The sequence below is a fragment of the Novibacillus thermophilus genome, assembly GCF_002005165.1.
Taxonomy (GTDB): domain Bacteria; phylum Bacillota; class Bacilli; order Thermoactinomycetales; family Novibacillaceae; genus Novibacillus; species Novibacillus thermophilus.
On record NZ_CP019699.1, the window covers coordinates 2016400 to 2247085 of the forward strand.

Sequence of the window (230686 nt, forward strand, 5' to 3'; positions counted from 1 at the left end):
GCACCTTGGGGCGTTACGGAGTGACTGGATTTTTGGCCACGACGGTAACAGGTGAGAAGCGACAGTTGGAGCGGGCGATGGAGAATGTGGTCCAGCAGGCCCCGTATGTGCAAAACGGGGCAGAAGTGCTGGGCATTCACTTGGAAGGACCGTGGATTTGCCCGGAGCGGTGCGGCGCGCAAAACCCGGAGTTCATCGTCGATCCGGAGCCGGAAGATGCTGAATGGGCCATGCAGCACTCTGAAGGGACGTTGCGCATCGTGACCATTGCCCCTGAGCGGCCGGGAGCGATGGAGACGATACGGGCGCTGGTAGATAAAGGTGTTATCGTCTCCGTCGGTCATTCGGACGCCACATACGAAGAAACCGTCGCGGCTGCGGAGGCAGGGGCGACCCATTTGACTCACTGTTTCAACGGAATGCGCGGCCTGCACCACCGTGAACCAGGTGTCGTCGGCGCCGGGCTGGAGGACGACAGATTCTGCCTCGAACTGATTGCCGACGGCTACCACGTACATCCTGGCGCCATCCGATTGTTGCTGAAGGCGAAGGGGCCGGACGGCGTGATGCTCATCTCTGACGGCATGCGGGCCGTCGGCATGCCGGAAGGAGAGTACGAACTAGGTGGCCTGCCGGTCATCAGTGACGGTGAAACGGTTCGGCTGGAAAACGGGGCCCTCGCCGGCAGCTTGCTGACGTTAGACGCGGCAGTGCGGAACGTCGTGGAGTACGGCAAGGCGCCGTTGTACCAAGCGGTCAAAATGGCGTCGTTGACGCCGGCGAAACGCATCGGTGTCGACGGGGAGATGGGGAGCATCCGCGAAGGGAAGCTGGCCGACCTCGTCGTCGTCGACGAGCAGTGCCGCGTCCAGCGCGTCTGGAGCAAAGGAAAGGAAATTTATACAGGAAACGATCAGACAAAATAAGACCGGAGGAACTCCTGCCTCCTCCGGTCAAAAAGACGATACTGTATGTCAAGTTCGTCGTCCGCTACTCGTCTTAAAACCCTTCAATCGTACTCCAAACGTCCAGTTTCGTCTGCACTTTGGAAATGATCTCGTCGGTGAACTCGGTCGTCGTCGCACTGCCGCCCAAGTCTGCCGTGCGCGTCCCTTCCTTGACGGATTCAATCGTCGCTTCGTAAATGGCGCGGGATGCAGTAATAGCCTTTTTGTCGTTAAAGTAGGTCAACAGAGAAGCGGCGGCTAAAATCATCGCCATCGGGTTGGCGATGTTTTTGCCGAAGAGACTCGGGGCCGTCCCGTGGGGGCTTCAGCCATGACGACGTGGGGGTTCAGTTCGTCGTCGAAACTGATGAGCATCGATTCCGCTCCGGCTATGGAACCGAACAACTGCAGCACCATGTCACTGAGGCAGTCTCCGTCGCGGTTTAACGCCGGGATGACCAGCGGATCGCCGTGGTTGTTGAGGAGCAGGGCGTACGTGGCGTCGATGAGCTGGGGATCGTAAGGAACATCAGGGTAACGCTCGCTCGCCCGGTCCATCTCCTCTTTTAACATCCCCTCGTAAACGGGACTGACCGTGTACTTGGGACCGCCGAACACTTTGGCATTCATTTTTTTCGCGTGGCGAAACGCGTACTCCGCCACAGCGCGACACGTTTTGCGGTCGATCACTTCTGTTCGGCAGGCGATTTCGTCATCCCCTTCCCCGTCGCGCCACTCTTTTGCGCCGTAGGCATCGCCGACCGCCATGCGGATGACGGAGATGGGGGCGTACGTCCCGCCGACAGGGCGAATACCCGGAATGCGCCGTCCGGTGCGGACGATTACTTTTCCGTCGATTTCCCGGCGCAGTATGGCGTTGGGGCTGCCCACGTCATCGCCTGCTTCCGGTGTAATCGTCGCCGCCTTAATGCCGAAACCGTACGTTTTCATCGCCTGGGCTGCTTCGTGTACGACCTCGTTGTCAGTGCGCCGCCTGTTCTCGAGACTGAGGTCGTACTCTTCAAACGTTATGTCGAACCCGATCACGTCAGGCTGCAAGATGCGCATCGCTTCTTCCAAAAGTTCTTGTCCCGTTTGGTCACCCTTCATCACGACCACGGTTTTCGTATCTCTCATCTGATTCATCTCCTCGGGAAGTTCGTTCCGCCCCTTATTATAACGGGAAATGTTGGGTTTGAGTACAGTTTACCACGTTTCGTCCCCTTTCAGTTGTGTGAGGCGAAATTTCTGCCCGAAGCGCTCCTCATGACGATGATCAATTCCATCACGAACGCACATCGAATCGACACCCCCGTTCAGTCCCACCCTATGGGAGCAGCAGCTCGTAAATCACGCGGTCGTCAGCATCTTTTGCATAAATTTTACGGTTCATTTGCTGGTGGTCGATGCACCAGCCGTAGATGCGCAAAGCGGTACGGAGCACCTGAGCGTAAGACGTGGCGTCTGTCTGTTCCTTTAACCGCTCGAGCTCTTTCATCGCATTTGGCGAAAATTCGATTTGTATCTTTTTTCCCACGGGAAATCCTCCTTTACCAACTCAGTTTTGATATCATATTATGGAGGATAGGTGAAAGTGTGTGTCACTTGCGGAAGTGGATCGTAAGGCGAAGGAGGTGCTTGATTGGTCGTAGAGATCAGCGTGGCGGTGATCGCGGTCGCCTTTGTCGTACTCGTCGCATACATCGTAAGAGTCCTTAAAACATTCCAGGAAACACTGCAATCCGTCAACAAAACAGTAGAGCGCATCGACGGAGACTGGGAGATGATTCGCGAGCAGTCTGTCGATTTGCTGCAGGAGACGAAGGCGCTCGCAGCAGACTTGAATCAGAAGAGCCGACAGCTGGACAGTTTGTTCGTGTCCGTGAAAGATGTGGGGAACAGTGTCAACCAAGTGTCGTCGGCTGTGGCGAGACAGGCGGAACGCCATCGGGAACAGTTGGGAAATTTGTTGGCGATTACCAGTTTCGGGCTGGAGACGTGGCAGAAGTGGAAAGAAATGAAAAGACGCGAACCATCACCTCAAAAGGAGGATGCGTAATGGCGAACAACGGAAAAGATTTTTGGTGTGGGACGATCGTCGGCGGCCTGATTGGGGCGGCTGCCGCCTTGCTGCTGGCACCGAAGGCAGGGCGCGACGCCCGTTCCGACCTCAACCGCCAGTGGGTGACCGTGAAAGACAAGACCCAGGAAGTCGGACGCACTGTGAAGCACAAGGCAAAAGAAGTCGGGCAAACCGTGAGAGAACAGTCTGGTGACATCGTGGAAAAAATAGTGTACCCGAAGGGCGATTCTGGAGAAGAGATGCAAGAGGCCGTGTCCGACATGGCGGAAGTGGTGGAAGGGGCGGTCAAGGACACTGTGGCCCAAATCGAAAAAGAGAGCGAAGAAGAACGCGAACGCAAGTAGACGCTTCTTCAATCCCATGGAACGCCACGCTTTCGTCCATGGGACCTTTTATTCTCACACCATACGAAAGAGGAGGATCCTTTGTTGAGCAAAAGACAAGATACGATCAACGGGTTTCAGGCCCTTTTGGAAAAAATGTCGCACTACCAGGAGGCGCTGGCACTCATCGCCTGGGATCTGCGCACGGGCGCCCCGAAGAAAGGGGTAGAACGGCGGGCTAAAGTCATCGGGACGCTGTCTGGAGAGCTGTTTTCCATGCAGACGTCTGACGAGATGGCGGGGTATTTAGATGCCCTGCAAGAGGCTGACAGCCAAACGCCTTTGGATAAAGTGTTAAGGCGTTCCGTGGAAAAGGCGCGAAAAGAATTCGACAAATACCGCAAAATTCCGAAAGATATGTACCGGGAATACGTAGAGCTCCAATCCATCGCGGAGTCGGTGTGGGAAGAAGCGAAGCCGGCCGCCGACTTCAAAAAGTTCGAACCGTATTTGGAAAAAATCGTCCGCTTCAACATCGAATTCGCCGAGTTGTGGGGTTACGAGGAAAACCGTTACGACGCTTTGCTCGATCAGTACGAGCCTGGTGTTCCCGTTTCTAAGATCGACGGCGTCTTTGCCCAGTTGAGGGAAAACATCGTCCGTCTGTTAGAAGCCGTTCAAGCTTCTCCCCACCAACCGGACACCTCGTTTATTGGACAGACGTTTCCGGTCGAAGGGCAGCGCGCCATCGGCCGCTACATACTGGAAGAGATGGGGTACGACTTTGACGCCGGGCGCCTGGACGTGACGGTACACCCGTTTGCCATTTCTTTGAACCCGGGAGACGTGCGGGTGACGACGAAATACGACACCCGCGACTTCCGCACGGCGCTGTTCGGCACGATCCACGAAGGAGGGCACGCCCTGTACGAGCAAAACATTTCCAAAGACCTCCTCGGCACGCCACTGTGTACTGGGACATCCATGGGCATTCACGAATCCCAGTCCCTATTCTGGGAGAACTTCATCGGCAGGAGTTACGCCTTTTGGTCCCACTATTACGACAAATTGGTGGAACAGTTTCCCGAGCAGCTGAAGTCGGTGGACTTGGACGCGTTTTACAGGGGGATCAACGTGGTGAAGCCGTCCCTCATCCGCATTGAGGCCGATGAACTGACGTATGCTCTGCACATCATGGTCCGCTACGAAATTGAGAAGGGCCTGATAAACGAGGAGATTCGCGTATCCGACTTGCCTGAGATATGGAACGACAAGATGCAGGAGTACTTAGGCGTCGTGCCGTCCCACGACGGGGAAGGGGTTTTACAGGACGTGCACTGGTCTGGCGGTTCGTTCGGCTATTTCCCGTCGTACGCCCTCGGCTACATTTACGCCGCCCAGTTTCTGCACAAACTGGGGAAGGACCTCCCCGATTACGAACGATCGGTGGCAGAAGGGGACTTGTCCCCCGTGAAGGCGTGGCTTGCAGAGCATATTCACCGTCACGGTGCGATGTACGACCCGCGGGACCTGCTGCGGCGTGTAACAGGAGAAGATCTGGACGCACGCCACCTGGTCGCTTATTTGGAACAGAAGTACCGGGACGTGTACCGCATTCCAAATGAAGATAGCGAAGGTTAAGGAATTGTCCCAATAGCCTCACGCCCCCACCCGGCCGGGTGGGGGTTTTAACATGTCGAAAAACGTCACTTGTCAAAGGAATGACAGTCTGTTAATAATGGAACTGAAACAACACGTCAATATTCAGCGTTAAGTAGGACGAGTGGGATTGATCATTCCGCAAGTTCATACATAATAGATTGTTTAGTTGATGGAATACGTTGGGTCATCATCTTTTTTCATTCATTTAGGAGGTTCTTATGAAATCCGAAAAGTCGGCACTTTTATATCCGAAAGCTGTGACGGATGAATTTATGGAGCGGATACAACAACACAGTCGCTATCTGTACAATATCGCTTACCGCTTGACAGGAAATACAGAGGACGCGAAAGATTTAACCCAGGAAACGATGTGGCAGGCACACTGCAAATCACACAAGTACGTGTATGAAAAGTCCTTGAAAGCCTGGTTGAGAACGATGATGACGAACCGCTTCCGCGATCAGAAGCGGAAGAAAAGTTTAAAACTGGTGGCACTGGAAGACGCGTTCATCGTCTCCAACCCGACGTCTTCTCACATGCAATCAGTGGAAGAACAAGTGGAACAACGCATCATGTTGGACAAAGTGAAGGAAGAGATCGCGAAACTCCCGGACATATACAAACGGGTCATCGTGCTGCGCCATTTTGAAGGATTGACGTACGCCGAAATTAGCGAGCAATTGGACATTCCCGAAGGGACGGTGAAAACACAGCTATTCCGCGCCCGCCGGATGTTGAGAGACCGTATGGCTGAATAACGTCGTGCTCCAGTAGAAAAGGATGAACCGCATGTCTTGCCGAGAATACGACCATTACATACAACTGTACGTCGATCAGGAAATTAGCGAAGCAGATCGGCGTAAGCTGTTGGAACACACAAGGACTTGCCCTGCGTGTCGACGTGAATTGAAAGAGATGGTCGCCCTCGTCTCGTCTATGGAAGACGTTCAGCAGGAAATTCGAAAAGAAGCGCCCTTCCAGTTTAACGGGCTATTTAAATGGGTGGCGGTCTGCACCGTGGCGGTCTCGTTCGCTTACCTGGTCATCCCCTTTACAAAGCAGTCCCTTTTTGTAAAGGACGATCCCATTCCAGTTCAGCCGATGCAACATTCTGTTTTAGTGCTGGCTGGTCAGGAAGAGACGCTGCACATTCCACAGGACGACTCTATCCGCATTGTGCACCCTGAACAGTGGAGTGAAGAACTGTACAAGTCCGAGGCGGCTCTCGTCTATCCCAGTGCGTACTCGTTCCTTTTGGAAAAGAGCCGGCCGTGGAGCGACTACACGAAGCGTTTCGTATTCGTTCGCGTCCCCGACGAACAAACGTTGGCATCACTGCTCACTTACATCGGGACGAAGGTGGAAAGTTTGAAAGGGTTAAGCGATATCCAGTACCCCACCTCGATCATGATTAACCTTGACGAAACAATCGAGTACGAGACATTCGCCTTTCCAGAGAAAGAACGGGACATCTCCAACCTGTTTGAGCGCATATCCAGCGAACCGTCTGTTTCCGAGCCGCGGTTGCACTAATTTTGTCTCATTTTGGGGTAGCCAACCAGGGGAAACGTAAGCTATAATGACAGAAAGCTTACGGGAGGGTTTGCACCATATGGCGCACGACAGGTTGGAAGAACTGAGGAAAGAATTAGATAAGCTCAACTTGGACATATTGGACGCGATCACGAAACGCGCCACCATCGTACAGGAAATCGGGAAGGTTAAGGCGAAGCAGGGGATAGACAAGTTCGACCCCATCCGCGAGAAAAAAATGCTGGACGAATTAGTGGCCAAAAACAACGGACCGTTTGACGACAACACGGTACGTTATTTATTTAAACAGATTTTTAAAGCGTCACTGGAGTTGCAGCAAAACGATCAGAAAAAAGTGTTGCTAGTGAGCCGCAAAGAGCATACTGAGGACACCGTGGTCAAGGTCGGAGGCGAAGAAGTCGGAAATGGCCACAACATGATGATTGCCGGTCCCTGTTCCGTCGAAAGTGAGGAGCAAGTGCGCGAAGTGGCGAAGTCGCTCAAGCGCATGGGGGTCCCGTTTTTGCGGGGCGGAGCATTTAAACCGCGTACGTCCCCGTACGATTTCCAGGGTCTCGGTGAGAAAGGCTTAAAGATATTGCGCAAAGTGGCGGACGAATTCGGATTGAAGATCGTCAGCGAGATCGTCTCCCCGGAACACGTCTCGTTTGCGACGGACTACGTGGACGTCATCCAGATCGGCGCCCGCAACATGCAAAACTTCGAACTGTTGAAACGGGTCGGAACAGTGTCGACACCCGTGCTGTTGAAGCGGGGGATGTCGGCGACGATTGAAGAGTTCATGTTCGCTGCCGAGTACATCGTGTCACAAGGCAACAGGCAAGTGATGCTGTGTGAGCGGGGCATTCGCACTTACGAAAAAGCGACGCGCAATACGCTGGACATCTCGGCCGTGCCAATCTTAAAACAGGAAACACACTTGCCGGTCATCGTGGACATCACCCACTCCACAGGGCGGCGGGACATCTTGCTCCCTATCGCCAAGTCAGCCCTCGCAGCAGGGGCGGACGGCATCATGGTGGAAGTGCACCCCGAGCCGGCTGTCGCCCTTTCCGATGCGAAGCAGCAAATCAACATTCCCCAGTTCGAACAGTTGACGCAGGCACTGTACGACTCCGGTCTCTTGCACATGCCGACGAAAGTGTCTTAAAATGGGAAAACTCCCCATGTCCTTTCAATGTTGCAGCAGAGAGGCGCGAAAGGGGATTGAATCGAACAGTCCCCTTTTCGCCGCCAGTAGATTTTCATATTTTTTTCACAAAGTATTGAAAGGAAATGAATAGGAAATGATAGAATTAAGTCAGTGTAACTGAAATAGCTTACAAACAACATGTGTTGTGTTGTATATGAATGAAAACGAATGAAAATGGAGAGAGCGCATTATGCCAGTCACCATTTACGATGTGGCCCGTGAAGCCGGCGTCTCCATGGCCACCGTCTCACGGGTTGTCAACCAAAATCCAAACGTCAAACCGACAACGCGAAAAAAAGTGCTGGACGCCATCGAACGGTTAGGGTACCGGCCGAACGCCGTGGCCCGCGGATTGGCCAGCAAAAAGACGACGACCGTCGGAGTCGTCATTCCCGACATATCCGGTTCGTTCTTTGCCGAAGTCGCTCGGGGGATTGAAGACATTGCCAACATGTACAATTACAACATCATCCTGTGCAATTCCGACGAACAAAAAGAGAAAGAGCTGCGCCTTATCAATACATTGCTCGAAAAGCAAGTGGACGGGCTGTTATTTATGGGAAACGAGGTGACCGAAGACCATAAAGAAGCGTTCGGTACCGCTTCGGTTCCAATCGTCCTGACGGCGACGTACGACGACGAGAACCGCTGGCCCTCCGTCAACATCGACAACAAACAGGCCGCAGTGGATGCGACGACATTGCTCCTCGACGAAGGACACCGACACGTCGCCCTCATTACCGGCCCGCTCACCCACCCGGTCAACGGCTTTCCCCGTTACCAAGGTTACCGGGAGGCCTTGGAAGCAAAAGGAGTACCTTTTGACGAGAAATACGTTCGTGTTGGGGATTACCGCTATCAGTCAGGGATGGAGGCGATGCGGGAGCTGTTGGCACTGGACGAGCCGCCCACTGCCGTATTTGCCGCCAGTGACGAGATGGCCGTCGGCGTCATCCACGCCGTACAAGATGCGGGAAAACGTGTACCTGAAGACATATCTGTCATCGGCTTCGACAACATTAACATTTCGTCGATGGTGCGTCCGCTGCTGAGCACGATTGCCCAACCGATGTACGACATTGGCGCCGTCTCGATGCGGTTGCTCACCAAACTGATGAATAAAGAAGAAGTGGAAGACCCCCACGTCATTTTGCAACACGAGCTCGTCTTGCGTCAGTCGACCAAAACCCAAGCGGGCGAGTAAACCGTTACGGGTGAAGGTGAGACGAGACGGAGTTTGGTGCGGGACTGATCGGAAGATCAAGGGGAAGAGTGGAGAGAGTGAAGAGGCAAAGGAGCCCCTGCTTAAGAGGAGGCTCCTTTTTGCGTGAGTTCCCGCTTAACCACCGGTGCCACTTCAGTACCTAACAGTTCGATGGCCCGCAACACCTTTTTGTGCGGCAGCGTCCCGACGGTCAGCTGTAAAAGAAAACGGTCGTGACCGAAAATCTCATGTTGGAAAAGGATTTTTTCAATCACGTCCTGGGGACTGCCGACGAAGTCAGCCCCCCGCAGCGAGCGGGAAAACTCGAACTGTTCACGCGTCATGGGGGCCCAGCCCCGCTCTCGCCCGATGCGGTCCATCATCATTTTAAACGCGGGAAACGCGGTGTCCGCTGCCTTTTGCGACGTCTCGGCAATAAAGCCGTGGGAGTTGATGCTGAGACGCGGCGTTTTATGTCCTGCTTCCCGGGCGGCCTCCCGATGAAACTGGACGAACGGGGCGAACCGTTCCGGCATCCCGCCGATAATCCCCAACGCCATCGGTAGGCCGAACTTGCCGGCGCGTATGGCGGACTCGGGTGTGCCGCCGACAGCGACCCAGACAGGCAGCGGGCGTTCAGGCCGGGGGTAAACGCCGCGGTCGTCCAGCGGCGGACGGTGTTTTCCTTTCCACGTGATACGCTCAGATTCGCGCAACTTTAGGAGCAGCTGAAGTTTCTCCTCGAACAGGTCGTTGTAGTCGTTCAGATCGTAGCCAAACAGGGGAAAAGACTCGATGAACGAGCCGCGCCCGACCATAATCTCGGCCCGCCCCTGGGAGATAAGGTCCAAAGTGGCAAACTGCTGAAAGACTCGGACCGGATCGTCAGAGCTGAGGACCGTCACCGCACTCGTCAACCGGATCTGCTTCGTCCGTTCGGCTGCAGCGGCCAACACAATGGCCGGAGCAGAAACGGTATAATCGGGCCGGTGATGCTCCCCGACGCCGAACACGTCCAGACCGACTTGGTCGGCGAGTTCGATTTCTTCCAGCAAGCGCCGCAGCCGCTCGCCTGGACTGATGAGTTGCCCCGTTTCCGGATCAGTGGTGCGCTCTCCAAAAGTGTAAATACCGATTTCCAACGGGTGATGCCTCCTTGTCTATCGCAACCGCTATACCTCGATAATGCGCGGATACCGCGAGTTACGCGTTGGCACTAAATGTATCCGTCTTGTCGCGGTTTGTCAAGGGCGGGGTGTGGGACAAATATGTCGTCGATCAGGAGTCGCGCCAAAACCCTGGGGGATCGACGACATCGTTTTCGGCATCAACAACCCGTACGATTACGCTTTGTACCAAGGCTTTACTAGTATTAAGTACAGAAAATACTTCCAATGATGCTTTAAAACCGCTACAATGAATATAGGGAATTAATGTTTTTTAAAGGGAAAAAATGGGTTTGTAGCTTACCTATAAGGAATGGAAACCTTTCCCAAGTCAATAGACGCCGGGTGGTTAGACGGCAGTTTGTAGCTTACCTATAAGGAATGGAAACATTCAATTCTGGAATGATACCCAAGTAAGTATTATACCAGTTTGTAGCTTACCTATAAGGAATGGAAACAGGCCACGGTTTTTTTTCCTTATGTGCTTTCCTTGCGTTTGTAGCTTACCTATAAGGAATGGAAACACGTGTAATTACATGTAATGTATAATAAAGATAACGTTTGTAGCTTACCTATAAGGAATGGAAACAAAACTGCGTCAAATTTCCTTGCGAATCAAAATCAACAGTTTGTAGCTTACCTATAAGGAATGGAAACAAATAAAATTCAAGTTTAAACATCTTCATCATCCTTTCGTTTGTAGCTTACCTATAAGGAATGGAAACACACAAAAAAAGGGAGGGGCGAACCCTCCCTACCTTTGTTTGTAGCTTACCTATAAGGAATGGAAACAGTTCTCCCGCATGATGTTTGAACGGCTCAAACATAGTTTGTAGCTTACCTATAAGGAATGGAAACTGGTATAGTCGAAATATGGATGGCCGGGGAACAATCGTTTGTAGCTTACCTATAAGGAATGGAAACTGCGAAAGTTGATGAGCGAACACAACATCCCGATCAGGTTTGTAGCTTACCTATAAGGAATGGAAACGGAACACCTGTAGATGGCGTGATCAGCCGTCCGTCGTTTGTAGCTTACCTATAAGGAATGGAAACCACCAAAAGCGCAAGAAGCATAATCGTTTCGGCCATGTTTGTAGCTTACCTATAAGGAATGGAAACTCCGTGGCCGGAAGCCGCAAGCCTTGCAGCCCCAGCGTTTGTAGCTTACCTATAAGGAATGGAAACAAGAAGTGGAGCGGGAAGCGACCCCGACGCTGACGGGAGGTTTGTAGCTTACCTATAAGGAATGGAAACATGATTGGCATAAAGCACAAAAAGATAAAGGCGTAACGTTTGTAGCTTACCTATAAGGAATGGAAACTGGTTTCTCCCCATATCCGCTTACGTTCGGCGTATGCTCGTTTGTAGCTTACCTATAAGGAATGGAAACCACAAAAAGAAAAAGAAGTCAGTTAGGAGGGGAGGACAGTTTGTAGCTTACCTATAAGGAATGGAAACACCCGTAAATCCCGTCATGAAAACATCCAACACAATGTGTTTGTAGCTTACCTATAAGGAATGGAAACGGCGTATATGGATAAAAATAAAGTGAATCACGAACGTTTGTAGCTTACCTATAAGGAATGGAAACCCTCATCGCGGCAACAGCGGTCATGGTTCCGATTGTCGTGTTTGTAGCTTACCTATAAGGAATGGAAACTCCGTCCCGTCCCGCTTGGATATGCAGGACAGCGGACGTTTGTAGCTTGCCTATAAGGAATGGAAACGGAACACCTGTAGATGGCGTGATCAGCCGTCCGTCGTTTGTAGCTTACCTATAAGGAATGGAAACACTCATTTGCTGGGTGATGGCCAACCGGGTAGGGCATGAGTTTGTAGCTTACCTATAAGGAATGGAAACCCGCCCCCGCCTCGACTACACGGTCGAAGCGGTTGCGGAGTTTGTAGCTTACCTATAAGGAATGGAAACTAACGGTATTCCCCTCGCATCACTGCGATAAAGGATGGTTTGTAGCTTACCTATAAGGAATGGAAACACTTCCAAAAACCCTACCCACGCTATTTCCTCGCGCGGGTTTGTAGCTTACCTATAAGGAATGGAAACTTTGGTCTCGCCATTTCCTCTCACCCCTCGTATTCGTTTGTAGCTTACCTATAAGGAATGGAAACCTAAATACCGAGAAAACACGTTATACGGAAGCTTGGGTTTGTAGCTTACCTATAAGGAATGGAAACCACCCTGCTTGACTTCAAATACCGTTGCGACAAACGTTTGTAGCTTACCTATAAGGAATGGAAACGTAACGTTTCTTCGCCGATAACGATAAGGTCGTCGAGTTTGTAGTTTACCTATAAGGAATGGAAACCGTGACGAGGACAATGTCCGTCTGCAAGGAACGTCCGTTTGTAGAATACCTATAAGGAATGGAAACGTCATAAAAGACATCTTTATATCCCATGCCGTTCAGATAGTTTGTAGCTTACCTATAAGGATTAAGCGCCCTCTTGACGCACTCGCGGCGTGAGGGTGTATTTTTTACAGAGCGGGTGCGTTCAATGTATTTCAAAAAATGCTCGCCGAACTGATGTTTGATGACCGAATTTGACAGGTTGTATCTAGTAAAATGAAAAAAGTATAAAAAAGGACTTTGGACCTAAGTGGCGAATAATAAATATATCTTCTAAGTTATTCCAATTGATAAAAGGAGTAGATTGTGTGCTTCTTAAAATGACGCTCCAATCTGAGAAACCTTCCTTCCGACTGCCGATTCATTACAATTATTTAATTCAGGCGGCACTGTATGATTTATTAGATCCGGATTTCGCCCAATTTTTGCATGACCGTGGATATAGACACGGCAAGCGCAGCTTTCGACTGTTTACGTTTTCCCAGTTACAGGGCAAGTACCGAATCCTGAAGGATACGAAACAGATCCGTTTTTTCGGACAGGTCTCGCTTTCCGTTCATTCCCCCCTTGCCCCGTTTTGTCAGTCGGTCATGAATGCCATTGTGCGAGAAGATGGTATCCGCATTGGACAAGCCCATTTGAACGTCGTTCACATCGAATGCGAAGAACCGCAGGTTACGGATAAGACCATTTATGTCAAAACCCTTTCACCTGTTACTGTTTACAGTACGATGTACCGTCCGGACGGGCGAAAGTTTACCCATTACTTTCAGCCGCGTGACCCGGATTTTGCCGAGCTGATCCAGAAAAATCTGCTGAAAAAGTTCGACCTGGTCTATCAAACGGTCCCGACATCGGTCCGTTTCGACATAGAACCTATCGGCAAAAGCAGGGAACGGGTGATGATGTATAAAGGCATTGTCATCAAGGGACATACCGGCACGTTCAAACTGTCGGCCGATGACAAAAGGCTTTTGTCCCTCGCCTTGGATGCGGGAATTGGGATTAAGGGAAGTCAAGGGTTTGGGTGTATAGAGTGCCTTCGACCTTTGAAAGGAGGTGAGATGAGTCATGCTCGTTGAAAGTTTGGTCCGCTTGGGAAAACCGTTTATAACAGGTGGTTTGGCGCCTGCCAAAATTCTCGAACTCGTATCGGATATTCGCGATCCGGCGGCCCGTAACTTTTTGTCAAAGGTCATTATGGTGGAGATCGACGGTGACACTGGGGAGATGGCTGTGAACTGGAGACGGTGCGGCATTTTCGTCCCCGACAGTAAAGGGAAAAACGACATCTTTCAGCCTGACGTACAACAAGCTGCCGCGACCCCGTTTGTTTTACCCAGTGGAGGAAACCCGCTGAAGCCGCAAGGAAAGTACGGGGTTCCGGTTTATCCCGTTTACGAAAAGCACGTCCTCCATTTTCAGGAAGACGCTGCCCACGTGTTTACCTTTTTGACGGCGAGAATGGAACGCACATTTTCCTTTGAGATGGAGGCAGAAGACGTAGAACGGATCGTGCCGAAGCTGCAGTCAGTCATCGGTACAATCGAAGTGGCACCTCGTGAGAAGTGGTACGGTCTTCTTGTCTTTCTGCCGGTGACGGAAGCGGGCATTTTCCGCTATGAACCGGAAACATACCGTCCAAAAGAAGGTTACGAAGTGGACGTAGGCGGAAGTCAACTGCGTCCGTCTCGGAAAATCGTTGCCGACTTGAGCCAGATTGTGGAGCGCTTCTGGGAGTCGAAAATCGCAGAGGGAGAGGAAAAGGGGCGTCTCCAGGGAGATGGAGCGGTGTGCTCCTGCTGTAGCGCCACGGGTGACGTACTGTCCGTCTATTCTAAAGCGTGGAGTTGGTATACGACGACGTGGCCGGGGCCTCTCTCCATTTTCCTGAAAGAGAATGAACTGGTCAACGGGGTCGCCCTCTGTCCCGACTGTTATAAGGCGCTCACGTTCGGCAGCAATTTATTCAACCGTTTGACGACGACGTTGCCGATGTGGCTGACGAAAGAAATGTTCGCACCCGTAGATAATGCCAGTTCACGGGAGCACCGCAGCGAAGCCGAAGACATTTTCGGCGGCGTTATGGCTCTACCTGTACTGGACCCGTCAGAACAGAGGGAGGAGGACCGGGCCGAGTATGTTGAGAGCCTCATGCACATGGCCGAAGGTGTTACGGAGAAAAAAGGGGCCGGGGCGTTGCATCTGGACACGATTACGGGGATTGAGCAGGAACTCCCGATGCACATTGCCGGAGAAGACATGTACCGATTGACGATGCTTTACTTTTCGGGTGATCCGAGCCGGGGAGATATCCACTTAAGGGCGTCCATCGAGGATGTTTTGCCGTCGGCGGCCCAGGAGCTGACCGACATGATTCACGATCTGTTCGACGATTCGTACGCTTTGCAAGGACAGTTATTCAAAGAGCCGTTACACGAGCGGGCGTCGCGCCCTTACCGTTCCCTGCCGGCGATGCTGTCAAAGGCGTACGGCATGACGCGGATGTGGAGCTCTCTCGCTCAAACGCTGCACCGGAAATCCCTTCCCCGTGACTTGTTCGTCAGACATGCCGCCCTTAGGATGCAAGATTTGTCACGGAAAGTGGAAGACAAGTATTATTTGTTACAACACGAAGTGTTCTTCTACCTGTACTATGACCAATTTTTACATCACTACCGCCAGTGGATTGGCGAGGAAGGAGGAGATTGCGTGACACCTTGGCAAGATCTGTTGCGTTTGCTCGATGCGCGAGCGTACCGGGATATTGACATCGACGGTGTAGCGGACCTCGGATTTGCTGCCGGGTATTTGGTGCGCCGATTTTCCCGCTTGTACTACCACCATACAGATCAGAAACAGTTCTTACGGGACCGCGTCATTACGTTCGGCAGCAAGCTCGGGCCTGACACCATCGTCGAATACGCATTAAAGCGGATGATTGAATACGCGTTCAAGCTGAAGTTTGACGGGGCTTTCGCGAAAGATGAAGAACTGCTGGGCTTGATCCTGGCCGAATACCAGAGGCAAACAGACGATGTCCGCCGGCAGAAGGACGAGTTTATGACGAGTTTTTGGGCTGGATACTGTTTAAACCGAGGAAAAGGAAAGTCAGAAGAAGACGACTCGTCAACTCGCGAAAATGAAGAAGCGCAACTGATGAGCGAATAGATAAGGAGGAGTCCGTATCATGTCGAACGGGGTGTACAGTGGCGAAATTTTGTTCGTGAAAAGTGTCAAAGACGGCATTCCGAACCGCGATCCTTTAAATGAAAGTGACGCACGACGCATCTTTGGTGAAGAGGACGGGAGAATTTCACTGTCCGATGTGAGTGTCAAACGGGATGTGCGGGACTACGTCCTCGCCCGTTACCCAGACGGTGGGGAGAACCGCGACCGGTTCATTTTCGTGCGGGAAGAAAAAAACGAAAAGGGCAAGTTACTGGGCCGGGGCAGTCTGGCGAAACAGATCGCTGAACAAGTGGGATACAAAGAGAAAAACATGGAGGCCCTTTTGAAACAGGCTGCCTTCGATGTCAGGGCGTTCGGAGCTGTGTACAGTGTCTCAAAGGAATCCTTCAAATTGACCGGTCCCGTCCAATTCGGCTGGGCCCATTCTCTCCATCCAGTTGAAACGAAGTACGTGCAGGGCACGGTTGTCATGCCGAGCAAAGATATTAAAGTAGAGGATGGGGTGGAGCAGGGGAAAGGGCAGGGGACGATTTGGACGACGTACACACTGCCCTTTGCGGTGTTCGCCATGCCAGGGGTCATCAATGCGTCCATTGCCGAAGAGAGCGGGATGACCGCAGAAGATGTCGACTTGCTGTTGGAGAGTTTGTGGCGGGGCACTCAGCACCGGCAGGCCCGAGGGCGGGGAACGCAACAACCGCTGTTCCTGTTGCACGTAGAGTATCGCGATCCGTTTTTCCGCATCGGGTATTTGGAAGACCGCATCACGCTTTATCCGGAACGCGAAGCATGGATCACCGGCGAGAAGCCGACTTCCCTCTCGGACGTCACGCTGGATGTGGCGGCCCTCGGAGAACTGATAGCAGAGTACAGCGACCGCATTCACCGGGCCCGGCTGTGGGTTCATCATTCGTTGAACGTGCAAGGTGACGTGAAGGCAGAGGTTCAACCGCTGTGGTAAACAGGACAAGCGGGGGTGATCGACGTGCAGGTACTCGTGTTTGACCTGAAGGCGCCTCTCGCCCATTTCCGCCGTCCCGACACGACGGCGACCCATGTGACGTACCCGTTCATTACAAGGACCGCGCTGCGTGGATTGATCGGCTCCATCCTCGGCATGGACGAATTCCACGGTGAGGCATGGACAGGGGTGCAGCTCTGTTCGCCGGTGAGGACTGTTTCACAGGAGCTGTCTCTGTTAGGAAAAAAGTTTCTCGGCGGGAGCGGAGATACATTCAACCGCCCGACTGCCATCGAGCTTGTCGTGAAACCGCATTATCGCATTTACTATGCGGGCGAACATATGAGTGCATTGTCGGAGCGGATCAAAAACAGGAGAAGCCACTACCACACGTACTTGGGCAGTGCGTTTGCGTTGACGGTTCCCGAATACGTCGGGTTGAAGAATGTGGAGCCGCTCCCACTCTCCGATGAGCTGGGGGAACTGCGTGCGATCACGGTTGTTCCGGCGCATATCATTGAACAGCTGGGAGTGGTAGCTGGTGTCCAATACGGCCGGGCCGGAGGGATTCATTACGAACATCTCGGAAACAGGCGTTTTCGCGGCGGAATGCACTTCATATACGAAGTGAGCGGTCAAGCCATTCATTTCACACCTAAGGCGTCCCCTGTTCAACCTCCTGTGCAATTGGCGCGTTTGGACAATGACGAGGTGGTCTGTTTATGGTAATAAGACTTGAGGATTGTATCGCCCGCCCCCCGGAAGGCGGCAGAACCTTCCCCCTGTCCGACCATTTGTTCACGGTCGGGCAGAGGATAGGGGCTCCAGAAGGCGAATGGGCGGAGCGCCTCGCTTTTCTCGCCGGATTGTTGCACGATGCTGGGAAAGCGCGTCTCTCATGGCAGCAGTACATTCGTTCCCGCGACCCTGACAAAGGGAGCGTTCCGCACGCAGTGTACGGCGCGGTGTTGTTCGCCTACTGTGCCGACTATCTGTCTCGTCGCCTGCCGTTATCGGCTGATGCCGCATCTCATTATCAGTGGAGTGTTATGCGATGGGTGCGGGACATTATGGACCATCACGGGCCGTTGAAAGATATCGACGAGACGTCCCTGCCGTGGGAAGGGCACTTTTTTGCAGAAGACTTGGGCGAGATGGATTTGGCCGGATTACAACGTTTTCTCCAAACACATTTTACAGAGTTGGACGATCTCGAATTTTCCGTTCAACACGTTAAAACGTGGCAAAAAGGGTTTAGACGCACGTGGCGGACGTGGTACCGGACCCACGTGCGCCGACATGCCAAAAGGGAGACAGCAGCCGATCGGTGCGTTCGCACATCCACTGCCCGACTGATTGAAGCCGACCGTTTTGATGCGGCACTGCTGGAAAAACGGGAAATGTCCCGGTCTGAAGCGCTCAAAGCCCTCGACCAATTGAACGAGTACGTCACACACAGGGCGGTCTCGGCATCTCCTGCGCAAACAGACGTGTCGACATTGCGGCAAACGTATCAAGATGTAGCTGTCAACCAGTTCAAAAAACACGCAAGCGAACGGTTTTTCACGCTGAGTCTCCCAACGGGCATGGGAAAAACGATGACCGCGTTAAAAGTGGCGCTGACCGCTTGTGTGGAGTTGGACAAACAGAGAATCGTGTACGTAGCGCCGTACCTTTCCATCTTGTCCCAAGCCACTGCAGAACTGCGCCGTGCGACAGGATTGGAAGTCCATCAACACCACTCGCTGACGTGGTCCGAACACCGCGAGTGGGATGAAAAGGACATTCTCCTGCTCGAATCGTGGCAAGCGCCCATCGTCACGACGACGTTCAATCAACTTTTTCGCGGCTTATTTCCCTCGCGCGCTCAGGAGACATTGCGTTTGGCAGGGTTGCGGCGGGCTGTTCTGCTATTGGACGAGCCGCAGATCATAAGGGAGGCGGCGTGGTTTCCCTTTCTCAAAATGCTGGAAGCCGCGGCTTGCCAACTTGACATGCAGGTCCTGTTTATATCTGCGACGATGCCGCCCCTCAACGCCATCTCTTGCCGACCGACACCGCTCGTGGAGGAACATGTGGTGTACGCGCCGCGTTACGACGTGCTCCATCACGGGACACCGTGTGCCGAGGCTGACGTGGCCGATAGGGTGGTCAACCGTGTAACGAAAGACCGACAAGTGGCGGTGGTCCTGAACACGGTAGAAGATTCCTCCCGCGTCTATCGTGAAGTGAAAAATCGGTTGGCACTAGATGAATGTGAGGCTGAAGTCATCCATCTCAATGGGGCGATGACCCCTTTGCACAAACACGTACAGATTCAAAGGGTGAAAAAACGTTTGGCAGATGACAGTGACAATCGTTTGTTGGTCGTATCTACACAAATGATAGAGGCCGGTGTCGACATCAGTTTTCGCGCCGTTTACCGCGCCCTTTCCATCTTTCCTTCCCTCGTTCAGGCCGCCGGGCGCATTAACCGGCACGGGCAAGGGGACAGAGGGGAACTCATCGTGTTTCCCTTTTTGCGAAACGGCGAGAAAGACACGCGAAGATCGGTTTACAGGGAACGGCTTTTTCGTGAAGAAACGGATAAGTCGCTGGACCTTCAAAAACGTTGGGCAGAGCACGAATTCATTCGGGAAGTGGACCGCTATTACGCGCGAGTTTTTCAACGTATGCAAGCAGAAGCCAGTCTCAAGAGAGTGTCGGACGCAGCGAGGGGAAACTGGACAGAATTGGCGCAGCTCACCCCGTTTGAAGAGGACGGGCAGCGCGTGTCTGTCTTTGTGCCGTGGGGCGAGTCGTTTCTGCACACAGATGAAGCCTTGCTATCTGAGGAAGAAAAGGCTGTTCAAAAAGGAATACAGCGTTTAATGGAGCAGTTTGCGATTCAATCAGTCGAGGCCATTTATGAGCGGTACCTCGACAGCGCGTGGATGACCCAACTGACATTTGTCGAGCGCAAACAGTTTATGGGTCTGATGCAACAGTTTATCGTGCCGATCCACTATAAGACGGCCGCGGGAGTCGTGGCCAACCTGCGGGACGATCCGACCATTAAGCGGATCACGTCGCTTGAGGAGTATTCCGATGAGAGTGGATTGGCTCACCATATTGGGAACGAGGAGGACGGTATCCTTTGGTGACAGGATGCCAAGCGACTGACGCGACGGGAGGCTGGGGAAATTGGAGCAACTCGAATCTGTCAGCGGAACGCTTATCTGGTACTACTACATTTGCCCACGAGAAGTGTGGCTGATGGCCCGCCAGGTGACACCGGATGAAGATGATCCGAATATCGAGATTGGACGTTTTATTCAAGAGCAGCGTTACCCTAGGGAGAAAAAGGAGATGGCCGTCGGCAACAGTAAAATAGACGTGGTCAAACGGAAAAACGGCACGGTGATCGTCAGCGAAGTGAAAAAAAGTTCACGTTATATGGAAAGCTCCCGGATGCAGCTGTTATTATACTTGAAACAGCTGCGCGAACACGGTATTGACGCCCGTGGCGAGCTTTTGTTTCCAGAAGAGCGGAAGAAGGTCGAGGTCAACTTAACAGATGATGCCTTGCAAGAAGTGCAGGAAGTCGAAACAACGATCCTCGCCTTGGCGAATGCCGCGACGCCTCCACCGCCGAAGAAAATTCCTTTTTGTCGTCAGTGTGGATACCGTGAATACTGCTGGTCGTGATGCGGGAACAGTCTGCTGGGAGGAAAACAGAGTGAAAAAGAGCCTATACGTTTTCAACAACGGCGAGTTCAGAAGAAAAGACAACACCCTTTACTTTGAAAGTGAAAAGGGGCGAAAGTACGTACCGGTCGAAGATACGAAGGAAATTTACATTTTCGGTGAAGTGGAGCTAAACAAAAAGTTTTTGGATTTCTGTTCCCAGAAGGAAATTTTGTTGCATTTTTTTAATTACCACGGTTACTACACCGGCTCGTTTTATCCGAGAGAGCATCTCAATGCGGGCTTTGTCACCGTGCAGCAGGTCAAATATTATATTGATGAACGAAAAAGACTGTCATTGGCAGGGCACTTCGTCACAGGAGCGGCGAAAAACATGCTGCAAGTCCTCCGCTATTACCTTAACCGGGGGAAAGATGTGGCGGCTATCAAAGAACGGGTGGCATCATTGTTAAACAAAGTCGGTTCTTTAGGCGACATCACCCAATTGATGGCGTTGGAAGGAAATATGCGGGAACAGTACTATCAAGCGTTCGATTCCATCCTGCAAAATGAGCAGTTCCGGTTTGAGTCCAGGACGAAGCGGCCGCCGAAAAATCACCTCAACACCCTCATCAGTTTCGGGAATTCAGTCTTGTATACGATGATATTAAGTGAGATTTATAAAACACACCTCGACCCCCGCATCGGGTACTTACATACGACGAACTTTCGCCGTTTTACGTTAAATCTCGATGTGGCCGAAATATTTAAACCGATCATCATGGACCGTCTCATTTTTACTCTCATCGGCAAAAAAATGATCACCCCCAAACACTTTGAGCGCGGTTTAAACGGCGTCATGTTAAAGGAGAACGGGAAGAAAGTATTTATCGCAGAACTGGACAAGCGCCTGCAAAACACGATCAAACACCGCAGCATCGGCCGCAGCGTGTCGTATCGGAGATTAATGCGCCTCGAACTGTACAAGCTGGAAAAGTTGTTCGTTGAAGGGATAGCCTATCAGCCGTTTGTCGCGCAATGGTAATAGCTACACCAGGTAGAATAGGATTCATGAACAGTGATGGAAGGTTTGGAGCGACATGTTTGTAATACTCGTATACGATGTCAATCAAAAGCGAGTTGCCAAAGTGTTGAAAAAGTGCCGCGCATATTTAACGTGGGTTCAAAATTCAGTTTTTGAAGGCGAAATTTCCAAAGCGAACTTTCATAAACTGAAGACGGAATTAAGTCGCTTGATCGACCCTGACGAAGATTCGGTCATTATTTATATTTTGAGGACGACCCGCTACTCCGAGCGCCAGATCATCGGTGTGGAAAAAGGCGGATTTGACAATTTTTTATAAAACAAAGCGCGAATGAGTGTCGTCGATCGGGAGTCGCGTCAAAAACCCCGGCGATCGACGACATACTTTTTGGAAATCAATCGCAATGCGATCATGCGTCATATCAAGGATCGAATTAATTTCTTTAAGGTCAGCACTTCCAATTACTATGCAGAAACGCTACAATAATAGCAAGGACAAAATGCTGATATTATCAGCGTTCAATGGGGTTTGTAGCTTACCTATGAGGAATGGAAACTGCCGAATAAAGGCGTAAGAAACGCGACGTTCATAGTTTGTAGCTTACCTATGAGGAATGGAAACGGGTTCTCAACTTCGCTCTGAAATTTTGACAAAGCTAAGGGTTTGTAGCTTACCTATGAGGAATGGAAACTGGACAGCACGGAAGTTTACAGCGGATGCTACGGAGTTTGTAGCTTACCTATGAGGAATGGAAACAGCTATGACAAGCTTGCGAGCGCTATGGGACTTGTCGTTTGTAGCTTACCTATGAGGAATGGAAACACGGCCGCTATAAAGCTGTCCCATCGATCAAGTAATTTCGTTTGTAGCTTACCTATGAGGAATGGAAACCTATATCTTCCCCGTCGGGACCCTCCCCGACTTTCGTTTGTAGCTTACCTATGAGGAATGGAAACTCGGCGGAATATGATATCGTGTTCCCGGTAACTGCCGGTTTGTAGCTTACCTATGAGGAATGGAAACGAGCTGTTATGTCAGACGTGTCACAATCAAGAACACGTTTGTAGCTTACCTATGAGGAATGGAAACGCCTACACTGGTATGCGAAAAGGCGAACTGTTGGCTCTGGTTTGTAGCTTACCTATGAGGAATGGAAACAACGAAAAGTGGTGATGCGAAATGACTAAACGCAAAGTTTGTAGCTTACCTATGAGGAATGGAAACATTCACCGCCTGCAGGTGCTTTTCTTACGGTTTCAGTTTGTAGCTTACCTATGAGGAATGGAAACTCATAAGCCGGGGTATCCACCCCGGAGACATCCCAGAGTTTGTAGCTTACCTATGAGGAATGGAAACATTCCGTTTCGGTGGTGAACATGCTCGCCTTTTTTAAGTTTGTAGCTTACCTATGAGGAATGGAAACTGATTTCAAGGGTGGCACATGCGATAGAGAATTGCCGGTTTGTAGCTTACCTATGAGGAATGGAAACATTGGTCAGCAACCATCGGATAAGGTGCGATTCACTTGTTTGTAGCTTACCTATGAGGAATGGAAACTCGCTATCCTCGACCCTGTTCAGTTTATCAGGGTCGGTTTGTAGCTTACCTATGAGGAATGGAAACACACCTTCCGCTGCGTGAATAGCGGAAGGCGGTAAGTTTGTAGTTTACCTATGAGGAATGGAAACACACCTTCCGCTGCGTGAATAGCGGAAGGCGGTAAGTTTGTAGCTTACCTATGAGGAATGGAAACTGAAGGATGACGACGTCGTCGTCTAGGACGACATGCGGGTTTGTAGCTTACCTATGAGGAATGGAAACCATCTTCTACTGAAACCCCGGCACTGTTCGCTATTGCGTTTGTAGCTTACCTATGAGGAATGGAAACGAAGTCATATAAGATTGATTTTTTCAAGATGTTGCTTGTTTGTAGCTTACCTATGAGGAATGGAAACCTCGATATGCGGCAGCCCTGAGTTCTAAAGAATCAGTTTGTAGCTTACCTATGAGGAATGGAAACTACGGTAAGACTCCGCTATAAAAAAGAAACCCCTCTGTTTGTAGCTTACCTATGAGGAATGGAAACCAGTTATCGCGGCGTTGTGGGCGTGGTGGAAAAACAAGTTTGTAGCTTACCTATGAGGAATGGAAACCGGATGTGACGGTTCGGCCTGCTTGACATCAGATTTGTTTGTAGCTTACCTATGAGGAATGGAAACCATTGTGACCTCGTTCCATCTTCGTTCCCCTCTTAAGTTTGTAGCTTACCTATGAGGAATGGAAACCAGCAATTCCTCACTAAACTACGGGTTAATTGCGACACGTTTGTAGCTTACCTATGAGGAATGGAAACGCGAATTTCATTTCAATTCCTCCTCCCTAGGTCTCCGTTTGTAGCTTACCTATGAGGAATGGAAACCTCGGGACAAAAGAATATTTGCTGCAGTGCAATACAGGAGTTTGTAGCTTACCTATGAGGAATGGAAACAGACGACGGGGGCCTTTCCAAAGCCAATACAAAGGTTTGTAGCTTACCTATGAGGAATGGAAACTAATGCCCATCTGTCATGTGCAGGTTCTGCAATTGCAGGTTTGTAGCTTACCTATGAGGAATGGAAACGGAGAAACAAAAGTTCAATCGTTAAATTATGTGTTGACGTTTGTAGCTTACCTATAAGGAATGGAAACTTCGGGACAAAAGAATATTTGCTGCAGTGCAATACAGGAGTTTGTAGCTTACCTATGAGGAATGGAAACCCTGCATACTTCTTTTGTAACTCTTTGCGATACTTAGTTTGTAGCTTACCTATGAGGAATGGAAACAAAGAAAAGAACACTAGAGATCATGAAACAAGCTGGAGTTTGTAGCTTACCTATGAGGAATGGAAACGGGCAACATCTAGGCATAGATTGGACTGTTTTTTTTAACGTTTGTAGCTTACCTATGAGGAATGGAAACGACGGCACAAGGCCTGTTTGCGTCGCCCAAGCCGGGTATAGTTTGTAGCTTACCTATGAGGAATGGAAACTCTGTGCCAGGCAGACGCAAGTCTTGTAGCCTTAACGCTTGTAGCCTACCAAGTGAAGGATGGAAAGTTCCTTGTGACGGAAAATACAAATAATTAACAAATTGTAGTTTTGGAAGGAAAATCATTCCTTTTTGGAGAACTTTCTTTATAAGTCTAATACCCTATAAAGGGACCTATTACCCATATTCAAAAACAATTTACACATGCTAGTTGTGAAAGGCGTGAATAAGAATGAGCGGAAATCTTTTGCTGCGGTTGTTGTAACAAAGACTATGTTTAGACAAATTAATTTGTCTACTACATGAACTTCAGGAATTAAAAATGTGCTTGAGACAAAACTGCCGCTTAATCGTAATGTAGGTTATTTGATTTGTGCCAGTAGTTAAATAGTAGATGATTTGCGGCGTCAATAAAGGATGGAGGTGTTGAGATGTATTCCCACATTGTCATGACGACTGGAGTGTCGTTGTTCGCATTTCAAAATGTGTTTGGAAAATGGACGCGGGAAAAGAATTATTTTCTGTTTAACAATGGACGCCCCAATCCACATCTGCACGAAGGGGAAACGGAAGAACAAGCAACGAGACGTTGGCTACATGACGCTCAGCTCTTACTTGCTGAAACGAGTTTAGATCCACAACGGGTAAGTGCAGAATATACGATGCTTCATGCTTTGCGTAGGCAAAATAAACTCGATAAGCAGCCGAGTGTCGACTTATTTCACAGTGCGACACTTGGGGGGAAGTTAGCAGCACAATTGCTTGCAAAGGTGTTAGAATACGAATTTCAAGCGAATGTTAAATTACACGAAATTGTGATCGATATCAATGTAGATCGCGTACAACTCAACCGACAGATTGGCGACTATATGAAGAAGCTTGGGGATGCGCTAATGTATGGCTATCCTCTCTCAACGTGTTTTGCACCAATTGGCGGGTACAAAGTGATGACCTCATTTGGATATATTGTCGGAGCATTCCACGGTTATCCGACGGCGTATGTGCATGAGGAATCTCAACAGCGGCTGCACATTATTCCTCCGATACCACTGGATATCCCCACTGCTTTTTTTGAGAAATATGCTGATTTTATCCGTCGTTTGCGTCAAGAAGACCTGATAGACTACGAAAGTTTAAACTATCATGAACGGGAAGTTGTCGATTCGTACCCTGCTTTATTCGATGTAGATGAAGGGTGTGTCTGTTTTAATCCGTTTGGAGAATTTCTGTTTAAGCGGGAGCAATACCGTGCGTCTTTAGAGACGAAGGTAATGGTATCGGACAGTGTACTCCGCTTCATGAAATCCCAACAAGCGAATAAAAAATTTATTCCCAAACAAATTGCTCTCCTAATGGAAAAGGCAAAAAAAGATTGCGACAGTGACCGGGGCGAGTTATACCACGAACGGTCTGTCGATAGTTTAAAAGGGAAAAAACTTCAGTACCATTTGTACAAAGGTGCAAGCAATGGACGTCATGGTGATGTGTTTCGAGCGGCGTGGGACTATGATAAATCCAAAGATGTATTACGTGTGAACTACGTTTGGACAGATCATGAACTTTACGAATATGAAGCATTTTCAAAAGGACGTGGTTTAATAAAGGATGAAGGGGAATTTACAGACATAACAAGTGACGTTTACAGAGAAATTTAGCTGGTCCATGTATGGAGGAGGTAAAATGGACATAAGTCAGTTAAAAAGTGCCTCAGCAGTTAAAATGGATGTGTTTTCCCTTTCCTTACTCACCCCACTCATGATGCACGGCTGGCAGAAAAAGGTTCAAGTACCCGGTAAAAGAGACCGCAGTGAAGCATTAGAAGCTGAAGTGCGCACAATGTCGGTTAAAGGGATTTTGCGTTATTGGTGGCGCACGTTGCAGAATGAAGCAGATCCTGAGCGGTTATTGTCTGACGAGATGAGGCTTTTTGGAGGCACGAGAGGAGAAGAGGCAAAACGATCTCCGCTGACGCTGCGACTGGAAAAGATGTTGACCAGTCAACATTGTGCGAGAGTACTACCGCATTCTTCGGGAAAGAAGTTCCGTTCTTTCTCGGTAAAAGAGGGGGAAACATTTAACTTAATCGTCTCAAATCTGAAAAAAGATGAAGCATATGAACAAAAACACCGTGGATATCTCACCTATATGCTCCATTTGGCCGGGTTCGGCCAACGTGCCCGACGTGGAGCGGGGGCCGTGCAATACGACGGATTTCGCTGGCAGTCCCCCGAAGATGTTCAGCAAAGTTTACGCAATGTGTTAACAGACTTAAACCATCAAGACGACTTTTCATTTCCCGACTTATCGTCTAACTGTTTGCTAAAACGGAACGGTCCGGTAAAGGCGAGACATCCCGTGCTCGTTACCGTATGGATTGGTCGGGCCCAATCGAATGCGAATGACGTGAGGACGAAAATTAGTGAAGCCGGACACAGGGCAAATGGCCAACGTGACGGCAGACAGTGGCTGGGATCGGCAAAAGCCGGACGTATGGCCTCGCCGCTGCATGCAACCGTGCGCAAAATTGGCCATCATTATGTTCCGATGATAAGCGAAGTGTCCTCTAGTCATATGGAAAAGCGCGGTTATCAAGAGGCACGGGATGCATTTTTGCGGCATTTGGGGGTGAACGTATGACGAAGAAGCAAAGTTTACTTGTCTTTAGTATCGGTCCGGTGCAGTCGTTCATTGCAGCCGCACGGAAACTGGAAGACTTGTGGAGTGGAAGTTATGTTTTGTCTTATTTGGCTGAATCAGGGATAAAACGGCTGTTTCATTTGGGGGACGAACAAGGTCTCAGTGTGGAAATGGTGTACCCGGCAGAAACGAGGGAAACGTTACAGGACAAGTGGCATGAGGATCATGTCGACATCGCCTCTATTCCGAACCGTTTTGTTGCCATTGTCGGAGGAAATCAGATAAAGACTGCGGAAATGGCACGAAACATCGCTGAAACAGTAAAGGGTGAAATGAAGAGGCTGTGTGTTGAAGCGATTGCACTCGTCTTTCCAGAGGGTGTAAACCGTGAACGAATGAATCAGGTGGCGGACGAGCAAGTAGAAAAGGCACTGGAACTGTTTTGGGCGACCGAAGAGCTTTCAGATTTGCAACAGTTTGAGAGCGCTAGAGCACAATTGGAGAAGCGACTGGCGGCCGCAAAAAATAATCGGCAGTATTCAGCCTTTTGCCAGACGGGTCTGATCTGTACGGTTTGCAGTCAGAGGGACGCACTTTGCGATGAGGAGTTTGCTGAAAATGAAACAATTGGACAAATGACGGCCAAATTGCGAACGACCTGGGAGAAACGAAATAAATCATTAAAGCAGTATACACGGGGAGAACCGGGAGAAGGACGGATTAAGGCTGGAGAATATTTATGTGCAATATGTTTAGGAAAAAGAGTTTCCCGCGAGTTTTTCCGAAAAGAAAAGAACGTGGATGGTAACACTTTCAATCGTTTTGAGTCGACGATAGACCTTGCCGGCAAGAAGTCCTATTATGCCGTGATGGCTATGGACGGAGATAACATGGGCGCTTGGTTCTCAGGAGAAAAGAAATTTCCAGGGGTGGAACAAAGCGACAGTCAGCTGGATAGCTATCGGGAAGTGAGTCGGCGGCTGGGCTTTTTCGCCAAGCGAGTTGTCCCGTCTGCAGTAAAAAAATACGACGGCCAACTTATTTATGCGGGTGGTGACGACATTCTCGCGATGGTGCCTTTATCGGGTGTGTTTGCACTCGCTCAAGAATTGCGACAGGCGTTTAGTGATCCAGAAAAGGGGCTTGGGGAGCAGGCGACGGCTTCTATGGGGATCGTCATAGCCCATCAAAAATCCCCTTTGTATAACACTTTGGACTGGGCACGGGCGATGGAAGGTGTCGCGAAACAGTACGTCCATACAGAAAGCAAAAAAGAGAAAGATGCCTTCTCCCTGGCGTACCTGGCACGCAGTGGGGAAATACGATACGTTACCCTACCATGGGTATTTGTAACCGAAGGTGGGAAGCGTTCAATGGTGTCATGCGTCCAAGAACTGGTGCAAGAGTTGGGTAGAAACATGTCGTCAACTTTTATATACAGTTTTGGACGAGCCTTTATGCCTTTGCTGGGAACAAATGATTACAGTCGAAAATTAAATATTTTTGAAAAGGACCAGGAGAAAAATGAAGGCCTCCTTCGTATGGAGTTAGAACGTCTTCTCGCCCGTGCCGAAAAGCAATCGGATCAAAAAATTGACGTTTCAAGGATGGCGGATTGTCTTACGAGTATTCATCGGGCTGTTGCGTCGACGTTACAGTTCATCCATTTTATGGAAATTACGCGCAATGTGGGAGGGATTCTGTATGGCAGCCGTGTTAATGCGGCCGGTTGACACATTTTTCTTTCGTGATAATCGTCCGTTCTCTATAGGTGAAGACAATGTCACGACAGGTCTCTTCCCACCTCGTCCGGGGACTGTCTACGGTGCATTGCGCAGTGCTTACATACACCGCTATAGTGACTTTGACACGTTTAAATCCGGTACGAATGAGATGATAAAACGTTGGATGGGGACTCCGTCCGAATACGGAGATTTTGCTTTGCGCGGTATTTTTCTGCATGATGAGGACGGAGCGGTTTTTCCCCTTCCCCTCGATTATCAGGTCGTCAAAGAAGGGGGGAGGGAAGTTGCTGTCCCCCTCGTATTAGAAAGGGAGGATGATCACTTTGCCTCAGATGCTTCTGCGTATCGCTTGTACGGCCCGAGAGACGGAAAATCAGCTTCCAGTGAAGGTGCATACGTTGATGAGCATACTTGGAAAGAAGAGTTATTCCACCGAAGTGGCATGGTAGTTCGACGAAAAGATTATTGGGTGACGGAAGAAACAAAAGTTGGTCTTGCACGCAGTGAAAGAACAAAGCAAGCGATAAACGGGATGTTCTACCAAATGTCAATGTTACGATTTAAACGTGAGAATCTGAAAAACCAAGGCCCCGGATTTCTCGTCGTATGCGAACGAGCGCCGGACTTTTCTGGTGTACCGTATGCCCTGCTAGGTGGAGAAGGACGACCTTGGGTCATTTCGAGCATCGATCGCGCTCCTTTGTTCACGGCTGAAGAAGAACGCCAGATCGCTGAACAAATTCGCGAAACGAAGGTTGCCCGTATTATTTTATTGACACCGGCATTTTGGCAATACGGTATGCGCCCAAGTGGATTTGATCCGTCATCAGGACATTTGTACATAGGGGAAGGAATTCGGGTCAGGTTGTTAACGGCAGCGATCGGCAGACCGTTGCTTGTCGGCGGGTGGGATATCGTGGCGAACCGTCCGAAACCGCGGCGTCCCGCCGTACCAGCAGGGTCAGTGCTGTATGTAGAGGTAAAACCGGAAGAGGCCCACGCATTCGTCAAGGCCGTGCATGGACGGAAGTGGAGTGACGAATCGGCACATGAAGGATACGGTTACGCTGTTTGCGGTGCATACCACCATTCCGCATCGTGAAATTGTTAACGAAGAAAGGAGCTACTCGGATGATAAATCAAGCGAAACCATTTTTCTTACATGCTATTTCTTCTATTCACCCCGGAAGTGGGAGTGAGGTCGGTGTTGTCGATTTACCTGTTCAGAGGGAACAACATACGAATTATCCTAAAATTGAGAGTTCGTCGTTGAAAGGAGCTATCCGTGCGACAGTGTCGAATGTGACCGGGGCTCTAAATGGTGACAACGAGATGAAGCGGCGAATATCTTATATATTTGGCATTGACCCCGAGGAGGTCCATCAAGAAAAAGGAAAAACGCAAGCGGGAGCTATTACGTTTGCAGATGCACGAATATTGCTCTTCCCGGTCAAGTCTTTGCGCGGTGTATTTGCATGGGTGACGTGTCCGTTCGTGTTGCAGCGTCTGAACCGTGAGATGGGCCTCTACAGTGAAAAAGATTTCCAGCTTCCAGTTCCGGAGACACCGTCAGCGGCGTCGCGTGAATTGTTCGTGATGGAAAATCGCGTGGTCCTGGAAGAATATACATTTGATGTAACGCAAAGTGAAGAAACTGCCGAAATTGCTGAAAAGTTACAAGAGATCTTGTTCCCGGGTGAAGAGTTTAAGTTAAGTGAACACCTCCTCGTACTGGATGATGATGCGTTTCGGGATTTCGTAACGTTGTCTACTGAAGTGAACGCCCGCGTCAGAATTGATAGTAAGACGGGGACCGTTTCTGGGAACGCCTTGTGGTACGAAGAAAACATCCCTCCGGAGACCGTTTTTTACAGCTTTATGTTTGCTGGCAATGTACGCGGCGAAGGGATGGATGGATTAAAGACACATGAAGATGTCATGTCCTTTATGTCGAAAGAACAAAACTTTCCGGCGGTATTTCAGCTTGGAGGGAATGCGACAATCGGCCGTGGTATGTTGCAAAGAATATGGTTATAAGGAGGGGAATAAAAGTTGACGGCTAAAGTGAATGAAAAAGGACGAATGACACGCATAGAAAATGGACGTGCAGCTTTCGCATTTGAGAAGGTCGCCCGTTTCGTAAAACATAACAGGGAAAAAAGTAAAGAATACAAGGCCTACGTGAAAAGACTCCCGTCAATCATTCAAGTAAACGGATTAGGACAAGCGTTAGCGTTTTACTATTCCAAAGATTCAACACATAGACAAATTTATCAAGATATAGCTGAGTGGATAGAGGAAGATATGAGCACACTCCTTCAGAAGTACAAAAAAGATAACGAGACAGACGAATTTATTGAAGTTCTAGTGAAAATGTCGAGTGCAGAATATCGTTTCGTGACGATGGAAGTTCTGGCGCTGCTCAACTGGATGCGCCGATTTGTAGATGGCATGGTAAAAGAAGAACTAAGGGAGGTGTAAATAGCAGATGGAATTTCATCCACGGGACACTGTGGACATCTATGAGCGCGCCAAAAATCAACCTTTTGACCACTTGTGGTATAAAGTACACTACTTCCAACAGAAAAGTTATCGTGAAAGTGAAGCTAATAAACGGTTAAAAGACTTACAAGAATCCATAACTCCGTCCAAGCGGCAAGGGGATGTTTTCGACAAAATACGGCGTCGACGTTACGAAGCACTTGCGCTCATGGGAGACACCTCTCGCGTTATGATTTTACACGGGACACCGTCCGGGAGGATGGTACACGGTCTTGGAGCGGGTCACGTCCGGGAAACGTCGATCACGCTACATGCTGTTTACGGTGTACCGTACATCCCCGGGTCCAGCATTAAAGGCATTGTGCAGCATTGGGCACTGCAAGCTTTTTTTAACGGAAAAGAGGACCGATTTAAGAAAGCTTTGGACGAGAGACAACAGGCGGCACTCGTCATGAACGACTTGTTCGGAACACAAACATCGCAAGGTATTATACAGTTCCACGATGCGTTTGTAAGAGGGAATTTTTTTCTTAAACCAGACGTTATCACCGTCCATTACGGAGATTACTATCAAGGCAATAAACCGGCGACAGACAATATGCACACTGTTCCGAATGGTTTTTATACCGTGACCGATGGTATTTTCGAGTTTATACTGACCCAATTGTATGACATTAGGGGATGCGCCTCCGGACTTGCGGCAGAGCAGTTACTGGATATCGCGGCAACGTGGCTCAGGCTGGCGTTGACTGAATTTGGAATTGGGGCAAAGACATCGTCAGGATACGGCTTTTTCCGCGAGTTGACAGACGTTACCAATGCTGTACTTAATCCTGTAAAGGAAAATTTAAAGCGGAAGGAGGCAAAAAAACAAGAAGCTTTAGCAAAAAAAAGGGAAGAAGAGGAAGAAAAACGCCGTCAGGCTTTGCTCGAGGAACGATTGAACAACATGTCAGAAGCCGAGCGTCTCGCTTATGAAATTGAACAGCTATCCGACAGTCAAGAAGATCAAGACAAAAGTAAATCGGTTCTCTATGAACAAGTGATCGCTCATGCGGAACAAGGCGAATTGACGCCTGCAAAGGCATTAAAAACATATTGGGAGCGCATCGGCTCCTGGAAAGTCAAAAAGAAGGCGCGGAGACAGTACGGCAAAGTCCAAACGATTAAAACCTATTTAGATGATGAGTCATAGACGTTATTGCTCATCGTCACTAAGGGCGTCTCATTTTAACCTGTCCTTCTATGGAATTTAGATCTACGCTTTGTAATTAGCGATAATTCCCGACACGATGGATGTCGTGGGAGACGAATCTAGATCCACACGAACTAGCGACTACCTTCATGAGAGAGAATGTGAAACTTCCTCGATTTCCCCCAAACATATATTTGCTGACCGATTCTGACAGGTTGTGTCGTGTATCATCCAGTCAGAATCTATTTTAAGGGGAGTTCATCTTGACGAAACGTATGATGATATGGTTGCAGGTGGTCGTGTTAGGCGTGTGGCTTTCGGCGTGTGGGGAATCGAGTATCGAGAAAGTGGAAGGGGACGACGCGTCATCTGGTGACACGCAGGCTGAAGCCGAGGAGACGGAAAACAGTGCCGGCGAGGAAGGGGCAGAAGACGCTGAGACGGAAGAACCGAAGACAGAAGAATACAAAGTCGGGGACACAGTCAACTTTGACGGTTTGCACATTACGCTGACGAATGTCCGCGTGTCGGAAGGCGGGGAGTTTGACGAACCCCAGAATGACAAGTTTCTGTTGGTGGAACTCGATATTGAAAACACGACGGATGAATCGGCTGCGATCTCGACGATCATGAATATGAAGTTAATGGATGCCGACAGTTATGAACAAGATCAAACGATTTTGATCGACGATGTGAAAGGCAACCTGGATGCCGAGATCAGTCCGGGGAAAAAGTTGAAAGGCGAGATTCCGTTTGACGTCGTCGATTCCGACTACTATGAGTTCATTTTTGAAGACCCGTTTGCTTCGGGACAGGCCATCTGGAAGATTGAACAAAGTGATATTCAGCAATAAACAGCATGAAGCTGATTTGCCGTTGGGCACACACCACCGCACCGCCGGGCTGTCGCTGACAGTTGGCGGTATTCATTTGTCGTCGGGTTTAGTCAAAATGAGGTGTTCGGGTTGCCATGTTTGAATTTAACGATTAAACTATTACTTATATTAATTGAAGAGTTTTGATTTTTTAGGGAGAGATCCGATGACAGAAAGAAAGTTTCACAAAGTGATGGTCGCGAATCGCGGCGAGATCGCGATCCGGGTGTTTCGCGCGTGTACGGAATTAGGCATCCGCACGATAGCCATTTATTCGGAACAGGACAATACCGCTCTACACCGCTTTAAAGCCGATGAGGCCTACTTAATTGGGAAAGGGAAGGGTCCCATTGAGGCGTACCTCGACATCGAGGGGATTATTGAGCTCGCTAAGCGGCACGACGTAGATGCGATCCATCCCGGCTACGGGTTTTTGGCCGAAAACGCGGAGTTCGCCAAACGCTGTGCCGACGAAGGGATCGTGTTTATCGGTCCGTCGGCCGAACACATTCAAATGTTCGGAGACAAAGTGGATGCCCGGGCGATGGCGATCAAGGCGGGGATTCCGGTCATTCCCGGAACGGAAGACCCGGTTGCCAGTCTGGAAGAAGCGGTTCAATTTGGCCAAGAACACGGCTATCCGATTATCATTAAAGCAGCGGCCGGAGGCGGCGGACGGGGGATGCGCATCGTCCACAGTGAATCCGAGCTTCCGGAGGCGTTGGAGCGGGCGCGGTCTGAAGCGAAGTCGGCCTTCGGTGACGACACGGTATACCTGGAAAAGTTCCTGGACCGCCCGAAACATATCGAAGTACAGATTTTGGCCGATCGACAAGGAAATATCGTGCACTTGTTTGAGCGGGATTGTTCTATCCAGCGGCGTCACCAAAAGGTCGTGGAAGTGGCGCCGAGTGTCTCCCTCCCAGACGCAGTGCGGGAGAAAATTAACGAGGCAGCATTGCAGCTGATGCGGACTGCCGGCTATACGAATGCCGGGACGGTGGAATTTTTGGTCACGTCCGATCATCAGTTCTACTTCATAGAAGTCAACCCGCGCATTCAAGTGGAGCACACGATTACAGAGATGATTACGGGCATTGACATCGTGCAATCCCAGATCCGCATAGCGGAGGGATATGCACTCACGGACCCGGAAATCGGCATTCCGCCGCAGGAGGAGTTGTCGACCAACGGGTACGCCATCCAGTGCCGGGTGACGTCGGAGGACCCGTCCCAGGACTTTATGCCGGATACGGGCAGATTGTTGCATTACCGTTCCGGCGGGGGATTCGGCATTCGCCTCGACGTGGGGAATGCTTTCACTGGAGCGAACATTACGACGCACTACGACTCACTGCTCGTAAAGGTGTCTGCGTCGGCACTCACGTATGAGCAGGCAGCGCGGAAGATGCTCAGGACGCTGCGGGAATTCCGCATCCGCGGGGTCAAGACGAACATCCCGTTTTTGGAAAACGTCGTGCAACATCCAGAGTTCTTATCCGGCGAGTACGATACGTCCTTTATCGACAGCCGTCCGGAACTGTTCGAGTTTCCGGAGCGCAAAGACCGGGGCACGAAGTTGCTCAAGTACATCGCCCAGACAGTGGTGAACGGACACCCCGGTTTGCCCAAGGGGAAAAAACCGGACTTTCCTATGCCAACTGTTCCGGCCACGTCGGTAAAGCAGCCCTATCCCGACGGGACGAAGCAAATATTGGACCGGGAAGGACCGGAAGGGCTCGTGTCTTGGATCAAGTCGCAACAGAAGCTGTTGCTGACGGATACGACGTTCCGCGACGCCCACCAGTCGCTGTTTGCCACCCGAGTGCGGACGTACGACATGTTGCGCATATCGGAAGCGACAGGGAAACTGGCCCCCCAGTTGTTTTCGCTGGAAATGTGGGGGGGTGCCACCTTTGACACGAGTATGCGTTTCTTGAACGAAGATCCTTGGGAGAGGTTGCGCCTGCTCCGCGAGCGCATTCCCAACGTGCTGTTCCAGATGTTGCTGCGGGGGGCGAACGCCGTCGGTTACACGAATTATCCGGACAACGTGATCCGCCGCTTTGTTCGCCTCGCGGCCGAGCAAGGAATAGACGTGTTCCGCATTTTCGACAGTTTAAACTGGACGGAAGGCATGCACGTCGCCATCGACGCCGTCCGGGAGAGTGGCAAAGTGGCGGAGGCGGCCATCTGTTACACCGGGGACATCCTAGACCCGGAGAGAGACAAGTACTCCCTCCAGTATTACGTCGACATGGCGAAACAGCTGGAACGCATGGGAGCCCACATTTTGGCCATTAAGGACATGGCCGGGCTGTTGAAGCCGTACGCGGCGTACACGCTAATCAAAGCGTTGAAAGAAGAAGTCGGTCTCCCAATTCACCTTCATACCCACGACACGAGCGGCAACCAGCTGGCGACGCTGCTAAAAGCGAGTGAGGCGGGAGCGGATATTGTCGACGGTGCTTTGAGTGCCATGTCCGGTCTGACGTCGCAGCCGAGCCTGGACGGGTTGGTCGCCACATTGCAGCGAACGGAACGGGATACGGGGCTCAATTTGCGCAACTTGCAACAGCTTTCCAATTACTGGGAGGGTGTGCGCACGTTTTATGCCGGCTTCGAAAGCGGGATGAAGGCGCCGACGTCGGAGATTTACATTCACGAGATGCCGGGAGGACAGTACACGAACTTGCACCAGCAGGCGAAAGCGGTCGGCCTGGGCCACAGATGGGATGAGGTCAAACACGCGTACCATGTGGTGAACCGCTTGTTCGGCGATATTGTGAAAGTGACCCCGTCGTCGAAAGTAGTCGGCGACATGGCCCTGTTTATGGTGCAAAACGATTTGAGCGAAGACGACGTGTATGAAAAAGGAGAGCGGCTCGACTTCCCCGAGTCTGTCGTTCAATTTTTCCAGGGGTACATCGGTCAGCCGCCGGGTGGCTTTCCGGAGCGGTTGCAACAGATCGTGTTGAAGGGGCGGAAGCCGCTCGAGGACCGTCCCGGGAAGCTGCTGCCTGAAGTGGATTTTGCGGAGACGGCGCGGGAATTGGAAGAAAAGGTCGGCCGCCCGGTAGACGACTGCGACGTCATGTCTTACATTATGTATCCGAAGGTGTTCCTCGATAAGGAGAAGATGAGGCGTGAATACGGTGACCTCGGGGTATTGGATACACCGACCTTTTTCTACGGCCTGAAGGTCGGGGAAGAAGTGGCCGTCGACATCGAACAGGGGAAAACGTTAATCGTCAAACTGATGTCCGTCGGCCCGATCAGTCCAGACGGGAAGCGGACGGTCTACTTCGAGTTGAACGGACAGCCGCGCGAAGTGGCCGTGCCCGACTTGTCAGCAGATGTGTCCGTCGAGTCGCGACCGAAGGCGGACCCGGACGATGCGGGCCAAATCGGGGCCTCCATGCCGGGGAAAGTGCTGAATGTGATGGTGAAAGCGGGCGATGAGGTGCCAAAAGGCGAACACCTCCTCGTCACGGAAGCAATGAAGATGGAAACGACGATCCAGGCGCCGTTCGCGGCCAGGGTGAAAGCCGTGCACGTCTCCATCGGCGATGCCATTGAGACAGGAGACTTGCTCCTCGAACTGGAGAAACTGAAGTAGCCGAGGAGATGGTCGAAAAGGCCATCTCCTTTTTTCATGGCCCTCGATCCACCTACATCCGGCTGGTTTTAGGAAAAAATTTCACCTATTCCAAACCTCAGACTACGTTTCCAACACCCCCAACTGGCACGGGAGATGAGTTCACCACTTGAAAATCCCCCAGTCTGCCAGCCAATCCTCGTGTTTTATCTTTAGGAGCTCTTTGTTTGCTTGCCCGCTGACTACATCCGGTTTTGGTTCCCTTATTTTTTACTTCACATTACTAAATACTTCTAAATATCAACACATTAAAAGCGTTGACTATGTACTACTAAACGTCTATATTTATATATATACGTATATATACGTTTACAAAAGTTGAAACGGAGGAAATAATGATGGCCGAATTTACCGTTGAGGAAGTAGCAGCTAAAATTCAACACACGAATGTAAACCCCGATGTGACGCGTGACGAGATAAAAAAGTTATGTGAAGACTGCATGGAGTATGGCTTTGACGGCGTTATGCTTCAACCGTGCTGGATAAAAGACGCAAAGAAGTACTTAGCAGGATCTAAGGTTAAAGTTTGCACAGCTCTCGGCTACCCGATGGGTGGTTCTACGGCTAGGAGCAAAGCAAGCGAAATGGCGGAAGTCATTGAATTAGGGGCAGACGAAGTGGATTTTATGCCAAATATCGGATTCCTAAAGAGCGGTATGTACGACGAATTTGAAAAAGAAGTAGCACAGATTGTCAAAGCTGCTAAAGGGAAGATCACCAAAGTGATGCTCGAATTCGGCATGTTGACTCAAGAAGAAAAAGTAAAAGCGGCTGAGTTGTCCATTCGCGCAGGTGTAACGTATCTCAAAAATTCAAGTGGATGGGGCAAAGGAGGTAAAGCGACAGTCGAAGATGTCCAACTCCTTAAAGAGGTGGCAAACAATGAAGCCTTAGTGAAAGCCTCAGGTGGAATTCGCGATTTTGATAGTGCAGTGGCGATTTTAAATGCTGGTGCAAGTTTATTGGGGACAAGTGCGGGAGTAAAAATTGTAAGCGGATCTGGAGAGGTGTTAAGTGACTATTAAATCAAATCGATCGTTCCATTCCCCGCCATTCACTAGCTCCTTTAACCGTGAGGAACGGTTATAATGGGAAAAGTGAATAATTAGAAAGGGGATACACAATGGAACATAAAGTTGTTGATGTGAACAGTCCTTACCCTCTATACAGACAGGTAGCCGATTGGATGCGGGAAAATATCAACGCCCAACAGTGGAAGAAAAATCAGCAGCTGCCTGCGGAAGAAGATCTGGCAAAACAATTAGAAGTTAGTCGCGGCACTGTGCGGAAAGCGATTTCGCTGTTGATAAAAGAAGGTCTTCTGATCCAAATTCAGGGGAAGGGGACGTTTGTTGCCGCACCGAAAGTAGCACACCCCTTTGGACAGGAACTCATTTCATTTGCTGAGTCGATGGAAAGAGAGGGGATAGATTATGAAACAAAGGTCATCAAACAGGAGGTGACAGTCCCCCTTTTGTCGATTAGGCAAAAGCTCGAAATTGCACCCAACGAGAATGTCCTCTATTTAAAAAGAATCCGTTACATCAAGGATGAACCAGTCATTTTACTCGAAAATTTCATTAACTTAACGCTGTGTAAAGGGATTGAACATTCGGACTTTGAGAAAAACACTCTATTTAGCCAGATAGAAAAATTTAGCAACTCTAAAATAAGGCACGGCATCCGGCGCTTTGAGGCCAGGGCGCTTACGGAAGAGCAGGCCAATTTATTAAATCTCGATGTAGACATGCCAGTTCTGTATTTGGAACAAATTACATTTGACCAAGAAAAACGTCCGCTTGAAACGTCGCGGGTCTGGCTGCGGTCAGATAAATATGTGATTACATCCGTTTTAACGAGATGATGATGCAGAGGAGGGCGAGAAATGACAGCAACGGCGAAACAAATACTTGTCGTCGGCAGTTACAATGTAGGTCTCACCTGTCAGACGGATCGTGTCCCGGTGTGGGGAGAAACTTTGATCGGGAGCGGTTTCTCGGAAAGCAACGGTGGAAAAGGTGCTAATCAGGCAGTGGCAGCGGCTAGATTAGGCGCCAGTGTTTCCTTTGTAGGTTGTCTAGGGGAAGATCGTTACGGTGATGACGGACTAGAAATGCTGAATCGGGAAGGTATTGATACGTCGGATGTGAGGAGAACGAACCAGAAAAATACGGGTGTCGGCATCATTTTGCTCAACAGTAAAGGGGACAACTGTATTGTTGTGGATCCTGGAGCTAACAGCGAGTTAGACGCGAAAGACATGGAGAGCTTAACATCCGTGAATTCAGCCGATGTGGTAGTGTTTCAACTGGAGACACCTTTAGAGACGGTAAAACGCGGGATGGAAATCGCCAAAAGTCTAGGTAAACAGGTGATTCTCAATCCAGCTCCGGCAAATAAAAAAGCAGTGGATCTGTTGCCTCTGGCGACCGTCGTAAACCCAAATGAATCGGAACTTTTAATTCTAAACGGTAAAGATCCGGATACGGAGTTGACGGACGATAGGTGTGAACAATTGGCACAAGCTCTGTTGCAACGAGGTCCGACTGCCATCGTTGTTACAAGGGGAGAAAATGGAGCCATGATCGTGACACAGGACGGAACGGAAGTGATCCCGGCTGTATCCGTGGACGCCGTTGACACTACTGGCGCTGGCGACGCCTTCACAGGAGCCTTGGCAGTCGCATTGGCTGAACAAAAAGGGTTAAAAAAAGCTGTTCAATTTGCCGCTATCGCCGGTTCGTATAGCGTGACTAAACGGGATGTTATTCCCGGTCTTGCGACAAGGAAAGAATTAAAGCGTTTTGCTATTGAAAACGGAATCAACGGTATTGATTGATATTGGAAGGGAGGGGATGACATATGGGGAAGAAAGTTTATTTAAATCATGATGGTGGTGTTGATGATCTCGTATCGTTATTTTTACTGCTTCAAATGGACGAAGTGGAATTAACGGGGGTAGGGGTTATTCCAGCAGATTGTTATTTGGAGCCTGCTGTTCACGCCAGCCAAAAAATCGTGGATCGATTCGGACATGGACAAGACCTTGATGTAGCCACTTCCAATTCTCGTGGGAAAAATCCATTTCCAAAGGAGTGGCGTTTGCATGCATTCTTTGTGGATGCATTGCCCATTTTGAATGAATACCGACCGATTAAGACGGTTGTCTCCAAACTTCCGGCACATCGACATCTCATTCAAAAAATTAGGGAATCAAAGGAACAGATGACACTGTTATTTACTGGTCCGCTGACAGACTTGGCAAGGGCACTGGATGAAGCTCCTGACATAGAGGACAAGATTGAACAATTAGTTTGGATGGGCGGTACCTTTCTCGAACAAGGGAACGTGCAGGAACCGGAACACGATGGCACTGCGGAATGGAATGCGTTTTGGGATCCAGAGGCCGTTGCATGTGTGTGGCGAAGTAAGATTGCGATCAACCTTGTCGCACTGGAAAGTACGAATAAAGTGCCCTTGACTCACGAGGTGAGGGATCGTTGGGCTTCTCTCAGGACGCACACAGGAGTTGATTTTATAGGACAATGTTATGCTATATGTCCACCGCTCGTCCATTTTCAAACCAATTCCACTTATTTTCTGTGGGATGTGTTAGCAACCGCGACCATTGGAAACAGCAAGCTTGTGAAAAAACGGACTGTCTACAGTGTAGTCCATACTTCTGGACCGAGCCAAGGAAGGATAGAAGCTGCAAAAGAAGGTAGACCCATTCAGCTCGTGTACGATGTAGACCGCGAGGCGTTTTTCGACTACATTACAGGCTTAGCGCAAAAAGCAGAACATTAACTGAGATTGGATGGAGGGTGACAATATGACGAAACGCATTATTATTGATACGGACACAGCGGGTGACGACACGATCGCTCTATTGACAGCCCTACACAACTTTAAAGTGGAAGGGGTTACGATCACCGGCGGGAACGTACAATTTGATCAACAAGTTGAGAATGCACTTTACACTATTCAAGTAGCTGGAAAAGGTGGACAAGTTCCTGTTTACAAAGGGTATGAACGACCCATTTTCGCCATTGGAGAAGAACAACACGTGACGGTCGAAGATGTTCACGGAAAAGACGGAATGGGCGATTCTTTCTTTGAGAAAGCTATACAACGCCCGGAATCTGGACATGCCGTCGATTTTATCATTGAGAAAGTAAAAGAATTTCCCGGTGAAATATCGTTGTGTGCGATTGCTCCCTTGACCAATATCGCCATGGCGATTAAAAAAGAGCCGTTTATCGTACAGGACATTGCCCACCTATACATTATGGGCGGCACGAACAATGCGTTGGGCAATATTACACCTGCGGCGGAATACAACTTTTGGGTTGACCCAGAGGCAGCTAAAATTGTGCTTCATTCTGGAATTCCGATTACTATGGTCGGTTGGGAAATGTGCACTCGATATTCTGTTATGGATGACGACGATCACGAAGAGATTGCAGCATTAGGTACAAAAGGAAGCGAGTTTTTTATCAATGTAAACCGAGTGGTCAAAAAGTTTAATAAAGAAGTGCACCGTCTCAACGGGACAACACATCCCGATACACTACTTGTTGCCATTGCAGCGGATCCAAGCATCATGACTCAGTCTTCCCATTATTACGTTGACGTTGAGACCGTGGGTAACCTGACACGGGGATACAGTCTCGTGGATATCAACCATCGCCTGGGAAAGAAACCGAATGTCCGCGTTTGTGAGGCAGTTGACCGAACGGCTTTTAAAGACATGTTGCTTACCGTTTTGCGTGAGATTGATTAATACCAATTAACTTACTGGAGGATTGCTATGCAAATTTTATGGGGTCTTTTTGGCATATTTGTCATATTGGGAATCGCTGTTCTTGCGTCGCGCAACCGAAAAGCGATCAATATCCGTACTGTACTGGGTGCTTTAATTATTCAGATTGGATTCGCCTTTGCTGTTTTAAAATGGGAAACTGGACGACTTGTCTTTCAAAAAATTACCGCCTTTGTCCAGACGATCATTGATTCATCAAATGAGGGAATTCAGTTTCTTTTCGGTGGTGTTTTAAGTGAAGATGCCGTTATCTTTGCTTTTCAGGTACTGACAGTTGTTATATTCTTTTCCTCTCTGATTTCGGTTTTGTATTACCTTGGAGTGATGCAATTTTTAATCAAGATCATAGGAGGTTTTCTGTCCAGGATTTTAAAAACGACTCGCCCGGAGTCGATGTCAGCGGCCGCTAACATTTTTGTCGGTTTGACAGAAGCGCCCCTTGTCATCAAACCTTATTTAGAAAAATTGTCAAAGTCTGAACTTTTTGCAGTCATGACAGGTGGTACAGCCTCCGTGTCCGGGTCCGTACTGGTTGGTTACTCCCTAATGGGTATTCCTTTAGAATATCTCTTGGCTGCGTGTTTTATGGCCGCACCAGCGGGTCTGTTAATTGCTAAAATTTTGGTGCCCGAAACAGAAGTCAAGAGGGTAGAACAAGACATTCAAATTGAAAAGGACACCGATACGATTAACGTGATTGACGCCGCTGCGAAAGGGGCCTCGGTTGGATTGAACATAGCGCTCCAAATCGGGGCCATGTTGTTGGCTTTTATCTCCCTCATTGCTCTTATTAATTTAGGATTAAGTTGGATCGGTGGGTGGTTCGGGGTCGAATCCCTAACATTGGAAACCATTCTCGGTTATCTTTTTGCTCCGTTAGCTTTTGTTATCGGTGTACCGTGGGAGGAAGCCGTTCTTGCTGGATCATTTATCGGGCAGAAATTTGTCATTAACGAATTTGTCGCTTATAGTTCATTTGCACCGGAAATAAGTTCTCTTTCTGACAAAACGGTCGCTGTTGTCAGCTTTGCTTTATGTGGTTTTGCCAATCTGGCGGCTGTAGCTATCCTCCTTGGAGGTTTGGGCGGGTTGGCTCCTAAACGCCGTCCAGATATTGCGCAATTCGGACTGTTGGCCGTTATAGGCGGAACGCTCGCGAACTTGTTGAGTGCTGCCATTGCAGGCATGCTTTTATAAGCATAATTAAAACCGGGGCATGTGTTTTAACCTTTGCCCCGGTTTTTTTGTGCTACTTTCGGTACGCCGATGAGCGCCCGTTCCACCGTTCGCCGGTTCTTCTCTGTGATCTCGGCCCGCCTTGGAATCGGTTTCCACTGGTCAACTGGATCGTACAGGGTGGGCGGTAACGGGACGGGACTTTCTTTTTGCCACTTTTCCCGCCACGCCGCGGGGACAGGCGAGCAGCTCAAGTCGTGATCGTTCATTTCTGCCCAGAGGAGTGTCCACGCTCGGGGGACGACGCGCCAAATGTCGTAGCCTCCGCCGCCCAGGGCGACCCACCGTCCGTCGCAGTACGTGTGGGCAAGGCGATGGATCAGCCGAGGGATGTGGCGGTAGATGCGCATGCTGGTTGCGAGGTGGGTGAGGGGGTCGAAGCGGTGGGCGTCGCAGCCGTGCTGGGAGATGACGAAGTCCGGCTGAACTTTGTCGACGACCTCGGGCAGGACCGCCTCCAGCGTTTCGATGTACGAATCGTCTTCCGTGAAGGCGTCCAGGGGGACGTTGATGGTGAAACCGTACCCCTGGCCGTCGCCCCGCTCACTGTAGTCCCCCGTCCCCGGGAACAAATAGCGACCAGTTTCGTGGATGGACACAGTGCACACGGCGGGATCGTCGTAAAAGGCCCACTGTACCCCGTCCCCGTGGTGGGCGTCAGTGTCGATGTACAAGATGCGCATGTCGGGGAAATGTTTTCTTAGCCAAGCAATTCCGACGGATGCGTCGTTGTACACGCAAAATCCGGAAGCCTTCCCGGTTAAGGCGTGGTGCAACCCGCCTGCCAAATTAGCGGCATGCTCGCAGTCCCTGTTTGCGACGTGTTGGACAGCCTGAACGGTTCCTCCTGCGATAAGGGCGGCGGCGTCGTGCATATGGGGAAAGGGGGGAGTATCTTCGGTGTCCAAGCCGCACGCTGCCAGATCGTCGGGGGTGTAGTCGTTTCCCGAGCACTTTTTGATCAAGTCGATGTAGGAACGGTTGTGTACAAGGGCCAACTCGTCGTCAGACGCCGGTTGCGGCGGAAGCAGCTGTTCTTCTGTCAACAGGTGGAAGGCCTGCATGAGATCGACAGTTAGCAGTAAGCGTTTTGGGTTAAAAGGGTGCTGTTCGTGGAAGAAGTAGCGGGTCACGTGTTCACTGAATACGAAGCGTACGGACATGATGATCAATCCCAGTCTTTCGGGTCTTTCGTCGGCCACACGACACGGAATCCTTTGGCGTCCAGTTCGTTGACGACGTCCCGCGCGTCCATCGTCTCCAAGCGGAAGACGAGGTGCAGCGAATCCGGTTCCTCTCCAGTGTAGGTGAACACACTGGCGACGTTCATGTTGTGGGAGCGGAAAACTTCCGTCACTTCTGCGAGGACGCCGGCTTGGTCGGGAACGGTCATCTCCACCCGTTGACTGGGTTTGGTTACGCCCATCAGTTCCACTAACGTGTGCAATATGTCTTTCCGGGTTAAGATGCCGACGATCCTGTTTTGCCTCACGACTGGTAGACAGCCGACGTTGTACTCATAAAGGGTCAAAGCGGCTTCCTCCACGAAGTCGCGGGGGTGGGCGGTCAGGACTTCCTTGGTCATGATGGAAGAGACCGGTTGTGCCATGATGCGTTCATCCCGCACCCGCTCCAGCGTTGACGGAGACGCGTCGCGCAAATCGCGATCGGTTACAATTCCGACGAGCCCGCCTTGGTCGACGACGGGCAAGTGTCGAATGCGGTGTTCCTGGACTGTCAAGAGCGCCAAGCGGATCGTTTCCGACGGGTGGATCGTGATGACATCGGTTTTCATGATATCCTGTACCAACATGGTCATCCCCTCTTCATCAAGCTCCTTTGCACAGGCTCTGCAACGGGCTGCCCCTTTTGTCAGCACACTGCCCCGTTAGTACATGTCGCGATGTTGGAAGCGCAGGCGGTTAAACTGTTCCACCGACTCCGGCGGGACACGGCTGCCGATGCGCGCCATCAGGCAGTTGGCGGGGTGCGCGGTGATTTCGGAATCGTCGGTGGCAAATACGGTCATGCCGACACAGCCCATCACTTTTTCCATCACTTTGCGGTATTCCCACACGGAAAGGCCTGTCCCTTTTAAATCCCAGTGCCAGTAGTACTCAGTGGAGATCACAATGTAGTGTTCCATGTATTCGTCGGCAAAGGCAGTTTTCAACAGCGCTTTGCTGACACCGTGGGAGCGGTAAGGCGGGGCCACTTCGATGGCCCCTAATTCCAGTAAGTCCTCCATGTTTCCTTCCGACCAACGCTCCAGCGGATCGGGGTACAGGAAGGTCACGTAAGCAACAACCTGTTTTTCGTTCGTCGCCTGGATGATACGTCCTTCGGGCAAATCGGCAATCTCGGCAATCGCTCGCTGCTGCTCCTCAGGTGGACGGAACGCGTGAAGACCGTCGTGAAAGGAGTACTTCCGTACTTCTTCACTTGTTACCGGACCTTTGACGCATAAGGACACTGTGGGAGAAATGTTCACAGTTTGTTGGTGAACCGTTTTCAAGTGCTCCATGATACGACTCCAAATGTCAAAACGTTACCATTATTATACACAACTCCGTCTGCATATTGTGGAAAATGTTATGAATTGAATGATTTAAATTTCGGTTAGATTTTAAAGAAAAATAGGACATTTTTGCATTCAATAATGGGAAATAAAATTAAAAGTTTAGATTTCTTACCCAAAAAGACGATGATAAGTGGCACAAAAAATGCTAGACTAGTTTTACAAAAATAAATTTTCGGAAGGATGGGCATAATGATCAACGTGATTTGGTTTTTGTTACTCGCCATTGGAATTGTTGTCGGGGTTGCCAACGGACGGACACAAGAAGTGACAGAAGCAGCCATCGATTCAGCAGAGACGGCCGTTGAATTGGCTATCGGGTTAATCGGTATCATGGCGCTGTGGTTAGGAATCATGAAAATCGCGGAAGAAGGTGGGCTGGTCCGTTTACTTGCCAAAGCGGTCAAGCCCGTCATGGTGCGCCTGTTTCCTGACGTGCCAGCGGAACATCCGGCTATGGGGAGCATGCTCATGAATATCGCGGCGAATATTCTCGGGCTGGGGAATGCCGCAACACCGTTAGGCCTCAAGGCGATGATTGAACTGCAAAAGATTAATCCCCATAAAGAGACGGCTTCTAATGCCATGTGCACCTTTTTAGCTTTGAATACGTCTTCTTTGACTTTAATTCCAGCGACGATTATCGGTCTCAGAGCTGCTGCAGACTCCCAAAATCCGACAGAAGTCATAGGCCCGATCATTGTCGCCACCACGGTATCCACGATCGCCGCGATCATTGCCGTTAAGTTGTTGGAAAAACTGCCAGTGTTCTCGTATACAAAAGCGATGCGTCAACCGAAGCAGGACGACGCGGACCAATCTTTATAGCTGTTTCCTGAAACTATGTAAAAGTAAGGGGTGTATAAAATGTTTGTCAAATTTATGGAAGCTCTCTCGTTGTATGCGATTCCTTTTGTGTTACTCGCCATACCGTTATACGGATACATCAAGAAAGTGAAAGTGTACGAAGCTTTTACCGACGGGGCGAAGGAAGGCTTTACGACAGCTGTTCGCATCATTCCCTTTCTGGTTGCGATGCTGGTTGCCATCGGGGTCTTCCGGGAGTCTGGCGCCATGGAGTTGCTGACAAATGTTTTAGCGCCTGTCACCCAACTCATCGGAATGCCAGCGGATGTATTCCCGATGGCCATTATGAGGCCCTTGTCCGGAGGCGGTGCACAAGGGGTAATGACAGAACTGTTCAACAGTTTTGGTCCCGATTCATTGGTTGGGCGAATGGCCTCTGTCATGATGGGGTCAACGGAAACGACATTTTACGTACTCGCCGTGTACTTTGGGGCTGTATCTGTGAAAAAGACGCGCCACGCCTTGCCAGCCGGACTCATTGCCGATGTCGTCGGATTGCTGACAGCCGTTTTTGTGGTTAATTTAATGTTCGGGTAATTATATGAAGGAGTGTGCTCGCGAATGGTCAAAGGGAAGGCCTTAACGTTCGGGGATACGATCGGCATCATTGCGCCGGCTAGCCCGCTGGCAGAGCCCGAAATGGTCTCGAAAGCGAAAGCCGCTCTCGAAATGCTCGGATTTCGTGTCAAATTGGGGCAAACGTGCTTCGAGCGTTGTGGTGGTTACCTAGCAGGCACGGCAAAGAGACGAGCAGAAGACGTTCATCACATGTTTAAAGACCCCGAGGTCGACGCGGTTATGTGTTTACGGGGCGGGTACGGGTCGATGCACGTGCTTCCGCTTTTGGACTACGAGTTAATTGCCGAACATCCTAAGTTGTTTATCGGTTATAGCGATATTACGGCCTTGCATACGGCATTCTGGCAAAAAGCGGGTCTGGTGACACTGCACGGCCCGATGGCCAGCCCTGAAATCGTCGGGGATTTGGATGATTATTCTAAAGAGAGTTTGTTACGGGCGTTGACACAAAACGGCCGTCTCGGCAAAGTGGCAAATCCACCAGGCACCCGTATCGAATGCTTGGTTCCAGGACGGACAACTGGCAGGCTCGTCGGCGGAAATTTGTCTTTGCTCGCAGCGACGATTGGAACGCCTTTTGAGATTGAAACGAAGGATCGCATTCTCTTTTTGGAGGATGTTGGCGAGGAACCTTACAAAATCGACCGCATGTTGACACAACTGGATATGGCGAACAAGTTAGCTGAGGCGGCAGGCTTTGTGATCGGGGACTGGACTGGCTGCGAAGCCAAAAGTCTTCCCGACAGCTTCACTGTCAAGGACCTTCTGGAGCAAATCGTGGCTCCATACGGTAAACCGACGATATACAACGTCATGGCAGGTCATACTAAACCGTTAATGACCTTACCCCTCGGGGTAACGGTCAGTCTTCATGCTACAGAAAGAGCGTTGATCATTGAGGAGAGTGTCACGAGATAAAGGTGGACATAAAGTGGGTAGATGGTTGCAGTCGAGTTTGAACCAGTGAGGAGATGAAGGGGAATGAAGCGCGCAACATTGATCGGTACAAAGGTGGCGTCGTGTTTCATCGTACTGCTGCTCTTTATCAGTTGGACTTTGCCCGTGGTGGCCCAGGAGCAGGCTCCTGCGGATAAACGGTTAGCCGACACATTGCGCCAATATGTGGAAGAACTGAAGGACGAGCCAGATGCGGCCGGGATGGTGGTCGGGTACGAAGTGTACTCGCTGGACCGCCAGCAGACACTGGCGGCGATGTATGAGAAAAAAACATTCGTTCCCGCTTCGACAATGAAAACACTCGTCACGGCCACAGCGCTGGACCGTTGGCCTTCCGATCAGCGATTTCCAACGAAACTGTACATAGACGGTCAGGTGACGAAAGGTGGAGTGTTACGAGGGGACATTGTGCTTAAAGGTTACGGAGATCCCGTCTTGACACCGGAACAGCTGCGCAAGCTGGCACGGTCCTTGGCAGAGAGAGGGGTACGCCGGATCAACGGCAATATCGTCGTCGACGACAGTTATTTTGACGCACAGCGTTTGGGGCCGCACTGGATGTGGGACGACGAACCGTATGCGTATAGTGCCCAGATTAGCGCTTTAACTGTGAACAAAAACACGGTAGATGTGTTAGTAGAGCCGACGAAACCGGGGAAGAAACCGAAGGTCTCCATTACCCCAGCTCCCGATTACGTGAAGGTGATTAACCGCGCTACAACGGTCGAAGGGAGCGAAGACGACCTGACGGTCGAGCGGCCGCGGTTAAAAAACGAGATCGTCGTGTCCGGAACGATCGGCGTTCAATACGATGGCAGGCTGACAAAGGCGCACGGTAGCGGCATGGAGAATACAGACCAGATCACAGAGTATCGTAGTTCCCGTAAGGCCCATCAAGGTGTCCAAGTAACGCGTACGGTTGAAAACCCTGCCCTGTTTGCCGGTCACGTGTTGCGAGAGAACCTGAAGGAGGTGGGCATCGCCCTTCATCCCCGTTCAAAAGTGGCGGTCGGGAAGGTGAATGGTTCTCAAAAACTCGTGGCAGAGACGGCGTCTCCGACGTTGGACGCGATTTTGCGGGAGCTGATGAAAGACAGCGATAACCTCATTGCGGAGACGCTCGTCAAACAATTGGGCGCCCGTGAACAGGAAGAGGGGAGTACAGAGGCTGGACTTACTGAGATCGCCGCATTTGCCAAGGACGTCGCTGGGTTGGACTCAGGATATGTGCAAAAGGATGGATCCGGTCTGTCGCGGCTGAATGTCATTTCTCCCCATCATTTGGTCCAGCTGTTGGTGGCGATGGACGCGCATCCGGCAGGAGAACGATTCCGTTCGTTTTTACCTGTGGCGGGCGTGGACGGCACGTTACAATACCGCATGGTCGGTACAGCGGCGGAAGGAAACGTTCAGGCGAAGACAGGAAGCATGAGCGGTGTCAATGCGTTGGCCGGTTACGTGAAAACGGGTGATGGGGAACGGCTGGCTTTTTCCATCATGTTGAATGGGGTGTACAAGAGTGAGCATGCACTGGACATGCAGGATCGGATTGCGGTCGCCTTGGCTTCGTATCCCGATTTGCCAGACCCCGATCTCCCCTCGGAAGAGCCGACGACGTACCCGTTATCTGCTGTGTTCGATCCCATCCTGGACGATGAACGGTATGCAGGGGTGATCCAGGGGGTGGCCGTGCGGTCCCTGGAGAGTGGAAAGACGCTGTATGAGCGCAATGCCCACACCTTGATGACACCCGCTTCCAATACGCAGTTGTTCACCTCTGCGACCGCCTTGGCCCAACTCGGCCCCGATTATCGATTTCGGACGGAAGTGTATCGGACGGGACGCATGCGCGGTCACGTGTTGCACGGGGACCTCATAATAAAGGGGTACGGCGATCCGACGCTGACTACAGAAGGGATGTCACGCGGGCTAGACGGACCGACGGTGGAGGAGATGGTCGAAGAAATACGGGATTTGGGCATTCGGCAAATCAAAGGCGACATCGTTGTCGACGAATCGGCATTCGCGGATCACGTGTACGGACCGGGCTGGGTCTGGGATAAAGAAAGTGACGACGATCAACCGCAAATAACCGCTCTGTCCGCGAATCAGGGAACTGTTCGCCTCGAGTATGAACCGGGCGACAAGCCGGGTGACGGTATCGACTTGAAGTTAACGCCAGACACCACTTATGTGCAGGTCATCGATGAGGCGGTGACCGGGGTGGCGAGTTCGAAACCGACGTTGCAAGTAAAACGAGAGCGCGGGTTCAATGTCATCCGTCTCACCGGCAGCTTGCCGTGCGACTTTGACGGAGCCAGTCTTCAGATTCCAGTGGAAAATCCAGCGCTGTATACTGGACAAATCTTACGGGAACGGCTGCAGGACAGGGGCGTTCGCTTCCACCCGAATAGCGAAGTGCGGGCAGGGGAGCTGCCGGACGGAGCGGAGCTCGTACAGACATACTGGTCGCCCCCGCTGTCAGAAATCGTCCGCTTTCTCAACCACTACAACGACAATTACGTTGCGGAAATGATTTTGAAGACGATCGGGTTCGAGACGGGTGGAGAAGGAACGTTTGCTGGAGGAGTTAAGGCTGTGGACGTATACAGGGAAACCCTCGGAATCGCTTCCAGATGGGACATGTTGGATGGCTCTGGCCTGACGCGGTACAATTTGTTTTCAGCGGACCAGATCGTATCCTTGTTGCAGGCTGTACGCGAGGAGCCGTCATTCAGGCACTTTTTCGATTCGCTCCCGGTGGCTGGGGAAGAAGGAGCACTCCGCCGTCGGATGCAGGGACGGAGGCAGAGCACAACGTGAAAGGCAAGGTCGGTGCCTTCACCCATGTCCGCGCCTTGTCGGGTTACGTAAAGACTCGAGACGGGGAATGGCTCGCTTATGCGATACTGACCAACGGGTTTACGGAGGCGTCCCTGATCGAGATGGAAGATCGCCTCGCCGTCGCGATGGCTGAATTTACGACAAACAAGCTTCGTTAGTGATGGCTTCAGACTTAATAATTGCAACTGATGGCTGTCATCAATGCAGCAGGTATGATAATCTTTTGACAGAACCTTAAGCACACAACGAGGGAGAGAGGCGCGTGCGGATTCCGTTTCGACTCGTGAAAAATGCTGACCGCGTCATTCGAGGAGACGTGTTTCCTGCGCGATCAGCATCACAGGGAACGTTAATCATTTGCCATGGGTTCAAAGGATTTAAAGACTGGGGCATGTTTCCGTATGTCGGGGAAGCGCTGTCTGAATGGTTAGATGTGATCACATTTAACTTTTCGCACAACGGAGTAGGAGATCGTTTGACGTCGTATGATGAACTGGAGAAATTTGCTAAAAATACGTACTCCCGGGAGCTGGAAGATTTGCATGCCGTTGTTGACCACGTCCGAAAGGGGGAGTTACCCGTCGAACGCCGTATTCCGGCAGCTCCCCTTTTTTTACTCGGACATAGTCGGGGAGGTGCCATTTGTCAAATTTACGCCATGGATTACCCCGAGCACGTGTCGGCGGTCCTGACGTGGAACGGGTTGGTGGAGGTTGACGGGATTTTGTCAGAAGAGATGAAGCGAGAGATGCGGGAAAAAGGGAGGACGTTTGTGCAAAATGCCCGTACCAAGCAAAATATGCCGTTAGACTTGGAAATCTTAGAAGATATTGAGCAAAACAGAGAGCGGTTTAATATTTTAGAACGAGTTAAAACGTCGCGCATGCCGATGGCATTGATTCAAGGGACCGAAGATTCCGAACGACTCGTTGAGGGATCGGCGAAGTTGACTGAGAACAATAAACGGATCAAGTGGATTCGCATTGAGGGCGGCAATCACACGTTTGGGACAGTTCATCCTTTTCAAGGAGAAACTGAGCCACTAAAGGCAGCGATCCGGGAAACACTGTCCTTTATTTCGGAACAACTAAAGGAGTAGGTTTCATTCTACCTGTTTTTGTCGAACGCCCCTCATTTGGCGGCCATTGGCTTCGCCGCCGACTGCCGTTCGGGCTTGGTCCGATCAACCAAGTCCTATACGCCTTCCTATCTGGCACATCAGCGCTTTTGTAAGTTCAAACAAAGCCTTTGTCGCTCAGGCAAACTTCTCGCCGTTAGGTCTCCGGAGCTACTTGTCATCAAAAAACGGCATTTTGGGCCCGTGTGCGATTTTGGGTATCGTTTTCGGCAAATAAGACATTTTCACTGGCGAACAACATGGAATATGCTAAACTTTGCCAATCTTGCTTACTATGTTATAATAAAAAAAGCTTGATTACGCTTTCACTAATTTTTCCCAGAGGAGGTCGTTTGATGAGTGCAGAAGTTCTCGCGCCTGATACGACGAGAAAACATCACTTACAAAATTACGAAGAAACCTACCGACATTTTGATTGGAAAGAAGTTGAGAAAAATTTCTCCTGGTACGAAACGGGAAAAGTGAATGCGGCGTACGAAGCGATTGACCGGCATGCCGAGGGGAATCGTCGTGATAAGGTGGCGCTTTTCTACAGTGACGCCAACCGCGAAGAACAACTGACATTTGGAGAGTTGAAAGACCTCTCGAACCAATTCGGCAACGTGTTGCGCAAAATCGGCGTTGAAAAAGGAGACCGCGTCTTTATTTTCATGCCCCGCTCACCTGAGTTGTACGTCAGTTTGCTTGGCACGGTCAAGATCGGCGCCATCGTCGGACCGTTGTTTGAAGCGTTCATGGAAGGGGCGGTGCGCGACCGTCTGGAAGACAGCGGTGCTTCTACCATCGTGACCACACCCGAGCTGCTGGATCGGGTTCCGGTGGACGATTTGCCTTTGCTGGAGCACGTCATTCTCGTTGGCGGCGAAGGGGAGCTGCCGGACGGCTATTACCGCTATGAAGACGAAATGAAAAGGGCCTCAACAGAGTTGGAGATCGAATGGGTCGACCGGGAAGACGGGTTGATCCTCCACTACACGTCTGGATCGACCGGTAAGCCGAAAGGGGTTCTGCACGTCCACAATGCCATGATACAGCATTTACAGACGGGGAAATGGGTGCTGGATCTGCAGGAGGACGACATATACTGGTGCACGGCAGATCCTGGCTGGGTCACGGGAACGTCTTACGGTGTATGGGCACCGTGGTTGAACGGGGTGACGAATGTCATCCGCGGCGGCCGGTTCGATCCGGACGACTGGTATGCGACACTTGAGAAATACAAGGTGACGGTCTGGTACAGTGCTCCGACGGCGTTCCGAATGCTGATGGGAGCCGGTGAAGCTGTCGCGAAGAAGTACGACCTGTCTTCCGTCCGTCACATTCTCAGTGTGGGGGAACCGCTCAACCCCGAAGTGGTACGCTGGGGAATGAAGGCGTACAACCGGCGTATTCACGACAACTGGTGGATGACGGAAACAGGAGGAATTCTCATCTCAAACTATCCAAGCATGCCGTTAAAGCCGGGTTCGATGGGGCGTCCGATTCCAGGTGTTGTCGCGTCGATCGTGGACGACGAGGGGAACGAACTGCCCCCTAACGAAATGGGCAACCTGGCGATCAGGAAAGGCTGGCCGTCCATGATGCGGGCGATATGGAATCGCGAGGAGAAGTACAAATCTTATTTCACGGATAACGGGTGGTACATTTCCGGTGATTCTGCTTACCGAGACGAAGAAGGTTACTTCTGGTTCCAAGGGCGAGTGGACGACGTGATCATGACGTCGGGCGAACGGGTCGGGCCGTTTGAAGTAGAGAGCAAGCTGGTGGAACACCCGGCAGTGGCTGAAGCGGGTGTCATCGGAAAGCCAGACCCCGTGCGCGGTGAGATCATCAAGGCGTTCGTCTCCTTGAGAGAGGGATATGAGCCGAGCGATGAATTGAAAGGAGAGATTCGCCAATTCGTTAAAACCAAGCTCGCCGCCCACGCTGCACCGCGTGAAATTGAATTTAAAGACAAGCTACCGAAAACCCGAAGCGGCAAAATCATGCGCCGGGTACTGAAAGCGTGGGAGCTGGACCTCCCGACCGGTGACCTGTCGACGATGGAAGACTGATAGATCGACCTTTTAAAAATACAGGCTGTCCATTAGACGCCTTTCGTCATGGACAGCCTTTGTTTAATTAGCTTTGAACCTTTCAATATGAGTCATTTAACTAAACTCTCATTTCTATGATTGCAAAACTCTATCTGTCAAGCGTCAGTGAAAATGTCCTATTAACTCGTCAGTGATTCTGTCCTATTTTAGTTATTCCCCCATCCCGTTCAGGAGCGTAGCTTGTAGTGGGCATTTTATCAAGGGTAAAGGCGTATGCCCGAGTTTCACTCGCCCTTGATAAAATGCCCACTACAAGCTCCCTGGCTAAAAGGGATGAAGGGATCATTGTCCGTATTCTAACGGCACAGTCTAGATTTTTTAAGCCCGTTGTCGTATCCTAGATTTAGATTGGGTGCGCCCATATTGGCGCCAAGGATGATTGAGTGCGGGCTTGTGAGGTTGTTTCTCCGAGCTCGCCTTTTGTTTTTGCAGCGACTGGCGTTTTGGTTTTACTGTTTCCTTTAGGGGGTAATCCACCCCTTTGTGCCGGACAAATAGTCTTCCGTCTAATGTTTCTCGCACTTCGACACGGGTTTTGCGCGGGATGGTTTGTTGGTGATCCGAGCGATCTATTGTGTAGGTTTTTCCTTTGTAAGCAATTGTTTCTCCGGTTCCCAGAGTACGCTTTTCACGGTAGCAAAGAATTAGATCCAACGCTTGTCCTTGTTCCAAAGGGACAAACGCACTTTCTGGGTCACGCGGTTCAACCGCAAACTGTTCGTTATGCGCTTTGATCAACTCCGGCAGCACCGTGTTGGCCTCCTCAATGGTGTCGATGCCCCGGAGGCGCAACTCGACAATCCAACGGTCTTGTAGCGTTTGGAACAGCCGTTCAATCCGTCCCTTGGCTTGTGGTGTTAAGGCTTTGATATGAGTCACACCTAACTCTTCAAGGGCTTGTCCGAATTGCGACAAAGGAACGGGTTCTCCCGCCAATTCCTGCTCGATCGTTTGCTTCTCGTTAGGGGAACGGAAAATCATATGGCGATCCGAATACACACTCATCGGAATGCCAGTTTGCTCAATCATCTGTCGTGTCAGCCTAAAATAGCCCTCGGTGTCCTCCTGTGGCCGGAAAAGAGCAGCCACGACTTTTCCAGTGGCATCATCAATGGCGGCAAGAAGGGACATCGGTTCCGCTCGATCTTCCAACCAAGGGTGAGGGCTCCCGTCCATTTGGACTAACATGCCGGCTTGTGGCTTTCGCTCACGTGGCCGGTGCACGTTAGCCGGACGCCGTTTGCGTTTCGGTTTGATGCCGGCCTCAGAGCGAATGCGACGCACGGTTGACGGACTGACGTGAATTCCTTCGTACTTGGCCAACAATTCGGCAAAATGCACATCATTACACCCTTGATACGCATCGCTTTGGTGGAGCTCCAGAATTCTTTGACGTGTATTGTCAGACAGTGCGTGTGCCGGTTTGCGTCCTTTGTTTTTGTGGATAATCCCCGTTTCCCCCTCCTCAAGCACCCGTTTTTTGAGACGACAAACCTGGCGGTAACTTAACCCAAGGAGTTCAGCGGCTTCACCTCCTGTGATCAAACCTTGAATCCAGCGATCAATGACGGTGTAACGCTTCAGCTCTTGTCTGCTCATGAATATGTTCTCTCCCATATGTGACATTTTCACTGACGCGTTACAATATGACAATATCACTGACGAACAACATTGCAAAACTCTATCTTGTGGAAGGCGTCGAACTCGTTTATGATCAGTAGAATCACAAACCTACAAGTTGCAATCCTTTTACTTGTTCAAAGTATGGTAAAGGTAGCGATTTACGTCCCTTCTGAACACATTCCCTGTGAAAGTCATGTTGTGAAAAGAAGTATGCCTAGTCGGCGAAACCAAACGTTCGTTCCGACGTTTTCACCATGACTGCTTTTATCGCCTTCATTTCCGTTCGTGGGAGAATCGGCAGGTTCCGGCTGATGGCCTTGTACGTTCACAGTGTCGGAAGCTTCGGATGGTCCACTGGCGTTGACAGCCGTCACGTGGTAGGTGCGCGTCCCTTCAAAGCGGCCGTCGTGAGTGTAATGCGTTCCCTTGACTTCGGCAATTTGTCTCCCGTCTTGATATACCCGGTAATGTGTGACGTGTTCGTCTGCCGGATTGGCTTGCCAGGCGAGGTTGACGCCGTTACCGCTGTAGGAAGCTTCTAGCCCTTGTGGCGGTGATGGGACACCAAGGGGATCGGCTGCCTCCGCTTCACCTGCTGTCTGTTCCTTGGACAAGTTGGCCACGTTGGATTTCCCGGACTCTAATCCGACGACGTCGACGGCTTTCACGATGTACTGGGCGCCAGCTTCTCCCGTGTAGCGGTACGGTTCGCCCAGGCGGATGCTGGCGACTCGGGAGAAGGTGTTGCCGTCAGTGGAACGGTACACCCGGTAACCGACGACACTCTTTTGCCCCGTGTGCTGCCATGTGACATTTTTGCCGTTGACTGTCACCTCGGGTGCCCGGGGCGTTCCCTCGCTTTGGCGCGGGTCTTTTTCCCAGGGGATGTTGTGATCGCCCGACGTGTAGTCCAAATTCAGGCCTTTGTGGTGGTCGGGAATGCGGATGCCGACCCCTTGGTTGATGACCATGTCGTCAGGCGTTTTGTCGTTGGCAATGTAACGTACCCCGTCGTAATCGACGACGCGGGCTTCGATGTGCACGTCACAGGCCTCTTTTGGCGCGTGACCCGACTGGAACAACTCCGTGTATACAGAGCCTGCGTGCTGGCAATGTTCTGTCGCCCGTTTGCCGGAGATGGAGCAGATTTCAGCGCTGACGATTCCACCAGGACGTTTGAACTGTGTGCCGGCCGGGGAGAGCTTTGGCTTCGTCTGCTGAATCGTGTTGAAAAAGTTTGCCCACATGATGCGTGCCAGCCGATCGTTCGGCCTGACCGTCGGCGTCGATTTTTCGTAGTCGTACCCGACCCAGACGCTCAGCGATATTTTCGGCGTGTAGCCGACAAACCAGACGTCTTTGCTCTCTTGGGCGGTCCCCGTTTTGCCGGCCACGTCGTAGTTGCCGATCCTCGCACCGACGAGAGTGCCGGTTCCGTACCGCAGCACATCGCGCAGGACGTCGGTTAACAAGTAAGCCGACTGCGGCGACATGACGGCCTTTGGTTTGTGTTCATGTTCGTATACGACGTTCCCGTCCGCATCTTCAATGCGGGATATCAGGTACGATTCGTTAAATTTTCCTTCGTTGCCGAAGGTGGCGTACGCCGCTGCGATCTGTTCCGGCGTGAATTCAATGGCGCCGAGCACCCCTGCTTCCACATGGCGGTCCTCAGGGACGGACATGTTCAGCTGTTCAATGAACTGGTACCCGTTTTTCACCCCCACTTTGCGGAAGGCGTCAATGGTGGCCACGTTGTGCGACTTGGCCAAAGCCTCGCGGGCGGTGACGTATCCGTAAAACCGCCTCGAGTAGTTGTTGTACGTGTGGCCACCTGGGCCTTTGGCCGTCTTCGGAGAATCGTCCAGTACCGTGCCCGGCTGCAAGACGCCGTTTGCCATCCCGGGACCGTAGGCAAGAAGCGGCTTGGCGGAAGATCCGGGTTGTTTGATGGCGTCGAGGGCCCGGTTTTTGATGCTCTCTTTGTCGCGCCCCCGACGAAGGCGAGGAGTTCACCCGTTTCAGTGTGGACGAGGGCAGCACCGATCTGTTCTTTTGCCGTGATCTCACCGTCGATGCCTTCCACTTTCACTTTGACGTCGGGCTTGTACCCTTTGTAATCCCGGACGACTTTGTTTAGCGCCTCGTACAACTCCATGTCGATGGTGGTGTAGATGCGGTAGCCGCCTTCTGCCGCTTTTTGTTTGTACTCGGTCAACATGTCGTCGTACTGGGCGACGTCTAACGCGTCGGCGTCGACACCGTCGGCTTTCATCAGGGCGATGGCCGTCCGCTCCTGGATGGCCTCAAACAGGTACGGGTACTCTTCGTACACGTGTTTTTTCCCTTTGGCGAGTGAGTTGGCAATGTCGAACTGCTTTGCTTCTTCGTATTCTGTTTCACTGATCTTGCCGTTGTCCAACATCCGCTTTAACACGGTATGCTGGCGCTCGATTCCCGCCCGTAACGTGTCTTCGTCAAACGGGGAGTAAGCGTTCGGACGCTGGGGGATCCCGGCTAAATAAGCGGCCTGTGCAATGTTGACATCTTTCGCGCTGACGCCGAATATGCCTTCGGCCGCTGCTTCAATCCCGTACAGATGTTCGTGGCTCGCTCCCTGCCCGAAGTAAATGCGGTTCAAATACGAGGTCAAGATCTCGTCTTTGTCAAACAGGCGTTCCAATCGAAGGGCGAGGAAAATTTCTTTCGCCTTGCGGGAGTAAGTCTGTTCCGGGTTTTGCAGGACGGACAGTTTAACGAGCTGCTGGGTGATCGTGCTGCCGCCGGTCGTCGTCGGACTGCCGGTCAGGTCCTGGATCGCCGCCCGCAGGAGTGAGCGCGGCACGATGCCTTTGTGATCGTAAAATTCCCTGTCTTCAGTGGAGATGAAGGCGTCGATAATGTGAGGGGACACTTCATCCAGGGTGACGAGTTCGCGGTCATCAGCGGTGCGCAGTTCCCCGGTCCCGATCCGTTTTTCATGGCGGTCAAATATGTAGCTTGTTTGTGAGAATTGCTGTATGTCTTCGGTCAGTTCTTCTTTGCTCGGCACGTCTTGTTCTTTGACTAGAGATGCAACGAAACCGGCCACTGCTCCGGCGCCGACAAAACTGAGGCACAACGCGGTAATGACGACGGTAAGGATAAAGACCATACTGTAACGGGCTGCGCGGAACCACTGCGGTTTCTGTTTTCTCACATGCAACCCTCCTTCTGGGGTGGCGTATCCTGTCGGGACATGTCGGACAAGTTTGTTCGGGTTCCATTATACCATAGCCTGCGTCATCATTTGACACGCTGCAGTCGGTGTGGTAAACATATGGAGAACGTATACGATAGGAAAGGCGATGAGCGAGTTCCAGTAGTCTGCACATCCCTTCACCTATGACGATGTCACGAAAGGGCAGCTTGTCGCGTTCAGAGAGTCGGTGGACGGTGCGAACCGATGAAGGCGTGCAGGTGAATTACAGCTCGTGAGCCGTGTCTGGCACCGGGTGGCGTCGTTATCCGCAGTCGAGCGAAGAAACAGCCGTTCTTCACAAGGGTGGTACCGTGGGATGGTCAATCTTGCCCCTTGAGTTGAACGGCTTTTTGCGTCAACTGCAGGGTCGCAGCACGACTTTTTCCAGTCGAGATAACTCGGCGCACCGACTGGAGGATGTGTGCGCCATCTTTTCTAGGGACTGATCAACTTAAAATCGTGAAAGGGGACGGATCATGTCTGATCGACAGATTGCGCAAGAAGTGGAACGCCAGTGGAATATTTTGCGCCGCGGGGTGGTGGAGATTATTCCCGAGGCGGAGCTGAAGGAGCGGCTTACCCGCTCTTTGAGAGAAGATCGACCGTTGAAAGTGAAGCTGGGTCTCGACCCGTCAGCGCCGGACATCCACATCGGTCACACGGTCGTCCTGCACAAGCTGCGCCAGTTCCAGGAGCTGGGGCACGTCGTGCAGCTCATCATCGGAGATTTTACGGGGAGGATCGGGGACCCGACCGGAAAATCGGAAACGCGGAAGCAGTTGACAGAAGCGGAGATCGAGGAGAATGCTCGAACGTATAAGGAACAGTTGTTTAAAATTTTAGATCCTGAACAGACGGAAGTGCACTTTAACAGCAAATGGCTCGCACCCCTCACGTTTTCCGATGTGTTGGAGCTGGCGGCCAAAACGACCGTGGCAAGGATGCTGGAGCGGGACGATTTTGAGAGGCGCTACCGCGCCAATCAGGCGATCAGCGTACACGAATTTTTCTACCCCCTCATGCAAGGGTATGACTCGGTCGCACTCGGGTGCGACGTGGAACTGGGGGGGACGGACCAAAAGTTCAACCTGCTCATGGGACGCCAGTTGCAGCAGGAATACGGCCAAGAGCCGCAAATTGTGATGATGTTGCCGCTCCTAGAAGGGTTGGACGGCGAAAAGAAGATGAGTAAAAGTCTCGGCAATTACATCGGTATTGACGATGAACCGAACGACATGTACGGAAAGGCCATGTCTGTGCCAGACGAGTTGATGTTGAAGTACTTCGAGCTGGCCACCGACCTCCCCATGGAAGAGTTGGAATTGCTGGAGCAACAGTTGACGACGGGGACCTTGCATCCTCGTGATGCCAAAATGCAACTGGCGAAGACGTTCGTCCGCATGTACCACGGAGAAGAAGCAGCGGAAGGAGCAGAGCAGCATTTTAAAACGGTGTTCCAGCAGAACGCCTTGCCGGAGGACATACCGGAAGTGGTCCTGGGCAAAGGAGAACTGGAAAACGGCAAGCTGTGGATCGTGAAATTGCTCACCCGACTGGATCTCGTGCCGTCCAACGGCGAGGCGCGGCGCATGGTCGGGCAAGGTGCCGTCAAAATCGACGGGCAAAAAGTCGAGGGAGCGGGTGTGGACGTCGATGTCACAGACGGCATGATCGTACAAGTGGGAAAACGCAAATTTGCCCGGGTGAGAGTGGAGGCATAAATTTGACGGAGTGTTGTCCACTGTCCGTCGGACTGTCCTCGCCCGGACGATTCCCCCCGGAGCTCCCTTCATCACCTTCTCCGTCGCTGTCGTCTCCGTTTCCGTCGCCGGGAGGTTCGTCAGGATCGTTTCCGGTTTCTCCGCCGTCAGACGGTTCGCCACCGTCTTTTCCGTCTTCTGGCGGCGGTTCGTCGCCGTTTGGGTCGTCGTCGTTCCCTGGAACCTCATCACCTTCTTGCCCTTTTACGGGATGGCGACCGTCGTTCGGCTTTCTAGTGTCTGTGGCCTCCTCGTCGGACGTGGTGTTCTGATCGGCCGGTTTTTCCCTTTTAGGGGTGGGCTCGTCTCTGTCGCCCGCTTGGTGTTTCTGTTTCTCTTCTTTCGGTTCGCAGAGCTCGTCCGGCACCTGATCTGCCGAAAACAGTTCGGAATAGACCGTGCCGGGAGCGTGCTTGCCATTGGCAGCACGCTTTCCGGAGTCTTTACATATAGACACGCTGACGAGGCCGTCGGGCCGTTCGAATTGACTTCCCGCTGGGGACAGGTCCGGGACCGTCTCCTGTATGGTGTGAAACAGCTTTGTCCACATGATTTTAGCCAAGTTTTCATTGGGACGGACGACAGGAGACGTTTGTTCATAGTCGTATCCGACCCAAACGCTCATGGCGATCTCGGGGGTGTAGCCGACGAACCACACGTCCTTCGCGTGTTGTGTCGTTCCCGTTTTGCCGGCGACGTCGTAAGCGCCGCTAATCCGACTCCCGATCCATGTGCCCGTGCCACTCTTCAACACATCGCGCAACACGTCGGTCAACAGATAGGCGGATTTTTCCGACATCATGCGTTTCGGTTTTACTTTGTGTTCGTAAACGGTGCTTCCTTCAGCGTCCTCAATGCGTTGGATGAGATACGGCTCGTTGAACGCTCCCTTGTTGGCAAACATGGCGTACGCGCTGGCCATCTGCTCCGGGGAGAAGCCGTTCACTCCCAAGACGCCCACAGGGACGCGCTGCTCGGGAGGGACGTCCATGCCCATGTCGGCGATGAATTCGTAGCCTTTTTCAATCCCGACTTTGCGAAAAGCGTCGATGGCTGCGACGTTGTATGAGTGTTTCAGCGCTTCGCGCACAGTGACGTTGCCGTGGAAGTTGTGGGCGTAGTTGCTGACGGTGTGTCCGCCGACTTTAGCCACTTCAGGGGTATCTTTCAAAACCGTTCCCGGCTGAAGGACGCCGCTCGCCATTCCCGGGCCGTAAGCTAAAAGGGGTTTGGCCGAGGAGCCGGGCTGTTTATACGCGTCGAGGGCGCGGTTCTTAATGTGTTCCTTGTCTCTGCCGCCGACGAACGCCAGCAGAGCCCCGGTTTTTACGTCGATGACGACCGATCCGACTTGCTCTTTGGCGATGATCTCGCCGTTGATTCCTTCAACTTTTACTTCGACATCCGGCTTGTAGCCGTCGTATTCCCGAACGGCTTCGTTTAAAGCGTCGTACAGTTTCAGGTCTATCGTCGTGTGTATGCGGTAACCGCCTTCTGCAAGGCGTGATTTGTATTCGGCGAGCAGGCGGTCGTACTGCTTCGGCTGTAGTTTCTCCAGTTGGATGTCGTCCAGCTCCATCAGTTTTTCTGCCGCCCGCTTGTGAACTGCTTCGAACAAGTAAGGGTACTGTTCATACGTGTAAGGCGCCGGTTCGGCGAGGGACGCTTTCAAGTCAAACGATGTTGCCTTTTGGAATTGGGCATCGGTGATTTTACCGTTTTCCAGCATGCGGCTCAATACCGTATGCTGGCGCTGAAGCCCGGCTTTCAGCGTGTCCTCTTCCAGTGGAGAGTAAGCGTTCGGTCGCTGCGGCATGCCCGCTAAGTACGCGGCCTGGGCAAGGTTTAAGTCCTTGGCGCTGACGCCAAAGAGGCTTTCCGCTGCGGCTTCAATGCCGTATAAATGTTCACCGCCCGGTCCTCGCCCAAAGTAAATGCGGTTGATGTACGAGGTCAAAATATCTTCTTTGTCAAATAGGCGTTCAAGGCGCAGGGCGAGGAATATTTCCCGCGCTTTGCGGCTGTACGTCTTTTCCGGGTCTTTGAGCACAGACAGTTTGACGAGTTGTTGGGTAATGGTGCTGCCGCCGGTCGTGGTAGAACTGCCGATGAGGTCTTGGACTGCCGCCCGCAGGAGCGAACGGGGAACGATGCCGGCGTGTTCGAAAAATTCTTTGTCCTCTGTCGCGACGATGGCGTCGACAAAGTAAGGGGAGACGTCTTTCAGTTTCACGAGCACGCGATCGTTCGCTGTGCGCAGTTCACCGCTGCCGATCGGTTTGCCGTTCTTGTCGAACAGGAAACTCGTCAGTGTGAACTGTTCGATGTCTTGTTTTAGCTCTTCTTTGCTCGGTATCGGTTGTTCTTTGACATGGGAAGCGACAAATCCCGCTGCAGTTCCCACCGCGATGAAGCCGGCTGCGAGTCCGAGGACGATCACTGCGAGGATAGACGTGATGATGTATTGACAAACACGGAACCAGCGCGGCTTTTTTCTCTCCGGCAAATTGGCCATGGAACCCACCCCGTAGGCGACGAACTGAACATCTAACTACAAGATATGGGGAAGGCATGGCCGACATGCCACAATAAAAAACACCCCGCTCGGGGTGTTTGGGTGTCTTAACGGGAATAGAATTCGACGATGAGTGTTTCGTTGATCTCAGAAGGAAGTTCTGCGCGTTCCGGCAAACGTGTCAACGTGCCTTCTTTTTTCTCTTCGTCAAACGACAAGTAGTCCGGCAAGAAGTTCCGATTTTCCAACGCCTCTTTCACGATGTCGAGGTTGCGGCTCTTCTCCCGAAGCCCGATGACGTCGTTCGGCTTGACCTGGTAGGACGGGCGGTCCACTTTTTTGCCGTTGACGGTGACGTGGCCGTGAACGACCAGTTGGCGTGCCTGTGCACGAGTGCGGGCCAGACCTAAACGGTAGACGAGGTTGTCCAGACGGCACTCGAGCAAGATCATGAAGTTCTCGCCGTGAACTCCTGTCATTTTTCCGGCCTTCTCGAACGTACGACGGAATTGTTTTTCCGACAAACCGTACATGTGACGCAGTTTTTGCTTTTCTTGAAGCTGCAGCCCGTACTCACTCAACTTACGCCGCTGCGTAGCGCCGTGCTCGCCCGGCGGGTACGGACGTTTTAGTTCTTTACCGGTTCCGCTCAAAGAAATGCCCAAGCGGCGGCTTAATTTCCAGCGAGGTCCTGTGTAACGTGCCATAATCTTTCAATCTCCTTTGCATCATTTGTGTGAGGAACAAATGATGGGATGTGCCTGATTTTTCCACGCAGCCCGGATAGCACGGAGACTGCGTGCGGCTGGCCTGTTGCCGCGGTAGGCAGCCGAATCAGGGAGGGTGATCACATCACCATGCGTTTGCTATCCTCCATCCAAATACACAAGTCGCATTATAGCGAAACAGGCAAATGAAGTCAATGGACTGAAGCGATTTTGTTAAACGTCCGTGATATTGTCATATTGTAACGCGTCAGTGAAAATGTCACATATGGGAGAGAACATATTCATGAGCAGACAAGAGCTGAAGCGTTACACCGTCATTGATCGCTGGATTCAAGGTTTGATCACAGGAGGTGAAGCCGCTGAACTCCTTGGGTTAAGTTACCGCCAGGTTTGTCGTCTCAAAAAACGGGTGCTTGAGGAGGGGGAAACGGGGATTATCCACAAAAACAAAGGACGCAAACCGGCACACGCACTGTCTGACAATACACGTCAAAGAATTCTGGAGCTCCACCAAAGCGATGCGTATCAAGGGTGTAATGATGTGCATTTTGCCGAATTGTTGGCCAAGTACGAAGGAATTCACGTCAGTCCGTCAACCGTGCGTCGCATTCGCTCTGAGGCCGGCATCAAACCGAAACGCAAACGGCGCCCGCCGAAAGTGCATCGCCCGCGACAGCGCAAACCGCAGCCAGGCATGTTGGTCCAAATGGACGGCAGTCCTCACCCTTGGCTGGAAGATCGGGCAGAACCGATGTCCCTTCTTGCCGCCATTGATGATGCCACCGGTCACATTGTGGCTGCGCTTTTCCGGCCACAAGAAGACACGGAAGGTTATTTCAGGCTCACACAACAGATGATCGAGCAGAAAGGTATTCCGATGAGTGTGTATTCGGATCAACACATGATTTTCCGTTCCCCTAACGAGAAGCAAACGATCGAGCAGGAATTGGCGGGAGAACCCGTTCCGTTGTCGCAATTCGGACAAGCCCTGGAGGAGTTAGGCATAACTCACATCAAGGCCTTAACCCCCCAAGCCAAGGGACGGATTGAACGGCTGTTCCAAACACTACAAGACCGTTGGATTGTCGAGTTGCGCCTCCGGGGCATCGACACCATTGAGGAGGCCAACACGGTGCTGCCGGAGTTGATCAAAGCGCATAACGAACAGTTTGCGGTTGAACCGCGTGACCCAGAAAGTGCGTTTGTCCCTTTGGAACAAGGACAAGCGTTGGATCTAATTCTTTGCTACCGTGAAAAGCGTACTCTGGGAACCGGAGAAACAATTGCTTACAAAGGAAAAACCTACACAATAGATCGCTCGGATCACCAACAAACCATCCCGCGCAAAACCCGTGTCGAAGTGCGAGAAACATTAGACGGAAGACTATTTGTCCGGCACAAAGGGGTGGATTACCCCCTAAAGGAAACCGTACCACCAAAACGCCAGTCGCTGCCAAAACAAAAGGCGAGCTCGGAGAAACAACCTCACAAGCCCGCACCCCATCATCCTTGGCGCCAATATCGGCGCACCCAATCTAAATCCAGGATACGACAACGGGCTTAAAAAATCTAGTCTGTGCCGTTAGAAGACGGACCGTGATCCCTTCATCCCTTTTAGCCAGGGAGCTTGTAGTGGGCATTTTTATCAAGGGCGAGTGAAACTCGGGTATAAGCCTTTACCCTTGATGAAAGGGCCACTACAAGCTACGCTCCTGAACGGATGGAGGGAACAACTAAAATAGGACAGAATCACTGACGAGTTAATAGGACATTTTCACTGACGCTTGACAGAGGCTGTTATACCCACTGTCATGGTGTTGTCATATTCACCCCGGTAACAGTACTGTGAACATGCCAACATGGGCCGGGAGGCTATTGCATTGACCGGGCTGAAACGAAGCAAATAGTTGTACCGCCAACTTGCTGCTGTTCGGAAAGGGGTGGCTAACCGTACGGATTTGTATTAAAATGATGGAAGTTGGACGAAACACTATGCTGAGAGGAGAACAGGTGAGATGAGTTTAGCGCAAGTCGACACTGGTTTTTTTGGAGAATTCGGAGGAAGTTACGTTCCAGAACCGTTGCAGCCCGTTCTGAAACGGTTGGACGAGGCATTTCAAGCGTACAAGGACGATCCGGAGTTCAAACGAGAGCTAGAGGCGTATGTGAAGGATTTCGTCGGCCGGCCGAGTCCCCTCTACTTTGCGGAACGCTTGACACAAAAGCTCGGCGGGGCGAAGATCTACTTGAAACGGGAAGAGTTGAACCATACCGGTTCACATAAAATCAACAATGTGCTGGGCCAGATCTTATTGGCGAAGCGCATGGGGGCGAAACGCATCATCGCCGAGACGGGTGCCGGTCAGCACGGTGTGGCCACGGCGACCGGATGTGCCATGTTCGGGATGGAGTGCGTCATCTACATGGGTGAAGAAGACACGAAGCGCCAGGCGCTGAACGTGTTTCGGATGGAGTTGCTCGGAGCGAAAGTAGTGCCTGTCACCCGCGGCACCCGCACGTTGAAAGACGCTGTGGACGCGGCATTGGAAGACCTGGTGGAAAACTACGAGAACACGTTTTACTTGCTGGGTTCAGCGGTCGGGCCCCACCCTTTCCCGACGATTGTGCGCCACTTCCAGTCGATTATCGGGCGTGAAGCGCGGGAGCAGATTTTGGAGCAAGAAGGGCGCCTGCCCGATCTGGTGACGGCGTGTGTCGGGGGCGGCAGCAATGCCATCGGTCTGTTTTATCCTTTTGTTTCCGATGAAACAGTGAAGATGGTCGGGGTTGAGCCGGGAGGGCGGGGAAGTGGTCTGGGCGAACACGCGGCCCCGATCAACTACGGCACACCCGGCGTGATTCACGGTTTTAAATGTTACGTCATGCAGGACGACGACGGGAACATTCAGCCGACCCACTCCGTTGCCGCCGGTCTCGACTACCCCGGGGTGGGACCGGAACACAGTTACTACCATTCGATCGGCCGCGCCGAATACACGACCGTTACCGATGAAGAGGCGCTGGAAGCTTTTCAAGTACTGTCCAAAGCGGAAGGGATCATTCCCGCCCTGGAAAGCGCCCACGCCGTGGCGTACGCGATGAAGGTGGCGCCGGAGATGGAGCGAGATCAGATTATCGTCGTGAACCTCTCCGGCCGCGGGGACAAAGATGTAGAGCAAGTGTTTCGTTTGTTGAATACGTAATGGGCGACAAGCGGATTCCAGACAGGACGGGCATTGAACGCGCCGAAGACGACACTGAACGGTTAAGCCCTTGTCTTTTCGTAAGTGCGGTGTTATACTGAACACAGCTGAATCACGATCACATGTGACTGACACGATCAGGCATGGTGGTACTTAAGGGTTGATCGTCCCTTTTTGTGTACCGCCATGCCTTTTTTCGTCAATGAAAAGGTGGGGATTCAAAATTTTTAGGAAATTTAAACGACAAAATGTTTACGCACCTATGGACGGAGAGATTGTGTTACTGTCAGAGGTTCCGGACCCCGTTTTTAGCCAAAAAATGATGGGTGAAGGGATTGCGATGATCCCAACAGACGGAAGAGTTCACGCCCCTGTAAACGGGAAAGTGATTCAGATCGCGCCTACGAAACATGCGGTCGGGATGCGCGCTGATGACGGCACAGAAATTCTCATTCACGTTGGCTTAGAAACCGTTTCTTTACAGGGTAAGGGTTTTAAGGTAAAGGTCAGTGTCGGAGAAACCGTTTCGGTCGGAGACCTTCTCATGGAATTTGATTTGGCCTATATACGCACACATGCCAAAAGCCTTGTATCACCGATTGTCATTACAAACAGTCGTAACCGTGACCAAAAGTATACGTTGACAAAGGAAAAAGAAGGCAAAATGGGGGAAACTGTCATTATGACCATTAAGTGAAGCGTTGTGCAATAAAGAACTCATAAGGGTGATCTTTCGGTGAAAATCGCCAAGGTATTGAACAACAACGCGGTCGTAATAAAGGATAAGGGTCAGGAGAAAATTGCCATTGGATCTGGGATCGGTTTTCGGAAGGGGAAAAACGATCTTGTAAATCCCCGTAAAATTGAAAAGCTGTTTGTCTTAAAAGAAAACGAAAAACTGCAGCATTTGTTGTTGCGAATTCCTGAAGATCACTTCGTTCTTTCCGAAGAAATCATTGCTTATGCAGAAGAGCAGCTGAATACAAAGCTCAACGACCACATTCATATCGCGCTCACGGATCACCTCACCTTTGCCATTGAACGAGAAAAGAAAGGCATTCAATTAAAGAACAAATTGTTGTATGAAATCAAAACCTTGTACAAGAAAGAATTTGACATTGGCCTCTGGGCGATACAGCACATTAAAGAAAAACTGAACGTGAACATGCCTGTGGATGAAGCAGCTTTTATTGCCCTTCACATCCATACCATGAAATTGCACGGAGGTGATTGGCAGGAAACAGTCAGGCAAACGACGCTTGTGAGGGATATGGTGCACACGATCAAAGACTTTTTAAACATTGCGGTTGAGGAGGATGATATATCCTATGAAAGGTTGATCACCCATCTTCGTTTTTCCTTAACGAGAACGAAACAATCTAAGTTGCACACCATGGACAAGGAAATGCTGAAAATGATCAGGAGGAAGTATCCACTTTCATACCGTTGTGCCGCGAAGGTAGCCAAAGATTTGTCGTCCTTACACGGCATAAATCTGCCAGAAAGTGAGCTAGGCTACATTGCGCTTCACATCGAGAGACTGAGAAAGATGAGGGACACAGAGGAGGAATCACCAAAATGATGACATATTTACAGAGACTCGGCAGGTCCTTGATGTTACCGGTAGCAGTATTGCCTGCCGCCGCTATTTTGATGGGGATAGGTTATTGGCTCGACCCGTCGGGATGGGGAGAAGGAAACGCTGCTGCCGCTTTCCTGATCAAATCCGGTTCTTCGATCATCGACAACATTCCCATCCTGTTTGCGGTGGGGGTAGCCCTGGGGTTGGCGAAGGAGAGAGACGGATCAGCGGCGTTGAGCGGATTGGTTGCCTATTTAGTCGTGACAACGCTCCTCTCCACTGAATCCGTTGCGATGCTGCAAGGGGTGGAGGGTGACAACGTTAACGCTGCCTTCGGAAATATCGGCAATGCCTTCGTCGGAATCCTCTCGGGTATTATCGCTTCCCTCATGTATAACCGCTTTAGTCACGTACAATTACCGGATGCGCTGGCTTTCTTTAGCGGAAAGCGGCTTGTTCCCATCATGACGTCGGTTTCTATGTTAGTCATGTCTGTCATCCTGTTCTTTATATGGCCGGTTATTTATTCCGGGCTCGTCTCGTTTGGAACGGCGATCAGCAATTTAGGCTACATCGGTGCCGGGTTATATGGATTTTTCAACAGACTTTTAATTCCGACAGGCTTGCACCACGCGTTGAACTCAGTGTTCTGGTTTGATGTAGCGGGAATTAACGACATCGGCAACTTCTGGTCGGGGGAGGGGACGAAAGGCGTGACTGGCATGTATCAAGCCGGTTTCTTCCCCATTATGATGTTCGGCTTACCTGCTGCAGGTCTTGCCATGTATCACACAGCTAAAACAAAACGAAAAAAACAAGTGGCTTCCTTAATGTTAGCTGCAGGCTTCGCCGCTTTCTTTACAGGCGTGACAGAACCGCTGGAATTTTCATTCATGTTTTTGGCACCGGCGCTGTATGTCGTTCACGCCGTCTTAACCGGTCTTTCTCTCGCCATCGCCTCGTTTTTCCAATGGACAGCAGGCTTTGGATTTAGTGCTGGATTTATAGACTTTTTCTTAAGCTCCAAACTGCCATTGGCCAATCAACCGTATATGTTAATCCTGCAAGGTTTCGTTTTTGCCGTCATTTACTACGCCGTGTTCCGCTTTTTGATCGTTAAGTTCAACATAAAAACGCCGGGCAGGGAAGACGATGCGAAGGAGTCCACATTGCAACAAACCGTGGAGGATGAGAAAGAGCCCACCGCTGCAATCGCCGCCCAGATCTACGAAGCGTTAGGCGGGGATGCGAATGTGACGTCCGTTGACAATTGTATTACACGGTTAAGGGTTGAAGTAAAAGACATGGATGCTGTAGACAAAGACAAGATCGAAGCGACAGGGGTGCCGGGGGTTCATGTGGTCGGCAAACACAGTATTCAGGTCATCGTCGGCACTTCCGTACAGTTCGTCGCTGATGAGATTAAAAAAATGCGTCAATGACAAGCAAAAGCCATTCCACGCCTGCAGGAGTGGACGGGAGGAACTGCCAGTGAATGAGGCATCTGCAACGGCACATTCACTGGCTGTATGTTTATAAGAGGTCATCTCACTGCTGAGGTTTGTTACGAAACGCGGGGTCCCTCCTGGAAGGTTTTAAACAGTTGCCTGATCTTCGGAGGGAATGTGTCGACGAGAGGGCGCATGGCGTTCAAAGAAAGTGCTGATCTGATTCAGAAGTGGCAACAGGTTCATATCGGTCCCCCTGTGGCAGGGGGATTTAGACACACGGCCTTTTGACAGTCAGTGAAGTAGAAGTATGTTTCAAGTATCGAAGCGAGTGTTCAGGTTATCGAATACGTTGAAGTCATATTATCTCTCCCTATCAGCATGCCATTGTTTGATTGCCAATTCCCAGAATCCGCACGTTTTTTTGAAATCAAATTGAAGGATTACCTCAATCGCTTTCATTTTGAGTTCCTGGTACAAGTCTTCCTGCTCCTTTGACGATGTTTGTTTCAGGGATGCTTTGATTTTTGGCTCAAACCGTTTGAGAATCGTGTGAATCGCCTCCGTATCTGACTGCTGTGCCTGTTCTACTAGATCAATCAGTCTACTCACGATAATCCCTCCTTAACTCCTTGATGACTTCAGACAACTCCTGGATTCTTTTCTCCATGTGCTCGATTCTGACCTCAAAACGGAATAAAAGGAAAAGGGCAATCAAAATGGGAAACCCAACATTCCCCAGTGTTTGCATAATGTTAAGGAAGTCAGGGACATCTCTCATGTTTATCCCACTCGAGCAGATATGTTTTTAACTTCGATAGAGTGATGTTTCTCACTTTCGAAATAGATTGCTGAGAAACCCCTTCCTTGGTTGCGATTTCTGTATCCGTCATGCCTTTCAGATAGTAGGATTCTAAAACGTGCCTTTGCCGTGGAGTAAGGGAACGAATCGCATGGTAGAGTGCCGGGTTCTCAATTTTATCCTCTAAACGGTCCTCCTTTTCAATGACGGCTTGTTCGACAGGAATTGCTTCAGAATCTTTGATAAGGTCCAGGTTAGTCGTCGTGGTATCCGCTTCGCAACTGGCGGGCTGGTCCAATATTAAGAGTAGGCGCTGGTTTTGCTGCTTTCTTTTTTGGTCGTAACGAATAGCGTGCCGCTTTAAAGTGTTTGAAAGGATACGGATTAGTCTGATTTCCACATAATATTTCTGAAAAGCGCGATCCAGTGCTTCTTCAGCTTCTTTCGTTTTCTCGTCCACGTATGTTTGGTATAGACGTTGGTGTTCGGGAATTTTTAGAAATGATTGTATCAGCGCATTGTCGGCGTATTGATCTATCCGCTTTTTCCCTTTGCCGGTACCTTGATGGCCGCGTGCCGTTTTACATGTCATTTCTATCACCCTCCTCTCTAGTATAAAGGCAGATAAAACCGCAGATTTACAACCGAATGAGAACATTTGTTCCCATATATTATAATAAATTTTTTTGAAATTTTCATTAAAAAATATAAATAATTGATTAATATGTGTAAATTTTATATCCGTTGGAAAACAAGCCAAGTCTAGTTTTTTGCAGAACGGAGTGTGGCAGGACATTTTTCACGAAAAAAACGAAGAGTGGTTGTGATTTTGTTTTCCGACAGGCCCTTATGTAAAGTGAAGGGATCACAAGATCAAGGAAGGGGGTGGTGACCGTTGAAGGATGTCAATTGCCAAACTAGCAGTTGTCGTTTGTGTAGACATTCCGGAAGACGGTTGTGTTCTAGATCGCTTGGTTGTTTCAGTCAATCAAAAGGACAAAACGGAAAGTAACTGAAGGTAGGTCTCAAAACATCAAAGCAGGAAAGGAGACATTCTTCACATGGACAGCCAATCTTTTAAAAAGGAAGTGGAAAAACTTAAGTCTTTCATTAGACAAGGGTTAGAGCCCGCTCATCAGGGCTTAATCGATGCTGCAGTGCCTAGGTTTGAAAAGAATCCATTCCAATTAGGTGTCGCTTCAGGTGATCCTTATCCCGACGGTGTGGTGCTGTGGACGCGCTTGGCGCCTGAACCGCTTGCCGCAGATGGCCGGGGAGGAATGCCTGAGGTCAAAATACCCGTGGAATGGGAGCTTGCTGAGGATCAGAACTTTCAGTATGTTGTGAAGCAGGGGGTTGCTGTGGCTTTACCGGAATTGGCCCACTCAGTCCATGTGGAACTGGAAGGGCTAGAGCCTTGGCGGTACTATTATTACCGATTTAAAGCAGGTGGACATGTCAGTCCTGTCGGCAGAACGAAAACAGCCCCTGCCCGGGATGCTGACGTTCCATTTCTGTCCTTTGCGGTGGCGTCCTGTCAAGCGTGGTATCACGGCTATTATACAGCTTATAAACATATGGCGGAAGAAGATTTGGACTTCGTATTATTTCTCGGTGACTACATTTATGAATATGCCATCAACTCTTCCAACCTATTCCGCCCGGTGAAGCTGTCAAATGTGCACAATACCAAAGTAGTCACACTCGACCAGTACCGTCTCAGGTATTCGCTTTTTAAGTCAGACCCTGATTTACAGGCTGCCCACGCTGCTTTTCCATGGATTATAACGTGGGATGATCACGAAGTGGAAAACAACTATGCCGGCGAGGTATCTCAGTACGATGCTTATCCGTATCAATTCTTAATGCAACGCGCGGATGCTTATCAGGCGTTTTACGAAAATCTTCCGCTAAGACACATTTCGACCCCGGAGGGGCCCGATATGCGGCTGTACCGTAAATTGACATATGGAAAGCTCGCAGAATTTAATGTGTTGGATACACGCCAATACCGGGATGACTATACGTCTGTCACAGTAAGCGGACCGGATGCTGCGGAGCGTTTAGATCCAGAACGGACAATCTTGGGAGAAGAACAGGAACAGTGGCTCATGAACAATCTAAAGCAGTCGCATGCAACATGGAACGTGCTGGCCCAGCAGGTTTTCATGGCCCAGGTTGATCGTGATCCAGGACCTGGAGAAGAATACAGTATGGATGGCTGGGATGGCTTTGTCGCGAATAGACAGCGCATTTTAAATGCTTTCAAGGAATATGAGGTCAATAATCCAGTCGTTCTGACGGGGATATTCACCGCCATGCGGCCGCTGATCTGAAAATGGATTTTAATGACCCCAGTTCAGAAATTGTCGGCTCTGAATTTGCAACAACGTCAATTTCTTCCGACGGGGATGGGTCGGAATTGGATGATCTCGCTGGCCTTTGGCTTTCAAACGATCATGTGAAACTTTACAATGCACAACGCGGTTATGTACGCTGCCGTGTTACGCCGGAACGGTGGAAAACCGATCATCTTGTGCTACCGTATATTACCCGTAAGGGTGCGCCGATCCAGACGTATGCCAGTTTTATTTTGGAAAATGGAAAGCCGGGCTTACAGAAAGTTGAAGTGGAATCCCGCAGGGAAACGACAAACGTATAAAGAGAAGACAAAAAAAGGTAATGTATACCCACATGTTTGTGTGGGTTTTTGTTTTTTTTAAAAAAACGGGATGTTTTGAAAGCGTGAAATGGTCAGAACTAGTGTGAACACGGAACCGGCAGACATTAAAGTGATTGTTTTTCGCCAGTTTACCTCCTTTGAAGGTTTTATAGCCTCTCGGGATACCGCAATCCATATTAACATGGTCGCGATGGAAATCGCCATTTCAGACATATTTCATGTTCCTTTCATTGAAAAAAGTCTCGAATCTGCCATATTTTTCATGTGCACTGTCCGACGACTTTACGAAATCATGTTTGCCAATATTTCAAAAGCGGTCTGTTCAACACCATTGTAAACAGTTGTCGCTCTACTGGGCAACACACAATATTTTTATCAATGGCGAGCCCCAGTCTGGTACCGCCTGTTGGTTCTGCCCAGGATTTTTTCACCCAGTAAAACCGTCTGAAATATAGGGTCAGTCGATTTTCAGATGGTGACATTGGCTTTCGGAAGTGTTATGATCGCGACCACAATGCCGACGGGTTGACTTCCTTGATGAAACCTTTTGTTTTTGTCCCCCAGGAGCGGGTGTCATCCCGGTTGAAGGAGCAAATCGTATGGCTGCTTGCGACGACCGATCTTACCACCGAGACCCCGTCTTTTCCAGACATGGGTACGTGAGCGTTTGGTAAGCAGTTTCGATTAGATCAAAGGCTAGTTAAGTCAAGGTGTGAGTGAGGTCTCTGCCTACCAAGTCTTGAAAGACTTATATTGTCTATTGTTGAAAAATACAACTTTATGGTACAGTTACGATGAAAAATATAATGTTGAGGACATGCTGTTCACAAAAAAAGCTCTCACCTACTTGGCGAGGAGATTACCCGGCAAGAAGGTTGAACCCATTAATATAAGGAGTAGAAGAGGCTTTTTATTTTTTTATCTATTAATGACTGAATATAGCTAAATGACGTCAAGAACCCTGCACTTGAGAGTCGGGGCTTGAAGGACAGAAATTTCAAGTTTAGTGTTAAGTCAGCTTTAGCGCTTGTATCAGGGAAGGGGGACGGGGATGTGACGCATTTTCGTTTTATCCATGCGGCGGATCTCCACTTAGACAGTCCGTTCAGAGGAATCGGTTCGCGGGCTCCGGAGTCCGTGTTTCGCCGCTTGCGGGACTCGACATTTGCCGCGTTTGACCGTCTCATTCGTTTGTGCATTGATGAAAAGGTCGACTTTTTGTGCATCGCGGGAGACGTCTTTGACCTGGCGGATCGGAGTTTGCGCGCGCAAACCCACTTTCAAAAGGGGATGCGGGAGTTGGCCGAGCACGGTATTCGGGCGTACGTCATTCACGGCAACCACGACCCCGCCGACGGAGGGAAAGCTCCCCTCAAGTGGCCGGACAATGTCCACTTTTTTTCTGAGCGGGAAGTGGAAGCCGTTCCTTTTGTCAAACACGGGAAAGAAGTGGCCCGCCTTTACGGACGCAGTTACCCGACGGCGAAATTTACGAAACGGATCGTGGACGACTATCGACGGGATCCGGACGCTCCGTTTGCCATCGGGCTGTTACATACAAACATAGACGGTGATCCGGCGCACGACAACTACGCACCGTGTTCAAAGGTGGACTTGCTGGAGAAAGGGTTTGACTACTGGGCCCTCGGGCACATTCACCAGTCGGCAATTGTGCACGAGCGGGAACCGGTGATCGTGTACGCCGGGAATACGCAAGGACGCAGTGTGAAGGAGACCGGTCCGAAAGGGTGTTACGTTGTCGACGTGCGGGATAGCCGGGTGGACAAGCTGACCTTCCGGGAAACGGACGACGTGCGTTGGCATGTCGTCGAGGTGGATGTAACGGGGGTAGAAGAAATGCAACACGTCCTGGACCGCCTGCTCCTGTCGCTGGAACGGGTTGCAGAGGAGTCCCGCGATCGGTGTGCAGTCGTCCGCTTTCATTTAACCGGATTGACCAAAGTGCATCGGCAACTGAAACCGGCTGAACAGGTGTTGGACATGTTGGAACCTTACATAGAGGAATTTCTGCAAGCGGAACGCTGGCTGTTTGTCGAGTCTGTCCGGGTGATGACGAAACCTTTCATTTCCCGGGAAACGCTGTTGATGGAGCGCAGTTTTTTAAGCGACTACTTACAGATAGCGGAAGACATGAAAAACAGTCGTGAACAGTTAACCGCGGTGCGGGATCACGTCCTAAATGCCGTCTACGGGCACAGGGAAGGGCGCAAACATCTCGGACAGCTGACAGAGGATGAGGTGCGGGATTTACTGGATGAGGCAGAAGACTTGGCGATCCGTTTATTTTCGCGGTAAAAGCCACAAACGCCAGCTCGCCTGCAAAGTCCTGGCAGTCATTCCTTCATGTGACTCAAAAATTAGCAACTACGATGGGGCAGTGCAAGGTGGGGGGTGTTACATTAATATAATTCTGAAAAGCGGGATTCATGTGATATCGTGCTTCGAGAATCCAACCTCTCCTCTACAGCTTCGATGGGAGTGATGGGGATAGCGTCAATTGGAGGAAAACCGATTTTCATTGGCGCAGGGCAACCCTTATCCTCCGCTGTCGGATAACGTTGTTTTCGGTTGTCACGAGTACAGGCAGTCGCACAGCTTGAACAGGGGGTGTATGGCGTGCGTATTGAGGAAATACACGTGTACGGGTTCGGCCAGCTGCAAGATGTATCTTACCGTTTCCGAGACGGTATTAACGTGATAGAAGGTTTGAACGAAGCGGGAAAAACGACGCTGATGGCTTTCATCCGCGGCGTGTTGTTCGGCTTTGAAAGCCGGCGCAATCCCGAGCTGCGGTATGAACCGGAAGGCGGCACGTTCGGCGGCGCTGTTGTCCTCACGGATTCGCAAGGGAGAACGTATCGCGTGGAACGCATTTTCCGCAGAAAAATTGCCGGCGATGTGACGGTGCAGCTTCCCGACGGAGGGGAAGAAGGCGAAGCGTTTTTACACCGCTTACTGGGCAACATGAATGAAAAAGTGTTCAAAAACATTTTCGCCTTCGGTTTGAGTGAATTGCAGCGCATTGACACTCTGCAAGAGGACGAGATTAATCAGTTCATTTACACCGCGGGAACCGGTGACGGAAATACGATCCGCGATGCGCAAAAAGAATTGTCCGCCATGGAACAAGAACTGTTCCGCCCAGGCGGAAGCAAGGCGAGAATCAACCGCAAACTGCAGCAGATTCGCGAAAGCACGCAGGAACTGAACCGGCTCAAGCAGGAGAACGAACAGTACGAACAGCTCGTCCAGCAATTGGAGGAACTGGACCGCTCCATCGAGCAGGAGGAAGCGCGCATCGAATCTTGGCGGCAGGACATCGCCGTACTGGAAAAAATGCTGAGTCACTACGACGATTACACACAATACATCGCGGTGCAAGATCGCTTGAAGACCCTTCCGGACATTGAGAATTTCCCTGAAGACGGCGTACACCGTCTGGAAACGTTCGTCCGCAACATTCGCGAGTGGAAAGCCCAGATCCACGATCTAGAGGAACAACGGGACCGGGTGCGGGAACAGCTGGACTCTGCGGACGACGTGACGCCGCTTCTTGACAACCGTGTGGAGATTGAAGACCTGCGGGACAGATTCAACAGCTTTCGCGAACATCAAGAGCAAGCGGAACAGTGTTTGCAGAACGCCCGCCGGGAACAGGAGCGGGTAAAAGAGCTTTGTGAGAAACTGGGGCCTGGCTGGACGGAAGAAAAACTTACGTCTTTCGATACATCCGTCGTAGCCAAACAGGCTGTCCGCACGTTTGCTTCAGAATTGGGTGAACTCGAATCGGCTCGGTCTCTGGCCCAACATGAACGGGAGGTCGCCCAGCGAAACGTGGAACGGCAGGCGGAACAGCTTGAAGCGTGGCTGAACCGCGAAGCGCCTCGCCCGGTGAAAAACAAAGAGGAGCTGGATGAAGAACACAGGCACTGGGAACAGGCGAACGACTTGACACAGCAACTCGCCTCCCTGGATCACCGCATCGCTGGATTGAAGGAGAAAGTAAAGGAGTATGAAGAGACTGAAGCGGCTTTGTCACGAGCCAACCGTCACGCCCATTCGTCAGTCTGGAAGTGGGTGTCCCTTGGCCTCACCTTGTTGATCCCCGTTTTTGTGTGGATGTGGGGTCAGCCGGTTGCGGCAATGGTGGCCTTCGGCGTGCTGGCTCTGTTGACGGTCAGGGAGTTTGTGCAGAAAGGGGAAAATGGGTCTCCCGTACACGATCTGAGGCAAAAAAGGGAAGCGGCACAAGGGGAGCTACACCGTTTACAAGCTGACGCAGATCACAAAAGGGAAACGTTACACGAGCTGTGTCGTAAACACGGACAGGTAGACGGTGATCTACGGACGTGGGAAAACGAGTTGGAAGAGGCGAAGGAAACGCTGCGTCAATGGGAGCGGTGGAAAGAACAGCGCGATGAGAAAGAGCGGGAACGTGCTCAAGCCCAGACACGGTTAGCGGAGGCGGAGTACAAGCTGGAACAGGTGGAGGCTGTGTACCGGGAGAAGTGTGAGCAGTGGGAAAGCTGGCTCAAAACCCGCGGTTTGCCTTCTACTCATGTACCGCCGGAAGGCGACCGACCGTTATCCCCGGAACTCGTGTTGGACGTAATGCGGGAGATTGAAGCGGCCAAAGACGCATTGCGCCGCACATCCGATTACCGATCGGAGCGCGCCAGACACGAACAGTTTGTGAAGGAGTACATCCGCAAACTGCAATCCGTGCTCGCACAAACAAACGTCGAGGTCACCGTGACCGATTCGGAATATCAAGTGCGTGAGTTAAGCCGCCTGTTAGAAGAGGCGAAAGAGGAGGCGAACCGTCACCGGCAACTGCGCCAGAAGTTGGAAGAACTTGAGGATGACGTGCGCAAAGTAGCACACCGTTTGCACGTTGAGGAAGAAGAACTGTCTCGCTTACTACAGCAAGGCGGGGCGGAGAACGAAGAGATGTTCCGCTTGAGAGCGGAGCAATACGGTGAGCGCAAACGGCTGGAACAAGAACAGAAGCTCATCACTCAGGCTCTCAGCCGCTTGGGGAAGGAGCTGCGCCATCTCGAACATGCCCAAGGTCGTGGAACGGATCGTTCCTTCTCAGGGCAACCACGACATGAGCTGGACGATATCCAATACGTACAAAAGGTGATGTCGCAGACGAGTAAGGGAGAAATGGAAGATGAGCTTCTTTCCTTACAAGAGAAGCTGCGTGAAGGACGTGAACGCGAGAAAGCGTTGCGTCACGAACGAGCGGCCCTCAGTGTGAAAATTGAACAGCTGGCGTCAGGCACCGATCTGTCAGAGCAAAATCAATGGTGCCAGCAACTCGTCACCGATTTGCAAGAGGACGCGCGGGAGTGGGCGGTCGTCGCTTTAACCCGGCACATCTTACAGCGTGCGATGGAGGTGTACGAGAAGGAAAAACAGCCTGGCGTGTTAAAGAAAGCTTCCCGCTATTTACAGGAGATGACAGAGGGACGCTATCATCGCGTGCTGGCGCCCATCGGGGAACAAACCCTTAAAGTGGAGCGGCAGGACGGCCGCCGGTTTGAACCCGCCTTTTTAAGCCGCGGCACGGTAGAGCAGCTTTATTTGGCCATGCGTTTCGCCCTGGTGGAGGAATATGCCTCCCAGGTCGTCCTCCCCCTCATATTGGACGACATTTTCGTCAACTTTGACCCTTACCGGACGCGTGCCGCCATCCGAACTTTGGAGGCGATTGGAGAAATGCGGCAAGTTTTGTTCTTTACGTGTCACGCCCATCTCTCGACGCTGTTCGAGGAGGAACGCGTCCCTTACGAGCGGATTGCGTTGACGACGCACGTGCCGCAATGGCAGTAACCGTCACCCGTTGTGCGACGTGAGGACATCGCCACAGCATCGTGAAAGGCATATGTTACTTTCGTAACGTATGCCTTTTTGTATTTTTTAAGAAGTAAAGTACACAATCTAGGAGGTTGAAAGTATATAGGTTCATAATTGTAACAAAAGTCATATTGACGGACTTATATGAAAACAATATTATCAAAATATAATAAAAGAAAAGGGAAAAACACAAATGTAAACAAAAATAACAGGAGGTGGTCTCATTCTCTTTTTCAATGGGCGGTCTGAAAGCACTTTCATATAGAAACACGAAGAGGGTTTGGTATGCCTTCAAGGCCGCGGCAAATGTGTGATGAGAGGAATAAAGGAGGAAAAGAAGCGTGAGGAAGTCTATCAATCTGTTACTGTCTGTTGTTCTTGTTGTCACCCTGTGGGTTCCCGTGACGGATATTGCCTTTGGGGCAACGGATGAAAAGATTGAAGTAATTGACTTAAGGGCTGAGTATACTGATAATCCCCTCGGGATTGACGTGACCAAACCGCGACTCAGTTGGAAGCTCCAGGCTGATGAACGGGGGCAGACCCAGACTGCTTACCAGATTCAGGTGGCAAGCAGTGAAAGCGAGCTGCTGAATGACAACCCCGACATGTGGGACACGGGGAAGGTGGAGTCCGATCAGTCGGTGAACGTCGCGTACGAGGGAGAGCCGCTGGAATCCGGCAAGCGCTACTATTGGCGTGTCAAAGTGTGGGACAAGCACGGGAGTTCTTCGGAGTGGAGCGACCCCGCCTGGTGGGAAATGGGATTGCTCGAGGAATCCGACTGGCAGGCGGAGTGGATTGGGAAAGGTGAAGCGCCTGATGAATCGGAAGACAATGCCTCCTCTTCATCTTCGGAACCTCTATTTCGCAAGGACTTTACAATTGACAAACCGATCAAACGGGCACGTCTGTACTCCACAGCCTTAGGCGTGTATGAACCATACATCAACGGGGAGCGTGTGGGCGAAGATATTTTCGCACCGGGGTGGACGGACTATCATCAGCGAATTCAGTACCAGACTTACGATGTAACGGAGTTACTGCAAACCGGTGAGAACGCCATCGGCGCGATGCTGGGAGACGGGTGGTATGCCGGGCATGTCGGGCTAGCAGGCCGGCATGTATACGGCGAGAAACCGCACCTTCTCATGCAACTAGAAATTGACTATGAGGACGGAACGTCCGAGACAGTCGCGACGGATGGCTCTTGGAAGTGGGCCACGGGGCCGATCGTGTCTTCCGACATGCTCATGGGCGAGACCTACGATGCACGCAAAGAGATACCTGGCTGGAACGCGCCGGACTTTGACGATGCAGACTGGAGCGAAGTTGACGTCTTGGAGGAAGGCGTGAGTGGAGAACTCGTAGCACAAGCGGGTCCCACCGTTCAAGTGACCGAAGAAATCGAGCCCGTCGAGATCACAGAGCCGGAACCGGGGACGTACGTCTTTGACCTGGGGCAAAACATGGTCGGCAATGTCCGGCTGAAAGTGAGCGGAGAAGCGGGCGAGACCATCACCTTGCGCCACGCCGAAGTCTTGAACCCGGACGGGACCATCTACACCGCTAACTTGCGCAGTGCGAAAGCGACCGACCACTACACGTTGAAAGGTGAAGGCGAAGAAATTTACGAACCGCACTTCACGTTCCACGGTTTTCGCTACGTCGAAGTGACGGGCTATTCAGGAGAGCCGACAAAGGACATGATCACCGGTCGGGTGATGCATACCGCAGCGCCGTTTTCCGGTCACTTCGAGACGTCGAATGACATGCTGAACCAGTTGCAAAGCAACATCAGGTGGGGTCAGCGCGGGAACTTCTTAAGCATACCCACCGACACCCCGGCCCGTGACGAAAGGTTAGGGTGGACCGGTGACATTAACGTGTTCGTCGGGGCCGCGACGTTCAACATGGACGTCACGCGGTTTCTCGGCAGTAAATGGCTGCAAGATTTACGCGACGCCCAGTCGGAGAACGGGGCTTACCCAGACGTCGCCCCGGACGTGTGCTGTGGGGAAGGGAATGCCGGTTGGGGGATGCTGGTGTCACGGTTCCGTACGCGATATGGCAACGGTACGGCGACACCCGAGTGATTGAAGAGAACTATGAGGCGATGGTTCGCTGGATTGAGTACATGAAGGAGAACAGCACCGATTACATTCGCCCGGCCCCGGCGTACGGCGATTGGCTGAACGTGAACGACCCGACACCTGGGGAGCTCATATCGACCGCTTACTTTGCGTACAGCACGAAACTGCTCTCCGACATGGCGCGCGCCATCGGACGCACGGATGACGCCGAGGCGTTTAAGCAGCTCTTCGAAGACATTAAAGCCGCATTTAACGAGGCATTTGTGAAAGAGGACGGCCAGATAGCCGGGGACAGCCAAACCGCTTACGTCCTGGCCCTTTATATGGACCTGCTCCCTGAGGACAAGAGACAAAAGGCAGCGGATCACTTAGTAGAGCGGATCAAAGAGCGTGACTGGCATTTGTCCACCGGATTTCTCGGCACCCGGGATTTGCTGCCGGTCTTGAGTGACACCGGGCACCTAGATGTGGCCTACCGGTTGCTCCTGAACGACACCTTCCCGTCATGGGGTTACCAGATCAAGAACGGGGCGACGACGATGTGGGAGCGCTGGGATTCGATCAGGCCCGATGGCAGCTTTCAAGACGCGGGCATGAATTCGTTCAACCACTACGCGTACGGTGCCGTCGGGGATTGGATGTACCGGAACATCGCAGGGATTCAGCACGATCCGGACCGTCCCGGGTACAAGCATGTGATCATTCACCCGCGTCCGGGTGGAGACCTGACCCATGCGAAGGGAGTATACGAATCGGTCTACGGCACGATTGTGAGTGACTGGGAACAGAGAGACGGCGATTTTAGGCTGAATGTCACCGTTCCGGTCAACACGACGGCAACCGTGTATGTACCGGCTGACAACGAGTGGTCCGTCACCGAAAGTGGGCAGCTCGCGCACGAAGCAGAAGGTGTCACTTTTGTGAAAATGGAAGAAGGTTATGCTGTCTATGAGATCGGTTCCGGAGAGTACCGTTTTACAGTACATCCTGTCAGTGCAGTCTATATGAGCACCTTAGTAGCGTTCTTCAAAGAAGCAGGTGAATTAGCCAACCATGGAGCTGCGCGTGCTTTGGATGTCCATTTAGCGGCAGTCGACCGCTTCGAGAAAAAGGGAGCAGCGGATAAAGTCGTCAAGCATCTCAATGGTTTCAAACAGTTGCTGAACCATCAGCGGGAAAATGAGTTAATCTCGGAAAATGCCTCTAACGTCCTTCAAATGTTTGCCGATCGGTTGATTGAGCAGTTGATAAAAAAGGGTGTCAGTGCTGAATTAAGAGCCGAAGAGACAGAATTTCACCCTGGTGACCAGGTTCACTTTGAAACTGTGTTTGAAAACAACAGTGATGACAATATTCACGATCTGGACATGTCGCTCACCGTGCCCGAAGGCTGGGAGATTACAGCGGTAACCTCGCCCTCCGCCAAAGTTGTAAAGCCTGGCGAGACGTTCACGGCACAATTTAACGCCATTGTGCCCAAACATCAAGAATTGACAGACTCATTGACCATCGAGGGAGAGGCGGTCTATCGGAAATTCGGAGAAGAAGCCACCATTCCCTTAAACATAAGGGCTAAGGTGACATCTCCCGTTCGCATTCAGGAAATTCAGTCCGATCCGGTGGAGCCGGGAGAAGAAACGACGCTTCATGTCACAATGCAGAACGTTGCACAACAGTCGTTTACAGGAAACGTAACGGTCGAAGCGCCATCGGATTGGACGGTAGTGCCGACAACGCAAAGCTACGAACTTGATGCAGGAACAGAAGGAACGTTCGGGTTCACGGTTGTCGCTCCAGAAGACGCCGTGCGCGGTGCTGAGATGCACGTGTCGGCAACGTATGATAACTATAAGGCCGATGAAACGACAACGACGGTACATTTGCCCGGTGTGTCCTGGGAATTTGATACTGACGGAGACGCACAAGGCTGGCAACCGACGAATCACTTAACGGAATTTACGGTTTCTGACGGTGTGTTGACGACCCAGTCAACCGGCGGTGATCCATACATGGTTCAGCGGGAGCCGTTGTCAATGGATGCCAGTCACGGGGCGGTTGTCCAGTTGACGATGAAGACGTCAGTCTCCTCCGGCGGACAGATTTTTTGGGGAACGGAAGCATCACCGCACTTTTCCGAGGACAAAAGCACGCGCTTCAATGTGAAGGGTGGGGAATTTCACGTCTATCATGTCCCCATTCCACCGCAGGATAGTCCGATCACCAATCTCCGGATTGATCCGCTGACACAGGAAGGGGACATCACCATCGAGTCGATTCGCCTTTTACGCTAATAAACAGGTAGGAAATGAGGCCGGGATGTGCGGTCTCCGGCCTCTGCCCAGCACGACAAAATACAGTCAAAAGCGAGGAGAAGGAGAAGGAAGCGTGAACCAAAATGTTAGTCTGTTGTTGTCTGTCGCCCTTGTCGTCACGATGTGGTCACCTATGACTGGCACAGTGTTCGGTCAATCGGGCGGCGATGTGGAAGTCAACGACTTAAGAACAGAGTACGCAAACAACCCCTCGGCATTGACGTGACCAAGCCGCGGCTCAGTTGGAAACTAGTGTCAAGTGAACGGGGGCAGTCCCAGACTGCTTACCAGATTCAGGTGGCCAGCAGTGAAAGCGAGCTGCTGAATGACAACCCCGACATGTGGGACACGGGCAAGGTGGAGTCCAATCAGTCGGTGAACGTCGAGTACGAAGGAGAGCCACTGGAATCCGGCAAGCGCTACTATTGGCGCGTGAAAGTGTGGGACAAGCACGGGAGTTCTTCGGAGTGGAGCGAACCTGCCTGGTGGGAAATGGGGTTGCTCGAGGAATCCGATTGGAAAGGTGACTGGATTGGTTTAGATGCGGGAGAAGGGGAGGAAGACCTAAACCTGGAAGGAGCCCATTGGATTTGGTATCCCGAAGGAAATCCCGCCGAAAATGCGCCAGCTGGACAACGTTATTTCCGCTATTCGTTCCAATTGCCGCCAGATAAGGAAATATCGAGAGCCGAAATGGTGCTGACCGCCGATGACAGCTATGTGCTCTATGTCAACGGCGAGCACGCCGACAGCTCTCCCCAGGTGACAGATGCGTGGAAACAAGCGAGATTAGTAGACGTCACGCACATGCTTAGTGCGGGACATAACGTCATTGCAATCGTTGCGACGAACAGTGAAGGGCCGGATATTAACCCGGCAGGCCTGATTGGTAGAATGCGGATCGAGTACGATTCGGGAGAGGCGCTCGTTTTTGAGACAAGTCGCGATTGGAAGACACGTAAGACGGAGCAGGAAGGCTGGCATGAGCCCGATTTCGACGATACCGACTGGGACAGTGCCGTGGAAGTCGCGCCTTACGGCGACGCATTGTGGGGCGATCAAGTAGTGCTGCCGGGTGACTCTGACAAACCGGCACCGCTGATCCGGAATGAATTCACCTTAGACAAACCAGTTGCAGAAGCGCGTGTGTACGTGAGTGGGTTAGGGTATTACGAGTTGTGCCTCAACGGGCAAAAAGTCGGGGACCATGTGCTGGATCCGAATTCGACGAATTACGAAGCGCGCGTGTTGTACACGACGTATGACGTCACAAAACAGCTGAACCAAGGTGACAACGCCATCGGAGTCGAGCTCGGTCGCGGACGGTACGGCATGACGACGCCGAATACGTGGATCTGGCATGAAGCTCCTTGGCACGACGATCCAAAAGTATTGTTACAGCTGGAAATAAAATATGAGGACGGCAGCACGGAAACGATTGTCAGCGACGAGTCCTGGCGGGCGACAGAAGGTCCGACGCGCTTCGATTCCCTTTACGAAGGGGAGCGATACGACGCCCGTCTCGTTCAAGACGGCTGGACGTCGGCTGGATTCGATGACACGGGGTGGGATCACGCCGTTAAAGTGGAACCCCCTGCCGGTGAAATGCGCGCCCAGCAGCATGAACCGATTAAAGTGATGGACACGATCCGGCCGAAGTCGGTGAAAGAGGTCAAGCCGGGTGTTTACGTCTTCGATTTTGGAGTGAACGTCGCCGGGTGGGCTAAACTTCAGGTCGAAGGTCCTCGCGGGACAGAGGTGACACTTGTCTATGGTGAAAAACTTCACGATGACGGCACGGTCGACATTGATCAAGGTCACATTTACGCACAAATCCAGACCGATCGCTACATTTTGAGCGGTGATGGAGTCGAAACGTGGGAACCCAAATTCAGCTACAAGGGTTATCAGTACGTTCAAGTTTCAGGCTACCCAGGCGAGCCGACACTGGACAGTCTGGAAGGGCGTGTCATTCACACATCCGTCGCTTCGACAGGCGAATTTTCGACTTCCAATCCGCTCCTTAATCAAATGAACGAGAATGTGCGACGTGCTTATTTGAACAACTTGTACGACGTTCCGACGGACACCCCTGTGTGGGAGAAGAACGGCTGGACCGGTGACGCTCAAGTCATGGCCGCCACTTCTATATACAACTTCCATATGCCGCGTTTCTACACGAAATGGGTCCATGACATACGCGATGCACAAAAACCGAGTGGGGAACTGCCGGATATTGTCCCGACGAGCGGGTGGAGTTATGACGGATCTCCCGGCTGGACAGCTGTGCACGGGCCGACGCCTGCTTGGGATGCGGCACTGTTTGAGATTCCGTGGGAGATGTACCGACAGTACGGAGACGAGCGGATCTTGAAAAACGTTTACGAAGAAATGAAACGTTATTTTGACTATCTCGCGTCACACGCAGACGGACACATTGTACGGCTTGGGCTCGGTGACTGGATTCCGCCTGGATACGGGGGGTCACCGCCAGAAGGCCCAGATCTGACCTCGACGGCGTACTACTATCGGTTCGCCGAAACGATTTCCAACATTGCCGACATCCTCGGTAAGGAGGCGGAAGCACGTCTCTACGAAGAGAAGGCTCTAGACATCAAAGCAGCGTTCAATGAAGAATTCTTCGATGAGCAGACGAATGTATACAGGACAAACCGGGACGTCGGATACCGGCAGACATCGAACGCCGTGCCCATTGCATTCGGCCTCGCACCTGAGGATCGCGAAGAAGCGATTATCGCCAATCTTGCAGAAGACGTAGCAGAGCGCGGCAACCACCTGAACACCGGCATTATCGGGACGAAAGTTCTGCTCCCCGTGTTGACAGAGTACGGCTATGAAGACCTGGCTTACGCCATTGCCGCGCAGCGCACGTATCCGAGTTGGGGATACTGGATCGAAAACGGTGCAACAGCCTTGTACGAGAGCTGGGAGTTAAGCTCCCGTTCCCGGAACCATCACATGTTCGGTTCGGTCGGTGAGTGGTTTTACGCGTACCTTGCCGGCATTCAACCGGGTTCTCCTGGGTACGAGACCATCGTGATCAAGCCTGCCATGCCGGAAGACCTAAAACAGGCAACAGGTCGCGTGGAAACGGTCAAAGGTGACGTTGCGTCCGGCTGGGAGCAGCACCCGGACGGCACGATCACACTCGAAGTGGAAATTCCCGCGAATACGACAGCGACTGTGTACGTTCCAGCTGACAGAAAATGGGGTGTCATGGAAGGAGGACGACCTGCCCACACAGCAGAAGGTGTCACCTTTCTCAAAATGGAGGATGGATATGCCGTCTTCGAGATCGGTTCCGGAAGCTATCAGTTTACCTTCCATCCTGTCAGTGCAGCCTATATGAACACACTCGTGAAACATTTTAAAGAGGCAGGGGAATTTGCCAACCACGGGGCTGCTCGAGCCTTGGACATCCATTTAATGGCTGTGAACCGTTTTGAAGAAAAGGGAGCGGCTGAAAAAGTCGTGAAACACTTGAAAGGGTTTCAACAACTACTGAACAACCAGCGAGAAAACGACTTGATTTCGGAAGAAGCTTACGATGTGCTCGAGTCAGAAACGTTGTCCCTAGTTGATACCTACTTTGCAGCCAATCCGGACACTTAGCCCCCTAAAGGGGACGTAGATCTATAAAAGTCAGGGGGAAAGCGACGGAAAAAGTTCTCAAACATATGAAGAGCTTTAACCTGCTGCTTGATCGTCAGAAAGAGAAAGCTTTAATTTCCGAGAAGGCGTATCACACGCTGAAGGATTATAGTGATATGTTGATTAAGCGACTGCAGTAGGTTTGCGAATCAATCCCCGGTGGCAGGGCTTTTCCCTGCCCAGGGAACAGGGAACTTTACCGCCACTTCATTTCACCGTAGACACCGTCGGCGACTTTCATTTTTAACTTCATGCAGCAACGTAAAACGCCGGGGATAGGGGGATTGCCCCTATACCCGGTTTTTTTGGAATGTACAAATGACGGATGGAGATCTCCTCGTAATTCACATGAGGAGCAGCAACGGTGCTCCGGTCGAGGCACAGATGGATTATGGCCACTTTTGGATCAAACTGTCCGCACACGCTTGAAGGGTGTCATGCGCCCTCTCAGACATCAACTCATGATCTCGTTGATAATCGAGCAGTCGTTTAAAGCTTTTCATATGTTTTTTGGCCTTTTCCGTCATTCGGTTTTTTTCGTAGTGCCCCACAGCGGTCAAATGAATCGTTAAGGTCCGAGCCACGTCGTCATTTACGATGTCTCCTTCTTCCGTGAATCTTTCAATTAGTGCCAACATGTGGGCGATATCTTCCGCGCCGTCTTCAGTCGTGCCTGTTATGACGTCAAGCCCGTCGAATACGAATGTGCCTCCCTTTATATCGATTTTTGCGATGTGCTTCGTATGTTCTAATCCTCTTATGTGGTAAGTGGTTTGCCGGTCACCTTTGGAATAAATTCTGTAGTTCTCATCTACTAACTGATCATCGATGTAGACGTCTATGAGCGCATCTCGTGTTGCACCGAATAAATTAAAACCCGATCCTTCAAATTGGAAGATCATCGCACTCGTTGAATGGTTCCCCACGTCCCTCTCATCAAGCGCGAAGTTGGTCCCCTCATTTGTGTTGTTTGCGGAGTCTGTTGTCGTAATTTCAGCTCGGTTAAAGCTCGTATATTTGTCTTTTGCTACGACTTGGAGGGTGTGCTCTTCGTCTTCAAGGTTTTCGGCGGACCAGACCATTTGGATCATTTCACTGTTGTTGAAGTAATTCGCTTCACCGACGAGTTCTCCATCCAAATAGACATCGGCCTTTCCGTTTGCCGGATTGGTCACACCATACAGCCTGATTTCTGTACCTTTAAAAGTAATCTCAAAAGAGGCGCCGTTCGATCCCCATGCATTCACATCGTTTGAAGACCAATTCCCCGAATAAAATACTTTGTGTAACGTTCCTCGTTTCGTCGTTGAATCGCTATGGCGCACCGTTACCCCGTTCCACACAGGTAAATCGGTCTCTGCCGTCATGAGGGTACGATTAAAATGGGCGTATCCAGTTTGAGAGTAGTCCCATTTTCCAACGTATCCGATGGGATGATTGGCATCGAGGTCGGTGAACGCTTCTTCTTCCGAATCGTATATCTTCCCTTGGGCATTGTCGTATTTGTGAGAGGCGTAGGCATACCCTTCGATCGGCTCCACTTTTAAATTGTCAAACAGGGTTTCATAGTAACCTGACCCTAGCACAGCCCGCCCGGCCATGACAGTGGCGTCTTTGTCCGTATAAGAAGCAATTGCTTCTCCGTCAAGGTAAAGCGTGAAGACATTTTCCTTTGCTTCCAACGCTAAGTTGTGCCAAACCTCTTGGTCGAACCCCTCGATCGTTCCTTTTTTGACGACGTTTCCTAATTTAAGCATTTCGTACTTTCCGTCTGAATAGATTCGGGCATTGTATGTGGCACTGGAATCTTGGCTGCCGGTTTTCACTTGGCGAACGCCAATGAGGGCGTAATTCGGCCGGTCCCTTTCTTCTGGTGTATAAGTGTCCAGTAAAAAGTCGTAGGACACTTTATAGTTAACCCAGCGAAAATCACCGAAGATCGTGTGAGGGTTACTGTTTGATTTTTCGCCGTCTTCTCCTCCCCAGACGGCCCACTCTGCACCAATAATGTCCGGGGTGATTTTTTGTTGCAACATGTTTCCGTGGGCGTCAGCGTCCGGTATTTCTCGTTTTGTGCGTTTTGCGCTCCCTTTGGAAACAGGTTTTGTGGCCTCCTTCACGACCTCAAATGCACCGCGTTGATCCGTCGTATAACGCGGAGTGCCCCCGCGCCGATCCACGTAATCTCTACCTTGCTCATCGACAGGATAGTGATCGTATTCAAAATCATCGGTATACGGCAACGGCATGATCGTATCGTCTGAAAGATCGACTGGTTGTGAATCGTATTCAAAGCCTTCTATTTCAGATTTTTTATCTAGCGTAGATATCGTGACGATGGAATAAGGTTTGACTTCAATTGCGTATTCACCGTCGTTCGGCGTGACGACATCAATATTTTTAAACCAGTTGGCATCATAAGCCTGTCCTTCATCCGGACCGCGCGTTTCCCAAACGTACACAGGCGCATTTTCTTTTCCGCTCAAGTTTTTAGCCTGAATTTTGTATTGACGTGTCTGCTTTGTATTGTTGGCAAAGACGGTCGTGTAATCATCCGTTTCAGGGTCTTTTAATGTCATGTAATGGTGTGTACTCGTGTCGACATCGACACCACCGTCAAAGAACTCCCCGTCACTGTAAGTGGCACCTTCCACGTACATCCACCGCTCGTTTTCAGGTGTCGTAGGGTCATCGTATCCGACAAAGTTCATCACGTGGCGTACCCCTAAGATGCCGCCGTCGATTTCGTAGAAACCGGACCACGGATCAGAGGCGTTGATGAGGTGTTTTGGATGATAGGAAGAACCTTCGTAAAAGGCAGATACCGATGGTTGAAAATCGAATGAAACTGCTCGCAACGGACGGTTGCCGGCTCCTGTCCAGGAATACACTGAAATAATGCGTGACGTCACATCAACGATTCCAGCACGGCCCCTAGCCCGCCGTAATGGGGCTCCATATTAAGGCGGTAGCGGGCGTTGATCATCGGGGCAATCCCCTCGGATACCCAAACTTCTTTCGGCTCTTTGCCTTCCGAGATCAATTTGTGTTGCAATTGATTCAGCTCATCGGAACCCGTCAACCCATAGTGGGAGCTAATGACATCGATTTCATCGATTAAATCTGGGTGATTGAGCAAGGTGCGGCTGATCGTTTCCGTATCGCGATAACCGTCTGCGGCGACGAGTTTAATGTCTTTGTAGTCTGCTTCGTAGTTCGGCTCTTCTTTTATTCTCTTCGTAAAGTATTTCAGCCATTCAACTTCGTTTCGTCCATTATTGTGTATAGCTCTTTCATTTTGCGAGATGCCGATGTAATCTAACTTAAATCCGTACTCTTCGTAAACGGCATCGATCGTCTGTTTGTACCATTGATAGCGGTTTTCATAATCTTTGTTCGCCGCACCATTCCATGTCCAGCGCGGTTCACCCCAACGTAAAATTTCTGTCGTGATCTGCGGGTTAATCGACTTGGCATCTGCGGCAAATTGGAACCCAGCCCCTCTCAACACATTTGCGGGCTCATCGGCGTAACGCATCGTCGCCGGTTCTGTTCCCGAAGATGAGTCAACGTCGGCTCCCAGCTCTACCTTAACATGTGTGAGGCCAGCACCTGTATCTTTATTGAACAGCTGATTCATTATGTCCCAATATTTTTCTGGATGTTCTTCTTTGTAATCCAACAATAAGCGCGTCGTATTATTAGCTGTGACGGTGCCGAAACCTTTAAATCGGTGATAAGGGTTGACATTACGGCCATCAATGGTAATCGTTTTTGTCACGACTTCCGCTTTAGCTTCGTTCGAAGGGACAAAGGGAACTGAACTGAAAAGCAAACTAATGATGCACACCCACCCCATGGCTGTTCGCTTATTCACCATCGACTTGTCCTTCCTTTCTTCTCAATCTCTTAACGTCAAAGGCCCTAGTTGTTATCGCTTTCATTTTTTCATATTGTCTTCTGTTTTTCATGCGACGATTTTGACTTTTTTTACGAATTTTTTACCTCTTTTATTTAGACAAGACAAAGGCAAAAAATTATAGAAATAAATCAAAATAGTGTTATAGATGAAAAAGAGTGTTTGTTTACAATGAACATGAACATTCGGTGATCGATTGGTGAGGGAAAAATGTTAAAAACAGGATTGTGTTCGGTGACATTCAGAAAATTTAGCGCGGAGAAAATCGTCGAATTGGCTGCAAAAGCGGGCTTGGAAGGAATTGAATGGGGCGGGGACGTCCACGTTCCTCCCGGAAACTTTATTCGTGCCGCTGAAGTGGGCAAAATGACGAGAGAGGCCGGTTTAGAAGTGGTTTCATACGGTTCGTATTACCGAGTAGGGTGCGGGGATGAGAATGAAGCTGCTTTTGAGACCGTGCTGGAAACCGCTGTTCAGATGAAAGCGCCCGCGATTCGCGTTTGGGCGGGCAACCGCGGGTCGGATGAGGCGGATGAGGAGGACTGGGAAAGAGTCGTAATCGATTCCAAACGAATGGCCTCTTTGGCGGAAATGAAAGGGCTCTCTGTCAATTATGAATATCACGGTGGAACGCTAACGGATACGAAAGAAAGTGCGTTGCGCCTCATGAAGGAGGTGAATCACCATCGTTTAGGCATTTACTGGCAACCTGCGGTCGGACAGGATATACGATCGCGCCTTGCAAGTATTCAAGACATCCGACGTTGGCTTGCGCATGTGCACGTTTTTCATTGGGACCAAAAACAGAACCGACTTCCGCTCGTAGAAGGAGTAGCAGAATGGGAGCACTATCTGTCGTTACTGATGGATACAAAATTCGACCGTTACGTAATGTTAGAGTTCGTAAAGGAAGACAATCCCGAACAGTTTTTGCAAGATGCTAAAGTTTTAAAAGAACTCGTTCAAGAGCAAACCCGATGAACGACAGAAGGTCGAGTACGAAAAAGCTGACAATAGTAAAGTCAACGTCGTGTTAGATACCGCTATATAACACCGTGGAAAAAAGAGGTGAATTCTCATTGAGGCCTAAAGCAGAGGGACCGGTACTGCCACAAATGTTGTCATTAAAAAAGAAAAAGTCACCGTTGGATCGGAAGGAGGCCTTCACAGGGTTTCTTTTCGTGGCTCCGTTACTCCTGGGGATTTGCGTACTAACCTTAATCCCTGTAATCGCTACGTTTGCACTCAGTTTCACCGAGTGGAATTTTATTGCGGGTATCGAGCAATTACAGTGGGTAGGGTTGGAAAATTTTCAACAGTTGGCACAAGATACGGTGTTCTTAAAATCTTTGGCCAACAATGCCATTTTTATGTTGACGACACCGATCTGCATGATAATATCTCTGTTGCTCGCGATTATCATTAACAAATACGTTTACATGAAAGATTACTTTAAAGTGGTGTATTTTTTGCCCTATGTCTCAAGTGTCGTGGCTGTTGCCGTTGTGTGGCAGGTCTTATTTCACCCATCTGCTGGTCCGATTAACCAGTTCCTGATGGCTTTAGGGATTGACAATCCGCCCAAATGGATTGCCGATCCACAGTTTGCGCTTGTATCTGTCATGTCCATACACGTGTGGATTTCAATAGGATTTAACATGATTGTTTACATAGCCGGGTTGCAAACGCTTCCTAAAGAGTTGTACGAAGCAGCTGACATGGACGGTGCCAACGTCTGGGTCAAATTGAGGTACATTACATTTCCGCTACTGTCTCCGACGTCATTTTTTTTACTGGTTACAGGCATTATCTCGACTTTTAAAGTGTTCGATTTGATTGCCGTTTTAACCCAAGGAGGCCCGATGCACGCCACAAGCGTCATTGTTTGGGACTTGTACGAAACGGCCTTTATCCATTTGGATATCGGTTACGCCTCGTCCATGGCTTTCGTGTTGTTCTTGTTCGTCATCTTGATCACACTCATTCAGTGGATAGGTCAAAAAAAATGGGTGAATTATTAGGGAGGAGAGGCTGTATGGCCGACGCCATTAACGTAAAAAAGATGGTCGTCACCATCATCATGTTTCTGGGCAGTATTCTATTTTTATTGCCGTTTATTTGGATGTTATCCACTTCCTTTAAAATTGAAGCGGACGTCTTCAAATTCCCGATCGAATGGATTCCTAAACGCTGGAACGGCCTGAACAACTATCGAGAAGTGTGGTTTGGGGACTATCCCTTTTATATCTACTATTGGAATTCGATTAAAGTGAGTGTGCTCACAACCGCGTTGTCGGCAACAGTGACATGTTTAGCCGCTTACGGCTTTTCCAAAGTCAAATTTCCGGCTGGAAAATGGCTGTTTTTCGTCGTTTTAGCCACTTACATGATCCCGCCACAAGCGATGTTAGTGCCGCAGTTTATTTTGTACCGGAGTATCGGGTTGTTTGACAGCCACTTGGGGTTAATCTTGTTGGGAAGCTTTAGTGCATTAGGTACGTTTATGCTGCGGCAGTTTTTTATGGGTGTCCACGACGACTACATTGATGCCGCCAAAATCGACGGTGCCGGGCATTGGCGAATTTTTCGTTCGGTGGCTTTTCCGATGGTCCGTCCGGCTGTTTCGACCTATGTCATCTTAAGATTTATCTGGACGTGGAACGACTATCAGAACCCATTGATTTTCCTGAGAACTGACCGCTTATACACGATCCAATTAGCCATGCAGAAATTCACCACGATTAACGGTGAATTTTATTCACTCATTATGGCCGCTGCCGTTTCGGCGATTGTTCCGTTAATCATCGTTTTTATCATTGGTCAAAAACAGGTGATCGAAGGAATTTCTCTCGGGGGAGTGAAAGGTTAATGTCAATATATTGGTAATCTAGGTAAAATTACTTTCGTGATGTAGCATCACATATTTGTTAAATTGGCAATGAAAGGGCTTTCTATCAAATGAAAAATGGAAAGGCGGGGGGAGTTGAGATGAAGGCGAAGGCCAAGATTTTCGTGATTTGTATGTTGTTGACCGGTGTTTTAGCGGCATGTGGAGGCGGAGGAGAAGAGACGGCCGCAACCGAGGAAGGGGGAGCGAATGCTGAAGGATCACGTGACAACGTAACAATTAAACTTCATACTCACGGTAACGAAGCGAACTATAACTGGAAGGAGACGCTGGCCGCTTTTGAAGAAGAATATCCTAACATTGACGTTGACTTAATCATCCTGAGTGAAAAAGGGGATACGCAAGAGGCGATGAAGAAGTTGGATTTGGCAGCGGCATCCGGAGAAGCGATGGATGTCCTGATGTTCAGCGATCCGGCGTCTTATGCCCAACGAGTAGGCGCTGGGATGGTGGCGCCCATTGACGAGTTCATTGTGGAGGAAGGGTACGACGTTCATGAGGAGTATAAGGTCGATACGAGCTTAGGCGGCAAATATTACGCTCTTCCGGGTAAATTCAACCCGTGGTATGTACTCTTGAACAAAGATCATTTAGAGGAAGCTGGGTTGGAAGTTCCTGAAGACTGGACTTGGGATGAATTTATGGAATACGCCAAAAAACTGACAGTGGGCGAGGGAAGTGAGAAGCGTTACGGGACGTTCTTCTTTGGTCCGCAAGACGGTTCGTGGATGGAGTACTTGAAACTCGCAATGGCGAGTGAGCCGGAAAACACTGAATTTCTTAAAGACGACGGCACGTCGAATCTCGACAGTCCATTTTTTCGCAAGACGTTGGAAATACGCCTAAAAATGGAGCAGGAAGACCAGTCCGTCACGCCTTATACAGATTTGATTTCCCAGAAGCTGCACTACCGGAATCAGTTTTTTAATCAAGATGCGAGCATGATTTTAATCGGGAGTTGGATGAATACAGAGTTAGGGGGCACAGATCAGTTCCCGTTGGACTTTAATGTCGCGGTCGCACCGTACCCGAAAAATGACCCGAATGATGAGGGAGGATTTACTCCGGTCACGACAGACTTTATGTCCGTCGCTTCAAATTCGGAGCACACGCAAGAGGCCTATACGTTTATTCGTTGGTACACGACTGAAGGCCAATTAATACAAGGGAAGAACATTCCGTCGTGGAATAAAGTGAGTGAAGACGATTTGGACCGCATTGTCGATACAATACTGTCGGGAACGAATAACCCAGAGAAAGTGGATAAAGCGTCGCTCCTCAAGGTGTTGTCGGAAGCGAAATCTTCTAAAATGACTTCGCCGGCTTCCTATCAGGCCGAAGTTTACAAAGTCATCAGTGAAGAATATGAGAAATTGATCTTTGGTGAGCAAGACATTGATACGATGATCAAAGTCTCACAAGAGAGGGTGCAGGACGTTATCGAAAACAACGGGTAACGGTTTGATAAGATAAATGATACAGGGGGTGGTCCCCATCTTTTCTCTAAGAAGGGGTTCGCTATGTGGAGTTGGATCCATCAACTGGTGGCGGATCAATCACTGCGTTCAAAAATGATGCTAGCGACTGTGGTATGTATTGTTGTGCCAGTATGTACGACCCTGATCATTTATACTTTTCAAACGAGAGAAGCCGTAAAAGAGCAAGCGGTTGCAAATGCAGAGCGGGAGCTTCAGCTGACGGAAGCCTACGTATCGAAGTTGTTGGAAGACATGCTCTACATCGCGAATTTCGTGCAGATGGACTCTGAGATCAATACGATATTAAAGGGAAAAGAAAACACCAGGAACAGCCCACAACAAACTGAAGACACATATGAGGCGTTTATCGATGACAGCAAGGTTAGGAAAACGATGGATAACATCACGTTAGTTGGCGAGAAATCTTACGTAACCATCCTGCTAACAAGTGGTCAAGCATATGCCAATTATTCGACGAGTGAGTACGATCCAGTCACGATGTTTCAAGAGCGATGGTTTCATCAGCTGAGAGACGTATACGGGTTTGAGTCATACTGGATTGGCAGTCACCCGACAGTTTTTAAATCGGAAAAGAAGGGCAACCCTTATCAAATTTCAGTTGCAAGAACACTTCGTGACGGAAGTTCCAACATATACGGGTATGTTGTCGTTTCATTGGATGAGAATCAGTTCAGCAAAATATTCGAGAATGTGGCGGCCAATGAGGAGATGATGTTGGTCGATGCGTCACACCAAATTATATCGCATAAAGATGACGACAGAATTGGTGAGACACTTTCATATTTGAAGGGAAGGCCTAGAAACGAAGCTTCAACGATTGTCCGAATATCCGACGAAGATTATCTCGTTTCTAGGCGTTCCATTCCGTTCGTCGATTGGCAGCTCGTTTCGCTGACCCCGTATAAACAAGCCGTATCCGACATTCATTCAATCTTCCATAAGGTGTTTATGGCGGAACTCGTATTGTTTGTCGCCTTCCTGTTTATTTTGGCTTATTTTTTACGGGTGATTGTACAGCCGATCGTTCATTTAGGAAGCGTGGCGGACGCTGTACAGCAAGGGGATTTAACGGTACGTTCACGGATTAAGGGCAAGGACGAAATTGGGCGTCTGGCCGAATCGTTTGACCTCATGCTTGATCGTATAAATGCGATGATCCGAGACATTACCGAAACACAGGAGAGAAAGAGAAAAGCTGAACTGGCGATGTTACAGGCTCAAATTAACCCACACTTTCTGTTTAATGCACTCAATTCCATTCGGATGAAAGTAATGCGAAAAGGGGACATAGAGAGCTCAGAGATGATCAGCTCTTTATCTAAATTGTTGAGAATGACGATCGACCAAGGCAGAGAAACAATTCCCTTCCGGAAAGAAATCGATATTGCCAAAGACTACATTCACCTGATGAACATGAGGCGATCGACAGAGGTCCAATTGGATATTCATGTGTCCACAGATGCGTATTTAGAAGAAATACCGCGCTTCATCTTACAACCGATTATTGAGAATTCAATTATTCACGGCTTTAGCCAAGACGGCGGCACGATTTCATTAGACGCATATGTCGAGGAAGATGTTTTTGTCATCCAAATTGAAGATAACGGGCGAGGGATGTCCAGAAAAAAGCTGGAGCACGTACAGGAGTCACTGATAGCGGACACCGCCACAGCTGAGGGTGACGGAGAGAGAAAAGGCTTCTCCAATATAGGGTTATCCAATGTTTTTGAACGCATGCGGATGACGTTTGGGACAGCATTCCGCATGCGTTTGGAAAGTAAAGAGGGTCAAGGTACCAAAGTAATCATGTTTATACCGAGGAGGTAAGAGGATTCCATGTATAACGTGATGCTGGTAGACGACGATTACCCGGTATTAGAACTGTTGTCGGAAACGGTAGAGTGGGAGAAGTTAGGCCTTCGGCTTCAAAGTGTTCACGAAAATGGCGCCAGTGCACTCAGTCATGCGTTAAAGGAAATGCCTGACATTTTGATTACAGATATCGGAATGCCGGAGATGAACGGCATTGAGTTAACGAAAAAGCTTAAACAGAGAAAACCTAATTTACAGGTGGCGATCCTTTCCTGCCACAGTGAATTTACATTTGCACAACAAGCATTGCGGTTAAACGTTCAAGAGTATATTTTGAAGGACACACTCGATCTGGATGACTTGAGGGACGTTTTACTGAGCATCAGAGAAAGTCTGGAAAAAGAAAGAGAGGCCGATGCCGTTAAGTTGAATTTACAGCGCATAGTCGAACGGAACAAGGAGTTAAGCAGAGAAGAATTTGTGCGCAAAACCGTTCATCAGCCGATTTACGACGAAACAAAGTGGTATGCGGAAGCGAGAACGTTTGGGCTGCAACTGGAAAGCACGGCTTACTTTCCAGTACTGTGCTTCATCCATCATTACCGGTCCGAAAAACAGCGCTTCTCCTCGGAGGATACACTTCAATTTGCAGTCGCTAACGTCATTCGGGAAATGCTCCACAAACACTTTCCCCAGGCTGTCTACTTTTATTACGGCATCAACGAATCATTTATTCTTTTCCCCTATCACTTTGACTTAAAGACGAGCGACTACGATAAAGCCGCCGACAGTATGAAACACATTCAAAGCGCGCTGCGACGGTCATTGGGTGTGTCGATGTCATTTATAGTGGGAGAGGTTTGTTGCGATCCAAACAGTTTCAAGCAAGAACTGGCTGATTTACTGTTCAACACTCAGCAGCGATTTTACGTGCAACCTGACGCGATTGAACAGAAGAGAAACCGGGAACAAGGAAAAGACGGGTTGTTTTATTGGTACGATCAGGCGGTCATGGAACTGAGGGAATTGTTTGTGAAAAAGGATAAGCGTCAAGTGGCTAAAACCGTGACAGGGTGGATCAAGTTTATGGGCGAGGAATGTTTTCCTCCCGAAGCAGTGAAAGGATGGGTGTTAAAACTGTTGTTGGACATTAAGGTGGAATTGAAGGACTTACACCTGTTTCATTCGTCCTACACGACAGATACCTTGCACAGAGAAATTTTTGAAATCGGTTCCTTAAGTGAATTGAAAGATTGGTTAATCAGTTATCTCGAATCGTCACTAACCCATACAGGAGAGCATTTCGGGAAGATCCGGAGACGTGAAATTTTAGATGCGTGCCATTATGTCGTGATGAATTTAGATAAGAAAATCAGCCTGGAAGAAATCGCCGGTCATCTTTACTTAAACCCGAGTTACTTTAGCCGGTTATTCAAAAAAGAAGTCGGCGAAACATTTGTCGAATACGTGACAAAGACCAAAATGAAGCGGGCAAAGGAGCTTCTCGACGTGACAAGCGACTCAGTGGGAGAAGTTGCACAAAGACTCGGCTACGATAATCAAAGTTACTTTATTAAATTGTTTAAGGATCATGTTGGAGTGACACCGATGGAGTACAGAATCCGCCATAAAAACGTTTAGAGGGTTGTGTTATGAAGCGAGATCAAATTCAAAAGTGTTTGCACGACTATAGAGTTAAAGGGCCTTCCCTCCTGCTTCCCGAAGTGGAAGACCTTGACAATTGGTGGAGCACTTTTCATCAGGATAAGGCCTATAAATTTCTTTTGGACGAAATACGAGAGGAGGCCGGAAAACTCATTCACGGCCAAGACCCGGAGCTGACATATTCCTTATTTCAGGCCTTCTGGGACAACGGGTCGAGGGTCGAATACGAAGAAGTTTATTTTCGGAAAAGAAGGCGACTGAATACGTTTGCCATGATGTCGTTACTTGATCCTGATCAACAAGTGTTTCGTGAAGCCCTGCAGAATACCTTGTGGTCCATTTGCAATGAGTATACGTGGTGTCTGCCCGCCCATTTAAGTCACGGCCGAACGAACATCCACTTTTCTCTTGAGGGCCACGCTGACGATCCGCACAGTGACGCTCTAGAGATCGATTTGTTTGCTGCGGAGACCGCCTTTTCCTTAAGTGAAATCTTAAGTTTAACAGACCGGTTCTTACATCCGTTGATAAAAGGGAGAATACATGAAGAAGTTTACCGAAGAATTTTTCGACCTTACGTTCAGAATGTTTACCATTGGGAAACGGCAACGCACAATTGGTCGGCAGTTTGTGCCGGTTCGATTGGCGCGGCTGCGCTGCACTTAATCGATGATGTGGATGACCTATCTCTCATTCTAGAGAAGGTCCTACATTCTTTGGAATTTTATTTAGCTGGTTTCAATGAAGACGGCGTTTGTAGAGAGGGTTACATGTATTGGCAATACGGATTTGGGTACTACGTTTACTTCGCTGACTTATTGAAAAAGAGAACAGGGGGGAAGATTGATTTATTTCAGTCTGAAAAAGTACATCAAATAGCTCGTTTTCAGCAAAAAGTCTTTATGGAAGGAAATGCGGTGATTAATTTTTCCGACTGTCCTTCCCATGTCCGTGTGTTTCTCGGCATGACTCACTATTTAAAACAGCGCTATCCGGATCTTGACGTCCCCGTCACACGTCTTCGCGCAAAATACACGGACGATCATTGTAGTCGGTGGGCGCCGGCGATCAGAAATTTAGTGTGGTTTTGTCCCGAAGAGAAAGGCGAACCTTGGCGGGCGGCAACCTACTACTTAGATGCTTCCCAATGGTATATGTCAAGGCACGTATCCCGTTCGGGTGTCTACGTATTCGCCGCAAAAGGAGGTCACAATGCAGAGCCCCACAATCATAACGACCTCGGGCATTTTATCTTTCACGCGAGGGGAGAAACCTTTTTGAATGACTTGGGGTGTGGCTTGTACAACAAAGCCTACTTCAGCCCGGAAAGGTATTCGATCAACTGCAATGGATCACAAGGTCATTCCGTACCTGTGATCAATCATCAATTCCAGTGTGAAGGGATTTCACAGCGTGCGTTTGTCGAAGAAGCCGCGTACGGGAATCAGGTCGACTCGTTTACGTTCAACTTGACGAAGGCTTACCGCATCCCCCATTTACAGCGATTGACCAGGCGGTTCACTTGGCACAAAACGCATCGTCCGACGTTGATTCTGGAAGACAGCTATGTTTTCACTGAAGAACCGGAATCGATCGTTGAAAGATTTGTGACACCAATTGCTTCGATCGATGAGTACGCTGACGAGCTTAAGCTTGTGGGCAAGCACTGTTTGCACATTACATTTGATCGCAAAGTGCTTGAGCCGAAAATTCAAACGTTAGATTTTATCGATCACGATCATCGTAAAGTTGAGCAATTTGCGATAGATTTTACTCTTGTAAAACCCCGAAAGGAAAGCAAAGCGCGGTTTGTGTTTCATTTTGAATGAGTATAGATGCGCCTAGGTTGAAGGCGAGGAGGAGAGGAACAAATGGAACAAACGTTGACGGACAGAGCGTATTGGATCGAGGCGATGTGTAAAATTGCAGATCCGGTATTGCGGGCCTTGAGTGAAAGGCGTTTGAAACGATCAATGCCTGTTGAATGCAGGGAAGGGACACATCGCGAGAGATTCTCCCATCTTGAGGCTATGGGGAGATTGCTGGCAGGAATGGCACCGTGGTTGGAAGGCGGTGCGACCGAAGGAGACGAAAATCGCTTACGTGAACACTACTGCACTCTGGCAAGGATGGCCGTCGATGCCGGCACTGATCCGGAATCACCCGATTATATGAACTTCTCTGAAGACTTTCAGCCGATAGTCGATAGCGCCTATTTGTCCCAGGCCATATTGCGTGCCCCCACAGAACTGTGGGAAAAACTCGACGACCGAGTGAAGCAACATGTCATTAACGCTTTGAAGAAAACGAGGTCGAGGAAACCGTTCTTTATGAACTGGCTCCTGTTTTCTGCCATGACGGAAACGACTTTGTACAAAGTAGGGGTAAGTGACTGGGATCCGATGCGAATTGATTATGCAATTAAACAGCACGACCAATGGTATGTAGGAGATGGTCTGTACAGCGATGGCCCAGACTATCACTGGGATTATTACAACAGCTACGTCATTCATCCCATGTTAGTCGACATTCTCGAACATGTAGGGGATGAATACGATGAATGGCAGGCACGGCGGGAGCCGATTTTAGAAAGGGCCCAAAGGTATGCAGCCATCCAGGAACGGTTAATATCGCCGGAAGGAACGTTTCCTCCGATCGGGCGCTCTCTGGCCTACCGTTTTGGTGCCCTGCAAAGCCTTGCTCAGAGCGCTTTACGCGACGAACTCCCGCACACAGTATCTCCCGCTCAAGTCAGAAGCGCCTTAACTGCTGTTATTCGCCGGTCGTTGGAACAACCGGGGACCTTTACGGAAGAGGGCTGGTTAACGATCGGGCATTGTGGCCAACAACCGGAAATCGGTGAGATTTATATTTCAACAGGAAGCTTGTACATGTGTGCGGCTGTCTTTTTGCCGTTGGGACTCCCGGAGGCACACCCTTTTTGGAGTGATCCGCCTGAAGACTGGACAGCAAAAAAAGCTTGGTCAGGTCGCCCTTTTCCAATCGACCGCGCTTTAGAAGATGCATAGCTAGTTCCCAAATGGATGGATGGCTGAACAAGCATGTGTCGCGCTTCAGTTAGATGTCAATGCGCTGATCAGGAAGTAGCGACAGATGCCCTCCTGTGACGGGAAAACCCATTACAGGGGGGTTAATTTTTTCGCATTAAAGAGAAAGAAGTCGATACATTTTATTTTTTTAAAAACCCCTTCCCAAATTCAAAGAAAACAGATATAATCAAAAACAAATAAACACTCTTCAATAAATGTGAGGGAGAAACATGCCTGCTAATCTTTGGGATCATCAAAAAGCAAGCCGTTTACAAAAAGGGTTGGATGAGCTCGTTTACCGGTCGAACTTGCTGGGTCAAGATCGGTCTGTCGCAAACTGGGGCGGCGGTAACACTTCGATGAAAACGGTGGAACGAGACTTTCGCGGACGCGAGACGTCGGTCATGTGGGTAAAAGGAAGCGGTTCCGACCTCGCCACGATGAAAGCGGATAACTTTACGGCGTTGCGACTCGACGATGTGCTGCCCCTGATGGACCGCGATGAGATGTCAGACGAAGAAATGGTGTCGTATTTGACACACTGCATGATGGACAGCAAGCATCCGCGCATGTCCATCGAAACGCTGTTGCACGCCTTTTTGCCTTTTCAGCATGTGGACCACACCCACCCTGATGCGATTATCAGCATTTGCTGTGCAGATAACGGAAAAGAGATTGCCCAAGAGATTTACGGTGATCGTTTCGTCTGGGTGCCGTACATACGACCGGGGTTCCAATTGTCGAAAATGATTGCCGAGCGCGTGCGAGAAAACCCCCGAGCCGAATTGGTGCTCATGGAAAAGCACGGTCTCGTGACGTGGGGAGAAACGTCGGAAGCGTGTTACCACAACACGGTCAACATCATTCAAGAGGCGGAAGCATACATCGCCCGACGGACTGAAAAGGTGAAGGACAGCCTGTTCGGCGGACAAAAAGTGAACTCGCTGGACGAAGAAAAGCGGCGTGAGACCGTTTGTGCCATCATGCCTGTCATCCGCGGCTTAGTGAGTCGAGAAAACAAAATGATTTTGCACTACGACGACTCCGACGACGTCCTCGAGTTTGTCAACAGTGCCGACGCTTCCCGTCTGTCGCAGATAGGGGCCGCGTGTCCGGATCACCTCGTTCACACAAAACGTGTCCCGCTGTTTGTCGACTGGGACCCGTCATCCCAGCATGTGAACGATTTAGTTGACCGGATTAAAGACGGCATCGAAAGGTATGCCGAAACGTACACCGCTTACTTCAACCGGAACAAACAGGACGGAGACACGATGTTTGAGCCGTACCCGCGCGTCATCCTCATACCCGGCATCGGGATGGTGACCACGGGTAAGAGCAAGGCGATGGCAGAAGTGAGTGCGGCGCTGTACCACCGTGCCATTGCCGTCATGGCCGGAGCGACAGTGCTGGGTCAATTCGTCTCCCTCAATGAGGAAGAATCGTTTGCGGTCGAGTACTGGCCTTTGGAACTGTACAAACTGACACTCGCTCCCCCGGAAAAAGAGTTTTCCCGACACGTCGCCCTCATTACAGGAGGAGCAGGCGGGATCGGCAGCAAGGTAGCCCGGCGACTGGTAGAAGACGGGGCGCACGTCGTCCTGGCCGACTTAAACGTTGAAGGGGCGACAAAAGTAGCCCGGGAGCTAAACGAAGCGGCGGGGCGGAGAGGGCACTGGCCGTTCAAGCTGACGTGTCGGACGAAAAGATGGTGGAAGCGGCATTTCGTGAAGCGGTCCTCCGCTACGGCGGGGTCGATATTCTCGTGAACAACGCAGGTCTCGCCACATCGAGTCCTCTGGAAGAAACGTCTGTCGAAGAGTGGAATTTGAACATGAACGTCCTCGCTACAGGATACTTCCTGGTGGCGAAAGAAGCCTACCGTCTGATGAAACTGCAAAACATCGGCGGATCCATGGTGTTCGTCGGCTCGAAAAACTCCATTTACGCCGGCAAAAATGCTTCAGCTTACAGCTCGGCGAAAGCAGCGGAAGTTCACCTCGCCCGCTGTATTGCGGCAGAAGGCGGACCGTACGGCATCCGCGTCAATTCGGTGCTGCCCGACGCCGTGTTGGAAGGGTCCGCCATCTGGAATTCTCAGTGGCGGGAAGAACGGGCGGCCGCCTACGGTATCGAGCCGGATGAACTTGAAGAACACTATCGTCATCGAACTGTGCTGAACGTGAACGTGTACCCTGGCGATGTCGCGGAAGCCGTCGCATTTCTCGCCTCCTCCCGCGCAGCCAAAACGACTGGCTGCATGATCACCGTGGACGGCGGTGTGCCGGCGGCGTTTACGCGGTAGTCAATCCTGTGTCGTGGAAAGATTCAATCTGGAGGGATTTCAAGTGAGTGACATTCAGTACCAGGCGTTTGAAACCCGTCAAAAGGAGCGGGGGATCGACATCGAAGCTGTGAAGCGCGAACTGAAGGCACTGAAAGTCGAGACCCCTTCCTGGGGGTACGGCGACTCGGGAACGCGGTTCAAAGTGTTTAAAAAAGTCGGCGTCCCCCGCGATCCGTTTGAAAAATTGGACGACGCGGCCGTCGTTCACAAACTGACCGGCCTTACACCTTCCGTCGCCATCCACATTCCGTGGGACAAGGTGGACGATTACACGCAACTGTCGGAGTACGCGGCATCCCTCGGGCTTCGCATCGGGGCGGTGAATCCCAATTTGTTTCAGGAAGACGACTACATGCTGGGCAGCATTACGAATGCCGATGAAAACGTTCGGAAAAAAGCGGTCGACCACTTGCTGGAATGCGTCGAGATTGCGAAAGAAGTCGGATCAGACATTGTCAGTCTCTGGCTGGCCGACGGGACGAACTATCCCGGACAGGCGGACATCCGAAAACGCAAGCACTGGATGGAGGAAGCGTTGGCCCAAACGTATCAAGCGCTGGAGTCCGGCATGCGGTTGCTGATCGAATACAAATTTTTCGAGCCTGCTTTTTACCATACGGATCTGGCTGACTGGGGGATGGCGTACAACACAGCTGTAAAATTGGGGCCTCAAGCTGAAGTGCTGGTGGACACCGGCCATCACGCCCAGGGGACAAACGTGGAACACATCGTCGCCTATTTGCTGGACGAGGAGCGGCTCGGCGGATTTCATTTCAACTCGCGCAAGTATGCCGACGATGACCTGATCGTCGGAGCCATCAACCCGTACGAACTGTTTCTCATTTTCTATCAAATACTAGCGGCGTTGCGTGACGACGAACATCCCGGAACGCAACAGACTGCGAGACGGATTGCGTACATGATCGACCAAAGCCACAACATTGAGCCGAAAATTCCTGCCATGATCCGGTCGCTCCTCAATGTGCAGACGTACTACGCCAAAGCGCTGTTGATCCAATGGGACGAACTTGAGGACGCCCAGGCCAAACAAGATGTGTTGCGAGCAGAGGCTTGTGTGCGTGAAGCGTTTGAACAAGATGTCACGCCTCTCCTGCATGCCGTGCGGGAGGAGATGAACGTGCCGCGGGACCCGATGAAAGCTTTCTATGAAAGCGGCTACCTGGACAAGATTCAAGAACGCGGTGTAGGCGGAGCCAGTTGGTGACGTGTCGTCGGTTCTCATGATTTCAGCATTTGGGGGAACTCGTCATGGGTAAGCGGAATGGACAGGTGTGGAATGGATTAGCCGTCGATCTCGGGGCATCCAGTGGTTTGGTGCTCTTAGCTCAGTATGACGGTGAACGCCTGCAGTTTGAAGAAATTCACTCGTTTAAAAACGAGCCGGTGAGACTTCACTCCACCCTTCATTGGGATATATTGCGACTGTTCCACGAAATAAAAGGTGGTTTGCGGAGAGCGGAGAAGCGAGTGAAAAAGGACGGGGGAAGTGTGGCGTCGCTGGGGATTGACTCTTGGGCGGTGGATTACGGCCTTCTCGACCGCTCCGGCCGCCTCCTCGGCAATCCCGTCCACTACCGAAACGAGGCACACGCCGGCGCGATGGAAAAGTTGCTGAAACGCATCCCGCGGGACACTATTTTTCGGGAGACCGGGATACAGTTCATGCCGATCAACACGATTTACCAGCTCAGTGCCATGAAGGATGAAGACCACCCCCATCTGGAACAAGCGGAGACGTTTCTCATGATTCCCGATCTCATTCACTATTTCCTAACCGGTGAGAAAGCGGCCGAACTGACAAACGCCACGACGACCCAACTGTTTGATCCGACGCGGCGAACGTGGTCTGAGCCGTTGATCGGACAGCTGGGACTGCCGCGCCCCATCTTTCCCCCATCGTGGAGCCAGGGACAGAGATCGGAAAAGTGTTACCGTCCGTGTCGGAAGAAATTGGGGATATAAAGGCTAACGTCATCGCGGTGGCGACCCACGATACAGGATCTGCTGTCGCTGCGGTACCGGCACAGACAGAACGTTTTGCGTACTTGTCGTCTGGAACGTGGTCCCTCTTGGGGACAGAAGTAAAGGAGCCGGTGTTGTCTGATCGGGCGTTGGCGCTAAACTTCACCAATGAAGGCGGGGTCAACGGAACGTATCGGCTGCTCAAAAACATCATGGGGCTGTGGCTGTTACAAGAAGTGAAGCGGGTGTGGGAAGCGGAGGGGGATGCGTACACTTGGGACGAATTGACACACTTAACGTCTTCCGCCCCCCGTTTGTGTCCCTCGTCGATCCCGATGCTCCCGAGTTTTTGACACCCGGAGACATGCCGGAGCGCATCCGGGCGTACTGTCGCAAAACCGGGCAGCCTGTCCCCGAAACCCGGGGGGCGGTACTGCGGTGTATTACAGAGAGTCTCGCCCTTAAGCACCGTTTCGTCCTCGACCTGCTGGAAGAACTGACGGGACAACCGTTAGATGTGCTGCACATGGTGGGAGGCGGGACGCGGAACGAGCTCTTGTGTCAGTGGACGGCTAACGCCTGCGGCCGGCCGGTCGTCACCGGTCCAGTGGAAGCGAGCAGCTTAGGGAACATTTTAGTCCAGCTGATGGCAGCCGGAGAAGTCAATTCCCTGTCGGAAGGCCGACAGCTCATCTCCCAGTCCGTCCCGTTGAAAACGTATGAGCCAAAGGACAGGGACTTGTGGAGTGAAGCGTATGAGAGATTTAACAGATTGTGCCGCCTTCCCCAGCAGCAGTCCTGAACAAGGCAGTCTGTCACGCTATCAGCAACTATTTCCGCTCTTTTTGGTGCAGAAAAAGTCTACGTTATGCAGTGGAATTGGCAAAGTAGGAGGAATGAGATGTTAGTTGCAGAGAGGCACCGTGAAATTGTGGCGGTCGTCAACAAAAGAGGCAGTATACGGGTCACGGAATTGGCACAGTTATTCCATGTAACAGAAGAGACGATTCGCCGGGATTTGGAAAAGTTAGAATCGCAAGGAAAGCTCCAACGGAGTCACGGTGGAGCGGTTCGTACGGAGAGCACAGAGAGGGAGACACCTTTTTCGGAGCGGGAAATTGCCCACGTTAAAGAGAAGTCTGCCATCGCCCGGGAAGCCGTGAAACGGGTGGAAGAGTACGACTCCATTATACTGGACGCCAGTACGACTGCTTGGCAAATGGCGCGATTACTCCCGAACATTCGCCTTACAGTCGTCACAAACGCGATTAAAGTGGCGATGGAATTGGCGAACCGGTCACGGATTACCGTGATTTCAACCGGCGGGACACTGTCCCCGGAGTCGCTGTCGTACGTCGGTCCGTTAGCCGAGCGGTCGTTGGAAACGTATCACGTGAACAAACTGTTTTTCTCTTGCAGCGGATTACACACCGAACACGGATTGAGTGATCCGACAGAATGGCAAGCGGTACTCAAAAGGCGCATGATGTCCATCGCCGGACAGTGTTACTTGCTGGTGGACCACAGTAAATTCGGGGTTCAGGCGTTTTCGACCATTGCCGATGTCGCAGGTGTTCACGAAGTGATCACAGACGACAAAGTTGATTCGGACAGTGTAAAACAGCTGGAACAAGTCGGGGTTTCTGTCACATTGGCGACATAGACATCATGGACTCCGCTGTTTTGAAAGGAGGTAAAAGGGTGGAATCTAAGACACCGTTTCTAAAATTGACGGGGATCAGTAAAACATTTCCAGGGGTCAAGGCGCTGGACAACGTACAGCTGGAACTTTTGGAAGGGGAAGTCCACGCGTTAATGGGAGAAAACGGGGCCGGCAAATCGACGTTGATCAAAATATTGGCCGGTGTATTGGATCCCGATGAAGGGGGGCAAATCGTACTGGACGGCGAGCCTGTCCGCTTCCGCGATCCCCTCGACGCGTTACAGCGCGGCATTTCCGTCATCTACCAAGATTTGAGCCTGTTTACGAACTTGACTGTGGCCGAAAACATTACGTTTGGAACACAGATGGAACTCGGTGCCTTCCGCCGCGTGCACTGGAAAAAGATAAGGGAACAGGCGCAAGAAGCGCTGGATCAACTGGGGATGGAGCTAGATTTGAGACAGCGGCTAAGCGAGCTGAGTATCGCCAAACAGCAGATGGTGGCCCTCGCCCGGGCACTGCAGTCTGAAGCCCGGCTGATCATTATGGACGAGCCGACATCTTCCCTTTCTTCCAGTGAGATCGAACTGCTGTATCAGATTATCGAAACGTTAAAAGAAAAGAACATCGCTGTGCTGTTTATCAGTCACAAATTTCAAGAAGTGTTCAAAGTGGCGGATCGAATTACCGTGTTGCGCGACGGGCAGTACATCTCGACGGATCCGATAGAAAAAGTCACCGAGGATTCTCTCGTACAAAAAATGGTCGGGCGGTCCATTTTGTTCGAGCCCCTTAACGAGAAGAGTGCGGCGCGGGAAGACACCGTACTGGAAGTGAGGAACCTCAGCCGCCAAGGCCAGTTCCACAACATTTCACTCGAGTTGAAAAAGGGAGAAATACTGGGCATAACCGGTTTGGTCGGAGCAGGGAGAAGCGAGCTCGCCCAGGCCGTGTTCGGATTGAATGCTGCCGATTCCGGCGAGATTTTGATTGAAGGGGAAAAGGTTGCCTTTCGGCATCCGTCTGACGCCATTGAAAAAGGGATTGCTTACGTGCCTGAAAACCGAAAGTTGGAAGGTCTCGTGTTGTCCCAATCCATTTCTCGCAATATCACGATACCGATCCTGAAACGGATCAAAACGAACAAACTGCTCGATCTGAAGCGGGAGCAGCAGCTAGGTGAGAAGTACATCGCCGACCTAGATATTCGGCCGGCTGACCCTAATCGGTTGACCGGCGAACTGAGCGGCGGGAACCAGCAAAAAGTGGTCATCGGCAAGTGGCTGGCTGCTGAGCCGAAAGTGCTCATTGTCGATGAACCGACGAACGGCGTCGACATCGGGGCAAAAGTGGCGATTCACAAATTGTTGCGGCAGTTAGCGGCAGACGGGTTGGGAATTATCCTGATTTCTTCTGAGTTGCCAGAAGTGCTGACTGTCAGTGACCGCATTCTCGTAATGCGGCTGGGTCGGCTAGTCGCCGAGTTGGACGTTCAAGGAACGACGCAAGAAACCATTTTAGAGTACGCACTAGGGGAACGACAGCCAGAAGAAGGGAGGAAAGCCCTTTGAAGAGCTTGATGAAAAAGAGAGAGACAGGAATCGCCGCTATTTTGCTGATCCTCTTTATTTTCGTGTCGGCGCAGTCCCCCCAGTTTTTAACCGCAAGTAACCTGATAAATGTTTTGAACAACAATGTCGTGTTAGGAATTATGGCCTTGGGTATGACTGTCGTCATTATTACAGGGGCATCGACGTGTCGGTGGGATCTATGTTAGCCGCCATCGCGGTTATCATCGGCAACTTTCTGTTCACACCGTTTGCCAATGCCTTGACCGTTGTCGTCGTTGCCCTTGCGTCCGGACTGTTACTCGGTTTCATCAACGGGTTTTTTGTCGCCAAATTTCGTATTCCGGCCATCATAGTGACACTCGGGACGCTGAGTATTTATCGCGGCGTCAACCTAGAGGTGACGAGGGGAACGTGGATTTCCGGCCTGCCCGACTGGTTTTTGCAGTTCAACCGCACCAGTTTGCTCGGCATTCCCATTCCGATTTACGTCTTCGTTTTCGCCATTCTCGTCACTTACGGCTTGCTGAACTACACGCGCATCGGCCGCTGGATTTACGCCTACGGCGGCGACGCTGAATCGGCACAGCGCATCGGCATTAAACCGGAAAAAGTCCATCTGTTTGTATACAGTTACATGGGACTGATGACAGGGTTGGCGGCGTTGATGCACTCTGCTCAATTGGGAAACATTCAGCCTACCGCTGCCGTCGGGTTTGAACTGTTGGTCATTGCCGCCGTCGTGATCGGAGGGACGAACATTCTCGGCGGGATCGGTTCTGTCGTCGGAACGGTCCTCGGCGTGCTATTGCTCGCCTTTTTGCAAAACGGGCTCGTGCTGGCCCACATCAGTTCTTTCTGGCAAGACGTCATCATTGGCGCAATTATCGTCGCTGCCGTTACGTTTGATGTTGTACGGGAAAAGAGGAGGCAGCGGGAGAGGGTCGCCCTCCAAGTGTAGAGCAAAGACAGAGGTGGTAAAGGTTGTGCAACATTGAGCAGGGAGGGAAAAGGTCGTGACCGCATGGTTCCGTTCATTTGAGTTTTTACTGTTCGTGATACTCATCGCGTTAATGGCCATTATGGCCGTCACGTCACCCGCATTTCTTAGGTGGGACAATCTGTTTTTGATCACGCAACAAATGTCTGAACTCGGCATTATCGCCTTGGGGATGACCCTCGTCATTTTAACGGCGGGCATCGATTTGTCTGTCAGCTCGATCGTCGGTTTGAGTGCTACCACCATCGGATATTTGAGTTTCCACGGGGTGAATATTTGGGTCGCAGTGTTGGCGGGTTTAACGGTTGCCGTCCTCTGTGGAATGTTTAACGCTCTATTTATCGCCCGGATCGAGGTATCCCCTATACTCGTCACGCTGGGAACGATGTCGCTCTTTCAGGGGATCGCCCTGTACGTGACGAAAGGGAATGCGTTTTCTAATTTCCCCGAGTCTTACAACGTCATCGGCCTGGGCTATGTGGGTCCATTTCCGGTCCAGTTTCTCATCTTTGCATGTCTTGCAGTCGTGATCGCCCTTGTGCTGAAACGCACTCCGTGGGGGAGGAGCATTTATTTAATCGGCGGGAATACAGTGGCCTCCCGCTTCTCCGGTGTCAACCACCGCAAAGTGCTGTTTTACGTTTACGTGCTCGTCGGTTTGCTGTGCGGTATTGCCGCTGTCATCATTTCGTCACGGGTGAATACGGCCAGGCCGGACTGGGGGAGTTCTTACTTGTTGCAGTCCATTGCGGCCGTCGTGCTTGGAGGAACGATGTTGACGGGCGGGAAAGGAAGTATTTTAGGGACGGTCATGGGGGTGAGCATTTTTGCCGTCTTGTCGAACGGACTGAATCTAAACGGCGTATCGCCTTTCATGCAGAATGTCTTCATGGGGGCCATCTTGATCGTCGTGTTAGTCATCCGTTATTACACCCACACCCACTCACGCAAAAAACAAAAACAACGTGAGCCGTCGAAACAGCTGTCGGCGTAGTTCACTTTATAAAGGGGGGATGTCTATGTGAAGTAACCGTCACTTTCGCGTAAAGGGGTTATCGTTTCAGTTGCGAACAAAGAAATTCTGGGAGGGTTTCCATTGCGTTTAAAGAGACATTTATTTTTACTGTTTGTGTTGTTGGTGTCAACAGCGGTCATCTTTGCGGGATGTGGCGTCAAGGATACTTCTTCAGACGGGGCAGCCGAATCTGATACACCTGAAGAAGAGACGACATCTGATGCCCAGCAAGGGGAAGGGGGATCAGACGGCAGTTATAAGATTGCGTTAGTCCCAAAACTGGTGGGGATTCCGTACTTTGAAGTCGCAGCAGAGGGAGCGGAAAAAGCAGGAGAAGAACTCGGAGTAGAAGTCATTTACACGGGTCCGACGGAAGCTGACGCAGCCCAACAGGTGAATACGATTCAAGATTTAATCAGTCAAGGCGTGGATGCCATTGCCGTAGCGCCGAACGACGCCCAAGCTCTCACTCCGATTTTGAAAGAAGCTCAGGAAAGTGGTATCCTCGTCCTCAGCTGGGACACGGCGGCTGAAGAAGGGGCGACCGAATACTTTGTGAATCAACTGGATGGAGACACGTACGGCCGTCACCTCATGGATTTGCTCGTGGAAAGCATGGGGAAAGAGGAAGGGAAGTACGCTATTGTCACCGGGGCTTTAACCGCTGCCAACTTGAACGCCTGGATTGAAGCGGCGCAAAAACAAGCGGAGGAACACTACCCCGGGTTAGAGCTCGTCACAGATGTGGTCCCTTCAGATGAGGACCAACAGATGGCGTTTCAACAAGCACAAAATTTACTCAGTGCCTATCCGGACCTCGACGGGTTTATCGGGGTCAGCACACCGGCGCCGATTGGAATCGCTCAAGCTGTACAGCAAGCAGGGAAACAAGATGAAGTCGCCGTTGTCGGAACGACGTCTCCGAATATGGCCAACGAGTACTTGAAAGACGGGTCCCTTGACGTCGCGTCCCTGTGGAACCCTGCCGATTTGGGTTACTTGGCCATTGCCGTTGCCAAAAAGGCGTTAGACGGAGAGGAGATCGGCGAAGGGTTACAGATTGAAGGGTACGATCAGTTAGAAGTCCGGGGGAGCGAGATTATCATGGGTCCGCCGCTAGACTTCACAGCTGACAACGTCGACGACTACGACTTTTAAACTGTGAACCGGGCACGGTATGAAAATTCCGTGTCCGGTTTTTTGTTAGCGGCTTGAAGCCGGTTCAAAAGGGTTTTCCCTCAATCTTTTAGAGGTTCGGTAAGTGAGTTTTTCCAGACGGTTGGAACGGAAGCGTGTTAAAGAACTTTACTCACTGGGAACGATCACGTTTATACCTTTATCGCGAAACTTTCGGATAACACTTTCCGGTGTTTTACGGTCAGTGATGAGCGTTGTGACTTGTTCTGTTTTGGCAAAAGAGGCGATCGAACTCTTCTCCATTTTACTGTGATCCAAAAGAGCCACGACATGTGGCGAAGAGTCAACCATCAGTTTTTTCAGTTCGACCTCGTACATGTTAAAATCCGTTAACCCGTCTTCAAAGGTAAAGCCCCTCGCTGATAAAAAAGCCGTATCTACATTGATTTCGTTAAAAATGTGCCGGCTTAACGTCCCTTCCAGTGAAATAGAGCCAATTCTCAAGATGCCGCCCGTGACGATGACGGTAATTTCCGGGTTCTCTCTCAATTCCATCGCGGCCATCAAGCCGTTCGTAATAACCGTCAAGCGAATTTTCCTTTTCCTGAGACTGCGCGCCATTTCCAGACAGGTCGTACTGCCATCAAGTAAAATACACTGCCCAGTTTCCACCATGTCTGCTGCTGTTTTGCCAATTGCGATTTTTTCTTGCCTGTTTTTCTTTTCACGCACTAAAAAACTGTATTCAGACGAGACGTTGTCCGCCAGAACGGCACCGCCGTGTATGCGTTTAATGTGCCCTTCTTTTTCTAATGCAGTCAAGTCTGAACGAAGCGTTGCTTCTGTTACGTTAAATAGTTGGGACAACTCTTTCACGGTAGCCCGTTGATGCTGGTTTAAATACTCTAAAACCCTTTGTTTTCGTTCGAGAGAAAACACTTTAGACAATGGGTCACCTCCTTAAAACCGAAATATGCATAAAATAATGTTAACAAAGCGAATATAAAATAACAATAAAAAGTCAAAAAAAGAAAATAAATATAGAGTATTTACCGTATTTGAACTCATTCGACAGCCTGGTTAACTCCGTTTGACAAAAAATATATCTTAAACGAATATAATCAAACAATTAAAAGCTCCTTATGACTTTTTATTGCTCGTTTTTGTTGACATAAAGAGCGTATTCCGGTATATAATAATCATAAATAAACAAAATTAAACGTCTAGTCAGGAGTGAATGGATGAATAAGCATGAGGTTGTGACATCGAAAGCGTACCGATTAATCGCGCCTGGGAAATTTGTAGAAACCACGCTCCAACATGAAGTAAAACAAGAACAAGTGGTTGTTAAGCCGACATTAGCCAGCATTTGCCATGCAGACCTTCGGTACTACACCGGCAAGCGGAAGCGAAACGTTCTGAAAGAAAAGCTGCCAATGGCTTTATTTCATGAGGGGATCGGTCACGTGGTGATCTCAAATGCCGACTCTGTCCCACCAGGGCAACGCGTGGTCATTGTTCCCAATATACCCGGCAGGTTGTTAAATAACAACAGCGGCAAAAGCAGACTTCCCCAATCTACTTTAAGAAATAACGTTGCGGATAACTATGCCGCTGACAGTGTTTTTCTGGGAAGCGGGTATGACGGCATCGGGCAGAGTCACCTCGTGTTGCCGGCTGAGAACGCGGTTCCGGTTCCCGACAGTATTCCGGACGGGATTGCTGTACTGACTGAACTGAGCTCAGTTTCGTTACATGCGATACATCACGTATCAGCATTTCTTAAAGAGGGGAAAGTGGCCGTTTTCGGCGACGGTCCGGTGGGGTTTTTGACCGCGGCCATGCTTTACCACGTTTTCCGCATTCCGAAATCTCAGCTCCTCGTATTTGGCGCGGTACGCGAGAAATTGGCACAGTTTGATTTTGCGACGACCCATCTCGTACAAGACTACCATTTTCACAGACAGCAAAATGTGGCAACTGTTATCGAATGCACGGGAGGCGTGTTCAGTGAAAGTGCGATAAATCAAGCGATCGATTTAATAGCGCCGCAAGGCAAGATCGTATTGTTGGGCGTTTCAGAAGAAAGGGTGCCGATCAATACGAGGGATGTCCTCGCCAAGGGGTTAACGCTGATCGGGAGCTCCCGAAGCACTGTCAGCGACTTCAAAGCACTGATGCAAGACTTTCAAAATCAAGCCTATCAGCAAACAATAGAGAAACTTTTGCCGGATCAATATGATTACATTCGAAACGTAAATGACTTACATAACACAATGGATAGGGCATCTAAAAATAAAGGATGGAAAAAAATAATAATGAATTTTGATTGGTAAAAGCAAAAAATAAAAAGTATTATGAAATGCAAATTGTATATAAATACATTATAAAAACAAAAAAGTAATTGACAAACGAAAATTGAGAAATTAAAATAACATCAAATAATATTTTGAAGCTGTCGTATTTTTTCGCACAAGAAAGGAGGTGTCATGATTGCGGTAGATTTTTGTCGCAGCGCTCACAGTGGGAGCCAACAGTTAAACGGGAAATGGATGGAGGGAATTCGACAATGTCGAAAAAAAGTTGGCTGATATCACTCATACTTGTTACCGCTTTCACCGTAGCGGCTTGTGCTTCAAACGAATCGGCATCTGATTCTGGGGCAGAATCAGACGAAGCTGAAACCGGATCGGCTGAGGCGTTTGATTGGAAAATGGCAGACGGAACGACGATTGAGGTCGCGTTCAACCAACATCCGTATGCCGATGCGATTATCGAGAAGCTAGATGCGTTTAAGGATTTGACGGGAATAACGGTCGATTACTCCGTTACGCCTGAGGAAAACTACTTCGACGTTGTGACGACAGCACTGAATGCGAAAAACGGGAAACCGGATGTTTTTATGACCGGATCGTATCAACTGTGGGAGTACGCCCCGGCCGGTTACATTCAAGGGTTGGATGAGTTTTTGAATGACCCGTCCAAAACAAGTCCTGATTACGATGCAAGCGATTTCTTAGAAGGAGTCATTCAAAGTAACCGCTGGGACCTTACGCCGGGAAATCCGGCAGGTGAAGGGGAACTGTGGGCGATTCCCATCGGGTTTGAGACGAACGTCCTCGCGTACAACAAACGAGCTTTTGAGGAAAACGACCTTGAAGTTCCGACGACGTTCGAAGAGTTAATTGAAACAGCCGAAAAACTGCAAGGGTGGAACGGGCCGGGTTCCTACGGAATTGCCACGAGGGGGACGCGTTCGTGGGCCACGATTCACCCAGGCTACATGACCGCCTACTCCATGCACGGCGCCAAAGACTTTGACGTTGAAGACGGCAAACTCGTCGCACAGGTAAACAGTCCTGAGGCAATTGAAGTGACCGACATGTTTGCTGAATTAGTGAAAAGAGGCGGACCGCAAGACTGGGCAAGCTACACGTGGTATGAAGTGTCGTCTGATTTAGGGGCAGGAAAGGCCGCCATGGCGTTTGATGCCAGCAGCGCTTCTTATTTCCAGAGCGTTGAAGGCGCTTCACAAGAGGGTGAAAATCTGGCTTGGGCACCGCCGCCGCTGACGAAGGACGGAGCTGAACTCGGCGCCAACTTGTGGATCTGGTCATTGGCTATGAATGAAACGTCTGAGAAAAAAGACGCAGCCTGGCTGTTTATGCAGTACTTCTCAGGTAAGGAACACACACTTTGGGGCGCTACAGAAGCGAGCGTTTTCGATCCAGTTCGTTCCTCCGTCTGGGAAGACCCTGCATTCAAAGAAAAGATTGCCCAAAAAGACGGTTATAAAGAGACGTTCGATGCCATTATCGATAACACGTCCATCAAGTTTACGCCGCAACCGGAATTTTTCAATACGACGACTGAATGGGCCGGGGCCCTCCAGGATATCATTACGTCCGGTGCCGATACTGAGGAGAGGATGAATCAACTGGCCGAAGACTTAAACGAGCGTGTATCGAGAATCAGAAGATAAAGGCCATGAAAAACGGGAAGGGGCAGAGGGGAACACCACTTCTCTGTCCCTCGCTCAACACGCATTCTCAACCAGAAGGAGGGCTTTACGTGAGAGAGAGTGGAATCCAGCCTTCCACCGTGTCAAACGACGTGACCGTTCAATCGCCTAAACGTCAACCACCTTTTATGCGGAGGGCTAGACCTTATCTCATCCTTGCACCTGCGCTGTTACTGACGGCAGGAATTTTATATCCGTTCGTTATCTCTATTTATTATTCGCTGACGAACTATTCGTTTAAGTATGCTGATTATTCCTTTGTCGGGTTGGAAAACTGGGTGTACATGTTTAAAAATCCGGACTTTTACCACAGCGTGGTGGTTACGCTGAAGTACGCCCTGTTTTCCACCGGGATCCAGACAGTGTTAGGTGTCATTGTGGCATTGTTGCTGAACCAGGAAACGCGGCTCGCCAAATCACTCAGAATCGTGTTAATCTTTCCGCTGATGGTGGCGCCGGTCATCGCCACGCTGATCTGGCAGCTTATGACTAATCAGTCTGTGGGCATTCTCAATCAGTGGCTTCGATTCTTCGGAGTAGAAAATTTTATGTGGGGGGCTGATCCCAAAACGGCACTGTTCACGGTTGTTCTAATCGATGTGTGGGTTTACACGGCGTTCGTCATCGTGCTCGTATTGGCAGGATTGCGGTCATTGCCCCAGGCTCCCTTTGAATCGGCGAAAATAGACGGGGGGTCTGCCTGGTTTACGTTTAAAACGTTAACCTTGCCGATGATCATGCCGTACATCCTCATTGCTGTCGTGTTTCGATTAATGATTTCATTACAAGAGTTTTCTATCATTTTCGCCCTAACGCGTGGAGGACCCGGAGATACTTTGATGACTCTTTCGCTCCGAGCGTACGTGGAGGCCTTTACATATAAGGAGTTAGGTTTTGCCATTCCGTACATGCTCGTTTTGTGGGTCATTGTGTTTATTGCCAGTAATTTTCTGATCAAATACTGGAGCTACTCTCAGCGCAAGGCTTCAGGCAATTGAGGAGTGGTCAAATTGTCTCGAAGGTTTTTGGCCATTTTACGCAACGCTTTTTTAATCTTGTATGCGTTATTTGCATTGTTCCCCCTTTTCTGGATGTTGCTCATATCGTTTAAGCACGATCGCGACGTGTACACGACGACATTTGTTTTCAGTCCGACAGTTGAGAATTACACAACCTTGATCACAGACGGTGTGTACGTGCACTTTTTCCTGAACAACTTGATCGTCAGTGGCGGGGCGGTCCTCTTGTCCGTTGTCGTCGGTGTCCCTGCGGCGTACGCATTTGCCAGGTTTAAGTTTAAAGGCCAAGAATCGCTGGCTTTCACGCTGCTGTCTTTCCGCTTTGCTCCTGAGATCCTGGTTATTCTGCCGCTGTATTTAATTTACCAGCAGTTAGGGCTGTACAATACGCACTTTGGTTTGATCTGGGTACTGCAACTCATTACGTTACCTTTAATCGTGTGGGTGTTAAGGGGGTACTTTGAAGAGATATCGCCGGAAATTGAACATGCGGCACGGATGGACGGTTACCCTTGGTGGCACGTGTTTTTGAAGATTTTAATGCCGCTGATCAAACCGGGATTAGTCGCATCAGCGCTGTTGTCCTTTATCTTTGCCTGGAATAACTTTACGTTTCCGCTGTTGTTGGGAAGTCAAGATGTCATGACGACCACGGTCGGAACTCTCCGTTACATCTCGTCAGAAACAGTGCAGTACGGGCAGATGGCTGCCGCAGCGACAGTCGCCACGATTCCCCAGATCGTGCTGGCGATGCTCATTCAAAAACATTTGGTCCGCGGATTAAGCATGGGAGCGGTGAAGGGTTAACGTTGTCAACTCACGATGATAGGGGTGACGGATTTGGCTGATGTCAAGCTGCAAAACATAACAAAACAATTTCATCATCAAACAGTGTTGGACAACATCAGTTTTGACGTCAAAGATAAAGAGTTTTTCGTAATATTCGGCCATGCCGGCGCGGGGAAGACGACTATTCTGAACACGATTGCCGGCCTCTATGCGCCTGATTCTGGACAGGTCCTAATTGATAACCGAGAAGTGACTGGTGTCGAACCGGAAGACCGGAATATTGCCATGGTTTTTGAAAACTACGCCTTGTACCCCCACTACACTGTTTTTGAGAACATCGCGTCACCGCTTAAAAGTCCGAAACACAGACAGCCGCAGCGTGTGATTGAAGAAAAAGTCATCCGTACGGCCAAAAAGTTAAACATCGATCACCTCCTCGACCGCAAACCGTCAGAACTGTCCAACGGCCAAAGGCAAAGGGTGGGGCTGGGGCGGGCATTAGTTCGAGAACCGGAAGCTTTCCTGATGGATGAACCGCTCACCCACTTGGATGCCAAGTTACGGCATCAAATGAGAGCAGAACTCAAGGAAATGCAGTACCACCTTGATACGACGACGGTATACGTCACCCACGACTATTTGGAAGCGATGAGTCTCGGCGATCGGATTGCCATCCTGAACGAAGGAAAAATTGAACAGATCGGGACTCCCCACGACATTTACTACTTCCCCGCATCTGAATACGTCGCCCAGGCATTCGGGGAGCCGGAGATCAATTTACTGGAAGGGCACGTACAAACTGAACACGGAAAACACTGGCTCGCGATTCACGAGATAGGCGAAGACTTTCTCCTCCCTGAAGACGTTAGCCGCACACTGCTGGAGCGAGGGGCGCGGGTGTTGAGTGTGGGACTGAGGCCGACAGACATCGATTTTAGCCGGACAGACGAAAATGGCGGGTTACCCGGAACCGTGTACAGCTTTGAGCCGTTGGGGGCTAAGGCGATTCTGTCCGTTAAAGTAAAAGAGCGGATCATCAACACGGTCACTTCCGCAGACGAGGAGCTCAATCTGGATGAACGCGTCTTTTTGAAGATACATTTGGATAGAGCGGTCTTTTTTGACCGTGATGACGGCAAATTTCTTGCGCGGAGCAAGAGGAAAGGAGGGATAGAGCGTGGCCGAATTGCAGTTGATTGACTTATGCAAAACCTATTACAAAAACAGACAACCGATCAACGCAGTAAAGTCTTTTAGTTTGCAGGCTCATGACGGAGAGTTCATCGCCCTGTTGGGGCCTTCTGGCTGCGGCAAATCGACCACATTGAGAATGATCGCTGGGCTGGAGGAGATTACGTCTGGCGAGATCAAAATTGGGGATCAAGTCATAAACGACGTCCCCCGAAGGACAGAGGCGTGGGTCTGGCCTTTGAAAATTATGCCCTGTACCCTCCGTTAAACGTTTTCGACAACATTTCGTTCAACTTAAAAGCGAAAGGGATAAAGGCGGACAAAATAAAGGCCGAAGTGTTGCGCATCGCTGAAATGCTGCAGATTGAAGATCTGTTACACGTGAAGCCTGCCAAACTCTCGGGCGGGCAGAAACAGCGGGTCAACATTGCCCGGGCAATCATACGCCGTCCGAAAGTGTTGCTGCTCGATGAGCCGCTGTCCCACTTGGACGGGAAAATGAGGCAAAAAATGAGAACAGAGATCAAACGGTTACAAAGCGACATTCGAGCCACGACGATTATCGTCACCCACGATCAGTCGGAAGCGTTGGCGCTGGCAGACCGGATTGCTGTTCTCCACGAAGGCGAATTACAGCAGTACGGGACTCCTGTCGAGATATTCAACTCTCCTAAAAACGAGTTTGTGGCGAGCTTTATAGGGGAACCGGCGATGAACATCTTTACTGTAGAAACTGTCTTCTCAGAAGATCAACTGCAGTTCAAAATCGAGGGGGCTGACATTACATTTAACGTACCTGAACAACTGAGAGAGAAAGTAAAAACAGGAGGGAAATACCGTTTCGGTATTCGACCGACAGACGTGGAAGTCGTCTCAGCCTCCCAAGACTATACGTTCTCTCACGAGGTGGCGGCCTTTGAAAATCTCGGTGAAGAGTTTCGCGTCATGCTCAGATTGAACGGAACCGTATTTAATGTGGTGACGAACGAAGAAATAGATTTTAAACGGGGAGAAACCATTTATTTAAAAATAAAAGCACATAAGATTAACCTCTTTGATTTTAAGTCCAGGAAACGCCTGAACTAAATAACTGAATGGAGGGATTGACATGGGCGTCAAAACGGAACTTCCACGCGAACTTCCCAAAAAGATGAAAGCAGTGGTCGCATACGCGCCAGGTGACTATCGGCTGGAAGAGGTGGACACGCCGAAAGCGGGGCCGGGGGAGATTGTCATCAAAGTGGAAGCGTGCGGCATTTGTGCCGGTGATTTGAAAGCGTACGATGGGGCTCCAAGTTTTTGGGGAGATGAGACTCAGCCCGCCTACATAAAGGCTCCCGTCATCCCCGGGCATGAGTTTGTCGGGCATGTCGTACAGACGGGAGAGGGGGTTGAAGGTTTTTCCTTTGGAGACCGCGTCATTTCAGAGCAAATTGTGCCGTGTTGGAAATGCCGCTTTTGTCAGCGCGGGCAGTACTGGATGTGCGAGAAGCACGACTTATACGGCTTTCAGTACAACGTCAACGGCGGAATGGCTGAGTATATGAAATTTACGAAAGAGGCGATTAATTATCGAGTTCCTGACCACTTAACGCTGGAACAGGCGGTACTGATTGAACCGTATGCCTGTTCATTGCACGCCATACAACGTGCCCAGATACAATTAGGGGATTTTGTCGTCTTGTCAGGTGCCGGAACGTTGGGATTGGGCATGGTCGGAGCGGCCAGAAGGTCTGGTCCCGGAAAGTTAGTTGTACTTGACCTCATCGACGAGCGGCTGAAACTGGCCCAAAAATTCGGAGCGGACGTCGTCATGAACCCGCTCAAAGTGGATGTCGTTTCAGAGATCAAAAACATGACAGACGGCTACGGGTGTGACATTTACATTGAAGCTACCGGACATCCGAAGTCAGTCGAACAAGGGCTTTCGATGATTCGCAAATTGGGGAGGTTCGTCGAGTTCAGTGTGTTTAAAGATCCGGTGACGGTTGACTGGAGCATTATAAGTGACCGGAAAGAACTGGATCTTTTAGGTTCTCACTTGGGACCGTACTGTTATCCGATCGTCATCGACGGCATCGAAAGGGGCTATTTGCCGACAGAAGGCGTCGTGACGCATCAACTGCCGTTAGATCAATTCGAACGAGGTTTCGAGTTGGTCAAGAGCGGTAAGCACTCCATTAAAGTCGTATTAATTCCGTAACATCACATGATGGCTGGTGATTTCTGTGGACATCGCAATCGGTTCAGACCACTTCGGCTACACGCTGAAAGAGGCAGTGAAACAGTTTCTCCTCGAACTCGGTCATAACGTTGTCGATTACGGATGCAAAGATTGTGAAGAAGTGGATTATCCAGATGTCGCGTTTCGAGTGGCGACAGATATACGGGATCAAAAGTATTCGAGAGGGATACTCATCTGTGGAACTGGCATCGGGGTGTGCATCGCGGCCAATAAAGTTCCTGGGGTGCGCGCCGCTGTTTGCCACGACACTTATTCTGCAGAACGGGCACGCAAGAGCAACAACGCCCAAATTTTGGCGATGGGGGCGAAAATTATCGGCGAAGAAGTGGCCAAAAAAGTTGTTAAAGAGTGGCTTGAGTCTGAGTTTTCGGGCGGTCGTTCCCTGCGTAAGGTTAAAAAAATAGACGCGCACGAGAAGGCGTTGAACAGCACCAATCATTCAACAAATGGAGGAGTGTAAGGGCTGTATGAAGAAACTCATAAACAACCCCGATCATGTCGTAGATGAGATGATTGAAGGGTTTGTCGCGGCGCATCCGCAGTACGTCCGAAAGTTGGAAAGCAACAAGCGTTCCGTCGTGAGTGTGAATTCTGGACGAAAAGGGAAAGTCGGCGTGGTGATTGGAGGGGGGTCGGGTCACAAACCGGCCTTTATCGGGTATGTCGGAAAAGGGATGGCTGACGGAGTCGCGGTCGGCAACATATTTGCCTCTCCGCCCCCAGATCCAATATTAGAAGTTACCAAAGCGGTGGACGGAGGGAAAGGTGTCATTTATCTGTACGGCAATTATGCCGGAGATTGCATGAACTTCGACATGGCGCAGGAACTGGCATCCCTGGAAGGAATCCGCGTCGAGACCGTGCTAGTGACAGACGATGTCGCTTCTGCCCCGAAGGGTGAGATGGAAAAGCGCCGGGGCATTGCCGGAGACTTTTTGGTCTTCAAAGCAGCAGGGGCAGCCGCAGATATGGGCCATGATCTGGATGAAGTGGTGCGTTTGGCCAAAAAGGCGAATGATCAGACGCGAACGATGGGGGTAGGGTTAACGCCGTGTTACATTCCGCAAACTGGAGAGCCGAGCTTTGAACTTGACGACAGTGAAATGGAAATCGGACTCGGAATCCACGGCGAACCTGGCGTCAAACGCGGTGAACTTCAGACGGCGGACAAAGTGGCAGACTTTCTTTTAGAGCAGATAACAGGAGATCTGAGCCTGGTCAAAGGGGATACCGTCACGGTACTCGTCAACGGTTTAGGGTCTACTCCGTATTTAGACTTGTACATCGTGTTCAGAAGAGTTGCACACGTTTTAGCTGAAAAAGGCATATCCATTTACCGTTCCTACGTGGGAGAGTACGTCACTTCCTTGGAAATGGGCGGTTGTTCCATTACGTTGATGAAAATGGATGATGAAATGATAGAGTTGGTCGATTATCCTGCTGACTGTCCGATGTTTGTTCAAACATGAAGGGTGGTGGTTCGTGTGAATGCGGAACAGTTTAAACAACTGTTGTCGGACATCGCAGCAAACGTAGAAAAAGAAAAGGACTACTTATCCCAGTTAGACAGGGCCGTAGGCGATGGAGACCACGGTGTGACTATGTCCATTGGGTGGCAAGCGATAAAAAAGAGATTGGCGCACGAATTGAAAGATGAGCAGGATTGCGGCAAAATATGTCAGGATACGGCCATGACGTTTCTCAATGCGGTCGGTTCCTCAGTCGGCCCCCTTTACGCTACGGCGTTGCTGAAAGGGGCCAGTCTTTTCAGCGGGAAGACATCGTTGACGAAAGAGGACATCATTCAATTTCTCATTGCCGCAGGCAAAGGAATTCAAGAGAGGGGGAAGGCACAAGTCGGAGATAAAACGATGGTCGACACTTGGATCCCAGCCATCGAAGCTCTAGAAGAGGAAAGTCGAAGGGGAAAAACGCTGGTGGAGTGTTTGGAAGCGGCTGTTCGCAGTGGCGAGGAGGGGATGAAGTCTACCGTGGAGATGGTCTCTAAAAAGGGGCGCTCTAGTCGCCTAGGAGAACGGTCTAAGGGACATCAGGACCCAGGTGCTACGTCGAGTTACATTATACTTAAGACGTTCTTGACATGTGTGAAAAACTTTGAGGCGACAAAGTCTTAAAAGCGGGGGATGACAGTGCATCAAAAAATGAAGGCGGCCGTCTTGTACGCACGAGGAGATGTGAGGCCCGACGTCGTGGATATCCCGCAAATCAGCGAGGACGAAGTCTTAATTAAAGTGAAGTACTGCGGCATTTGCGGGTCCGATGTGCCCCGCGCGATGATAACTGGCGCAAGGACGTACCCTCTCATATTGGGGCATGAATTTTGCGGTGAAGCCGTGAAAGTCGGTGATTCTGTCCGCACGGTTCAGCCGGGAGATCGCGTCGTGGTAGCGCCCCTCATCCCATGTGGCAAGTGTCCGTACTGTATGGCAAGTGATTACGGGTTGTGCGAACATTACAACATTATTGGAACAGGGAGTCACGGCGCTTTCGCTGAGTATGTGAAAGCCCCGGGTCATCACGTCCTTCCCATCGATGACGAACTCGATTTTGAAACGGCAGCCGGGGTTGAGCCCGCGACGATCGGTTACCACGGGTTAAAAAAGGCAGGGATTCTGCCGGGAGAGACGGTTGTGATTATGGGGTGCGGGCCGATCGGCCAGTTAACGCTTCAATGGGCCAAAATTTTTGGGGCGGCCACTGTCATCGCCGTCGACATATTCGAGGAAAAGCTAGAATTGGCAAAAGCGTTGGGGGCCGACCGAACGATCAACGCAACGGAGGGCGACGTCGCAACCCGCATCCGTGAACTCACGGGTGGCGGTGCCGACGTCGTCGTAGAGACAGCCGGAAGCTCCACGACCCAGGAGCAGTCTATTCTATCTGCCCGAAAAAAAGGGCGCGTCATCTTGGTCGGGATCTCCCATTCGAATCTTCCATTAAAGGAAGAAGCGGTCGAGCACCTTTTGCGCGGTGAAATCCACATTCAAGGAACGTGGAACTCGTATACGGCACCTTTTCCGGGTGCGGCCTGGAAAGCGGCGTTACATTTTATGACGAAGGGAGCCCTTCAGTTTAAGCCGATCATTTCCCACAAAATTTCCGTTGAAGAAGTCGGAACGTATCTGAAGGGAATGGCGGATCGGACGCTTTATTACAATAAGGTGCTCGTTGCCTTTGGTTGAGCCCCACCCTTTCGCTGCGGCAAACTCGATGAAGGCATGCGCACAACGCTTGCGTATGCCTTTTTGTTATAAACTGGTTGAGAAAACGCTTTACATATTTTACAATAGTAATACTCTATTACAAATGAAAAGAGAGAGGAGGGGGCGGGCTGTCCGACTACGGTTTATTCAGGCCAGAAAACGTAAAACTAAACGTTAAATGCTGTGCGGCAGAGGATGTCATTCGGCAGCTGGGATGGGCGTTGACAGAGAACGGCGACGTTGTTGACGGTTATGCCGCCGCGTGCGAGGAGCGGGAGCAGCTCTATCCGACGGGCTTACAACTTGAGACGACGGGTGTTGCGTTGCCGCACGCCGACTCTCACTACGTCAAGCGTTCCGCCATAGCAGTCGCCACTTTGTTAGAGCCGGTCACATTTCGCAAGATGGGCGATCCGGCGCAAGACGTATCGGTACGAGCCGTATTTATGTTGGCTCCGCAAAAAGGAGAAGAGCAGCTTTTGTTTCTGGAAGGGTTAGTCGCTTTTTTCCAACAGGGCGATCTGTTGCAAAAACTGTTCTCCCGTTCATCCGCTCACCAGGCTGCCCAATTTTTGCAGAAATACGTTTTTGGAAGGAGATCGACACAGTGAAAAAGAAAATTTTGGTAGTGTGTGGGACAGGTATCGCCACATCGACCGTGGCGACACAAAAGTTAAAGCAGTTTTTGGAAAACAAAGGTATTGAAGCCCAGGTTGAGCAAGCAAAAGTGATGGAAATCGGGTCCAAGGCTGAGCAATTCGACCTCATCGTTGCCACGACACAAGTTTCCTCAGACGTCAAGACACCGGTTGTGAATGCAGTTCCGCTTCTCACCGGCGTCGGATTGGACGAGTTTTACGAAAAGGTCGAAAAGGCGTTAACTGAAAAATAAACGGGAGGGATCGTGATGGGAGTCGTCCAGTATGTCGTCGATTTAGGCCCAACGGTGGTGTTGCCTATCCTCATTTGTCTGTTCGGCCTTTTACTGCGTCAAAAGTTGGGTTCGGCGATCCGCTCGGGCATAACGGTCGGGATTGGTTTTATCGGCATTAATTTGGTCATCGATTTACTCGTCGGCAATTTAGGCCCTGCAGCACAAGCGATGGTGAACAATTTAGGTGTTAATTTAAGCGTCATCGATGTCGGTTGGCCGGCCACTTCTGCGATCGCTTTCGGGTCGACGGTCGGCGCACTGGCGATTCCGATCGGTTTGGCTGTCAACGTTGGCATGTTGGTATTGGGATTGACAAAAACGTTGGACATCGATTTGTGGAATTTTTGGCACATTGCCTTTACGGGGGCATTAGTGGCGATATTGACGGACAGCTTCTGGATGGGGATACTCACTGCCGTCGTCCACATGATGATTCTACTCATTCTCGCTGATTTAACGGCAAAGCACGTGCAAGATTTTTACGGTTATCCGAACATTTCGTTTCCGCACGGGACGTCGGCACCATACTATCTTATCGCCTTGCCGATGAACAAACTGTTTGATGCGATTCCTGTCGTCAGGGATTGGAAAGCGAACCCCGAATCGATTCAAAAGCGGTTTGGTGTTTTGGGAGAATCGACAATTATCGGCTTGGCACTCGGACTCGTCATCGGGGTGTTGGCCGGCTACGACGTGCAGCAAATTTTGCAGTTGGGCATCAGCACTGCTGCTGTGATGTTGCTGTTGCCGCGCATGGTTTCCGTTTTGATGGAAGGGTTGATGCCAGTGTCTGAAGCGGCAGGAGAATTCATTAAAAAGCGGTTTCCCGGCCGGGAATTTTATATCGGGTTGGATTCAGCCATCGCAGTCGGGCATCCGTCTACGATTGCCAGTTCTCTTTTACTCGTCCCCATCGTACTCGCGTTGGCCGTCATGTTGCCCGGCAACCGGGTCCTGCCTTTTGGTGACTTGGCGACCATTCCGTTTATCGTCTGTCTCATGGTGCCCATCTTTCGCGGCAACGTTTTCCGGACCGTTGTCACCGGTGCTGTGGCCATCGGAATCGGCTTGTACATTGCCACGTGGATTTCGCCCATGTTTACGACGGCGGCAGCCAACGCCAAGTTTGAGTTTCCAGAGAATGCGACGACCATTTCTTCCCTCGTCGACGGTGCGAATCCAATGACTTGGATATTGTTGATGGTGTCCAAACTCGGCGCACTGGGCATGATCGTTTTTGGTATACTGATTATAGCGTGGGCGTACTATATGAAAGTGCGGCGTGCGCAACCAGTGAAGTGATTTCACGCGATAAGGGAGTGACACAAGTGGAAATTCAAGAGATGGAAGCAGAGTTGTACTGCATCCACTGTCAGCAGGACACGATTTTCAACTTGACTTATTTTGACAACACGCTGTGGCGAGTAGAATGTGAAACTTGTGGTCACCATATGGAAATACAGGAAGACATTGTAAAAAAGTATTTCAGTCACTGGGTCGAGCGCATCCTGACAAAACCGAAGCGAATGACGAAAGAAATCGAAGCAGATTTGGCTAAATTTTTTTACACGATGCCTGTCCGCATCATGAGTAAGCCTATTCGCGTCAGAAGAGAGTGGAAATCGGTTAAACGGTACAAAAAGCACAAACAGCATGCAAATGCAAATGACGACGTACAATGAACCTTCATCGGACCGGTCCTCTGGGCCGGTTTTTAATTTGTTGTTGACACGAAAACGGTTACGCCCTATAATTGTTTTACAAATGTAATTAATAATAACATATGTAAAGGTCGCGATGGCATGATCAAGTGGCAAGATCCGCGTCTGCTCTTCAAAGTGGCAAAACTGTATTACGAAGAAGAGAAAACGCAGTCAGAAATCGCTGACATCATGCGCGTCTCCCGCCCGATTATTTCCAAAATGCTGCAAAGGGCGAAAGCAGAAGGGATTGTGGACATTAAGATTCACGCGCCAGATGAAACCCTCTTTCAGTTGGAGGATGAGCTCAGTCGGAGGTTCGGACTGGAAGAAGTGGTTCTGGCAGAAGGTGAAGAACACGATACAGATGAAGTGGTGAAGGTCAGAGTCGCAAAGTGCGCCGCTGATTACGTCCTGCAGAAGTTACAGCGGGGAGAAAAAATAAGTGTGTCGTGGGGAACGACACTGTATCAATGGGTCGAGGAGATGTCCCCAACGAAGCTGGAAGGTGTGGAAGTGATCCCGATCGTCGGAGGGATCGGTCAGTTCCGCTTCGAAGTACACGCCAACTTTATTGCACAGCGGTTAGCGGCTAAACTGGGGGCGTCGAGTTATCAGCTGTACGCTCCTGCCATTGTTGAACGGCCTGAAATTCGCGGGACGCTGCTGAGCGACAAAAGTATTGCCGGCGTCCTCGACCTCGGAGAACACGCCGACTGGGCTGTTGTGGGAGTTGGCGACCCGTACAAGTCCACGATGCAACGTGCCGGTTATTTGGGAGAAAAGGAATTGGAGGAATTGCGGAATGCGGGAGCGGTCGGGGACTGTTGTTCACAGTTTGTCACCCGAGACGGAGAGCTGTGTGACACTGAACTCAATCGCAGGGTAATGGCCGTCCCCTTGACGAAACTCAAAAAGGGGCCGCGCGTGATTGGCATTTGCGGTGGACAGAGTAAAGCGCCTTCCTTGCGCGCCGTATTAAACGGCGGGTACTTGGATATTCTCATTTCGGATCGCATGACAGCAGAACAATTGCTGGAAGGAGAGACGTAAGCTGTGTGGACGGTCTTTATTTTGGCATTTGCTGGAGTGTGGACCCTTCAGATTGTGATGGCTCACGTGCAAGCGCGGCACTACCGTGCGACGTTACACGAGATGCGGAACACGACACATGCAGGCTACTTAGGGGTCGGCGTCCACAAACCGCGTTGGGGGGTCGGGTCCGTTGTCATCCTGGTGACGAATCAGGAGCGGGTGGTATTAAAGGCAGCCCACATGACGGGGGTGACGGTCTTTGCGAGGTTTAAACCGATGACTGCACTCGTCGGAAAGCCGCTGGAAACGCTCCAGAAAAAAGGCGATAAACCGTTAGACAAGGCGACGATCATGGCGGTTGAACGCATCGAAGAACAGGTGAATCGAAAGGAGGGGGATGAAGATGGTACCGAAGGGCGTGCCACGCTTAACGCCGGGGAGCAAGCTGTATAAGTGTTTGGAATATGACAGAGTCATTTGTGAAGGAAAAGACGAGACGTTTCTCATCGAAATTAAACGCCTGACAGATGAGCACGATCGGCACAGAACGGATGAGGACCGTTCCATTTCACTGGGGCCGCGGGCCGGGTGAAGAATTCAAAGGATGAATTCTCGCCCGGCTTTTTTCTGACTTCCCGCTCACACACACATTTTAACGAGGGAGGAACGACACATGGATTTCTTTGTCCAGTTAGCCGAAGGGTTTATCGGCATGTTTCAAGCAGGAGGAGAGCAGTTTGTCGGGTTGTTCACGGGTATTTTACCGACTTTAATCTGTTTGATTACTGCAGTGAATGCTTTCGTCAAGTTTGTAGGGGAGGAGCGGGTCTACAGAGTTGCGCGCTTTTGTACGAAGAACATCATTCTCCGTTATACGGTTTTTCCCATTTTGGCTGTGTTTTTCTTGACCAATCCGATGGCTTACACGTTCGGAAAGTTTTTGCCCGAAAGACAAAAGCCGGCATTTTACGACTCGGCCGTCTCTTTCGTTCATCCGATAACAGGGCTGTTCCCCCACGCCAATGCAGCCGAACTGTTCGTCTACTTGGGGATTGCAGAAGGAATTCAACAGCTGGGACTGTCCCTCGGCCCATTGGCGCTCCGTTACTTCTTAGTCGGCATTTTGATCATCCTGTTGCGCGGCATTGTGACGGAATGGATTACAGCTTACATGATTAGACGGGAAAAGTTAAAAAAGGCGAATGCCAGCCAAGCCGAGTCACAGGCTTCGGTTTAAGGGAGGTTTGAGCACATGTACCGTAAAGTGAAGGTTGAAAAAGGGGCTAGCGGTTGGGGCAAACATTTGATCGTAGAACCAAACGAGCAGAAGAAATACATTGTCTCTGTGACCGGAGGGGGCATTCATCCAGTTGCTGAGCGCATTGCAGAACTGACGGGCGCTGAGGCACGGGACGGGTTTAAACAGTCTGTCCCGTCGCACGAAATGGCGTGCGTCGTCATCGACTGCGGCGGCACCGCCCGTTGCGGGGTGTATCCGAAAATGGGCGTGTTGACAGTGGATGTTACACCAGCTTCGCCTTCTGGACCGCTGATGAAATACATCAACGAGGACAATTTCGTATCCGGGGTCAAGGTGGAAAACATTTCAGTAGTGGAAGGCGAGAGAGAAGGAGCGGATGTTAGCGAGGAGCCGATGAACATCCCGCCTTTGGAGAGCCGGTCGGCGCAAGCGTTAAAAGAAGAGGCAAAACAAAAAGCGGCCGCATTGACTGGGAAGACCTCGAAAGGAAATATCGTCGAACGAATCGGGCGGGCGATGGGTTCAGTCGTCGGAGTATTTTATCAAGCCGGACGGGAAACGGTTGAGCAAGTGATCAAAAATATTATTCCCTTTATGGCTTTTGTCAGTATGCTTATCGGGATCATTACATTTACAGGGATTGGGGACTGGATTGCCCACGTCATTCAACCGTTGGCCGGCAATTTAATTGGGATGCTCATCATCTCTGTCATTGCCTCGTTGCCGCTCTTGTCACCCTTGCTCGGACCTGGAGCGGTCATTGCCCAGGTGGTGGGGGTCCTCGTCGGGGTGGAAATCGGCCGCGGCAACATTCCGCCCCACCTGGCGTTGCCGGCGCTGTTCGCCATCAACCCGCAAGTTGGATGTGACTTTGTCCCCGTCGGGTTGACCCTCGGGGAAGCGAAGCCAGAGACGATCGAAATCGGTGTGCCGGCAGTTCTCATTTCCCGGCAAATCACCGGTCCTCTCGCTGTCGTCATTGCGTACTTCTTAAGTTTTGGGCTGTACTAAATTTCGTAGGGAAGGAGCCATAGCGTGATCGATCAAGTAGTCCAACCGCTGTACACGGTAAAAGTGACTGAAGTGGGAAAAGAAGTGCCTCTCTTTGCCGAAGAGGAGATGATGGTCTTGTTCAACGAAGACGCTCCGCCTGAACTGCGCGACATATGTGTCCTGCATTCTTCCGGCGAGTTGTCAGTCCCCTTGCAATTGGGAGATGTTGTCCTTTTTGACCAAGAACAATACCGGATTACGGCCATCGGCGACGAAGCCAACCGGACGTTGGCGGAGCTCGGGCACGTTACGTTTAAATTCGATGGATGTGACCGTCCGTCGCTTCCAGGGACGATTCATCTGGAGCGAAAAGCGGTGCCGAATGTGGCCGTCGGGACGGTCGTGCAAATAAAAAGATACCTTTAATTGCGAGAGGAGAGATACCGTGCTGGGAATGAACAAATGGTTGGCTAAGCGGGAGAAGGACGGGAAACCGGTCCAGGTGGGCCTCGTCGGTGCGGGACAGATGGGGCGCGGCATGGTGGCGCAGATTCAACAGATGAAGGGGATGGAAGTCGTCGCGGTGTGTGACATTGTGCCGGAAAACGCTGCAGCCGCGTACTTGAATGCCGGCATTCCCGCTGACCGAATTGAACGGTGCAACCGGCTGAGCCAAGCGACAACGGCAGTAGAAAAAGGACGCTGGGTCGCAACCGAGTACGCAGACATCGTGTTCAATCTTCCAATGGTCGACGTGGTGATCGATGCGACGGGCGTGCCGGAAATCGGGGCGAAGGTCGCTTACCACGCCATTCTAAACGGCAAGCACATCGTCATGTTGAATGTGGAGGCGGACGTCACTGTCGGGCCCATTTTGAATAAGTTGGCGCAAAGTTCCGGAGTTGTGTACTCCGGTGCCGCTGGGGACGAGCCGGCCGCGATCATGGAACTGCACGATTTTGCAGCCGCCATCGGCTTTGAGATCATAGCCCTCGGAAAAGGCAAAAACAACCCGATGCGCCTTGACGCCAACCCTGACACAGTGAAGGAAGAGGCGAAAGCGAAAGGCGCGAACCCGAAAATGTTAGCGTCCTTTCAGGACGGAACGAAGACAATGGTGGAAATGAACTGTGTCGCCAATGCAACGGGATTCGTACCGGATCGGGCCGGGATGCACGGCCCGTCCGCCACACTGGAAGAATTGAGCCGGGTGTTTACCTTAAAGGAAGACGGCGGCATTTTGTCCCGAAGAGGGGTCGTCGATTATGTAAAGGGCGTGGCGCCAGGTGTTTTTGCCGTCGTCACATCGGAGCAGGAAGAAGTGCGGCGGGAAATGCAGTACTTAAAGATGGGGGACGGTCCCCACTTCACCTTGTACCGCCCGTTCCATTTGACTAGTCTGGAAACGCCCCTTTCCGCCGCCCGGGCCGTCATGCTCGGTGAGCCGACTATTGCTCCGCTCGGTGCGCCCGTAGCCGAAACTGTTGCGGTCGCCAAGAGAGATTTGGCGTCAGGGCAGTATTTAGACGGGATTGGCGGGTACACGTTTTACGGGCAACTGCAAACTTTAGAGGACGCCAAAAAGGCCAACGCCCTCCCCGTCGGACTCATCGACAGCCGCACAAAGCTGAAACGGGATGTCCGCCAAGGTGACGTGTTGACTTACGACGATGTGCTGTTAAATGACGGCTCGTTCATTGTGCACTTGCGCCGCTTGCAGGATCAAGTATTCGACGTTAAAGGAGATGATGTGTTGTGAAGGCACAATCGGCACTGCCTGACGAACGTCTGCCGGAACTGTTAGAACAGATGTGGCTCATCCGCTATTTTGACGAAAAAATTGACGAAATGTTTGCGAAAGGACTCATCCACGGGACGACCCACTTGTATGTCGGACAGGAGGCAGTGGCGGTGGGAGCCTGTGCGGACTTGACCGACGACGATTACATTACGAGTACCCACCGGGGCCACGGCCACTGCATCGCCAAAGGAGCCGACGTGAACAAAATGATGGCGGAAATTCTCGGCAAGGAGACGGGCTACTGCAAAGGGAAGGGAGGCTCGATGCACATTGCCGACGTCTCGACTGGAAACCTCGGGGCGAACGGGATTGTCGGCGGGGGCATTCCGATTGCGACAGGGGCGGCGTTAACCCTTCACATGCAGAAGCGGGACAATGTCGTCCTCTGCTTTTTCGGTGACGGTGCTGCAAACGAGGGCAGTTTTCACGAATCGCTCAATTTGGCTGCCATTTGGAAGTTGCCGGTCGTCTTCATCTGTGAGAACAACCAGTACGGCATGTCAGGCTCTGTGAAAGACATGTTTGCCATCGCAGACATTGCAGAGCGGGGGGCCGCGTACGGCATTCCCGGGACAGTGGTAGACGGCAACGACTTGTTCGACGTGTACGCCAGTGTGAAAGAAGCCATCGCGCGCGCCAAGGCGGGGGAGGGGCCGACGTTGATCGAGTGCAAGACGTACCGCTGGAAAGGCCACTCGAAAAGCGATGCGAAAAAATATCGGACCCGGGAAGAAGAAAAAGAGTGGCGGGCGAAAGACCCGATCCGCCGCTTAGAAACGCATTTAAAAGAGTCTGGTCAGATGGAAGAAGGGGATCTCAGGCGCATTGAAAGTGCGGCGCAGCAAAAAATTGAGGACGCCGTAAAGTTTGCCGAGGAAAGTGAACGGCCGAATCCGGAAGAAATCGAGCAAGATGTTTACGCGTAAAGGAGAGAAAAAAACGATGCGAACCATCACTTATCGCGAAGCAGTGCGCGAAGCGATCCGAGAGGAAATGAACCGGGACCCGAACGTCTACATGATGGGTGAAGACATCGGGGTATACGGCGGAGCTTTCGGGGTCTCCCGCGGCTTGTTGGAGGAGTTCGGCCCGGAACGCATTCGCGACACCCCGATTTCGGAAGCGGCAATCGTAGGGGCTGCTGCTGGATCGGCTGTCACCGGGATGCGCCCGATAGCCGAACTGCAGTTTTCCGACTTTATCACCATCGGCATGGACCAGCTCGTCAACCAAGCGGCAAAAATGCGCTACATGTTTGGCGGAAAAGCAAAAGTTCCGATGGTGGTCCGTACACCGTCCGGCGGCGGGACCGGTGCCGCTGCACAACACTCCCAAAGCTTGGAGGCCTGGGTGGCACACGTTCCCGGACTGAAGGTGGTGCAACCGTCCACCGCTTACGATGTCAAAGGTCTGCTTAAAGCGGCGGTTCGCGATGACAACCCCGTCGTCTTTTATGAACACAAACTGCTGTACAATACGAAAGGCCGCGTGCCGGAAGAAGATTACGTCATCCCGCTGGGCAAGGCAGACGTCAAGCGCGAAGGACGCGATGTGACCGTTGTCGCGACAGCGATGATGGTGCACAAAGCGTTAAAAGCAGCTGAAACTTTGGAAAAAGAAGGGATTTCAGTGGAAGTTGTCGACCCGCGCACCCTCGTTCCGCTGGACAAGGAGACGATCGTGCAATCGGTGATCAAAACCGGCCGGTGCGTCGTCGTCCACGAAGCGGTAAAACGCGGGGGGTACGGCGGAGAAATTGTCAGCACCATCGTCGAGAGCGAAGCGTTCGACTATTTGGATGCGCCGATTCAACGCGTGGCCGGCCGGGAAGTCCCGATGCCTTTCAGCACGCACTTAGAGCAGTACGTGATCCCCAGTGAAGATAACATCGTAGCCGCGATACGAGACGTGATGGTGTGAGGGGGCTAAAGAAATGGCAGAAGAGCTGTTAATGCCGAAACTCGGTATGACGATGGAAGAAGGCATTTTGACGGAGTGGTTCAAGCAGGAAGGTGACGAAGTCGAGCAAGGAGATCCGATATTTGAGGTCATGACCGATAAAATTAACATTGAGGTGGAAGCGCCAAAGGCCGGGGTGCTGTTAAAAAAGCTGGCCGACGAAGGAGAGACGGTGCCGGTGAACCAGGTTGTCGGTTACATCGGCAAAGCGGGAGAAAACGTTCCCGATTCGGTACCGTCCCCGCCTTCAGCTCATAGCAGACCGCGTGCAACGGAAGAACATGAGGCCGTTGAGCCGCAAACGACGGCACCTGACCAAACGGGGCAAACGGAGGGGGACGGAAAAGAACTAACCAAAAAGAACGGCCTTGTCCGGGCGACGCCGTCGGCGAGGCGGCTGGCGCGTATCCACCACATCGACTTGCAGACCATCCTCGGAACGGGACCGCGCGGCCGTATTCAAGCCCGCGACGTCGAGGAAGCGGCACAGCGAAAACGACAAGGGATCGTAGGGGACACGGCTCCCGGGGATTCCGAAACGCCTGTCGTCCGCGGCGACAAAGTGCCGTTGCCGGAAACCTCTGACGACCGGGGGGGTTCCGCGCATTACGAAGAAGTGCCGTTAAAAGGGGTTCGCAAAGTGATCGCGGACCGGATGGTACAGAGCGTTCGTCAAGCCCCGCACGTGACGTTGCACCGTTGGGTGGCGATGGACGCAGCCCTTCAATTCAAACAGGAGTGGGAGGAGGCGGTTCGGGATGAGTCGGGATACAAATGGTCGGTCAACGACCTCCTCGTCCTGGCCGCTGCCCGGGCGTTAAGGCGTCACCCGGAGATGAACGCTTGCGTAGAAGACGACGCGGTCCGCCGGTACCGCGATGTGAACATCGGCGTTGCGGTCCAGACCGACGACGGTCTGATGGTCCCCGTACTGCGCCGTGCGGACCAGTTGAGGATCGGCGAACTCGTCAGACAGTTCCGGGAAATAGTGACAAAAGCCCGCCGCCGATCGTTGACGGGGGAAGAGATGTCAGGGGGGACGTTTACAATTAGCAACCTCGGCGGCTACGGCATCGAGATGTTTACCCCGATTATTAACCAGCCGCAGGTTGCCATTCTCGGTGTGGGGAAAATCGTGACGCAGCCGGAATGGAAGGATCGTCAATGGGTGCCGGTGCAACAAATGCCCCTTAGCCTTTCGTTCGACCACCGCGTCGTGGACGGGGCTCCTGCGGCCCAGTTTTTGCAGACTGTGGCCCACTATTTAGAAGAACCGGGCAAACTGTTCATCTGACAGGGACGCTTTTAACAAGGCGCTGGTCATCAGCGAGTGGCGCTTTTCCGTGGCACTCGCTGATGCAGCGCCTCGTTCTTTTAATTGAAATGAATTTTAAGTTCTGGTACGGAGCAGAAGGTTGTTTTGAAGCGAATCCCCTTCTCACACCTACCCTCCGATGTAGGACATCTCGATCTTTTTCTTGTGCTGGTGAGGTTGCGGTGCGGCTGACCGCTCCGCCGAATAGCGGTCGGTGCGGGTTTGCCAGGTGCGGCGGATAATGGCCAACAGTTCTTCATCCGTTGCCCCGCTGCGGAGGGGGTCGCGCAAATTCGTGCCTTCTGAGGCGAACAGGCACGTGTAGAGGTGCCCGTCGGCCGACAGTCTCGCCCGCGTACACGAGGAGCAAAACGTGTCGGATATGGACGAAATGATGCCAATTTCATCCCCCGTCTCCTTGTTGCGGTAGCGGGAAGCGACCTCTCCGTAGTAATTCGCTTCTACGGGTTCTAGAGGGAATGCTGCTTGCAAGCGCGCCAGTATTTCTTTTTTTGTCACGACGTCGTCCCACCTCCAACCGTTGGTGTTGCCGACGTCCATGTATTCAATAAAGCGGACAATGTGACCCGTTCCCTGGAAGAACCTGGCCATGCTGACGATTTCGCCGTCATTCGTCCCCCGTTTGACGAGCATGTTGATTTTGACTGTTAAACCGGCTGCTCGGGCGGCCTCGATGCCGTTCAGAACCGTCTCCACTTTCACTCCTCTTCCGTTCATCCGTCCGAACGTTTCGTCGTCGAGGGAGTCCAGGCTGACGGTTACCCGCTGTAGACCGGCCGCTTTCAGGCGTTGGGCTTCCCGCGGCAGCAGACTGCCGTTCGTCGTCATCGCGATGTCCTCTATCCCGTCGATCGTCTTCAGTTGAGCAATGAGGCGGTACAGTTCTCGCCGCATGAGGGGCTCGCCGCCCGTGATGCGCAGTTTCCGCACGCCGAGAGAGGCAAACAGTCGGGCGATCCGTGTAATTTCTTCATAGCGGAGCAGTTCGTCCCGGGCTAAAAACGGGTAATCGGGCCCGAATATTTCCTGTGGCATGCAGTAGGTACAGCGGAAATTGCAGCGGTCGGTGACGGAGATGCGCAGATCTTGGAGCGGGCGGTTGAATGTGTCCGTTACGGTCGCACGGCTCATGGACTTGCCCTCCTTTACCTTTATAAACCAACTGTATCACGTGTGGGAAGTGGATGCACGCCTTCCTTTCACATGGTCCAGAACTTCTTTCAGCCGGGGGTAACGGTTGAGTTTGCGGTACAGCGTCGTTCTTCCGATACCGGCGTTTTTCGCCGTTTGGGACAAGTTTCCGCCGGTTTTGACAATTTGCCGTTCGAGAAAGGATTCCTCGTCGTAAGACAGCGTCGGTTGTTTCGTGTGTTGTGCTGAGAAGCGAAGGTCTTGGGTGCGGATTGTTGTCGATTGGCGCCCGAAGAGGGCCTGGTAAGCCGCTTGACGCAGCGTGTGACGGAGTTCACGGATGTTGCCCGGCCATTCGTACTCTTTCATGCGGGCTTTCGCTTTTTCTTCCAGTGTCAGCGATTCGACGCCCAGTTCGTGGGCGATCGTCTGCAAAAAGTGTGCAGACAGGGGGAACAGGTCTTCCCGTTCCCGGAGGGGCGGGAGGGTTAGTTCGATCTCGCACAGGCGGTAGTACAGGTCCGCACGGAAGCGGCGCTCGTTCACGTCGCGGACGAGATTGCGGTTGGTGGCGGCAATGATGCGCACGTCGACGGATGTCGGCCTGTTGGAGCCGACGGGCGTGATCCGTTTGTCTTCCAGCGCGCGCAAAAGGGCGACTTGTGAGGCGTAGGGCATTTCGCCGATTTCGTCCAGGAAGAGCGTTCCTCTGTCAGCCACGATGAATTTGCCGCGGTGCCCCCTCGGGCTGGCTCCAGTGAACGCGCCTTTTTCGTAACCGAACAGTTCAGCGGCGACCAACGATTCGGGAATCGCCCCGCAGTTGACTGGAACGAATGGTCCGTTCCGGCCGCTTGCCCGGTGAATGGCCCGGGCGACAACTTCCTTGCCGGTTCCGGTCTCTCCCTGAATGAGGACGGATGCGTCCGTCCGGGCGATACGGCGGGAGAGGCGCAAGACGTTTTGCGCTTTCGGGCATTCCCAGACGGTTTGCTCGTGCTGCTCCAAAGAGCGCAGCGTTCTTGTTGAATTCGTTTTCATAAAGGGTGAAAGCTTGTCTCCTCGACGTGAAAGGGATGTATCGTCGGCGAACTGTTCATTCTTTTCCATACTGTCAATCCCTTCGCAATCGTGAATCTTATAAATCTATTCTATGTTCCATTCTTGTTCCGGTCAAGTGTTCCAGTGGAACACCAAATTGGAACAGATAACAGGTTGAGGGAGCGCCCAATACCGTAAGAGGTGCTATCAGACAAGGGGAAAAATCGGCATAGTTTTTGCATAGATATGTTTGGAAGATGGACATTGACATACAGCGGGAGGTGGTGAAGACATTGCACATTCATTACCAACACGAATTTCCACTGCAGAGAGAACAGGTGTGGGACCATTTGCAGAATGAGGACGTGCTCAGGAAATCGCTGCCTGGGTGCCGCAAATTTGAACGGGTCAGTGAAGATACGTACGATGCTGAACTCGGGCTCAACATCGGTCCCGTGAAGGGGACGTTTACCGGCCAGGTCCGCCTGTCCGACCAAACCCGCCCCGAATCTTATCGTCTCGTACTCAAAGGAAAGGGAAAACCGGGGGAATTGAACGCTGACGCTCGCATCACGTTAGAAGAGAACAGTGGAGAAACGGTGGTGTCGTGTGCGGCTGACGTCCAAGTGACAGGCGTGTTGGCGTCAGTCGGTCAGCGCGTGATGGGAAGTGTGGCCAAGCTCATCTTGGGACAATTTTTCAAGGCAGTGGCGTCTCAAATACGACAGTCTGCTTAAATGATCGGGAGGTGTCGAGATTGGAAAAACCGACGGTTCAGATCAGTGTGACGGTGAACGGAGTGAGGATGCAAGCACAGGTCGAGCCGCGTACACTGCTCGTACACGCGTTGCGGGATCACTTTGATCTCACGGGCACTCACATCGGCTGTGACACGAGTCAGTGCGGGGCGTGCACAGTTTTGTTGAACGGAGAGGCCGTCAAGTCGTGTACTGTCCTGGCCGTACAGGCAGACGGCTGTGAGGTGACGACCGTTGAAGGGCTCGGAGACGTGGACGACTTGCATCCGGTACAAGAGGGATTTTGGGAAAAACACGGGCTGCAGTGCGGCTTTTGTACACCCGGCGTCATGATGACCGCCGTCGATTTGCTGAAACACAATCCTCGTCCCAGTGAAGCAGAGATTCGCCAAGGGCTGGAAGGGGTCATTTGCCGCTGCACCGGGTACGAAAACATTGTACGGGCGATTCAGTATGCTGCGGACAAGATGGCCGATGGCGAAAGGGAGAAACAACCCGTTACCGCTGGTGATGTAAAGGAGGGAGACTGAAAATGGCGAACATCTTCGGCACTCCGTTGAAACGGAGGGAGGACCCCCGTCTCGTTACAGGAAACGGCAGCTTCACTGACGACATTCGGTTCAGCAACGCGTTGTACGCTGTGATGCTTCGCAGTCCCCACGCCCACGCGCACATTAAATCCATTGACGCGTCCAAAGCGAAACAAGCCGACGGCGTTGTCGCCGTCTACACGGGACGAGATGTGCAAGGGAAAATGGAACCGATCCCGACGGCGTGGCTCCCGCCGGACTCGAACATACAGACACCGGCCCACCCTGCCCTCGCAGTGGACAAAGTGCGCTATGTCGGGGATGCCGTGGCGATGGTGATCGCGGAAGACCGCTATGCGGCGAGAGACGCACTCGATCTGATCGAAGTGGAGTACGAACCGCTGCCGGTCGTCGTCGATCAGGAGAAGGCGATGGCCGACACAGCTCCCCTATTGCACGAGGACGTGCCGAACAACCTGGCGTACCACTGGCGTGCGGGCGAAGTGGCAGATGACGTGTTCGAGAAGGCGGAAGTCGTCGTGCGACAACGTTTCCGCCAGCAGCGGCTCATTCCGAATCCGATGGAAATGCGTGCCGCCGCTGCGCGTTACAATCCGGCGAGCGGCGAGATGACGATCTGGTGCACCTCGCAAAACCCGCACATCCACCGCTTTATTTTGTCCGGGGTGCTCGGGATACCGGAATCGAAGCTGCAGATTGTCGCCACGGACGTCGGGGGCGGATTTGGCAGTAAGATCGCCGTCTATCCGGACGAAGCGCTCGTCGGCTTTGCTGCACGCGAACTGCGCCGTCCCGTGAAGTGGACGGAAGATCGCAGTGAACACTTCACTGTCACGTCCCACGGCAGAGATGTCATTTTAGACGTGGAACTGGCCGGGAAGCGCGACGGCACGTTGGAAGCGCTCAAAATAAAGAACATCGCCAACATGGGCGCGTACTTGTCCACGGCGGCACCCGGCGTGGAGACCATTTTGTTCGGGTTGATCACTCCGGGACCGTACAAAATCCGGCAGGCACAGGTCGACACGTACGGTGTGTTTACGAACACGACGCCGACGGACGCTTACCGCGGGGCGGGGCGCCCGGAAGCGACGTATCTCATTGAGCGCATGGTGGACCTTTTTGCCGAGGAGATCGGGATGGACCCGGTGGAGATCAGGCGCCGCAATTTAATCGAAAAAGACGAATTCCCGTATGACAACGCCCTCGGGTTACAGTACGACAGCGGGGATTACAAAGGCGCATTGGACAAAGTGCTCAACATGCTCGATTACGACAAGTTCCGGGAAGAACAAGAGCGGGCACGGCAGCAGGGCAAGTACCTCGGCGTCGGCTTTTCCACGTACGTCGAAATTTGCGGCCTTGGACCGTCAAAGGTGGCAGGGGCCGTCGGGTTCCAGGGGGGACTGTGGGAAAGTGCGACCGTCCGCGTCCACCCGACAGGGAAAGTGTCCGTCTTCACGGGGACTTCTCCCCACGGCCAGGGCGAGGAAACGACGTTTGCCCAAATCGTGGCTGACAAGTTCGGCATCCAGGCGGAAGATATCGAGGTGATTCACGGGGACACGAACCGCATCTCCATGGGCTGGGGGACGTACGGCTCCAGGACGACGCCCGTCGGGGGGACCGCCATTGCCATCGCCGCAGACCGGGTGCTGGAAAAGGCGAAAAAGATTGCCGCCCACGCCTTGGAAGTGGCGGAAGAGGATCTCGACTTTCGCGATGGGGCCTTCCAGGTAAAAGGCGTACCGGACAAAGCGATGTCGTTTGCCGATGTCTCGTTGCAGGCGTCTGTGGCGTGGAACTTGCCGGAGGGCATGGAGCCGTCGCTGGAAGCCCAGGCGTTTTACGACCCTGACAACTTCGTGTACCCTTTCGGCGCCCACGCGTGCGTCGTGGAGATTGACAGTGAGACGGGCGAAATCGAGATCAAGCGCTATTTGGCTGTGGACGACCCCGGGCCGGTCATCAACCCGATGGTCGCCGAAGGGCAAGTGCACGGGGGCATTGTCCAGGGAATCGGACAGGCTCTGTGGGAAGGAGCCGTATACGATGGGCAAGGTCAGCTCTTGTCCGGGACGTTCATGGACTATGCGATGCCGAAAGCGCGCTTTTTCCCGAAATTTGAAACGGCCTTCACCGAAACGCCTTCTCCCGTCAATCCCCTTGGTGTCAAAGGAATCGGTGAGACCGGCACGATCGCGGCGACACCGGCGGTCGTCAACGCTGTCATCGACGCGCTGAAGCCGTTCGGCGTCAAAGAGCTGGAGATGCCCCTCACACCGGAGAAAATATGGAACGTCCTCAAAAGAGGGAGGGTTGCACAGTGATTGCCAGCGCTTTTGAGTACACGCGGGCCCGTTCGGTAGACGAGGCGATACGACTGCTTGCCGAAAGCGGCGGAGAAGCCAAAGTGCTCGCCGGAGGGCACAGTTTGTTGCCTTTGATGAAAATGCGCCTGACGACAGTCGACAAGTTGATTGATATCGGCCGTATCCCGGAATTGAAAGGGATGCGGCAGAAGGGAGATCGCCTTGAAATCGGCGCCTTGACGACCCACGCTGAAGTGGCCAAAGATCCACTCGTACAGCGGACTTTGCCCGCGCTAGCTGAAGCGGCGGCACAGATCGGCGACATCCAAGTCCGCAACCGCGGCACCGTCGGCGGCAACATTGCCCACGCCGATCCGGCTTCCGACCTCCCTGCCCTCGCCGTCGCCTTTGACGCAAAGATCAACGCGAGAGGAGAGGACGGAGACGAACGTTTCTCAGCAGACGAGTTTTTCATCGGCCCGTTAATAACGGCCATTCCTGAAAACAGCATTTTAACGTCTGTCTCGTTCGCCATCCCTCCGACAGGTGCTAAAAGCACGTACTTAAAATATCCGCACCCGGCGACGGGATATGCTGTTGTCGGCGTTGCCGCCGCCGTCAGCCAGTCAGACGACGGAACCGTCGACTATGCCAGAATCGGGGTAGCCGGTGTCGGTGACGTCGCCTTTCGTGCCGAACAGGTGGAGCAGGCACTCATCGGAAACGTGCCGACGGAAGCGCTCATTCAAACGGCCGCCGCAAAAGCGGCGGAAGGCGTGGAACTGGGCAGTGACTTGTTCGCCTCGGAAGAGTACCGCCGCCACCTGTGTGTTGTCTATACAGAGCGGGCGCTTAAAAAGCTTTTGTTGTGAGCGTTAGGAAATAGCTGGCCCCGTCTGATTCGGGGCACATCTGAGGCAACCTGCATGCAGGACTTTCTTTGTAGAGCGGCTGCCTTGTGAGATTTGCCTCGCCCCGTGTCATATCGTGTTCTGGTGCCGGAGCGCTTAGATCCCATGCCGTCAGCGGCACCAGCAACTCTATCAACGAACAGGATAACTGGTCTTTTGGACAGCTTCTCCGTACCGCTTAGTACCAGCGATGAAACGCTTTTTCCCACTATGAATCACGACATGTGCCGGCGTCAGACGCTTGGCACATGTACTTTCAAGACAGGATCTGAACAATGTGACACGGGACGGTCGCGGAAAGAGGTTGTCCAAAAAAATCACAACTGTTGGGATGTGGACATAGCGGTGACTGAGTGGACATGAGCGTCCATGCCGTAAGGAGCTGAGCGATGCAATCCATACAAGAAGCTTTTCGGAAACAAGGGTATATTGCGGATCGTGCGACAGCCATCACCTTGCATCTCGTCATGGAACTGGAAAAGCCGCTCCTCGTCGAAGGACCGGCCGGGGTCGGAAAAACCGAACTGGCGAAAGTGCTCGCAACCGTATTGCGCACCAAGCTGATTCGCCTGCAGTGTTACGAAGGGTTGGACGCTAACACGGCGCTGTACGAATGGAACTACGCGAAACAAATGCTGCACATACGTTTGAGCGAACAGTCGGCTATACAGGCGCCAGACATTTTCAGTGAGGCGTTTTTATTGCGGCGTCCCCTCCTCGACGCCCTGCTGGAAGATGAACGGCCGCCCGTCTTACTCATTGATGAGATCGACCGGGCCGACGAGGCCTTTGAGGCGTTTTTGCTGGAAATACTGGGTGAGTTCCAAGTGACGATTCCTGAATTTGGCACCGTTCGGGCAAAACATAAACCTTACGTCATCTTGACGTCCAACCGCACCCGTGATTTGAGCGACGCGTTGCGCCGCCGCTGTCTGTATGAGTGGATCGACTATCCCGATGTACAAAAAGAGAAAGACATCCTCAGCGCGAAAGTGCCGGGGATCGACGAACGTTTGGCGGAGCGCGTCGTCCGCGCCGTGAACAAGCTGCGCAAGTTGCCGCTAAACAAACCGCCGGGGGTCGCGGAAAGCCTCGACTGGGCACGGGCGCTCATGGCCCTTGATCCGGGCGAAGAGAGGGAGGACGGCATTGTAAGGACGCTCGGCTGTGTCGCCAAAGATCGCGACGACTGGAAACTGATCGAAGAAAAACGGGACATTTTGCAGGAGATCACGTGATGCAGAGAGAGGAAACCGCCTGCAAGGTGTCAGAATGTCTCATCCGTTTTGTTCACGACTTGCGGCGAAAAGGTTTTTCCGTCACTCCGGCGGAAACTGCGGAAGTCTTCCGCGCCCTGGATGTCCTCGATTTGTCCGACGAAACGGAAGTGCGTGTCGGTTTGCGGGCGGTGCTCTGTTCGACGCGGGAAGAGTACGATGCCTTCGATGCGCTGTTTGCCGCGTTCTTCCGGGAAGGGAGAGGGAGGCCGAATGGCGGTCAATCGCGTGCCCGTCGGCAAGGGAAAGACCGGGAAGAGAATCTCCTTGATCGGGAAGGGGAAAATGGATCAACGAAAGACGGGGCAAAAGTGGAAGGAAGCGAAAGACACGCTGCTGCTTCGATACGTCCGCAAAACTCGACCGGGTCGGAAAAACGCTCCTTTTTACAGGCGTTGCGACAGAGTCAAGCCGAGGGAGCCGAAAGGACGACGGTCCGCGTTCCGGATGAACAGTTCACGCATGTGTGGCAAGCCGCCCGTCACGTCGTCAAACAGATGCGTCTCATGACCGGAAGGCGCCTCACCCCGAGGCCGAAGGGACACCGGATTGACTTGCGCAGAACGATGCGGCGCAGTCTCAGTACCGGAGGGCTCCCCGTCGATCCTGCCAGGTCCGGTTACAAGAAGCAAACGGTGCGCTTCGTGCTCGTGTGTGACGGCAGCCGATCGATGGCGCCGTACGCGGGAGTGTTTCTGCAGTTTTCGTTTGCTTTGTCCCGCTTGATCCCGCATACGGAACTGTACGTCTTCTCGACAGAGGTGCGACGGGTCACACCGGCACTGAAGGCCGTCCGCCTGCCGCAAATGCCGTCCCTCGCGGAACTCGGCGCAGAATGGGGCGGCGGGACGCGAATCGGCGACGCCCTTGCCCGGGTGATGCGCGATGTCGGTTTCCGGCTCTCGCCAGTGGACACAGTCGCTGTCGTATTCAGTGACGGTCTGGACAGCGGAGACCCGGACAGGCTCAGGCGGGCGATGCGTGCCCTTAAACGGCGGGTCCATTGTGTCGTTTGGCTGAATCCGCTGGCGGCTGTCCCCGGATACGAGCCGAAAGCGCGGGGGATGCAAGCGGCGCTACCTTATATTGATGTCTTTGCTGCGGCAGACGATGCGACGTCTTTCAATCAACTTGCTCAACGTTTGAGGAAGGGGGATTCCGGTTGAAGGAAAACAGGGAGATCGTTGAAGCGTTGGAACGAGCGCGACAAAACGGAAAGCGGACAGCCCTTGCCACTGTCGTATCTGTCACGGGGTCAGCGTACCGCAGAGAAGGGGCCAAAATGCTCATCGACGAGGACGGTCGGACGACGGGAGTCATTTCCGGCGGTTGTCTGGAACCGGATGTGGCGGAAACGGCCGTACAGGTCATAAAGGAACAAGTGCCACAGTTCAAACAGTACGACATGGACGAAGAAACGGTGTGGGGGTTAGGGTTAGGGTGCCCCGGCACAGTGCACTTGTACATCGAACCTCTTCCAGAGGGGGATGAAGTGTGAGTCGAGCGGCGCTTAACGCTTGGATCGACTGTGTGAAGCTCGACCGCCCGGGGTTGTTGGCGACAGTGTTGCAAGCAGAGGACAAGGACGTGGAGGCGGGAAGCCGGCTATTTGTCTCTGAAGGCGGGGACAGGTGCGGGAGCCTCGGGAGCCGGGAGCTAGACGACGCAGTTGTGGAAAAAGCCAGAGAGAAGTGGTTGCAGATTGACCCGAAATCGGAGGCGCATCCGTTTGCCTTGCACGGGAAAAACGTCACCGTCTTCCTCGATGTGCACGTCCCCTCTCCGGAAGTGATGATTTTTGGTGCAGGACACGATGCCATTCCAGTGGCGTCGTTTGCCCGGCAAAGCGGCTTTCGCGTGACGGTGGTCGACCAGCGGGAGGCTTTCGCCACAGCGGAGTGGTTCCCCGGGGCTCACATTGTGTTGACGCGTCCGGAACACTTGGAAGACAGGGTTCGACCGGACCGCCGGACGTTCGTCGTGATCATGAACCACCACCTGGACAGAGATCGGGCGTGCCTCCGCTTTGCCCTCGAGTCTGATGCCCCTTACGTCGGACTGCTCGGGCCGCGAAAGCGGTGCAAGCGCCTACTTCAATCGTTGCGGGAGGAAGGGGTGGCGTTCACGGAAAAGGAACTCTCCCGGCTGTACAATCCCGTCGGGCTCGATATCGGCGCAGAAGGTTCTGACGAAATCGCCGTCAGCATCGTGTCGGAAATGATCGCCGTAAAACACGGGAAGAGCGGACGCCATTTGCGCGCCCAACGCGATTCGGCTCCACTTTATCAGTCTGCAGAGAAAAGGTGAAAACTGGTGTGAACAGTGTAGCTGCGTTGATTTTGGCGGCGGGGGCGTCTGTTCGGATGGGACGGACAAAGCCGCTCCTCGACCTCGGCGGACGCCCGCTCCTGGAACGCGTCATGCAGAAGGTAGGGCGGTTTTCTTTCCGTGAAGTCGTGGCCGTGATCGGGTGTGATGCAGAGTCGATCCGCCGCCATATTGCCTTTTCAGACAAAAGGTTCCGCTGGGTGGTGAATCAAAGTTACAAACAGGGGCAGAGCCTCTCTTTGCAAAGGGGAATGGAAGCTGTAAAGAGTCACCACGTGATGGTGTTCTTAGGTGATCAGCCGTTCATTATGGAAGAGACGATTCACACTGTTTACGACGAAGGTGTGAGGCAGGGAGAGGCGCGACAGCGCCCGTTTGTCGTCCGTCCCCACTTCCGGTCAGTGCCGGGACACCCCGTTTTTTTCGGGCATGTACAGCAGATGGACTTTACCGGCCTGGGCGGTGACCAGGGTGCCAAACGGCTGATTGACGACATGGACGACGTGTACGCTCTTCCGGTAGACGATTGTATGATTTTATTCGACATCGACACCCCGCGCGACTACGAAAGGGCGAACCGCATGTGGCGAAGTGAAAACCGTCTACCGTGATGGATGCAGCCGCGAGGGCAGGTACACGTAACTGAACACGTAACTGAACACCCACCCAACAGCGAGGAGGGCGGCTGTGAACTTCAAGGACGCTGTACTCAGGAGACCGGCGAACGCCAGCAGCACACTCTGTACGGCGAGCAGCGCAAACACGAGGCGAGTTAAGCCGTTCATTCGGCTCTGGACGTCGAGGGGATACACCTTGAACCAGATGGAATGGGCGTGCTTCTTCGCCACTCCGGGAAGCTGCACCCCTGTGAGGACGAGGCCGATTACGTACGCGGCGAGAACGGCGTACACATTGGGGACGAACGCCATGACGACCGCTGTGACGATCGTCAGTCGGACGTAGAGACTCCAGTAATCTCCGCTGCGAGCAAATGTCCGCGCGTACACGTAAAGGTAGGTGTTCTTTTGTCCGAAAGGGATCCGGCTTAACAGAGGCGCGAGCCACGGACGAACTTTCACTTGTTGTTGCAAGTGGGGCACATCGACAAAAAAGCCCGTTAAAGCGTACAAAGTGTTGCGCCTTTTCCGCTCTAAATCGACGAGGCGGTACCACGGGAAGCGCCCTCCCTGGGTGAGACGGCTGTAGTGCACAGTGGCCAAGAGCAGCATGAATGCGGCCATTAACGTGTACAGCGGGTGGGGGCCGCCGTAAAAGAGCGTCCCGGTCAACAGCACATTGACGGCAAAGCGAAAGGCGATGTGCTTGCCGCGTCCGTGGGTAAGCCTCAACTCTTGCCAGTAGGCGTAGACATTCCACAGTTGAAAGATGGCGACGAAGGCGAGGGAAACCGCGAAGCTCGCTTCATCTCCGATTCGAACGCGGTAAAGGGGCAGCAGTAATCCCATGGCGACGGCGGTGAACACAACCTGCACGACGGCACTGTAGATCAGGCTGGCGCGGAAGTAAGCTCCCATGTGATGTTCCAGCGGCAACAGGAAAACGACGTCCGGTTGTCTGATGAATGTGCGGACGGACGTCTTGGTCAGCACAGCGGAGATGAAAGCGGCAATCAGGACGTAGGCGGGGAACGATTCAGGCAGCCAGCTCAAAAAGGCGGCATAGGCGTCATAAAGTAAAATCCCGGACAGTACGAGGAGAACCGGCATGCCGCCGTTTCCGGCGATGAGCAGAAAGTAGCGCAACCCTTTGGCCCAGGAGGCGGCCAACCGGCTATAGAAGAGGTCCCGTGCGTCCGTCATGCCGGATGTTCCTTTGCCATCTCAATGAAGAGATCTTCCAAACTGCCGTCGGGAATTCCGGCTTGATCGCGCATTTGCGCCAGTGTCCCTTTCAGCCGCACCCGCCCTTCATGCAGCAGCACAAAGTGGTCACTGTACCTTTCCGCCGTGCCTAAAATGTGTGTCGACATGAGGATGCCGGTTCCTTGTTGTTTCAGTTGCTCGAAAAGGGTGAGCAGCGAACGGGTGGCCAAAGGATCGAGTCCGACGAAGGGTTCGTCTACGATTAAGAGGGCCGGCCTCACGAGCAACGCACACATGATCATGACCTTTTGTTGCATCCCCTTGGAAAATGTGCTCGGAAACCACTTCGCCATCTTCTGCATGTTGAATTCTTCCAGTAACTCCTCTGCCCTCGTTCTAAATGTCTGCTCATCTAATTGGTAAGCCATCGCGGTCAGTTCCAAGTGCTCAAACAACGTCAATTCGGCATACAGTTGCGGTGTTTCCGGGATGTACGCCACCTGGGAGCGGAATCCCGCCTGGTCTTCATCGATCGTCTTCCCGTTGAGTGTGATGAGCCCGGACGTCGGCTGCATTAAACCTAAAATGTGCTTGATCGTCGTACTTTTTCCGGCTCCGTTCATGCCGATTAATCCGACGATTTCACGTTTGTCGACATAAAAAGATACGTCGCGAATAACGGGGCGCCTCACGTCATACCCGCCTGTTAACTCGCTGACTTCCAACAAGTGCGTGTCCACTCTTTTTTGCCTTCTTTCGTTTCTGTTAGGTATCTGTCGGTTCCTATGCTACCTTATACAAGCGCGGTATGTCCAATCCGACAAAAAAGAGGGGCGTCACGCCTCTGAATGTTCCCCTCACGAATAAGGTTTTTGCACGGACTGTTCAATTGGGTCTTCTGGGGTGCAACTGTTTGATCCCGGAGCATGGGCACATAATATTTAGCTAAGATGTAGTGGAATTCCTTTTTTTTGTCGAATAAATTTGTTTTGTCTGCAAGTTGAATGCCTTCCTGGCTAACTTCTTTAATGTCTTCCGACCGACACTCGAGGGCGATCTTCGCCTTAAGTTCAAGTAATTGCAAGTACTCTGACGTGAGTTCGAATTTTTCTGCCAGCTTTGTCGCCTTTGTTGCGTACGTTTTAGCCTTGTCTAATTCTTGTGTTTCGTAATAAACCACTCCGTACAAATAGTAAATGATGGCCAGTATGTTTTGGTCTTTGGTCATTTGACACAATTTGTGTGCGATATCGAGACAACGTATTGCTTCGTCAAACGCTTTGGAGCGGCAATACATTTCTGCCAGATTTAAATACAGCAAACTGGCCGTATCCGGTACAGGGTAGTACTTTCGTGAAAGGGCAATGGCCTTTTCAAGCGTTTGAATGGCGTTGTCGTACATCTGCTGCTCGGAGAGGATCAATCCTTCCAAATTATATTCCAGGATTAACAACCGTATATCATACGTTTGCGCACTTACTTTTTGCGCTTCGAGCACATACTTGTACGCCGTGCCGTACCGTTCTAAGTGGTAACAATACGTTGCTTTGTCGTGTAAAATCTGTCCTTTAAAATACAGGTTTTCTTTGTCTTCTTGAAAAGCGTCCAACGCTTGATCAGCGTACTCAATGGCTTTTTTGTAATCTTGATCCCCGTAAAATGCGCAAATTGACAAGAAGTAGTTCGCTTCCGCTACGAGGTTCTGTTTGTGCTTCACGTTCGATTCTTGCGCCATGCGGATCACGCTTTGCAAGGCCCGTTTGGCCCGACCCCACTGCTGTCGTTTGCGGTATAAGATTCCTTTTTGCAATTGGACACTTATGTTGTAATACGGAAAATCGTCAAGCTCGTCTTTTTCTAGCTGGCTTAGTGCTCTCCGTGCTTCATCGTACAGTTTGAGTTGGATGAGGTGGCGGGCAACGGATATTCTCGCTGCGAGGCGCTGCTCTTCTTGCTTCGTTTTTCGGGCCATCTCCTCGATGTCTTCCTTCGTTAACCCCAGCCGCTCCATGATGTAAGTCAGTTTCTCCTCACTGACGTTGTAGACGACCCCCCTTTCGATATTACTGAGGGTCGGGACCGACACTTGACTGTTCGCCAGATCGTTCAAAGTCAGTCCCAATTCTTTCCGCCGTTTACGAATTAAAGCGCCGAATTCAATCCGATCCATTTCCATACGACTTCCACTCCTGGCAAATTTTATCATGCTTATATTCATTTGACATCAAGTTCGAATTCCCTACTTATTGCTAAAATTTTAATATTGTGAGAGGCTTTTATATCACAAAAAGTCGAGACCGTCTGCCGGATCTCATCTGTCAGATGATCTAGTAGCCGTGTGGCCGATAATCCGTTAAGATAGTAGGGGAGAGAGCCCTGATCCGCTTTTGTTCAGTGAAAGGAGAACGGCTGATGTTCGATGTGGGGCGGCGTGTTTTGTTTCTCATCCTGATCGGTCTGCTGTCGGGTTGCCAGACGGCATCCGAGGCCGGTGCCGATCCGCAGACCGAACAGCCAACAGCAGCGGTCGGTAAAATGCCCGAGGAACAAAGTGAGCCGTTTCGACCGTATGCGTACGAGGAAGTCTCACAATTGAAGACGCTAGTGTTCGCGGACGGATTTGAAGCATATACATCCGAGAAGCCGTACTTACTTGGCTACAGTTACGAAGGCGATTACGTCGCCACGATCATTTACGACGCGGCTCAAGAAGGGTACATCGTGGAAGTTCACGACACTTTGACGAACAGTGTCGCATACGAAGCGTTTGTGCCCAGTGCCGACCGTTTGTTAAAAAGCGACTCCGTCAGTCACGACTTGCTGACCGCCGCCCAAGAGTCCCTCGATATGGGTTACCGGATTAAAGTCCCGCCGGTCGTCAATGAGCAAACAAGCGGCGTTTTTGAGCAGCAGGGAGCGGAAGGAAATATGTTTCGCTTTCACCTCGGCGTGGAGGAGGAGACGTTTCGCGTTGAGGTCAGCAATCAAGACGGGCAGATGTGGATTGTCGTCAATGACAGCACCCCTTTGAACACTGACCAAACGTTTGTCCACGAATACACGTGGGCAATTCACCCGCAAGGGACAGATCGTGTCTCCATTATGGTTTATACGGCAGTAGACGGTCAGCCCGTCACACCTTATGTGTACACCGTGAACACGGCGGCGCTCGACAGACGCCTGTCCGAACAAGCGTTAAACCAAACGTTGGAAAAGTGGTTGGATCACCCGAAGATCATCTACCGCTATCCTTCAACGGCAAATGCCCACTGCGTGCTGGCGGTGGAAGCGGAAGGCGAGGAGGCGCTGGATGCCACCTCCATATACAATGGCCGAGTGGCCGAGTTTGTCCTTCTTGACCGGAACGGGGAGAAGGTCGTGCACGGCGAAGCATCAGGCGTTTTTGACAGAGAGGATCACCTGTTAAGCGCACCTGACGAACACCATCACTACGAAATTACAGTGATACCCGGCCAAGTGGCACGTTATGCAGAACTGTTGGTCGTCGACATATACAATGGAGAGGATGACCTCGCCCAAACGTTAGAGTGGTCGTGGGACGCCAAAGAACGGGAATTTCAATTGATCGGAGCGGAGGGAACAGAGTAAATGCACTTGTTTTTAGTTCGCCATGGCGAGACCGTGTGGAATGTGGAGAGACGCTGCCAGGGACATACAGATATTCCGTTAAATGAAAAGGGGCTCGAGCAAGCGGAAAAACTGGGCCGCTATCTGCAGAACGTCCAGCTCGACGCCGTTTACGCCAGCGATCTCAGCCGTGCCCGGCAAACGGCGGAAAAGATCGCCCAGTATCACCGTCTGAACGTGCAAAAGATGCCAGCTTTGCGCGAACGCCACTATGGGGAATGGGAAGGTTTGACAGTGGAAGAAATTAACGAGCGCTACCCTGATCAGCTGCACGTTCGGCGGGCAGGAGGGGTGTACGGAATTGAAACGTTTGCCGATTTGCAAGGGCGTGTATTTAACGGCTTGACTGATTTAGCGCGCAAACATTCGGGCCAAAATGTGGTGGCCGTCAGTCACGGCGGGAGCATTAACGCTTTCCTGCACCGTGTGACGAACGGGGAGTTGGGAACAGGGGTGACGGTCATTGAAAACACAGGAGTGACGCAGTTGGTGTACCGAGCGCAAGGACGTTGGGACGTTCTCCATGTGAACGAAACGGAGCACCTGGTGAGGTCAAGTACTAGGTAGTTGACACGTGGAGATTGGCATAAACGACTGATTCGCTGAAAACATAAGGGCGGATTGACTTGCGTACGTAGTTGCACGATGAAACGGGATCGACTACTATTTTTAATAAGGATTTTTCGAACTTATTGAATAAACTGAGTGTATAAAGGGAGAGGTTAATTTGAAGGTTTCCCTGTTCATCACCTGCCTCGCCGATCAATTTTTCCCCAATGTCGGCGTTGCGACCGTCCGTCTGTTGCGGCGACACGGGTGTACGGTCGATTTTCCACGAACGCAAACGTGTTGTGGTCAGCCCGCGTTTAACAGCGGTTACGTGAATGAGGCACGTCGAGTGGCGGTAACGCTTTTGGACGCGTTCGACGATGCCGACTACGTCGTCAGTCCCTCGGGATCGTGTGTCGGCATGATTCACCACTACTACCCTGAACTGTTCCGGGACGACACGGAGCTTCTGGAGCGTGTCCGGCGGCTTATCGACAAAACGTACGAGTTCTCCCAGTTTATGGTCAATGTGCTCGGTGTCATAGACGTGGGGGGGTGTTTCCCCACCGGGTGACGTACCATCCGTCTTGCCACGGCTCTCGCCTGCTTGGGGTGAAAGATGAGCCGATGAGCCTCCTCAAAAGTATAAGCGAGATTGAGCTCGTTCCCCTTCCGCATGCAGAAGACTGCTGCGGGTTTGGCGGGACGTTCGCTGTGAAGATGAGTGAGATGTCCGGGGCGATGGTCGAAGAAAAAGCCGATCACGTGATGGAAACGGAGGCGTCTTACCTCGTCGGGACGGATATGGGATGTCTGATGAACATCGCCGGACACTTGAAGCGGCGGGGCGAACGGATTAAGGCGATGCACCTTTCGGAACTGCTGTACACTGCCAGTGAGAACGGACGGACGTCCGTCGTGAAGGAGGGTCAGACGTGAGTGACGAGACGACGGCTGCGACGCTGCGAGAGCGGGCATCCCAAGCGCTGTCCGACGATTTTTTGCGCCAGGCGGTCAAGTTTACCACCGATCGGCTGCGCGGCAAGAAGCGGGAGAGTACGGAAGCGTTTGGCCGGTGGGAAGAGTGGCGTGAACGCGGACGGCAGATTCGGGCCCACACCATCGCGTACTTGGACTACTATCTCGACCAGTTTACGCGCAACGTGGAAGCGCTGGGGGGTCACGTTCACTTTGCGCAAGATGCAGCGGAAGCACGGGAGATCGCCCTCCGCATTGCACAAGAAAAGCAGGCGAAACTGACGGTGAAGTCGAAATCGATGGTGTCGGAAGAATTGCACATCAACGACCATTTTGAAGCCCATGGCATTGAATGTTTGGAGACGGACCTCGGGGAGTGGATTGTGCAGCTGGCCGACGAAACACCGTCCCACATCATTATTCCTGCTATTCACAAAAACCGCTACCAAATTAAAGACTTGTTTGAACGACAAGGCGGAGAGACGCTGTCAGAAGAGACGGAAGTGCTGGCCGGCTTTGCCCGCCGCACGCTGCGCCAAAAGTTTCAACAGGCGGAAATCGGCATGACCGGCTGCAACTTTGCCATTGCCGAAAGCGGCTCCATCGTCATTTTTAGCAACGAGGGGAACGCCCGCATGGTGACCACATTGCCGAAAACACACATCGTCACGATGGGGATGGAGCGCATATTGCCGTCCTGGGACGATCTCGAGGTGATGGCGAATTTGCTCCCCCGCAGTGCGACGGGACAGAAGTTGACGGTTTACATGTCGGTTTTAAGCGGCACGCGGCGGGAAGGGGAAATCGACGGTCCGGAGGATTTGCACGTCATCATTTTGGACAACGGCCGTTCACATCAATTAGGAGATCCGGAATTTCAAGAAGTGCTCCACTGCATTCGCTGCGGTGCTTGTTTAAACGTGTGCCCCGTTTACCGTCAAGTTGGCGGACATACGTACAATTCTCCGTACAGCGGTCCGATCGGCGCTGTCCTCACTCCGCTCTTGCGCCAGGACGACGGACAGGCAGAGGAGTTGCCCTACGCCTCCAGTTTGTGCGGCGCCTGTTACGACGCCTGCCCGGTGAAAATTCCCCTCCACGACATGCTCGTCCACTTGAGGCGGCGCAAGGTGGAAAAGGGGGAAACGTCCAAAGGGGAGCAGCTGGCCTTTCGCCTGTACGGCAAGGCGTTCAGTTCCGCTTCAACTTACAGCGCCGGCGGCAAAGTGGCGCGTAAACTGCAGCGGGCGACCGTGGGAGACGGGTCGCGCATGGAGTGGGCAAGGCCCTTTACCGGACCGCTCCAAGGCTGGACGGATCACCGGCACTTGCCGGAGCCGCCGGCCCGTTCGTTCCGGGACATATGGGCAGAACTGGAAAAAGAAGGGTCGGACGTTTCGGAGGACCGTGTCAAGGATTTGCATGGGAAAGATGCAGGTGATGCCCGTGAATCGTGAAGACTTTTTGCAACACATAGCCGACCGCTTGGGGCGCCCGCGCCAAACGACGCCGCCGGCCCGGGACGTGCGCGGTGTCCCTTCGTTTTACCGGGAAGAACCGTTCGGCGAAGGGGCAGTTGTGGATAAGGTGGCACGGTTTTGCGAGGAACTGTCTGCCCTCGGCGGACACGTCGATGTCGTTGATCACATCGGACAAACTCGGCACGTTTTGCAGCGCGTCGTGGCTGAGTCTCAGGTCGTCGTCACGTGGCACCGGGATGTCTATGGCGGATGGGAACTCGATTGTCTGTGGGAAAGTGAGAAGGTGTACTCCGACCCCGCTGCCCCCGACTTTATGGACATGGCGAAAAAGGCGGACATCGGGATCACCACCGTACAGTACGCCGTGGCCAATACAGGCACGATTGTCCTCTTTACGACGGACAAGCAACCGCGCTCGGTCAGCTTGCTGCCCGCGATACACGTCGCCCTCATGAAAGAGTCGCAAATTGTCTCGCGGATGGGTGAGGTGTTTGAACCGCTACAGCGTGTTCAAGGACGGGAGTTGCCGTCATCTGTTCACTTCATCACCGGGCCGAGTCGTTCGTCAGATATCGAAAACGATCTGAGCATCGGGGTCCACGGTCCAGTTGCTGTCAGGGCCATTGTCGTGAAGGGTGTGTAACAGTTGATGTTCATATGTTGCCTCCCGGAGAACGGCAAACATTCGGAACCGTTATCCACCATCACAAGATTTTCACGTCGCCGTTGCGGCTGAAAAAACAGGCGTCGAGGAGGGTGAAGATGGGGTTTTTACGCATGACGGACATGGCCCACTTGTTCCTCGCCCAGTACGTTCAAGAGGGAGACACGGTCATTGACGCGACAGCCGGAAACGGCTACGACACCCTCTTTTTGGCGCAAAAAGTGGGGGATGCTGGTATCGTCCACGCGTTCGACGTTCAGCGTGAAGCCATTGAGAATACGCGTGAGCGTCTGAAAGACCACAACCTCTCCCATCGCGTACGGTTACACCACACGACACACACCGACATCTCAAAGCTGAACACCCCAGTGAAAGCCGTCGTATTCAACCTCGGCTACTTGCCTGGTTCGGACAGAGAGATCGTCACGCAGGGAGCCACCACGTGTGAAGCTGTTGCCGCTGCCTTGTCCCTTCTGCAGTCAGGCGGCGCCGTCGTCATCGTCTTGTACCGCGGCCATGCTGGTGGTGAGCAGGAAGCGGCTGACGTGGAGGCGTACGTGAGTCAACTTTCCCATTCCTCGTATGTCGTCTCCAAGTACGCACACATCAACGCCCCGCCGACATCTCCGTACATTTTGCTGATTGTGAAAAAATAAAGGTGAAAAAAACTAGAATTTTCCCCGCCGCAAAAATGTGAAGCAAATCGCAAAAAAATATATAGCTTTTATATCGCAATCAATCTGATACAATTGATAGAATTTGCTTAGAATGATACTCATCTTTAGGACAAAGAGGAAGGAGGGCTGTCCGTCATAGAGAGTGATGTGGTCAGTTTGCTGATGGATTCAGAAGGTTGCCTGCCAAAAAATAAAGGTTAAGGAGCGTTTTCAATGGGTCGAAAAAGCTTGCTTATCGCTTTGTTGTTTGTACTGGTGGTGTCTACCTTCGGAATGCCGGGCTTCGCCCAGGAAGGAAACGATGACGTGGAGTGGAACAACAATCCCGAAATTTTCCAGGTGAATAGAGAGCCAGCACATGCTACGTTAATGCCGTACGACACTGTCGAACGGGCATTGGAAGGGAAACGGGAAAACTCTCCTTTTTACCAATCCCTCAACGGGGAGTGGAAGTTTCATTGGTCTGAGAACCCTGCGTCCAGGCCGGTCGACTTTTATGAAACCGATTACGACGATAGTAGCTGGGACACCATTACCGTTCCCAGCAGCTGGCAGTTGGAAGGGTACGATTACCCGATATACACCAATATCACTTATCCGTGGACCGGTTACGAAAATCCGTCACCGCCGCAAGCGCCAACGGTTTACAATCCGGTCGGTTCCTACCGCCAAACCTTCACCGTTCCCAAAAACTGGGACGGACGTCAAGTGTTTATTTCGTTCCAGGGGGTTGAATCCGCTTTCTATTTGTGGGTAAACGGGGAGAAAGTCGGATACAGCGAAGACAGTTTCACCCCGGCGGAGTTCGACATCACCGAGTATGTCCAGGAGGGAGACAATACACTGGCTGTTGAAGTGTACCGCTGGTCTGACGGCAGCTGGCTGGAAGACCAGGACTTCATTCGACTGAGCGGCATCTTCCGGGACGTCTACTTGTATTCGACCCCGAAGGTCCACATGCGGGATTTTACAGTAAGGACCGATTTGGATGAAGCGTATGAAGATGCGACGCTGCAAGTGAGTGTAGATGTGAGGAACTACAGTCAGAATCAGGCGGACGCGCACACAGTGGAAGCGATGCTGTACGACGCGAAAAAACATCCTGTATTTGAAGAGCCCATGGTGATGGACGCCACCTTTGACGGTGAACAAGAAGTATCCGTCGAATTGGATCAGTTTGTGGAAAATCCGCTTAAATGGTCGGCAGAAAACCCCAATTTGTACACCCTCGTCTTAAGTCTGAAAGACACGTCTGGTGAACTGATTGAGACCGTGAGCACGCGGGTCGGTTTCCGCGAGTTCGAACTGGAAGACGGACAAATGAAAATCAACGGCAAACCGATCATGTTTAAAGGTTTTAACCGGCACGAGATCGATCCGGACACGGGAAGAACACTCAGCGAAGAGCGCATGATCGAAGACATTAAGCTGATGAAGCAGTTCAATGTGAATGCCGTGCGGACTTCCCACTATCCGAACGACCCGAGGTGGTATGAGCTCGCTGACGAATACGGCCTGTACGTCATCGATGAGACCAATTTAGAAACACACGGCGTTAGAGATCGTGTCCCGGCCAGTGACCCCCGTTGGCGAGAAGCGTCCCTCGACCGCTTAAAAAGCATGGTGGAGCGGGATAAAAATCACCCCTCCGTATTGATCTGGTCGTTAGGGAATGAAGCTGGCGCCGGCGACACGTTTAAACATATGGCCGAGTGGGTGAAAGAAGCGGACCCGACTCGACTCATTCACTACGAAGGAGACAACCGTTGGACTGACGTTCAAAGCCATATGTACTCGAGTGTCTCCTTCGTTGAAGATTACGGGAAATCAGGCAATACGAAGCCGTTAATCTTGTGTGAATACGCCCATGCCATGGGAAACAGCATCGGGAACCTGTACAAATACTGGGAAGTGTTTGAGGAGTACCCCAATCTCCAGGGCGGATTTATTTGGGATTGGGTCGATCAAGCCTTGCGCTGGCCTACTCCGAAAAAGTACGAGACACCAGACGAAAGCGCGAGCAACCTCACCGGTGAACTATTCGGCGACATTGTCGACGGCGTGAACGGTAACGGGATTCAAGGATACGTGACACTTCCACATGCACCGGAACTGGATCTGACGGACGCGTTTACGCTGGAAGCGTGGGTCAAACCGGAGCCGACACGTACGCACAGTCCTTTTGTGACGAAGGGGATACCCAGTTTGCGATCAAACAAAACCCCAATGGCGAAATCGAGTTCTTCGTGTACAGCGATCAGTGGGTCGTCGCCAAAGCGAAAGCTCCGGACGACTGGTACGGCAACTGGCACCACGTGGCAGGCGTATTTGACGGCCGTGTTCTGAAACTGTACATCGACGGCGAGCTGAAAGCGGAGCAAACATTTTCCGGTGTCGTCAACCGAAACGGCTTCCCGGTCAACATCGGGCGCAACTCCGAACATACAGAACGCCTGACTGGTGCGGCCATCGATCAAGTACGCATCTACAATCGGGCGTTGTCAGCAGAAGAACTGAACGACGATCAGCGCACACCGGACGAACATACGGTGTTGTGGATGGATTTCGATCGTTTTGACGAATTTGAGTACGAACAGAAAGAGTTTTTCGCGTACGGCGGGGACTGGGGAGACCACCCGAATGACGGAAACTTTAGCGTCAATGGAGCAGTGTTCCCGGACCGAACGGTGCAGCCGGAACTATGGGAAGTGAAAAAAGTTTACCAAAATATAAAAGTCAAACCGGTAGACGTGGAACGAGGGAAGGTTGAAATCCAGAATGATTTCCTCTTCACGAACTTAAACGCCTTCGACGTGACGTGGAACGTGGCAGAGGACGGGGAGACGCTGCAAGAGGAGCCGATGCCCCGGCTGGATATCGCCCCGGGTGAAAGCAAAGTGGTGACCATCCCCTTTGAACAGCCGGAACTGAAGCCGGGAGCTGAATACTGGTTAACGATCAGCTTTACTTTGCCTGACACCACTTCGTGGGCGGAAAAAGGGCACGAAGTGGCCAGGGAACAGCTTGAGATCCCATATGTCGTCCCTGAGAAACCGGTCGTCGACGAAGGAGAGATGGGCCCGGTGGACGTTGCGGATGAGGAGGATAGGGTGACGGTTGAAGGGGACGATTTTGTCCTAGCATTTGACAAAGAAAGAGGAACCATTTCCTCGTATGCGTATCAAGGCACCCAGCTGATAAAAGAAGGACCCACCCCGAATTTCTGGAGGGCTCCGAATGATAACGACAAAGGGAACGGCATGCCCGGCCGGACACGGACGTGGCGCGAGGCGGGACAAAATTGGGACATCCAAGACGTGACTGTCTCAGAGAAAGGGTCCAAAGTAGTTGAAATCAAAGTCGATGCAACCTTGCCGACGACGGCTGAATCCCGGTACACCGTCACGTATACGGTATACGGCAGCGGGGACATCGTCGTCGACAGTACATTGGAGCCGGGAGAGAATCTGCCCGAAATTCCGGAAGTCGGGATGATGCTCACCCTGCCGGAAGAATTTGAAACGATCACGTGGTACGGCCGAGGACCGCATGAGAACTACTGGGACAGAAAGACGGGTGCTTTCGTCGGCGTCTACAGCGGAACAGTAGACGAACAGTACGTTCCTTACCTGGAACCACAAGAGACGGGGAACAAGACGGACGTCCGCTGGGTCACCCTGACGAATGAACAGGGCGTCGGCCTGAAGGCAGAAGGACTGCCACTCATTGAAGTCAATGCGTTGCACTACACCCCCCACGACTTGGACAGCGTGTCACACCCGTATAAACTGACCAAACGGGACGAGATTACGTTGCGGCTCAACTACAAGCAAATGGGGTTGGGCGGTGACAACAGCTGGGGCGCCAGACCGCATCCGGAATTTACGCTCGATGCTGATCAACCGTATTCGTACAGCTATAAGCTGAGTCCGGTATCGGGAGATTCTGCTGATGTAAGTGCAGCTGACATAAAGGTACTTGTCGAGAAATTCGAAGAACAAGGAGCATTCGAGGACGAGCGTACGGCCCGCTCCTTAAAAATCCATTTAACTTCAGTGGATCTTTATGAGAAGCAAGGGGCAGCCGAAAAAGTGGTCAAACACATGAAGAGTTTTAAACACCTGCTTGACCATCAGAGAGAAAACAAGCTGATTTCTGAGGAAGCTTATAAGGTTCTCAAGGCTGCTGCTAATAATTTGATTCAGAAGTGGCAATAGACTTTAAATTTGCCTTATTAACCCCCTGTGGCAGCGCATTGTCACAGGGGGGTTAAAATTAGGGTCTTCAAGGGGATTAAGAGCGTAAAGAAAACACTTTCTCCCGTTTCAGTGTATGTGTGTAACTTTTACACCAACTCCGCTGCCGCTCTGGCGACAACGCTGCGTGACAAGGCAACCGGGGAATCGGCGATTCGCTTCACTCTATCTCTCATCTCTTCGCTGTACCCCATGCAATCCAACACGATTATATCCACGTTCTCCTCTTTTAAAAACCGCAGCGGCCTTCTCAAAATCGGCTTCCTCATCATAAGGAGACGCGGCTGCAACAGCCAGGTCGAGGCCGGCTTTTTTCCATTTGTGTCGAGTTTGATCGATTTGTTCCGGTAGCGGTACAATGATACCCAGTTTGCCTTTGGGAAGTACCCCTGAGATGAAATGGTATAATATGCGTCGGGATACAACAGCGGATACCGACTGTCTAACGGAGGGAAAGAACCGGTGCACGCCAGTATGGTGGTCTTTGTTCCCGCCGCTTCCAATGCTCTTATCTTTTCCTGCAACAGTGGCAGTATCGCTTCCTCGGAAACTTTTACCGAACGCCCGTTATGCAAACGAGAAACCAGTGTGATATCCTCTTCCCCGGGCTCTAACGGTTTTCGTACAGTCTCTGAAAGTCCGTCAAGGGCTCCCATTTCGACAACGCCGATATGCTCCGGAAGGTATGCTCGCATTTCGGGGGTCATATCGGTGCGGGGAGATTGCCCGATTGTCAAAATACCTATCTTCTCTCGCATGTGTAATATTTTCCTCGCTTCCGTCACAACGTAACTTATCTATCAATGGTACAACGGTTTTAAACGCTCATTGTAAAATGAAATGCAACAAAAGAAATAAACCTGAATTTCGAAAGTAAAGTTGCTTGATCCAGTAATAAAGGTGCTCCAATCCTTGGTATAATGGTGTTTGAACGAACAACAAAACCCAAAGAGAGGGGCACCCGTTAGGTGAAGTCTACCACAAACATCGCCAAAATGAAAACAGAATTCACGCTAAAGAATGCAACCTCACACGCAGGGAGTAAACCCTTGCTTGCGTACCTTGAAAAAATCAAACTGGAAGACGCTTTTCGTCAGATAGGTTGCGGGAAAGGCCGGAATACGCTTTTTCCGTTCTTCAAGATCTTGATGTACCTTTTAGTCGGATGGCTACTGGGTTGCGAACGTATATTCCATTTCCGCTCATTGCGAGACGATTCGCTGGTACGTCGATTTTTAGGTGGACGTTGTCCCCATCACACTCTTTTGTATAAAGAACTGTGCCGCGCTGCTGTCTCCATGCCCACGATCCGTCGGGACTTGAAGGCATTAAACCTTGATCTCATCACTCCCTGCCTATCCGACGAATGCATTCTCGACCTCGATTCCACCGTTGAGACGGTGTACGGGAATCAGGAAGGGGCCGAAGTTGGGACAAACGCTCAAAAGCCCGGACGTAAAAGCTTCCAACCACTCATCGCCTTTGAAGGAAAGTCCCGTCTTTACCTTAATGCCGAACTGCGTTCAGGCAATACGCATTGTTCCCGCAATGCCCATACTTTCGCGAAGGAAACCCTTCAACGTCTTCCTAAATCGTGTAAAGTCAAGTATGCCCGATTCGACAAAGGATTCGGCGGCGAAACCTTCTATAGTTTTTGGGAAGGCAAACAGATCGGCTACGTTGGCAAACTCAAATGGACGCATCGGTTAGCCAAAGAAGTCGCCAAATGTCCTCATTGGAAACGCTATGTGGACGGAGACGTCATCATCGAAGGCCTTTGTTTAGTGTACAAAGCCACTTCTTGGAAAAAGGCTCGAATGGTGGTCGTCATCAGGAAAGCCGAACGCTACGATGGTGATCAACTCCAATTCGACTTTCTTTGGGATTACGAAGCAATCGTGACCAATTTGGATTGGGAGCCCATCGACATTTGGCGTTTTTACAATCAGCGCGCGTGCATGGAGAACTACATCAAAGAAGTGAAGCACGGCTTTTCGATTCACCGTATTCCGACAGATTCGTTTAAAGCCAATGAAATCGATCTGTTGCTGAAGCTGTTGGCCTACAATGTATTCGAGCGTTTTAAGATGGACTGCTGTGAACCGGTTCATCGCCGCTATACCATTGCACGATTTCGTAAGGAGTTTTTCCATGTCCCTGGTACGATCATCTATCGCAGTCGCCAAGTCATTCTAAAAATCGCGGCAGCCTTCCAAAATGAGTACAGTTGGCGGCGCATGGAAGAACGGGTGGTTCTCCTACAATAATGCCTATCCAAACTTTTACATGGAAATAACCGAGCCCGCTTGTGTGGGGAGGGGGAAAGTGTATCCCAAGAACAAGAAACCCCATCGAAAGGACAAGTTTAGTTTCCACTTTTACTGTTTGTTTCCATGTGGGTAATGCTAGAAATAGCTGATGTTATCCACATTCGAAATTCGGGATAAACAAAAGCCATGGTAATTCCGTTATGATTAAGTCGACGAAAACCCTCATAACAGGAGGAATTACCGATGGCTCACTCCCATGATAACACAAAGGAGCGTACCTTTTCACATCTCACGCCTTATGACCGCGGGCGAATTAATGCCCTTCGTGGCGAAGGAAAAACCTTACAAGAAATTGCAGATGTGATTGGATGCCATAAGTCGACCATCTCTCGCGAATTGAAACGCGGCACCGTCACACAACGGAAATCGGATCTCACGGAATATCAAACGTATTTCCCTGAAACGGGACAAGCCGTTTACGAGAAGAATCGTTCCCGTTGTGGTGCGAAGTACAAACTTATGAAAGCCACTGCATTTATCCATTTCGCCGTGAAAAAGATGCAACTGGACCATTGGTCTCCCGATGCCGTCTGCGGTTATGTGAAGGCCAATCAGTTATTTGAAGCCACGGTGTGTACCAAGACCTTGTACCATTACATTGATCTTGGCCTGCTGCCGGTGAAGAATATCGATCTCCCCCTAAAGGTCACGCGACAGACGAAAAAGAAGCGCATAAGACAGCACAAAAAGATTCTAGGAGCCAGCATTGAAGAACGACCCGCTCACATTGAGGAGCGCCAGGAATTTGGCCATTGGGAAATCGACACCGTGCTAGGAAATCGTAAGAAAGGGGCAGCCCTTCTGACATTGACTGAACGGAAGACCCGTAAAGAACACATCCTCAAGATCAGACAGAAGACCGTGGAAAGCGTCCATAACGCGGTCCAATCACTCAAAAGCCTTTACGGGGACAGGTTCTCCTCTGTCTTCAAAACCATTACCTCAGACAATGGTTCGGAATTCAGTGAACTCACACAGACAGTTCACCAAGATGGTGTAGCGGTTTATTACACGCATCCCTACACATCCTGTGAACGGGGAACAAATGAACGTCATAACGGCCTTATCCGGCGGTTCATACCGAAAGGAAAAGCCTTGGAGGAGATCGATGACACCCTCATACACTATGTGGAGAACTGGTGTAACACGCTCCCCCGAAAAATCTTAAGATACCAGGCCCAAATGATCAGTTCGCTGAAGAAATCAAGAGGGTTGGTTAGTCCAAGCCTAGTAACGGAAGACGGAACCTGTAACTGAAAACCACTGGCGACGGCTTGACATGGGGCCCCGGCGGACATGACTTCTCGCGATTGGGCGATGTTGGCAAGGCAAATCGCTTGGCTAACCCAGCCTATCATGCCCGCTGCCCCATATAAAGCCTACAAAATGGGTATATCGTAACGGTTACCATATAATGGTATTAAATTTTGTTGCATTTAATATTGCCCTGAATTATTCATATAGCTGAACTTAAAATATCAAAAAGCGCGTCATACCAGGCCATTAAAAGCATTCCACCTTTTCACCCAATGGGTGAAAAATAGAAATGGAGCCCAACCTTTGGTATTGTAAAAGTGACCAAAACCAATACAAACCAAGGAGGCTCCCTTATGCATAGTGTAAACGAGCAGACCATGCATTTCAACAAAAGTGTGAAAGTCAATTTTGAAGGTGGAAACCTGACCTCAGATGCCGGTTGGTTACTGTATAAAGAATTTGATGAAAAAATCGGGCTCAGTCAAGCGATCACGGATCACCTCAATGTGAATGATCCAAACCGTCATCACATCCATTTTAACGATGACGTCATCATCCAAAAGATCTATCAGCACATTGCCGGGTATCATGCGGATGATCATGCCGATGAATTACGTCATGAACCTGTGTTGACCACCATTTTGGGTAAAGAAGTCCTGGCTTCTCAACCGACCATTTCCCGGCTAAATCAGAAATTGGATAAGGAAACGATGAAGCAGTTGCAATCGGTCAATTCACTGATGCAAAAACGAGTCGATATCATCCAACCCAAGGAAAACATCATGATGGATCTGGACTCGACCAACTTGGCCACCTATGGTGAACAGCATGGATCCGCCTTTAACACGCATTATCAAGCCCAGGGTTACCATCCCCTGATGATGTTTGATGGACTGACTGGAGATTGTCTCAAAGCAGAACTGCGCGCTGGTCATGTGTACACATCCCGGCAAGTCGTCCGCTTTGTCGGCCCTGAAATCAAGCGATATCGGAAGCAAAGTCCATGGGCAACGCTATGCATACGCGGGGACAGCGGTTTTGCCATCCCGGCTCTCTATCAATTGGCGGAAACACATGATGTCCACTATGTGATCCGCTTAAAAGCAAACAACGTGTTGAAACAAAAAGCACAGCCATTTGAAGATGAACTCTGGAAACAGTTTGATCTGAACACGACAGAAGCCAAGGTGTTTTACACATCATTTGACTACCAGGCACGTGCTTGGGATAAGCCGCGTCGTGTGGTGGTCAAGATGGAGAAACCGGAAGGTGAGCTTTTCTTCACCTACACCTTCATCGTGACCAACATGGGGCTCTCACCCAAAAACATCGTCAAGCTTTATGCGAACCGTGGCACGATGGAAAACTTTATCAAAGAAGCCAAGAACGGCTTTGCTTTCGATCAGATGAGCAGTCCATCGTTTTACAGCAACGCCACAAAGCTGCAACTCATGGTGCTCGCCTATAACTTCAACAACTGGTTTCGTCGACTGTGTCTACCCAGAACGATGAACAAAAATCGTATCGACAACATCCGTTTGAAGTTGCTTAAGATCGCGGGAAAGCTGGTTCGTTCAGGCAGATATCTGACATTTAAACTGTGCAGCAGTTGTCTGTATCAAAAGGCTTATTGGCAGACTTTACGAACCATCCATCACCTCCCACGGTTTGGTTGAATGAGATGATATTAGAAAAGTCAATCTCATAGCATTCACATTGACCACAGGATCAGTGTGCCCTTTTACAGCCGATTATGAAAGCTAGCGTATGACTTCCTGCTGTTTTTCCAGTAGATTAGGTAATATATTTGAGAAAACATCTAGGGAAACCAAAAACTTACAAAAATCAGGCTTGAAACTGGTTTTTAAAACATTTGAGACGCGGTTATGAATAATTCAGGATTGCAATTTAAGCAAGGGTTTTTAAAAACTGTCAACAATGAATTTATATTTACATTGGTTGTCCAGTTTGCTATAATATTACTAATAATTTCATTTAATGAATTAATGTTGCATTATATGAACCAAATAGCAAGAGGGAGGAGGCATGTTAATAAAACGAACCCTTTTATATATCTAAATCTTAAAAAAGTGGGAAGGAGAAAATGCATTGACTTCATATTTCGTTAAATATCGTGTATTGTTGTCTGTTTTACTTATTTTTTCTTTAATATTCACAGCTTGCGGAGGAGGCGGCGATACATCGTCGTCCGAAGAGAACAATGCGGAATCGACTGACAGTAACAGCGAGCCGAAAGATGGCGGCGAGCTGAGAGTGGCCCTTTCAGCCCAACCGATGACATTAGACCCCATTGCGTATACGGGTGTTTATGAATCCAACGTGATCAAAAGCATTGCCGACACACTCGTTATTTACAGCAACGATTTGAGTGAAATCGAACCGTCTCTCGCGACCGACTGGGAAATTTCTGATGACTTAAAGACTTACACGTTTGAATTGAGAGACGACGTTTATTTTCAACCGGGTGAATATCAAGACGGGCGTCAAATGACTGCTGAAGATGTAAAATACAGCTTGGAACGCTCGGCCAAGGAATCCGCCATGAATCGGTTGCGCATGGTGGAAAAAGTGGAAGTCATTGACGATTTCAAAGTAAAAGTTCACCTAAAAGAGCCTAACTCCACTCTTCTGGCTGTATTGACCGATGCAGGTAACGTGATTGTTCCTAAAGAAGAGGTCGAAGGATGGGGAGACAAATTCGGTCAACATTTGGTAGGGACAGGCCCCTTTACACTCAGTGAGTGGAAACAAGATGATGAAATTAAGTTGTCCAGACACGAAAAATACTGGGGACCGAAACCGCATCTCGATTCCTTAGTGTGGACAGCCATTACAGATCAGAGCACGATGGCAAACGCTCTTCGTTCGGGAGACATTGATATCGCAACAGATGTCAAAGGTCAAAACCGCGCAGTCATTGAGCAGGAAGAAAATCTAACATTGCTGACAGTTCCCGGATTATCCATTGAGTATATCGGCATGAACATGCAAGAAGGCCCGACGAAAGACATTCGTGTCAGAAAAGCGATTAATATGGCTACCGATGTTGATGCTTTGGTAAAAGGTGTCTATCAATGGGGGGGTGCCGAAGCGTCCAAATTACCGTTGCCGAAAGGTTCATGGGGATATGATGAATCATTAGAAGTAGAAGTGCCGGAATACGACCCGGAAAAGGCGAAAGAACTGCTTGCTGAGGCCGGTTATCCGGACGGTTTCGACACGGAGCTATACGTGATCGAATCGCGTGTACCGCATGCCACCATCTTCCAGCAACAGATGAAAGAAAACTTGAACATCAACGTCGAGATCAAATCTGTTGAATGGGGAACGTTCAGTGACATTGCCTCCAAGGGAGACGCACCTTTGTATGCGATGGGTTGGACATGGTATCCGGATCCGGACTTCTTCTTGTACCAGATGTTTCACAGCGATCAAATCGGATCATTAGGAAACGGGTACGGGTATGACAATCCTGAAGTGGACGAGCTGTTGAATCGGGCGACACAAGAAACAGCAGACCAAGATGAACGTGCACAATTGTACGCTGAGGCGTTGGAACGCATTGTTAAGGATGTTCCTCGCGTCGAACTGACTAATGTGGAAATTGCGGCTGCCATTCAAAATAAAGTAAAAGACTTCAACGTTATGGCGGACAACTCGTTCATCATTGTCAACCCGAACAACAACGTTTGGATTGATGAATAAGCACATCCTCGTGAAATGGTGAGGAGGGAACCGGTTTGCTGAAAGTCATCGTTAAACGGATGATAGACATGGTTCCGACTTTGTTCGTTGTGGCGACAGTTGTTTTTCTCATTACGCGCATTATTCCTGGGGACCCGGCGGCCGTTATGCTGGGTCCGCAGGCTTCTGTCGAAGCGGTGGAAGACATGCGGGAGCAACTGGGCCTTAATGAACCGATCTATCTCCAATTTTTTAATTACATTCTCGACTTGTTGCGCGGTGACCTCGGGACATCGATCTATTACAAGGAACACGTCACCTCGCTCATAATGGAGCGTTTTCCGAACACGGTCATCCTGTCAGCCTGTGCTCTCCTTATAGCCCTCGGGATCGGGATTCCCGCAGGTATTGTATCGGCAACAAAACAATACTCGGTTTACGATTATTCTCTCATGTTTTTATCTTTGGTCGGCGTATCGATGCCGATATTCTGGCTCGGCGTCATGCTGGTTTTGCTGTTCAGTGTCAACTTAGGTTGGTTTCCCGCAACAGGTATGGGATCATTCAAACATCTCATTTTGCCAAGTATCACACTTGCCACCATTCCAATGGCTACGTTTGCCCGTATCACCCGTTCCAGCATGCTTGAAGTCGTACGGCAGGATTACATTAAAACGGCGCGCGCGAAAGGCTTGAGAGAAATCATTGTCATTTGGAAGCACGCGTTAAAAAATGCCGCCGGACCGTTATTAACAGTCATGGGCTTGCAAATATCGATGATGCTCGGAGGTGCCGTCTTAACCGAGACCATTTTTAACTGGCCGGGGATGGGGCGCTTAATTATTGATGCGATTGAAAAACGCGACTTCATGGTCGTACAAGGAACGATCTTGTTTATTGCGATTATTTTTGTCCTGGTCAACTTGATCGTTGATTTACTTTATATGGTCATTAACCCACGTGTGAAACTGGTGAAGGAAAAAGGAGGGAGCTAGATGAACGGCGCAGATGTGCAAGCTTCACCGAACGCGGCTCAGGTAACGAAGAAAAGCCGTAAGGAAAGCAGTGTATGGCGTCGATTGTTACGCAATAAGCTGGCCGTTATCGGTTTGCTTATTATCGCCGGGATGATCATCACAGCCGTATTCGCTCCCCTCATCGCCACTCATGATCCCAACAGCATGGGAGGTTTGCCACTCTTAAAACCCGGAACGGACGGGCATCTACTCGGCACGGACAACTACGGACGCGATGTGTTCAGCCGAATTGTTTACGGAGCACAAATCTCACTCGTTGTCGGTGTTTTGGCTGTTTGTTTGGGAGGCATCGTCGGGACGTTACTCGGTCTCACTGCCGGTTACTACGGAGGTAAGCTCGATGCAGTCATTATGCGGGCAATGGATGGTCTGTTTGCGTTCCCCTTTATCTTACTGGCTATCGCTTTAATGACGGTTATGGGGCAAGGGTTGATTAACGTTATTATAGCGATTGGGATTGCCAACATACCCGGATTTGCGCGTATCGTACGTGGTGAGGTACTCAGTGTGAAAGAAGAAGAGTACATTGAAGTCACACGCTCCCTAGGTGCGAGAGATGACCGGATCGTGTTCGGGCACATTTTACCGAACTGCATGGCTCCGATTATTGTATACGCCACGATGAATATTGCCGGAGCGATCATTTCCGAGGCGGCTCTCAGTTTTTTGGGCGTAGGTGTTCAACCTCCGACTGCTTCATGGGGGAGTATTTTGAAGGATGGAAAAGATTTTCTCGTCCTTTCACCGCACATGGCCACATTTTCAGGGATGGCGATTCTATTGTCAGTCCTCGGGTTTAACTTATTCGGTGACGGATTGCGTGACGCTCTGGATCCTAAAATGAAAAACTAGGGTGATCGAAGGAAACGAGGTGATGGGACTTGGTGCACGAAGATGTTTTATTGCGTGTGAAAGATTTGGAAGTGCATTTTCGCACCTCTTCCAGTGTGGTAAAAGCGGTGGGCGGCGTCACCTTTGACGTTAAACGAGGGGAAACAATCGGGATTGTCGGAGAATCCGGTTCAGGTAAAAGTGTCACCGCAACGTCAATACTCGGGCTTATTCCTTCTCCTCCCGGTAAAATTGTAGGAGGGAGCATTTTATACGAAGGAAAAGACCTGACAAAGTTATCGAATAAAGAAATGCGCCGCATTCGCGGTAACGAAATTTCGATGATTTTCCAGGACCCAATGACGTCGTTAAATCCCGTTTTTAAAGTGGGTAACCAGCTCACTGAAGTCATTAAGCTCCACCAAAAGGTGAAAAAAAAAGAAGCCGAACGGCGCGCGGTTGAAATGCTGCGATTGGTCGGCATCCCTGAACCGGAGCGGAGAATGCAGGAATATCCCCATGAGTTTTCCGGCGGTATGCGCCAGCGTGCCATGATCGCGATCGCTCTTTCGTGTAATCCGAAATTACTCATAGCCGACGAACCGACAACCGCATTAGACGTGACCGTTCAGGCACAAATACTTGAACTGATGAAAGATCTGCAGCAAAAAATGAACACATCCATTATAATGATCACGCACGACTTGGGTGTTGTATGGGAAGTTTGTAAACGCGTCATCGTCATGTATGCCGGAAACATCGTCGAATACACGTTTGCCGATCAGCTGTACGACAATCCGCTTCACCCGTACACGTGGGGATTGCTGAACTCGCAAGTGACGGGAAATGCGAAAAGCAGAGGAACATTGATTTCCATCCCGGGTAACCCGCCGGATTTGCGGGAGGAAATGGTCGGTTGCCCGTTTGCCGCGCGTTGTCCGTATGCCGAAGAGAAGTGCTTTAAGGAAAAACCGCCGTTGATCGAAGTGGAACCCGGCCATTTAACGGCTTGCCACTTCCAAACGAAAAGTGCGCGCCTTGAACGGAAGGAGGGCGGTCAGAATGGGTGAAGCCATTTTAGAGGTTCGCCATTTGAAAAAGTATTTTCCGATAAGAAATAAAGTGTTTTCTTCCAAACCGACCGGATATGTCCGCGCGGTGGATGATGTCAGCTTTGATGTGTACCAAGGTGAGACGCTCGGAATCGTCGGTGAATCGGGCTGCGGCAAATCGACAACGGCCAGGCTCGTCAATCAATTGATCCGCCCTACGGAAGGTTCTGTCCTGTTTAAAGGTCAGGATCTCGCTTCATTAAAGGCAAAAGAAATACGGCAAGCACGCAAATCCATTCAAATGGTTTTTCAAAATCCGTACGCTTCACTTGATCCGCGAAAAACGGTCAAACATTTGATCATGGAACCGCTTCTGATCCACCGGGTCGGGACGAAAAAAGAACGGGAAAAGAAAGTAGATGAACTGCTGGAAGTGGTAGGGCTCGCTTCATACCACGGGGAACGCTATCCGCACGAATTCAGCGGCGGCCAGCGGCAACGTATCAATATCGCGCGCGCCCTTGCCCTCAATCCCGACTTGGTCATCTGTGACGAACCAGTATCGGCGCTCGATGTGTCCATTCAGGCACAAGTGATCAATCTGCTTAAAGATTTACAAAAGGAATTTCAGTTAACATACATGTTCATTTCCCATGATTTGGGTGTGGTGGAATACGTGAGTGACCGTATTGCGGTCATGTACCTGGGAAAAATTGTCGAACTCGGCACGTACGAAGATATTTACCAAAGGCCGCAACACCCGTACACACGTGCTTTGCTGTCAGCTGTACCGAAGCAGAATCCGAAAGAAAATAAAGAGCGCATCGTGCTGTCGGGTGATGTGCCGAGCCCGATCAACCCGCCGTCCGGATGTCCGTTTCACACGCGCTGTCCTTTTGTCGTCGAAAAGTGCAGGACGGAACGTCCGACATTTCAAGACTACCGCAAAGGTCATACCGTTGCTTGTCATCGAATGGGAGAAATATAAACAGTAGTTAGGAGATTGCACCATGTCGTTAAAACACGTTTTGGAAGTCTATGATTTGTTAGACAACATCGAAGCGATTGAATCCGTGAAAAAGTACTTTTCAGGTCTTGATTCTTCTCGTGTCGAATTTCAAACCGTTCAAGGAGAAAAAGGATCGACCGACTTTGTCAAAGTTCTCATCCCCGGAAAAAACGGGAAAAGCAGTGGGGGATCGGCACCTACTTTAGGGATCATCGGCCGCCTGGGAGGGATCGGTGCACGTCCGGAACAGCTCGGGTTCGTCTCCGATGGAGACGGTGCACTCGCCTGTCTGTCCGCTGCCGCCAAGCTGGCAGACATGAGAAAGAAAGGCGATGTGTTAGAAGGAGATGTCCTGCTCACCACCCACGTGTGTCCGACTGCCCCGACTCTCCCTCACGATCCTGTTCCGTTTATGGATTCGCCGGTTGACATTGCCACAATGAACCGGTACGAAGTGTCGGAGGAAATGGATGCGATTCTGTCGATCGATACGACAAAAGGAAACGTCGTTGTGAGCCACAACGGGTTTGCGATTACCCCGACGGTGAAAGAAGGTTACATCCTGCGCATCAGCAACGATTTACTCGAGATGATGCAGCAAACGACCGGCCGGATGCCGGTGACGTTGCCGATTACCGTTCAAGACATCACACCATACGGTAACGGTCTGTATCACATTAACAGTATCTTACAGCCGTGTGTGGCGACAAAGAGCCCTGTCGTCGGGGTGGCGATAACGACAGAGGTGGCGGTAGCCGGATGTGCGACCGGTGCGACACACTTGACACACGTTGAACAGGTCGTACGCTTTGTGATCGAAGTCGCTAAATTGTACGGTTTAAATAAATGTTCGTTCTATGATGCACGGGAGTTTGAATTGTTACAGAAACTGTACGGCAGTATGAATCATTTGCAAACATTGGGTCGCGAGGTGAGTTCGTCGTGAGCGAACAAACTGAGCGGCTGAAAGCTGCGGCTGTTCAGGCGGTCGAAGACCATCGGGAAGAACTGATTGAACTGTGCTCACGGTTATTGCAGTTCCCGAGTGAGAATCCTCCCGGGAACTCCACACCGATCAGCCGTTACCTTGAGCGGTACTTGTCAAGAGCGGGAATCGAAACAGAATGGCATGAAGCGGGAGAAAACATGTGGAACTTAATTTCCCGCATCGGGGAACCGGGTGGCAAAACGCTTATTTACTGCGGGCACACGGATGTTGTACCGGCGGGAGACCGTTCAAAATGGGCATTCGATCCTTTTTCCGGTGAAGTAAAGGACGGGTGGCTTCACGGCCGCGGAGCCAGTGATATGAAAGGGGGGCTGGCGGGGGTTATTTTCGCCGTTTCTCTTTTGAAACGTTTAAAGATTGAGTTGCCGGGAGAACTCGTCCTCGCCATTGTTCCCGATGAGGAAACCGGCGGAGAACACGGCGTGCCGTGGCTGTTGGAGCGGGGCTTGGTTAAAGGCGACGGTTGTCTCATTGCCGAGCCGTCCTCCCCACTCAACCCGACACTCGGACAGAAAGGATCGTGCTGGTTTAAACTGACGGTGAAAGGAAAAGCGGGGCACGGAAGTCTGGCCCCGGTCTCAGGAGTCAATGCGATCGTCGATGCGATGAAAGCTGTTGAACGCATCCGCAAAGTTTGGGACTTACCTGTTCAAATCCCTGAAGAAGTGAAGCCGATTATCGAAGTGTCCAAGAAGTATGTCGATGAAAATGAAAACTCTGTAGCACGCGACATATTTGAACGTATTTCTTGTAATATCGGAACAATTGCAGGAGGAACAAAGTCGAACGTCGTGCCCGACACATGTACCGTTGAAGTAGACTGCCGTTTACCGTTTGGTGCGACCCAAGATGATGTACTGAACTTCGTGCGTGAACAACTGGACGAATTGAATATCGATTATGAGATCGAGCCGTTCGGCTTTCAAAGCACAGCCAATTACACTCCGCCGGAGAACCCGATTTGCCGTGCAGTGGTCGACAACATTTCTTACGTAACGGGAGATCAAGCGTACGGCGTCATGCAGTGGGCGAGCAGCGATGCACGCCACTTCAGAGCATACGGCATCCCGGTCTTACAATACGGACCGGCCTACTTGCCGAGCATCCACAATTTTAATGAGAAAGTGCGCGTTGAAGACGTCGTGCGTTGTGCGAAAGTTTATGTAGCGGCTGCTATAGATTTCCTATGTGAACAGGAGTCTTAAGATTTATGGCGAATAAAAATAACAAGTATTGTTCTTAAACTCAAAAGGGGAATCGCAGCATGTTAAAAACAGTTGACCAATCTCTCAAAATACTGGGGTATTTTACAAAAGAAAAACCTTTATGGGGTGCGAGGGAACTCGCAAAAGAATGCGGCATGAACCATGCGACCGTATACCGTATTCTGGCTACCCTTGAATCGAACCGGTTTTTAGTGAAGGATATAGAAACGAAGAAGTACGCATTGGGAATTCGCTTATGGGAATTGGGCTTAGTGATGTACGACAACTTGAAGCTGTCACAATTGATACGCCCTATTTTAAAACAGTTAATGATCGATACCGGGGAGTCTATTTTTTTGACAGGACTGGACGGGAATGAGGCCATAACCCTTGATGCGATGGAACCCGATAACAAAGTGAGGTATTCCGTTTCCATCGGCAGCAGGGTCCCGCTTTACGCGGGAGCCTCTTACCGTTCCATTCTGGCCTTTCTGCCGGAAGAAAAGATAGAAGAAGTATTGAGCGGAGAATTGAAAGCCCATACCCCAACGTCGATAACCGAACCGGAGATTCTACGTCAAAAACTTGCCGAGATTCGCGAGAACGGGTGGGCACGCAGTGAAGGAGAGTACACGAGGGACGTTACGGCAATCGCTGTTCCGCTGTTAGGGCAGAGCGGGAAAGTCGTCGGTTCCCTGACAGTGGCCGGCCCGAAGTACCGCATGACGGAAGAAGGTATAAAACGCCATTTACACTTGTTGCAACAGGGACAAAAAGAAGTGACCGATGTGATGAAAAGGTATCAGTTAAACTTGAGCCGTTACTTCGATATATAAATCAAATACGTGTTCAATAAGGAAGTGTATTCATTTGGGACCAATCCAAACTAACGATAACACGGAAACAGCGAAAAAACTATTGCAGGTGAATATGGCGGCGAGGCCAGGGGAATCGTTGTTAGTCGTCACAGATACGATAAAAGAAGCGATCGGGCGGTCATTTATACTGGCGGGTAGAGAACTCGGGTTGGAAAGTGTTCACGTCAACATGTCGCCGCGCCAAAAGTCTGGAGAGGAGCCGCCGCTCATCGTGAGTGAAGCCATGCGAGCAGCTGACATCATCATGTGTGTAACGGAACATTCTTTAACACATACGAATGCCCGAAAACAAGCGGTTGCTGAAGGGGCGCGGTTGGCCACGATGCCGGGTCTGACCCTCGATATGCTGCATGAAGGTGCGATTACGGCAGATTATGATGAAGTACAATCGTTCACACAGTATGTCTCCACCTACCTGGACAAAGGGAAAGAAGTTGTCATTGAAAAAGAGGGCACTCGTCTCACATTTTCCATAGAAGGTCGTGATGCGATCAGCAGTACGGGCGTATTCAGGGAAAAATCGCAGTCCGGCAACCTGCCTTCTGGAGAAAGTTACATCGCACCGGTGGAAGGAACGGCGGAAGGGACGATCGTGATCGATCAATCGATCGCTGGGCTTGGCGTGGTGACAGACCCTGTCACTTTGACTATATCCGGGGGACGCTTGGTAAAAGCGAGTGGCGATAAGGGAGCCGAACTGTTGCAGTTGCTCGGGACTGGAGACGGGAGACTGCTGTGCGAGTTCGGCATTGGCACGAATAAAAGCGCACGTGTGACGGGCAACGTACTCGAGGACGAGAAAGTGTACAGTACCGTACACGTCGCATTCGGCAGCAACCGCACGTTCGGTGGAACGATCGATGCCGGTGTGCACATCGACTGCGTCGTCAGCGAACCGAATGTGTGGATCGACGGGATGTTCGTGATGGACGGCGGAAGATGGATGGGTTAATTTTTTGAAAAATCTATTGCGAAGATGATTTTGGGCAGCTATACTAAAAGAGGAAAGGGAAGCGCTTTCCCCTCTGTAAGAATTAAACCGGTTTAATATAAAAAGTAAAGCTTTGTGTGTAATATTTAAACCTAATTTTTAAACCGGTTTAATATTAAAAATAAGGAGGACGAAGAGTGAAACGATTTGCCGTGTTGTTTTTATCCATTTTTGTGATTTTAAGCGCTTGTGCTCAGGGAGGTGAAGAGACGAACTCTGCGACATCTGAAGGACATTCCGAGCCTGTACAGGAACCAGATCGTGATTTAGTCGCAGAAGGTTTGCCTGCATTCAATGAAGAAGTTGCTTCCTTACCTGAAACGACGTTGGATGTTTGGCTTGCGGCGGATTACGCTGAAGAAGCCCCCATACAAGATGCCATAGCAGAATTTTCTGAAGTCTATCCTCATATCAAAGTTAACACGAGAGGAATTGAGTGGGGGGAAATGATCAACCAGATTAGACTCGCAGTCACTGGGGGATCGCCGCCGGATATGGCACATCAACACGCTTTTGCGATGGGGGCTCAAGGGTTGGCGGAACCTGTTGACGATCTATGGGAGAAGTGGGGAGAAGAAGAAACGTTTGTCCCGGGCGCCATTGAAGATGTCGTTTGGAAAGGGAAAAAATACGGTGTTCCCCTTGACATCAATACGACATTTTACTTGTACAACAAAAAGTTGTTTGAAGAAAACGGAATAGGAGAGCCGCCTAACACGATGGATGAACTTTTGGAAGTTTCAAGGAAATTAACGGCAGATGACGGTTCGCGATACGGTTTTGTGAACAGTGCCAGCGCCTGGAATTTATACGGACACGTCGTTGCTGAAGGAGGAGAACTGTTAATAGAAGAAGGTGATACCCCACAAGTGAATTTAGACGGACCTATTGTGAAAGAAGTTGTGAAGAAGTATACAGAACTTTCAACGGTACATGAGGTCGCCCCCATTCCACCTGCTCAACAGCGCCAAACAGATCATCCTGTCGCCATGTTCGGAACAGGACGAGCTGCTTCGTTCGTTTCGGGACCTTTTGATCTTTCCCGTATTGAAAACGAGTTCCCTGACGTTTATGAAGATGTGGGAACAGCTGTCATACCGGGACCGGAGAAAGGTTCTACGATGGGAGGAGGCAGTTTGTTTGTACCGAAGGGCTCTGAGAACAAAGTTGCGGCTTTTGAATTGATGAAATGGTTTATTTCCGACAAGTACGCCATTCGACTGGCTGAAGAAATGGGACGTCATCCCGTTAAGACACATTTGTACGAAAATGAACTCTACCAGGACCCTTTGCTTCAACCGTTTATTGAAACGCTACAATACGCCAAACCTTATAAGTTGGAAGCATATCCCGAGGCGAACGACGCATGGAGTCAAGCAATACGAGATATTTTTAATGGAGCTGACGTTGAAAACACACTAGATCAAGCACAAAAAACCGCCGAGCAAGCGATTGACAAATCTTCCCACTAAAACAGAATAAGGGGTATACTTTGGCGAAGTGTACCCCTTTGTACTTCGTTTTGGGGTGAAAGTATGTTAAAAACGGCAAATGCAACATTGTCACACAATCGAAAGACTTTAAAATCAGACCAGAAGTGGAAAGACTATTTGACATCCTATTTGTTCCTCGTTCCTGCACTGAGCTTTTTATTCGTTTTTTCGATTGTACCTATCGTGTATTTGATTTGGCTTAGTTTACATCAGTACCAACTGCCCAATCCGCCGATTTTTTTAGGGTTGGACAATTTCCGGCAACTGATGGCCGACCACACATTTTTAAAAAGCGTTGTCAACACATCTGTTTATACCGTGGGTTCTATGACGGTTGGGCTCAGTGCCGCGTTGTTCATGGCCGTGTTGCTCTCTCTCAAGCTAAAAGGGTTCCGTTTTTTTAAAGTTTTGTACTTCCTTCCTACCGTGACGTCTGAAGTGATTACGGCGATGATTTTCCTCTGGATTTTAGACAACAATTTAGGCATCCTCAACTACGTTTTGCCCATCCTTGGTTTCGAAAATCCTCCGAACTGGCTGCAGGACCCTATATGGGCCATGATTGTTTTAATTCTGGTCGGAGCATGGCGCGGCGCTTCCTACAATACCCCGATTTTTCTGGCTGGTCTGGAAGGAATACCGAAAGATTATTACGAAGCGGCCGAATTAGATGGGGCTAGCGGGTGGCAGAAATTTTGGCACATCAGTATTCCTGGCATTGTTCCCATTCTGGTTTATTGCATGGTCATGTCGGTCATCGGATCTTTTCAAGTGATCGCGATCGTCGATGTCTTGACGAATGGGGGCCCGATGGACCGCACTTTAGTGGCAATTAAACACATTTGGCAACAGGCATTCGAGTTCAACCACGTCGGATACGGGGCTACGTTATCTCTCGTGCTTTTTCCCATTCTGTTCCTAGCGACCTGGCTCCAACTGAAGTTGTCATCACGGGGGGCTTAAAATGACGAAAACAGTGAATAAGGTGCTTATATACGCACTGATGACAGTCATCTTAACGGTGTTTGTCGGACCGTATATCTGGATGTTTGCAACGTCTGTCAAAAGCCAGGCCGATGTGTACGCCTGGCCGCCAAACATTATACCGACTGACATTCACTGGGAGAACTTTGTACGCATTTGGCAAGAGACGAATCTCCCTCGAGCGTTTTTGAATTCTGTTTTCGTATCGACGGCGGCGACGGCGATCAACGTGATTTTCTCATCGCTGGCAGCGTTTGCGTTTGCTCGCCTGGACTTTCCCGGCAAAAACAAACTGTTCATGGTTGTGCTCGCTACCATGATGGTGCCTGCGAGCTTGATGGTGATACCGTTGTTTTCCATGATGAGAAACGTGCCGTTTGCCGGGCCTGACGGATGGTTGAACAGTTATTTCGGTTTGATTTTGCCAGTGTCCGTAACAGGTTTTGCGATCTTTTTAATGAGGCAGTATTATCTCTCCATCCCGAAAGAATTGGACGATCAAGCGGCTATTGACGGGTGTAACAAATTCCAAATATACTGGAAAATTATTCTCCCTTTAAGCAAACCGGTGATCGGATTAGTCGTGGTGTTTAGTTTTTTGAGCCACTGGAACGAATACTTATGGCCGTTAACGGTAGCCCGATCGGATGAAATGTACACGATCCAAATTGCGCTCGCCTCGTTTCAAACCCAATACAATGTTGAATGGCCGCTTTTGATGGCGGGTGCCACCACCGCTGCTTTACCGATGATTCTCTTGTATTTCATGTTGCAACCTCTATTTGAAGAAAGTTTGAGTGGGCTGGGGAGAGGGGTGAAAGAGTGACAGACTCGCTCGTAGAAGTGACGTTATCGAAGAATTTGTCTTTACAGCATCAGGGGATGTATCTTTCGCTGCCGTTTGATGTGCCGGAACATGCAGAGGAAGTGTCTGTTCAACTCAACGTCGTTGGCAGCGGAGAAAACGTGGTAGACCTGGGTCTTGAGGACCCCTACGGTGTCAGAGGTTGGAGCGGCGGGGCGCGGACATCAGTTTTTGTAAGGGAAGACCGGGCGACTCCAGGGTACACTGTCGGTCCGCTTGCACCGGGCAAATGGAGTGTCATTCTGAATGCCTATCGCATTTGTTCTGACGGATGTACAGTAAACGTTTATATCAGAATCCAAAGAGAGGCCAACCGCTGGTATAAAGGAGATTTGCACCTTCATTCCCACCATAGCGACGGCGTTTATTCCATATCAGAAGTCGCTGCACACGTAAAAGAGGCGGGACTGGAGTTTATGGCTTTAACCGACCACAATACATTCAGCCAGAACGATTCGTATCCAACGGTTGAAGACCTTGTCATCATACCGGCAGTTGAGCTTACGACGAATCGGGGACACAGTAATTTCTACGGAGTCAAAAAGCCGTTTTCTGACTTTCGCTGTCAAACTGTGGAAGATGTGCAGCGTGTCATGAGAGAAGGAGAAGCAAACGGAGCTCTCATTTCGGTTAACCATCCCCATTGTGATAATTGTGGGTGGGATTGGGGTTTGGAACATTTTGCATTCCAGTTTGTTGAGATCTGGAACGGTGTGTGGAGTGAAGCGAACCGAAGAACACTCAACTGGTGGCAGGAACAACTGTGCCGAGGCAAGCGGATCATCGCCATCGGCGGAAGCGACAAACACGGTCCACACGAATCGATCCGATACGGTGTTCCGACAAATTGGGTCTTGGCAAAGTCGCACAGTCCCCGTGGAATACTAGAAGGTATGCGTGAAGGGAAAGTGTGTGTGAGTGCCCATCCAGGAGAATTGTTTGTTGATATAAACATTGATCAGACGCGGATGGGCGGTACACACTATGCGGACCAGCAGGATGAGACGCTCGATTTATGTTGTACGGTCTCTCAATTTGCGGAAGGGCTGTTGAAGATTATATCGTCAGAAGGAATATGGAAGGAAGTTGTGCTCGAGGCAAGACATTCGGAACTTCATTTCGAAGTAGATGCAAGAAAGTCCTTTTATCGTGTTGAAATTTGGGACAAAGATCAAAAACGGCCGTCACCTCTCGCAATCAGCAATCCGATATTTATTAAGACAAGGCAGTCAAGCTTATTTGAATAGGGTGAAGTTATGGCGAAAATTGATGATGTGGCTAAGTTGGCAAACGTGTCCAAAGGGACTGTGTCCAACGTTTTTGGAAGAAAGAGGCCGGTCAGTAAAGAAGTGAGAGAGCGCGTATTACAAGCGGCTAAACAGTTAAATTACACTCCTAACCATATTGCGCGCAGTTTAACGACGAAGCAGACGATGATCATCGGCTTGAAAATCCCGTATTCTAAACACCTGACACTCAGCAGTTTTCAACAGAACTTGATTAGCGGGGTTGTGACGGAGGCGTCGCTCTACAACTACAGAGTGCTGATCGATACATTAGCACAAGACAGTGTGGAGCTTCCCTATCTGACGACAGACCCAATTGACGGAGTGATTATTTTAGATCCAAAGCGAGAGGATGAGCGCATTGCACTTTTACACGAGCTAAATACACCTTTTGTTGTGATCGGAAAACCGCAAAACTCTAATGTAGAGAATGTCTCGTTTGTCAACAACAACAACGAAGAAATAGCTTTTGAAGTGTGTGACTTTCTCATTCAGCAAGGGCACGAAAAAATATTATTCCTCAACGCACCCGAGTGCGTGACAGTGTCACATGACCGAAAAAGGGGTTTTTTGCGGGCGTTTCACAAAAATCGTCTGCCTTGTTCGGAGCGTGACAATGTCTTTAAGAAAGACATGTTAGAAGACCCTGGGACTTACGGTTACGAAGCAACATTAACATACTTGGTGGATCAAGAGTACACGGCTGTGATTGCTGACACTGACAAAGTCGCCCTTGGAATTTTGCGGGCATTGAAAGAATTGGGAAAGGCGGTTCCCGATGACGTGTCCGTCATCGCTTTTAGCGATGATCCCGTCCTGTCGCAAGGTATTGATCCGCCACTGACTGCGGTAGATTTATTTGCATCCAAACTCGGCTCTGAAGCGGTCAAACTGTTGTTTTCCATTATGACGAAACAGGATGAGGTCGAACAGAGTGTCATTGTCCGCGCAAAGTTAAATGTGCGAAAATCAAGTGCCGTTCGAAAATAGAAAAATTGGGAGTTGGAGACCGTCTTATGCAGCAATTGGAAACGATATACGTCGTATTTAAAACGCACGTCGACATTGGGTTTACTGGATTAGTCAGAGAAGTTTTACACCATTACGAAACAGAGATGATCGACGATGTAATCAAGGTATGTGAAAACACACAAAAGTTTGGGAAAGACCATCAATACGTGTGGACGATGCCTGCGTGGCTGTTGCAGCACACGTTACAAAATATTTCTGAAAATCAGCGGGAACGGGTTGAACAATTGATAAAACAGGGTCAACTCGTGTGGCATGCACTTCCGTTTACCACACACACAGAATTTTGTGGGGTGGAAGAGTTTATCCGCGGTCTTCACTTTTCGAAACAGCTGGCAGATCGTTACGGTAAGCGAACTCCGATCTCGGCAAAAATGACGGATGTCCCTGGACATACGTGGATGCTTCCTTCCATTTTATACAAGGCGGGTGTGCGTTTTTTACACCTCGGATGTAATAGCTGTTCCACGCCTCCCGATGTACCGAGACTTTTTTACTGGGAAGGGCCTGACGGAAATCGAATACTGACTTTCTACTCCAAAGGGGGGTATGGGACAGATCTGTTACCTCCTGACGATTGGCCGTATCCGATATGGCTTGCCTTACAGCAGACTCATGACAATATAGGCCCCCAATCGGATGACATCGTGGAGAATGTTCTGTCTGAACTTCGACAAAAGGCACCCGGAGTAAAAGTTAAGTTCGGGACGATGGACGACTTCGCCCACGACTTCCTGAAGCGAAAAATGACGGACATCCCAATTATTAAGAAAGACCTAGCTGATACGTGGATTCACGGTATCGGAACGTATCCCCAGGAAGTGTCGGACATTCGCAGGTTAAGGACTGAATTGTCGTCGCTGGAGGCACTGATGTCAATAGAGCAATTGTGCAACGAGCACGGAAACCGTCATCGCAAAACCGCTTACACGGCCATCCAGAAAGCTTACGAACACGTGTTGTTGTTTGGGGAGCACACGTGGGGATTGGATATGAAGATTACTTTACTCCCGATGCGGAATGGAGAACGTGTGTACGAAAAAGACTTATTTTTACAAGATAAACAATCTGACAGCTACAAAAGGGCAGAGGCGTCCTGGGATGAGCAGCGATCTTACGTACAGCGTGCAGAAAAAGCTATAAGGGCCCTCCGGCCGTCCACGTCGGCTGACGATCGCTTCATCGGTATTTACAATCCGCTCCCTTGGACGCGACACGGAGAAGAAGTCGTTCTGGAATGTGGGCAGAACGGTTTTTTGGCGGACCTGGAAAACGGGGAAAGATACCCGCTCGTCAGGGATGGCAAGAGTCAAAAAGCCTTCGTCAACCGAATTCCGCCCGCGGGGTGGCGAGTTTTCAAGTTTGTCCCTGGGGAGACGGCCATTTGCAGTGAAGCAAAAGAATTGGCTAAAAAAACGGATACGCAGGTGGTTTTAGAGAACCGTTGGATTACAGTGCGAATTGATCGCCGTAGTGGGGCAATTGTAAGTTTCTACGACAAGGAAAGGGAGAAGGAGTGGGTGGACGACGGGGCAAGCCTTGAGTTTGGTGACTACCAGTACAGCGTATACGGAAAAGAAGATATTTTGCGGTTCATGAAAGACTACGCTTACGACCTCACAGATTGGTATGTTCATGACTTTGGCAAAGCCGGTTATCCCAGAATAAAAAGAAAAGTCTTCGGTGCCAAATTGAAACGCATCGACATTGAAAACAGGTGGAATCAGTGCCGCGTGATCATTACGAAAGAAGTAGCCCGGGAAAGTTACGAAGCATACGGAAACGCCAAAACGTTACACATGATTCTCTCCTTAAAAACGGATCAAAAAGGCGTAGACGTTCAATACCGGTTGTGCGATAAGCAAGAGACCCCGTTTTTGGAGGCCGGACACTTCGTGTTTCCGCTGAAGACGCGACGCCCCCAGTATTGTCTGCAAAAAATGGGGAGTGTGATAGATCCGGTAACTGACATTCTGGAACAGGCCAATCAGCGACTGCATTGTTGTGATCAATGGGTGGATGTACAGGACGGTGAACACGGCATCGGATTCATACCACTAGATACCCCGCTCCTTTCCATAGGGGAAGCAGGAATCCTTCAATATTCGAAGACGTATGTCCCGGAACAATCGACACTGTTTTTCAACGCCTTTAACAACCAGTGGGGCACTAATTTTCCGCAATGGATGGGCGGGGACTATACGTTTAAATACCGCATTGTTTTGCACGGCGGTAATTGGAAGAAAGGAAATGTGTGGAAAGCAGCCGCTGAGACGAGACATTCTTTAACTGCTGTGCCCGTCGATCCGAAATTGTCAGAGTCCTTTTCACATGGTCTGCTGAATCGGGACGTAGAAGGCATTGCCATTTTGGCATTTAAGCCGTCAGATGACGACGGGAATTACATTTTGCGATTTCAAGATTTGCTGGGAGAAAAGCGTTTCATTACACTCACGTTTCAAAACGCTTTACGTAAAGCCTCTGAGTGCGATTTATTGGAAAGGGAACAAGGCGATCTGCAACGCCATCTTCGTAATCTTGATCATTCACTCATTACGGAAATAAAGCCTTACGAAATCAAAACATTGAAGCTGAAATTTAGACGTTCAAAAGGGGAGGAGGAAAGTTGAAACACTTTCAAATATCGGGACTGGATCAGCGAGTGTCAGAGTTAATTTTGGGGACCGCAACATTTCATCCCTCCAATATTGAGGAAATGAGCGGCGTATTGGATGAATACATCCGTTTGGGCGGTAACATACTGGACACTGCCCAAAATTATGGAGCAGGAGACAGTGAAAATGCGATCGGGATGTGGTTGAACGAGCGGAAAAACCGCCAGGACATCCTCATTTTGACAAAAGGGGGTCATCCGGATGAAAACGGGCCCCGCGTGAACGCGGAAGCGATCAAGTACGACCTTTTCGGCAGTTTGCAAAGGTTGCAAACAGACTACATCGATCTGTATCTGCTGCATCGAGATGATCCTGCTGTACCAGTTGAACCGATCGTCGAAGCGCTAAATGAACATGTTGAACAAGGGTTGATAAAGGCAATCGGGGTTTCAAACTGGTCATGCGAAAGAATTCAGGAAGCCAACAATTACGCCCACGCACATGGCCTTGTCGGATTTTCGTGCAGCAGTCCCCATTTGAGTCTGGCTGAGCCCGTGGAACCGATGTGGCCAGGCTGTGTATTTGCCGACAAAGGAACGCGAAGCTGGCATGAAGTTACACAATTCCCTCTGTTATCGTGGTCGGCTCTTGCGGGTGGTTTTTTTACTGGGCGTTTTTCGCCAGGGAGAAGAGACCATCCTGACATCGTGAGGGTTTACTACAGCGACGAGAACTGGGAGAGATATCGCCGCGCTGAACAATTGGCATTGAAAAAAGGGTGTCGCACTTTGCACATCGCCCTGGCATACGTATTGCGTCAACCATTTCCGGTTGGAGGTATCATCGGTCCGCGAAGGGTGGAGGAATTACAATCCAGCTTTGAAGCAACACGCATTCCATTGAGTCCGGAAGAAATGCGTTGGCTGAATTTAGAGGAAGCGAGCTGAACGGGAGGTATCTGCCGTGAACGTGAAGTTAGGTATTTCCGCGATCAACTGGTTGAACGAAGACCGACACTTATTTAAAGATTTGTACACTGGCGAAGAAGTGCTATCTGAAATGTCAAAACTTGGCTTCGAAGGAACAGAAATGAGCCGGGCATTTCCCAGAAGTGTCCATGAATTAAAAGCATTGTTGTCAAGCAAGGGACTGTCCCTCGCTTCCGGATGGAAATCGGTATTATTCAGTGATCCGTCTCGCCGCCAAACTGAAATGAAAGCTTATCGCGAGCATGTCGATTTCTTAAAAGCGATGGGCTGTAAACACGTAGTAACTTGCGAAATCCGGAATCAGTTTACGGGACCGGACCGATCAAAGATGGTGTCGCTATCAGATGAGGAATGGAAGTATATGGTGGATGGGCTCCATGAGGCCGGGCGTTATTGCCGGGAGAACGGGATGGAGCTCGTTTACCACTTTCACGGAGAAACGGTCGTGGAAACGCCTGAAGAGATTCATAAACTCGTCGAGATGACGGATCCGGAACACGTACACCTGTTGTATGATACGGGACATGCCTACTACGGTGGCAGTGATCCGTTAGAACTTCTCAAAACGTATTACGACAGGATCCGGTACATTCATTTAAAAGACGTTCGTCAAGACGTCCTCAATTGGACGCGCCTTTATCGTGTCAAGTTTTCCCACGCGGTAAAAAAAGGGATTTTTACCGTCCCCGGTGACGGTTGCATCGACTTTATTCCAATTTTTCAAAAATTAATCGAGCGCCAGTACGAGGGATGGCTCGTGATTGAAGCGGAACAAAACCCGCTTACAGCCAATCCCTTTGCGTATGCCTTCAAGGGAAAGCAGTATATCGAGGAGGTAATTGAAAAAGTGCGACAGCAAACAGATCTGTCAGACTAGAGAAGACGTGTACTCAGTTTCTTGGATTGAACTCTTTCATTTAATCGGTTTATAATCAACGTTAAGCGCTTAATGTTACATTAATAAACTCAATAGGACCGGTTGAGTTTGCATGAAGGGGAATGGCTTCTTGGACACGACACGTAGCAAGAATCGTATTTCGATTCGCGACCATATTGTGTTTATTTCGGTAACCTTTGTTTATTGGTTTTCCATGTACATTTACGTTCCTGTTTTGCCGACATACTTAGAATCGTTGGGGGCAACGTACACGTTCATCGGTATCGTTCTAGGCAGCTACGGCGTCATGCAAGTTCTCATTCGCCTCCCTATTGGCATTTTTTCCGACCTGATGAAGGCGCGCCGTCCTTTTATCATTCTCGGCCTTGTTACAAGTGTGTTAAGTTGTGTTGGTTTTGTTTTGTCTGATGGATTGGGTTGGGCGCTGGGATTTCGGACGCTTTCAGGCGTTGCGGCATCCACTTGGGTGACGTTTACGGTTTTGTATTCCAACTTCTTTTCTAAAGAAGGAAGCACGCAATCTATGAGTATCATGCAATTTGTGACGGTTACGGCCCAGGTGATCAGTATGGGCGTCAGTGGCGTTCTAGTCAAACGTTGGGGGTTGGAGTTTCCGTTTTTAATTGGTGGGATTCTAGGCTTCATGGGTTTAGCCCTATCTTTTTTTATCAAGGAACCTGTCGGAGACGAAGCGAAATCCTTGATGCGCATGAAAGATGTACCTAAGGTTGTGCGCAATCCCCTGTTGGTGAAAGTTTCCCTTCTATCCGCGTTTGCCCATTGTGTACTATTCATCACGGTTTTCGGATATACAACTCCCTATGCTCTAAATCTTGGTGTGGAAGAAGGCGAGCTGGGCTATATTTCGTTTGCGTTTTTAATTCCCCATGCCATTGCGTCCTTATTTTCCGGAAGGAAGATTGTCCCCGTTTTAGGTCAGTGGATGACTTTAACGATCGGATTTTTAGGGAGTGCTGTTTTTACTTGTATGATTCCGTTGGTGGATCATTACGGATGGCTGTGTCTTACACAGTCTTTTAACGGCTTTTTTCTCGGCTTAACGTTTCCCCTTTTGCTGAGTATGGCCATCCAATCAGTTCCCCGTGAGAAACAGGCGACAGCGATGGGATTCTATCAGTCTGTCTTCGCCGCCGGAATTTTTTTAGGTCCTTTTTTGGCTGGGGTGTTGAACCATATGTTTGGCCTGAAAGGAGGGTTTTTCCTAGCCGCTACTTTAGGGTTCATAGCGGTGGGAATATCTTATGTCGAGAGAAATAATTTCAAATACAGTGTTGACAACGACGTAAAAGCGTAATACAATCTCAATTAAAGTTAAGCGCTTAACATACAAAGAAAAAGATGAAAGGTTGCCTCATATGCCGAACGAAATCCGTTGTGCAGTTCTTGGATTGGGAAGATTAGGCTACTGGCACTCTGAGAATCTCGCTAGAAGGGTGAATGGTGCCAAGTTAGTAGCCGTGGCAGATCCTTTAGAAGGTAGAGCGAAGCAAGTTGCCCAGGCATTAGACGTTCCGAAATGGTTTGAAAACCCGGATGAAGTGTTCCGTGATCCAGAAATTGACGCAGTAGCAATTGTGACTCCAACTTCGACACATGCGGACATGATCAAAAAAGCGGCTGCTCATTCGAAACATATCTTTGTTGAGAAGCCGATTACGCAGACGTTAGAAGAAGCTGACGAAGTGATCGAAGTGATCCAGGACCATAACGTCATTTGTCAGGTTGGGTTTATGAGAAGGTTTGACCCCAATTACGTTGAAGCTAAACGAAGGATTGAAGCCGGTGATATCGGGAAGCCCATTTATTTTAAAGGGATTACCCGAGATGGGAACACTCCGCCGCCAGACTTTATCAAAAACAGCGGAGGACTGTACTTAGATTTTTCTATTCATGACTACGATACAGCCCGCTTCTTGTTAGGAGCTGAAGTGATATCGGTTACAGCGCTGGGCAGTGTGGTGGAGAATGATTACGTGGCGGAATTTAACGACGTGGATCAAGCGTTGACCTATTTAACGTTTGATTCCGGAGCGGCAGCTGATATCGAAGCGAGTAGAAATGCAAAGTACGGCTACGACATCAGGGCTGAAGTTATTGGGACAGAAGGCGCTATTCAAATCGGGTCGATGCAGCACCACGATATAAAGATACTTAAAAATAACGGCAGCACCCATGATGTTTTTCCAGACTTTCCGTCACAATTTAAAGATGCGTACTTGAATGAGATGACGGTGTTTATTGAATGCCTGAGAAACAACGAAAAGCCTGCAGTTGATGAGATTGACGGCAAAATCGCTTTAGAAATTGCTGTATCTGCCACAAAGTCTTACCAGACAGGAAGTAAGGTCCTGCTGGAACCTCTCAAACATGTTTGACTGTTAAATTAAGCGCTTAATAAGGTTATTCATGTTTTTGATGAGAAGGAAGGCAAGCAATGAAACCGACGATCTACGATGTGGCTAAGAAAGCGGGAGTATCAATAGCAACCGTTTCAAAAGTGATGAACAATCAGCCGGTTAGGAAAAAAACGAGAGAAAAAGTGTTAGAGGCGATGGAAGAGCTTGACTACAAGCCAAACATACTGGCATCAGCCTTAATGGGGAAGCGGACGTCCACGATCGGGTTCTTATTACCGGATATAGCGAACCCTTTCGTGGCTGAAATGGCGCGAAGAGTAGAAGATCGCGCGCATGAAAAAGGATATAATCTCGTCATTTGTAGTACCGACTTTGATCGAGAAAAAGAAGCGCTTTACGTTTCGTTGTTAAATCAAAAAAGTGTTGACGGGTTTATTTTGGCTGGTGATTTTAAAAATGAAGACGTTCTGAAAAGTTTGCTTGAGGAACACATACCGGTAGTGCTTCTCGCCGCATCCCATCCGTCATTATTGGTTAACAGCGTAAGAGTGGACGATTTTATCGGGGGATATGAAGTTGCTTCCCACCTGATATCGCTTGGTCACAAAAAAATAGCTGTTATTGGTGAGGATGCGACCAGCAGTAAGGAGCGGATTCGTGGATTCAAGCAGGCTTTACAGGAAAATGAAATGAATTTACGAGACGAAATGGTTGTTATAGGTGGCTCTAGTTCGGAAGATGCGGAACTATCAGCAGCGAAATTACTGGCTGACCCAGAACCGCCGACAGCCATATTTGCTTGCAACGACATACTGTCTATGGGTGTCATTCTTGCTGCGAGAGGAAGAGATATCAGGATTCCCGATGATCTTTCCATTGTCGGGTTTGACAATACCCTTTTATCTATGAACAGTGATCCTCCATTGACCACTGTTGAACAACCGATCCAGGATATGTGTTCTCAAGCTGTTGATTTACTTATAGAGGAGATCGAAGGCAAAAGTAAAACAAAGCAACGCATTATAATGATGCCACGTCTCATTATCCGCAATTCCACGAGCGAGTATCGAGCGGAGGATGACGCCTAAATTTAATTGTAGGCTCATTATAAAGCGCTTAATGAAATCGGTTCCTTATAACAAAAGGGAGTGAAACAATGTCTAAGGTGAATGTTGGTATTTTGGGGGCAGGCGGGATTGCCAAAGTTCACACCTCCATCCTGAAAAAAGACGAACGTGTAGACATTGTCGGAATAGCGGACATCGTAGAAGAGAAGGCAAAACTTTTAGCCGATGAAGTAGGAAGTGCTAAGGTCGTCAAAAGTGTTGAAGAGTTGTTTGAGCTTGGGGTTCATGCGGTGTATGTCACAACACCTAATACGTTACATGTTGAACCCGTGATAAAGTGTCTTGAAAATAACACTCATGTTTTTTCTGAGAAACCAATGGCGACGTCTTTAGCTGAAGCCAAACAAATAAAAGAAGCAGCGGCAAAATCTAAAGCTATCTACAATTTAGGTATGAATCGTCGGTACGCCCTTGTCTATAAAAAAGTAAAGGAGCTGATTTCTTCAGGCGACTTAACCCCATTTTTAGCGAATATTAAAATGAACCGCGGAGAGCTATTACATCCTCCTTGGACCGCTGATCCAAACGTAACGGGCGGATTCCTTTATGAAACGCCTTTTCACCTTATGGATTTATGTCGGTATTTATTCGGTGAAGTGCAAACAGTTTATTGTGAAGGAAGACAAAATATGTCAGATGCAGAAATGGATACGTTTGCGATTATGCTTACATTTGAATCAGGTGCCGTTGCAAATTTTGTCACGTATGCCCATGCCGGATGGAGTTTTCCGTTTGAGGCTATTGAAGTTTACGGAAAATACTCAACGGTGTCAACCCAAGAATTGGAGAAGGTGACGTATTCCTTAGGCCTAAACCAACCGTCGCGGACTTCTGACTTCTATCAACTGTCAGTAGAAGACAAGTGGGGGTACGCAGAGGAAGATCGATTGTTCATTGATGCGATTGTCGAAGGGACGAAGCCTCCGGTTACCGCTGAGGACGGATTTCTTTCCATTCGACTGTTGGAAGCCATTTATGAAAGCGCTAGAACCGGACAAAGAATAGACTTTCGCAATGGCGATCATGAATAAAGTGAGGGTGAAAGGATGGCAAAGGGCAAGAAGAAAGTCCGCATCGGAATGATCGGCTACAAAATGATGGGAAAGGCGCACAGTCACGCTTACCGGGATATTCCATTTTATTTCGATACAGAGGTTGTACCTGTTTTGCAAGCGATTTCCGGACGCGACGAACAAGGTGTCAGACGGGCAGCGGAAAAAATGGGCTGGGCTTCGGTCGAAATGGATTGGCATCATTTGGTTGAGCGCGATGATATCGATGTCATTGATATTGTATCGCCGAACAACACCCATGCGGACATTGCAATAGCGGCAGCAAAAGCGGGCAAGCATATCATTTGTGAAAAACCGTTGGCATTGTCCGTGGAACAAGCACAACACATGCTGGACGCTGTGAATAAAGCCGGAGTCGTCCACATGGTTTGCCACAATTATCGATTCGCACCAGCGGTTCAATATGCTAAACAGTTGATACAGCAAGGGAAATTAGGTCGAATCTATCATGTTCGGGCGACGTTCTTACAGGATTGGTTGATGGACCCCGGTTATCCGTTAGTGTGGCGACTTCGAAAAGACGTTTCCGGATCAGGGACACTCGGTGATCTCGGGTCCCACATTATCGATCTGGCACGGTTTCTCGTCGGAGAGTTTAGTGAAGTCGCCGGAATGATGGAAACATTTATTAAGGAACGCCCGCTAGGTGATATGGACATTCACCTACAAGGCAAAGTAGAAAGTAGTGAAAAAGGAGAAGTGACCGTCGATGATGCCGCCTCTTTTCTGGCGCGCTTCGAAAACGGCGCCCTCGGTGTTTTTGAAGTTTCACGGTTTAGCCGTGGCAACCGCGCAGGAAACCGATTTGAAATTAACGGGGAAAAAGGCTCTGTGCGTTGGGATATGGAAAACATGAACAACCTTCATGTCTATTTGGAGGAAGACGATCCGGGGCTCAAAGGTTTCCGTACAGTCAACTGCACGGAGGTTGAACATCCGTATGGGAGGGTGTACTGGCCAGCCGGGCACATTATTGGCTATGAACATACGTTTATCAATTTATTGGCAGAGATGATGCGAGGTATTTCGAAGGGAATTAGTCCAAATCCCAATTTCGAAGACGGTGTTCGCAATCAGATGGTACTTGAAGCGGTTGAACGATCTGTGTGCACCGGAAAGTGGGTGAATATTTCTGATGTTTCATACAGGTAGTGAAATTTACGCTCGGGGAGGGATGCCTTATAACAATCCAGAAGCGAGCATTTGTATAAACAGTCTCAAAATCCATCGATTTAATGAAAAGAAAGGGGAGTCAACTGTAAAATGAAAAAACACGTAGGATTGTTCACAATATTGTTAATCATTGGCGTTCTGGTTGCCGGATGTGGTGGAACTTCCGGAGAAGCGCAGGGGGATGCAGGACAAGGTCAGGAGACCTCTGAAAACGGTGACAAAATCGTGATCGGTGCAGCCCTTCCTGACTTTGACGACAAGTGGTTGAGTTATTTGCAAGACGGAATTAAGGAATATGAGGAATCGCAGGAAAATGTGGAAGTTATATATGTGGATGCGATGAATGATCCCGCCCAACAGCTGTCGCAAGTAGAAAACTTCATCCAGCAGCAAGTTGACGCGATATTAATGGTGCCAGTCGATACAGTATCTGCACCCGGAATCGTTGAACAGGCAAACAGCGCTGACATTCCGATCGTCATCGTCAACAGGTATTTTGAAGGGGTAGAGGAAGCGACCGCTTACGTCGGTTCAGAATCAATAGAAGCGGGGAAAATGCAAATGGAAGAAGTCGCAAAGTTGCTTGATGGCAAAGGCAATATTGCTATTATGAACGGAATGATGGGCCATGAAGCTCAAATTATGAGAACGGAAGGGAATAAGCAAGTCATTGAGGAGTATCCAGATCTGGAAATAGTACTTGAAGGAACTGCAGAATGGGATCGGGATCAAGGTATGGCGCTCATGGAAAACTGGTTACAGAGCGGTCAGGAAATCGATGCCGTCGTTGCAAACAATGATGAGATGGCAATCGGAGCGATCATGGCACTAGAGGCGCAAGGGAAACTAGACGATGTTGTGGTCGCTGGGGTAGACGCTACGAAAGATGCTTTGGAATACGTTCAATCTGGAAAGCTGGACGTCACCGTTTTCCAGGATCCTTGGGGACAAGGGGGCGGCGGATTGGAAATCGCTGTTAAAGCTGCTAAAGGTGAAGAGGTAGAACAATTGAATTGGGTCCCTTACGAATTAGTGACAAAGGACAACGTCGAAGAGTATGTCAAAAAATGGGAGTAAGTTTCAGTAGTTGAAACAGATGGAAGGGGCGCTGAACCAGCGGTGGTGCCCTTTCCCAAGCTGTCATTTTATCAAAAAAGAGGTCATCAACATGCGCACAGATTATATCTTGCAAATGGATAACATCACTAAAGAGTTTCCTGGTGTAAAGGCCTTGGACAATGTCCAGCTCAAAGTGAAGAAGGGAACGGTACATGCCTTAATGGGTGAAAACGGTGCAGGTAAGTCAACGCTCATGAAAATTTTAATCGGTATTTATACTCCCGATAGTGGGACGGTTACTTTTGACGGAGAAGAGCTAACACTTTCCAACGTCAAAATGGCCCTTGACAAGGGAATTTCTATGATTCATCAAGAACTCAGCCCGGTTCCGTATATGACGGTAGCGGAGAACATCTTTCTAGGGAGAGAGCCGAGTTACCGATTTTTGGGTTGGGTAAACAGCAAGAAACTTAAAGCACAGGCGAGGGAGTTATTTGAAAGGCTAGAAATTAACATTGACCCGAATGCGAAGATGGATGAGCTGAGTATTGCCAACATGCAAATGGTAGAGATTGCAAAGGCGATTTCCTATGATTCGAAATTAATCATCATGGATGAACCAACATCCGCGATCAGCGAAAAAGAAGTCAAACACCTGTTCAAAATTGTCCGTTCACTCAGAGAAGAGGGCGTATCGATTATTTATATTACACACAAAATGGATGAAATATCCGAGATCACCGATGAAGTGACTGTTTTAAGGGATGGCCAGTACGTAGGCACCAAACCGAGTAGTGATATTACAAAAGACGAGTTAATTACGATGATGGTAGGAAGAGAATTAAAGCAAGCGTTTCATAAGGATGTCGGAGAAATAGAGGCGGTAGATGTTAGTGAAGTGGTCTTGTCGGTGAAGAATTTGACGAGAGTCGGTAAATTTCATGATGTCAGTTTTGAAGTGAGAAAAGGAGAAGTGTTAGGCCTTGCGGGTTTGATGGGAGCAGGCAGAACTGAAGTGTTGGAAAGCGTGTTCGGCATCGATCCGTACGACTCAGGAGAAGTATACGTTAAAGGGAAAAAAACAGTGATCCGCTCTCCCCACGATGCCATAAAAAATGGAATAGGTTTGCTAACCGAGGACCGGAAATTAACTGGACTGTTTCTCCCCCTCTCGGTTCAGGACAACATGATCACTGTGAATATAGACGAGTACACAAAGGGAGGGTTCCTCGATAAAAAAAGTATTCAATCAGACTGTCTGAAACAAAAGGAGCAGCTGGCCATCAAGACGCCGAGCTTAAATCAAATGGTCGAATACTTAAGTGGCGGGAACCAGCAGAAAGTTTTAATTGCACGGTGGCTGCTTCACGATCCTGACATTTTGTTTTTGGATGAACCGACAAGGGGAATTGACGTTGGCGCTAAATCAGAAATTTATCATCTCATTGTGGATTTAGCTAAGAAGGGAAAAGCCATTGTTCTAATTTCATCTGAAATGCCGGAACTTCTAGGTTTAAGTGATCGCATTGTGGTCATGCACGAGGGAAGAAAGATGGGTGAGTTAACTAGAGAAGAAGCGACACAGGAAAAAATTTTGCAGTTGGCATCTGGAGAAGCACTAGTCACGAATTAGAAAAAAGACTGGAGGAAGATCGATGAGCAGTAAGGCGTCCATCACAAATGAACAGGAGCTGCCCAAAACGGGGGGCAGTCGCGTTAAGGAAAGGGCTTTTCAAATTTTTAGTCGATACGGCATGTTCATCATTCTAATCGGGTTGGTCATTTTAATGTCTATGCTTTCCCCTACATTTTTTACATCCGCCAATTTAATAAACATTGTAAGACAAGTATCCGTAGTGGGAATCATAGCCATCGGCGTGACATTCATTATCATTACCAAAGGCATTGATCTGTCGTCTGGCTCGGTCGTCGCTCTTGTTGGTGTAGTGGCCGCTAGCTTAGCGCAAGTAGATAAAGGCTATCCTCTCATTTTAGTTATCGCTGGGGCACTCGGTGTAGGGCTTCTAACAGGTATTTTTAACGGGACGGTGATCGCAAAATGGAATATTGCCCCTTTTATTGTCACGTTAGGCATGATGACAGCGGCGAGGGGGGCAGCGTTGCTTCTGAGTAACGGGAGACCGATCGGTAATTTGTCGGAGAGCTTCGCCTTTTTCGGTCAAGGGGTCATATTAGGCATACCAGTGCCTGTCATTATCTTTGCTTTAATTGCCTTTGTGTCATATATACTTTTAAACAAAACAAAATTTGGAAAATACGTTTACGCGATCGGTGGAAATGAGCAAGCAGCAGTCGTCGCTGGTGTCAACGTGACCAAATATAAAATACTTGTTTACAGCTATGCGAGTATACTGACCTCCATAGCAGGCATTATCTTGGCTTCACGTGTTGCTTCAGGCCAGCCGACGGCGGGGTTAATGTATGAATTGGATGCCATCGCCTCGGCAGTCATCGGTGGCACGAGCCTGTTTGGAGGAATCGGGACAATCGGCGGTACGGTTATCGGGGCTTTGATCATTGGTGTCATACAGAATGGGCTTGACCTTTTAAACGTAAACTCGTATTGGCAACAAATCATAAAAGGCGCCATCATCGTTACGGCAGTGTTTATTGACACCCGAAAACAGAAGAAATTGTAAAAGATACGGGGGATTCCCATGAAAATAGCATTTAACCAAGCGACAACGTTAAAAAACTCAACATTGGAACAGGACCTCAAACTTTGTGATAAATACGGCTACGATTTAATTGAAATAAGACTGGATAAGTTAAAGGATTATTTAAAAGATAACACGGTAGAGGATCTAAGGTCCTTTTTCGATAGTCATCGGATCAAGCCATATGCGTTTAACGCATTGGAGTTCATTAGTTTCAGAGATGAAGCCGGGTATCAACAAATGGTAGATGATTTAAAATTCCTGTGTCGTATAGGGCAAGTCATCGATTGTAAAAAAATAGTTGCGGTCCCTTCTTTTGATGTGGGAGACTACACCAGATTACAGATAAAAGAAGAAACGGCAAGAGTACTAAACCAGCTAGCAGAAATTGCACAGCCTTATGGTGTTAAACTGGCCTTGGAATTTTGTGGGTATCCGAACTGTTCAGTCAATACGTTCGATCAAGCGTACAAAATTGTAAAAGAAGTGGACAGGGAAGATGTTGGCCTCGTTCTGGATTGTTTTCACTTTCACGCGATGAACTCAAATATTAAGGACCTCAGAAATGCAGATCCAAGTAAAATTTTCGTGTTTCATATCGATGATTGCGAAGATCTCCCAGTGGGTGCATTAAGGGATCACCACAGAGTTTGGCCGGGAGAGGGGGCGATTGACCTCGACTCTATCTTGAGTACACTGCGAGATATAGGGTACCGGGAGATGGTGTCAATCGAATTGTTTAGACCAGAGTATTGGGACTGGGAAGCTGAACAGACAATAAAGGTCGGGAAAGTAATGACAGAGAACGTAGTGAATAAACATTTTGGCATAGATTAAATTTTATTCACGATCTTAAGCGCTTAACGTCAAGAGGAGGTTGAAGTGAAAAAATGTTAAGGTTAACGGCGGCCCAAGCGTTAGTCAAATTTTTAAACCAGCAGTATGTCGAATTTGATGGAAAGGAAGAAAAGTTTGTAAAAGGGATCTTCACGATTTTCGGCCACGGGAACGTGTTAGGTCTCGGTCAGGCGCTGGAAGAAGACCCTGGCGATTTGAAAGTTTACCAGGGCAGAAATGAACAAGGAATGGCGCATGCGGCAATAGCATTCGCAAAGCAAAAGCACCGTAAACAAATTATGGCTTGTACGTCTTCTGTCGGCCCGGGAGCAGCCAATATGGTGACAGCAGCGGCGACGGCTTCCGCGAATAACATCCCGGTACTGTTGATTCCCGGCGATACGTTTGCCACGAGACAACCTGACCCGGTTCTTCAGCAGATTGAACACTACCACGATTTGACGATTTCGACCAATGATGCCTTTCGGGCCGTAAGTAAATATTGGGACCGCATCAATCGGCCGGAACAACTCATGTCCGCCCTGATTCACGCTATGCGTGTTCTCACTGACCCTGCAGATACAGGTGCCGTCACCATTGCTTTTCCTCAAGATGTACAAGGGGAAGTTTACGAGTTTCCAGCGTACTTCTTCAAAAAACGCGTCCACCGGATTGAACGCCGCAAACCGACGGAGCCCGATTTGAATGATGCAGTCGCGTTAATAAAAAGGAAGAAAAAACCTATTATTATTTGCGGTGGGGGGGTTCGGTATTCTGAGGCAGCTGATGCGTTAAAGCGATTTTCTGAGAAGTTTCACATTCCCTACGGTGAAACACAAGCCGGGAAAAGCGCGATTGAAAGTTCTCATGTTTACAATCTCGGAGGGATTGGGGTCACTGGAAATTTAGCAGCCAATCGGATAGCGAAAGATGCAGATTTAGTCATCGGGGTTGGGACCCGGTACTCGGACTTTACGACTTCATCCAAGCAACTGTTCCAACATCCAGATGTAGACTTTTTAACGATCAACGTTTCGGAGTACCACGCGTATAAACTCGATTCAGTAAAAGTTGTAGCTGACGCAAGGACAGCTCTCACAGCGTTAGAGGCTGAATTGGATAAAGCTGGGTATCGTTCTGGATATACGAATGAAATTGAATTAGCTAAAAATGCTTGGCGAACTGAGCTCAACCGGCTTCATCAAATCAGTTACGATGAAGAAGGGTTTAAGCCTGAAATCGCCGGCCATTTGGATGAAGTGCTGCCAGAATTCGCAAAACGTTTTGATTCACGCCTCACACAAACCGAGGTGATTGGGCACATAAACAAACTGATTGATGAAGATGCCATTATTGTAGGGTCCTCCGGTAGTCTCCCTGGAGATCTACAAAGAATGTGGATATCTCGGCGACCGAATACCTATCACATGGAATACGGCTTCTCCAGCATGGGATACGAGATAACCGGGGCACTTGGTGTGAAGATGGCCGAACCAGACAAAGAGGTCTACGCCATGGTTGGCGATGGAAGTTATTTGATGCTGCACTCTGAACTGGTCACCAGTATTCAAGAAGGTCAAAAAATCAATGTGCTCCTTTTCGACAACGCCGGTTTTGGTTGTATTAACAACTTGCAAATGGGGAATGGCATGGGGAGCTTCGGAACCGAATTTCGCTACCGGAATCTAGAAACTGGCCGCATGGACGGCCGTCTGATGAAAATAGACTTTGCACAAAGCGCCGCAGGCTACGGAGTCAAAACGTATAGAGCAAGTACTGTCGAACAGTTGAAAGAAGCCATTGAAGATGCGAAAAAACAGTCAGTATCGACGTTGATCGACATAAAAGTGTTACCGAAAACGATGACTGGAGACTACGAGTCCTGGTGGCACGTCGGGGTAGCTGGCGTTTCTGACAATCCGAAAATACAGGAAGCTTACCGAAACAAAGAAGCCAATTTAAAAATGGCCAGAAAATACTAATATTTGGGAGAAGAGAGGTAATCAGCCGTGAATTATAGCGACAAAATCGGCATCGCCCCGATTAGCTGGGTCAATGACGACATTCCCGGTCTCGGGGACGACTTGTACACTGCGGATCAAGTTTTAGCAGAAATGGCTTCTCTTGGGTATGTCGCTACCGAGATGGGACGCGTATTCTCACAAGATCCCGCAGGTTTCAAAGGGAAATTAGAGAAACACGGCATTCAGTTAGCTAGTAAATTTGTGGGGACGTTGTTTTCTGATGCGAATCGCTTGGAAGCGGAACTGCACTCTTTTAGTGAGTGGGTGGACTACTTGAAAGACATGGGCAGTCAGTACGTCATTGTGTGTGAAATGGGCGGGTCCATGCATTGGGATCCACGGCGTTCTTCTGACGATAGGACAATCCAAGCGTTAAATGATCAGGAGTGGCAAACTTTAGTAGACGGTCTCCATCGGGCAGCAAAAATGTCTCGAGCCAACGGTTTGCAGTTAGTCTATCATCCACACGCAGGTACTGTTGTAGAAACCGCCGATGAAGTGGATCGCTTGATGGCGTCAACTGATCCGGAGCTGGTGCACCTTCTGTATGATACGGGGCACGCTCTATACGGCGGGTACGACCCCCTGGAGCAGTTGATCCAATATTATGATCGTATCCAGTACGTTCACTTGAAAAATATTCGTAAAGATGTACTGGATCGTGTTCGCAAGGAGAACATGGACTTTCGCTCCTCAGTGCTCAGCGGTTTGTTTACCGTGCCGGGAGATGAAGAGGGCTGCATCGATTTTGTCCCTATATTTAATGAATTAGTTAGAAGAAACTACGACGGCTGGATCGTCGTAGAAGCGGAACAAGATCCTGCCAAAGCTCATCCCTACACATATGCCAAGATGGCGAAGGAATATATTGATTCAACTTTTTCGATGGTCATGAATTAACAATGGAAAGGTGGAGGAAAGCGATGAGTAAATTAGTGGTTCCTAGTCGCCATCCAGATGAAACGGGAAACGTCGTCCGTGTGACCCCTGAATCGGCTGGGTGGGAATACGTCGGTTTTGAAGTTTATGCTTTGCACACGGGCCAAACCTTGAGAAAAGAGACAGGCGAACAAGAAGTGTGTATCGTCTTGTTACAAGGAAGAGCGACGGTTTCCAGCAAACATTGCAAGTGGGACGACATCGGTCAGCGGATGAACGTCTTTGAAAAAACGCCCCCCTATGCGGTGTACATTCCCGATCACGACGTGTACGAGATTGAAGCGGTGACTGATGTACAGTGTGCGATCTGTGCCGCTCCGGGAAAAGGGAACCACGAAGCGAGACTGATTGCTCCCGATGATGTCGGCGTGGAGATCAGGGGAGCCGGAAACATCGAACGACGCATCCACAACATTTTGCCGGAGCAACAGCCGGCAGATAGTTTACTCGTCGTGGAAGTGTTCACCCCAGACGGGCATTGGTCCAGCTATCCGCCGCACAAGCACGACCGAGAGAACTTGCCGCATGAATCGTACTTGGAGGAGACGTACTACCACAAAGTACATCCTGTGGGCGGCTTCGTCGTACAACGCGTGTACACGGATGACCGCTCCCTCGATGAGACGATGGTCGTCAATGACGGGGATGTCGTGCTCGTACCGAAGGGTTATCACCCGGTGTCTGTGCCACCGGGGTACGAAGGGTACTATTTAAACGTGATGGCTGGTCCTGTGCGAACGTGGAAGTTTCATAACGACCCTGACCACGCATGGATCATGGAGACGTTTCAGAAATAGACAAGGTGACAACAGGGAGAAGCTGAATGGAACGAGCGGTATAGGTGGAGAGTAGATGGCGTGCTTCACAACGAGAGGCCGTAGCATACCGCTCATCCCCCACTCGCACTGTGCAGTGCTTTACAGTGCTTCTAGAATCGCGCAACGAAAGACATGATTAAACAGTACGTTGAAAGCAGGGATAACATGCGTTTGTTACATTTTGATACCGACAAACCGATGGATTTTATAGCAGTCGGCCGACTGTGTATTGACTTGAACGCGAATGAGATCAACCGTCCGATGGAAGAAACGGTCACATTCACTAAGTATGTCGGCGGTTCTCCCGCCAACATCACCGTCGGGATGGCACGGCTCGGGATGAAAACCGGCTTCATCGGACGCGTAGCCGATGACCAGATGGGTCGCTTCATTCGGCACTACTTGGAGGAGAATGGCATCGATACGTCATCCGTCATTACAGACGAACCTGGGAGTGTGACCGGATTAGCGTTTACCGAGATTAAAAGTCCGACGGACTGCAGCATCCTCATGTATCGGGACAATGTGGCTGATTTGAATTTATCGCCACAGGATGTGTCGGAAGACTACATCAAACAAGCAAAGTTGCTGTTGATCTCTGGCACGGCACTGGCAGCTAGTCCGTCTCGGGAAGCGGTTTTTTTAGCTGTTGAGTACGCACGTAAGCACGGCGTCGTCGTCGTGTTTGACCTCGATTACCGTCCTTACACGTGGCAGTCAGTTGAAGAAACGGCCACCTACTATAACCTCGCAGCTGAGAAATGCGATGTCATCTTTGGCACGCGGGAAGAATTCGACATGATGGAGCAATTTGAAGCTGATCGGTCTCACGACGATCAGGCGACGGCAAACAAATGGTTTGACTACCACGCCAAGATTGTCGTGATTAAACACGGTAAGGACGGCTCTATCGCCTACACGAAAGACGGCCAGTCGTATACAGGGACGACGTTTCCCGCGAAGGTGATCAAAACTTTCGGGGCTGGCGACGCTTATGCATCCGCTTTTATTTATGGACTTATGCGGGGATGGGACATCCCGAAATGCATGGAGTTCGGCAGTGCGTCCGCAGCCATCGTCATTTCCAGCCACAGCTGTTCTGACGCGATGCCGACAGCCGACGCCATCGAAGACTACATGGAAAAATGCCGCAACGGCGAAGTGGCAAGTCATGGACACATCAATTGAATCAGGAGGTTACGATGCTCGTTACGTTAACAGAAGTGATCGATGGGGTGAAAGGGAAAGAATGTGCCATTCCGGCCTTTAACGTTTTTGGTTACGAGGACGCTGCCGCTGTCATAGCGGCAGCAGAACAGTTGGGGGCGCCTGTCATCCTAGCGACGAATAAAGTTGCGATTGAACATATGCCAATTCAACACTTAGGAAAGTTGTTATGTTCGATGGCGGAGAGTGCGAGCGTCCCCGTTTGTGTTCACCTTGACCACGGCAAAGACTACGAGACTGTAGCTGAAGCCATTATGCATGGCTACTCCTCCGTCATGTACGACGGATCGCAGCTGCCACTCGCAGAAAATATCCGCACGACGCAAGAAATTGTAAAAATGGCGCACGCGTGTGGCATCCCAGTCGAAGCGGAAATCGGTTCCGTCGGCTACAGCGATCCGAGTATGAATGTGAAAGCCTGCTATACAGAACCGGAGGAAGCGCGCACGTTTGCCGAGGAGACCGGCGTCGATGCACTGGCCGTCGCAGTTGGAAGCGTGCACCGTATGGAAGAACAAACAGCTGAAATTCAGTTCGACCGATTACAAGCAATTCAAGATCTCGTTGAGACACCGCTTGTTATCCACGGTTCAACTGGCATAACTGACGAAGACGTAAAACGGTTAGTGACGTTCAACGTTGTGAAGGTGAACATTGGGACAGCAATCCGCATGGCGTTCGGCCACACGTTGAGAGAAGAGATGAACCGACAGCCGCGGCAGTTTGATCGCATCACTCTGTTTCAACGGCCGATGCAGGCTGTACAGGACGCGGCGGTGAAGAAGATGAAACTGTTAGGGCTTGGCTAGTAGAAAAACTTGTGAGACAGGGAGTGGTTTAAGTGACAACAACGACGACAGACGAGAACGTTCTGAACAACTTGATCGGCGGAACATGGAAGCCGGCGACATCCGGTCAGACGGAGGTCGTCCCGAATCCTGCCACCGGTGAAACGCTCGCCCGCGTTCCGATCTCCAACAGGGAAGATCTGGACGCAGCCGTTAAAGCAGCGAAAGAAGCGTTTCAATCATGGAGCCGGACGTCCGTTCCGAAGCGCGCCCGCATTTTATTTAAATATCAACAGCTGCTCGTCGACCATTGGGACGAACTGGCGAAGCTGATCACCCAGGAGAACGGTAAAAGCTATAAAGAAGCGTACGGTGAAGTGCAACGCGGCATCGAGTGCGTGGAGTTTGCCGCCGGGGCTCCGACGCTCATGATGGGGAAGCAGTTGCCAGACATCGCGACGAACATCGAATCGGGGATGTATCGCTATCCGGTGGGAATCGTCGGAGGAATTACCCCTTTTAACTTTCCGATGATGGTACCGTGTTGGATGTTTCCCCTCGCAGTTGCCTGTGGCAATACGTTCGTGCTAAAACCGTCGGAGCGCACGCCGATTTTAGCGAACCGCTTGGCTGAGCTGTTCCAGGAAGCGGGGTTGCCGGACGGTGTTTTGAACGTCGTCCACGGCGCCCACGACGTCGTGAACGGGTTGCTGGAGCATCCTGATGTGAAGGCGATCTCTTTTGTCGGGTCCCAACCCGTAGCTGAATACGTGTATCGTACCGGAGCCGCTCACGGGAAACGGGTACAAGCACTGGCAGGAGCAAAAAACCATACGATTGTCATGCCCGATGCCGATCTCGACGCCGCGGTACAGCAGATTATCGGTGCTGCATTCGGTTCGGCAGGCGAACGGTGTATGGCGTGTTCCGTCGTCGTCGCCGTCGGGGAGATCGGGGATCGACTGCTCGACAAACTCATTCGGGCAGCAGATGAGATCGAAATCGGAAACGGCTTGGATGAAAATGTTTTCCTCGGTCCAGTTATCCGGGACTCCCATAAAGAAAGGACGATCAAGTACATTGAGACCGGAGAGAAAGAAGGCGCGTTGCTCGTGCGTGACGGACGTCGCGATGCGGCGACAAGTGAACGAGGTTATTTCGTAGGGCCGACGATATTTGACAATGTCACACCGGAGATGAAGATCTGGCAGGACGAGATCTTCGCGCCTGTGTTGTCGTATGTCAGAGTAGACAGTTTGGAAGAGGCGATCGAGCTGGCGAACAAGTCTGATTTCGCCAACGGCGCTTGTCTGTTCACGAAAGATGGTCACAATGTGCGTACGTTCCGGGAAACGATCGATGCCGGCATGTTGGGCATCAATCTCGGAGTGCCAGCGCCCATGGCTTTCTTTCCGTTTTCCGGTTGGAAAAACTCTTTCTACGGCGACCTGCACGCGAACGGACCGGACGGTGTCGAATTTTACACGCGCAAAAAAATGGTAACGGCCCGTTGGTAGGCATTTGTGGATTTGGGGGAGGAATCTCCCCCTTTTACGAACTTTTGAGGGTGGTTAGATGAATGAAAAATAAAAATATTAATTGGGGGATTTTAGGTACAGCCGAAATTGCCGATTTGCATGTGGTTCCTGCGTTGAATCAGGCTAAAAATGCCACTGCTTTGGCAATTGCAAGTTCAAGTGGCAAAGCCAAATCATTTGCCGAAAAACATGGCATACCTAGAGCTTACGGATCATACGAAGAATTGTTGAGAGATCCGGAAATTGATGCCGTTTACATCCCGCTTCCAAACCATCTTCATTCCAAGTGGGTAAAAATTGCGGCTGAACATGGAAAACATATTTTGTGTGAGAAACCGGCTTCATTATCAGCAGCAGAAACAAAAGACATGATAGACGTGTGTAACCACTATAATGTTTTATTTATGGAAGCGCTCATGTACCAGTTTCACCCCCAACACCTGCGTGTCAAAGAGATGATCGCAGATGGGATGATTGGTGATGTTATCACAATGCGCTCATCTTTCACATTCATGCTCCAAAAAAAAGAAGGCAACTTTCGTTTGAATGCACGAACTCAAGGAGGCGGAAGTCTATATGACATTGGTGTTTATTGCATCCACGCCATTCGCGCTATTCTAGGGGAGCCAACAAACGTATACTGTGAGGCCTCTTTAGATGAATCCGCGGATGCAGATTGGTCAGCAGTAGCTATTCTACAGTTTGAAAATGGAAAGAGAGCTCATTTTGACTGTGGAATGAATGCTTCCACCCGTAACGAATATGAAATCGTTGGCACGAGAGGGACGATTCGTGTACCTAAAGCATTTATACCACAAAAGGACGGGAAAGGCATCATCGAGATAATTGACCCCGATGGAAACATTCAGAAAGAAACGTGTATAGGAAACTACTACAAGATTGGTGTAGAAAATTTTTCAAACAGCCTTTTAGAAAATAAATCACTCGTATATAAACCGGATAGCAGCATACACAATATGAGCGTGCTAGATGCCTGTTTCGCCTCAATCGAGAAAAATAGTACAGTGCCGGTGGTACATCTAAGAAAACTTTAAAATATTTTGGGGTGATATAGTGAAAAAGACTTCCGTTGGTATTATTGGTGCAGGGAAAATTGGGAAGCTGCACATAAATAATTTGGTAACAATGAATGAGGTGAATATTCGGGCGATTTCTGATGTGTATATTGATCAAATGTCGGACTGGGTGAATACACTAGATGTTAAGTATACAACGAAAAATTACATGGAAATTGTGAACGATCCAGATATTGACGCGATTCTTGTATGTACACCGACAAAGTTGCATTCAGAAATTGTTATTGCCGCAGCGGAAAAGAAGAAGCATATTTTTTGTGAAAAACCGATTAGCTTCAATCTCGAAGATTCATTAAAAGTATTAGATGCTGTTAAAAAAGCTGGCGTGATTATGCAAGTCGGTTTTGTAAGGCGCTTTGACCGCAACTTTAGGCAAGTGCACGAGATAGTTAAGTCCGGTAAAATCGGTACACCACATATTATTCATATTTTCTCTAGGGATCCTGAACCAGCACCGAGGAAATATGTTCGGCACTCTGGTGGAATGCCGTTTGATATGACGATTCATGACTTTGATATGATTCGTTATTTAACACAGTTTGAAGTAGAAGAAGTATACGCCCAAGGTTCTGTACTTATCGATCCATTTTTTGAAGAGTGTAATGATGTTGACACTGCAGTATTCACGTTAAGATTCACCAATGGCGCAATCGGTGTTGTTGATAACAGCCGCCGAGCAGAATACGGCTACGATCAACGCGTCGAAGTATTCGGATCGAAAGGATCGGTCAGCATTAAAAATGACACAAATCACACAGTGGAAGTTATAACAAAGGACGGCACTTTATCTGATAAGCCAAAATGGTTTTATCTCGAACGATACAATGACGCATTCAAAGAAGAATTACGTTCTTTCTTAAATTGTGTAACGACAGGGACAGAACCTACAGTGAGTGCTTATGACGGTCTTCAGGCGGAATTGCTCGCGCATGCAGCAACCATATCCTTACAAGAAAAACGGCCAGTGAAAATCCAAGAAGTGTTGAAACAAACAGACCTGCGCTTAAGAGATCATTAAAAAAGGGCCTAGCCTGTCCAGCTTTTCCCACAGCTTCTCTAGTCACGTTCTTCCGCATACGGGCATGCGTCTCGCCATCCATCTGTTTTACTTTATTTTCAGGTTTTTGCGCACTTTTTGTACAGTCCACGGAACGACTAAAGCTCCTGGACCTTTTTGAATTTGCGTAGCCTTCCATGCTCAACGTTTTGATCTGCTCGAGGTGTTTACCATCAAAAGGCCAATAATCACTTTGAGGTCTACGTGTGATCCTTTAAAAATCTGTCGGCTTTTTCCCCTTCGAAAGCTTCTTGTCGTGTTGAAAACCCGAGTTCGACAGTTGGTAGATACACAAAACTCTGCGATCCTAGATGGCTCAAGGGATTAGGTGACTTGTGGATAACTTCGTGTAGTGTCTACCGATTTTCAGGGGCATTCGGCGAAATATCCCATTTTTTTGGGGGTTCATCTAAATTCAGGGCTGAAACAATCACCTTTTGTTCCGGTGTTAATTCCGTTCGTTGTTGGATGGTTCCGTCTGGATGTCGGTAGGTAATGACATGCATTTCCTGAAGTATGGATCGCACATTGCGCCACGTCTTTCCCGTTTGGTTTTCGACGACCCGAATGAGCATCAACGCCAACCAACACAACAGCACATGCGCGCGAATCCGCTCTTCTTTGCGATGGTAAACAGGACGGAGATCCAGAGACGACTTCAATGTTCTAAAAGCGACTTCCACATTCAGCAATTGCTTGTACCCTAAGGCCACGTCTTCCGTCGGCAGCATGTCGTCCGACGTTCGAAGTAAATATTTACCGTCAAGCCGTTCCATCGCTTTGATGGCCGGTCGATCCAAACGGAGATTACCGTGTTTATCGACCTTTAGGTAACGTTTGTAGGTCGGATGACTGACCAAGCGGCAGTGCGCCTTCGTATGCGCCTCGCCGTCCAGTTCCTTGAGCCGTGACAGTTCTTCCTGCAGGTGAGCCAGATGAGTGTCCCGTTTAGCCGCATCACGCCGTGCTTCCTCAGGATTCCGGACCAGCACATAACGTGTTCGTGCTTCGCCAACACCGACAACGACTTCTTTCACTTCGAGGTTGTCGCAAACCTTTTTAAATCGCCCCGGGCTGGATAGCGCTTGTTCCACCTCGCGTTTTCCTGAGGACAGTTTCTCACCGGCAATGTAGTGCCCTCCGGTGCGTTGCAAATACCGCAGATTGTCATCGGAGGCAAAGCCGCGATCCACAACCGTAATGACACGGCCGAGTTTCCACCCGACGAGATCTTGTTTGACTTCCGGTATCACCGTCATATCCGACGTGTTCCCCGGTCACACCCAGCATCGGATCGGAATCCCCTCCCGCGTAACGGCAAACCCGATGACCGCCTGAGGTAAATCCGGCCGATGATCTTTGGAAAAGCCTTGCCGTCGAAACGTATCCTCATCGGACTCTTCGGTTTCAAAATAGGTCGAGGTCGTATCAAAGAAGAGCACATCCACTTCCAGGTTTAACAAACTGGCAACCGCCTGGAACACTTCGTGTTGAATGCTCTCTTCAGACTCCAACAGGAAATCCATCGCGCGGTATCCGTGTTGAACATTGAAGGCCGGGAGATCAGGGACGACAACGCTACGTGCGACCCAGTCTTCCACAGCTAACTTGCTACTCGGTTCAAGGGCTCGGTTTGCGACCATGGCAAACAGAGCGCGTTCCACCGGAGCACGAAAGCCTCGATCCCGAAGCCGACGCGTGATCGCCGTGCGAATCCCAAGCTTTTGCCAGAGTTGATCCAGTAACCAAGTCCCGCCGACAGACCGACTTGAGATCAACTTAAGGGCGGGGGCAGTGTCAACACCAATTGAAAATTCCCCAAAAATAACGTTTTAAAATTCCCCAGTTACAACACTAAACACACGAAATACCTTAGTTACTTACAGCATCACCCCTTTCAGGTAGATAAGTGTTGGAGTGCTGTTGTGCTTTCCTTTCCCCCGAGGGGAAAAGGGATGGTTAGAAAATTTATTTCGAATCTCGCGGCGTTTTAAAAAATCCTGCTTTCTTCTTTTCCCGAATCCGGTAACTCTCCCCCTTGATGTTGATGGTGTGCGAATGGTGCAGCAAACGGTCTAATATCGCGGTTGCCAGTACACTGTCCCCGAAAATCTCCCCCCAACTGCCGTACGATTTGTTCGACGTTAAAATAATCGCTCCTTTCTCGTAGCGTTCGGATATGATTTGAAAAAAGAAGTGGGCCGCTGTTTCATCCATCCGACGGTAACCCATTTCGTCGATGATCAATAGATCCGGCTTGGTATATACCTGTAACTTCTTGTGGATTTGGTTGCGATGGTGCGCCTCTTCCAACACCTGGATCATGTCATGAGCCGTGGTGAAGTAGACGGTATGACGCGCTTTAATTGCTTCAAGACCGATCGCTACCGCTAGGTGGGTCTTTCCAACACCCGGCGGGCCGAGAAACACGAGGTTCTCTTGATGGCCCATAAACCGTAAGGTAGCGAGTTCCCGCACCCTTTTTTCGTCAATCGAGGGCTGAAAGGAAAACTCAAAGTCCTCAAGGGTTTTATGAAACGGGAGGCGGGCAAGGCGTTTCCTTGTTTGGATGAGTCGATCCTGTTTCGCCATTCATTCTTCCTGTATGAGATTGTCAAGGAACTCGGTATACGCTATATTGTGTTTGGCGGCTTCTTCAGCGTGTTGGTGGAGGATTTCCGGAATTCTCACCCAACCCAGTTGTTTGAACGCCGCTTGCAAGCGATCCTCATTCATGACAGGATCGCCGCCTCTTCCGCGAACTGATCGTAATCTTCAAGGGATCGTTCGCTCACTTCCGGCACCGGTGACGACACAAGGCGCGGTTGGTATTCGGCAGGCCGCCTTGTGGGATGTTGCCGGAGCCCTTTTATATGTTCAAGATGGAAGACGACTTGATGGCGGCCGCTCGCTTTCATGTGCTCCGCGATGAGTGTCCCACCTGCGTAAATCCGGATCCAGCCGTTTTTGTCATCTTGAAGAGACACGGTTTGCCCGACCCATTCAAACGGAACGGAATAACGATTCGCCTGGTACGAGACTAAACTGTCGGCGCTCACTTTGCGGCGATGGCGTTCGACGGTTTCAAACGGCACGAAGTTAAAACGTTTCAGTCCCTCTTTGCGCCAACGTTCCAGCGGGACTTCATGGGTCGTGCCGTGCACCCGCACGTTTGCCACGGTATCCATCCAGCGCCGTGCCTGTAGGTTCAGGTCGTGAAGGCCCTCGAATTCCCGCACACGCGGCCAGAAGTTATGTTTGACGTATTTCACGCCGTTTTCCACTTTCCCTTTTGTTCGGGCGCGGTAAGGTTGACAGCGTTTGAGGATGAAGCCGTGATGTGCGGCAAAGGCCGCAAACCGCTCGTTCCAAATGACTCCCCCGTTCTCATCCTGACCGGTCACCACCGTTTTCATGTTGTCGTACAGAACCGTTCGTGTGATCCCGTTAAAATACTGCATCGCGCGTAGATGGCAACCCATGAGGGTTTCCAGTTTCTCGTCTTCCGTAAATTCGACATACAGCATCCGCGAGTAGCAGAGGACCATAACAAAAATGTAGAGCCGTTTTTTCCGACCGTGCCAGTCGACGCTGACACGCCCCCAATCCACTTGGGCTTGTTCGCCGGGCGGTGTTTCAAAGCGAACGGTGGCCTTTTCCCGGATGACCGGGCGAAGCGGGCGCATGAAGTCTCGTAGCAAGGTCGCGCCACCTGTGTAACCATTGGCGCGGATTTCATCGAGAATTACGGCACCGTTCAGGCATCCCTCCTCCATCCGCTGACGAATGTAGTCTTTGTACGGATCCAACTTTACTTGGCTGTTTCTTTATTCGGTGATAGCTCCGTGGGGCATCTTCCTCCAGCCAGCGCCGAATTGTTTTGCGATCGCGCCCCAGTTCATTAGCGATTTGGGTAATGTTCATCCCCTTTTGCTTCATGTCTTTGATCATAAAAAACTCCCCATTCTTGATCATGGACGTTTCTCTCCTCCCGGAGAGATTGTCCGTTTTTGGTGGGGAATTTTCAACTGTTACTATTGGGGATTTTACTACCGTTATTCACAGCAGGTGGCGCATCGACCGGGGTATCACCGAGAAAGCGGTGGATACTGGCGGCAAGACGGCGAAGCCCTTCCGTGTCGAGCTTATCTTTGCGTCTGAAATGGTATAGCACCTTCGCGCGGGGTTGCCTGGTTTCGGGATGACGCTCATTGTGTGCCAATTGGACATACTGGGTTACGGATCCGTTTTTGTTTTTGCGTGAAATCGTTCGAATATACATGTCTACATTATACAACATGTACTACAAAAAGGGAATCAAAATGAATTCTTATTTAACCACAATTTCACTACTGTTGCATAAAACTTGGCAATTACTTGATTGAATATTCAGTTATCCATATTTCATCTAATAGGGCTAAAAAGACAAATACCGCATAAAAGGTGGTGCTGCCCATTTGGTAATATTATACAGTTAGTCCTAGAGTGACAACGACAAACACGCTTATGTCGAGAGTTTTCTCTTTCGCCTCATCGAACGAAATTGGATGCGGTGAAACCATTTTTCATAGGATTTCCAAAGAAAAGATTTTAACCATCGTTTTAATTGCAAGATGGACTGCTTCGCTTTGGTCTCCATTTGCACGAGAACAAGCAGACAGTAGGCGATGAGTGCCATGAAAATCTGGTTTTGGATGGCTTCCTCACTCGTTCCGAAAAAGGTTTTGATTCGCACGTGTTGCTTAAGCCACTTGAAAAACAGCTCGATCGCCCAACGCGAACGATAGATGTCACCGATTTCTTCGGCGCTCAGGTCAAAACGATTGGTCACAAGGCGAATGACATTGCCTTTCGAATCAACGGTTTCAATGAGCCGGAATACATTTTCCGTTCGTTTCTGAGGGGTACCGATGACGACCATCGAATCTGACATAATGGGGCTTTCTTCCGCGACGGAAAACGTTTCAAGGGTGCGGATCACCGCGTTTTTCTTCAGACGCGAAGCGAAGAAAATCCCTTTATCACAATAGCGGTCAAATCTCTCGTAGTCGACATAACCGCGATCAAAAACGTACATCGCTTCTTTTTCGTCTATGAGAACCTCCAATTGGGTACGGTCGTGGATGTTAGCCGGTGTAACGATGGCCTTTTCCGGATAGACCGTTCCTTTGTCCATAAAGACAAGGCGTAAGTGTAATTTGACACCGGCCTTCGTCTTGCGAAAAGTGGCCCATTTATAGCGGCTTAAACTTAAAGGAATGGTGCTGGAGTCAATGATTTTGACCGGTAGATCCACCCGTTTCTTGCCTTGTTTGTGCCGATGGATTTGCTGAACGAGATGAAGAAACACATTGGCCATCAGCGATGGATCCACTTCCCTATTCTTTCGAGACAATTGGGAAGCGCTAATCCCATCGAGTCCGAGTGCCTGCCCCAAATCTTCATCGAGTACGGCATCCGAAATTGCGCGTAAACTCTCTTCTTCCTGAAGATGTGCATACAGGAAAAGCATCAGATAAGCCTTTGTCGTGAGCTTCTTGGTGTATTGTCCTGATTGGTGGCGGCAACTTGTTTTTCAAAATGGGAAAAATTAATGGGTGCCACCCATTTACCAAATGATGAAATCAGTGTATTCTTGTCCATAACGGTATCCTTTACGTTGGATTTGGACAGGAACCACCCTGTACATCCATTGTAAAGGATTTTTTTGTCAGTTGGACAACCGAAATGTGAACATTGAGGGTATTATGAATCATCGGATTTAATTAATGCAACACCAGTGCCACAATTTATAAGAAATAAATAGTCAAAATAACACCGAGTTATCCACAATATTTTAGTGCCTACGAGTTTGGGTTGAAGATCTCTTTATGATACCTGTGGAAAAGATCGTTAAATTCTTGGTACATAAGGATTATTTATTACTTATCCACAGATGCTGTTTTAGTGCTTATTTTTGGTCACTACTGTCGAACCCTGGGAAAAAGTCGACGGTCAAAACTCCGATATCCATATGAAGTTGCGTAAAAAAATCGAAACAAAAGGGCAAAACATCTTTAGTATTAAACGTGTGAAATCTGTAAAATTGGAAAACAAAAAGCTTGAAACCCGAGAAATAATTAGATTTTTCGAATGACAAAAGAGGTGTCTATCGTGAAATTAACTATTATTGGAGGAGGGGGCGTCAGAACTCCTCTGATGGTCAACGGTTTGATCCGCTGGCATGAAAGAGTAAACGTTGACCGTCTAGTCCTTTTTGACACAGATCCCGAGAAATTAAGCGTCATCGGCAACCTCGTCTCCCATTTAGTTCAAAAAAAGGGTTCCCCGTTTCAAGTGGAAGTCGCGACAGATTTGACTGAAGCTGTTCAGGATGCCGATTTTATCTACACAGCTATTCGTGTGGGAGGTGATGTCAGTCGAGTAGTTGATGAAAAGATTCCGCTCAAATATGGAGTTCTTGGACAAGAAACAACAGGACCCGGCGGCTTTGCCATGGCCTTGCGCACAATACCTGTCATGCTGGAGTATGCCAAGATAATAGAAGAGGTGAATCCTGATGCGTGGGTCGTTAATTTTACCAATCCATCGGGTTTAATCACCGAAGCGTTGCAGAAGTATACAAACATCAAAATCGTCGGAATATGTGATGCGCCATCATCGATGAAATTGGAAATCGCCAAATTTTTAAACGAGCCAGCAGACGATGTGCATATCAATTATTTTGGGCTTAACCATCTCGGGTGGATTAACCGGATAATGGTTAAGGGAGAAGATCGCCTTCCAGAAATGATAGATCGTTACGATGCGTTTAGTCAAGGTTTTCCCCACATGTCCAGTTTTCCTAAAACATTCATTCAACAATTGCATATGTTGCCAAACGAGTATTTGTATTACTACTATTTTCGGGAAGAAGCTGTTCAAAACATACGACAGAGTTCCCGTACAAGGGGAGAACAAATTGTAGAGCTTAACAGGTCGTTGTTAAGCCAGGTAGAAGACTGTGTCCAAAAGGGCCAGCTTCAAAAAGCCTTGGATATTTATGAAAAAATGATGAGTGAAAGAACGCGCAGTTACATGAGTAACGAAACAGGTGGTGCTAAAGGCGATCAATCTGTCACCTTTGAATCAGAAGGATATGAAGGGCTCGCGATGTCAATCATTGAGAGCATTTTGCACAATCGGAGGAAAACGCTCATCTTAAATGTTCCCAACCAAGGAGTCTTGTCAAGCTTGAAGGAAGACGACGTGGTAGAAGTTACGTGTCTGTTGGACCGTCATGGGCCGGTTCCGTTGGCTGTCGGACACATTCCGGATCGTGTACAGGGACTGATACACAGTGTTAAAGAGTACGAACGCCTAACAGTTTCTGCGGCAGTAAGCGGAAATTACGAACAGGCTTTGCTTGCTTTGACTGTCCATCCGCTTGTTTGTTCTTACTCGTTAGCTAAAAAAATTTTAGATGATTACCTCATTGAACACAGAGCATTCCTTCCGCAGTTTAAAAAAGGGAGCGGAATACATGCATAAATACGATGTAACAGTCATCGGGGTTGCCTGCTGTGACATCATTTTTCACGGCTTGCCATCCTTTCCAAAGTTAGGGGAAGAAATATGGACGGACGGCGTAGAGGTAACAGCAGGCGGGGCCATGAATACACCGGCGGCCCTTTCGCGGCTCGGTCTCAAGATTGCTTTAGCTACACCGATCGGCAATGATTTTTTCGGACAATTTATCTTGTCCAAAATAGAAGAAGAAAAAATTTCTACCGAATACGTTCAGCGCTTGGATGTACCGTATCCTCAGGTTTCTGTCGCTTTAAACTACGATTGTGACCGAGCTTTTGTCTCGTATGCTGAGCAAAGCAAGACAGAACCTTATGTGAAACACCTGCGTTATGTGATTGAAGAGACGCAGTCAAAACTGATTCACTTTTATGCGTCTTCCAATCCGGAAATGACGGAACTGATGAAAAAGACTAAAAAAAGAGGCCTGAAAGTGAGTTTGGATTCAGGGTGGGATCCGGTAACCTTACGCTCGGAGCAAATTAAAGAACAAATTCGTTTGGCGGATGTATTCCTTCCCAATTTAAAGGAAGCTCAGATGATCACTGGGAAAGAAGATGCGCGCGAGGCGTTGGAAGAGTTGTCCAAAATAACTTCCACAATCGTTATAAAGTTGGGCAAGGACGGTGCCATCGGCAAATGGAACGGAAAGGTATTTGAATCAAAAGGAACGGAATTGGACCCAATTGATTCAACAGGAGCTGGGGACTGTTTCGTAGCAGGGTTCCTTTACGGATGGTTAAAAGAAATGGATTTTAAACAGTGCCTGTCCATTGCCAATTATTGCGGAGGAGCTTCTGTTAAAGCAGTAGGGGGTTATACTGGAGCACCTACTGAAATGCAGTTACAGAAACACTTACTAAAAGTGCAAAATATCTAAGCAAAAAATCAAAATATCATTAGAAATGACGTGTGTTATATTGATATAAATTTATTAGCAAGAGTCAGGCGTTCGGCTCGTGGTTTAGATAATTTGATTGGAAGGAGAGGATGATGAAAGAAAAACGACTTCCGAAAGCCCTTCAAACTTTTGTAGATCCCTTTCATTTTCGAATATTTGTTGACCGCAATGAAGGAAACTGGAAGATGCCTTTTGAATGGCATGAGAAATTGGAGATTTTTTACACCATTTCAGGTAAAGGAAAATATTTTATAGAGGATAAAGTATACACATTTGAGGCTGGCGACCTCTTTGTGATTAATAACCACGAGCTCCATAAAAGCCAGTTAATTGACGGTCAACCGTTTGAAGCGTTAATCATTATGTTTAATCCAGACCTGGCGAAGGCCGTTCACCTTGAGGACGGTATGGATCCCCTTTCAATTTTTTATGAACGACACAATGATCATCAGTTAAGACTTGACAAGGATTTGCAACGTCAATTTGAAAACGTATTCGACGCGATGAAAACAGAGTATGAAAGGAAACAAGGTTATTCTCAAAGAATTATCGCTTCTTTACTTCAATGGTTGCTTGTTGAATTAAAGCGGGCTTATGAAAAAAACGATCCGTTAAACAGCGTTGAACTGTACACGGGCAGCGAACTAAAAGACATTGTAGCAAACGTCCTGGACTATGTTGACATGCATTACTGTGAGGACATTAAACTTTCCCAAATAGCTGCCGAGTTGTGTGTGAGTCCTTCGTATTTGAGTAGAGAGTTTAAAAAAGAGACAGGGTTTTCATTAGTAGAATTTATATCTTCGAAGCGCATTCGCTTAGCACGGGAGTTACTCTTGAAGTCAAATTTACAAGTAACCGAAATTGCGGGAAGAGTAGGGTACAACAATGTAACGCACTTTCATTGGACATTTAAAAAAATGGTCGGCACGAGCCCGGGAAACTTTCGGAAAATGTACAAACAAAATCGATAGCGATAGACCTGTTGCTAGACCTAGTAGGGAAAGGAAGATGAATGTGATCGAAGGCAAAAAAGTTTTGGTCTTTACGGCTCATCCAGATGATGAAGTTGCATGCGGTGGGACAATCGCGAAATTAACGCGGAATAACAACGATGTAGTCGTCGTTATCGCGACAAATGGGGATAAAGGAACTCATGATCCCAGTGTTTTACCTGAAGAAATCTCGAAAACGAGAAAAAGAGAAATGGATCGAGCCGCTCAAATTTTAGGTTTGGATAAAGTGATCTGGTTAGGCTTTGATGACGGGTCGCTAGAAGCTAATCGTGATTTATTGAAAGAAAGCGTTTATCGCACTATTCGCGAAGAAAAACCTCATGCGGTGATCACTTTTGATCCGTGGAAAAGATGGGATCCACATCCTGATCACCGTACGATTGGTTTTGCAGCGGTAGAAGCGGCTTATCTGGCCAACGGATGTTGGTATTATCCGGAACACTTAGAGGATGGACTTCAACCACACGATGTAGACGAAATCTATTTATTCCACAGTGATGATCCTAATTATTCAGTAGATATAAAGGACACTTTTGACGTTAAATTAAAAGCAGCCAATGCTCATGAAAGCCAGAGATTACAGTTTCCGACTTTTGGTGAAAAATATTTGAACGGATTAAAGAACCAGGGTGTCTCAGAAGAAGATTGGTATAAAGAGAAATTTCGGAAAGTGAACGATTCAGATTTAACATTTTGAGGAGGAGAACGTTATGAATAAAAGTCGTGGTTTCTGGAATCGCTTTATAATCCTATTATGTTCATGCTTAATGGGCACTTTTCTAGTTAGTTGTTCGGGTAATTCAAAAACAGGATCTCCTCCATCAGATGAGGAAAAAGAAGAGGTTACGATTACGTGGTCTTTTTGGGGAGATCCTTGGGAAGTCGAGATCAACAACAAAGTCAAAGAAGCCTTTGAAGAGAAGTATCCGCATATTAAAGTTGAAACCCAGCATGCGCCGTGGTCCAATTATTTTGATAGACTGCAGACGCAGTGGGCGGCAGGAGAGTCTCCAGACGTGATGTTTTTAACCAACGTCCCGAGTTACGCTTCAAAAGGAGTACTAAAAGATCTCACCGGTTTAATTGAGGACGAAGGTTTTGATGTCAATCAGTTTACTGAAGCTCAGCTAAAGAACTTTGAGTATGACGGTAAATTGTATGGTCTACCTAGAGATAATGACACGAAAGTATTCTTTTACAACAAAAAATTGTTTGATGAAGCGAATCTACCGTATCCTGAAGAAGGATGGACCTGGAATGATTTACGCGAGTATGCTAAAGCCTTGACAAAAGAAGAAAATGGTAAGGTTGTGCAATATGGCGTTGCTTTTGAACCGGCTTGGTGGCGGCTTTGGGTCACAAGTAACGGAGGAGAGATATTTGATGACCCAGTCCATCCTACAACGACCACTATGCATGAACCTGAGGCTGTCGAAGCGATTCAGTTCTTGGCCGATTTAATGAATGAAGACAAATCCGCCCCATCTTTTGACTTGCAAAGGGATTCCTCGAACGTTTCACATTTGTTTATGACCGGTCAGGTAGCGATGGTATTCGGAAATCACGCTTTAATTCCTAACTTTATGGAGGCTGAAGATTTAGAGTGGGATATCGTCGGCATGCCACGAGCGGAAGGGAAAGATCCGGTTAACGTGGCTGCAGGTGCCGGATATGTCATTTCCGAGAATACCGAACACCTTGAGGAAGCTTTCTTACTATGGTCATTCTTGTTAGGTCCCGAAGGACAAGAAATCTTTACGGAATCGGGCGTACTCGTACCAGGATCGAAGGAAGCTCAAAATTCACCTGTATTTCTAGATAAACCGTACAATGCTCAGGTCTTTATTGACGAGACGGCAAACGGTCTGAACGTTACCCCGCTTGCCACGCAATGGCCTGAGGCAGCGCAAACATTTGATTCCGCTTTTGAAGAGGTTTGGATAGGCCAGAAGACTGCTGAAGAAGCTATTAATGGAGTTATACCGTCAATTAATGAACTCTTAGAATAGGTCGCACATTTTTAACAAAATTTTGTACTAGAAACGGGTCAGAAGTAGAAGGCGTAACATTGAATTTCCCCGTTTCTAGTACTTCGTTGATCACCGTGTACGTTGAAAACACATTGATTGAAATTCAGGTGCACTACGTGTGAGAAGGAGCACAATGCAATGGGGCCAACAATGACGAGAAAAAAAAGGACGCATAGCCGTCTAGAAAAACAAGAACATAGGGCTGCTTTCTTTTTTTTGCTCCCGAGTTTTGTCTTGTTTATGGTATTTACGGTTATCTCTTTTTCAGCTTCTTTTGTACTGAGCTTCTTTGATTGGGATTTAATTACTACTCCACATTTTGTAGGGTTTCACAATTATATTGAATTGATGAATGACCCTTTGTTTAGAAAAGTGTTGTTCAATACTTTATATTTCACCGCATTGACTGTTCCTCTTTCAGCTTTGGTTGGCTTAATCATCGCTTTGGGATTAAATCAGAAAATTAAGGGTGTCGCTATTTACAGAACGGTGTATTTTATGCCTGCCGTAACGTCACTTGTTGCGGTATCTTTACTATGGCAATGGATATTCGACGGGAATTACGGCTTGTTGAACAACATTTTGTCGATTCTTGGGGTATCGCACCCACCCCAGTGGTTGTCTAGTACTGAATGGGCGATGCCAGCCTTGATCATTATGAGTGTATGGACCAATTCCGGTATGACAATGGTGTTATTTTTAGCTGGCTTACAGAACATCTCTCAACATCTTTACGAAGCAGCCGCCATTGATGGAGCGTCTAAATTCAAGAAGTTTTTGTATATTACGCTCCCTGTTTTAACGCCGACAACATTTTTTGTTTTAGTCATCACAACAATTCATTCCTTCCAAGTTTTTACTCAAGCACTTATCATGACCAAAGGTGGACCAGCGGATGCTACAAACACGATCGTTTACTTTATTTACCAGAACGGGTTTGAATATTTTAAGATGGGTTATGCCAGTGCGGCTGCATGGGTATTGTTTACGATCATATTTGTTTTTACGCTGATCCAAATGAAGCTGCAGAAAAATTGGGTTCATTATTAAAGAGGAGGTGCTTGTTATTGAGTAAAAGTCGGAGAACCCGTATCGGTCATTTTGTTCTGCACGTGTTTCTCATTTTTGGTGCTATTGTAGTGGCGATTCCACTTCTGTGGATGGTTTCAACATCTCTGAAACCTTTAGATGAAGTATTTAGTTTTGAAATAAAATGGTTCCCAAGTGAGCCAACGTGGGAAAACTACCAACAAGTGTGGACCCTTCTACCGTTTGGCAGGTACTTTCTTAACAGTATTCTTGTATCGGTTGTCGTCACACTCGGTGCACTCTTGATTTCTTCGTGTGCAGGTTTCGCATTTGCCCGTTTACAGTTTCCGTTTAGGGATCAGCTCTTTTTACTTTATTTAGGGGCAATGATGATCCCTATAGAAATAACAGTTGTACCGAATTTCATTTTGATGCGCTATTTAGGTTGGATTGACAGTTATCAAGGCATTATTGCTCCTCAATTGTTTAACGTGTTTGGAACATTTCTGATGAGGCAGTTTTTTATGTCTTTGCCTAAAGACCTGGAAAATGCCGCTAAAATTGACGGGGCAGGTTATTTCAAAATATTTTTTACGATCGCATTGCCACTGACTAAACCGGCACTATCAGCTTTAGGGATTTTTGCATTCATGGGGTCTTGGAATAACTTTTTATGGCCTTTGATTATTACGAACTCTGAGGAATTGCGAACAATTCCAGTTGCGTTGTTGAGTTTTCAAGGAGAATTCACGACACACTGGCCTATTCTAATGGCAGCGGCAGGATCTGCCCTCATTCCCGTATTAATTGTGTATTTTATCGCTCAAAAACAATTTATTCGGGGAATGACGATGTCTGGTATGGCGGGACAATAGCAATATCAGGAGTGTAACAGGTAGTGGGGAATTCAATGCATCAATTTCTCGACCGGTTTCCTACGACCGGCGTCGATGGAGTGAATTAGTACATGGGACTTTTTAAATGAACGAAAATGAGGGGACTGAAATCCATTGGGATCTCATTTAATCGACGTCCTCTCATTTAATACCACTAAGTCGTCTGTTTTCATGGTATAATGCAGGACAGGAGGGGTTTCAAACTAATTCAAAAAATACATTTGTAAGCGGTGTCATAAATTGATGGTGAAGGTGATTAGCCGTGTGACGTTAGGAAAGATCTATGCCGTTGGTTGAATTACAGAAAGGAGCCTAAACTAGGTTCCAATGAAAACTTGAGGATGGGCGAGCATGTTAAAGAAAATTATTTATTTCAAGAGGGAGTGAGTGAAAGCGTGTTGAAGTCTACCACCCTGTTTTTTGACCGCATGGTGCAGCGGTATTTGCCAGACGCGTTTTTGTTTGCCGTCCTGTTGACAGTGGTCGTGTACATTTCCGGCATTGTGTTTACCGGAAGCTCCCCGCTTGAAATGGTGCAGTACTGGGGAGAGGGTTTTTGGGATCTCTTGGCGTTTGCCATGCAAATGGCCCTCATCGTCGTTACCGGCTATATTTTAGCGAATGCGCCGGCGATCAAATCGCTTCTATCTCATCTGGCCCGCCAAGCGAGGACACCGGGTCAAGCGGTCGTACTGGTGACGGTAGTTTCGACGGTCGCCTGCTTGATCAATTACGGATTCGGTCTTGTCGTGGGGGCTCTCATCGCCAGACACGTCATCCGCGTCGTACCTGAAGCTGATTATCGCCTGTTAGTGGCAGGCGCTTATAGCGGATTTTTAGTGTGGCACGGGGGTCTGTCCGGATCGGTTCCTTTGACGATCGCTACTGCCGATCATTTTCTGGAAGATGCGATCGGCATCGTCCCCATCAGTGAGACGTTACTGTCCGGCTACAACCTGTTTATTGTCGTGGCGTTACTCGTGACACTGCCCCTGTTAAACCGCCTGTTGTTGAAGTCCATCGACAGCGGGGGAAGGATTGCCCCTTTGCTGGACGACGAGTTGGCAGCTGCAGCCGAACCGGTTACAGAAACTTCGGTGAGAGGAGCACAGACTCCGGCGGACCGTCTGGAAAACAGTGTCGTCGTTTCCGTGGTCATCGGTCTGTTAGGTCTCGTTTTCATCGTTTTTCACTTTGTTCAAAACGGGGTGGATCTAAACATTAATATCGTCAACTTCACCTTTCTGATTTTTGGCATTTTACTGCATAAAACGCCTCGCCGGTTTTTGAACAGTGTCGCAGACGGCGTCAAAAATGCAGGAGGCATCATCATCCAATTTCCGTTTTATGCCGGGATTATGGGAATGATGGTCGCATCAGGTCTTTCCGAACAGCTGTCGCTGTGGTTTGTCAGTATTTCCAACGACGTGACGTTCCCGTTCTTCACGTTTTTAAGTGCCGGGATCGTAAACTTTTTTATTCCTTCTGGAGGCGGTCAGTGGGCTGTGCAAGGCCCGATCATGGTGCAAGCAGGGGCCGAGCTGGGCGTCGACACAGCCAAAACGGCGATGGCTGTCGCCTGGGGCGACGCATGGACGAACATGATACAACCGTTTTGGGCGTTGCCACTTTTGGCGATTGCCGGATTAAAGGTGCGGGACATCATGGGGTTTTGTGTGATGGCGCTCCTGTGGAGTTTTGTCGTCATTGCGGTCGGTTTTTTCGCATTTTGACGAACGAGACAAACCTCAAATCAATGTGCGAAAGTGTTTTCTGTTATTATGGTATGGTGATCTCCTATGATAACGAGAGAACGGTTCGAGATCGAAAGAAAAAAGGTGTAGTGGAGGCCCAGAGACTCGTCATCGTGCATGAAGGCTGTAGGCTGAAGACGGCTAACACGGATTCTACAACTGAAGGGAGGAGAGCGAGTGAACATTAACCGTGACCGGTTGTGGCACAACTTGATGCATCTCGGCAAAATAGGCCGCAATGAGGCGGGAGGGATCACCCGGTTGTCCTTTACCCCAGAGGAAAAAGAGGCGAAAGCGTTTGTCGCAGACTTGATGGAGCAAGCGAGTCTCGCTGTTGACGAAGATGCGATGGGGAATCTGTTTGGGAGAAGGGAAGGGCGAAACCCGCAGGCTCCCGCGGTCTTGATCGGTTCCCACGTCGACAGTGTGGTGAACGGCGGCATGTTTGACGGAACAGCCGGTGTGCTGTCCGGCATTGAAGTGCTACATACCCTACAGGAACACGGGTGGCAAGGGTCTCATCCGGTGGAAGTCGTGGCGTTTACCGATGAGGAAGGCGCCCGCTTTTCCACCGGGATGTTGGGCAGTCAGGCGCTGGTCGGTCAGTTGACGCAGGAGGCCCTTGACAGCCACAAAGATGCAGACGGGATGTCCGTCGCGGAAGCGATGAAAGAAGCAGGTTACGATCCGCTCAAATTGCGTGAGGCGAAGCGCGATCCGTCTACGGTAAAGGCTTACCTGGAGCTGCACATTGAACAAGGGAAAGTATTGGAGAGTCAGGGGCTTTCCGTTGGCGTTGTGACCGGTATCGTCGGGTTGCGCTGGCTGCACTTAACGTTAAAGGGGGAAGCCGGACACGCCGGCACAACCCCAATGAAACTTAGGAGGGACCCCCTCGCTGCTGCTTCTGTTGTCATGGCTTACCTGGAAGATACGGTGAAGGGAGAAGCCGATACAGTGGGGACGGTCGGGCAGTTAAGGGTTCGTCCGGGAGGGATCAACATTATCCCGGGGGAAGTCGAACTGACGATGGACATCCGCTCCCTTTCCCGTGCGACATTAGACAAGGTGGAACAGGCGTTGAGACAATTTATCGATGACATCTGCCAAGAGCGTAAGGTCCACTGCGCGTTAGACGTGTTGCATCGGTTGGAGCCCGTATCTTGTTCTCCCGGCATCGTCGACACTATCGAAAATGCGGTGAAAGAAACGGGACTCGACCTGTTTCACCTGGCAAGCGGCGCTGGACACGACGCGATGGTGATGGCCAGAATGACGGATGTCGGGATGATTTTCGTGAGATCAAAGGACGGAGTGAGCCACAATCCGAAAGAGTGGACGGAGAAAGATGACCTGGGCGACGGAGCAGACGTATTGCTGAAAACAGTGACCGCATTAGCCCGTTAAATTGCTAGTTTGGGGTATGCATAGGCGATGTGATTCGTTGGACGTATGGATTGTCATATAACCTTCCCGTCGTCTGAGGTGGACATGTGATTTCCAGATGAATAGCATGCGTGCGGCGACGCTTATGGTATCGACACATGTCGCGCGATTCGGCATCAGAGGTAGAGACTTTAAACGGTCATCGCATCACGTAATGGTCTCAAGACACCCCTTTCCCACATTAATCACTCCTACTAGTACCGCCAAACGGCATAGATACGATCCACACGGCAATCGGTACGCGTGTGGGCGATCCAAGTCGAGACACAAGGACGGGATCGCCTTTTTTTGTGATGCGTTCTCCTGCTAAAGATTTAGGTCATTCGTTCCGATAACTGAATCATATAAGGGACTTTTGATTCAAATCTGATACATAGCAACAGTGACAACGTGTGTGAGGGGGAGATTGTCATTCAGTGGCATTCCATGCGTTTCAGGTTAACGGTCATATTACTTATCATCAGTTTGCTTCCGCTCATTCTTCTCGGCATTTTTTCGTATCAGCGGTCAGCGAGTGTCATTGAAAGTGAGACGCAGGAACTGACCAATCAGTTGGTAGGGGAGTCCAACAAGATTCTCAATCAACACCTGGATGAAATGGTACAGGTGTTTACGATGTTGTTTACGAACCAGAAGCTCTTTGATTTGCTGAATACGAAAAAATCGGATGACGCGTACGAAAACTACCAACGTGAATCCGAAATTCGCGACATAATGCGCAACATCACCAACGCGAGACTGGACATACAGGCGGTGACGGTCGCCAGTGAATCGGGGGATCTGATCAGTACCGTGTCCACACTGAACGCTGATTTTCAGCCAGAAGAGCAAGACTGGTTTAAACAAGCCGTTGATGCCGAAGGAAAACTCGTGTGGTTTCCGACGAGACAAGAGGCCCTGATCGGCGAGGGAGGGGAGCAGTGGACGTACGCCCTGGCGCGCTCAGTCAAAGCTGTTGGCAGTGATGAAAACTACGTCTTTTTGCTCGAAGTGAGGGAATCGGCCCTCTCTGGCTTGTTAAAGGAGATGGAACTGAACAACACCGGGACACTGCGCATTGTGGACCGGAACGGGACTGTGGTCAGCTCTCTCGAAGAAGGGGAGCTCGGGACGAAAAAAGAGACGTATACGTTTCTCGACCAGGGGGAAGCAGGGTCGTTTGTAGAAAGTGAACAACTGATCTCCTACGCCCCGCTTGAAACGTCTGACTGGTTTTTAGTGGCGGAAGTGCCGCTGGCGGCCATGTTGGGACAAGTGAAGCAAATCGGCATCTTCACATTTGGCGCTGTCGTTCTGAGTGCGGTCGCTTCCATCATTGCCTCTGTCCTCATTGGCCGTCAGTTGGCGCGACCTGTTGAAGCGATGCGCGGCGTGATGAAACTGGCGGGGGAAGGGGATTTAACGGCCCAGGCCGAAATTACAGGCAAACACGAAATTGCCCAGTTAAACAACAGTTACGAGGAACTGATCAGGCGCTTCCGCAACTTCGTCGGCAGGACGAAAGGAGCAGGCGAAGAACTGAAGCAAGCGGCAGACGACTTGATCAAACAGGCCGAACAAAACAACGTCACGTACCGCGAGATCACGGAGGCGACGGAAAGCATCGCCGCAGGTGCCGATCAGCAGGCGCGGGAAGCGGAAACGGGGGCAGAACTCGTCGGCGAACTGCTGAGTAAATGGCGGGCAAGTTTGTCTGAGGCGGAAAAGCTGGAGCAGGTCATGAATGAAACCGTTCAGGTGAGTGAAGACGGACGAAACTCCATTCGCGATTTGCTGGAGAAAAATGAGTTAACGGAACAAGAAATTAAACGGCTGACGGACAATTTAGGCCTCTTGGAAGATCGAGTCGGCGAAGTGCACAAGGCGACGAACCTCATTGATGACATTATGGACCAAACGAAAATTTTGGCGCTAAACGCTGCCATCGAGGCGCACCGCGCCGGCCAAGACGGACGGGGTTTCATCGTCGTCGCCGACGAAATCCAGCGCTTGTCGCAACAAGTGCTGTCGGCGACGGAAACAATCGGCGGCAGCATTGAAGCGATCCAGCAGGCGATGAAGAGCACGTGGAACAGCATGAAACTGACGAACGAAGCGATGGAACTGCAGCGGAACACGGTGACGGGGACAGATCAGGCGTTCAACAGTATCCGTGAACAGATGGCGGAAGCGCAGTCGCAGTTGACGTCGGTGATGAACACCTTGAGTCTCGTTCAACAGTTTGAGCAAAAAATGTCCGATGCGATTCAAAATATATCTGCTGTCGCCCAACAGTCAGCTGCGGCAACAGAACAAGTGGCCGCTTTGGCAAAAGACCAGGAGAACTCTTCTGATCACTTGGTGACTCTGTCCCATTCCCTGGGAGAGGTTGTGAACACATTAGAGGAAGAATTGTCTCAATTTCGCGTTGATCGCGAGGCGGCAGGTGACGACGGAACGGAGACTGTTGAAGAGAGGCTCGCTAGAGAAGGTGAAAACGCAGATGACACCTCGCCGTTCGATAAGTCGAAGGCGTTGACGAACACTGTTGAAGAGGAGGAGCGCGCAGTCGGTGAAGTGTATTCAGTGTTTGTGGAAGGAGGAGGGAGGGAAGAAGGCGATACGCTGACAGAGGAGGAAACAGCGGGCGTGTACGAAAGCGATCCTACCTCTGAAACAGAAGGCGAAAGACAAGACGACGAAAAGCGGGAGGACAGCTCGAACTAGTTGGGGATGCAATCCCCCTTCCCTTCATCACGACGACCGGCTGACCGTTGCCTCTATACGGTTGGCCGGTTGTTTGGTTGTTACATGCCGTATGCTAGATATTTCTTCCGTTCTCCGCTAGAATGAAAAAAAATGCACTCACGACACCGAAGAAAGAGTGAGCAACAGTGACACACGATGCGATCTTAAAAGAAGTGGAAGGATTAAACTCAGATGAGCGGGAGGAAATTCATAAACTGATTCAAGCTCTGAAGCGATCGCGGATGAGCCCGCTCGCTTTTGTTGAGGAATTAATGCACTTCGAAGTCGGCACGGTACTTGAGCGCGACCGGTTGTACGAGCATCGGATGGAAGTGACGGAAGCCCTGAAGAACCGCTTCGGCATGCTGCACGGGGGAATCACGGCAACTTTCATCGACACGGCGATGGGGTCCACTGTCTTTCAGATGACTGGGTCGACGGAAGGTGCCGTAACCCTCGATTTAAAAGTCAACTTTATCAAGCCGGCGCTCAGCGGTTGGCTGACGGCACAGACGGAAGTCGTCCAAAAAGGTGGCACCATCATTGTGATGCACACACGCGTGTATGACGAGGGAAAAGACGTCATTGCCACGGCGACCGGCACGTTTTACCGAATGAGACGCCGCGGTACGTCAAAGGCGTAGACGATGGAACGGGGGACCGACGATGCCAAAACCGTATAAAATTGCCGCTAAAGCCATCATTTTTCAAGGGGATCGCGTGCTGGTGCTGCGCAAGTCGAAAGAAGAGCGCTTGGCTAAAAACCATCACGGCTGGGATTTCCCCGGCGGAGGTTTGGAGCCGGACGAGCCGATTATGGAGGCGCTGGCGCGTGAAGTGTGGGAAGAAACCGGTCTGCAGGTGAAAGTGGTCGGGCCGGTCTATATTCACGATGAGGTGCAGGAAGAAAAGCACTTAGTGGTGATCAAGTTTGCGTGTCACCAACCGGAAGGGGAGCTGTTGTTAAGCGGTGAGCACGAAAGCGCCTTTTGGTTTCCCATAGACGACGTGCCAGGAAGTGTGTTGCCGGAATGGATGAAAGACGAAGTGGCCCGGGCCTGGCACATCATCTGTAACCCGCCTGTGAAATAGTGGGTAGACACGTGTGTCCCTTGGCGACGTGAACATCAAATATGTGACCCAATCAACAGCGCGTGTTTTAAAGTCGTATGTATGCGCGAATGTCCTTCTCTTTTACGCAAACGAAGATGGCCACGTCGTCCGCCGTACGAGAAGGGCGACCAATTTCTCAAGTTCTGCTTGGTCCGTCTCGTCAAAGCGATCGGTCACTGGGCTGTCAATGTCCAGGACCCCGATGACGGTTCCGTTTTCCATCACGGGAACGACAATTTCAGACCGGGACGCCGCGTCACACGCGATATGTCCGGGAAAGGCGTTGACGTCCGGTACGACGAGTGTCTTTCGCTCCGCTGCTGCGGTACCGCACACGCCTTTTTCCAGCGGGATGCGGACACACGCCGGTTTGCCTTGAAACGGCCCCAGAACGAGTTCGTCACCGTGAAGGAAGTAAAAGCCCGCCCAGTTGACGTCGGGCAACTGCTGGTAAAGGAGGGCCGACGTGTTGGCCGTATTGGCCAGCCAGTTTGTTTCGCCCTCTAATAAGGCGGTCGTCTGTTGAAACAGTTGGCGGTACATGTCTTGTTTGTTTCCTTCTAGCGCTTGGAAACGAAACATAGTGCTTCCCCCTCTCACCACTATCATAACATAAAATTAAGAGGGAAAAAGCGTAGACTGACGCGAAGTCGAACACTTCACAAAGAATGGAGCAGTGGGATGAAGGCATCGGAGTGGCAGACAGTGCAAGACGTCGAACAGTGGGTGTACGCTTCCTACTTGAGGGCGAAAGACCGCTTGACCGACACTTTGGACGAGAAGGTTCGCCGCCCGCAGTTGACGCGGCTTTTGTTGGATCGCCTCGCTTCTCCCGACCGCTCAGGTTACAACGTGGTGGTAGCCGGGAGCAAGGGGAAAGGGTCGACATCGGTCATGCTGGCCGGGATTTTAAGACAGCACGGTTGGCGGGTCGGCTTGTTTACAAGTCCACATCTCATCCGCTTTACAGAGCGCATTCGATTGAACGGAGACGTAATTAGCGATGGCGATTTTGTCCGCCTCGCAAGGCGGGTGAAAGAAGTCGCGGATCCGATTGCCGAACGGCTGGCAGAACACGAGTACGTGAGTCCTGTCGGGCTCGCTGCGGTGATGGCCGCCCTTTACTTTCACGAGCAAGGAACGGATGTGAACATTTGGGAATGTGGGCGCGGAGCGCTGTTTGACGATGTGAACCAAGTGGTTCATCAAGAGGCCGTCATAACGCCGATTCTGTCCGAGCACCTCACCCAGTTAGGGCCCGATTGGCAGGAGGTCGTCCGGCACAAACTCGGTGTCGTCACCTCTACTGTCCGCCATGTGTACATTGGAAAACAGGACCCGCAGGTAGAGCGGGAGATACGCCGGAGAACGGGCGGCTGGAAAGAGCTTGAGATCGTGTGGGCAGGGCGGGATGTCTGCGTATCGGGCGTTCACACCGGGATGAGGGGAACAGCGTTTACCGTTCAAACAGAAAGGGGACGGTACGAAAAACTGATGGTGCCGTTAATCGGGGAGTTTCAGGCGGATAACGCGGCCCTCGCCGTAGCCTGTGCCGAAAACGTCGTACAGCGTTTGAACCCACCGCGACAACGTCCCGCATTTCGACGTCTCACGCACAGCCTCGTTCGCACCGCCCTCGCGTCCGCTACGTGGCCTGGCAGGATGCAACTCGTTTCACGGGACCCCATCGTCTTCGTCGATGGGGCCATTCACCGCCGTTCGGCCCAGTATGTCGCCGAGACGCTGACCCGACTCTCGAATAGACCTGGTGTACTCGTCATCGGCATTCCGCGGGATAAAGACTACACTGGCGTGATGACAGTCCTCGCTCCCTTAGCGCGAAAGGTCATCGTCACCGCCGCTGACCGTGACCGGGGCAAAATGCCCCATGATGCCGCGAACGTTGCAAAGACGTTCTGCTCTCAGGTAGAATTTGAGGAGGGTTCCGTTGAAGCATTTCAGCTGGGATTAGTCGATCTGAAGCAGGATGAGTGGATGGCTGTCGTCGGGACGCAATCGTTAGTAGGAGAGGCGGTCGCTTTTTTCAGACAAGGGGCGGCGCGTGCGGACGGCGCATGCCGTTAACGGGAAATCACGTGGCGTGGAAAGGACAGTGAGAGCGATAAGACTCTAAGAAAGCAGAAGGCGGATTTTTAGAGTCAGGACAGTCTCGTCCCGTTTGCAGACAAGTGCAAGCTGTCGGGACGGTTCGGTTCGTGGACGTGAGAACGGACTGTTTGGAAAGAAGGATTTGATGAGCGAAGGAGTGATGTTCGTGCGCGACGCACGCGTTGAAAAACTGGCCAAGACGCTGGTCGAATACTCGTGTGACTTAAAGCCAAAAGAAAAAATACTGATTGAGGTGTTTGGGACGGACGGCGAACTCGACCTCGCCAAAGCGTTGATTCGCACCGTCTACCGTGTCGGCGGATACCCCCACGTCAAAGTAAACGACTATTCCGTGCTGCGTGAGCTCTATTACGACTTGTCTCCGGAACACATAGACGACATCGCCCGCTTTGAACTGGAACGGATGAAGGAGATGGATGCCTACATCGGGCTCCGCGGCGGAAGAAATGTGAACGAACTGTCTGACGTACCGGACGACAAGATGCGTCTGTACATGACGAGGTACAATGAAGTCGTCCACACCAGGGAGCGCGTCAACCACACCAAATGGGTCGTGTTGCGTTACCCCACCCCGTCAATGGCTCAGCTGGCCAACATGAGTACGACCGCTTTTGAAGACTTTTACTTTGACGTGTGCACGATGGATTACGCTCACATGGATCAAGCGATGCAACCTCTGAAAAAGCTGATGGAGCGAACCGACACGGTGCGGATAAAAGGCCCGGGAACTGATCTCACGTTCTCCATTCAAGGGATACCCGTCCGCATCTCTTCAGGGAGGCACAACATTCCGGACGGGGAAGTGTTCACCGCACCGGTGCGGAATTCGGTCAACGGAACCCTTACGTACAACACGCCGAGTGTCTACCAAGGGGTCACATTTGAAAACATTCAATTTACCTTCAAAGACGGGAAAATTATCGAAGCGTCGGCCAATCACACGGAACGCCTGAACCAAATTCTCGACAGTGACGAAGGCGCGCGATATATCGGCGAATTCTCCCTCGGCATTAACCCGTACATTTTGCATCCGATGAAAGACACGCTGTTCGATGAAAAAATCACAGGCAGCTTCCACTTTACACCGGGCAGTGCGTACGAAGACTGCGACAACGGGAACCGCTCCTCCATCCATTGGGATTTGGTAAACATTCAGCGACCGGAGTACGGCGGTGGAGACATTTACTTCGACGACGTCCTCATCCGCAAAAACGGTTTATTCGTGATTCCAGAACTGGAACAACTGAACCCAGATCAACTGAAGTAATTGAACGAATGGAGGTAGAGCGAACGAGATGAGAACGGGCATCGCAGCATCACCCGGCATTGCCATTGGCCCGGCCTGGGTCGTGCAAGAGGTTGAACTGGACTTTCCGACGGAAAAGGTGGACAATCCCGAAGAACAACTGAACCGGTTCAGGGGAGCCGTGGATAAAGCAAAAACCCAAGTCGACGCTCTGCGTGAAAAGGCGAAACAAACGATGGGAGAAGACAAGGCGGCCATTTTCGAAGCCCATTTGATGGTGTTGGACGATCCTGAACTTTTGGGTAGCGTTGAACAAAAAATAAAGGAAGAGCGGCTGGACGCGGCCAAGGCCGTGCATGACGTCATCGAGCAATTTGTGGCGATGTTTGAACAGATGGACATGGAGTACATGCGCGAACGGGCAGCA

At 50.2% G+C, this 230686-nt stretch carries 181 protein-coding genes, 14 pseudogenes and 2 CRISPR repeat arrays (2 of these 197 running past the window's edge); of the genes and pseudogenes, 165 read left to right on the forward strand and 30 right to left on the reverse strand.

What is annotated here, in order from left to right; all coding sequences use genetic code 11:
* On the forward strand, positions 1-926 hold the 3' portion of the coding sequence (gene nagA, locus B0W44_RS10045) for an N-acetylglucosamine-6-phosphate deacetylase (RefSeq protein ID WP_077719921.1). The gene continues 253 nt to the left of window position 1, outside the view; the window shows 926 of its 1179 coding nt (coding positions 254-1179); its start codon lies beyond the left edge, outside the window; it ends in the stop codon at positions 924-926.
* 73 nt (positions 927-999) lie between these two features.
* On the opposite strand, the gene B0W44_RS18820 is transcribed toward nagA, so the two are convergent.
* The 3 genes from B0W44_RS18820 to B0W44_RS10055 all read right to left on the reverse strand — a co-directional run bounded on the left by B0W44_RS18820 (position 1000) and on the right by B0W44_RS10055 (position 2484).
* Complete coding sequence (locus tag B0W44_RS18820; protein WP_250637966.1) at positions 1000-1221, reverse strand: isocitrate/isopropylmalate family dehydrogenase; 222 nt, start codon at positions 1219-1221, stop codon at positions 1000-1002.
* Positions 1212-2084, reverse strand: coding sequence for an isocitrate/isopropylmalate family dehydrogenase (locus B0W44_RS10050; protein WP_250637967.1), 873 nt, complete (start codon positions 2082-2084; stop codon positions 1212-1214). The genes B0W44_RS18820 and B0W44_RS10050 overlap by 10 nt, the downstream gene beginning before the upstream one ends.
* A gap of 190 nt (positions 2085-2274) precedes the next feature.
* Entirely contained in the window at positions 2275-2484 is a 210-nt protein-coding gene (locus tag B0W44_RS10055; RefSeq protein WP_077719922.1) for a hypothetical protein, read from the reverse strand.
* Positions 2485-2589: 105 nt separating this feature from the next.
* Here B0W44_RS10055 and B0W44_RS10060 point away from each other — a divergent pair, with 105 nt between their 5' ends.
* The 7 genes from B0W44_RS10060 to ccpA all read left to right on the forward strand — a co-directional run bounded on the left by B0W44_RS10060 (position 2590) and on the right by ccpA (position 8965).
* The gene (locus B0W44_RS10060; protein WP_077719923.1) at positions 2590-3006 is read left to right on the forward strand and encodes a DUF948 domain-containing protein; all 417 of its coding nucleotides are present in this window, start codon (positions 2590-2592) and stop codon (positions 3004-3006) included.
* Positions 3006-3374, forward strand: coding sequence for a YtxH domain-containing protein (locus B0W44_RS10065; protein ID WP_077719924.1), 369 nt, complete (start codon positions 3006-3008; stop codon positions 3372-3374). The genes B0W44_RS10060 and B0W44_RS10065 overlap by 1 nt, the downstream gene beginning before the upstream one ends.
* 84 nt (positions 3375-3458) lie before the next feature.
* Entirely contained in the window at positions 3459-4994 is a 1536-nt protein-coding gene (locus tag B0W44_RS10070) for a carboxypeptidase M32 (protein WP_228440957.1), read from the forward strand.
* Between the two features lie 239 nt (positions 4995-5233).
* Positions 5234-5773, forward strand: a complete 540-nt coding sequence (locus tag B0W44_RS10075) for an RNA polymerase sigma factor (RefSeq protein WP_077719926.1) — start codon at positions 5234-5236, stop codon at positions 5771-5773.
* Positions 5774-5804: 31 nt separating this feature from the next.
* Positions 5805-6548 carry an anti-sigma factor family protein gene (locus tag B0W44_RS10080; protein ID WP_169835522.1) on the forward strand — a complete coding sequence of 248 codons (744 nt, stop codon included), beginning with the start codon at positions 5805-5807 and terminating at the stop codon, positions 6546-6548.
* Positions 6549-6627: 79 nt separating this feature from the next.
* Positions 6628-7719 (forward strand): bifunctional 3-deoxy-7-phosphoheptulonate synthase/chorismate mutase, encoded by a 1092-nt coding sequence (locus B0W44_RS10085; RefSeq protein ID WP_077719928.1) that lies wholly within the window; start codon positions 6628-6630, stop codon positions 7717-7719.
* 232 nt (positions 7720-7951) lie between these two features.
* Complete coding sequence (gene ccpA, locus B0W44_RS10090; protein WP_077719929.1) at positions 7952-8965, forward strand: catabolite control protein A; 1014 nt, start codon at positions 7952-7954, stop codon at positions 8963-8965.
* Positions 8966-9066: 101 nt separating this feature from the next.
* On the opposite strand, the gene B0W44_RS10095 is transcribed toward ccpA, so the two are convergent.
* Positions 9067-10107: an LLM class flavin-dependent oxidoreductase gene (locus B0W44_RS10095; protein ID WP_077719930.1), complete on the reverse strand. Its 1041-nt coding sequence runs from the start codon at positions 10105-10107 to the stop codon at positions 9067-9069.
* Between the two features lie 315 nt (positions 10108-10422).
* Positions 10423-12596: a CRISPR direct-repeat array (repeat unit 30 nt; unit sequence GTTTGTAGCTTACCTATAAGGAATGGAAAC).
* A gap of 215 nt (positions 12597-12811) precedes the next feature.
* Between B0W44_RS10095 and cas6 the strand changes: the two genes are divergently transcribed.
* The 23 genes from cas6 to B0W44_RS10210 all read left to right on the forward strand — a co-directional run bounded on the left by cas6 (position 12812) and on the right by B0W44_RS10210 (position 43027).
* The gene (gene cas6 / locus B0W44_RS10100; protein WP_077719931.1) at positions 12812-13585 is read left to right on the forward strand and encodes a CRISPR-associated endoribonuclease Cas6; all 774 of its coding nucleotides are present in this window, start codon (positions 12812-12814) and stop codon (positions 13583-13585) included.
* Entirely contained in the window at positions 13575-15674 is a 2100-nt protein-coding gene (locus B0W44_RS10105; RefSeq protein ID WP_077719932.1) for a TM1802 family CRISPR-associated protein, read from the forward strand. Before cas6 ends, B0W44_RS10105 begins: the two co-directional genes overlap by 11 nt.
* 19 nt (positions 15675-15693) lie before the next feature.
* Positions 15694-16656 carry a CRISPR-associated protein gene (locus B0W44_RS10110; protein WP_179947347.1) on the forward strand — a complete coding sequence of 321 codons (963 nt, stop codon included), beginning with the start codon at positions 15694-15696 and terminating at the stop codon, positions 16654-16656.
* Between the two features lie 15 nt (positions 16657-16671).
* Complete coding sequence (cas5, locus tag B0W44_RS10115; RefSeq protein WP_228440960.1) at positions 16672-17385, forward strand: CRISPR-associated protein Cas5; 714 nt, start codon at positions 16672-16674, stop codon at positions 17383-17385.
* The gene (locus tag B0W44_RS10120) at positions 17379-19799 is read left to right on the forward strand and encodes a CRISPR-associated helicase/endonuclease Cas3 (RefSeq protein ID WP_077719933.1); all 2421 of its coding nucleotides are present in this window, start codon (positions 17379-17381) and stop codon (positions 19797-19799) included. The genes cas5 and B0W44_RS10120 overlap by 7 nt, the downstream gene beginning before the upstream one ends.
* 40 nt (positions 19800-19839) lie before the next feature.
* Positions 19840-20343, forward strand: coding sequence for a CRISPR-associated protein Cas4 (gene cas4 / locus B0W44_RS10125; RefSeq protein ID WP_077719934.1), 504 nt, complete (start codon positions 19840-19842; stop codon positions 20341-20343).
* 31 nt (positions 20344-20374) lie between these two features.
* The gene (cas1b, locus tag B0W44_RS10130) at positions 20375-21367 is read left to right on the forward strand and encodes a type I-B CRISPR-associated endonuclease Cas1b (RefSeq protein WP_077719935.1); all 993 of its coding nucleotides are present in this window, start codon (positions 20375-20377) and stop codon (positions 21365-21367) included.
* A 55-nt stretch (positions 21368-21422) separates the two neighbouring features.
* Positions 21423-21686, forward strand: coding sequence for a CRISPR-associated endonuclease Cas2 (cas2, locus tag B0W44_RS10135; RefSeq protein WP_077719936.1), 264 nt, complete (start codon positions 21423-21425; stop codon positions 21684-21686).
* 208 nt (positions 21687-21894) lie between these two features.
* A CRISPR array of direct repeats spans positions 21895-24397; the repeat unit is 30 nt; unit sequence GTTTGTAGCTTACCTATGAGGAATGGAAAC.
* 430 nt (positions 24398-24827) lie between these two features.
* A complete protein-coding gene (locus B0W44_RS10140; protein WP_077719937.1) occupies positions 24828-26051 on the forward strand; it encodes a hypothetical protein in 1224 nt (407 codons plus the stop codon).
* Between the two features lie 25 nt (positions 26052-26076).
* Entirely contained in the window at positions 26077-27033 is a 957-nt protein-coding gene (gene cmr1, locus B0W44_RS10145; protein ID WP_077719938.1) for a type III-B CRISPR module RAMP protein Cmr1, read from the forward strand.
* Positions 27030-28766 carry a type III-B CRISPR-associated protein Cas10/Cmr2 gene (gene cas10, locus B0W44_RS10150; RefSeq protein WP_077719939.1) on the forward strand — a complete coding sequence of 579 codons (1737 nt, stop codon included), beginning with the start codon at positions 27030-27032 and terminating at the stop codon, positions 28764-28766. The genes cmr1 and cas10 overlap by 4 nt, the downstream gene beginning before the upstream one ends.
* Entirely contained in the window at positions 28738-29880 is a 1143-nt protein-coding gene (gene cmr3 / locus B0W44_RS10155) for a type III-B CRISPR module-associated protein Cmr3 (RefSeq protein WP_169835523.1), read from the forward strand. The genes cas10 and cmr3 overlap by 29 nt, the downstream gene beginning before the upstream one ends.
* 29 nt (positions 29881-29909) lie before the next feature.
* Positions 29910-30815 carry a type III-B CRISPR module RAMP protein Cmr4 gene (gene cmr4 / locus B0W44_RS10160; protein WP_077719941.1) on the forward strand — a complete coding sequence of 302 codons (906 nt, stop codon included), beginning with the start codon at positions 29910-29912 and terminating at the stop codon, positions 30813-30815.
* 15 nt (positions 30816-30830) lie between these two features.
* Positions 30831-31259 carry a type III-B CRISPR module-associated protein Cmr5 gene (gene cmr5 / locus B0W44_RS10165; RefSeq protein ID WP_228440963.1) on the forward strand — a complete coding sequence of 143 codons (429 nt, stop codon included), beginning with the start codon at positions 30831-30833 and terminating at the stop codon, positions 31257-31259.
* A 7-nt stretch (positions 31260-31266) separates the two neighbouring features.
* A complete protein-coding gene (gene cmr6 / locus B0W44_RS10170; RefSeq protein ID WP_077719942.1) occupies positions 31267-32475 on the forward strand; it encodes a type III-B CRISPR module RAMP protein Cmr6 in 1209 nt (402 codons plus the stop codon).
* 263 nt (positions 32476-32738) lie between these two features.
* Positions 32739-33329 (forward strand): DUF4352 domain-containing protein, encoded by a 591-nt coding sequence (locus B0W44_RS10175; RefSeq protein ID WP_077719943.1) that lies wholly within the window; start codon positions 32739-32741, stop codon positions 33327-33329.
* A gap of 187 nt (positions 33330-33516) precedes the next feature.
* Complete coding sequence (gene pyc, locus B0W44_RS10180) at positions 33517-36969, forward strand: pyruvate carboxylase (protein WP_077719944.1); 3453 nt, start codon at positions 33517-33519, stop codon at positions 36967-36969.
* Between the two features lie 377 nt (positions 36970-37346).
* Positions 37347-38033, forward strand: a complete 687-nt coding sequence (gene deoC, locus B0W44_RS10185; protein WP_077719945.1) for a deoxyribose-phosphate aldolase — start codon at positions 37347-37349, stop codon at positions 38031-38033.
* A gap of 98 nt (positions 38034-38131) precedes the next feature.
* Positions 38132-38872, forward strand: coding sequence for a GntR family transcriptional regulator (locus tag B0W44_RS10190; protein WP_077719946.1), 741 nt, complete (start codon positions 38132-38134; stop codon positions 38870-38872).
* Positions 38873-38893: 21 nt separating this feature from the next.
* Positions 38894-39847, forward strand: a complete 954-nt coding sequence (gene rbsK, locus B0W44_RS10195; protein ID WP_077719947.1) for a ribokinase — start codon at positions 38894-38896, stop codon at positions 39845-39847.
* A 23-nt stretch (positions 39848-39870) separates the two neighbouring features.
* Positions 39871-40815, forward strand: coding sequence for a nucleoside hydrolase (locus B0W44_RS10200; RefSeq protein WP_077719948.1), 945 nt, complete (start codon positions 39871-39873; stop codon positions 40813-40815).
* A 25-nt stretch (positions 40816-40840) separates the two neighbouring features.
* On the forward strand, positions 40841-41791 hold the full coding sequence (locus tag B0W44_RS10205; protein WP_077719949.1) for a nucleoside hydrolase: 951 nt from the start codon (positions 40841-40843) through the stop codon (positions 41789-41791).
* A 27-nt stretch (positions 41792-41818) separates the two neighbouring features.
* Complete coding sequence (locus B0W44_RS10210; protein WP_077719950.1) at positions 41819-43027, forward strand: NupC/NupG family nucleoside CNT transporter; 1209 nt, start codon at positions 41819-41821, stop codon at positions 43025-43027.
* A 26-nt stretch (positions 43028-43053) separates the two neighbouring features.
* On the opposite strand, the gene B0W44_RS10215 is transcribed toward B0W44_RS10210, so the two are convergent.
* The 3 genes from B0W44_RS10215 to B0W44_RS10225 all read right to left on the reverse strand — a co-directional run bounded on the left by B0W44_RS10215 (position 43054) and on the right by B0W44_RS10225 (position 45590).
* Positions 43054-44235 carry an acetoin utilization protein AcuC gene (locus tag B0W44_RS10215; protein WP_149027111.1) on the reverse strand — a complete coding sequence of 394 codons (1182 nt, stop codon included), beginning with the start codon at positions 44233-44235 and terminating at the stop codon, positions 43054-43056.
* The gene (locus tag B0W44_RS10220) at positions 44235-44879 is read right to left on the reverse strand and encodes a CBS and ACT domain-containing protein (RefSeq protein WP_077721340.1); all 645 of its coding nucleotides are present in this window, start codon (positions 44877-44879) and stop codon (positions 44235-44237) included. Before B0W44_RS10220 ends, B0W44_RS10215 begins: the two co-directional genes overlap by 1 nt.
* Before the next feature lie 75 nt (positions 44880-44954).
* On the reverse strand, positions 44955-45590 hold the full coding sequence (locus tag B0W44_RS10225; protein WP_077719951.1) for a GNAT family N-acetyltransferase: 636 nt from the start codon (positions 45588-45590) through the stop codon (positions 44955-44957).
* 246 nt (positions 45591-45836) lie between these two features.
* On the opposite strand from B0W44_RS10225, the gene B0W44_RS10230 reads away from it, so the two are divergent.
* From B0W44_RS10230 to acsA, 6 genes and pseudogenes are all read left to right on the forward strand, one after another.
* Entirely contained in the window at positions 45837-46472 is a 636-nt protein-coding gene (locus tag B0W44_RS10230) for a nucleoside recognition domain-containing protein (RefSeq protein WP_077719952.1), read from the forward strand.
* Positions 46473-46511: 39 nt separating this feature from the next.
* Entirely contained in the window at positions 46512-47048 is a 537-nt protein-coding gene (locus B0W44_RS10235; protein ID WP_077719953.1) for a spore maturation protein, read from the forward strand.
* 24 nt (positions 47049-47072) lie between these two features.
* A complete protein-coding gene (locus tag B0W44_RS10240) occupies positions 47073-48008 on the forward strand; it encodes a S66 peptidase family protein (RefSeq protein ID WP_077719954.1) in 936 nt (311 codons plus the stop codon).
* Positions 48009-48071: 63 nt separating this feature from the next.
* Positions 48072-51049, forward strand: a pseudogene (dacB, locus tag B0W44_RS10245) (D-alanyl-D-alanine carboxypeptidase/D-alanyl-D-alanine endopeptidase).
* A 104-nt stretch (positions 51050-51153) separates the two neighbouring features.
* Positions 51154-51990, forward strand: a complete 837-nt coding sequence (locus B0W44_RS10255) for an alpha/beta hydrolase family protein (protein ID WP_077719957.1) — start codon at positions 51154-51156, stop codon at positions 51988-51990.
* A 374-nt stretch (positions 51991-52364) separates the two neighbouring features.
* The gene (gene acsA, locus B0W44_RS10260; protein ID WP_077719958.1) at positions 52365-54083 is read left to right on the forward strand and encodes an acetate--CoA ligase; all 1719 of its coding nucleotides are present in this window, start codon (positions 52365-52367) and stop codon (positions 54081-54083) included.
* Positions 54084-54443: 360 nt separating this feature from the next.
* Here acsA and B0W44_RS10265 read toward each other — a convergent pair whose 3' ends face one another.
* The 3 genes and pseudogenes from B0W44_RS10265 to B0W44_RS18555 form a co-directional block, all read right to left on the reverse strand.
* Entirely contained in the window at positions 54444-55724 is a 1281-nt protein-coding gene (locus B0W44_RS10265; protein ID WP_077718433.1) for an ISNCY family transposase, read from the reverse strand.
* Between the two features lie 215 nt (positions 55725-55939).
* Complete coding sequence (locus B0W44_RS10270; RefSeq protein WP_077719959.1) at positions 55940-57724, reverse strand: penicillin-binding transpeptidase domain-containing protein; 1785 nt, start codon at positions 57722-57724, stop codon at positions 55940-55942.
* 458 nt (positions 57725-58182) lie between these two features.
* A pseudogene (locus B0W44_RS18555) lies at positions 58183-58902 on the reverse strand (transglycosylase domain-containing protein); the annotation flags it as partial.
* A gap of 563 nt (positions 58903-59465) precedes the next feature.
* Between B0W44_RS18555 and tyrS the strand changes: the two are divergent.
* Positions 59466-60710: a tyrosine--tRNA ligase gene (gene tyrS, locus B0W44_RS10280; RefSeq protein WP_077719961.1), complete on the forward strand. Its 1245-nt coding sequence runs from the start codon at positions 59466-59468 to the stop codon at positions 60708-60710.
* Here tyrS and B0W44_RS10285 read toward each other — a convergent pair.
* Together B0W44_RS10285 and rpsD are read right to left on the reverse strand one after the other, a co-directional pair.
* Complete coding sequence (locus tag B0W44_RS10285; RefSeq protein WP_077719962.1) at positions 60646-63264, reverse strand: transglycosylase domain-containing protein; 2619 nt, start codon at positions 63262-63264, stop codon at positions 60646-60648. The genes tyrS and B0W44_RS10285 overlap by 65 nt on opposite strands.
* Positions 63265-63371: 107 nt before the next feature.
* On the reverse strand, positions 63372-63971 hold the full coding sequence (rpsD, locus tag B0W44_RS10290) for a 30S ribosomal protein S4 (RefSeq protein WP_077719963.1): 600 nt from the start codon (positions 63969-63971) through the stop codon (positions 63372-63374).
* Positions 63972-64275: 304 nt separating this feature from the next.
* Between rpsD and B0W44_RS10295 the strand changes: the two genes are divergently transcribed.
* From B0W44_RS10295 to nagE, 5 genes are all read left to right on the forward strand, one after another.
* Positions 64276-65556 carry an ISNCY family transposase gene (locus tag B0W44_RS10295; protein WP_077719964.1) on the forward strand — a complete coding sequence of 427 codons (1281 nt, stop codon included), beginning with the start codon at positions 64276-64278 and terminating at the stop codon, positions 65554-65556.
* A 451-nt stretch (positions 65557-66007) separates the two neighbouring features.
* The gene (gene trpB, locus B0W44_RS10300) at positions 66008-67195 is read left to right on the forward strand and encodes a tryptophan synthase subunit beta (RefSeq protein WP_077719965.1); all 1188 of its coding nucleotides are present in this window, start codon (positions 66008-66010) and stop codon (positions 67193-67195) included.
* Between the two features lie 262 nt (positions 67196-67457).
* Positions 67458-67892, forward strand: coding sequence for a PTS sugar transporter subunit IIA (locus tag B0W44_RS10305; RefSeq protein WP_228440966.1), 435 nt, complete (start codon positions 67458-67460; stop codon positions 67890-67892).
* Positions 67893-67931: 39 nt separating this feature from the next.
* Positions 67932-68777, forward strand: coding sequence for a PRD domain-containing protein (locus tag B0W44_RS10310; protein WP_077719966.1), 846 nt, complete (start codon positions 67932-67934; stop codon positions 68775-68777).
* Positions 68774-70219: an N-acetylglucosamine-specific PTS transporter subunit IIBC gene (nagE, locus tag B0W44_RS10315; protein WP_077719967.1), complete on the forward strand. Its 1446-nt coding sequence runs from the start codon at positions 68774-68776 to the stop codon at positions 70217-70219. Before B0W44_RS10310 ends, nagE begins: the two co-directional genes overlap by 4 nt.
* 369 nt (positions 70220-70588) lie before the next feature.
* On the opposite strand, the gene B0W44_RS10320 is transcribed toward nagE, so the two are convergent.
* From B0W44_RS10320 to B0W44_RS10330, 3 genes are read right to left on the reverse strand one after another with little or no spacing between them, the layout of a single operon-like run.
* On the reverse strand, positions 70589-70837 hold the full coding sequence (locus B0W44_RS10320) for a helix-turn-helix domain-containing protein (protein ID WP_077719968.1): 249 nt from the start codon (positions 70835-70837) through the stop codon (positions 70589-70591).
* Positions 70830-71006 (reverse strand): YvrJ family protein, encoded by a 177-nt coding sequence (locus B0W44_RS18905; protein WP_077719969.1) that lies wholly within the window; start codon positions 71004-71006, stop codon positions 70830-70832. Before B0W44_RS18905 ends, B0W44_RS10320 begins: the two co-directional genes overlap by 8 nt.
* A complete protein-coding gene (locus tag B0W44_RS10330) occupies positions 70990-71619 on the reverse strand; it encodes a sigma-70 family RNA polymerase sigma factor (protein WP_169835525.1) in 630 nt (209 codons plus the stop codon). The genes B0W44_RS18905 and B0W44_RS10330 overlap by 17 nt, the downstream gene beginning before the upstream one ends.
* Before the next feature lie 469 nt (positions 71620-72088).
* Here B0W44_RS10330 and B0W44_RS10335 point away from each other — a divergent pair.
* The 8 genes and pseudogenes from B0W44_RS10335 to B0W44_RS19210 all read left to right on the forward strand — a co-directional run bounded on the left by B0W44_RS10335 (position 72089) and on the right by B0W44_RS19210 (position 87810).
* A pseudogene (locus tag B0W44_RS10335) lies at positions 72089-73689 on the forward strand (alkaline phosphatase D family protein).
* 1074 nt (positions 73690-74763) lie between these two features.
* Positions 74764-76026, forward strand: coding sequence for a metallophosphoesterase family protein (locus B0W44_RS10340; RefSeq protein WP_169835526.1), 1263 nt, complete (start codon positions 74764-74766; stop codon positions 76024-76026).
* 321 nt (positions 76027-76347) lie between these two features.
* Positions 76348-79569, forward strand: coding sequence for an ATP-binding protein (locus B0W44_RS10345; RefSeq protein WP_169835527.1), 3222 nt, complete (start codon positions 76348-76350; stop codon positions 79567-79569).
* A 515-nt stretch (positions 79570-80084) separates the two neighbouring features.
* Positions 80085-82516 (forward strand): annotated as a pseudogene (locus tag B0W44_RS10350) (family 78 glycoside hydrolase catalytic domain); the annotation flags it as partial.
* 174 nt (positions 82517-82690) lie between these two features.
* On the forward strand, positions 82691-83977 hold the full coding sequence (locus B0W44_RS18910; protein WP_418304094.1) for a COG1470 family protein: 1287 nt from the start codon (positions 82691-82693) through the stop codon (positions 83975-83977).
* Positions 83978-84071: 94 nt separating this feature from the next.
* Positions 84072-84224, forward strand: a complete 153-nt coding sequence (locus B0W44_RS18160; protein ID WP_169835528.1) for a hypothetical protein — start codon at positions 84072-84074, stop codon at positions 84222-84224.
* The gene (locus B0W44_RS10360) at positions 84221-87631 is read left to right on the forward strand and encodes a family 78 glycoside hydrolase catalytic domain (RefSeq protein ID WP_169835529.1); all 3411 of its coding nucleotides are present in this window, start codon (positions 84221-84223) and stop codon (positions 87629-87631) included. The genes B0W44_RS18160 and B0W44_RS10360 overlap by 4 nt, the downstream gene beginning before the upstream one ends.
* A gap of 23 nt (positions 87632-87654) precedes the next feature.
* Complete coding sequence (locus B0W44_RS19210) at positions 87655-87810, forward strand: FIMAH domain-containing protein (protein ID WP_418304095.1); 156 nt, start codon at positions 87655-87657, stop codon at positions 87808-87810.
* 249 nt (positions 87811-88059) lie between these two features.
* On the opposite strand, the gene B0W44_RS10365 is transcribed toward B0W44_RS19210, so the two are convergent.
* Together B0W44_RS10365 and B0W44_RS18825 are read right to left on the reverse strand one after the other, a co-directional pair.
* Positions 88060-90582, reverse strand: a complete 2523-nt coding sequence (locus tag B0W44_RS10365; RefSeq protein ID WP_250637968.1) for an FIMAH domain-containing protein — start codon at positions 90580-90582, stop codon at positions 88060-88062.
* Complete coding sequence (locus B0W44_RS18825; RefSeq protein ID WP_250637969.1) at positions 90579-91550, reverse strand: glycoside hydrolase family 30 protein; 972 nt, start codon at positions 91548-91550, stop codon at positions 90579-90581. Before B0W44_RS18825 ends, B0W44_RS10365 begins: the two co-directional genes overlap by 4 nt.
* A 273-nt stretch (positions 91551-91823) precedes the next feature.
* Here B0W44_RS18825 and B0W44_RS10370 point away from each other — a divergent pair, with 273 nt between their 5' ends.
* From B0W44_RS10370 to B0W44_RS10450, 18 genes and pseudogenes are all read left to right on the forward strand, one after another.
* Positions 91824-92570 (forward strand): sugar phosphate isomerase/epimerase family protein, encoded by a 747-nt coding sequence (locus B0W44_RS10370; protein WP_228440972.1) that lies wholly within the window; start codon positions 91824-91826, stop codon positions 92568-92570.
* A gap of 134 nt (positions 92571-92704) precedes the next feature.
* A complete protein-coding gene (locus tag B0W44_RS10375) occupies positions 92705-93610 on the forward strand; it encodes a carbohydrate ABC transporter permease (RefSeq protein ID WP_077721343.1) in 906 nt (301 codons plus the stop codon).
* 14 nt (positions 93611-93624) lie between these two features.
* Entirely contained in the window at positions 93625-94458 is an 834-nt protein-coding gene (locus B0W44_RS10380; RefSeq protein ID WP_077719975.1) for a carbohydrate ABC transporter permease, read from the forward strand.
* 119 nt (positions 94459-94577) lie between these two features.
* Positions 94578-95954 (forward strand): ABC transporter substrate-binding protein, encoded by a 1377-nt coding sequence (locus tag B0W44_RS10385; protein WP_077719976.1) that lies wholly within the window; start codon positions 94578-94580, stop codon positions 95952-95954.
* 63 nt (positions 95955-96017) lie between these two features.
* Positions 96018-97823 (forward strand): cache domain-containing sensor histidine kinase, encoded by a 1806-nt coding sequence (locus B0W44_RS10390; protein WP_077719977.1) that lies wholly within the window; start codon positions 96018-96020, stop codon positions 97821-97823.
* Between the two features lie 9 nt (positions 97824-97832).
* Positions 97833-99449 (forward strand): response regulator transcription factor, encoded by a 1617-nt coding sequence (locus B0W44_RS10395; protein WP_077719978.1) that lies wholly within the window; start codon positions 97833-97835, stop codon positions 99447-99449.
* Between the two features lie 11 nt (positions 99450-99460).
* Complete coding sequence (locus B0W44_RS10400) at positions 99461-101302, forward strand: heparinase II/III family protein (protein WP_077719979.1); 1842 nt, start codon at positions 99461-99463, stop codon at positions 101300-101302.
* Between the two features lie 42 nt (positions 101303-101344).
* Positions 101345-102502, forward strand: coding sequence for a DUF2264 domain-containing protein (locus B0W44_RS10405; protein ID WP_077719980.1), 1158 nt, complete (start codon positions 101345-101347; stop codon positions 102500-102502).
* Between the two features lie 251 nt (positions 102503-102753).
* Positions 102754-104828: pseudogene (locus B0W44_RS10410) on the forward strand (bifunctional aldolase/short-chain dehydrogenase).
* A 43-nt stretch (positions 104829-104871) separates the two neighbouring features.
* Positions 104872-106095 carry an L-rhamnose isomerase gene (rhaI, locus tag B0W44_RS10415; RefSeq protein WP_077719981.1) on the forward strand — a complete coding sequence of 408 codons (1224 nt, stop codon included), beginning with the start codon at positions 104872-104874 and terminating at the stop codon, positions 106093-106095.
* 44 nt (positions 106096-106139) lie between these two features.
* Positions 106140-106853: an FGGY family carbohydrate kinase gene (locus tag B0W44_RS19335; protein WP_472462583.1), complete on the forward strand. Its 714-nt coding sequence runs from the start codon at positions 106140-106142 to the stop codon at positions 106851-106853.
* Positions 106854-106984: 131 nt separating this feature from the next.
* A pseudogene (locus B0W44_RS19340) lies at positions 106985-107655 on the forward strand (FGGY-family carbohydrate kinase).
* 99 nt (positions 107656-107754) lie between these two features.
* On the forward strand, positions 107755-108516 hold the full coding sequence (locus B0W44_RS10425; protein ID WP_077719982.1) for a DeoR/GlpR family DNA-binding transcription regulator: 762 nt from the start codon (positions 107755-107757) through the stop codon (positions 108514-108516).
* 38 nt (positions 108517-108554) lie between these two features.
* On the forward strand, positions 108555-110087 hold the full coding sequence (locus tag B0W44_RS10430) for a sugar ABC transporter ATP-binding protein (protein ID WP_228440975.1): 1533 nt from the start codon (positions 108555-108557) through the stop codon (positions 110085-110087).
* Complete coding sequence (locus B0W44_RS10435) at positions 110084-110293, forward strand: hypothetical protein (RefSeq protein WP_077719984.1); 210 nt, start codon at positions 110084-110086, stop codon at positions 110291-110293. The genes B0W44_RS10430 and B0W44_RS10435 overlap by 4 nt, the downstream gene beginning before the upstream one ends.
* The gene (locus tag B0W44_RS10440) at positions 110272-111045 is read left to right on the forward strand and encodes an ABC transporter permease (RefSeq protein ID WP_149026983.1); all 774 of its coding nucleotides are present in this window, start codon (positions 110272-110274) and stop codon (positions 111043-111045) included. Before B0W44_RS10435 ends, B0W44_RS10440 begins: the two co-directional genes overlap by 22 nt.
* Before the next feature lie 55 nt (positions 111046-111100).
* Entirely contained in the window at positions 111101-112078 is a 978-nt protein-coding gene (locus B0W44_RS10445) for an ABC transporter permease (protein ID WP_228440978.1), read from the forward strand.
* A 102-nt stretch (positions 112079-112180) separates the two neighbouring features.
* Positions 112181-113257, forward strand: a complete 1077-nt coding sequence (locus B0W44_RS10450; RefSeq protein ID WP_169835530.1) for an autoinducer 2 ABC transporter substrate-binding protein — start codon at positions 112181-112183, stop codon at positions 113255-113257.
* A gap of 147 nt (positions 113258-113404) precedes the next feature.
* Here the strand turns inward: B0W44_RS10450 and B0W44_RS10455 are convergent, their stop codons facing one another.
* On the reverse strand, positions 113405-114175 hold the full coding sequence (locus tag B0W44_RS10455) for a DeoR/GlpR family DNA-binding transcription regulator (RefSeq protein WP_077721345.1): 771 nt from the start codon (positions 114173-114175) through the stop codon (positions 113405-113407).
* 302 nt (positions 114176-114477) lie between these two features.
* On the opposite strand from B0W44_RS10455, the gene B0W44_RS10460 reads away from it, so the two are divergent.
* From B0W44_RS10460 to B0W44_RS10580, 26 genes and pseudogenes are all read left to right on the forward strand, one after another.
* Positions 114478-115572 carry a zinc-binding dehydrogenase gene (locus tag B0W44_RS10460; RefSeq protein ID WP_077719987.1) on the forward strand — a complete coding sequence of 365 codons (1095 nt, stop codon included), beginning with the start codon at positions 114478-114480 and terminating at the stop codon, positions 115570-115572.
* A 233-nt stretch (positions 115573-115805) separates the two neighbouring features.
* Positions 115806-117218 (forward strand): ABC transporter substrate-binding protein, encoded by a 1413-nt coding sequence (locus B0W44_RS10465; RefSeq protein WP_077719988.1) that lies wholly within the window; start codon positions 115806-115808, stop codon positions 117216-117218.
* 89 nt (positions 117219-117307) lie between these two features.
* Complete coding sequence (locus B0W44_RS10470) at positions 117308-118255, forward strand: carbohydrate ABC transporter permease (RefSeq protein ID WP_228440984.1); 948 nt, start codon at positions 117308-117310, stop codon at positions 118253-118255.
* 12 nt (positions 118256-118267) lie between these two features.
* Complete coding sequence (locus tag B0W44_RS10475) at positions 118268-119083, forward strand: carbohydrate ABC transporter permease (RefSeq protein ID WP_418304044.1); 816 nt, start codon at positions 118268-118270, stop codon at positions 119081-119083.
* Positions 119084-119098: 15 nt separating this feature from the next.
* A complete protein-coding gene (locus tag B0W44_RS10480) occupies positions 119099-120265 on the forward strand; it encodes an ABC transporter ATP-binding protein (RefSeq protein ID WP_228440990.1) in 1167 nt (388 codons plus the stop codon).
* Positions 120243-120676: pseudogene (locus B0W44_RS18560) on the forward strand (ATP-binding cassette domain-containing protein); the annotation flags it as partial. The gene B0W44_RS10480 and the pseudogene B0W44_RS18560, both read left to right, overlap by 23 nt.
* Before the next feature lie 291 nt (positions 120677-120967).
* Positions 120968-121342, forward strand: a complete 375-nt coding sequence (locus tag B0W44_RS18565) for a TOBE domain-containing protein (protein ID WP_228441664.1) — start codon at positions 120968-120970, stop codon at positions 121340-121342.
* 22 nt (positions 121343-121364) lie between these two features.
* A complete protein-coding gene (locus tag B0W44_RS10490; protein WP_077719990.1) occupies positions 121365-122459 on the forward strand; it encodes an MDR/zinc-dependent alcohol dehydrogenase-like family protein in 1095 nt (364 codons plus the stop codon).
* Between the two features lie 25 nt (positions 122460-122484).
* Positions 122485-122961: a ribose 5-phosphate isomerase B gene (gene rpiB / locus B0W44_RS10495; RefSeq protein WP_077719991.1), complete on the forward strand. Its 477-nt coding sequence runs from the start codon at positions 122485-122487 to the stop codon at positions 122959-122961.
* 7 nt (positions 122962-122968) lie between these two features.
* Positions 122969-123970, forward strand: a complete 1002-nt coding sequence (dhaK, locus tag B0W44_RS10500; protein WP_077719992.1) for a dihydroxyacetone kinase subunit DhaK — start codon at positions 122969-122971, stop codon at positions 123968-123970.
* Positions 123971-123985: 15 nt separating this feature from the next.
* Positions 123986-124636 carry a dihydroxyacetone kinase subunit DhaL gene (gene dhaL / locus B0W44_RS10505; protein WP_228440993.1) on the forward strand — a complete coding sequence of 217 codons (651 nt, stop codon included), beginning with the start codon at positions 123986-123988 and terminating at the stop codon, positions 124634-124636.
* Positions 124637-124645: 9 nt separating this feature from the next.
* Positions 124646-125704: a galactitol-1-phosphate 5-dehydrogenase gene (locus B0W44_RS10510; protein WP_228440996.1), complete on the forward strand. Its 1059-nt coding sequence runs from the start codon at positions 124646-124648 to the stop codon at positions 125702-125704.
* 149 nt (positions 125705-125853) lie between these two features.
* Entirely contained in the window at positions 125854-126336 is a 483-nt protein-coding gene (locus tag B0W44_RS10520; protein WP_077719995.1) for a PTS sugar transporter subunit IIA, read from the forward strand.
* Positions 126333-126617, forward strand: coding sequence for a PTS sugar transporter subunit IIB (locus B0W44_RS10525; protein WP_077719996.1), 285 nt, complete (start codon positions 126333-126335; stop codon positions 126615-126617). The genes B0W44_RS10520 and B0W44_RS10525 overlap by 4 nt, the downstream gene beginning before the upstream one ends.
* 15 nt (positions 126618-126632) lie before the next feature.
* Positions 126633-127961 (forward strand): PTS galactitol transporter subunit IIC, encoded by a 1329-nt coding sequence (locus B0W44_RS10530; protein WP_077719997.1) that lies wholly within the window; start codon positions 126633-126635, stop codon positions 127959-127961.
* A gap of 26 nt (positions 127962-127987) precedes the next feature.
* Complete coding sequence (locus B0W44_RS10535; RefSeq protein ID WP_077719998.1) at positions 127988-128341, forward strand: hypothetical protein; 354 nt, start codon at positions 127988-127990, stop codon at positions 128339-128341.
* A gap of 120 nt (positions 128342-128461) precedes the next feature.
* A complete protein-coding gene (locus B0W44_RS10540; protein WP_077719999.1) occupies positions 128462-129412 on the forward strand; it encodes a sugar-binding transcriptional regulator in 951 nt (316 codons plus the stop codon).
* A gap of 3 nt (positions 129413-129415) precedes the next feature.
* On the forward strand, positions 129416-129847 hold the full coding sequence (locus B0W44_RS10545; RefSeq protein ID WP_077720000.1) for a transcriptional regulator GutM: 432 nt from the start codon (positions 129416-129418) through the stop codon (positions 129845-129847).
* Between the two features lie 4 nt (positions 129848-129851).
* A complete protein-coding gene (locus B0W44_RS18915) occupies positions 129852-129986 on the forward strand; it encodes a hypothetical protein (protein ID WP_257788046.1) in 135 nt (44 codons plus the stop codon).
* A gap of 81 nt (positions 129987-130067) precedes the next feature.
* Positions 130068-130631: a PTS glucitol/sorbitol transporter subunit IIC gene (srlA, locus tag B0W44_RS10550; RefSeq protein WP_077720001.1), complete on the forward strand. Its 564-nt coding sequence runs from the start codon at positions 130068-130070 to the stop codon at positions 130629-130631.
* 15 nt (positions 130632-130646) lie between these two features.
* Positions 130647-131666, forward strand: coding sequence for a PTS glucitol/sorbitol transporter subunit IIB (gene srlE / locus B0W44_RS10555; protein WP_077720002.1), 1020 nt, complete (start codon positions 130647-130649; stop codon positions 131664-131666).
* A gap of 24 nt (positions 131667-131690) precedes the next feature.
* On the forward strand, positions 131691-132074 hold the full coding sequence (locus tag B0W44_RS10560; RefSeq protein WP_077720003.1) for a PTS glucitol/sorbitol transporter subunit IIA: 384 nt from the start codon (positions 131691-131693) through the stop codon (positions 132072-132074).
* A gap of 28 nt (positions 132075-132102) precedes the next feature.
* The gene (locus B0W44_RS10565; protein ID WP_241389334.1) at positions 132103-133407 is read left to right on the forward strand and encodes an NAD(P)H-dependent oxidoreductase; all 1305 of its coding nucleotides are present in this window, start codon (positions 132103-132105) and stop codon (positions 133405-133407) included.
* Entirely contained in the window at positions 133404-134375 is a 972-nt protein-coding gene (gene pdhA / locus B0W44_RS10570; protein ID WP_077720005.1) for a pyruvate dehydrogenase (acetyl-transferring) E1 component subunit alpha, read from the forward strand. Before B0W44_RS10565 ends, pdhA begins: the two co-directional genes overlap by 4 nt.
* A 16-nt stretch (positions 134376-134391) precedes the next feature.
* Positions 134392-135369: an alpha-ketoacid dehydrogenase subunit beta gene (locus B0W44_RS10575; RefSeq protein WP_077720006.1), complete on the forward strand. Its 978-nt coding sequence runs from the start codon at positions 134392-134394 to the stop codon at positions 135367-135369.
* A 13-nt stretch (positions 135370-135382) separates the two neighbouring features.
* Positions 135383-136702 carry a dihydrolipoamide acetyltransferase family protein gene (locus B0W44_RS10580; RefSeq protein WP_077720007.1) on the forward strand — a complete coding sequence of 440 codons (1320 nt, stop codon included), beginning with the start codon at positions 135383-135385 and terminating at the stop codon, positions 136700-136702.
* 150 nt (positions 136703-136852) lie between these two features.
* On the opposite strand, the gene moaA is transcribed toward B0W44_RS10580, so the two are convergent.
* Complete coding sequence (gene moaA, locus B0W44_RS10585; protein WP_077720008.1) at positions 136853-137875, reverse strand: GTP 3',8-cyclase MoaA; 1023 nt, start codon at positions 137873-137875, stop codon at positions 136853-136855.
* 36 nt (positions 137876-137911) lie between these two features.
* Positions 137912-138985 (reverse strand): sigma-54 interaction domain-containing protein, encoded by a 1074-nt coding sequence (locus B0W44_RS10590; protein ID WP_077720009.1) that lies wholly within the window; start codon positions 138983-138985, stop codon positions 137912-137914.
* A gap of 188 nt (positions 138986-139173) precedes the next feature.
* On the opposite strand from B0W44_RS10590, the gene B0W44_RS10595 reads away from it, so the two are divergent.
* The 9 genes from B0W44_RS10595 to B0W44_RS10635 all read left to right on the forward strand — a co-directional run bounded on the left by B0W44_RS10595 (position 139174) and on the right by B0W44_RS10635 (position 147664).
* Positions 139174-139653 carry an SRPBCC family protein gene (locus B0W44_RS10595; protein ID WP_169835531.1) on the forward strand — a complete coding sequence of 160 codons (480 nt, stop codon included), beginning with the start codon at positions 139174-139176 and terminating at the stop codon, positions 139651-139653.
* 20 nt (positions 139654-139673) lie between these two features.
* Positions 139674-140204, forward strand: a complete 531-nt coding sequence (locus tag B0W44_RS10600) for a (2Fe-2S)-binding protein (RefSeq protein ID WP_149026985.1) — start codon at positions 139674-139676, stop codon at positions 140202-140204.
* 2 nt (positions 140205-140206) lie between these two features.
* Positions 140207-142555: a xanthine dehydrogenase family protein molybdopterin-binding subunit gene (locus B0W44_RS10605; RefSeq protein ID WP_077720011.1), complete on the forward strand. Its 2349-nt coding sequence runs from the start codon at positions 140207-140209 to the stop codon at positions 142553-142555.
* Entirely contained in the window at positions 142552-143409 is an 858-nt protein-coding gene (locus tag B0W44_RS10610; RefSeq protein ID WP_077720012.1) for an FAD binding domain-containing protein, read from the forward strand. Before B0W44_RS10605 ends, B0W44_RS10610 begins: the two co-directional genes overlap by 4 nt.
* 428 nt (positions 143410-143837) lie before the next feature.
* The gene (locus B0W44_RS10615) at positions 143838-144686 is read left to right on the forward strand and encodes an AAA family ATPase (protein WP_077720013.1); all 849 of its coding nucleotides are present in this window, start codon (positions 143838-143840) and stop codon (positions 144684-144686) included.
* Positions 144686-145891 (forward strand): vWA domain-containing protein, encoded by a 1206-nt coding sequence (locus tag B0W44_RS10620; protein WP_077720014.1) that lies wholly within the window; start codon positions 144686-144688, stop codon positions 145889-145891. The genes B0W44_RS10615 and B0W44_RS10620 overlap by 1 nt, the downstream gene beginning before the upstream one ends.
* Positions 145888-146223, forward strand: coding sequence for an XdhC family protein (locus B0W44_RS10625; RefSeq protein ID WP_077720015.1), 336 nt, complete (start codon positions 145888-145890; stop codon positions 146221-146223). Before B0W44_RS10620 ends, B0W44_RS10625 begins: the two co-directional genes overlap by 4 nt.
* Entirely contained in the window at positions 146220-147032 is an 813-nt protein-coding gene (locus B0W44_RS10630) for an XdhC family protein (RefSeq protein ID WP_077720016.1), read from the forward strand. Before B0W44_RS10625 ends, B0W44_RS10630 begins: the two co-directional genes overlap by 4 nt.
* A complete protein-coding gene (locus B0W44_RS10635) occupies positions 147029-147664 on the forward strand; it encodes a nucleotidyltransferase family protein (RefSeq protein ID WP_169835532.1) in 636 nt (211 codons plus the stop codon). The genes B0W44_RS10630 and B0W44_RS10635 overlap by 4 nt, the downstream gene beginning before the upstream one ends.
* On the opposite strand, the gene B0W44_RS10640 is transcribed toward B0W44_RS10635, so the two are convergent.
* Genes B0W44_RS10640 through B0W44_RS10650 form a run of 3 tightly spaced genes read right to left on the reverse strand, consistent with a single transcriptional unit; the run spans position 147656 to position 151052 of the window.
* Positions 147656-148873 carry an ABC transporter permease gene (locus tag B0W44_RS10640; protein ID WP_077720018.1) on the reverse strand — a complete coding sequence of 406 codons (1218 nt, stop codon included), beginning with the start codon at positions 148871-148873 and terminating at the stop codon, positions 147656-147658. The genes B0W44_RS10635 and B0W44_RS10640 overlap by 9 nt on opposite strands.
* A complete protein-coding gene (locus tag B0W44_RS10645) occupies positions 148870-149616 on the reverse strand; it encodes an ABC transporter ATP-binding protein (RefSeq protein WP_077720019.1) in 747 nt (248 codons plus the stop codon). The genes B0W44_RS10640 and B0W44_RS10645 overlap by 4 nt, the downstream gene beginning before the upstream one ends.
* 53 nt (positions 149617-149669) lie before the next feature.
* Positions 149670-151052 (reverse strand): helix-turn-helix domain-containing protein, encoded by a 1383-nt coding sequence (locus B0W44_RS10650; protein ID WP_169835533.1) that lies wholly within the window; start codon positions 151050-151052, stop codon positions 149670-149672.
* A 236-nt stretch (positions 151053-151288) separates the two neighbouring features.
* Here B0W44_RS10650 and B0W44_RS10655 point away from each other — a divergent pair, with 236 nt between their 5' ends.
* The 8 genes and pseudogenes from B0W44_RS10655 (at position 151289) to B0W44_RS18575 (ending at position 161090) form a co-directional block, all read left to right on the forward strand.
* Positions 151289-152485 carry a hypothetical protein gene (locus B0W44_RS10655; RefSeq protein ID WP_077720021.1) on the forward strand — a complete coding sequence of 399 codons (1197 nt, stop codon included), beginning with the start codon at positions 151289-151291 and terminating at the stop codon, positions 152483-152485.
* Positions 152486-153091: a histidine phosphatase family protein gene (locus tag B0W44_RS10660; RefSeq protein WP_077720022.1), complete on the forward strand. Its 606-nt coding sequence runs from the start codon at positions 152486-152488 to the stop codon at positions 153089-153091.
* A gap of 160 nt (positions 153092-153251) precedes the next feature.
* Positions 153252-154012: pseudogene (locus B0W44_RS10665) on the forward strand ((Fe-S)-binding protein).
* Positions 154009-155508 carry a LutB/LldF family L-lactate oxidation iron-sulfur protein gene (locus B0W44_RS10670; RefSeq protein WP_077720023.1) on the forward strand — a complete coding sequence of 500 codons (1500 nt, stop codon included), beginning with the start codon at positions 154009-154011 and terminating at the stop codon, positions 155506-155508. Before B0W44_RS10665 ends, B0W44_RS10670 begins: the two are co-directional and overlap by 4 nt.
* Entirely contained in the window at positions 155474-156175 is a 702-nt protein-coding gene (locus B0W44_RS10675) for a LutC/YkgG family protein (protein WP_077721350.1), read from the forward strand. Before B0W44_RS10670 ends, B0W44_RS10675 begins: the two co-directional genes overlap by 35 nt.
* A gap of 119 nt (positions 156176-156294) precedes the next feature.
* On the forward strand, positions 156295-156852 hold the full coding sequence (gene mnmM, locus B0W44_RS10680) for a tRNA 5-(aminomethyl)-2-thiouridylate-methyltransferase MnmM (protein WP_169835534.1): 558 nt from the start codon (positions 156295-156297) through the stop codon (positions 156850-156852).
* A 294-nt stretch (positions 156853-157146) separates the two neighbouring features.
* Positions 157147-158859, forward strand: a pseudogene (locus B0W44_RS18570) (glycoside hydrolase family 2 TIM barrel-domain containing protein); the annotation flags it as partial.
* A 158-nt stretch (positions 158860-159017) separates the two neighbouring features.
* Positions 159018-161090, forward strand: a complete 2073-nt coding sequence (locus B0W44_RS18575) for a beta-galactosidase small subunit-related protein (protein ID WP_228440999.1) — start codon at positions 159018-159020, stop codon at positions 161088-161090.
* 128 nt (positions 161091-161218) lie between these two features.
* On the opposite strand, the gene B0W44_RS10690 is transcribed toward B0W44_RS18575, so the two are convergent.
* Positions 161219-161887, reverse strand: coding sequence for an AroM family protein (locus B0W44_RS10690; RefSeq protein ID WP_077720025.1), 669 nt, complete (start codon positions 161885-161887; stop codon positions 161219-161221).
* Between the two features lie 237 nt (positions 161888-162124).
* Between B0W44_RS10690 and B0W44_RS10695 the strand changes: the two genes are divergently transcribed.
* From B0W44_RS10695 to iolG (B0W44_RS10875), 37 genes and pseudogenes are all read left to right on the forward strand, one after another.
* Entirely contained in the window at positions 162125-163396 is a 1272-nt protein-coding gene (locus tag B0W44_RS10695) for an IS1380 family transposase (protein ID WP_077721187.1), read from the forward strand.
* A gap of 246 nt (positions 163397-163642) precedes the next feature.
* Positions 163643-164679: pseudogene (locus tag B0W44_RS10700) on the forward strand (IS30 family transposase).
* Between the two features lie 390 nt (positions 164680-165069).
* A complete protein-coding gene (locus B0W44_RS10705; protein WP_077718401.1) occupies positions 165070-166392 on the forward strand; it encodes an IS1380 family transposase in 1323 nt (440 codons plus the stop codon).
* A gap of 433 nt (positions 166393-166825) precedes the next feature.
* Complete coding sequence (locus tag B0W44_RS10710) at positions 166826-168442, forward strand: ABC transporter substrate-binding protein (RefSeq protein WP_077720026.1); 1617 nt, start codon at positions 166826-166828, stop codon at positions 168440-168442.
* 35 nt (positions 168443-168477) lie between these two features.
* Positions 168478-169416: an ABC transporter permease gene (locus B0W44_RS10715; RefSeq protein ID WP_077720027.1), complete on the forward strand. Its 939-nt coding sequence runs from the start codon at positions 168478-168480 to the stop codon at positions 169414-169416.
* On the forward strand, positions 169417-170310 hold the full coding sequence (locus tag B0W44_RS10720) for an ABC transporter permease (RefSeq protein WP_077720028.1): 894 nt from the start codon (positions 169417-169419) through the stop codon (positions 170308-170310).
* 29 nt (positions 170311-170339) lie between these two features.
* A complete protein-coding gene (locus tag B0W44_RS10725; protein WP_228441005.1) occupies positions 170340-171359 on the forward strand; it encodes an ABC transporter ATP-binding protein in 1020 nt (339 codons plus the stop codon).
* Positions 171352-172329, forward strand: a complete 978-nt coding sequence (locus B0W44_RS10730) for an ABC transporter ATP-binding protein (RefSeq protein ID WP_077720029.1) — start codon at positions 171352-171354, stop codon at positions 172327-172329. Before B0W44_RS10725 ends, B0W44_RS10730 begins: the two co-directional genes overlap by 8 nt.
* A gap of 22 nt (positions 172330-172351) precedes the next feature.
* Positions 172352-173296, forward strand: a complete 945-nt coding sequence (locus tag B0W44_RS10735) for a DUF1177 domain-containing protein (RefSeq protein ID WP_077720030.1) — start codon at positions 172352-172354, stop codon at positions 173294-173296.
* Complete coding sequence (locus tag B0W44_RS10740; protein WP_077720031.1) at positions 173293-174564, forward strand: M20 family metallopeptidase; 1272 nt, start codon at positions 173293-173295, stop codon at positions 174562-174564. Before B0W44_RS10735 ends, B0W44_RS10740 begins: the two co-directional genes overlap by 4 nt.
* A 59-nt stretch (positions 174565-174623) precedes the next feature.
* Positions 174624-175400 (forward strand): IclR family transcriptional regulator, encoded by a 777-nt coding sequence (locus B0W44_RS10745; RefSeq protein WP_077720032.1) that lies wholly within the window; start codon positions 174624-174626, stop codon positions 175398-175400.
* Between the two features lie 94 nt (positions 175401-175494).
* Positions 175495-176394 carry an aminopeptidase gene (locus B0W44_RS10750; protein WP_077721352.1) on the forward strand — a complete coding sequence of 300 codons (900 nt, stop codon included), beginning with the start codon at positions 175495-175497 and terminating at the stop codon, positions 176392-176394.
* A gap of 176 nt (positions 176395-176570) precedes the next feature.
* On the forward strand, positions 176571-177905 hold the full coding sequence (locus B0W44_RS10755; protein ID WP_077720033.1) for a sugar ABC transporter substrate-binding protein: 1335 nt from the start codon (positions 176571-176573) through the stop codon (positions 177903-177905).
* Positions 177906-177968: 63 nt separating this feature from the next.
* Positions 177969-178889 (forward strand): carbohydrate ABC transporter permease, encoded by a 921-nt coding sequence (locus B0W44_RS10760; protein ID WP_077720034.1) that lies wholly within the window; start codon positions 177969-177971, stop codon positions 178887-178889.
* A 1-nt stretch (position 178890) separates the two neighbouring features.
* On the forward strand, positions 178891-179736 hold the full coding sequence (locus tag B0W44_RS10765; RefSeq protein WP_077720035.1) for a carbohydrate ABC transporter permease: 846 nt from the start codon (positions 178891-178893) through the stop codon (positions 179734-179736).
* Positions 179733-181022 (forward strand): CehA/McbA family metallohydrolase, encoded by a 1290-nt coding sequence (locus tag B0W44_RS10770; protein ID WP_077720036.1) that lies wholly within the window; start codon positions 179733-179735, stop codon positions 181020-181022. The genes B0W44_RS10765 and B0W44_RS10770 overlap by 4 nt, the downstream gene beginning before the upstream one ends.
* A gap of 9 nt (positions 181023-181031) precedes the next feature.
* Positions 181032-182051, forward strand: coding sequence for a LacI family DNA-binding transcriptional regulator (locus tag B0W44_RS10775; RefSeq protein WP_077720037.1), 1020 nt, complete (start codon positions 181032-181034; stop codon positions 182049-182051).
* A gap of 26 nt (positions 182052-182077) precedes the next feature.
* Positions 182078-184720, forward strand: a complete 2643-nt coding sequence (locus tag B0W44_RS10780; RefSeq protein WP_077720038.1) for a DUF5054 domain-containing protein — start codon at positions 182078-182080, stop codon at positions 184718-184720.
* Positions 184717-185652: an aldo/keto reductase gene (locus tag B0W44_RS10785; protein ID WP_077720039.1), complete on the forward strand. Its 936-nt coding sequence runs from the start codon at positions 184717-184719 to the stop codon at positions 185650-185652. The genes B0W44_RS10780 and B0W44_RS10785 overlap by 4 nt, the downstream gene beginning before the upstream one ends.
* A gap of 16 nt (positions 185653-185668) precedes the next feature.
* Entirely contained in the window at positions 185669-186571 is a 903-nt protein-coding gene (iolE, locus tag B0W44_RS10790; RefSeq protein ID WP_077720040.1) for a myo-inosose-2 dehydratase, read from the forward strand.
* Between the two features lie 112 nt (positions 186572-186683).
* Positions 186684-187907: an MFS transporter gene (locus B0W44_RS10795; protein ID WP_077720041.1), complete on the forward strand. Its 1224-nt coding sequence runs from the start codon at positions 186684-186686 to the stop codon at positions 187905-187907.
* A 61-nt stretch (positions 187908-187968) separates the two neighbouring features.
* Complete coding sequence (gene iolG / locus B0W44_RS10800) at positions 187969-188988, forward strand: inositol 2-dehydrogenase (protein ID WP_077720042.1); 1020 nt, start codon at positions 187969-187971, stop codon at positions 188986-188988.
* A 59-nt stretch (positions 188989-189047) separates the two neighbouring features.
* The gene (locus B0W44_RS10805) at positions 189048-190058 is read left to right on the forward strand and encodes a LacI family DNA-binding transcriptional regulator (RefSeq protein ID WP_077720043.1); all 1011 of its coding nucleotides are present in this window, start codon (positions 189048-189050) and stop codon (positions 190056-190058) included.
* A gap of 68 nt (positions 190059-190126) precedes the next feature.
* The gene (locus tag B0W44_RS10810; protein WP_077720044.1) at positions 190127-191128 is read left to right on the forward strand and encodes a Gfo/Idh/MocA family protein; all 1002 of its coding nucleotides are present in this window, start codon (positions 190127-190129) and stop codon (positions 191126-191128) included.
* Positions 191129-191143: 15 nt separating this feature from the next.
* Positions 191144-192322: a Gfo/Idh/MocA family protein gene (locus tag B0W44_RS10815; protein WP_077720045.1), complete on the forward strand. Its 1179-nt coding sequence runs from the start codon at positions 191144-191146 to the stop codon at positions 192320-192322.
* 111 nt (positions 192323-192433) lie between these two features.
* Positions 192434-193420 (forward strand): sugar ABC transporter substrate-binding protein, encoded by a 987-nt coding sequence (locus tag B0W44_RS10820; protein WP_077720046.1) that lies wholly within the window; start codon positions 192434-192436, stop codon positions 193418-193420.
* Between the two features lie 91 nt (positions 193421-193511).
* Positions 193512-195035, forward strand: coding sequence for a sugar ABC transporter ATP-binding protein (locus B0W44_RS10825; protein ID WP_077721353.1), 1524 nt, complete (start codon positions 193512-193514; stop codon positions 195033-195035).
* Positions 195036-195057: 22 nt separating this feature from the next.
* A complete protein-coding gene (locus B0W44_RS10830; protein WP_077720047.1) occupies positions 195058-196062 on the forward strand; it encodes an ABC transporter permease in 1005 nt (334 codons plus the stop codon).
* Positions 196063-196080: 18 nt separating this feature from the next.
* Positions 196081-196917: a sugar phosphate isomerase/epimerase family protein gene (locus B0W44_RS10835; protein WP_077720048.1), complete on the forward strand. Its 837-nt coding sequence runs from the start codon at positions 196081-196083 to the stop codon at positions 196915-196917.
* Between the two features lie 53 nt (positions 196918-196970).
* Positions 196971-198899, forward strand: coding sequence for a 3D-(3,5/4)-trihydroxycyclohexane-1,2-dione acylhydrolase (decyclizing) (gene iolD, locus B0W44_RS10840; RefSeq protein WP_077720049.1), 1929 nt, complete (start codon positions 196971-196973; stop codon positions 198897-198899).
* 27 nt (positions 198900-198926) lie between these two features.
* Positions 198927-199841: a myo-inosose-2 dehydratase gene (gene iolE / locus B0W44_RS10845; protein WP_077720050.1), complete on the forward strand. Its 915-nt coding sequence runs from the start codon at positions 198927-198929 to the stop codon at positions 199839-199841.
* Between the two features lie 23 nt (positions 199842-199864).
* Entirely contained in the window at positions 199865-200677 is an 813-nt protein-coding gene (gene iolB / locus B0W44_RS10850; RefSeq protein ID WP_077720051.1) for a 5-deoxy-glucuronate isomerase, read from the forward strand.
* 186 nt (positions 200678-200863) lie between these two features.
* Positions 200864-201886 (forward strand): 5-dehydro-2-deoxygluconokinase, encoded by a 1023-nt coding sequence (gene iolC / locus B0W44_RS10855; RefSeq protein ID WP_077720052.1) that lies wholly within the window; start codon positions 200864-200866, stop codon positions 201884-201886.
* Between the two features lie 14 nt (positions 201887-201900).
* Entirely contained in the window at positions 201901-202734 is an 834-nt protein-coding gene (locus B0W44_RS10860; RefSeq protein WP_077720053.1) for a class II fructose-bisphosphate aldolase, read from the forward strand.
* 32 nt (positions 202735-202766) lie between these two features.
* Positions 202767-204230 (forward strand): CoA-acylating methylmalonate-semialdehyde dehydrogenase, encoded by a 1464-nt coding sequence (locus tag B0W44_RS10865; protein ID WP_077720054.1) that lies wholly within the window; start codon positions 202767-202769, stop codon positions 204228-204230.
* A gap of 62 nt (positions 204231-204292) precedes the next feature.
* Positions 204293-205306, forward strand: coding sequence for a Gfo/Idh/MocA family protein (locus B0W44_RS10870; protein ID WP_077720055.1), 1014 nt, complete (start codon positions 204293-204295; stop codon positions 205304-205306).
* Positions 205307-205322: 16 nt separating this feature from the next.
* Positions 205323-206366 (forward strand): inositol 2-dehydrogenase, encoded by a 1044-nt coding sequence (iolG, locus tag B0W44_RS10875; RefSeq protein WP_077720056.1) that lies wholly within the window; start codon positions 205323-205325, stop codon positions 206364-206366.
* 395 nt (positions 206367-206761) lie between these two features.
* Here iolG (B0W44_RS10875) and B0W44_RS19220 read toward each other — a convergent pair.
* The 3 genes and pseudogenes from B0W44_RS19220 to istA all read right to left on the reverse strand — a co-directional run.
* A pseudogene (locus tag B0W44_RS19220) lies at positions 206762-208183 on the reverse strand (IS1634 family transposase); the annotation flags it as partial.
* A gap of 190 nt (positions 208184-208373) precedes the next feature.
* Positions 208374-209141 (reverse strand): annotated as a pseudogene (istB, locus tag B0W44_RS10885) (IS21-like element helper ATPase IstB).
* Complete coding sequence (istA, locus tag B0W44_RS10890; protein WP_228441014.1) at positions 209138-210214, reverse strand: IS21 family transposase; 1077 nt, start codon at positions 210212-210214, stop codon at positions 209138-209140. The pseudogene istB and the gene istA overlap by 4 nt, the downstream one beginning before the upstream one ends.
* A 158-nt stretch (positions 210215-210372) precedes the next feature.
* Here istA and B0W44_RS18165 point away from each other — a divergent pair, with 158 nt between their 5' ends.
* Entirely contained in the window at positions 210373-210576 is a 204-nt protein-coding gene (locus B0W44_RS18165; RefSeq protein WP_169835342.1) for a hypothetical protein, read from the forward strand.
* Here B0W44_RS18165 and B0W44_RS18590 read toward each other — a convergent pair.
* Positions 210487-210687: pseudogene (locus B0W44_RS18590) on the reverse strand (IS1634 family transposase); the annotation flags it as partial. The gene B0W44_RS18165 and the pseudogene B0W44_RS18590 sit on opposite strands and share 90 nt — an antisense overlap.
* 222 nt (positions 210688-210909) lie before the next feature.
* Positions 210910-212048, reverse strand: a pseudogene (locus B0W44_RS10895) (IS4 family transposase).
* Between the two features lie 510 nt (positions 212049-212558).
* Between B0W44_RS10895 and B0W44_RS10905 the strand changes: the two are divergent.
* From B0W44_RS10905 to B0W44_RS10960, 12 genes are all read left to right on the forward strand, one after another.
* Positions 212559-213935 carry a 6-phospho-beta-glucosidase gene (locus B0W44_RS10905; protein ID WP_169835536.1) on the forward strand — a complete coding sequence of 459 codons (1377 nt, stop codon included), beginning with the start codon at positions 212559-212561 and terminating at the stop codon, positions 213933-213935.
* A complete protein-coding gene (locus B0W44_RS10910; RefSeq protein WP_169835537.1) occupies positions 213928-214851 on the forward strand; it encodes a carbohydrate kinase family protein in 924 nt (307 codons plus the stop codon). Before B0W44_RS10905 ends, B0W44_RS10910 begins: the two co-directional genes overlap by 8 nt.
* A 110-nt stretch (positions 214852-214961) precedes the next feature.
* Complete coding sequence (locus tag B0W44_RS10915) at positions 214962-215846, forward strand: AraC family transcriptional regulator (protein ID WP_077720060.1); 885 nt, start codon at positions 214962-214964, stop codon at positions 215844-215846.
* Positions 215847-215889: 43 nt separating this feature from the next.
* Positions 215890-216585, forward strand: coding sequence for a PIG-L deacetylase family protein (locus tag B0W44_RS10920; RefSeq protein WP_169835538.1), 696 nt, complete (start codon positions 215890-215892; stop codon positions 216583-216585).
* A gap of 13 nt (positions 216586-216598) precedes the next feature.
* A complete protein-coding gene (locus tag B0W44_RS10925) occupies positions 216599-217897 on the forward strand; it encodes an ABC transporter substrate-binding protein (RefSeq protein ID WP_077720062.1) in 1299 nt (432 codons plus the stop codon).
* A gap of 171 nt (positions 217898-218068) precedes the next feature.
* The gene (locus B0W44_RS10930; protein ID WP_077721354.1) at positions 218069-218968 is read left to right on the forward strand and encodes a carbohydrate ABC transporter permease; all 900 of its coding nucleotides are present in this window, start codon (positions 218069-218071) and stop codon (positions 218966-218968) included.
* Between the two features lie 17 nt (positions 218969-218985).
* Positions 218986-219822: a carbohydrate ABC transporter permease gene (locus tag B0W44_RS10935; RefSeq protein ID WP_228441017.1), complete on the forward strand. Its 837-nt coding sequence runs from the start codon at positions 218986-218988 to the stop codon at positions 219820-219822.
* A gap of 419 nt (positions 219823-220241) precedes the next feature.
* Positions 220242-221576, forward strand: a complete 1335-nt coding sequence (locus B0W44_RS10940) for a short-chain fatty acid transporter (RefSeq protein ID WP_077721356.1) — start codon at positions 220242-220244, stop codon at positions 221574-221576.
* A 198-nt stretch (positions 221577-221774) separates the two neighbouring features.
* A complete protein-coding gene (locus B0W44_RS10945) occupies positions 221775-223004 on the forward strand; it encodes a Zn-dependent hydrolase (RefSeq protein ID WP_228441020.1) in 1230 nt (409 codons plus the stop codon).
* Between the two features lie 465 nt (positions 223005-223469).
* On the forward strand, positions 223470-225749 hold the full coding sequence (locus B0W44_RS10950) for a methyl-accepting chemotaxis protein (RefSeq protein ID WP_077720063.1): 2280 nt from the start codon (positions 223470-223472) through the stop codon (positions 225747-225749).
* A gap of 167 nt (positions 225750-225916) precedes the next feature.
* Entirely contained in the window at positions 225917-226414 is a 498-nt protein-coding gene (locus B0W44_RS10955; RefSeq protein WP_077720064.1) for a PaaI family thioesterase, read from the forward strand.
* A 22-nt stretch (positions 226415-226436) separates the two neighbouring features.
* Positions 226437-226862, forward strand: coding sequence for an NUDIX hydrolase (locus B0W44_RS10960; protein WP_077720065.1), 426 nt, complete (start codon positions 226437-226439; stop codon positions 226860-226862).
* Between the two features lie 102 nt (positions 226863-226964).
* Here B0W44_RS10960 and B0W44_RS10965 read toward each other — a convergent pair whose 3' ends face one another.
* Positions 226965-227465, reverse strand: coding sequence for a GAF domain-containing protein (locus B0W44_RS10965; protein WP_077720066.1), 501 nt, complete (start codon positions 227463-227465; stop codon positions 226965-226967).
* Positions 227466-227564: 99 nt separating this feature from the next.
* On the opposite strand from B0W44_RS10965, the gene B0W44_RS10970 reads away from it, so the two are divergent.
* The 3 genes from B0W44_RS10970 to ptsP all read left to right on the forward strand — a co-directional run.
* Positions 227565-228968, forward strand: a complete 1404-nt coding sequence (locus tag B0W44_RS10970) for a bifunctional folylpolyglutamate synthase/dihydrofolate synthase (protein WP_077720067.1) — start codon at positions 227565-227567, stop codon at positions 228966-228968.
* A 190-nt stretch (positions 228969-229158) separates the two neighbouring features.
* Positions 229159-230280 (forward strand): aminopeptidase, encoded by a 1122-nt coding sequence (locus B0W44_RS10975; protein ID WP_077720068.1) that lies wholly within the window; start codon positions 229159-229161, stop codon positions 230278-230280.
* 28 nt (positions 230281-230308) lie between these two features.
* Positions 230309-230686 carry the 5' portion of a phosphoenolpyruvate--protein phosphotransferase gene (gene ptsP / locus B0W44_RS10980; RefSeq protein ID WP_077720069.1) on the forward strand. It continues 1344 nt past the right edge of the window, so 378 of the gene's 1722 nt are visible here — the first part of the coding sequence; the start codon lies at positions 230309-230311; its stop codon lies beyond the right edge, outside the window.

Coding starts and splice junctions, on each gene's coding strand:
- B0W44_RS18820 (WP_250637966.1), bottom strand. CDS start 1,221: ATGGCGATGATTTTAGCCGCCGCTTCTCTGTTGACCTACTTTAACGAC.
- B0W44_RS10050 (WP_250637967.1), bottom strand. CDS start 2,084: ATGAGAGATACGAAAACCGTGGTCGTGATGAAGGGTGACCAAACGGGA.
- B0W44_RS10065 (WP_077719924.1), top strand. CDS start 3,006: ATGGCGAACAACGGAAAAGATTTTTGGTGTGGGACGATCGTCGGCGGC.
- B0W44_RS10075 (WP_077719926.1), top strand. CDS start 5,234: ATGAAATCCGAAAAGTCGGCACTTTTATATCCGAAAGCTGTGACGGAT.
- B0W44_RS10080 (WP_169835522.1), top strand. CDS start 5,805: ATGTCTTGCCGAGAATACGACCATTACATACAACTGTACGTCGATCAG.
- B0W44_RS10085 (WP_077719928.1), top strand. CDS start 6,628: ATGGCGCACGACAGGTTGGAAGAACTGAGGAAAGAATTAGATAAGCTC.
- ccpA (WP_077719929.1), top strand. CDS start 7,952: ATGCCAGTCACCATTTACGATGTGGCCCGTGAAGCCGGCGTCTCCATG.
- B0W44_RS10105 (WP_077719932.1), top strand. CDS start 13,575: ATGCTCGTTGAAAGTTTGGTCCGCTTGGGAAAACCGTTTATAACAGGT.
- B0W44_RS10110 (WP_179947347.1), top strand. CDS start 15,694: ATGTCGAACGGGGTGTACAGTGGCGAAATTTTGTTCGTGAAAAGTGTC.
- B0W44_RS10120 (WP_077719933.1), top strand. CDS start 17,379: ATGGTAATAAGACTTGAGGATTGTATCGCCCGCCCCCCGGAAGGCGGC.
- cas2 (WP_077719936.1), top strand. CDS start 21,423: ATGTTTGTAATACTCGTATACGATGTCAATCAAAAGCGAGTTGCCAAA.
- B0W44_RS10140 (WP_077719937.1), top strand. CDS start 24,828: ATGTATTCCCACATTGTCATGACGACTGGAGTGTCGTTGTTCGCATTT.
- cmr1 (WP_077719938.1), top strand. CDS start 26,077: ATGGACATAAGTCAGTTAAAAAGTGCCTCAGCAGTTAAAATGGATGTG.
- cas10 (WP_077719939.1), top strand. CDS start 27,030: ATGACGAAGAAGCAAAGTTTACTTGTCTTTAGTATCGGTCCGGTGCAG.
- cmr3 (WP_169835523.1), top strand. CDS start 28,738: ATGGCAGCCGTGTTAATGCGGCCGGTTGACACATTTTTCTTTCGTGAT.
- cmr4 (WP_077719941.1), top strand. CDS start 29,910: ATGATAAATCAAGCGAAACCATTTTTCTTACATGCTATTTCTTCTATT.
- cmr6 (WP_077719942.1), top strand. CDS start 31,267: ATGGAATTTCATCCACGGGACACTGTGGACATCTATGAGCGCGCCAAA.
- pyc (WP_077719944.1), top strand. CDS start 33,517: ATGACAGAAAGAAAGTTTCACAAAGTGATGGTCGCGAATCGCGGCGAG.
- deoC (WP_077719945.1), top strand. CDS start 37,347: ATGGCCGAATTTACCGTTGAGGAAGTAGCAGCTAAAATTCAACACACG.
- B0W44_RS10190 (WP_077719946.1), top strand. CDS start 38,132: ATGGAACATAAAGTTGTTGATGTGAACAGTCCTTACCCTCTATACAGA.
- rbsK (WP_077719947.1), top strand. CDS start 38,894: ATGACAGCAACGGCGAAACAAATACTTGTCGTCGGCAGTTACAATGTA.
- B0W44_RS10200 (WP_077719948.1), top strand. CDS start 39,871: ATGGGGAAGAAAGTTTATTTAAATCATGATGGTGGTGTTGATGATCTC.
- B0W44_RS10205 (WP_077719949.1), top strand. CDS start 40,841: ATGACGAAACGCATTATTATTGATACGGACACAGCGGGTGACGACACG.
- B0W44_RS10210 (WP_077719950.1), top strand. CDS start 41,819: ATGCAAATTTTATGGGGTCTTTTTGGCATATTTGTCATATTGGGAATC.
- B0W44_RS10220 (WP_077721340.1), bottom strand. CDS start 44,879: ATGTTGGTACAGGATATCATGAAAACCGATGTCATCACGATCCACCCG.
- B0W44_RS10225 (WP_077719951.1), bottom strand. CDS start 45,590: ATGGAGCACTTGAAAACGGTTCACCAACAAACTGTGAACATTTCTCCC.
- B0W44_RS10230 (WP_077719952.1), top strand. CDS start 45,837: ATGATCAACGTGATTTGGTTTTTGTTACTCGCCATTGGAATTGTTGTC.
- B0W44_RS10235 (WP_077719953.1), top strand. CDS start 46,512: ATGTTTGTCAAATTTATGGAAGCTCTCTCGTTGTATGCGATTCCTTTT.
- B0W44_RS10240 (WP_077719954.1), top strand. CDS start 47,073: ATGGTCAAAGGGAAGGCCTTAACGTTCGGGGATACGATCGGCATCATT.
- acsA (WP_077719958.1), top strand. CDS start 52,365: ATGAGTGCAGAAGTTCTCGCGCCTGATACGACGAGAAAACATCACTTA.
- B0W44_RS10265 (WP_077718433.1), bottom strand. CDS start 55,724: ATGAGCAGACAAGAGCTGAAGCGTTACACCGTCATTGATCGCTGGATT.
- tyrS (WP_077719961.1), top strand. CDS start 59,466: ATGTCTGATCGACAGATTGCGCAAGAAGTGGAACGCCAGTGGAATATT.
- B0W44_RS10285 (WP_077719962.1), bottom strand. CDS start 63,264: ATGGCCAATTTGCCGGAGAGAAAAAAGCCGCGCTGGTTCCGTGTTTGT.
- rpsD (WP_077719963.1), bottom strand. CDS start 63,971: ATGGCACGTTACACAGGACCTCGCTGGAAATTAAGCCGCCGCTTGGGC.
- B0W44_RS10295 (WP_077719964.1), top strand. CDS start 64,276: ATGAGCAGACAAGAGCTGAAGCGTTACACCGTCATTGATCGCTGGATT.
- trpB (WP_077719965.1), top strand. CDS start 66,008: ATGAGTTTAGCGCAAGTCGACACTGGTTTTTTTGGAGAATTCGGAGGA.
- B0W44_RS10305 (WP_228440966.1), top strand. CDS start 67,458: ATGGACGGAGAGATTGTGTTACTGTCAGAGGTTCCGGACCCCGTTTTT.
- nagE (WP_077719967.1), top strand. CDS start 68,774: ATGATGACATATTTACAGAGACTCGGCAGGTCCTTGATGTTACCGGTA.
- B0W44_RS18905 (WP_077719969.1), bottom strand. CDS start 71,006: ATGAGAGATGTCCCTGACTTCCTTAACATTATGCAAACACTGGGGAAT.
- B0W44_RS10330 (WP_169835525.1), bottom strand. CDS start 71,619: ATGACATGTAAAACGGCACGCGGCCATCAAGGTACCGGCAAAGGGAAA.
- B0W44_RS18910 (WP_418304094.1), top strand. CDS start 82,691: ATGAGCACCTTAGTAGCGTTCTTCAAAGAAGCAGGTGAATTAGCCAAC.
- B0W44_RS18825 (WP_250637969.1), bottom strand. CDS start 91,550: ATGGTGAATAAGCGAACAGCCATGGGGTGGGTGTGCATCATTAGTTTG.
- B0W44_RS10375 (WP_077721343.1), top strand. CDS start 92,705: ATGTTGTCATTAAAAAAGAAAAAGTCACCGTTGGATCGGAAGGAGGCC.
- B0W44_RS10380 (WP_077719975.1), top strand. CDS start 93,625: ATGGCCGACGCCATTAACGTAAAAAAGATGGTCGTCACCATCATCATG.
- B0W44_RS10385 (WP_077719976.1), top strand. CDS start 94,578: ATGAAGGCGAAGGCCAAGATTTTCGTGATTTGTATGTTGTTGACCGGT.
- B0W44_RS10390 (WP_077719977.1), top strand. CDS start 96,018: ATGTGGAGTTGGATCCATCAACTGGTGGCGGATCAATCACTGCGTTCA.
- B0W44_RS10395 (WP_077719978.1), top strand. CDS start 97,833: ATGTATAACGTGATGCTGGTAGACGACGATTACCCGGTATTAGAACTG.
- B0W44_RS10400 (WP_077719979.1), top strand. CDS start 99,461: ATGAAGCGAGATCAAATTCAAAAGTGTTTGCACGACTATAGAGTTAAA.
- B0W44_RS10405 (WP_077719980.1), top strand. CDS start 101,345: ATGGAACAAACGTTGACGGACAGAGCGTATTGGATCGAGGCGATGTGT.
- B0W44_RS19335 (WP_472462583.1), top strand. CDS start 106,140: ATGGGTAAGCGGAATGGACAGGTGTGGAATGGATTAGCCGTCGATCTC.
- B0W44_RS10425 (WP_077719982.1), top strand. CDS start 107,755: ATGTTAGTTGCAGAGAGGCACCGTGAAATTGTGGCGGTCGTCAACAAA.
- B0W44_RS10460 (WP_077719987.1), top strand. CDS start 114,478: ATGAATAAGCATGAGGTTGTGACATCGAAAGCGTACCGATTAATCGCG.
- B0W44_RS10465 (WP_077719988.1), top strand. CDS start 115,806: ATGTCGAAAAAAAGTTGGCTGATATCACTCATACTTGTTACCGCTTTC.
- B0W44_RS10480 (WP_228440990.1), top strand. CDS start 119,099: ATGATAGGGGTGACGGATTTGGCTGATGTCAAGCTGCAAAACATAACA.
- B0W44_RS18565 (WP_228441664.1), top strand. CDS start 120,968: ATGAACATCTTTACTGTAGAAACTGTCTTCTCAGAAGATCAACTGCAG.
- B0W44_RS10490 (WP_077719990.1), top strand. CDS start 121,365: ATGGGCGTCAAAACGGAACTTCCACGCGAACTTCCCAAAAAGATGAAA.
- dhaK (WP_077719992.1), top strand. CDS start 122,969: ATGAAGAAACTCATAAACAACCCCGATCATGTCGTAGATGAGATGATT.
- B0W44_RS10510 (WP_228440996.1), top strand. CDS start 124,646: ATGACAGTGCATCAAAAAATGAAGGCGGCCGTCTTGTACGCACGAGGA.
- B0W44_RS10530 (WP_077719997.1), top strand. CDS start 126,633: ATGGGAGTCGTCCAGTATGTCGTCGATTTAGGCCCAACGGTGGTGTTG.
- B0W44_RS10540 (WP_077719999.1), top strand. CDS start 128,462: ATGATCAAGTGGCAAGATCCGCGTCTGCTCTTCAAAGTGGCAAAACTG.
- srlA (WP_077720001.1), top strand. CDS start 130,068: ATGGATTTCTTTGTCCAGTTAGCCGAAGGGTTTATCGGCATGTTTCAA.
- srlE (WP_077720002.1), top strand. CDS start 130,647: ATGTACCGTAAAGTGAAGGTTGAAAAAGGGGCTAGCGGTTGGGGCAAA.
- B0W44_RS10565 (WP_241389334.1), top strand. CDS start 132,103: ATGAACAAATGGTTGGCTAAGCGGGAGAAGGACGGGAAACCGGTCCAG.
- B0W44_RS10575 (WP_077720006.1), top strand. CDS start 134,392: ATGCGAACCATCACTTATCGCGAAGCAGTGCGCGAAGCGATCCGAGAG.
- B0W44_RS10580 (WP_077720007.1), top strand. CDS start 135,383: ATGGCAGAAGAGCTGTTAATGCCGAAACTCGGTATGACGATGGAAGAA.
- moaA (WP_077720008.1), bottom strand. CDS start 137,875: ATGAGCCGTGCGACCGTAACGGACACATTCAACCGCCCGCTCCAAGAT.
- B0W44_RS10590 (WP_077720009.1), bottom strand. CDS start 138,985: ATGGAAAAGAATGAACAGTTCGCCGACGATACATCCCTTTCACGTCGA.
- B0W44_RS10595 (WP_169835531.1), top strand. CDS start 139,174: ATGGACATTGACATACAGCGGGAGGTGGTGAAGACATTGCACATTCAT.
- B0W44_RS10605 (WP_077720011.1), top strand. CDS start 140,207: ATGGCGAACATCTTCGGCACTCCGTTGAAACGGAGGGAGGACCCCCGT.
- B0W44_RS10615 (WP_077720013.1), top strand. CDS start 143,838: ATGCAATCCATACAAGAAGCTTTTCGGAAACAAGGGTATATTGCGGAT.
- B0W44_RS10620 (WP_077720014.1), top strand. CDS start 144,686: ATGCAGAGAGAGGAAACCGCCTGCAAGGTGTCAGAATGTCTCATCCGT.
- B0W44_RS10640 (WP_077720018.1), bottom strand. CDS start 148,873: ATGACGGACGCACGGGACCTCTTCTATAGCCGGTTGGCCGCCTCCTGG.
- B0W44_RS10650 (WP_169835533.1), bottom strand. CDS start 151,052: ATGGAAATGGATCGGATTGAATTCGGCGCTTTAATTCGTAAACGGCGG.
- B0W44_RS10655 (WP_077720021.1), top strand. CDS start 151,289: ATGTTCGATGTGGGGCGGCGTGTTTTGTTTCTCATCCTGATCGGTCTG.
- B0W44_RS10660 (WP_077720022.1), top strand. CDS start 152,486: ATGCACTTGTTTTTAGTTCGCCATGGCGAGACCGTGTGGAATGTGGAG.
- B0W44_RS10675 (WP_077721350.1), top strand. CDS start 155,474: ATGGGAAAGATGCAGGTGATGCCCGTGAATCGTGAAGACTTTTTGCAA.
- mnmM (WP_169835534.1), top strand. CDS start 156,295: ATGGGGTTTTTACGCATGACGGACATGGCCCACTTGTTCCTCGCCCAG.
- B0W44_RS10690 (WP_077720025.1), bottom strand. CDS start 161,887: ATGCGAGAGAAGATAGGTATTTTGACAATCGGGCAATCTCCCCGCACC.
- B0W44_RS10695 (WP_077721187.1), top strand. CDS start 162,125: ATGAAAACAGAATTCACGCTAAAGAATGCAACCTCACACGCAGGGAGT.
- B0W44_RS10705 (WP_077718401.1), top strand. CDS start 165,070: ATGCATAGTGTAAACGAGCAGACCATGCATTTCAACAAAAGTGTGAAA.
- B0W44_RS10720 (WP_077720028.1), top strand. CDS start 169,417: ATGAACGGCGCAGATGTGCAAGCTTCACCGAACGCGGCTCAGGTAACG.
- B0W44_RS10730 (WP_077720029.1), top strand. CDS start 171,352: ATGGGTGAAGCCATTTTAGAGGTTCGCCATTTGAAAAAGTATTTTCCG.
- B0W44_RS10735 (WP_077720030.1), top strand. CDS start 172,352: ATGTCGTTAAAACACGTTTTGGAAGTCTATGATTTGTTAGACAACATC.
- B0W44_RS10745 (WP_077720032.1), top strand. CDS start 174,624: ATGTTAAAAACAGTTGACCAATCTCTCAAAATACTGGGGTATTTTACA.
- B0W44_RS10750 (WP_077721352.1), top strand. CDS start 175,495: ATGGCGGCGAGGCCAGGGGAATCGTTGTTAGTCGTCACAGATACGATA.
- B0W44_RS10760 (WP_077720034.1), top strand. CDS start 177,969: ATGTTAAAAACGGCAAATGCAACATTGTCACACAATCGAAAGACTTTA.
- B0W44_RS10765 (WP_077720035.1), top strand. CDS start 178,891: ATGACGAAAACAGTGAATAAGGTGCTTATATACGCACTGATGACAGTC.
- B0W44_RS10775 (WP_077720037.1), top strand. CDS start 181,032: ATGGCGAAAATTGATGATGTGGCTAAGTTGGCAAACGTGTCCAAAGGG.
- B0W44_RS10780 (WP_077720038.1), top strand. CDS start 182,078: ATGCAGCAATTGGAAACGATATACGTCGTATTTAAAACGCACGTCGAC.
- B0W44_RS10795 (WP_077720041.1), top strand. CDS start 186,684: ATGAAGGGGAATGGCTTCTTGGACACGACACGTAGCAAGAATCGTATT.
- iolG (WP_077720042.1), top strand. CDS start 187,969: ATGCCGAACGAAATCCGTTGTGCAGTTCTTGGATTGGGAAGATTAGGC.
- B0W44_RS10805 (WP_077720043.1), top strand. CDS start 189,048: ATGAAACCGACGATCTACGATGTGGCTAAGAAAGCGGGAGTATCAATA.
- B0W44_RS10810 (WP_077720044.1), top strand. CDS start 190,127: ATGTCTAAGGTGAATGTTGGTATTTTGGGGGCAGGCGGGATTGCCAAA.
- B0W44_RS10815 (WP_077720045.1), top strand. CDS start 191,144: ATGGCAAAGGGCAAGAAGAAAGTCCGCATCGGAATGATCGGCTACAAA.
- B0W44_RS10820 (WP_077720046.1), top strand. CDS start 192,434: ATGAAAAAACACGTAGGATTGTTCACAATATTGTTAATCATTGGCGTT.
- B0W44_RS10825 (WP_077721353.1), top strand. CDS start 193,512: ATGCGCACAGATTATATCTTGCAAATGGATAACATCACTAAAGAGTTT.
- B0W44_RS10830 (WP_077720047.1), top strand. CDS start 195,058: ATGAGCAGTAAGGCGTCCATCACAAATGAACAGGAGCTGCCCAAAACG.
- B0W44_RS10835 (WP_077720048.1), top strand. CDS start 196,081: ATGAAAATAGCATTTAACCAAGCGACAACGTTAAAAAACTCAACATTG.
- iolD (WP_077720049.1), top strand. CDS start 196,971: ATGTTAAGGTTAACGGCGGCCCAAGCGTTAGTCAAATTTTTAAACCAG.
- iolB (WP_077720051.1), top strand. CDS start 199,865: ATGAGTAAATTAGTGGTTCCTAGTCGCCATCCAGATGAAACGGGAAAC.
- iolC (WP_077720052.1), top strand. CDS start 200,864: ATGCGTTTGTTACATTTTGATACCGACAAACCGATGGATTTTATAGCA.
- B0W44_RS10860 (WP_077720053.1), top strand. CDS start 201,901: ATGCTCGTTACGTTAACAGAAGTGATCGATGGGGTGAAAGGGAAAGAA.
- B0W44_RS10870 (WP_077720055.1), top strand. CDS start 204,293: ATGAAAAATAAAAATATTAATTGGGGGATTTTAGGTACAGCCGAAATT.
- B0W44_RS10910 (WP_169835537.1), top strand. CDS start 213,928: ATGCATAAATACGATGTAACAGTCATCGGGGTTGCCTGCTGTGACATC.
- B0W44_RS10915 (WP_077720060.1), top strand. CDS start 214,962: ATGATGAAAGAAAAACGACTTCCGAAAGCCCTTCAAACTTTTGTAGAT.
- B0W44_RS10925 (WP_077720062.1), top strand. CDS start 216,599: ATGAATAAAAGTCGTGGTTTCTGGAATCGCTTTATAATCCTATTATGT.
- B0W44_RS10930 (WP_077721354.1), top strand. CDS start 218,069: ATGACGAGAAAAAAAAGGACGCATAGCCGTCTAGAAAAACAAGAACAT.
- B0W44_RS10950 (WP_077720063.1), top strand. CDS start 223,470: ATGCGTTTCAGGTTAACGGTCATATTACTTATCATCAGTTTGCTTCCG.
- B0W44_RS10960 (WP_077720065.1), top strand. CDS start 226,437: ATGCCAAAACCGTATAAAATTGCCGCTAAAGCCATCATTTTTCAAGGG.
- B0W44_RS10965 (WP_077720066.1), bottom strand. CDS start 227,465: ATGTTTCGTTTCCAAGCGCTAGAAGGAAACAAACAAGACATGTACCGC.
- B0W44_RS10970 (WP_077720067.1), top strand. CDS start 227,565: ATGAAGGCATCGGAGTGGCAGACAGTGCAAGACGTCGAACAGTGGGTG.